Origin of the sequence: Spirillospora sp. NPDC048911 (genome assembly GCF_043198015.1) — a bacterium.
GTDB lineage: Bacteria > Actinomycetota > Actinomycetes > Streptosporangiales > Streptosporangiaceae > Spirillospora.
This window is the reverse complement of record NZ_JBICUD010000014.1, coordinates 1-227015: the sequence shown is the minus strand read 5'-3', so window position 1 is coordinate 227015 and position 227015 is coordinate 1. Positions and strand designations below refer to the sequence as shown.

Below are 227015 nucleotides of genomic sequence, written 5' to 3'. Positions count from 1 at the left end.
GGCGCAGGGCGGTCCTGAGGATCTCTGAACCGTGCACCTAGCTGCCTTCCCGCCAGGCCTGCCACAGCCGCGCGTACCGGCCGTCCAGCGCCACCAGTTCCTCGTGCGTTCCCTGCTCCACGACGCGTCCCGCGTCCAGGACGGCGATGCGGTCGGCCGCCACCGCCTGGGTCAGCCGGTGGGCCACGAACAACGTGGTGCGGCCCTCGCAGGCGGCCAGGACGGCGCGTTCCAGTTCGGCGGCGCCCTGGCTGCCCGCCTCCGCGGTCGACTCGTCCAGGACGACTACCGGTGAACGGGCCAGCAGCAGGCGGGCCAGGGCGATCTGGGTGACCTTGGTGACGTCCAGTCGCTCGCCGCCCTCGCCGACCAGGGTGTTGAGGGCGTTGGGCAGTGCGTCGACCCATTCGCCGGCGCCGACCGTGCGCAAGGCGTCCGTCAGTTCGGCGTCGGTGGCCTCAGTCGCGGCCAGCCGCAGGTCGTCGGCGAGGGAACCGGAGAACACGTGGGTCTCCTGCGTCAGGATGCTCACCAGGGCTCGCGCTCCGGCCTCGTCCAGATCGGCGAGGTCGGTGGATCCGATGCGGATGGATCCGGCCTGCGGGGATCCGATGCCCGCGATCAGCGCGGCCAGGGTCGTCTTGCCCGCGCCCGTCGCCCCCACGAGCGCGAGCGAGCCGCCGGCCGGAATCGTGAGATCGATATCGCGAAGGACCGGCTCTTCGGAATCGGGATAGCTGAACGTCAGGCCTTCGACCGTCACCGGGTATGACGGGGGGTTCGTTGATGCGGCGCTTGGCGGCGTGGCGGCTGCTGTTTTGGCGGCCGGGTCGCCTACCAGGCGGTCCTCCGCGGTCTCGCCCAGCACTCCGACCAGCCGGGTCAGGCTCGCGCCCGACTTCTGTGCCTCGTCGAACGTGAACATGATGGAGCCCAGCGGATTGAACAGCCGGTGGAACATCAGCGGGGCCGCCGACACCTCGCCCAGGCTGGCGGCGCCGGTCTCCAGCAGGGCGTACCCCACCAGGAGGATCAGGGTCAGCCCGATGAACTCGGCGCGGTTCTCCCTGCCGACGAACCGGCCGAAGAACCGGAACACCTCGATGCCGAGATCGCGCACCCGCCACGACTCGCTGGTGACCTTTTCGCGGAAGGCGTCCTCCAGGCGGTAGGCCCGGACCGTGCCGATCCCGTTCAGGCCGCTGATCAACGCCTGCGCCCGGTCGGCCTGGGCCGCCCGCTGCTTCCGGTAGAGCGGGGCGGATCTCGGGAGGTACCAGCGCAGGGCCAGCGCGTACGCGGGCAGCGCGCCGGCGCCCGCCAGGCCGAGCCGCCAGTCGAGGCCGAACATGCCCGCGGTGGCGATGACGACCAGCACGCCCGCCGAGAAGATCGTGGGGATGGCCGTCCGGATGCCCTTGGACAGGACGGCCACGTCGTCGCCGACCCGGGAGAGCACGTCGCCCTGGCCGACCCGCTCGATCCGCGCGCTCGGCATTCCCAGCATCGCCCGGACGGCGCCCTCCCGCAGCCGTGCGAGGAGATCCGCGCCCAGCCGTCCGATCAGGTAGGTCGACGCCGCGGTGGCCGCCGCGCCGAGCAGCGCGGCGGCCACCAGCAGGGTGCCGATCGTGACCAGGATCGAGGGCGATTCGCCCTCGACCACGCCGTCGACCACCCGGCCGAGCAGGAGGACCGGCAGCACCTGGAGCGCCGCCCCCGCCACCGTGGTGAGCACGGTGGCGGCCGGCGGCCACGGTGCTTCGCGGAAGTGCGCCGCGACCCATCGGGCGGCCTCGCGTCCGGTCGCCGTGCGCAGGGCAGCCGGGGCAGTGAGGGCGTCGGTGCGCTTTTCGGTGGTGCTCACACCTAGCTGACCGACTTGACCATCTCGTCGATCGCGTACGGCAGGGACAGCAGGGTGCCCTGGGACATGGCCGCGCCGATCGCCGGGCCCTCGCTGTCGAGCAGGTACGACACCTTTCCGTTCTTGACCGCGGCGAGGTTGGCGAACAGCTTGAAGTTCTTCAGCGCCGCCGTGTCGGCCTGGTCGTTGATGACGAAGATGCGGTCGACGTCGACCAGGTCGATGCGCTCGGGGGACAGCGTGGTGAAGAACTTGCCGCCCGCGATCTTATCGATCTCCGTGGCGCCCTTGAAGCCGAGGCCCGAGACGAGCCGCCCGCGCACGTCGGTGGTGGTGAACGGCGCGACCGAGTCCTTGTACCAGGACAGCGCGACGGCGGTCTGGTTGGCGAACTCCGGGTGCGCCTTGCGGGCGGCGTCGAGCTTGGCCTGGACGCCCTGCACCAGCTTGGTGCCCTCGGCCTCCTTGCCGAGCGCCTTGGCGATGTGGACGGCGTTGTCCTGCCACGGTGCGCTGAACGGCTCCTTCTCGGCCTTGGTGCGGCCCACCGTCGGCGCGATCTTGGAGAGCTTGTCGTAGCCGGCCTGGTCGATCTCTGAGTAGACCGCGATGATCAGGTCCGGCCGCAGCGCGGCGATCTTCTCGAAGTTCGGGCCGGAGTCGCCGTTGTTCATGACGACCTCGGGACGGGTGCCGCCCCACTTGTCCTTGACCCAGGGCCACTGGGTGTTGATGTCGGGGGTCTTGCCCGGCGGGTTCGGGTACTGGTCGACCATGCCGACGGGCTTGGTGCCGAGCGCCAGGATGGCCTGATCATCGGTGTAGCCGACGGAGACGACCCGCTGCGGGGCCTTGTCGATCTTCGTGGACCCGAACGCGTGCTCCACGGTGACCGGGAAGGTGCCGCCCGCGGCGGCCGGGGCGTCGCCGCCGCCGCTCGGCGCGTCGGTCGAGTCGGAGCCGCATCCCGCGAGGAGGCCGGCGCCGAGGGTCGCGGCGGACAGAATCGCCGCCAGACGTCGCCAGGACTTCGTCGGTGTCGTTCGTCGGAGGGCCAATCGAAATCCCTTGCTCTCACGCTGTCCGGCCTGCCGCCCCGATCAGGGCAGGCACACCCTAACACGTACAAATAAGGGCAGCCTAACCTAACTTGGATCTTGTCGTGCCGTCTCGGGGGCGGGTTGCTACTCGTCGAGGTGGACGTGGGTACGGCCGATGGGCACGATGAGCGGGCGGTCGCCCACCGGGTCGTCGATCACCTTGGCGCGGAGCCCGAACGCCTCGGCCAGCAGTTCGGCGGTGATCACGTCCCGCGGGTGTCCCTGCGCCAGGATCGAGCCCGCCCGCATCACGATGAGGTTGTCGCTGTAGCGGGTGGCCAGGTTGAGATCGTGGAGCACCATGACGACGGTGCGTCCCGACTCGTGCAGGTCGTCCACCAGGTCGAGCACGTCGATGGCGTGCGCCAGGTCCAGGTAGGTGGTCGGCTCGTCCAGCAGGAGCAGATCGGTGCCCTGGGCCAGCGTCATCGAGATCCAGACGCGCTGGCGCTGCCCGCCGGACAGCTCGTCGACCGGACGGTCGGCCAGGTCGGCCACCCCCGTCATGGTGAGCGCGCGTTCCACGACGTCGGCGTCGTCCGACGACCACTGCCGCAGCCAGCTCTGGTGCGGATGGCGGCCCCTGGCGACCAGGTCGGCGACCGTCAGCCCCTCCGGCGCGACCGGCGCCTGCGGCAGCAGGCCGAGCTTCTTCGCCACGTCCCTGGTCTTGAGCTTGACGATGTCGTCGCCGTCCAGCACGACCGTGCCCTTGGCCGGCTTGAGCAGCCGGGACAGGGTTCGCAGCAGGGTCGACTTCCCGCAGCCGTTGGGGCCGATGATCGTGGTGATCACCTCTGGCGGGATCGTCACGTCGAGGCCGTCGATGACCATCCGGCCGCCGTACCCGACCGTGACGTTCCGCGCCGCCAGCCGCGCGACGTGTTGAGCGGCCACATGATCTCCTTACCTGAGATTCGCCCGCACCAGCAGATAGACGAGGAAGGGCCCGCCGATCACGGCGGTGACAACGCCGACCGGGAGGGTGACCGGCAGTGCCGTGCGCGCCGCCAGGTCCGCGCCGATCAGCAGCAACGCGCCCACCAGACCGGAGGCGACCAGCGGCGGCGTCGGGAACCTCGCCAGCCGCATCGCCACCTGCGGCGCCACCAGCGCGACGAACGGGACCGGGCCCGCCGCGCTCACCGCCACACCCGCCAGCAGCACCGCGCTCAGCAACATGACCGCCCGCACCAGCGAGTACCGGACGCCCAGGCCCGCGGCGACCTCGTCGCCGAAGTGCAATGGCCTGAACTGGAACGCGGCGCCCGCCACGACGACCATGAGGACGAGCGTGCACCAGAGGGCCATCCGGACCTCGTCCCACGACCGGCCGTCCAGCGAGCCGACCAGCCACGCCTGCGCGCGGGCCACGTCCCTGATGTCGGCCTGGACGAGCAGCCAGCTCGTGATCGCCTCCATCGCGGCGCTTACGGAGATGCCGATGAGGATGAGCCGGAAGCCGTCGATCCCGCGCCGCCACGCTAGGAAGTAGACCAGCAGTCCCGTGCCGAGCCCGCCCGCGAGCGCCGCCGCGGACAGGCTCATGGAGCCGGAGACCGCCGCGGCGGCCCCGCCCGACACCGTCACCAGGAACACCGCGACCGCGCTGGCACCGCCGGTGATCCCCAGGATGTCCGGGCTGGCCAGCGGATTGCGTGCCACAGACTGCAGGATCGCCCCGGCCACTCCCAGCGCGATCCCCACCACGAGCCCGGCCAGGGCACGCGGCATCCGCAGATCCATGATCACGAACCTGTCGACCCGTTCACCCCGGCCGAAGATCGTGGCGACCACCCGGGACAGGCCGATGGGGAAGTCACCGACACCGATGGACAGGCAGAACACCAGAAAAGCGACCATCGCCAAAAGCAGCGTGACAACGAAGAGCCAGGGCCGCCACACGAACGAGACATGACCGAGCCGCACACCCGATGGCTTCATGCGTTCTTGAACTTTCCGCGCCACACGAGGGCCGCGAAGAACGGAGCGCCGAGAAGAGCGACCACAACACCCGCGTCCAGTTCGCCCGGCCGCACGACCAAGCGCCCCACCACGTCGGACACAACCAGGACTACGGCACCGAGCAGACCCGCGTACGGAACCAGCCAGCGATAGTCGGGACCAGCCAGATACCGGGCCACATGGGCCACCATGAGCCCCAGGAAAAGGATCGGCCCGCACGCAGCCGTCGCCGCGCCCGCCAGCAGAGTGATGGCGACGATGCTTATGATCCGGCTAAGCGCAATGTTCACCCCAAGGCCTCGCGCCACGTCGTCCCCCAGATTGAGCAGGTTCAGAGCGGGCAACCTGCTCAAGGCCAGGACGAGCCCGACCGCGATGAACGCGGTCACCGGCCAGATGACCTTGAACCCGACACCCGCCACGGAGCCCGCGTTCCAGAACCGCAACGCGTTCAGCGACGCCTGATCGGACAGCGCGATCGCCGTGGTCATCGCCGCCAGGAACACCGTGATCCCTTGCCCGGCCAGGGCAAGCGTCAGCGGATTACCAGCCCCCCGCCCGATACTCGACAGCCCGAACACCACCACCCCGGCGACCGCCGCGCCCAGAAAGGCGAACCACACATACTCAAACGGATCAGTGAACCCGAACAAGGCGATCGCCGAGACCACCGCGACCGAGGCGCCGGAGTTGATCCCCAGCAGCCCAGTGTCGGCGATCGGGTTGCGCGTGATCCCCTGAATCAACGCCCCGCCGACCCCCAGCGCGACGCCCGCCACGATCGCGAGCACCGTCCGGGGCACCCGCACGGTCTGCACGATGAGCCTGATCTCGCTCAGCCGCTGATCGGACGCCTCTCCGAACAACCCTCGCCAAACATCGCCCGGCCCCAGAGCCCGCGCCCCCACAGCCAGCGAAGCCACCCCCGCGACAACCAGCGCGACCCCAAGCAACCCCAGCCCCAAGACCCGCCGCCGGCGAACCGCCGCGACCCCGGACGCGGGCCGCTTCTCAATGACCGTGCTCATCCACGTCCGGTCCGGCTAGCACTACTTTCCTCCGACATCGGCAGGCAAATAAGGGGAGCCTAACCTAAATGGACGTCATCGCGATCTTCGGCGGCCACGATCGTCGCCGCGAGCGCCATCCGGTGATCCTTGGCCCAGGGCGGCCCCAGCGTCACCCGCGGTCCATAAAGGACTTCCTTGGCTCGCCCGCCCAGGATCGCGGCCGCCTGCTCCTCCACGGTCTTGGCGTCGTACAGGTGGACGGCCCAGCCCCGCGCGCGTGCGATCGCAGCCAGAACCTGGCGATACATGACGGAGTCGGCGCGGCTCTCATACGGGATACGCCGCTGAACCTCGATGTCCTCGGGAAAGTCAAGAGGCCAGGCCCGTAGCGACATCGAGACGATCGGTTCGGGCAGCGCCGATGCGAGCTCGTCGAGCGAGGCCGACGACGCCCGGGCAGCCGACTCCCGCACCCTGGCCACCAACTCCGCGGCCGCGGCATCATCAAGCGACTTGCCCTCATGGTGGACGGGAGCCGTCGCCACACCCGGCTCGACCAGCTCGATCCGCCGCCGACCAACGACCCGGAAGTCATCCGAAGCCGTCACCGCCACAGCCCACCCGAAATGATGAGCCACTCCCAAGCGCATGTTCGCGATTATCCTCACGTCCGGGCCGGCCAGACCAGGCCGCGACCGCGATCCGCCCCGAAAGGCTCCTCGACGTCGCAAGCACCCACCTAGATGAGGGCTGGAAGCCCACGTCGGGCAGGGGCGGGGTGGCAGGCGGTGCAGCGCGGGCCGCCGCAGGCGCATTGGCTGGCGACGCCTCAGGGGATCGGCTCACGAGCAGGCTGTCCGACGTGCGTGGATCCTGACGCACGGAGCGGAAAGGGCCGCTTCCCTGAAGGAGGCGGCCCGTGTTCCGTTCGTTCGGGTCAGGACTTCCAGGGCTTGTAGGTGTACGCACCGTTGATCGCCCACATGCGGTACTGGGCCTTGGGGTGGTTGAAACCAGAACCCCATGGAGTGCTCCATTCGACTTCGGAGCTGATCAGCACGGTCGCCGCCGAGTGCTTCTTGTTGAAGACGATGCGCGGCGAGTTCTTCTCCTCCTTGACGTTGAGATCCGCCCGCTTGAGGTAACTGCTCGCCCGGATGATCCGCACCTTCTTCTTGTTCCAGCAGTACTTCACGGAGGAATGCCAGTCGTAATGCCGGAGTCCGATGACGGTCTTGTAGACGATGTAGCGATCGGCCACCTTGCACTTCTCGCCGCGCTTGGCCGAGGCCACGGACTTGACGGAGCCACCGGTCTCGGCCGCGTACACACTCTGCTGCCGGCCGCTGGTCGCGGTCGAGGTCTGGCCGGACTGCGCGGCGACCTGTCCGGCCGGCTTCGCCGGGGCCTGCTGTCCGGCCACGAGCATTCCGGTGGCCGCCAAACCGCCGATGGTGGCGACACCGACGGTCGCGGCGATCGCGGTGCGGCGACGCGACGGGCGCTGGGGGGACGTGTTTTCCTGGTGCATTTCTGCCTGCCTTCTGGGGTGTCGTTACGGCGATGGGAAAGCCGTTGATTCCGACGTCGAGAAAGCTACTGAAATGCGCACCGGCCGCCCTAGAGCCCTAAGACCTCAGCCGAAGCCGGGTCCTAGGGCCCCAGAGAAGGTCCCGCAGGCCCTGGAGCGGTCATCGTCCGGGCCGGTGAGCGCTGACCCCTGGGAGGCCCCGCTTGCTCCGAGTGCAATGGCAGGCCTGCTCGGCGGTTCCGGCCCCGGTCCGATGCCGGCGGCCGTTGACGTGGCGTCCAATTCGGGTGACGCTGGCTGTGTAAGGCCAGGTAGTTGGCCGTTTCAGGATGGTGGGGGTGATGGGGGGTGCGGTTCTCGATCTTTTACGAGCACCAGCTTCCGCGGCCTTGGGATCATGGGGAGGAGCATCGGCTCTACAAGGACGCGCTGGAGCAGATCGAGATCGCGGATCGGGTGGGCTTCGACTACGTGTGGGAGGTCGAGCACCACTTCCTGGAGGAGTACAGCCACTCGTCGGCGCCGGAGGTCTTTCTGGCGGCGGCGTCGCAGCGTACTAAGCGGATCCGGCTGGGGCACGGGATCGTTCAGCTGCCGCCCAACGTCAACCATCCGGCGCGGGTCGCCGAGCGTGTCGCGACGCTGGATCTCGTGTCGGACGGGCGGGTGGACCTCGGGACCGGGGAAGCGAGCTCCAGTGCGGAGCTGGGCGGTTTCGGGGTACGGCGTACGGAGAAGCGGGAGCAGTGGGCCGATGCGATCGACGCGATCACGCGGATGTTCGTTGAGGAACCGTTCGCGGGCTGGGAGTCCAAGTATCTGCAGATGCCGCCGCGGAACGTGATTCCCAAGACGCTTCAGAAGCCCCATCCGCCGTTGTGGGTCGCGTGCTCGCGGAGAGAGACGATTCATCTTGCCGCGCGGAATGGGGTCGGGGCTTTGTCGTTCTCGTTCGTGGAGCCCGAGGACGCGGCCAAGTGGACGGGTGAGTACTACCGCATCATCGAGTCGGACGAGTGTGTTCCGGCGGGGTTCGCGGTCAATCCCAATGTGACCGTGGTGCTGCCGTTGATGCTGCATGAGGACGAGGCGACTGCGATCGACCGCGGGATTGACGGGGCGCACTTCTTCGGGTTCGCGCTCGCGCATTACTACGGAACCACGCCGCACGATCCTGGGCGTACGGATGTGTGGGCCGAGTTCGAGGAGCGCCGGGCGGCGCGGGGGTTCGACCGGGATCGGATCATCGCGAACGCGGAGACGCTGAACGTCAACGTGGGGTCGTTGAGGGGAGCGGTCGGTACACCTGAGCAGGTGATTGATCTCGTACGGCGATATGAGACGGCCGGGGTCGACCAGGTTGGGTTTGTGCTGCAGTCCGGGCCCAATAGGCACGAGCACATCTGCGAAAGCCTTGAGCTCTTCGGGAAGGCCGTGATGCCGCACTTCCTGGAGGGGCGAGAGGAACGGGAGGCCCGGAAAGCGGAACGGCTCGCACCGGCGATCGAGGCGGCGTTGGCGCGGCGGGCTCCGGCACGGAAGTTGCCTCCTGGGTATCAGATCGATGAAGAGGCCGAACTCGTCAGGGCCAGGCGCGCTCGGCGATCGGGGCGTCCGGCGGGGCTGCGCCCGGTGTTGGCGGTGGTGCGGGACGAGGCACAGGCCACCGCTCGGCGGAGGGTGCAGCGGGGGTTGTTCCGATGGGTGCATGGGCGGCCGGATGCCGAGATCGAGCGGAGGTTCGGTGCTCGGGCACAGCGGGTCTTCTTCGCCGGGATGGCGCGGCAGTACGACCCGTCAATGGCGGCGGGCTTCGAGGGCGAGCTGGAGTTTCGGCTGAAGCGCACGGACGGGACGCAGACCGCGTGGACCATCCAGGTGCGTGGTGGTAAGGCTCGGGCGCGGCAGGGCGAGGCGCGTGAGCCTGCCATCGTTATTGTCACGGGAACCGGCGACTTCTTGCGGGTGTTCGCGGGCGACGCCAATCCAGCCTCGTTGTTGATGGACGGCCGCCTGAAGGTGCGGGGGAATGTCGAGCTGGCGCCGAAGCTGAGTGAGATGTTCGGTGGGCCTTCGCCGTATTGATCCCTTTATTCTTGCTCGATGTTCTCTCTCCAGGAGCCCCCTGTTTTCACGCGCCTGAAGAAGTCCGAGCGCATCCTCGTCGCCGGCGCGGGCGGCGGCTTCGACGTGTACGCGGGCCTGCCGCTCGCCCTCGCGCTCCGTGAGATCGGCAAGGAGGTCCATCTCGCCAGCTTGTCGTTCAGCATGCTCTATGGCCTCGGCACCGATGTGTGGGTGGAGACGGATGTCGCGGCGCTCACGCCGGAGATTCAGGTCCGGGACTGGTACGCGCCTGAGGCGACGCTCGCTTCATGGCTCGACCGTCATGGCGAGCCGTCGACGGTCTATGCGTTCCCGAGGCTGGGCGTGCAGCCGTTGCGTGACGCCTACCGAGTCCTCATCGAACGGCTCGACCTGGACGCCATCGTGCTCGTGGACGGCGGCACCGACATTCTGATGCGCGGCGACGAGTCCGGTCTCGGAACGCCGGCGGAGGACATGGCGAGCCTCGCGGCCGTGCACGGGCTCGATGTGCCGGAAAAGCTCGTGACCTCGCTCGGCTTCGGCATCGACGCGTATCACGGGATCAACCATGTGCAGGTCCTGGAAAACCTGGCGGCGCTCAATCGTGAAGGCGCTTATCTCGGAAGGACACATCGCGACCGACGTGCTGGGTTAGGCAGTGTGGGCCAGGCGGTGGGTCAGGCGGTGAGGGCGGCGAGTTCGGAGCGAGACGTGATGCCCAGCTTGGGATAGGCCTTGTAGAGGTGGTAGGCGACCGTTCTCGGGCTGATGAAAAGCTGGGCGGCGATGTCGCGGTTGGATGCACCTTGGGCGGCGAGACGCGTGATCTGCAGCTCTTGAGGTGTGAGTTTGGCGAAAGCGTCGGGGGTCTCAGAGCCGGACACGGTTGCGCCGGAAGCGCTGAGTTCGGCCCTTGCCCGGGCGGCCCAAGGCGTGGAGTGAAGGTCTTCGAACGTTTGCAGGGCGGCGCTCAAATGTTCTTGCGCGTCGTTCTTGCGGCGGGAACGGCGGAGCCATTCGCCGTAGAGCAGATGGGTCCGGGCTTGTTCGAACGGCCGGGCCTGCAGTTTGAGGGCGCGGAGATAGTGCGGCTCAGGTGAACGTGACGTCATCGCCTGGCAGCGGGCCAGAAGGGCATCGATCCAGGGGCGGTCCAGAGCCTTGGCCCAGCGGGTGTAGAGGGCCAGAGGCGCGGCGGTGGCGTCCGGACGGTTGAGACGGATCGCCGCTTCGATCAGGTCTGGGACGCTTCGTACTACCGCGGCCTGGTGGCGGGTCGGGCCCTGCGCGATGGTCTGGAGCCGGTCGAAGGCCTCCTGGATGCGTCCATGGCCCAGGTCGAGGAGGGCGAGGGCGGCTTGGGCCCAGGTGATCCCCGCCAGCGAGCCCGCCGGGGCGGAGCGGTCGAGCGCCGCGTCCTGGGCGTGCCGGTGGCAGCGGGCCTCGTCGCCTTCGACTGCGGCGAGGAAGGCCAGCGCGCCGGACGTGTAGCTGATCCAGAGCGGCTGGCCGGTGTCGCGGGCGATGCTCAGCCCCTCCGCGCCGCTGATCGCCGCCTCGCGGTAGCGGCCCAGCATGACCTGGGCGAGCGTGAGCAGGCCCAGGCCGGCGGGGACGGCGGAGACCGTGCCGGCGGAACGGGCCCGGGCGGTGAGCTCGGCCGCGATCTCGGCGCACTCCTCGTCGCGCGCGCTCACGAACGACCGGCTCGCGATCTCGATCAGGCCGCGGGGCCCGGAGGCGGCTTTGCGCGCGCGAGCCAGCGTTTCGTCGAGCGGAGGGAAGCCACTGGTGTCGCGTTCGAGCGTGACGGCCGTGCCCCAGCGGGTCAGCCAGGCGACGGGCATGAGGTCGTCGACGGTGTCGAACGCGTCCACGGCTCTGGCGATCAGCTGTCCGTCGGTGGGGGCGGCCCAGGCGGCGTGGAAGGCCCGCACCCGCATCCAGAACGCGCGTTCCGGATCATGTTCGGCGAGTGCGGCGGCTCCGGAACTGAGCAACTCGTACGCGTGGTCAAGTGAGCCCTGGGCAAAGTCGGCCGCCGCCTGGACTTCGACGAGACGTGCCCGGATCGCCGGGTCGTCCACGTCCGGGAACGCGCGTTCGGCCCGGGCGCGTGCCCAGTCGAGGCGTCCGGCGTCCGTCCCGGCCTCGCACGCGAGAGTGAGCCGCCGGATCGCTGCCACCGGGTCCTCGCTCAGCTGCGCGGCGCGTTCATACCCGGCGGCCGCGGCGGCGTGGCCATTGCGGGCGGCGGCACGGGCCGCGGCGCGCTCCAGTCCGTCCGCGACGCGTTCCTCCGGGCCGGTGGCGGCGACGGCCAGGTGCCAGGCGCGGCGGTCGGCGTCGCGCAGCCCTTCATAGGCGGTGGCGAGCGCGGCGTGCGCGGCCAGCCGGAGCGCGAGCGGCGCGCCGTGGTAGACGGCCGCCCGGATGAGCGGATGCCGGAACGTGAACGTGCTGGGGGAGAGGGAGATCAGGCCGCTCTCCTCGGCGGGCTGGAGATCGGCGATGCCCGCGTCCATCGTGGTGGCCGCGCGGAGCAGGACGGGGAGATCTCCGGAGTCGGCGGCCGCCGCGAGCAGCAGCATGGTGCGGGCGGCCACGGGCAGGGCGCGGATCTGGTGGTGGAACGCGTCCTGCACCCGGCTGGTCAGGGGCATCGGGCCGAGCTGGGGCCCGTGGGCGGCCGCGAGCGAGGGCAGTTCCTTGAGAGCCAGCGGGTTGCCGTGCGTCTCGGCGATGAGCCGTTCGATCTCCGCCGTCGGGAGGTCCGTCCCGCGATCGGTGAGCAGGGCGGCCGCGTCGTCGGCGTCCAGGCCCGCCAGCCGCAGCTCGCGGATTCCGGTGGCGTCGAGCGCACCCGCGTAGTCGCGCACCGCGAGGATCAGCGCCACCCCTTCCCGGCCCAGCCGCCGCGCGGCGAACAACAACGCGTCGGTGGACGCCCGGTCCAGCCACTGGGCGTCGTCGATCAGGCAGAGCAGCGGGCCCTGCTCGGCGACCTCGGCCAGCAGCGACAACACGCCCGCACCGATCATGAACCGGTCCCCGGCGGAGCCCCCGCCCAGCCCGAACGCGGCCGACAGCGCGGCCCGCTGCGGCCCCGGCACCGCGTCCATCCGATCCAGGACGGGGGACAGCACCATGTGGAGCCCCGCGAACGGCAACTCGGCCTCCGACTCGATGCCCGCACCGCGCAACACCCGCATGCCCTCGGTGGAGTCGCCGACGCGATCGCCAGTGCGGCCAGCGGTGTGCCGATCGCCAGCGCGGTCGGCGGTGGAGTTGCTGGCGCGGTCGGCGGCGGGGTCGCTGACGCGGTCGCCCACCCAATCGCCGCCTCGGTCGACGGCGGGGCTGGCGGCTTGGCCGGCGGCCTGGTCGGCGGCAGAAGCGGCGGCCGGGTCGGCGGCGGGGGCGGCGGCCCGGGCAGTGGCAGGGTCGGCGGCACGTGCGCCCGCGCGATTGGCGGCGGGGGCGGCTGCCTGGTCGGCGGCGTAGTCCAGGAGGGTCGTCTTGCCGATGCCGGGCTCGCCGCGCAGGATCAGCGCGCCGCTCGTTCCCGTGCGGGCCTCGTCGAGCAACTCGTCGATCGCCCGCCGCTCTGACCTGCGCCCTCGCAACATGCGGCGACCTTATGACAAATGCTGATACGAGTGCTGATTCGCCCTCTCAGCGGTCTCCCTAGATTCGTGTCCACAACGAAGAACGAGGACGAACGCATGAGGGAGAACGAGATGTTGCTGGCGAACAAGAACGCGATCATCTACGGCGCGGGCGGCTTCATCGGCGGCGCGGTGGCCGCGAACTTCGCCCGCGAGGGTGCCCGGGTCTTCCTGGCCGGACGTACCCGCGACAAGCTGGCGGCGATCGCCGACGAGATCACCGGTGCGGGCGGCCGGGCCGAGGTGGCGGTCGTCGACGTCATGGACGAGCAGGCGGTCGACGAGCACACCCAGTCGGTGGTCGACGCCGCGGGCGCGATCGACGTCTCGTTCAACCTCGCGACCCGGGGCGACGTGCAGGGCATCCCGCTGATCGACATGACCACGGCCGACTTCACCCGGCCGGTCGTCACCGGCCTGACAGCGAACTTCATCACCGCCCGCGCCGCCGCCCGCCACATGGTCAAGCGCGGCTCGGGCGTCGTGCTCGCGCTGGACAGCGGATCGGCCGGCGGCAGCCCGATGATGGGCGGCACCGGCCCCGCGGACGGCGCCCTGGACAGCTTCATCCGCAACCTCGCCGCCGAGACCGGCCCGCGCGGCGTCCGCGCCGTCGGCATCTGGACGGCCGGGCTCCCCGAGACGCTCTCCCCGGAACGGATCGCCGAGTTCAGCGGGACGCCCCAGATGGACGACGCCGCGTTCGAGGGCCTCATCAAGAACCTCGACCAGATGCGCATGACGAACCGTTCGCCCCGATTGGCCGAGGTGGCGGCCACCGCGACCTTCCTCGCCTCCGACCACGCCGCCGCCATCACGGGGACGTGGGTCAACACCAGCAGCGGAATGTTCCCCGGCTAAGGGCCCGTCGCCGCTCCATATCGGTGACCCGCCACTGATATGGAGCGGCGAGCGATTACTGGTAAGGGTCGGTTACCTCGCGGAGCTTGGTCAGGGCGCGGCGCAGTTGCGTCGCGTCCTGTTCGCCTAGGTGCTGGGTCCATTCGGCCTCTACTTCGGCCTCCGCCCTGCGTGCGACCGCGACGGCCGCCTCGCCGCGCGGGGCGATCCGCACCAGCCGGGCTCGTGCGTCGGCCGGATCGGGGACGCGCCGGACGTATCCCGCCCGTTCCAGCTGATCGACGAGGAACCCGGCGGTCTGCTTGGTGATCTGGGCCTGCTCGGCCAGCTCGGTCAGCCGTGTGCCGTTCGGCCCGATCCGCGCGAAGACCCGGCCCTGCGCCACCGTCACGTCGCCGAACCCTGCCGTGGCCAGCGCCCGGACGACGCGGCTCTCCATGGCCCGGTAGGCGATGAAGCACAGCAGCCCCAGGTTGGGTTCGTCGCTCATCCGACCCCTTGACCAGGCAGTCTTACTGGCGAATATTAGTAAGAGAATCGTACCAAACTGGGGGTCGTCATGAACCGTGACGAGGTATGGGAAACGATCGATGACCAGCGGCGCAGCCTCGCCGACCTCTTCGATGACCTGGCCGACCACGAGTGGGAGGCCCCGTCCCTCTGCGCCGCCTGGCGCGTCCGCGACGTCGCCGCCCACCTCACGCTCGCCCACACCGGCATGGGGCCCGCCGTCCTCGGCCTGCTGCGCGCCCGCGGCAACGTCAACCGCATGATCCGCGACACCGCGCTGCGCCAGGCCGAGCTTCCCGTCGACAGTTACGCGCCCATGCTCCGCGAGATGGTTGGCTCGCGTGCGAAAGCGCCTGGTGTCACCGAGATGGAGCCGCTCATCGACGTCCTCGTCCACGGCCAGGACATCGCCATCCCTCTTTCGCGCACCCGCCCCATGCCGCCCGAGGCCGCGGCCGCCGCCGCGTCCCGCGTCTGGCCCAAGCTCTGGCCCTTCCGGGCGGAACGCAGGCTGCACGGCATGAAGCTCGTCGCGACCGACCACAGTTGGACGGCAGGCGAAGGGCTCCTGGTCGAGGGTCCGATCTCGGCGGTTCTTCTGCTCCTGACCGGCCGCAGAGCCGCCCTCACGATGCTCGCAGGCCCCGGCGTTCCCAAACTGGAAGCCCGGCTGGCCGCCTGATCCGAGGTCCCCGACCCGCGGAAATTGGGCCCCAGGGCCCTGTTTCGCGTGGTGGCCGATTCATAGCGTTCACGGATGCAAGGACCACTCCTTCATCCCCCATGAAGGTCCGCTCTCTCGCGTCCGGCCGAAGGCCCCGCGATGACGGAGGTGGCGGCATGGACACATACCGCTGGGACGATCGCCAACTGCTCCATCACTGCGCCGAAATGGACGCCGACTCGCGTCGGCACGAGGCCCGCGTGAAGACGCCCGAGGACGTCGCGCTGCGCGAACATCTCGTCCAGTTGTCAGACATACAGTTCGACGGCGCCCGGCTAGGTCTTCTGCTGAGCTGGACATCTTTCACAGCCCCGCGCACGAGCGCCTTCACGGCGAGGCTCGACGCGAACATGTCCAAACCTTGGCCGGAATTGCTGCCCCACGCCGGAATCCCCGACGGCGGAATCTTCCCAAGCCACGAGGCGCGGCGGCGCACATACTGGCAGCCGGCCGCGAACGCGCCGCCCGCCCTGCACCTCGCGTGGTTGCTGCAGAGTCTCGCCAGTGAACTCTGGGCCTTCAGGGCCGCGCGGCTCGATCTCCACAGGCTGGACGTGGTGGACGCGGCGTACGCGGACATCGTCGTCTACCGCGGGGCCCTCTGTACGGTCCGTGTCCAGATCGCGGACCGCGTCGACCCGCTCGACTTCCCAGGCGTGCTCATCCGGGAGAGCCTCGAAGACCACTTCCGCGCGAACGACCGTCACGACCGTGACGACCATCGTGACCGCTGTGATCGTCGCGACGACCTGATCGACCTACGCCACCGGCTTTAGGTACTCGATCACGCTACGGGCGTTCTGCGGATCGGCGTGCCTTCGCTTCGAACTTGGCGGCGACAAAGAAAGCTCTGAGGCTTGGAGTATGCGCATGCCCACGCGGATGCGCATGCCCACGCGGATGCGCATGCCCACGCGGATGCGCATGCCCACGCGGATGCGCATGCCCACGCGGATGCGCATGCCCATCCGCGTGGGCATATGCACCTGCGGGTTAGTGCTAATTGCTTTGCCGCTTCGCGGTTGGCGGCGGAGGTCACCCCTCTGGCGCACCATTCTGTCCGGCTGCGGGTTGGCGGGGCTGGAGACCTAAAAGCGGCATCGACAAGAAAGGAGGGGGCGGGGCGGGGGCTCGTTCGGGCGTGGGGTTTCCTGGTGGCTGAGGTTCGTGCCCTGGCCGCGCGGAGCGCGGATTGTGTCGGCCGCCCCAGGTAGCCGCCTGGCTGCCCCCTTTCGCGCATGGTCAGACTCCCGCAACCTCAGCCAACGTGACCCCACCTCCGACAAGGCCGCAGATATGCGCAAACGGTCATTTCGGCGTCGCTCAACCGTGCACCTGGTTCAGCCGGCTTAATCTCTGACTCACCCGCCCGCAACCACGCACAAACCGTTGGACGACCACCCACCTAAAGGTTCCAAGATAGGGGTGGCCAGGTACGGCCATAACAATCATTGAAATGGATCTCACCATCGCCGGAAATGACAGTGAGTAGCGATACAATGACGGTATGAATTCGATCGTCCCGGGCCAAGCCTTGGAGACCGCCTCCACCCTGCAATTGGTGGAGGCGGCCGCCGCGATCGCTACTGAACTTGCCCGCCGTCCCGTCCTTGAGACGGGTGGGGCGGCGATGGGGTCGGCCGAAACCCTGGCGACCGTGATCGACCAGCACGAGTACGCGCTGGCCGGAATGATCGGTGTGGTGGATCGGGCCGGTGCGCACAAGGACTGGGGGTTCGCCTCCACGTCGGCGTGGCTGCGCTGCAAGATGGGCATGCGCGATGGCCGCGCCACCGAGCGTCTCACCCTGGCCCGCCAACTGCACCGCCTGCAGCAGGTGCCCGCCCGGATGGCCGCCGGGACCCTGTCGTATGGATATGCGGTGGTCGTCGCCGACGCGGTGCAGCGGCTGGACGATGCAGGCTGCGTAGCGGGCGAGGAGATCTTGCTGACGGCTGCTGGCAAGGGGGTGTCGGTGTGCAAAGTCGCCAAGGCGGGCGACAAGCTGCATGATCTGGTGGCCGAGGTCACCGGCACCGACACGCCACCCGAAGAGGCCAAGCGCGGGTTCAACCGGTCGTGGATCACCATGCACCGGTCGCTGGACGGCGGTCGTTTCATCAAGGGCTGGTTGAACGCCGAGGACGGCGCCATCGTCGACGCCGCCACCGCACACCTGGCCAAACCCGCCGGATCCGAAGACCGCCGGGACCTGGCTGAGCGGACCGCCGCCGCACTCACCACCGTCCTGTCCCAAGGCCACCGAGACAGCAACCTCACCGTCATCGCCCACCTGGAAACCTTGACCGGCAGTGACACACCCGGCCGGTTGCGCGACGGCACGCCGATCCCTGCCGAGCAGATCCGGCGGATGGCTTTGAACGCCAAGATCTCCACGCTGATCCTGGGCGCCGGTGGGGTGCCGCTGTATCTGGGGTACACCGCCCGGATCGCCAGCCCTGGCCAACGCAAAGTCCTGGAAACCCAATACGACACCTGCGCGGTGTGGGGTTGTGAAGTACCCGGCTTCCTGTGCGAGATCGACCATGTGGACGGGTGGGCGCTGGGCAACAGTCCCACCGACATCAACAAACTCGCCCTGTGCTGTGGGTGGCACAACCGGTGGAAACACGCCAACCCCAAACAAATGCACATCAGCAACGACGACGGATGCTTCGTCTACCGGACGCTGCCACCCCTCGGAGCACACGGCTCCAGACGAAGACCGTCCGACCAGGCTGACAATCCGTGGTGGAATCCCCACCACGCGGCCTGAACCCCACCCCATAGCACCAGCCTGCAGCCCGGCGCCTAGCGCACCGGGCTACAGGCGCGCCCTCTACCCGCATAACCGCTTTCACCCGTGGCCCACAACCGCTTTCACCCGTGGCCCACAGTTGCGCCAGCCAACCCTTGCCATAAGCCACCCGCCCTCGCCACCACCACAGACCCCAACGGCGACCGCCAACCAACGGTGCGCGGCCACCACCACATTGGCCAGCCTCGCGCGCACTCCGTGGGCCACAGCAGCCATAAGTACGACCGCCACCCAGCAGCACCAGCACTACCGAGCAGCATCAGCACTCCCCACGCGCAGCGCGGCAAGCCCTTCCGCCACCACAGCATGTGCGGTCACACCAGCGCATTGGCCCTGCCCCCGGCTCACCTCGCCGCCGAGTTTGAACCCAACTCCGCGATGGTCCGCAGACGGGCGACTGGCCGTGCAAGAGGGGTGGCCGATGCCGAGTGTGCGGGGCCTGGAGCGGGTGCCAGCGTGAGCGTGGCCGCGACGCGGCAGCAGGCTCTTCCCGCACCGCGCGGCCACGCCCTTCGCTACCACCGGATGTGCGGTCGGGTTGGCGCGGCGCCTCTGTCCTCGACTTTCCAGGCGTGCCATCCGGGAGAGCCTTGAAGGCCACTTTCGCGCGAACGACCGCCGAGACGGCCTGGTCGACCTGCGCCACCAGCTCTAGATCATCCCCGGCTATGCTGCCGCAGCTTGCGAAGAGTCCAGGTAAATGAGGCATACGTGTACAAGAGCGTTCGTGGCGCTGGCGAACGCGGCGCCCGGCTGGCGCATCACCGCCACACCGGACAAGAACGCCGGACTGCGGGACGTGGCGGTCATCAACGCCAAGGACGCATGGGCGGTCGGCTACGAGGTCGTCAAGGGGGACGCGGCGCCGCTGGTCCGCCGCTGGAACGGCCGAACGTGGCGGAAGCTCGCCCTCCCGGCCGCGGCCAAAGGCGCGTACCTCTTCAGCGTGAGCGCCTCGTCCAGCAAGAACGTCTGGATCGGCGGATCCGACGGCCACGGCAAACAGTTCTAGCTGCGCTGGAACGGAAGCTGGAAGGTCCTCAGCCAGAAAGCAAGCAGCCACACGACGCCCGAGCTCCTCGCACTGAGCAAGAACGACGTGTGGAGCTTCGCCAGGGCGGGTGACGGCCCGTTCCGCGCGGACATCCGTCATTTCAACGGACGGCGGTGGTCCAAGGTCCGCGCGCCCGGCTTCTTCGACCAGGTGAGCGCGCGTTCGAGCAAGGACATCTGGGCGACCGGCTGGATCAACGGGACCAAGGGCCCCATCGCCAGCGTCTTCCGCTGGAACGGCAAGTCGTGGAAGAGGCAGGCCGCCACGCTGGGATCGAACGGCCAGTTCAACGACATTTTGGCCAAGGGAAGCCGGGACGTCTGGTCCGTCGGCAGCCGGTCGAACGCCTCCGTGCTCCTGCACTGGAACGGCAAGACCTGGAAGAAGGTGTCGACGCCAAGCGTCCGAGGCGGCCTTACCGGCCTCGTCGATGACGGCGCGGGCGGCTTCTGGGCGCAGGGACGCGGCAAGTTCTACCACTACCGCGCGGGGCGCTGGGCGACGAAGACCTTCCCCTCCCGCAAGCCCTTCACGACCGTCGTCTCCGCGCTCGCGCGAGTCCCGAAGACGACCTCGATCTGGGCCGTTGGCGCCCTTGAGGACCGACGCCAGGTCAACGCCGCCGACGTGATCCTCAAGTACGGCAAGTAGAACGAGCCGCCCGGCGGGACCAACCTCCCGCCGGGCAACGGCCGTCTCAGAGAGCCTTGACCCGAGTGAGGAACGCCGCCCACTCCGCTTGCGTGAACGCCAGCACGGGCCCATCAGGGTCGGTCGAGTCCCGGGTGGCGATGACCCGATCAACTGCCGCCACCTCGACGCACGTTCCTTCAGTGCCGCCGCTGTGGCTGCTCTTGCGCCACACGGCCGCCACCTCGACACACGTACCCTCTGCGCTGCCACTGCTGTGGCTGCTCTTGCGCCAATTGGCCGACGACAGGTCAAACTCGATCATGTAGTTCTTCCTCCGCGCGGGGGCTCAGCCTAGATCCGACATTACGCGGCGGATCAGCTCTAGGGAATCTGCCGCTGACAGTGCAGCTGCACAGAGGTGTTCGAAGGCTAGGCGGTGCCTGCTGATGTCTTCTGTCTCTTCTAGGTACCAACTGTGGGTGAGGCACTCGACCAAGACGATCGGCAGCGTGCCTGATTCTCCGATGTCCAAGAGAGTGAAGGCGCCATTGTTGCCGGGGTGTGCGCCAGCGGCGAAGGGCAGCACCTGAAGTGTGACCATGCCGTTCATTGAAGCTTCCCAAAGGTATTGAAGCTGGTCGCGTAGGGTGGTTGTGTCTCCGAACGGGCGGTGCAGTACCGCCTCGTCGACGATCGACCAGAGGAGCGGCGGTTGATCGCCCGCCAGAATATTCTTTCGTGCCATCCGTATGGTCACCTGCTCTTCAACTACCTGAGAAGAGATGAATGGGTTGGCTTTGATCATTGCTCGTGCGTACTCGGGCGTCTGGAGCAGGCCGGGCACGTTCTGAGATTCGAATGATCGGATGGCGTTGGCGTCGTCTTCGAGGCTTATGTAGTCGAGGAGGGACGGCGCTATGCGGTCCTGGTAGTCGAGCCACCAGCCCTTCTTGGCGGCGTCGCGGCGCAGGGTGATGAGGGCGTGGCGGAGCTTCTCGTCGGTGACCGCGTACGCGTCGAGCATGAAGGTCAGCTCGCCGTGCGTCAGGCCCTGGACGCCGCGTTCGATCTTGCTGAGGGCGGACGCCTGGCGGCCGAGGCGGCGGGCGGCGGCTTCTAACTTCATGCCGCTGCTCTCGCGGAGGCGCCGGAGCTCGTGACCGAGGCGGAGTCGCCGGACGGTCGGGCGGGGGGACACGGCCATGAGGCCCATACTGACCGGTTACGCTCCGCGATGTCGCGAGTTCAGGCCGTAAGACAATTGTCGATTGAGACTATTGGCGATTTCCTCGTTCGGGGTCGTGTTCACCTTCACGTCCGGTCAGGGTTCGGGTGATGCCGAACGAAGGGAAGGTGGGCGATGAAGGTGGCCACGGACGAGGCTCCGGCCGTGCTCGGGGTCGTGACGGTGCCCGGGATGCCGCGCGCGGTGCAGGCGGTGCGCCGGTTCGCCATGGAGCTTCTGACCGAACGTCCGTTCCGGGACGATCTGGTGCTCTGCCTGAGCGAGTTGGTCACCAATGCCGTGGTGCACACGGCGAGCGGACGCGGCGGGCACGTGACGGTGGCGATCACGGAGGGCGGCGAAGGCGTTCAGGTGGATGTCAGCGATGACGGCGGGACGGGGGTTCCGGAGATCTGCCATGAGGCCGAAGGGGTCAGCGGCCGTGGGCTGCGGCTCGTCGAGGGGCTCGCGGGTTCCTGGGGCGTTCGCGTCTCACGTGAGGGAACGACGGTGTGGTTCACGATGGACCGGTGACGAGGGCCGGTCACCTCCCCAGCGGGAGGTGACCGCTTTCCTCAGGCGTAGGCGGGTTCGCGAACGTGCATTGACCACAGGGCCAGGGCGAGCCAGATGATGCCCGTTCCGGCGACCATGTGGCCGCTGCGGTTGACCACGGCGGGCAGGACGAAGCCCAGGCAGACGGGCGCGAAGCCGATGACGAAGAGCGCTGACGCCGGGCGGGGGACGACTCCGGCGCGGTACATGGCCACGCCGAAGAGCACTGTGCCTGCGAGGGTCAGGAGGGCTGCTCCGATGAACGGCAGCTTGTGTGATCCGGACAGGAGGCTCTCTACTTCGGCCTTCTCCATGTGGACCAGCACGAAGTTGCGGGCGTATGCGGCACCGGCGAAGAGGGCCAGGCCGATGTAGTTGAGCATGAATGCGACGGCGCCGTATCTGCCTAGGTCCTGGCGTTGAGCCAGGTAGAGGCCTGCCAGGAACGCCAGGCCGAAGGCTGGTGACAGGCCGTTGAGGTAGCCGCTGGCAGTCGTCTTGTCTCCGGCGAGAAGTTCACTGAGGCCGCCCAAGGCGATGGATACGCCGCAGATGACGCCTGCGAGTGCGCTGAGGCGGAGCAACGAGGTTGTTGGCACGGAGGGCTCCTTCCCTGAGTGCCTCGAACGTAGAAAGCTCGCTCTGGCGGGGTGAGTGCCTTGCGGCTGAAGTGCCCATGACCTTTGGCCAATGTTCTCGGCGTCCCGTATCAGCGGGCCTCCGTGGCTCTTAGTCTGGGCGCATGCCGCGTATGGCCTCGTGGTTGGCGATGTTTCTGTACGTCACCGTTCTGGTGGCGGGACTGTATTCGGCGGTCGCCGGGCTGTGCCCGTTCGATCTGCGGACGGTGGGCTTCGTCGGGGCGCTGCTGGTGTTGGTGACGCTCGAAGCGCTGCGGCGGGGGCCGGCGGGTCTCATGCTGGCGGTGCGCGGCGGGCTCTATGTGGCGGTGGCCCTGCTCGACTGCTCAGGCATGGGGCGAGCGTTGTTGCTGCTCATTCCGTTCGTCGGTTACTTCGTCCTGGGCCGGAGGGCGGGGTATGGGCTGGCCGTGTTGTGCCTCGGCGGTGTAGTGGCGGCGCTCTCTACCCGGCCCGGCTGGTACGAGGACACCGAGGCGATCTCGGATCTGCTGATGTTCGTGATCGGGCTCGTCTTCGCGGTCGCGATGGCGGCGGTCGCCCACCGGCATGCCGAGCAGGCGGCGGCGCTCGCCACGGCGGCCGAACGTCACCGGCTCGCCAGGGACATCCATGACAACGTGGGCCACCATCTGACCGTGATCTCCGTCCAGTTGGAGAAGTCGGCGGCCTTCCGCGCCATCGACGCGGACGCGGCCGATCAGGCGCTCACGGACGCCAGAGAGTCGGCGCGGCTCGCCCTGGAGGACGTGCGGCGGTCGGTGGGGATGCTCAGGGCACAGGGGCAGTTCTCGCTGGCGGCGGCACTGACCGCGCTGGTCGGGCGGTTCGGCGCGGCTGTGACGCTCGATATCCGGGGGGACGAATCGGTGGTCGACGGGACGGCTCTGCCGGTGCTCTACCACGCCGCTCAGGAAAGCCTCACCAACGCCCATCGCCATGCCTGCGCCGATCGTGTGACCGTGGAGGTCGAGTTGGGGAGGCGGGAGGCGCGTCTGGTGGTCGCCGACGACGGCAAGGGTTTCGCGGCAAGGACCGAGGGCTTCGGGCTGCGGGGCATGCGGGAGCGGCTGGAGCTCGTGGGCGGCTCGCTCCGCGTCGACAGCGTCCTCGGCGAAGGCACGCGAGTCACCGCGACCGTGCCGGGATCGCGATGAACGACGTCCGGGTGCTCGTCGCCGATGACCAGCGGCTGATCCGCGAGGGCATCGGCTCGCTGCTGGACCTGCAGCCCGGGGTGGCCGTGGTGGGGGTGGCCGAGGACGGCAGGGAGGCGGTCGAACGGGCGCTCGCGCTCGCCCCCGACGTCGTCCTCATGGACGTGCGCATGCCGGTGATGGACGGCGTGGAGGCCACCTCGCTGCTGCGGGACAAGTGCCGGATCCTGATGCTGACCACGTTCGACGACGAGGAGTACGTGGTCGCCGCGTTGCGGGCGGGCGCGAGCGGCTATCTCCTCAAGGACCTGCCCGCCGCCGAGCTGGCGCAGGCGGTGCGCATGGTGCACGCGGGGGTCGACCAGTTCGCTCCGGCCGTGACGGGGCGCCTGCTGGGGGCCGTCCGGGACGTGCCCCGCAAGGCGGACGTCGCGCTCACCGGCCGGGAGCTCGATGTGATCCGGCTGATCGCGTCCGGTGCCTCCAACCGCGAGATCGCCGCGCGCCTCTACGTCAGCGAGGGCACGGTCAAGAACCACGTCTCCAGCATCCTGACCCGGCTCGGCCTGCGCGACCGTACGCAGGCCGCGATCTACGCCCACGACCACGGCCTGCTCTGAGCCGCCTCACAGCTCGTCGAGAATGCCCTGGAGGATCTTGGGGGTCGAGGTCGCCGGGGCGGAATGGACGGCGAGGCGGTTCATCACGTCGGTGTAGTGGAAGACGTCGGCCGGCTTGTCGGGATAGAACGCGTTGGTGAGCTGCTCGGTGTAGACCACGTCGGGCAGGTCGGCGGCGGGCAGCCGCAGGATGCTGATCGGGCCGCCCGCGCCGTGGCCGCCCGCGCTGAACGGGCTGATCTGCACCGTGACGTGCGGCAGCTCGTTGACGGCGATGAGCTGTTTCAGCTGGGCGCGCATGGTGGCCCGGCCGCCGAACGGCCGCCGGATCGCCGCCTCGTCCAGGACGGCCCAGAACCGCAGCGGATCGGGCCGGGTGAGGACCTGGTGGCGGGCCATCCGCAGCTCGACGCGGCGTTCGATCTCGTTCTCGGGCGCGGTGGGCATGCCCTGCCGGATGACGGCACGGGCGTAGGCCTCGGTCTGCAGCAGGCCCGGAACGAACTGGACCTCGTAGCAGCGGATCATGCTGGCGCCCTGCTCCAGCCCGAGATAGGCCTCGAACCAGGGCGGCACCAGGTCGCTGTAGGGCTGCCACCAGCCCGGCGCGCTGGCCTGCCGCGCCAGCTCCAGCAACGGCAGCCGGTCGGCCAGCTCGGTGATGCCGTACAACGTCAGCAGGTCGGAGACGTCGCGGTCCTTGAACCCGACCCGGCCCAGCTCCATCCGGCTGATCTTGGAGGCGGAGCCGCGGATCTCGTATGCCGCCTCGTCAGCGGTGATGCCGCTGAGCTCGCGCAACCGTCTCAGCTGTGCGCCCACGACCAACCGCAGCACGGTCGGCCCTGCTCGCCCGTGCGTCAGCGCACTGGGCGGCACGTCAGTGACACGTTCGGTGCCCACTCCCACTCCCGAAAATCCACAAGCGACGCCGAACCCCGGTCAAGAGTGACATCCGTCTTCGGCGGAGACAACCGTACGGGGCGTCTTCGCCTAGCGTTTGCGCGCGACGCCGCACAGGGTGGACGTCTTGGTGATGTCGTCGAACGGGGTGGGTTCGGGACGCCACGACTCGCAGGCCACCACGCCGGGCTCGACCAGGTCGAAACCGTCGAAGTAGCCGACGATCTGCTCGGGTGGGCGCAGCCGGTAGGGAACGGCGCCCGTGTCGTCGTAGTCCTGCTGGGCCTTGTTGTGGGCGTCGTCGGTGTCGGTGTCGTCGTAGAGGGCCAGGTAGCTGCCTGACGGGAGCCCGCTCATCAGGCCCCGGATGATGGACAGCACCTCTTCGTAGGTGTCGATGTGGCCGAGCACGCCCATGAGCATCAGGGCGATGGGGCGGTTGAAGTCGAGCTTTCCCTGGGCGAGGCGCAGGATTTCCTTGGGGTCGCGCATGTCGGCCTCGATGTAGCTCGTCGCGCCCTGGGCCGAGCTGGTCAGCAGGGCGTGCGCGTGGACGAGCACGAGCGGGTCGTTGTCGACGTAGACGATGTGCGACTCGGGAGCGGCCCGCTGGGCGACCTCGTGGGTGTTGTCGACGGTGGGCAGGCCGGTGCCGACGTCGAGGAACTGGCGGATGCCCGCCTCGTCCGCCAGGTAGCGGACGGCGCGCGCGAGGAAGTGCCTGCTCACGCGGGCGACGTCGACGATGCCGGGGTAGATCTGGACATAGGCGTCCCCGGCCTCGCGGTCGACCGGGTAGTTGTCCTTGCCGCCGAGCCAGTAGTTCCAGATGCGGGCGGAGTGCGGCACAGTGGTGTCGATCTGCGGGGGCACCGGGTCGTCTGCCATGGCGCAGCGGGCTCCTCTACACGGGTCCACGCCGGCGGCGTGTTTGAATTTCCCGACCAAGATAGACGACTTGTAGATAATTTGCACTCGCTGGCCGTTTTGTGCAGGTGCCGGGCGTGCGCGATGCTGGGACGGTGTCAATGGAGACTCTTGTGAGCGCCACTGAGCTGCGCGCCTTCCTGCACGGGCTGCCGGGCGTCGACCAGGTCGGGGCGGAGGAGCGGGCCGCGCGGCTCGCCACGCGTTCGATCAAGACCTCGGCCAAGGCCCAGGCCATCGACCTGGCGATCACCATGGTCGACCTCACCACGCTGGAGGGCGCCGACACGCCGGGGAAGGTGCGGGCCCTGTGCGCCAAGGGCATGCAGCCCGACCCGAGTGACCCGGATGTTCCCAAGGTGGCGGCGATCTGTGTCTATCCGGACATGGTCGCGACGGCCGTCGAGGCCCTCCGGGGTTCCGGGGTCGGGGTGGCGAGCGTGGCCACGGCGTTCCCCTCGGGACGGGCGCCGATGGAGGCCAAGCTGGCCGACACGCGGGCGGCGGTGCAGGCGGGCGCCACCGAGATCGACATGGTCATCGACCGCGGGGCGTTCCTGGCGGGTGACTACCTCAAGGTGCACGAGGAGATCGTCGCGACCAAGGAGGCCTGCGCCGGGGACGTGAACGGCGGGCACGGCGCGCACCTCAAGGTGATCTTCGAGACCGGTGAGCTCGTCACCTACGACAATGTGCGGCGCGCGTCGTGGCTGGCCATGCGGGCCGGTGCCGACTTCATCAAGACCTCCACGGGCAAGATCTCCCCGGCGGCGACGTTGCCGGTGACGCTGGTGATGCTGGAGGCCGTGCGTGACTTCCGGGACGAGACGGGGCGCATGGTCGGGGTCAAGCCGGCGGGCGGTATCCGGACCACCAAGGACGCGATCAAGTATCTGGTGCTGGTGAACGAGACCGCCGGATCCGACTGGCTGACCCCGGAGTGGTTCCGCCTCGGCGCCTCCAGCCTGCTGAACGATCTCCTCATGCAGCGCCGCAAGCTGGCCACGGGTGTCTACTCCGGCCCCGACTACTTCACGCTCGACTGACTCGACCGACGAGACTGACTGGACTGGCTGATCATGGACTTCGAGTACGCGCCGGCTCCCGAGTCGCGGGCCGTCGTCGACATCCGGCCCTCGTACGGGCTGTTCGTCGACGGTGAGTTCCGCGACGGGCACGGCGAGCCGTTCAAGAGCATCGACCCGTCGAACGAGGAGCCGCTCGCCGAGATCGCCGCCGCCGACGCCGCGGACGTCGATCGGGCCGTGGCCGCCGCCCGGCGCGCCTACGACAAGGTGTGGGGTCCGATGCCGGGTCGGGAGCGGGCCAAGTATCTGTTCCGGATCGCGCGGATCGTTCAGGAGCGGTCGCGTGAGCTGGCGGTGCTGGAGTCGATCGACAATGGCAAGCCGATCCGTGAGTCGCGGGATGTCGATCTGCCGCTGGTCGCGGCGCATTTCTTCTACTACGCGGGGTGGGCCGACAAGCTGGGGCATGCCGGGTTCGGTTCCGATCCCAAGCCGTTGGGTGTGGCGGGTCAGGTGATTCCGTGGAACTTCCCGCTGTTGATGCTGGCGTGGAAGATCGCTCCGGCGCTGGCGTGCGGCAACACCGTGGTGCTCAAGCCCGCTGAGACCACGCCGTTGACGGCGTTGGCGTTCGCTGAGATCTGCCGGCAGGCCGAGTTGCCGCCGGGCGTGGTCAACATCATCACCGGCGCGGGCGAGACCGGCCGGGCGCTGGTCGAGCATCCCGGCATCGACAAGGTGGCCTTCACGGGATCGACCGAGGTGGGCAAGCAGATCGCTCGGGCGGTCGCGGGCACTCCCAAGAAGCTGACGCTGGAGCTCGGTGGCAAGGCCGCCAACGTGATCTTCGACGACGCGCCGTTGGATCAGGCGGTCGAGGGGATCGTCAACGGGATCTTCTTCAACCAGGGTCATGTGTGCTGTGCCGGGTCGCGTCTTCTGGTGCAGGAGTCGGTGGCCGAGGAGTTGCTGGAGCGGCTCAAGCGGCGGATGGCCACGCTGCGCGTCGGTGATCCGCTGGACAAGAACACCGACATCGGCGCGATCAACTCCGGTGCCCAGCTGGAGAAGATCCGGATGTTGTCGGAGATCGGCGAGCAGGAGGGCGCCGGCCGCTGGTCGCCGCCGTGCGAGCTGCCCCAGCGCGGCTTCTGGTTCGCTCCCACGCTCTTCACCGACGTCGCCCAGTCGCACCGCATCGCCCGCGAGGAGATCTTCGGGCCGGTGTTGTCGGTGCTGACCTTCCGCACGCCCGCCGAGGCCGTCGAGAAGGCCAACAACACGCCGTACGGGTTGTCGGCCGGGGTCTGGACCGAGAAGGGTTCGCGGATCTTGTGGATGGCCGAGCGGCTGCGCGCGGGCGTGGTGTGGGCCAACACCTTCAACAAGTTCGATCCCGCGTCGCCGTTCGGCGGCTACAAGGAGTCCGGCTTCGGCCGCGAAGGCGGCCGGCACGGACTGGAGGCCTACCTCAATGTCTGAGCGACTCGCCGTCCGCAAGACCTACAAGCTGTTCATCGCGGGCGCCTTCCCCCGCTCCGAATCCGGCAGGTCGTACGTGGTCAACGACGGCAAAGGCAACTTCCTCGCCAACGCCTCCCAAGCCTCCCGAAAAGACGCACGCGACGCCGTCACCGCCGCACGCAAAGCCTTCGGTGGCTGGTCCGCACGCACCGCCTACAACCGCGGCCAAATCCTCTACCGCATCGCCGAAATGCTGGAAGGCCGCCGCGCCCAGTTCACCGACGAACTGCGCGCCGCCGGCCTCGCCAAAGCAGCCGCCAACGCCGAACTCGACGCCGCCATCGACCGCTGGGTCTGGTACGCCGGATGGGCCGACAAGCTCGCCGCGGTCGGCGGCTCCGCCAACCCCGTCGCCGGGTCGTTCTTCAACTTCTCCACCCCGGAGCCGACCGGCGTCGTCGCCGTCATCGCCCCCGACTCTCCGCTGCTCGGTCTCGTGTCGGTCGTCGCGCCGGCGATCGTGGCGGGCAACACGTGCGTGGTCGTCGCGTCCGAGCCGTCGCCGCTGCCCTCGATCACCCTCGCCGAGGTGCTCGCGACGTCGGACCTGCCCGGCGGCGTCGTCAACCTGCTGACCGGCCGTCGCGACGAGCTCGCGCCGTGGCTCGCCTCCCACATGGACGTGAACGCCATCGACCTGGCTGGAGTAAAGAATGACCAGGTCAGAGGGCTGGAAGAGGCGGCCGCCGAGAACCTCAAGCGCGTCGTGCGACCGGGCGTGACCGACTGGTCCGCTGAGCCTGGAACGGAACGCATGACCGCCTTCTTGGAGACCAAGACGGTGTGGCATCCGGTGGGCCTCTGATCTCCCTAAGTAACAGAGCGTGTGTAGAGCGTCAACAAATGTGGAATAGATCTCCCCGTAACTGATCCACGGGGGGGAGATCAGTGGCTACCAAGACCGCAAAGCGCACGACGTCCAGCCGAGGTACGGCGAGTCGCGCGAAGAGCTCAGCCGCGAAGAAGAGCACCGGGAGCCGGTCGGCCGCCAAGAGGTCGACCGGCAAGCGCGTCAGCGCCGCCGCCAAGACGGCGACGCCGCGCACCACGGTCAGGCGTTCGACGGCTGCCAAGGGCACCGCGAGAAAGTCCACGAGCGCGAGCAGAGCGTCCGGGACCGGCTCGACGGCCCGTAAGTCGACCACGGCCCGGAAGTCCGCTTCCGGTGCCCGTAAGTCGTCCACCAGCAAGTCGACCACAGCCAGGAAGTCCACCACGGGCAGGAGGAGCACGTCCGCCGCGAAGAAGTCGACGTCGCGCACCACCGCCACCATGGGCCGGACATCGTCGGCGGCGGCCACCAAGGCCAAGTCCGCCGCCACCAAGGCCACGTCCGCCGCCAAGCAGATGAAGACGGCGACGACCAAGGCCACGGCGTCGGCCAAGGCCATGACGGCCATGACCAAGGCGATGAGCACCGCCACCAAGGCGATGAGCGACGCCGCCAAGGCGATGACCACCGCTGCGAAGGCCGTGTCCACGGCCCAGGCAGCGTCGGGCAGCGCAAGGAAGTCGACCGGCGCCCGGAAATCCACGTCGGCCAAGAAGACGTCGGCCGCACGTAAATCGACCGGAGCGAAGCGGACGACCGCACGTAAGTCGCCTGCTCGCAAGGCCGCCACGACCCGCAAGTCGACGGCGGCGAGCAAGTCGACCACGGGGCGAAAGGCGACCACCGCGCGCAAGTCGACCACGGCCAAGAAATCAACGGCCAAGAAGTCGACCGCCAAGAAGTCCACCACCGCCAAGAAGACCTCGGCGGCACGGAAGACCACGGCGCGCAAGTCCACGACCGCGCGCGGGCCGGCCACCAAGAAGTCGACCACGTCGGCGGCCAAGAAGTCGACCAGGCCCAGGACCACGGCGACGCGGGCCCGCAAGTCCACGGGCACGTCCAAGCGGGCCGCCTCGCGCAACTCGGGGCCCTCGGGCAACTCGTCCACGGCCCTCGTCGAGCCGAAGACCGACATGGGTTCGATGCAGCACTCGTCCACCGGAGACGGCGGCTTCCTGTCCGGCGTGACCGGCAGCGGCGTTTCCAGCGGTTGAGGGCCGGGTACCCGGCGGCGGAGCCCCTTCCCTACATTGGGACGGGGCTCTGCCGGATTTCGGAGGGAGTGGACGGTTCATGGACGACGAGACGATCCTGGCGAACATCCACGAGTACGTGGCCGAGGAGCACAAGCTGCGCGAGCGTCACCAGCGCGGTGAGCTCAGCAACGAGGAGGAACGCCGGCGGCTGCAGCAGCTGGAGGTGGCCCTGGACCAGTGCTGGGACCTCCTCAGGCAGCGGAGGGCCCGCCTCGACGCGGGCGAGGACCCCGACGCCGCGGCGGTCCGCCCGCCGGGCGAGGTCGAGGGCTACCTGCAGTAGACCCGCACATGAGAGAGCCGGTCCCGGAGTGCTCCGGGACCGGCTCTCTCATGTCAGACGGGCTACATCCGCGGACGGGCTACATCCGCTCGGGCACCGGGATGCCCAGCAGGTCGAGGCCCGTGGTGAGCGTGTGCAGCGTGGCCGCGCACAGCGCCAGCCGTGACGCCTTCGTCTCGTCGTCGGGCGCCTTGAGCACCGGGCAGTTCTCGAAGAACGCCGTGTAGGCCTGCGCCAGTTCGAAGACGTAGCCCGCGAGGCGATGCGGCTCGCTCGTCTCACCGGACTGCTCGACGACGGTGCCGAAGCCGAGGAGCTTGAGGGCCAGCGCGCGCTCGGCCTCGTGCCCGATCACGATCGGGCCGGTCACCGAGTCGGGGTCGACCCCGCCCCTGCGGAAGATCGAGCGGATCCGGACCGTGGCGTACTGCAGGTACGGCCCCGTCTTGCCGTTGAACGACGTCATCCGGTCGATGTCGAAGATGTACTCGCTGTCGATCGCCACCGACAGGTCGGCGTACTTGACGGCGCCGATGCCGACCTTCTCCACGATCTCGTCGCGGGTGGCGGCGTCGAACTCCTCCTGGTGCTCCATCGCGTCGAACCGCTCGCCCGCCCGCTCGACGGCCTCGTCGAGCAGCTCGGAGAGCTTGACGGTGCCGCCCGCCCGGGTGCGCAGGATCTTGCCGTCGGTGCCGAGCACGTTGCCGATCTGGGCGTGCTCGGCCTGGACCTCGTCGCCCAGCCAGCCCGCCATCCGGGCGACCGCGAAGGCCATCTGGAAGTGCAGTGCCTGCGGCGCGCCGACCACGTAGATCATGCGGTTGACGTGCTCGGTGTCGACCCGGTAGCGGATGGTCGCCAGGTCGCTGGTGGAGTAGTTGTAGCCGCCGTCGCTCTTGCGGAGGATCACCGGCAGCGGCTCGCCCTCGCGTCCGGTGAAGCCCGGCGGGAACGCGCACAGCGCGCCGTCGCTGACGACCGCGATGCCCTTGTCCTCCAGCTCCTGGACGGTGGGGGCGAGCAGGTCGTTGTAGAAGCTCTCACCCTTGATGTCGTCGTCGGTGAGCATGACGCCGAGCCGCTGGTAGACGGTGTTGAAGTAGCGCTTGGACACGTCCACCAGGACCTGCCAGAGCCGCAGCGTCTCGGGGTCGCCCGCCTGGAGCCGCACGACCCGGCTGCGGGCCCGGGCGGCGAACGCCTCGTCGCCGTCGAACTTGCGCCGGGCCGCCTGGTAGAAGGCGGTCAGGTCGCTGACGGAGGAGTCGTCGTCGGCGGCCTTCTCCTCGCCGATGTCGAGCAGGTGCTCGATCAGCATGCCGAACGGGGTGCCCCAGTCGCCGACATGGTTGTCCTTGATCACCTCATGGCCCAGGAAGCCCAGGATCCGGGCGAGCGCGTCGCCGACGATCGTGGTGCGCAGGTGCCCGACGTGCATCTCCTTGGCCACGTTGGGCGAGGAGTACTCGACGACGACCCGCCGCGCGGCGTCGGTCTTGGGCACCGCGAGCCGCGGGTCGGCCAGCGCCTGCTGGGCCTGCCCCGCGATCCAGTCGTCCCGCAGCGTGAGGTTGATGAAGCCGGGGCCGCTGACCTCGACCGTGTCGATCAGGTCGCCCTTGTCGATCTTCGCCACGATCTCGTTCGCGATGTTTCGCGGGTTCTGCTTCTCGCCTCGCTCCGCCGTCAGCGGCTTGACCAGCGACATGGCCACGTTGGCCTGCAGGTCGGCGAACTGCGACGGGCGGATGACCGGATCGGTGTCCGCGTAGGACGGTCCGAAGGCGGCGCTCAGCGCCTCCCGGACCCGGGCGGTGAGTGCGAGTTGCGGATCGGGCATGGTCCAAGGCTATCGGGCACCCGGTGCTGAACGAGTAGTGCTTCTCCCGTATCGCTAATCGGAAGAGTCGCGAGGCTTGGTCGTCCACTTGTCCCAGCGCAGCGTGAGGGTGAGCAGGACGGCGGCACCGGCGGCGATCGCGAGCGCGGTCAGGTCGTTGCGGACGTTGTCGGGCCGCAGGGCGAAGAAGTCGCGCAGCCACGGAACCGCGAGGACGATCAGGAACGCCGAGCCCATCGCGATGACCAGGCCCAGCCGCCACCAGTTCCATGGCCGGGCGATCAGGGCCAGCACCCACAGGGCCAGGAAGAAGAGGGCGAGGGTGGCGGTGGAGCTGTTCGCCGAGAACGGGCTCCGGGTGTATTCGGCGGCCAGGTAGTAGCCGGCGAACGTGGCGAGGCCGCACGCGAGCCCGGCGGGCACCGCGAAGCGCAGCACCCGGGGCACGAAGCCGGATCGGGCCCGTTCCAGGTTGGGCGCGAGCGCCAGGAAGAACGCGGGGATGCCGATGGTCAGGCTGCTGATCATCGTGAGGTGCCGGGGCAGGAACGGGAAGCGGACGTGCACCAGCCCGACCAGCACCGCCAGGATGATCGAGTAGACGGTCTTGGTGAGGAACAGGTTGGCGACGCGTTCGATGTTGCCCAGCACCCGGCGGCCCTCGCCGACCACGTACGGCAGCGTCGCGAAGCTGTTGTCCAGGAGGACGATCTGCGCCACGGCCCGGGTGGCGCCGCTGCCCGAGCCCATCGAGATGCCGAGGTCGGCGTCCTTGAGCGCGAGCACGTCGTTGACGCCGTCACCGGTCATCGCGACGGTGTGGCCGCGCGACTGGAGCGCCTTGACCATGGCGCGCTTCTGCTGGGGATCGACCCGGCCGAAGACCGAGTTGTCCTCCAGAACCTGGGCCATCGCCTCGGTGTCGGCCGGCAGCGTGCGGGCGTCCACCGGGTGCTCGGCCTTCGGCAGGTTCAGGGAGCGGGCGATGGCGCCCACCGAGACCGGGTTGTCGCCTGAGATCACCTTGACCGCGACGCCCTGCTCGGCGAAGTACTCCAGCGTCTTCGGGGCCTCGGCGCGGATCCGCTGCCGCAGCACGATCAGCGCCGCCGGACGTACTGTTTCCGCCACCTCCCCGTCCGGACCCGCTTCGAAGCCTCCCGGGGCCGCCTTCCGGACCTTCGCGGTCACGTCCAGCCGATCTGGAGCGGCCAGGGAGTCGTCGGGGACGCGGGCCAGGGCCAGGACGCGCAGGCCGGTCGAGCCGAGCTCCTCCGCGCGGCGCCGGCCAGGGTCGTCCGGCCCCAGCAGCACGTCGGCCGCGCCGAAGACCCAGGAGCCGTGCCCGTCGAACGCGACGCCGCTCCATTTGCGGGCCGAGGAGAACGGGATCGTCTCGGTGACCTTCCAGCCGGGATCGGGTTCGTCCAGGCCCTCCTTGACGGCCCGCATGGTCGCGTTGGGATCGGGGTCGCCGGCGGCCATCGCCGCCAGCGCCTGCCGGGCGGGCAGTTCCTCGTCGAGCACCGTGATCTCGTCGAGGTCCATGCCGGGCTCGGTCAGCGTGCCGGTCTTGTCGACGCACAGCACGTCCACCCGGGCCAGGCCCTCGATGGCGGGCAGCTCCTGCACCAGGCACTGGCGCCGCCCGAGCCGCACCACGCCGACCGCGAAGGCGATGCTGGTCATCAGCACCAGCCCCTCGGGGATCATCGTGACCACGCCCGCCACCGCGCCCACGATCGCGTCGCTGAAGCCGTCGGTGCTGCGGAACTGGCTGATGAACAGCAGGATCGTGGTCGGGATGATCAGCCACGTCACGTACTTGAGGAACGTGTTGATGCCCGCCATGAGCTCCGAGTGCGACAGCGAGAACCTGCTGGCCTCCTCGACGAGCCGCGCCGCGTAGGCCTCGCGGCCGACCTTCTCGGCGGTGAACGTGCCGCCGCCCGCGACCACGAAGCTGCCCGACTTGACCTCGTCGCCGGGCACCTTGCGGACGGCGTCGGCCTCGCCGGTGAGCAGCGACTCGTCGACCTCCAGCCCCTGCGACCCGGCGACCGTCCCGTCCACCACGATCTTGTCGCCGCCGCCGAGCATGATCAGGTCGCCGAGCACGACCTCCTGCTGCTCCAGCTCGGCGGGCTCACCGTCCCGGACGACCCTGACCGGGGTCTCGCCCACCACGGCGAGCCTGTCGAGGGTGCGTTTGGCGCGCAGCTCCTGGATGACGCCGATGGCGGAGTTGGCGATGATGATCCCGCCGAACAGCCCGTCCTGCCACTGGCCGAAGATCAGGACCAGCACGAAGAGCGTGCCGATCAGCGCGTTGAACCGGGTGAACACGTTCGCCCGGACGATCTCGGTCACCGACCGGCTGGACCGTCTCGGCACGTCGTTGGCCTGGCCCGCCGCGACACGCTCCCGGACCTGGGCCGCGGTCAGCCCGTGCGCGGGCCTCTGCCGTACATCCGTCACTGTGCCCCCGTGGACGCAGCATTCCCAAGATCTTGCGGACGATTCCAGACTAGGTGGCCGCGGGAGGTTCGCCACGGCCGGGCCTGACTTCGGCCCCCTTCGCCGGCTCCTTCGCGGCCCCGTTCGCGGGCTGCTCCGGCGCGTCACGCGGCCGCTCATCGGACGGCTTGCCGGCGGGCTTGTCCGGGACCGTGTCGGCAGGGTCCGCCGGTGCCTTCTCTACGGGCTTCTCCACCGCCTTCTCGGGCTTCTCAGCGGGCTTCTCGGAGGGCTTGTCGCCGGTGTCGGACTTGTCTTTGTCGCCGCCGTTGTCGCGGTCAGAGTGGATCAGGCGGCCCAGCCGGGACGGCGTACGGGTGGCGGCGACCTGGTCGCGGATGCGTTCGACGATCCGCCCGGTCGCCAGCTCGTGGGCGAGGACGCACGCCGAGGTGATGCCGCGGGCCTCGGAGGCGCCGTGCGCGATCACGACCGTGCCGTTCAGCCCGAGCAGGACGCCGCCGCCGTAGGTCTCGGAGTCGAGCCGGTCGCGCAGGTCGGTGAGCTGGCGGCGCTGGAGGAGGCTGCCCAGCTTGGCGGTGCGGCTGCCCGTCATCGCCTCGCGGACCTCGGCGAGCGCCATCCGTACCGAGCCCTCCATGGTCTTGAGGGCCACGTTGCCGGTGAAGCCGTCGGCCACCACCACGTCCACCACGCCCCGCAGCAGGTCGTGGCCCTCGACGTTCCCGGCGAAGCGGATGCCGTGCCGGCCGTTCACCAGCAGCTCGTGCGCGTTCTTGGTGACCTTGTTGCCCTTGCCCGGCTCGGCGCCGATGCTGAGCAGGCCGACGCTCGGGCGATCCAGGCCCAGCCGGATCTGGGCGTACGCGGTGCCGAGCGCCGCGAACTGCACGAGCGTCTCGGGCTTGACGTCGGCGGTCGCCCCGGCGTCCAGCAGCACCGTGGGCCGCGGACGTGTGGGCAAGGTCACAGCGATCGCCGGGCGCATCACGCCCTGCTGGCCCTTGAGCCGCAGCCGCGCGGTCGCCACCACCCCCGCGGTGGAGCCCGCCGACACCAGCGCCGAGGCCCGGCCCTGCTTGATCAGGTGGCACGCGATCGCGACCGACGAACGGGGCTTGCGCCAGCTCGCCAGCGCGCCCTCGCCCATGTCGAGGGACTCCTCGGCGTGCACGATCGGGATCTCGCCCGAGACGCCGTGGCGGTCCAGCTCACGGCGGATTCGCGGGGCCTGCCCGACCAGGACGAGCCGCACGCCGTGGGCGCCGGCCGCCGCGACCGCTCCGGCGATGACCTCCTCCGGGGCGTGGTCGCCGCCCATGGTGTCGACCGCGATCGGCGCGGGCCGAGCCGGCGCCGCGCGCGACTCGCCTTTGCCGGTCATGAGGCTCCAGATGGGGTCAGGGATACGCGATGGCCGCAAGATGGCAGCTCATCGCATCGTATGGCGTCCCTTTACCCGCCCCGACAGCGGAGTCTCGCCCCCGCCGGCTCAGCCTTGCCGCTGGCAGTCCTCGCCGAGGCAGTGCGCGTTCTGCACGATCGGGCGGCCGTCCACCAGGATCGTGTAGTAGTGCTCCCGCTTCGCCTGCTCGCCCGAGGCGAGGACCCGGACGTCCTTCTTGTCGGTCGTGGTGGCGGTGCAGGACACGCGCATCTTGGCTTTGGACCATCCGGGCATGTGCGCGCAGCTCAGCGCGGTGCCCAGCGCCACCCCGCGAGCACGGAGCTCGGCGCCCGCGGTCGCCGGCGTCGAGTTCAGCAGCTCCGCCTGCGTCTGGTAGCGGAGCTCCTTGGTGTCGATGAGGGTGGCGTGGACGATGACGGCGGCCACGCCGATCACGATGAGTGCGGCGATGCCGAGGACGGCGGCCCGTACCCGGTTGTCCTTCGCGGCTGCCTTCAGCCGGTCGTTCACAGCGGCGTTCACACGCGTAGCGTCACCGGCGCCGACGCGGCGAGCCCGCGGCGCCGGGCGGGCTTTCCACGGATCAGGCGAAATCGTTGCCCGATCACGAGGATGCGCCGGGGCAGCCCAGCCCCAGGCAGTCCTGGTCGACCACCGTCTTGCCGCCGACGGTGATCAGGTACTGCTCGCGCGGACGCTCGGTGTCGGCCTGAGTGGCCTCGCCGGACACCTCGACCGGGAGGCCGGCGACGGTCCGGCCGGTGCACCGGACGCGGACGACGGACTCGCTGCCGGTCGAGGGCATCTCGCATGACGGGCGGCCGTCCAGACGGACGCCCCGCTTCCTGAGCTCGGCGATGGTGCCGTCGGTGACCGCGTTGCGGTACGCGCCGTCGGAGATCCGCTGCATGAGATCGCATCCGCTCAGCGCGAAGACGAGCAGCGCGGCCAGCAGACCGGCGCGGAGGGCGTTCACGAATCTTCCCGAGCCCGAGCGCGCGGGGCGTCGAACACCTGCGCCACGGCGTCCGCGATGGCCTCCGGCCGGTCCATCTGCAGCATGTGACGGGCGTTGGGAAGGACCACCTGACGGCCGTACGGGCTCATCTCGGCGAGGAGACGGTGCCCCTCGCGCCACTTCTCGCGTTCGTCCTCGGACTGGCCCGGGTCGCCGAGCGCGGTGAGCACGACCAGGGGGATCGCGGGGAAGGGCTGCCGCTCGCGCAGCCGGTCGAGGTCCTCGGCCATCTCCCGGTAGGCGAGCTCCTCGGACAGGACCGTGCCGAGCACCGTGCCCCGCCCGTACACCGAACGGACGGTCTCGTCCGGGACGGGCTCGCCGCGGTCGCTCGTGCACCGCAGGACCAGCCGCCGTCCCGCCGGTCCGACGATCTTGGACAGCCGGGTGAAGCCCAGGGCCGCCCCCAGGGCCTTGGCCGCCGGGTCCAGCAGGCCCGCGAGCCGTACGCGGGCATGCGGGTCGCGCTCACAGCTGGGATCGACGAGCACGAGCCCCCGGACGAGCTCCGGATGCAGCCGGGCGAGCGCCTCCGCGTGGAACCCGGCCATCGAGTGGGCCAGGACGGTCACCGGGGCGCCGGCCAGCTCGGCGAGAGCGGCGAGGATCCGCACCTCGCGGCGCAGGCTCGGCGGGCCGGCCGCCATCGGGCTCAACCCGAGCCCCGGACGGTCGAAGTTGAACACCCGGTAGCGCCCGGCCAGCAGGTCGACGGACGGCTGCCAGTCGAACCACGCCCCGCCGAGCCCGCCGCTCAGCAGCAGCGGCGGCCCGTCAGCCGGCCCCGTGGTGACCAGGTGGACCTGCTCCCCGTCGACGTTCTCAAGCGTGATCCCTGGCGTCATAGGCGTGTGGTCTCCCGTTCGGGCCGGTCACCGGAGGCGGACCGGCGGAGCCGCCGCCGGTCCTCGTACAGGGCCCAGGCGATCGTGAAGAGCCCGAGCACCAGGATGCTGATCTGGACCCGCTGGATGATGCCCAGCCAGCGGCCGAGGAGCATCGCCAGCACCGTGCTGAGCGCGAACACGGTCTCCGAGACCGCCAGCAGCCAGCCCCAGCGCGCGAGGGCGGGCCACCAGCCGTACCGGCGCGCCGCGATCGACAGGGTGAGCAGCGCCGCCACCCCGAAAACGATCACCATGCTGCTCGTGAAGGCGTGGAACTGGTGGGAGAACGAGACCTTCTCGGTGCGCTCCCGGAGCGAGCACCACGTCTCGAGGCTGGGCGCGCAGTCGAGCGGGAAGACCGCGTCGCCGATGGCGCAGACCCCGAACATGGCCAGGAAGCTCCAGCCCAGGGTCGACCAGGGCCGCCGCCGCAGGGTCAGCAGGCAGGTGAGGGCCACCACGATCGAGATCACTCCGGTGACGAAGTCGCCGGCGCTGTAAACCTGGTGAAACGGCTGGTCAACGGCCGACAGTTCGCTCACATAACCATTGATGACGTCCAGGTCGGGGCTCAGGAAGTGCTCCACCAGGAATGTCGAGTAGGAGATCGCGGCGACGGTCGCGAGGACCACGGCGAAAGCCGGCACCACCCCTGGCGTATCGTCGCGCGGCTCCGGCTGCACCCGTCCCCCTTGCCCGTACGGTCCGTGCCTTCCCGTACCAGTATTTCTGTCTTCAGCATAAGGACGTGACCGGGGCGCCACTTTCACGTGCCGTAATCGTTGTACAAGCGGTGGGCCGCCGGAACCCTGTCCTCGGCGGTTCGTCTGGCTCGGGCTTGACCAGCTTCTTTGTACCCTCTAAGGGGTATCCATTCGGCATGAAGGTGGATCAAACGCTTCAATGGGGGTGATTCGGGGCTCATTGATCACCGTCCGTGACGACGCGCCCCGGGCGCGCGTTTCCCCGCTGACTTTCAAGGAGTACCAACACGTGACTTTGGTGAACGACGCGGCTCCCGCAGTGCGATCCACTGGTCGCAAGTTCCGCGCCTTCACGGCGAAGCACCTCGACGAGCTCACCGCTCGCGCGGGGCTGTCGCCCGAACAGCAGCTCGCGACCCGGGCGGTGGCGACGGTCCTGCCGTTTCGGACCAACCAGTACGTGATCGACGAGCTCATCGACTGGTCGGCGGCACCCGAGGACCCGATCTACCGGCTGGTCTTCCCCATGGCGGACATGCTGCCCGCCGACGACGTCGCGCACCTGTCGGACCTGCTCCGCCGGGAGGCCCCCAAGGCCGAGGTGGAGGCGGCGGCGCGCGCCGTCCGGATGAAGCTCAACCCCCATCCGGCCGGGCAGATGGAGCTCAACATCCCGAGCTTCGGGGACGGCAAGATCCCTGGCCTCCAGCACAAGTACGACGAGACCGTGCTGTACTTCCCCAAACAGGGCCAGACCTGTCACGCGTACTGCACATACTGCTTCCGCTGGGCGCAGTTCGTCGGCGAGGCCGACCTCAAGATGGCCGGCGACGACACCCAGCAGCTGCGCGACTACGTGCTCGCGCATCCCGAGGTGACCAGCGTCCTGTTCACCGGCGGCGACGCCATGATCATGGGCGAACCGGTGCTGCGCCGCTACATCGAGCCGCTGCTCGACCTGGAGCAGCTCGAGTCGATCCGCATCGGCACCAAGTCGCTGGCCTACTGGCCGCAGAAGTTCGTGACCGATCCGGACGCCGACGCCATGCTGCGGCTGTTCGAGCAGGTCGTGGAGTCGGGCAAGAATCTCGCGTTCATGGCCCACTTCACCCACCCGCGCGAGCTGGAGCCGCTGGTCGTCACCGAGGCGGTCCGCCGCATCCGCGACACCGGCGCGGTCATCCGCACCCAGGCGCCGCTGATCCGCACGATCAACGACGACCCGGCGGTCTGGGAGAGCATGTGGCGCACCCAGACGCGGATGGGCATGGTCCCGTACTACTTCTTCGTGGAGCGTGACACCGGGCCGCAGGACTACTTCGCGGTACCGCTGGCACGGGCGTACGAGATCTTCCGGGCCGCCTACCAGAGCGTGTCGGGGCTCTCCCGCACCGTTCGTGGGCCGTCGATGTCGGCGACCCCCGGCAAGGTCTGCGTGGACGGCGTGCTGGACCTGATGGGCGAGAAGGTCTTCGCCCTGCACTTCATCCAGGCCCGCGACGCCGATCTCGTCGGCAAGCCGTTCTTCGCCAAGTACGACCCCGACGCGGTGTGGCTGGACGATCTCAAGCCGGCCTTCGCCGACCGTTTCCCCTTCGAAGTCTGACGATCACCCGTTCACGATCTTCCGCGTCCCTGGTCGGCGCGGAAGATCGTGAACAGGACGCGCAGCACGAGGATCGAGCTGACCGCGAGCAGCCCGTAGCCCAGCACCTCGAACAACCCGGCGTCCCGGGAGATCCGCGGCCCGCCCGCGGTGCCGAGCAACATCGCGGCGACCACGGCGGTCGTCGCGCCGGGTCCGCGCGAGCCGCCGCCGGGTCGCCACGACCAGCTCGTGCGGCCGGGGCAGCGAGCCCGCCGGCACCAGCGCCTCGGCCACCACGATGAAGGTCATCGCGGCGAGGACCGCCGAGCCGAGGGAGACGGCGAAGTAGAGGCCCGGATTCTCCTCCTGGAGCCTGGCGGCCAGCAGGCCCGGCAGCGAGAAGCCGATCAGCCCGCCGACGGCCGTGCGCGCCGTCCCCACGGGCAGGCCCAGCAACCGGCGGCTGGCCCAGGCCAGTCCCGCGACGAGGGCGCCGCCGGTCACCAGGGACGCCGTCCAGACGGCGGGGTTCATGGACGTGGCGGCGGAGGCTTCGGCGAGGAATGCGATGGTCACGGCCGCAATGCTCGCGGCCGGACCCGGTGCCGCGACTCCCGCGCCGGAACGAGATCGTTCCCCCGTCCGGGGGAGGTCAGTGCCCGTACACGGGGACGATCGAGGCCCGGGCCAGGGTGTGCGCGGTGATGTTGAAGCCCGCGACGGCGGGGGAGACGCCGGAGTCGATGCCCAGCGTCTCCTCGTCGAGGGCGTGCACCGTGAAGACGTACCGGTGCGGCGCTCCGGGCGGCGGGGCGGCGCCGCCGAACGCCTTGGTCCCGTAGTCGTTGCGCGCCTGAATCCCGATCTTGGAGTCTTCGGAGCCGGCGCCCGTGGCCAGTTCGGTCACGTCGGCCGGGATGTCGAACACCACCCAGTGCCAGAAGCCGCTGCCGGTGGGCGCGTCCGGGTCGAAGCAGGTCACCGCGAAGCTCTTGGTCTCGGCGGGGAAGCCCGACCAGCGCAGGTGCGGGGAGACGTTCTCGCCGCTGAAGCCCCAGTCATTGAAGACATGCTTGTTCGAGAGCTGCTCGTCGTGGGTCACGTCGTCGCTCTCGACGTTGAACGGCGGCACCTCGGGCAGATGCTCGTGCGGCAGCGGGGCGGGCATGGCGGCCTCCTCGTCAGACGATCGTTGTCCCCTCCATCTCTATCAGTGCGGGGTCACGTCTTCACGGCCCCCATGGTGAAGCCCGTCACGAAGCGGTCCAGGAAGAGGTTGAACAGGAACGCGATCGGGACGGCCATCGTCACCGTCGCGGCCTGGAGCGACTGCCAGAAGAAGACGTCGCCGCGGATCAGCTGGGTCGGCACGCCCGTGCTGACGACCATCTCCGGGCTCGCCGACACGAACGCCAGCGCGTACACGAACTCGCTGGCCGTCAGGGTGAAGCTGAAGACGACGACCGCGACGATCCCGGGGAAGACGAGGGGCAGGACCGCCCGCGCGAACGCGCCGAGCCTGCTGTAGCCGTCGACCATCGCCTGCTCCTCGACGTCCTTCGGCACGGCCTTCAGGAACCCGATCAGCAGCCAGACCGACACCGGCACGGTGATCGTCGGGTAGACGACGACCATCGACCAGATCGTGTCCTCCAGGCCGAGCGCGACCACGACGCGGGTCAGGGACAGGAAGAGCAGCGACGGCGGCACGAGGTAGACGAGGAAGATCGCGATGCCCATGGGGGTGCCCCACGGCCGGTTGAGGCGCGCGAGGGAGTAGGCGGCGGGCAGCGCCAGCGCGAGCGTGAGCAGGACGACGAGGGCGCCGACGAGAAGCGTGTTGGCCACGAACGTGAGGAACGGCGTGTCGGTGAAGAGGAACTTCACGTGGTCGGGCGTGGCGGGCTCGTTGAACAGGAACGGGTTGCTCTCGGGGTTGTAGAGGTCGCGGTTCTGCTTGAACGCGCTGACCAGGCTCCACAGGAACGGAAGGGCGCACACCAGGGCCGCGAGCAGCGCCGCCCCGTACACCCCGCACCGTGCCAGGACGTGCCGGATCGCGTACTGCCGCCGGAGCCGCGCCACCTCCCGCGACGTCTGCCGCGGCGCCCCGCTCTTCGTCATCAGCCGGTCGGTCATCGCGACTCCAGACGCCGGACGGCGCGCAGGATCGCGACCGCGCCCGCGAGCAGGATCGGGAAGAGGAACAACGCGATCGCCGCGCCCTGCCCGACGTCACCGCCCTCGATGCCGCGGAAGTAGGCCCACGAGGCCAGCACGTCGGTCGAGTGGGTGGGACCGCCGCGCGTCAGCACGTACGACACGGTCATGTCGGTGAACGTCATGATGGCGCCGAACAGCCCGGCGACGGCGATCACCGGCAGCGTGAGCGGGATCGTCACCTCGAACATCCGCCGCCAGAAGCCCGCCCCGTCGATGCGGGCCGCCTCGTCGATGTCGCGGGGGATCGCCACCAGCCCGGCCATCACGATCACCGCGGCCAGCGGGGTGAGCCGCCACACCTGGACCGCGATGACCGACGCCATGGCCGCCGAGGGCCGCCCGAGCCACACCACGTTGGTGTCGATCACTCCGAGCCGGCGGAGCACCCAGTCGACCGGCGAGTAGATCGAGTCGAGGAACCACAGCCACGAGATGGTCGACAGCGCGACCGGCGTGGTCCAGGGGAGCAGCACCAGGAAGCGCACGAACCACTTGCCGTGGAAGTCGGCGACCAGGATGTTGGCCAGCACCTTCCCGAGCACCACGATGAAGATCATGGTGATGACGGTGAAGACCACGGTGTTGAGCAGCGACCGCCAGAACACCCGGTCGTCGAAGATCGCCTCGAAGTTGCGGAACCCGACGAAGTCGTACGAGGGGTCGCCGGTCGTCACGTCCGAGAAGGCGAACGCGATCGCCAGCAGGAACGGCACGCCCACCAGCGCGACGATGTAGACGACCGAGGGCAGGAGCATCGCCCAGGCCAGGAATCCCTCCCGGTCGGCGAGCCCCGGCTTGGCGCGCGGGGTCGCGCCCGGCTCGCCGTCCAGCGGGCCGGGCGGCGGGCCGCCCCGGCGCATCCGCGCGTGGGTCACGAGCCGCCCCCGTTCCCGATCGGGACCGCCGGCGTGCGGCCGCCCGCCGCCGCGTCGAAGAACCGGAGCCGCCCCGCCACCACCGCGAACTCGTGCGTCTCGCCCGCCGCCAGCGGCGTCGTGACCGTCGCGGGCAGCCGCGCGATCACCCGCGTCTCCTCGCCGAGCCGCGTCACCGTGCCGTACACGTGCCGGTCGCCCGACAGGTACTCCATCCGGTCGATGCGCATCGGCATCGTGACGCGCGCGTCGTAGGGCACGTTCGCGGCGGGCAGCAGATGCTCGGGCCGGAAGCCGATCAACCGGTCGTCGCGCCGCACCAGGTTCATCGGCGGCGACCCGATGAACGTGGCCACGAACGTGTCGGCGGGATCGTCGTACACCTGCACCGGCGTCCCGATCTGGCGGACGCGGCCGTTCTCCAGCACCGCGATCCGGTCGCCGAGCCCCATCGCCTCGGCCTGGTCGTGGGTGACGTAGATGGTCGTCGTGCCGATCTGCTCCTGGAATTGCTTGAGCTCGTCCCGCGCCGTCGCGCGCAGCTTGGCGTCCAGGTTCGACAGCGGCTCGTCCAGCAGGAATACCGCCGGATCGCGGACGAGGGCACGCGCCAGCGCCACCCGCTGCCGTTCGCCGCCCGACAGCTGCCGAGGCTTGCGGCCCAGCAGCGGCTCGATGCCCAGCCGGCCCGCCGCGTCCCTGGCCTTGCGCTCGCGCAGGCCGCGCGGCATCTTCTCGGCCTTCAACGGGAAGACGATGTTGTCGAGCACCGACTTGTGCGGGTAGAGCGCGTACGACTGGAACACCATCGCGACCTGGCGGATCCGCGGCGGCAACCCGTTGACCACATGACCGCCGATCAGCACCTCGCCCTCGGTCGGCTGCTCCAGGCCCGCGATCGTGCGCAGCAACGTGGTCTTGCCGCACCCCGACGGGCCGAGCAGCACCAGGTACTCACCCGGCTCGGCCGCGAGGTTGACCCCGGCCAGCGCGCGCACGTCCTCGTCCTTCCGGCGACGGCCGCGCAGGTGCCCGTCGAAGGTCTTGACCAGATCCCGTACCTCGACAGCGTTCATTGGCTCGCTCCGCCCGCGGTGTTCAACGCTCAGCCACCCACCAGGCCCCGTGCGCGCCAGTTCTTGAAGATCGAGTTGATCTGCCTGTCCGCCTCGGCGACCGCCTCTTTGGCACTGGCCTGGCCGCGCGCCGCCCGGCCGAACATCGTCGGCAGCACGTTCGTGTTGAAGATCTCGCCGATCGCCGGATTGGACGGCCCGGGATAGCCGATGTTGGCGCTCCACGAGGTGGCCGTCTTGAGCAGCGACAGCTTGTCGGCGGGCTTGGCGCCGAACGGGTCCTTGTCGAGCCAGCCATTCAGCTGCGGTACGAGCGACGGCCAGCCGGGCAGGTCGTAGAGCTCGGAGTTGTAGGTGACCGCAGGGAAGTTGGAGGTGTAGTGCAGCAGGAACTCCTTGGCCGCGTCGGCGTTCTTGGCGTGCTTGGGGATGATCCACTGCTGGATGACGTGCTGGGCCGCCATCGCCGCCCGGGGACCGCGCAGCGCCGGCACGAAGAAGATGTCGTCACCGATCTTGGGGTTGGTGCCCATCGCGGTGCGCCAGGCCGAGATCGAGTTGAGGATGTAGGACGACTTGCCCGCGATCAGCGCCTGGTTGTTGGACGCGGGCACCCAGGAGAAGACCTCGTTGGTCTCGGCCTGTTTCCACAGCCGGGTCATGAAGTCGACGGCCGCCACCGTCGCGTCGGAGTTGATCACGACCTTCTCGTTCGGGTCCTGCTCGGACGCCCCGTACGACCACAGCAGCGCCCTCGCCGCCATGTTGGAGTCGGTCTCCGGCGACAGCCCCAGACCGCACGGCACGCCCGTCGTGCGCTTGATCTCGGACGCGCCCCGCAACAGCTCGTCCCAGCTGCCCGGCCCGTTCGGCAGGCCGACCTTCGCCCACATCGACTTGCGGTAGTCGCCCGGGTCCGGCGACCAGCCGGGGCAGTAGCAGTAGAAGTGCTTGGTGTTGGGGTTGTAGCTGGACTTGCGGCACAGCTCCAGCTGCGGCCCCCACCGCCGCGTGGCCTCCTGCACCACATCGGTCATGTCCAGCACGGACGGCTCGTACTGCGAGAACGGCGCGATGTGCTGGATCACATCGTGCCCCTGCCTGGCCTGGATCTCCGACGCCGCCCGCCGCGGCACGTCCACGGTATTGATGTGATCGACACGGACGGTGACGCCGACCCGCTTGCCCCACTCGGCCACGAACTTGTCGAACCACTTGTCGTGCCGAGGCACGAAGTGGCTCCACATCAGGATGCTCAGCGACCCGCCGAGCTTGCGCGTGGGCGCGGTGAAGACCTCTTTGGGAGCCTGGCCGGGGTCCTTGGCCTGCGGGCCGCTGCTTTCGCTCGCGCAGCCCGCCGCAAGCCCCGCGGCTCCGGCGAGCGCGGTGGAACTGAGAAAGCCGCGTCTGCTCAGCTGCTCGGCCATGGGGAGTCTCCCTCGCCGCTGAAGGTTTCCCTTCGAAGTTAGATCGGCAAGGGCGCCCCATCCAGAGGCGAACAGGTAACTCTATGTAACCACAGCAACGCCGACACCACGGGGCTCATGCGTCCCTGTGATGCCGGCGTTCCGGTGGTGATTACTTCCCGGTGGCGTCGGTGTAGGCCTTGAGGACCTGCGTGGGATCGCCGTCCATCTTGATGCGGCCCTCGTCGAGCCAGATGACCCGGTTGCAGGTCTCCTCGATGACGTCGAGGTTGTGGGCGACGAGGAAGACCGCGCCCGCGTCCCGGCGCAGCTCGTCGATCTTGGCTTTGCTGCGCTTCTTGAACTTGGCGTCGCCGGTGGCGAGGGCCTCGTCGATGAGCATCACGTCGTGCGTGCGGGCCGCGGCGATCGCGAATCGGAGGCGGGCGCCCATGCCGGAGGAGTAGGTCGACATCGGGTAGTCGATGAAGCCCGGCTTGAGGTCGGCGAACTTCACGACCTCGTCGTACTTCTGCCTGGTCTCCTCGGCCGTGAGGCCCATGGCCAGGCAGCCCAGCACGATGTTGCGGGAGCCGGTCAGGTCCTTCATCAGCGCCGCGTTGACGCCCAGCAGCGACGGCTGGCCGTCGGTGTAGACGCCGCCGCCCTTGGCCGGGGGGAGCAGGCCCGCGATGGCCTTGAGCAGGGTCGACTTGCCCGAGCCGTTGGTGCCCACGACGCCGATCGCGTCACCCCGGTAGGCGATGAACGAGACGCCGCGGACGGCGTGGATCTCCTTCATCTGAGGGCGGTTCTCACGTTTGAGGACCCGCATCAGCGCCGTCGCGGCATTGCCCCGGCCGCCGCCCGAGCCGTAGACCCGGTAGATGATGTGCAGGTTGTCGACGACGACGATCGGCTCCCGCTCGCGATCGATCGCGACCGCGGGTTGTGCGTCGGTCACCGGAGCCTTCTCCTTGAGCGCCTTAGCCACGCCCGTACCTCTCCTCCGCACGGTGGAAGTACCAGAATCCCCCGACGAGAGCGATCACGGCCCAGGCGATCGCGTACCACCACAGATGACTGTCGGTCCACTCCCACACGACCAGGTCCTTGGTGCGGTAGGACTCGATCAGCGAGGTGCGGGCGAGCTCTACGTAGACCGACCCCGGGTTGGCCTTCAGCAGCTCGACCAGCCATGGGTGGTCCGCGAGCCGGTCCTTGGCGATCGCCGGGATCGCGAAGATGACCCCGGACGCGTAGAGCCAGGTGCGCAGGATGAACGGCAGCAACTGCTGGATGTCCGGCGTGAACGCGCCGACCCGCGCCAGCACCAGGCTGAGCCCCATGTTGAAGCACAGCTGGAGCAGGAGCGTCGGCACGATCAGCAGCATGTAGAGCGCCGGCGTCTCGCCCCACGCGAACAGGAGCACGAACAGCACCACCATGGAGATCAGCAGTTGCTGGAGCTCCACGATCACGTGGGCGAACGGCAGTGAGGCGCGCGGGAAGTGCAGCGCCCGGATCAGCGACAGGTTTCCGCTGATCGACTTGGCGCCCGCCGTCACCGACCGCTGGGTGAAGGTGAAGACGAAGACGCCGGTCATCAGGAACGGAATGAAATCGGTGACGTGTTTGCTGGTGTTCAGCAGCAAACCGAAGATCAGGAAGTACACCGCGACGTTCAGCAGCGGTGTCAGGACCTGCCAGACCTGCCCCAGGCGAGAGCTCGTGTACATCGACGAGGTCTTGGCGGAGGCGAAGTTCCAGATGAACGTTCGTCGTTGCCAGACCTGCTGGACGTACGTGCGCAGCGGGGGGCGGGCCGCGCTCTGCTTCAGCCCATGGCGGGCGGCGAAGGCGGCCAGCGATTCGGTGCTCTGCCCGTTCATTCGAGGAGACTCCGCGATTGCGCCGACCGGCTCGCCACCCGGGGAGCTGAGCCGTTCCGGGTGACTCATGCCGGGAAGCCTATTGCAGTCGACGATGTGTGAGGGACGTTCGCCCACATGTGACCCCCGCATTGTGATCTTTGGGGAATCATGTCCCGTTCCTTGGGGATACCCCCGTCATGCGAGGGATTCACGGGAGACGGGCGCGGTGGTCACCGATCGTGATCGTTGAGGGACGGCGGGCCGACCAGGGGAGAGGGGTCCTCCGGCGGCTGTCCAAGATCGATCGGCAGGCCTTCGACAGTGTGGCGGCCGCTCACCTGCCCGGACTGGAGTACGTCCTGCCCCGGTTGTCGCGGTTCGCCGATCACGGCGTGCTGTGGTTCACGCTGGCCGGCGGGATGGCCGTGTCGCGGCGGGCCCGGCTGCGGCGGGCCGCGCTGCGCGGCGCCATCGGGATCGCGGTGGCCAGCCCGGTCGTCAACATCGTCGGCAAGCAGGCGTTCCGCCGCAAACGCCCGGTGGTGGACCTGGTCCCGCCGATCCGGATCCGCTGGAAACTGCCCACGTCACACGCCTTCCCCTCGGGCCATTCGGCGTCGGCCGCCGCGTTCGCCGCGGGGGTGGCGATGGAGGCGCCGCGCGTGGTCGCGGTCCCGGTGGCGGCCACGGCGGCGGCGGTGGCGTTCTCCCGGGTCTACACGGGGGCGCACTATCCCGGCGATGTGCTGGCCGGAGTGGGGATCGGCGCCCTGGCCGGGGTGGGCACCCGCCTGGTCTGGCCTGCCCGCCCGCCGGTCGCGCACGTCTCGCGGCGGACCACCGTGCCCGTGGACGTCACCGAGGACGGGCAGGGGCTCGTCGTCGTGGTGAACGGCAAGGCCGGCCCCGCGGAGACGGCCTCGTCCAAGAGGGGCGTCGTTCCCGGCCGGACGGAGCTGGACGTGGCGGTGCTGTTGCGGGAGTTCCCCGCGGCGGAGATCATCCGGAACCGGGACGGCGGGGACCTGGAGAAACTCCTCGACGAGGCGGCGCGGCGGGCCACGGTGCTGGCCGTCGTCGGCGGGGACGGGACGGTCAACGCCGGGGCCCGGGCGGCCCTGAAGTACGACGTGCCCCTGCTGCCGATCCCGGGCGGCACGTTCGACCACTTCGCCCGCGCGCTCGGCATCGAGACGCCCATGGACGCGGTGGCCGCGTACCGGGAGGGCTGCCTCGCCCGGGTGGATGTGGGATCCATCACATCCCGGGGCGACGACGGCCTGATCTTCCTCAACACGGCCAGCTTCGGCGCGTACACCGAGCTCATCGAGCGCCGGCGCAGGCTGGAGACGCGGCTCGGCAAGTGGCCCGCTCTGGCGGTGGCCGCCGTCCGCACGCTCCGGCACTCCAAGCCGCTGGAGATGGTGGTGGACGGTGAGAAGAGCCGGGTGTGGATGGCGTTCGTGGGCAACGGGATGTACGGCTCGCGCGGCGCGGCGCCTACGTGGCGCGATCACCTGAACGACGGGCAGCTCGACGTCCGCATGATCACCACCGGCCACCGGGTGCCCCGCCTCCGGGCGCTCGCCGCCGTGCTGGTCGGCCACCTGCACATCACGCCGGGCTACCGGTCGTGGCATGGCGGTTCGCTTGAGCTGACCGCTACGCAGGGTGACCTCAAACTGGCGCACGACGGCGAGCTGTCGGCGGTCGGGGGCGTGGTCAAGTTCGCCAAGAAGGCCGGTGCTTTGTCTGTTTTCTGCCCCCGTGTGCCGAACTGAAGATTCTCCTTTTATTCACCCCCGCGCCGGAAGGAAAGGGGGCATCGGCGGAGCCCGGCAACCACCGACGAACCGTTGTACCTGGCGGCGCCCGCCTGCTCGATCCGTTCGTACCGTTCCAAAAGAGCCTCCAGCACCAGCCGGATCTCCATCCGGGCCAGCGCCGCGCCCAGGCAGAAGTGCGGGCCGAACCCGAAGGCCAGGCTCGCCGCCGGAGGCCGCCGGGCGATGTCGAACCGGCCGGCGTCGGGGCCGAAGGCCGCCGGATCCCGGTTGGCCGCCCCGTACAGGAGCATGACCTTGTCGCCCTCGGCGATCTCCGCCCCGCCCAGCACGATCGGACGGGTCGCCGTGCGGAGGAAGTAGACGACCGGCGAGGTCCAGCGCAGGATCTCCTCGACGGCGGTCGGCAGCAGCTCCTCCGGCCGGGCCCGCAGCGCCGCCCACTCCTCCGGCCGCTCGGCGAACGCCAGCAGCCCGCCCGAGAGCGAATGCCGCGTCGTCTCGTTCCCGGCCACGAGGAGCTGGATCAGGAACATCACCAGCTCCATGTCGGTGAGCTTGTCGCCGTCCAGCTCCAGGGTGGCGAGCTGGGAGATGACATCTTCACGCGGGTCCGCCCGCCGCGCGTGCGCCTCGCCGATCAGGTAGGTGCCGCACTCGATCCGGAGCCCGGTCCGCTCGTCCTCGGTCAGGTCGGGGTTGGCGCCCGGGACGATGGCCTCCGACCAGGCGTGGAAACGTTCCCAATCGGTCTCCGGGATGCCCAGCAGCAGGCAGATCACCTGCAGCGGCAGCGGCACCGCGAAGCGTTCGACCACGTCGAACGGCTCGTCGCCGGGCACCGCGTCCAGCAGCGCCGCGATCCGGTCCCGGACGGCCCCCTCCAGGCGCCGCAGCACCGAGGGCCGGAACGCGGGGGCCACCAGCCCCCGGTAGCGGGTGTGATCCGGTGGATCGGTGTGCATGATCGTCGGTGGCGCGTCGTAGGAGTGCCCGATCTCGGGGATGAGGATCCCGTCCCGCGACCGGTACGTGGCGGGATCGGTGACGGCCGCCATCACCTCGGCGTGCGTGCCGGCGACCCACAGCGGCAGCTCCGGATGCTTCACGGGCGGCCGCCCGTGAAGGCGCTCGTAGAGCTCGACCGGATGCCCGTCCCCGAACGACCCGTCCGGGAAGTCCTTCGGGATCACGGAAGGATGCCCTCGGGCCGCGGGATCCCGGCGGCGTCGCACATCGCGAGGTAGGCGTTCAGCGTCGACTCGCCGTCCACGACGCCGCTGATGTTGCCGTCCGCGTCGTACTCGATGAACGCGCCCTCGATGATGAAGAGGATGTCGCTGTCCTCCTCGATCATCAGCGTGTGGACCGATCCCGGCGGCTCGTGGATGAACGTCCCGGCCACATAGTCGATCCCGTACTCGGCGTACTTCCACCGGCCCGAGAACGTGTAGGCGTGCACGCTGCCCGTGTGCTTGTGCGCGGGGAGCTGGAACGGGGCCTTGAACCGGTTGCGGACCACCCAGGTGTCGGGCGAGACCCGCAGCACCTGCAGGCCCACCGGCCCGGCGTTCACCCAGGGAAGATCATCGGCATGCACGAACCCGACCAGCGGGCCGATCGTCTCAGTCATGATCAAACGCTAGGTAGGGCGGCGTTCGCGCGCAAGGGTTGTCCGTGTACGTCCCGGTTCGCGGTCCACAGATCGGGTAGGAGACGCTGCGGCGATGTGGGGGGCAGCCGATTCGAAAGGGTGAAGATGTCCACGGGAGTCGATCCGAGCACGCTGACTGACGAGGATCTTCTGCGGGAGCTGGGGAGCCTGTACGACACGAGGCTCGACGCCTTGCGGCACGCCGCCGTCCAGGCGTTCGGCGAACACACCAAACGCATGAACCTGCTCGAGGCGGAGTACGTCCGGCGCCGCCCGGCCCGGGAGATCGATCCCGGCCGCCTTCGCGCCGGCGCCCGCGCCCGCTGAATCGCGATCCGCGACGCCCGGCGAGGCTTTGCACCGTCCTCGCCGGGTGCGGAGCATGCGCGGCGACGGACCCGCCACGAAAACAAGCAAGCCTTTGGTTGGCCGGATGCGGACAGGACCTCTTGGCGGGAAGGGAGGATCTCTGCTGCGGTAGGAGAGGTCTTCGAGAGGGGTGCCGTCGCATGCGCCGGGTTCGTTATGGTCCGCGTACCGCCGAGGAGCTCCAGGCCGCGCGCGAGGCTCGCGCCCGGATTCCCGACATCTGGTCCACCGGGGTCATCGCCGTGTGGGAGACCGATCCCGACGCGGTCGCGCAGGTGCTGCCGCCGCCGCTCAAGCCGGCCGGGCGGTCGCTCGCGCGGGCCACGATCAGCCGCGTGGAGCTGCCCGGCGGGCATGTGCTGGGTGCCGGCTCGGTTGCCGTGCGGGCCGTGCACGACGGGCGGGAGGGTGACTATCCGCTGGTCATGCCGATGACGACGGAACGGGCGCTGATCGGCGGGCGGGAGGTCTTCGGGGAGCCCAAGAAGCTCGGTGAGGTCGTGGTGCGGAGGGACGGAGATCGCGTGAGCGCGGAGCTCGCGCGGCATGGTGTCTCGTTCGTGGTGGTGGCGGGCGAGGTGACGGAGGAGCTGCCGTTGCCGGGGCCGCATGAGAACTTGGACTTCTACTTCAAATTCCTGCCCGCGCCTGACGGGGATGGGTTGGACGGTGACGCGGCTCTCGTCCACTGCACGCGGCGGGGGAGGACGCGGTCGCTGCACCGGGTGGCGGGCGAGGTCGTCCTCAACGAGTCGCCGTACGACCCGGTGGCGGATCTGCCGGTGCGGCGGCTGGTGGAGATCACGCTCGGCGAGCGCACCTCCGTGCAGGAAGGGCGGATCGTCGAACGGGTGGCGGCGGAGGCCGTGCTGCCGTTCGTCCACCAGCGGTACGACGACCCGATGCAGGCCCTCGATGCTTGACCTGCGCGGGAAGGTCGCGGTGGTCACCGGCGGCGCGGGCGGCATCGGGCTGGCGATGGGCCGGGCGTTCGCGGCCGAGGGCATGCGGGTGGTGCTCGCGGACGTGGAGGAGCCCGCGCTTTCCAAAGCGGCCGGGGAGCTCGGCGCTCTGGGCGTGGTGGCGGACGTGACGTCCGAGGCGTCCATGCGTGAGCTCGCCGATCGGGCCTACGACGCGTACGGCGCCGTCCACGTGCTGTGCAACAACGCGGGCATCGGGCCCGCCGCGGCGCCGCCGATCTGGGAGCAGGAGATCGGCGACTGGCAGTGGGGCCTCGACGTCAACGTGGTGGGGATCCTGCACGGGCTGCGGGCCTTCCTGCCACGGATGATCGCTTCCGGGGAGCCGGGGCACGTCGTCAACACCGCCTCGGGGAATGGGGGTATCGCGCCGATCCCGTCTGCGGCCGTCTACGCGGTGACCAAGGCCGCCGTGGTGACACTCTCGGAATGCCTCTACGGGCAACTGGACGGCACCGGGATCGGGGTCTCGGTGCTCTTCCCAGGGCCGCACATGGTGCGGACGGGGATCTTCACCGCCGAACGCAACCGCCCGGAACGGTACGCGCGCACCTCCCCGAGCCCGCCCGCCCGGACCGCCGACGAGATCGCCGAGGCGATGCGCGCGCACGGCCTGGAGCCGGAGTTCACGCCGGTCGAGGAGGTCGCGGACCGGGTGGTCGAGGGGGTGCGGGACGGCCGCTTCTGGATCCTGCCGCCCAGCGACCGCACCGACGCCATGATCCGCGCGAGGGCCGAGTCCATGCGTGCCCGATCCGCCCCCACCTACCTGCGCTGAGCGAGGAGAGCGGCATGAAGCCCTATTTGATCATCTCGGCGGACACGCATGCCGGGCTGCCGACCGAGCGGTACCGCGAGTACCTGGATCCCGCGCGGCACGAGGCGTTCGACGGGTTCCTCGCCCAGCAGACGGCGATCGCCGACGCGCGCAAGCAGCTCGGCCTGCAGAACGAGGAGTTCGCGGGCGCCTGGTTCGAGGAGCACGAGGAGGAACTGCGGGCGGGCTGGGACGCGGCCAGGCGTGATCAGGAGCTCGACAAGGACGGCGTGGTCGGCGAGGTCATCTTCCCCGACGCCGATGCCGTGGCAGGCGGCACCGCCGCTCCGTTCGGGGCCGGGCTGGGGATGGTCGGCGCGGACTACGAGCCGGAGCTGGCGCTCGCGGGCGCGCGGGCGCACAACCGCTGGCTGGCCGGGCTGTGCCAGGACTCGCCGGCGCGGCGCAGGGGCGTCGTCGTCGCCCCGATCGTGGGCGACGTGCCGGGCGCGGTCGCGGAGATCCGCCGGGCGCACGGGGACGGGCTGCGCGGCGGCATCATGATCCCGTCGATGTGGGGCGAGGGGGAGAAGCCGTACCACGACCAGGCGTACGACCCGGTGTGGGCGGTGTGCGAGGAGCTGGGCCTGCCCGTTCACACGCACGTCGGAGCCGCGCCGCGCAACGAGCTCGGCACCCACCTCGGGCTGTACGTGACGGAGGTGGTGTGGTGGTCCGTCCGGCCGCTGTGGTTCCTCATCTGGACGGGCGTCTTCGAGCGCTTTCCAGGGCTGCGCTTCGGGGTCACCGAGGCCGGCGCCTGGTGGGCGGGCAACCTGCTCTGGCAGATGGACGTCGCGTACGACCGCGAGCACGGCACCCAGAAGCTCGCCTCGTTCGGCGAGCACATGAGGCGCAGGCCGTCGGAGTACTTCGACGCGCACTGCTTCATCGGCATGTCGACCCCGAAGCGCCGCGAGCTGTCGCACCGGTACGAGATCGGCGTCGGCAACCTCCTGTGGGGCAACGACTTCCCCCACCCGGAGGGCACCTGGCCGCACACCCGTGACTGGCTGGCGCACGCGTTCGCCGACATCCCGGTCGACGAGACGCGTGCGATGCTGGGCCTGACCGCCGCGCAGACCTATGGCTTCGACACCGCCGAGCTCCGGGCGCTCGCCGACCGGATCGGCCCGACCCCCGGCGACCTCGGCCAGGACAAGGCCGACACCTCGATCTGGAACGCCGCCCGCGAGACCGGTCGCCACTGGCTGACCGGTCCCGATGTCCCCGCCGTCGTCGGAGCCGCCAGGAGGGCTCGATGAACCAGGCCGCCGCCTCGAACCAGCTGATCATTTCCGCCGACTCGCACGCGGGCGCCGACCTGCTCGACTACCGGCCGTATCTGGAGTCCCGGCTCCACGACGAGTTCGACACCTGGGCCAAGGGTTACGTGAACCCCTTCGCCGATCTCCAGGCGCCCGAGGCGGCCCGCAACTGGGACTCCGACCGGCGGCTGCGCGAGCTGGAAGAGGACGGCATCGTCGCCGAGGTGCTCTTCCCCAACACGATCCCGCCGTTCTTCCCGTCGGCCAACCTCACCGCCCCGCACCCGACCCCAGGGGAGTACGCACTGCGCGCGGCTGGGCTCAGGGCGCACAACCGGTGGATGGCCGACTTCTGCGCGCAGGCGCCCGGCCGCCGCGCCGGGGTCGCGCAGATCATGCTGAACGACGTGGACGACGCGGTCGAGGAGATCCGGTGGGCCCACGCGGCCGGGTTGACCGGTGGCGTGCTCGTCCCCGGCGTCGCCCCCGGCGCGTCCGTTCCCCCGCTCCACTCGGAGGTGTACGACCCGATCTGGCGGACGTGCGCCGAGCTCGGCATGCCCGTCAACCACCACGGCGGCACGGGCGCGCCGGGCCTGGAGCCCAACCCCGTCTCGCTCGCGGTCTTCATCGTCGAGGTCAGCTGGTACGCGCACCGCGCGCTCTGGCACCTCATCTTCGGCGGCGTCTTCGAACGTCATCCGGACCTGCGGTTCGTCCTGACCGAGCAGGGCTCCGACTGGATCCCGGGGGTGCTGAAGACGCTCGACTACTACTACTCGCGCTTCCGCTCCGGCGACGCGACGGCGGAGGCGAAGTTCGGCGGCCCGGCGGCCGCGCGGCTCTCGCTCAAGCCGAGCGAGTACTTCGCGCGCAACTGCCACGTCGGCGCCACGTTCATGAAGCCGTCCGAGACCCCGTTGCGGTACGAGATCGGCGTCGAACGGCTCATGTGGGGCAGCGACTTCCCGCACGACGAGGGCACGTTCCCCTACAGCCGCGAGGCCCTGCGCCGGACGTTCCACGACGTGCCGCCCGAGGAGAAGGCCGCCATCCTCGCCGGGAACGCCGCGCGGGTGTACGGCTTCGACCTCGACGCGCTGCGCCCCCACGCCGACCGCGTCGGCCCCTCCGCCCAGGAGCTCGCCAGGCCGCTGACCGAGCTGCCCGAGGGCGCCACCAGCCCGGTCTTCAACCCCGAAACGATCATCCGCGCCTGGTAAAGCTTCGCAAGATAGATCGCGCGTCGGTGCGTCCCTCCCGGGGCGCCGTGCCACGCTGAGCCTCTCCCCCCGACCGTCAGGACCCGTCACGGCTCGTCGTTCTCGGGGAGGGGTGGCCGCGCTGTGGGTGGAGCGAGAAGGAAGCCCTTTCGGATCCACGGCGACCAGCCGGGCTTGGCCGAGTGCGCGCTCCGCTGGTGGCCGCTCGTCGCGGGCACGCTGGCGGTGACGGCGATCCTGCTCGGCACCTATCTGGTGGCGGGCATCGGCCCGCGTTCCCAGGGCGCGGCGGCCGCCGAACGCCCCACGCGACCCACGCCCGCCTTACCGCGGCCCCGCGCCGACCGCTCCGTGTCCGATCAGGCGCCGGAGCCTCCGGCGCTCGGCGTCCATCGCCGCATCAGCACGTACACGACGCGCTACAAGGCCGCCGAGCCGCGCGTCCGCAACATCCAGATCGCCGCCCGCGCGCTGGACGGAACGCTCGTCCGGCCCGGCGCCGTCTTCTCGTTCAACCGCGTCGTCGGGCCCCGCACCCCCGGCCGCGGCTACGTTCCGGCGCCCACGATCGTCGGCTCCCGGATGGTGAACGACGTCGGCGGCGGGATCTGCCAGGTCTCCGCGACGTTGTTCAACGCCGTCTTCCAGGGCGGCATGAAGATCGTCAGATCGCGGCCGCACTCGATGTGGCTGCGGGAGTACCCGAAGGGCCGCGAGGCGGCGGTCGCCTACCCGCACCTCGACTTCACCTGGCGCAACGACACGGGGTGGCCGGTGATGATCCGCGCCTCGTCCACGGGCACCTCGCTGACCGTCAGCCTGTGGGGCACCCGCCGGTACACCGTCCGTACCGAACGCTCCAAGCCCTACGCGTTCGTCCCGTTCACCTCGACGATCGATCGCCGTCCTGGCTGCGTCGTGATGGCCGGGGGACGGGGCTTCCAGATCGACGTGTGGCGCGTCTTGCTGAGGGACGGGCGGCGGGTGCGCAGAGAGAAATTCCACACGGCCTACGGTCCCCAGGCTCGGGTGCGCTGCGGCTAGGGCGTGTCTAGGGTGGGCGGCATGTCGCTGAACGAGGGCACGTACGAGCTGGGACCGGACAACGGGCGGCTGCTGCTCAAAACCAGCCGCAGCGGGCTGGGACGTCGCGCCGGTCACGACCTCACGATCGAGGCCACCCGGTGGTCGGCCACCGCCACGATCGCCGCCTCCGCCGATCCCGCCGGTTCATCGGTCGAGGTGACCGTCGAGACGGACGGTCTGGAGATCCGGGAGGGAGCGGGCGGCGTGCTGCCCCTCTCCGATTCCGATCGCAGCGAGATCAAGAAGAACCTGCGCAAGGTGTTGCAGGCCGACCGCCACGCGACGATCACCTTCCGGTCCACGGCGGTGGACGGTACGGCCGAGAAGTTCTCGGTCGAGGGCGAGCTGACCATCATGGGACGGTCCGAGTCGCTGGTCGTCGGGGCCGCGGCGGCGGACGGCCGCGTGCGGGGCGGCGCGACCGTCCGGCAGTCCCGCTGGGGCATCAAGCCCTACTCGGCCTTCTTCGGCGCGCTCAAACTGGCCGACGACATCGAGGTCGCCTTCGACCTGGCCCTCTGAGGCGAGCCCTCTGCAACGGAACCGTCAGCCCACCGGGCCCTGGTGACGGGCGGCCCGGGTGAACTGGTCGTCCAGCGTGCGCGGGAACGGGACCAGTCGGTGCCGGTCGCGCCAGGGGGCGAACTGGCGCACCACGTTGAACCCGGCGGCCGTGATGATCCGCGCCGCCCGGCCCGCCAGCGGCCAGGCCGGGTAGACGTCCAGGTGGGCGATGTCGGCGGGCAGCGCGGCCGGCCGCCGCGGGGCCACGAGCGTGAGGTCCGGGCTGAGGCCCTCCAGCGCCGCCGTCTCCCGGGCGTACGCGACGAGTTCGAGGATCTCCTCGTCCGGCCCCGAATGGACGATCAGCCAGCCCGTGGGGCCCCGCACGTCCACCACGGGCCGCGCGGGCGGATCGGTGAGCCACAGCGGGGCGACCTCGCGCGACACCGCCTCCAGATGGGCGTGATGATCCGGGGTCAGCGGTTCGAGGACGAACGTCAGGTCGAAGCGCGGCGGGTCGGCGGGCAGGACCGGCCGGTAGTTCTCCCAGCGCAGGAGCCGCGCCAGATGGACGACCCGTGTCCCGGCCGGGATCGCGGCCGCCGTGAGCTCGCCCCGGAGCCCCGCCGGGAACGCGTCGACGATCAGGTCGCGGGGCGCCAGGGCGGCCAGCGTCTCGGCCGTCCAGCGGGTCAGCCCGGCGCGGTCCAGCCCCCGCGGGGCCCGCCGCACCGGCAGGTCGCCGACCACCCGCGGGTCGCCGGCGAACGGCGAGTCCGACAGGAGCGTCACCGGCTCGTCCCAGCCGAGGGTGTGCAGCGCCGCCCGGATCCGGGTGAGATGGCCGAGGCCTCCCCCGTCCACACAGCAGACGATCAATTGTCAGCCCACCTCGCCGAGGACCGCCAGGTAGCCGGCCGTCTCGCCGGCCGGGGTGAAGTCGCGCCGGACCCGCTCGGCACCGGCCGCGCCGAGCTTGGCCAGCTCCGCGCCGGTGGCCCGGGCCGCCCGGTCGATCGCGGCCCGGCAGGCGTGCGCGTCGCCCGCCGGGAAGGTGAAGCCGATCTCATCGTCCGCCACGTCGGCCAGGCCGCCCGCGTCCGAGGCCAGCAGGGGCACCCCGAGCGCGGCGGCCTCCAGCGCCACGTTCGGCATCCCGTCGTAGAACGACGGCAGCGCGGCCAGGTCGCACGAGGCGTAGACGGCCGGCAGCTCGTACCGCTCCATGAACGGCAGGACCGAGTGCGGGACGGCGTCGCCGCGCGCGGCCAGCCATTCCGTCACGGTCTCCTCGACCTCGCCGACCAGCAGCAGATGGAAGGCCTCGGCGTGGCCGGAGGCCCAGAGGGCGTCGAGGAGGAAGCCCACGCCCTTCTTGTTCTTGAGCTGGCCGATGAGCCCGATCGTGCGCCGCCCCGAGGCGACGTGCTCGGCCCGCCAGGCGTTCGCCCGGTCGCGTTCGGAGGGCAGGATCTGCCAGTCGGTCATGTCGACGCTGTTGGGCACCCACGTCACGGCCGCGTCCGGCGCCAGCGCGGAGATCAGGGGACGGTGCGAGCGGGCGACCACGCAGACCCGCGCCGACGCGGCCAGCGCGTCCCGCAGGACGTCACGGCGCCGCATCGAGAACGCGCCGATGTCGATGTCGTTGCCGCGCAGAAGCGTGATCAGCGGCGCCCGCAGCAGCGACGCGTACAGCGGGGCGCCGAGCATCGCGTACGTGCCGCCGAACGCGACGACGTGGCTGTACGAGGTCTGATCGGCCGCCAAGGCCGTCCAGAGCCGCCGCAGGGCGTGCTCCGGATCGTTCTCCAGCGGGGCCGAGAGCAGGCGGCCGCCGTGCTCGCGCTCGATCTTCCATGGCCGGGCGCGCCGGGTGAGGTGCGCGACGTCGACCTCCACGCCCGCGGCGCGCAGGCCGCGCACGACGCGGTCGCACGACTGGGCCATCCCGCCCTGGCTGGGCGGGTAGTGCTCGGTGAGCCAGAGGATCCGTGCCATCAGCTGTCCACGAACCCGCCGTCGTCGTCCGAGCCGTAGTCGCCCGAGCCCGACGACCAGTCGTCGCCGGGGTTGAAGGTGCCCCGGTCGTAGGAGTCGAGGCTGGTGTACCAGGCCGCGTCGCTGTAGGTCTGCGAGCTGCGGTGGTAGTGGTGGCGCCGGTAGCCGCCGACCCAGCGCGGGTCGTGCGGGTCCTGCGCGCCGTAGCCCGCGGCGGCGGCGCACTCCGGGCACAGCCCGTTGGCGTCGACGTGCGCGGCGCAGATCGGCCGGCGGCACTGCGGGCAGGACGCGACGGCCGCCCGGCCGCATCGGCCCAGCACGAAGAAGCCGGTGGTCACGGTGCAGGGGGTCACCCGGTCCTCCTCGTCGCGCCTCCCGGCGGCGTCCAGCGGAACAGCTCCGTCGTCACGTGCAGGATCTGCTCGGGCAGCGCGCGCTCGTCGGCCGCGCCCATGAGCTTGGCGCTCGCCCGGATCAGCGTGCGCCGCCCACCCCGCGCTGTGTTGTCCGAGGGGGGACGACCCCCCGCACCCCCCGGAGCGGCTCCGCCGCGCACTTTGACCGTGACCCAGCGCGGCGGCGGGGTGGCCGGGCACTGGGTGACGGCGCCCTCGGGCAGCTTCCGCGAGACGCTCACCCGCTGCACCGTCTTCGTCTTCGTCTTGGTCTTGTGCTTGCCGCTCTGGCTGGTCTTGTGGACCCGCCGGTAGCGGATCTTGTCGACGACGGTGAGCTCCAGCACGCTGCCGTCGCGCAGCTCGGCGCGCATCCGCAGCCACGGATCCCACGCCCACCACTCGACGATCTTGCGGACGCGATGCCGGTTGCCGGGGTACGTCTGCTCGTGCGAGAGCTTGCCCTGCACGTTGGGGCCGCGCAGGTCGGCGGTGACGCCCAACATCCCGTCCGGCCGCATGTCGGCGGCGAACACCCGGATCAACGGCACCAGCACCGTGCGCGCCCGGTCGGGCGGGGCCCACTTGCGCCGCCGCACCACCGCGTCATGCCCGGCCAGGCTCTGGATCAGCCGCTCCCAGTCGCCCGGCCGCATCGAGACCGACAGCCCCCGCTGCCAGATCAGCTCCTGGTGCAGCGGGTGGAACTTCTCGATCGCAGCCTTCTGCTTCCGCCAGAACACCGTCCACCCCAATCGTCGGCGCGATCGTACGGTAGACCCCGGCGAGGCGTTCGCGCGAGTGTGGCCAGGTCAGGCCGTCCGCGATCCGCCGCTGTGCCCGCTCGCCCATGGCCCGGGCCTGATCGGGATACTCCAGCAGGATCCGGATCGCGCGGGCGAGCGGCGCGGGCCGGTCGGCGGGGACGAGCCGGCCGTGCTCGCCGTCGGTCATCAGCTCGCGGACGGCGGGGAGGTCCGAGGCGACGACCGGGGTGCCCGCCGCCATCGACTCCAGCACCTTGAGCGGCGCGCAGCCCTGGTCGAGATTGCGGGCGCAGCCGGTGAGCGGCGCTACCGACACCTCCGCGTTCGCCAGCCAGGCCGCCACCTCGTGGTGCGGCAGGGTGAAGCGCCAGTCGATCCGGCCGTCCACGCCGAGGCGCTCGGCCAGGCGCCGCAGCGGCTTGGCACGCCGCTCCGCCACCGACGAGCAGATGACGAGCCGCAGATCCGGCAGATCGGCCAGCCGGGTGAACGCGCGGAGCAGGACGTCGAGCCCCTGCCACGGCTGGAGGGCACCGACATAGACGATGTAGCGGCCGGGGGCGTCCGCGGGGCGGGCGGGCCGCGCCGTCACCTCGGCCCCGTTCGGCACCAGCGTGATCTTGGCGTCCGGAACGCCGATCCGGCCGACCGCCTCGGCGATCACGTTCGACGGGACGACCACGGCGTCGCTGCGCTCCAGGCAGAACCGCTCCAGCTCGCGGATCTTGGCGAGCGTGCTGGGCGCGGTCAGCGGCCAGGTGTGCCGCATCTCGATCGACGGCAGCCCGTTGACCTCGTACACCACCCGGTGCCGCCGCCCCGGCGCGGTGACGGCGGGCAGCGCGCCCCACGGGTCGCGGACGTGGCAGACCTCCAGCGACGCCAGGTGCGGCTCCAGATGACCGGCGACCCAGCCGGAGAACGCCTCCGTCCGGTCGATCAGGTTCGGGATCTCCGCCTCGAACCGCGCGATCTCCCGGTCGCCCTCCCGCTGGTAGCGCGGCAGCCCGCCGCCGCCGATCGCCGCCAGCAGCCCGCCGCCGAAGCGCGTGAACAGCTCGTCCGCCATCTGCGCGATGTGGACCGCCGAACCCTTGCTGGACGGGAACCGGTCGAACGCCACGTACGCGGCTCGGTGCCTGATCATCGGGCGCCCACCCGGAGGGACCGGTGCCAGGCGATCTGGTCGCGCAGGCCGTCGGCGAGCCCGGTCCGGGCCGACCAGCCGAGCAGCCGCGCCGCCCGGCCGGTGTCGGCCCAGGTGCGTTCGGCGTCGCCGGCCACGGGCTTCTCGGCCCGGATCTCGGCGGTCACCCCGAGGGCGCCGGTGATCAGCCCGATCGCCGTCCGGACCGACACCGGCTCGGGGTGCCCGATGTTGATCGCGATTCCGGGCGGCAGCTCGGCCCCGGCGGCCGTGACCGTGGCCGCCACCACGTCCCGGACGTGGGTGAACGAGCGCGACCGGTGACCGTCGCCGAAGACCGGCAGCGGGCGCCCGTTCAGCGCCGCCTCGATGAACCGGTGGAACGCCATGTCGGGACGCTGCCGAGGGCCGTACACCGAGAAGTAGCGCAGCAGGACCGCGGGCAGGCCGTCGCGGGCGGCCCGGACGGTCAGCCGCTCCACCTCGGCCTTGCTGTGCGCGTAAGGGCTGGCCGGGGCGAGCGGAGCATCTTCCCGGTGCGGCCGGTCTCGCGCGGACCCGTAGACCGACGAGCTCGACGCCACGATCACCCGTGGCCGCCGCTCCGCGCAGGCCTCCAGCAGCCGCCTGGTCGCGGTCACATTGTCCCGGTGGACGACCGCCTCTCCCGGCCCCCATGAGCTGCGGACACCGGGGCGTCCGGCGAGGTGTACGACGGTGTCGGCCTCACCGAGCTTGGTGAGGTCGTCCTCGGCCAGATCCGCCTCGATCGGCGTCACGCCCGGCGTCTCGGCGAGGAGGGCCCAGGTCCGTGCCGCGATCTCGGGTGCGAGTGAGCGCGTGGGCGCGTCGACGGCGAGCACCTCGTGCCCGGCGCCTGCCAGCGCCCCGGCCACCTGGCTCCCGATGAACCCGGCCGCTCCCGTCACCACCACTCGCATCCGTGCACATTAGGGCAAGAGGGACTCCAGTCGCGCCACGACCTCGGCGGGCGCGATCTTGACGGTCTCGCCGGTGGCCCGGGTGGTCACCTCGACCACGCCCTCGGCCAGGCCGCGCCGCCCCACGGTGACGCGGTACGGGATGCCGGTGAGCTCCACGTCCCGGAACTTCACCCCCGCCCGCTCGGCCCGGTCATCGATGATCACCTCGATGCCGGCGGCGCCGAGCCCGGCGTAGATCTCCTCGGCCGCGGCGGCGGTCTCGGCGTCGTCGGACTGGGCGATCACCACGGCCACCTGGAACGGCGCGACCGCGACCGGCCACACGATGCCCTTGTCGTCATGGTGGGCCTCGACGATGGCGGCCATCGCCCGCTCCACCCCGATGCCGTAGCTCCCCATGATCAGCGGCACCCGCTTGCCGTCCGGGTTCAGCACCTCGGCGCCCAGCGCGCGGGCGTAGCGGTCGCCCAGCTTGAAGATGTGGCCGACCTCGATCGCCCGCTCGATCCGCAGCGGCTCGCCGCAGCGCGGGCAGGGCTCCCCGGCGGCCACCTCACGCAGATCCGCCCAGGTGCCGACCGGGATGTCGCGGTCGACGTCGACCCCGCGCAGGTGCACGTCGTCGGTGTTGGCGCCGGTGAACATGCCGCGGCGGCCGCGCAGCGCCTCGTCCGCGATCACCGGGTGGCCGGTGACGCCGACCGCGCCGAGGCTGCCCGGCAGCGCGCCGAGCGCGTCCTGGATCTCCTCCGGCACGGCGGCCCGGATCGAGGTGGCGCCGGTCGCGTCGACCAGCTTCTGCTCGTTCAGCGGATGGTCGCCGCGAAGCAGCACGAGCGTGAGCCGGCCGTCCAGCAGGTAGACCAGCGTCTTGATCTGCCGGTCGCCCGCCGCGCCGTGGCCGGTGGCGAGATCCTCGATCGTGCGGACGCCCGGCGTGTCGAACGGCTCGGCGGAGGCCTCGCCGGGGCCGTCGTCCGCCTCGGGCAGGCGGGACGTCGCCTTCTCGATGTTGGCCGCGTAGCCGCAGCCGGGGGAGTGCACGACGAGGTCCTCGCCGATCTCGGCCGGGCACATGAACTCGGTCGAGCCGGAGCCGCCCATCGTCCCGCTGGACGCGTCGACCGCGAGGGCGGGGATGCCGAGCCGCTCGAAGATCCGCACATAGGCGCCGTGGTAGGCCTCGAACGAGGCGTCCAGGCCCGCCTGGTCGAGATCGAAGCTGTAGGCGTCCTTCATCGTGAACTCGCGGACCCGCAGCAGGCCGCTCTTGGGGCGCGGCTCGTCCCGGAACTTGGTCTGGAACTGGTACCACTGCTGCGGAAGCTGCTTGTAGGAGCTCAGCTCCTGGGCGATCGTCGCGAAGATCTCCTCGTGCGTCATGCCGAGGGCCAACTCCGCGCCGCGCCGGTCCCTGAGCCGGAACATCTCCTGGCCCATCAGCTCCCAGCGGCCCGACCGCTGCCAGATCTCGGCCGGATGCATGGTGGGCAGCAGCATCTCCTGCGCCCCGATCCGGGCCATCTCCTCCCGGATGATCTGGATGACCTTGGCCCGCACCCGGACCGCGAACGGGAGCAGCGAGTAGTGACCCGCCGTGAGCTGCCGCACATAGCCCGCGCGCAGCAGCAGTCGGTGGCTCGGGGCGTCGGCCTCGGCCGGATCGTCCCGCAGGGTCGGAGTGAACGTCTGCGACCATCTGGCAGGCGCAGCCTGTCCTTGTATTGGGTGGTGGGCGGGAGCTGTGGGATGGCGCATCTGCGGACGATAACAGCGCGGCACCGAAGGCTTATTGAGTCCTGGCTATGTCGCCCGACTTAGTACCCTCGTTGCGTGAGTCGAGAAGGTGTGACACCGCAGAGCGAGGATTTCTCCGCCTGGTACAACGAGCTGGTCGTGCAGGCGCAGCTCGTCGACCGTGGCCCGGTCCGGGGCACGATGGTCATCCGGCCGTACGGGTACCGGATCTGGGAGCTGCTCCAGGCCGACCTGGACCGGCGGATCAAGGACTCGGGGCACGACAACGCGTGCTTCCCGATGTTCATCCCGGAGTCCTACCTCAAGCGCGAGGCCGAGCACGTCGAGGGGTTCTCGCCGGAGCTGGCCGTGGTGACGATCGCCGGCGGCAAGGAGCTGGAGGAGCCGCTGGTCGTGCGGCCGACCTCCGAGACGGTCATCGGCGAGTACATGGCCAAGTGGATCGACTCGCACCGTGACCTTCCGCTGCTGCTCAACCAGTGGGCCAACGTGGTCCGCTGGGAGATGCGGCCGCGGCTGTTCCTGCGCACCACCGAGTTCCTCTGGCAGGAGGGGCACACCGCCCACCTCGACGAGGACGACGCGATGCGCGAGACCATGTGGGCGCTGGACGCCTACGCGCAGGTCGCGCGCGAGCTGGCGGCGATCCCGGTGGTGGCGGGCGAGAAGACCCCGGGCGAGCGGTTCGCCGGGGCGGTCCGCACCTACACGGTCGAGGGCATGATGCGGGACGGGCGGGCGCTGCAGTCCGGCACCTCGCACTACCTGGGCACCAACTTCGCCAAGGCGTTCGAGATCCAGTACCAGGACGAGGCGGGCAAGCTCCAGCTCGCCCACACCACGTCCTGGGGCATGAGCACCCGCATGATCGGCGGCGTGATCATGACGCACGGCGACGACAAGGGCCTGGTGCTGCCGCCGCGGCTGGCCCCGTACCAGGTCGTGATCGTCCCGATCGGGCGCAAGGAGCAGGGCGAGCTGGCCGCCGCCGAGGCGCGCAAGCTGGGTGCCGCGATCAAGGCGATGGGCATCCGCGTGCACGTGGACGACAACCGGCCGCAGCTGTCGCCGGGGTTCAAGTTCAACGAGTGGGAGATGCGCGGCGTCCCGGTCCGCATCGAGCTCGGCAAGCGCGACATCGAGAACGGCGTGGCGACCCTCGCCCGGCGCCTCCCGACCGTGGAGGGCCAGGGCAAGGAGCAGATCCCGCTGGAGAAGGTGCCCGAGCTGCTGCCGGGCATCCTGGCCGACTTCCAGTCGTTCCTGCTGGCGCGCGCCGAGGCGTTCCGCGACGAGCACACCGCCACGGTCGACTCCTGGGACGCGTTCACCGGGCAGGTCGCCACCGGCTGGGCCGACGTCTTCCACTGCGGCCGGCCGGAGTGCGAGGACGAGATCAAGGCTGACACCGCCGCGACGCCGCGGGTCATCCCGGCCGACGCGCCGGAGGCTACCGGCGAGTGCGTGAAGTGCGGCCGGCCGTCCGCGTACGGGAAGCGCGTGATCTTCGGCAAGGCCTACTGAGCCAGGGCCGGGCCTCGGCCCGGCCGGCGGCGGGCCCTTCCTCATCCGATGGGGAAGGGCCCGCTTTTTTCGTGTGCCTCGTGTTCTTCGGGTGCGCGGGTTAGCACGTCGCTTGAGAGGGCGCATCGGTTTACCGGCGAACGTGGCCGGATGTGGCCAATGTGATGGGAGTTATCCCAGGAACTCTTGCCGGGTTTTGGGGCCTTATGTGCAACATGTGGTGCTTCGTGATCGACTCCGCGTGCGGCGACGCGTGCGGAGAAGTCCCCCCGCTCCCCCAGGAGGCACCCGCGAATGAGTAAGGCGTCGAAGTCCAGGCGATCCCTGGCAACGCCCGTCATCGCCACCGCGGCACTGGCCATCGGTGTCGCGCTCCCCGCCCAGGCCCTCGCGCAGGCTCAGTCCGCCGATGAGGGCGTCGTCCGCTACGCCGGTGCTCCCAACGCCGTCCCGGGCGACTACATCGTGGTGCTGAAGGACACCGCCAAGACCCGCGACAAGGGCGTCCCCTCCGTCGCCCGCACGCTCGCGAGCAAGCACGACGGCACCGTCCGCCGTGTCTTCCGCACCGCCGTGCGCGGCTTCTCGGTGCGGCTGGAGGCGCGGCAGGCGCGGCGCATGGCCGCCAGCTCGGACGTGGCGTTCGTCGAGCAGAACCGCGTTTTCAAGATCAACTCAGCGGCCCCGGCCGCCCCGCAGGCGGATCCGCCCTCGTGGGGCCTGGACCGGGTCGACCAGCGCAAGCTCCCGCTCGACAAGTCCTACAACCCCACCGCCACCGGCAAGGGCGTCAACGCCTACGTCATCGACACCGGGGTCCGGCTCACCCACTCGACCTTCGAGGGCAGGGCCACCAGCGGCTACGACTTCGTCGACAACGACAACGACGCCACCGACTGCCAGGGCCACGGCACCCACGTGGCCGGGACGATCGCCGGGAAGGAGTACGGGCTGGCCAAGGAGGCCAATGTCGTCGCCGTCCGGGTGCTCGGCTGCGAGGGCAGCGGCTCCACCGCGGGCGTCATCGCCGGGGTGGACTGGGTCACCAAGAACGCCAAGAAGCCGGCCGTGGCGAACATGAGCCTCGGCGGCGGGGTCTCGGCGGCTCTGGACGACGCGGTCAAGAAGTCGGTCGCCTCCGGCGTGACCTACGCGCTCGCCGCGGGCAACGACAACAAGGACGCGTGCGGCTCGTCGCCGGCCCGCGTGCCCGAGGCGATCACGGTCGGGGCCACCGACGTGCGGGACGCCCGGTCGTCGTTCTCCAACTTCGGGTCGTGCGTGGACATCTTCGCGCCGGGCTCGGACATCACCTCGTCCTGGGTCACCGACGACAACGCCTCGCGCAGCCTGAACGGCACGTCGATGGCCAGCCCGCACGTCGCGGGCGCCGCGGCGCTGTACCTGTCGGCCAACGCGTCGGCGACCCCGGCCCAGGTGGCCGAGGCGCTGGGCGGGAGCGCGACCACCGGCGCGGTGACGAACGCCGGAACCGGCTCGCCCGACAAGCTGCTCTACGTCGGCGGCTGATCGCGGACCATCCGGTGCGGGGTGTCCCATCGCGCGCGGCGGTGGGACACCCCACCCGGGGTTCCAGGCGATCGGCTCGCCGCGGTCAGGAGTCGCGGCCGTGCTCCAGGGACCGGCGGGTCATCAGGGGCTGGACGAACCAGGCCCAGGCGCTCAGCAGGACGACCGCGATCGCCGTGGCGATGGCGGCCCCGGTCCCGCCCAGGGTCTTGACGATCAGGGTGGTGGAGGCGGCGATGGCGAGGGCGAGGGTCAGCGCGCCGAGGATCCCGAACCGGTTGGCCCGCCTGATCAGCAGCGGCTTCTGGTTCTGCTGGAACAGGATGCGGTGCTGGATGGTCGGGGCGATGAAGAAGATCGAGGCCAGTGCCGTGGCGAAGAGGGCGATGTAGAAGAGCGCCCGGCCGCGGTCGTCCACCCGGGTGAAACCGGGGGCGAAGGGCACGGTCAGCAGGAAGGCGAAGAGCACCTGCACGCCCGTGACCGCGACGCGGAAACCCTGCAGCAACTCCATGAGCTGCCGGTCGAGGCGTTCGTGCTCGGTCTCGTTACGGGTCTTCGTGGCGGCGTCGGACGGTGATGCGGTTCCCATAAGGGGCAGATACCCCCCAAATGGGCAATCTCACTTCCGCCTCAGTTGAGCGGAGAAGGAAGCCTGCGCACCGCCAGCATCGACACGTCGTCCCGGAGATCCCCGTCGCAGTAGTCGACCAGCCGCCGCTCGACCGCGTTCAGCATGTCCTGGAGCGGCGCGGCGGCGTGGCCCGCCAGCACCTCCAGCAACCGCTCCTGCCCGAACTGCCGCCGGGACAGGTCGCACGCGTCGAGGACGCCGTCGGAATGGAGGAACAGGGTGTCGCCCACGGCGAGCTCGATCGCCTCCGTGCCCACCTCGAAGTCGTCGAAGAGGCCCAGCGGCACACCGCCGCTGGAGGCGTACCGGACCATCCCGTCCGGCCGGATCACGATCGCCGGGGGGTGCCCCGCCGAGGCGAGGGTCGCCGTCACCCCCTCCTCGTCGATGGCCAGCCCGGCCATCACCGCGGTCACGAAACGTTCCTCGTCCAGGAGGCTCTGGTTGACCATGGACAGCACCTCGGCCGGATCGGACTTCCAGCCGGACAGCGTCCGCACGCCGTGCCGGGCCGCCGCCGTCACCGCCGCGGCCTCCTGCCCCTTGCCGCAGACGTCGCCGAGGACCATGCCCCACCCGCCGCCCGCCCTCGGGAAGACGTCATAGAAGTCGCCGCCCACCTCGATGCCGTGCGTGGCGGCGCGGTAGAGCCCCGCCACCTCGACGCCCGGGATCGTGGGAAGCCGCTGGGGGAGCAGGCTCGCCTGCAGGGACACGGCGACCTCGTCCCGGCGCTGGTAGAGCCGGGAGGCCCGGATGACCAGCGCCAGATAGCGCCCGAGCCGCTGCGCCACGCCCAGATCGAGGAGATCGAGCGGGCCGTGCTCGCCGCTGCTCGCGAGCGTGATCGTCCCGATGCAGCGGTCGCCGTCCTCGACCGGGACGCACAGGACCGAGGTCGCGCCCATCTTGACGCAGGCCGGCTGGCCGTCGGCGCAGACGCCGAGCAGATCGAGGTCCTCCACGTGCGGCCGCAGCGCGCTCTGCCGGGTGGTGAACACCGTGTAGGGCAGCGTGCCGGGCTCGGGGGCGAGCTGCTCCAGGCTGTGCACGGTCTCGTCGCCGCGCTCGTCGGGCTGCCCCATGACCACCACGCGCCGCAGATCACCGCTCGCCTCGGCGGCGGCGGCCGCGGCGCGCGCGCCCTGCCCGGACGCCGACGCCGGGCCGGGCCGGGGCGGCATGAGGTCGATGAACACCCACTCGGTCATCTCGGCGGTCAGCAGCCGGGCGCAGCGGCGGACCGCCACGTTCTCGTTGAACACGGGCTCGTCGAGGAGCAGCTCGGACGCGGTGGCGAGCACGTCCATCCGGTGCACCAGCGAGGCCATGGCCTCGTCGTCGCGGTCGCCGGGAGCGGGCGCGGACCCGGCGGCCGGCACCGCGGGCGCCGGTGCGGGCCGCCCGCCGGTCGCCGGAGCCTGACCGGAGGCGGCGGCCTGCGAGCCGCCGGCCGGAGAGGCGGTGGCGCCCGCCGCGACGATGACCATCGGATCGGGCTCGCCGCGGATCCACACCCGGGCCATGGTGACGACCGCGTCGACCGGGTGCTCGCGGCCGAGGAAACGGACCTCGGTGCGGCGCCGCCGGCCGGTGCGGACGACCGCGGCCAGCTGCGACCGGAGCGCCGCGCGGGTCGGCAGGTCACAGAACGCGATGAACTGCTTGCCGGAGACATAACCGGGCGAGGTGCCCAGCAGCGCCGCGGCCTGCTTGTTGACCCGGCGCACACCGGCGTCGCGGTCGAGCAGGAAGAGCGGCACCGGGGCGTCCTGGAAGACGGTGCGCAGCACGCGGCGCTCGGTCTCGGCCGTCGCCGACCGGCCGGCCGCGTTCGCCTGGTCGGCGCCCATCGTCCGCAGCGCCGTCAGCGCGAGCTCCAGCTCGACCAGCGCCGCGTCGAGGGTGGCCCGCAGGTCGGGCGCGGGCATGTTGGCAGCCTGCCGCAGCTCTTCGATCCGGCCTTCGAGATCGCTGATCTCGCGCAGGATCGTCTCCGGTTCGAGCTGTTCGGCCATGTACGGTGCTCCAGGTTTTCGTCAGCGAGGCAGGCGGGGTCAGGGCCCGTACTCGGATCGAACGTCCCCCGCCGGCCTTGGTCGCCGTGCGCAGCCTATTCCTGTTGCGCGCGCCTGGCCTAGTGGCGGTCAAGGTGCCCGTGCGGCGACTCACGGTGACGCGGGCGCCGCATGGTATGCAGCCTATGCGGTGCCGAGAGCGGCGGCGCACGGTTCGAGCCGCCCCCTGGTCACCCCTGGTCAGAGGCGGATCACCTTACGTCAGGCCCTGGTCCCCCACGATGCGCTGGGCCAGCGCGGTCAGCTTGACGCGCCGCGACTGGGAGATGCGGCGCAGCTCGGAGAACGCCTCGTCGGCGTCGCAGCCGAGGGCGTGCATCAGGATGCCCTTCGCCTGGTCGACGATGGCGCGGGACTCGACCGCCTCCTGCAGCTGGATCGCGGTGCGGTGGACCTGGTCGTACTGCAGCGTGTTGGAGACGGCCGCGGTGCCCTGAGCGGCGAGCAGGGCCGCGAGGGACTGCTGGTCCGGCTTGAGCGAACGCGGCGTCACCCCGTACAGCGACAGCGTGACCAGCACGGGCGCGTTGTAGTGGGGGGTCGTGCTGAAACAGCGCACCCCGCGGCGCAGCATGTCCGAGGTGGACGTGGGCCAGCGGGTCTCGGCCAGGACGTCGTCCGACGTCGCCGCGCGGCGGGTGCGGACGACGTCGAAGATCGGGCCGTTGCCGCGCTGGAGCTGGAGATCGGTCAGCTCGGCGAGGTCGGGATGGCTGGCGGCCGAGGCCAGCGGCTCGGGCCGCTCCGACTCGTCGGCCGGGAGCGCCCAGCGGACGCTCGCGGCGCCCGCGCAGCCTGGCACGGCGCGGGACGCCAGCTCGGTGACCCGGTGCAAGGTCCCCAGGTCGGACGACTCGCCGACGATGCCCAGGCGGGCGATCTCCACGGCGAGCTGGTCGGTGAGGACGGTATCGGCTGACGGCACATCAGCGACGTTATCCCGTGAAGAGCCCGTTCCGTACTCACGGGCCGGTATGAAGCCGCTGCAACGACCGATCAATCGCCCCGACATATCCGCCTCGCAGTCGTTCTACCCGCGGTCGCCCCGCGGGTTCGGCAGTGGTCCTCCAGGCGCCGGACTCACAGGTGCGGCGGCGCCTTGCTGATCGCGGCGAGGACCTCGGGGACCCCGCCGTCGGCGAGCGCCAGATCACCGATCGACACGATGCCCACCGGCCGCTGCTCCGCGTCCACGACGGGGAGCCGCCGGACGGCCTGCTCGCACATCAGCCGTGCCGCCGTGTCGGTGTCGTCGTCCGGGCGGACGGTCGTGAGCTGCGCCGTGCAGACGTCGCTGAGCGGGGTGAGGGAGGGATCGCGGTTGTCCGCCACCCCGCGCACCACGATGTCACGGTCGGTGACCATGCCGCAGAGTCGTCCGGCGAGCGTGACGAGCACGTCGCCGATCCCCTTGTCCCGCATGACGCGGGCGGCCTCGTAGAGGGTCGCCTCCAGCGGCAGGGTCTGGGGGATCGCGGTCATGAGGTCACTGACCCTCCGAGACATGGCGCCCGCACTCCTTCCGCCCGACCCTGATGTCCGTAGCCGGCTGTTCCGGCGCCGTACCCGTAATGGAACGCCCTATGCGGGAACCGCGGACCGGAAGGCAAAGATGTTGGAAGGCGGCCGGAAGGGGCGAGGGAGTCCCGTCCGGCCGCTCAGAACGAGAAGATCTTGCCGGTGTGGGCGTGCATGACGCACTCGTTGGCGTACGTGCGCTTGAAGCGCGTCGGCCGCCCGTGCCAGTGGCCCTCGGCCACCGCGACGACCGGCGCGTAGATCAGGACGCAGACGGCGTCGCCCGGGTCACGCTCGATTTTGCCGCCGCGTGCGCTCAGCTCCTGGCAGGCCCGGTCGGCGTCCGGATGGCTTCCGCCGTTGGGGCGGCAGAACAGCGTAACCGTGCGCGCGCCCGACGTGGTCGCCTCGGGGAAGGTCAGGCTGAGCCGCAGCCGGGTGGCCGCGCCGGGCACCGGAAGGGTGGTCGCGTGGGCCGGTGCCGCGGGGACGGCGGGAAGGAGCGCGAGAGCGACGCCGGTGAGGGCGCCGGCGACGAGATGCGGCAAGGGGATCTCCCGAGTCGGGTGCCGGTTCATCGCTCAATGTATCCGTGCCGTTACGGAATGTGCAGCGTTTTGGTCAGCGTGATGCGCCGGAAAGGGGTGATCCCGCGGTCACGGGGGAACCGCGGGATCACGTCGGAGGGAGGAGCGTGCTCGGAAGGCGTGCTCAGGGGGCGGGCTGAGGGGATGCGCTCAGGGGATGTGCTGAGGGGATGTGCTCAGGCGGCGAGGGTGTGGTGGTCGGCGAGCGCCTCGCGCAGCTGCTTGCGGCCGCGGTGGAGGCGGGACATCACCGTGCCGATGGGGGTGCCCATCATCTCGGCGATCTCCTTGTAGGGGTACCCCTCGACGTCGGCCAGGTAGACCGCGTCCCGGAAGTCCTTCGGCAGGCGGCGGAGGGCGGTGACGATCTCCGAGTCGGGCATCCGGTCGAGCACCTCGGCCTCGGCGGACCGGAACCCGGCCGAGTGCGACTCGGCCTGGGCGATCTGCCACTCCTCCAGCTCCTCGGAACCGGCGCGCATCGGCTCGCGCTGGCGCTTGCGGTAGGTGTTGATGAAGTTGTTGGTGAGGATGCGGTGCAGCCAGGCCTTGAGGTTGGTGCCTTCCTGGAACTGGTGGAAGTTGACGTAGGCCTTGGCGAGGGTCTCCTGGACGAGGTCCTCGGCGTCGGCGTTGTTGCGCGTCATGCGCACGGCACTGGCGTACAGCGGGTCGACGTAGGGGAGGACGTCACGCTCGTAGCGCTCGGAGTCCACGTGGGCAGGGGTAGTGGATCGGGCGTTGCGAACAGGCATGGTGACTGCGGTCATCATCGCTCCCCGTAGGTCATGACCCGGTGGGCCGGTCGACTCCGCGCGCGGGTCGCGCGGCCGGGCGGATTCAGGCCGCCCCCCGTGTGAGATACGTTCCACCGCTCCCGGCGAGTTCGAACCCGGCTCATGACGCGGCGACGCGGAACCGGTGCCTGGGGCCTCAGGGGGTCCCGGCCGCGCATGGAGGGTGGGCCGGGGGAGAGCGCGGACCGCCGGAGCCAGGGCGACCCCGGTGGCCGGGACGTCGCGGGCATGACGCGGTTCGGGCGCTATCCACTCATCGGTGGTGTTCCCGCTTACTAAGACGCTCGGGAGGGTGCGGAAGGTTGCGTGGCGTCGGTCACATTTCGCCCGCGTGTCGTCACGCTGGGGCTTACCGGCTGGTATTGGATCACCGGAGCCGGCAAGGAACGCCTGGCCGCAAGGGGCACGGGCCGCATGGCACGCCGTGCCGGCCGGAGACGACCGAAGGCCCCGACCGGTGGAGGCGGTCGGGGCCCTCGGGGCCTTGCGTCGGCTCAGCCGAGCAGGTGCTCCAATGCCCGGCGCATCAGGACCCGCTGCTCATCAGGGGTCTTGGCCTGCTCGATCCCGAAGCCGTACAGGATCGAGTCCCTGGTCGCCACCGCCGAGACGGAGTCGATCAAGGCCTGCGCCCGGGTGAACTCGCCGGCGTTCGCGGGGCTGCCGGGGGGCGCGCCCTGGATCGCCCACGGGCCGAGGCCCGACTCGAAGCCCTCGGCGTCCACCTGGCCACCGGTGGTGGTGACCTTGGTGTCGTCGATGAACAGCCCGGTGCCGCCGGTGCCGGGGTCGCTCACGTACGCGATCGACACCTCGACCTTCTTGCCGGCGTACGCCGAAAGGTCGAACACGCCCGGCACCCAGCCGTTCGAGTTGCCGGTGAAGGAGTTCCACTGGCCGCTCGTACCGGTGTTCGTGCAGGGGTTCCCGCCGGTCAGGTAGTGCGTCAGGAACGGGTGGAGCGCGAGAAGGTAACCCTGCTCGCATTCCGTCGGGACCGTGTTGCGCGTCCGGCCGTTCTTGTCCGGCAGAGTCGTCCAGTCCTCCGCGCCGACCGTGTGGGCCTCCACGATCACATGGTCGAAGCCCGTCTCGGTGCTGTAGGAGAGTTGCGCCTGCAGCGCCGGGGCCTGCGCGGCCGTGATGGAGGACAGGTCGATCGTCCGGGTGAGGCGCCGGTACAGCTGGTCCTGGTGCGTACCGGTGATGTACCACTGGCCCTCGAACGGCTCGAACGGCGCGGCCGCCCCCAGGTAGTCGCCCGCCTTCCAGCTCCTGAACTGCGGGAACTGGGCCACGGGCAGCACGGTCGACGTCACCTGGAAGCCGCCCGCCTCGTTCACCGGGTTGGACGGCGTGCCGGCCAGGTCGGCCTTGACGCCGCCGAGCGGCCGGCCGGTCCCGACGACCTGGGTGGGAGCGCCCACCCTGGCCCGGTCGTACCCGCCCAGGTAGTACTGGAAGAAGTCGTCCGACAGCAGTTCGCAGTCGTCCCGGAAGTTGCCGGTGACCACGCAGGGGCGTTCGGGATGACCCTTGAGCCCGTAGTAGATGCCGCCGCCGTTCAACCGGTTGAGCGGGCCGTTGTAGCCGGTCGTCTCGCCGGTGTGGAGCAGCTTGCCGCCCTCGTTGAGGTACGAGCGGACGGACAGGACCAGGTCCTTGGCCCGATCGGCCACCTGGGAGTCGGGCGCGTTCCCGAGGTAGGTCCGGACCGGGTCGTCGGCCGCGTCCTGGGTCAGCCGGTTGTCGCCGAGGTACCAGACCACGGCCTTGAAATGCTTGAGGACGCCGAGGTCATGCGGAACGCCGTCCTTGTCGATGTCCCAGACCAGCGGCCGGTGCCCGCTCGCCTTGACCAGGTCGGCGTACTGCTGCCCGTACCTGGGCGCGCTGGTGCCGGCGGGGTACGTCGGGTTGACGCCCGTGTAGTCCTCGTCCGCGATCACCAGCACGTCGGCCTTGTTCTGGTCGCGGACGGTGTAGGTGAAGTGCGGGCTCTCGACGCGCTTGCCGGCCTTATGGCCGCTGAACCACACCTCCACCTTGTCGCCGGGCCGCTGCCCGGTGACCTTGCCGCGGTACTCGGCGTAGTAGTGGTCGTTCTCGTCGCCGAACCGTTCGCCGCCGCGCCATTCGCGGGCGCCGTCGGTGCGGACCCGGCCGCCGTTGATCCGGTAGTTCAGGTCCTTGTTGCCGAGCGACCTGCGGATCACCGAGGCGACCTCCTGGGTCGAGCCCAGCGAGGTCGAGAACCTGTCCACCTCGAAGTCCGCCGCCGTACGGCCGACGACCGAGACCGGGTTGTCAGGGGTCTGCGCCGACTTGCCGACCGACAGGGCGAACGGCAGGTTGTTGCGGAACTCCATGGCGATCAGGTTCTCGTCGTCCGGGAACTCGAAGATGCTGCCGCAGTTCTCCGGCGTGTACGGGTCGTCCGGGACGTAGCCCGCCGCCGTCACGCAGGTCGCCATCTCGGGCGTGATCGACAGGGCCTTGTGCACGTTGTCGGCCTGGCCGTCGGTGTCGCCGTTGGTGGTGTAGAGCTGCGCGCCCAGCTCGGGCGTGTAGTGCGGCACCGCCGGGTGGTCGATGTCGCCCAGGATCGCGTCGTGGATGACGTCGTCGGGACTGCGCGTGAGCGCCTGCCAGCCGACGCCGTGCAGCAGCAGCTCGGCCGCCGAGTGGTAGTTGATCAGATACTTGGGCTTGACCCGCTTGTAGAGGCCGATCTGCGCCTTGGTCTCGGACTCCGACGCCGGCGCGGGCCCGCGGTAGGTCTGGCCGCCGGGCTGGTCGGTGGAGCCCTCGTTGTCGTAACCCCACTTGTAGGGGAAGTTGCGGTTGGGGTCGACGCCGTCGAGCCCGCTGATCTGGCCGTCGCCGTCGTTGTCGCGGGTGTTCTTGCGCCAGAGCCGGAACCCGTCCTGGAAGGTCAGGTCGTAGCCGTCGGGGTTGACGACCGGCGCGAACCACAGGTCGGTGGTGTCGACGATCTTGGTGATCTCGGCGTCCTTGCCGTAGTTCTCCACGTAGTGGTGGAGCAGGCGGCGGACCATCTCCGGCGTGATCCACTCACGGGCGTGCTGGGTCGCCTGGTAGATCACGGCGGGCCGCTCGCCGTCCTTGAGGGTCGCCACGTTCTTGCTGACCCGGATCGCGGTCATCGGCTTGCCCTGCCCGGACGTGCCGAAGTCGACCGCTTTGGCGATGCTCGGGTTGGCCGCGGCGAGATTGACGATCTCCTCGCGGATGTTGCCCGCGCCGCTGTACGGGCGGAACACCGTGGCCTGCGCCGCCTTGGCGCGGGCCCGGACGTCCTTGCCGCCGACCTTCTTGACCGTCAGCGAGACGCCGCGCTTGGCCAGCGCGGCGGCCTGGACGCCGCTCATCACGGCCTCGACCCGGGTCTTGCCGCCCGCGGCCTTGCCGAAGGCGATGTCCTCGTGGTCGAGCCCGGCGGTGTTGAGCAGCTTGATCTGGTCCGCGGTGAGGTCGCCGGCGTACACGTCGACCGTGCCCGCCGGTTTCGGTTGCGCGGGGCCGGCCTGCGCGGCCGGGGCGCCGGCGAGCGTTCCGATCAGGAGCGCCGTGGCGGCGAGAATGGACGTGGCCGTCCGAGGTCTGACGGCACGCCGGAAGGACATGCGCGGCATCGCGCCTCCCCAAGGCGAGGATCACGTACGTGGGCTGCGTGATCGTCTACCTGGGAGAATCCGGTGTCAATGCGACGGTCGGGCTGTTTGCCGCATCTGGTCAATATCGGATTTTCTGCCCGCCGGTGGGCTAAGGGCGGGGCTGGGGGAGATGGCCGGCCAGAACCGTCCGCACGAGCCCGGCCGCGAAGTCGCCGAGGTCGGCGGGCAGGCCGGCGCCGCTCGCCACCGTTTCGGCGCCGGCCAGGCGGGTGAGGAACGCGTGCTGCTGGCAGCCCCCGAGGAGCGCGGCGGCGAGATAGGCCGGATCGGCCTTTTCGGCCAGCCGCCCGAGCCGCCGCTCGGCCTCCAGATACGAGATCAGCGCGGTGTGGCCGTGCACGGGGCCGGCGGAAGCTCCGGTGGACGCGCCCGGCCCGTCCGCGCGCAACCAGGCGATCAGTTCGGGGTCGGCCAGCACGGGCCCGGTCATCGGCAGGAGTTCGCCGTAGAAGGCGACCATGGCGCAGGCCAGGCGGGTGAGGTTGCCTTCGACGGTGTCGCGGCCGGTCGCGGAGAGCACCTCCGCCATCGCGGCGCGGGCGGTGCCGGTGACCTCGCCGAGGGCGGCCGCGAAGAGGGCGGTCTTGTTGGCGAAGTGGTTGTAGAGGCTGCCCTCGGAGACCCCGGCCGTCCGGGCGATCTCCTTGGTGGTGGCCGCGACGATCCCGCGGCCGCGGATCACCTGGATCGCGGCGGCCAGGATCCGGTCGCGCATGGACTCCGTCACCGTCGACCCCTTCCGAGTGAGTACTCACCCATTATGGCGCGGCGCGGCGCCGGAAGCACCTTTCCGGACGCCCCGGCGGCCGTCAGTTTGTCAGAGTCCCAGCACTGGGAACTCACGCGAGGTAACGTCATCTTTACCGCGGGTTGTCGGAGGCATGGAAATCAAGGCCGCGGGATCCCCTCGACCGCGCCCAACCCACGAACTGGAGACGATGGTTGTGCGGGAGCGGTTCATCTTCCTCGGCGAGGCCGGTCAGCGGATCGGCAGCTCGCTCGATCACCTGCAGGCCTCCCGGACGCTCGCGGAGGTCCTCGTACCGCAGCTGGCCGACTTCGTCGCCGTCGAGCTGCTGGAACGGGTCGCCACGGCCGACTGGGAGCCGGCGCCGTCCGGTGTCGACGGCACCACCCTGATGCGCCGCGTCGCCGTCGTGCACGACGACGAGCCCGGCCGCTGGGACGAGACCGTCCCCGAGGGCGAGGCGCTGTTCCTGCCCGACGACACCCCGTTCGTCGAGGCGATGCGCACCGGCCGCGCGGTGCACGTGCCGCGGATCAGCCGCGAGCGGGCCGAGGCGATCTCCGCCCCGTTCACCGACCGCGACCTCCGCCCGCTGATCACCGGGCGCTCGATGCTCGTCGTGCCGCTGGTCGCGCGGGGGCAGGTGCTCGGCACGTTCAAGCTGCTGCGCAGGCCCGACCGGTCCGGGTTCGACGAGCTCGACCTGGCCATCGTCGACGAGCTGGCCCGCGGCGCGGCCCTGTGCATCGACAACGGGCGGCTCTACCGCCGCGAGGTCCAGATGGTGCAGGAACTGCAACGCAGCATGCTGCCCGCCGAGGCGCCGCGGATCGCGGGCGCCCGGGTGTGCTTCCGCTACCGGCCCGCCGGGCGGGCCGCGCAGATCGGCGGCGACTGGTTCGACGCGATCCCGCTGCCGGGCTGCCGGCTGGGCATCGTGATCGGCGACGTGATGGGCCACGGGGTCACGTCCGCGGCCATCATGGGCCAGCTGCGCACCGCCGTCCGCACGCTCGCGGCCCAGGACCTGTGCCCCGACCAGCTGCTCCGGCACCTCGACGACCTGGCGCAGCGGCTCGGCGAAGACTACGTCGCCACCTGCATGTACGCGGTGTACGACCCGGTCGGCCGGCGGTGCCGGATCGCCAACGCCGGGCATCTGCCGCCCGTGCTCGTCTCCCCGTACGGCGAGACGACGATCCTCGCGCTGCCGTCCGGGGTGCCGATCGGCGTCGGCGACGTGCCGTTCGAGACGGTCGAGTTCCCCGTCGAGGACGGCGCCCGGCTGATCCTGTGCACCGACGGCCTGCTGGCACGCCGCGACCGCGATGTCGCGGAGGGCATGGCGACGCTGCGCGACCGCCTCACGGGGACGAGCCGTCCCCTCGACCGCACCTGCGACGAGGTCGTCGACGCGTTGACGCCCGAGTTCCCCGCCGACGACGTCGCCCTCGTCGCCGTGGCCCTCGACGGCATCCCCAAGGATGACGTCGCGGCCTGGGATCTGGAGGCCGAGGCCAGCATGGTCGCCGAGGCCCGTGCGCAGGCCACCGCCAAGCTCCGCCACTGGGGGCTGGGCGACCTGGCCGACACCGTCGAGCTCCTGGTGAGCGAGCTCGTCACGAACGCGCTCGTGCACGGCGCCGGGGCCATCGGCATGCGGCTGATCAAGGGCGGCACGCTGCTGTGCGAGGTCAGCGACGACGGCCACGAACTCCCCCACCTGCGCGACGCCGACGCCAACGACGAGTCAGGGCGGGGCCTCCAGCTGGTCAGCCATCTCGCCGAGCGCTGGGGCACCCACCGCACCGAACAGGGCAAGGTCGTCTGGTTCGAGCACCGCCTGCCCTGACCTGCCCGCCGATCCCTGGGGTCAGATCCAGCTGTCGAACCAGATGCGCAGGCGCCAGGCGTCGTAGGTGATGACCTCGGCGGTGAGGATGGGATACAGAAGGTAGAAGTTCGCGAGCACCGTGAGCAGGTAGGCGCCGCCCAGGGTGGCGCCCACCAGGCGGCGCCCCGAGTCGTCGGCGGGGCCGAGGAGCAGTCCGAGGACGAGGACGATCGCCAGCACCATGAACGGGATCATCGGCGTCGCGTAGAAGGCGAACATCGTCCGGTCGCCGGCCGCGTAGTAGAACCACGGCAGCAGCCCCGCCGCGTAGCCGAGGGACGCGGCCCCGGCACGCCAGTCCCGGCGGACGAGCCACCAGCCGAGCAGGATCGCCAGGGCGGGGATCGCCGCCCACCAGATCGCGGGGGTGCCCAGGCCCAGGATCTCGCGGGAGCACTTCGCGGCGCCGCAACCGGACGGCTCGGAGTAGTAGAACGCCACGGGCCGCCGCAGGATCGGCCAGTCCCACGGCCACGACTGGTAGCGGTGATGGGAGTCGAGCCCGGTGTGAAACCGCATGATCTGCGCGTGGTAGTGCCAGAAGGAGCGGAGGGGCGCGGGCACGAACGAGAACGTGCCGCCGCGTCCGTCCGCCCAGTGCCGTCCCCAGCCGATGTCCGAGGCGAACCAGCCGCTCCATGACGCCACGTACGTCACCGCCGAGACGACCGGAACCGCCACGAAGGCGGGGAGCGCGTCGTAGCGCAGCGCGCCCGTGAAGGGATGGCGGACCCCGGCGGCCCGGCGGGCCCCCGAGTCCCACAGGAACGTCATGGCCCCGAACGCCATGACGAAGAAGAGGCCGCTCCACTTCGTGCCGCACGCGAGCCCGAGGCAGACGCCGGCGCCCAGCCGCCACCACCGCATCCCGAGGCCGGGGCCGAACGCCAGGTCATCGACGCGGTCGTCGAGCCGGTCGGCCAGCCGGGCGCGCGCGACGTCGCGGTCCACGACGAGGCAGCCGAACGCGGCGAGCACCCAGAACATCACGAAGATGTCGAGGATCGCGGTACGGCTCGCCACCAGGTGCAGGCCGTCCAGGGCCAGCAGCAGTCCCGCCGCGCAGCCCAGCAGGGTCGAGCCCGTCATGCGGCGGGTCACCCGCGCCAGGATCAGGACCGAGAGCGTCCCGACGAGCGCGGCGGTGAAGCGCCAGCCGAACGGCGTCATGCCGAACAGCCACTCGCCGGCCGCGATCATCCACTTGCCTGCCGGCGGATGGGCGACGAAGCTGCCGCCGTCGGTCCAGATGCCACTGATCTGGCCCTTGAGGATCAGCGGGTCGGCGAGGTCCTTGCCCTTGGCGTCCTTGATGGTGGAGTGCTCGACGCCGAACTTCAGGAGAGCCAGCGCGTCCTTGGCGTAGTACGTCTCGTCGAAGACGACGGCCTGCGGCTGCCCCAGCCGGGCGAACCGGAAGAACGCGGCGAACGCGGTGACCAGAAGGGGGCCGAGCCAGCCGAGGAGCCGGGATCCCGGCCGAGGTGGGGAGAGCCACGCCGCACGCTCGCTCATCAGCGACATCCGGCCATCTTAGGGATCTTCAACCCCTGTCCGAAGTGAGGGGTGTTGCGTCGTTGGTAGGAAATTGTCGCCTTAACGGCAGAATTTTTTCGGACCCCGCTCCCGGCCGGATCGCTACTGTCGATGGTGACGGAGGGTCCGCTCTTGGACCTTGTATCGGGGGACGAGTTGGGTGAAATTCTGACACTGCCGGTTCCGGAGACGTTGCACGCCACGTACGCCGTCGCCCTCACCGCCGACCCGGCCGATCCGCGCGAGCTGGCCCGCGCGCAGGTCGCCCAGCGCGTCGCGCCGCCACTGCGCGACCAGGTGCTCGGCATGCTCGACAGCCCCATGCTGACGCTCGACCTGCGGCCCGCGGACGAGTTCCCGCCGCTGCCGACCGACCTGCTCGCCGTGTACGGGGCGAGCGCCGAACAACTGGCCGATGTTCGCGCCGCGTCCCATGTCCTCGCCGTCCGTGCCGCCTACCGGCCGGGCCGCCCGCCCGCCCACGAATGGGCGACCAGGGCCGTCGCGGGCGCGATCGGCGCCGCCCTGTCGGCCCCGGTCATCGACGTGTTCACCCCGCGGCTGCTCTCGCCGGAGCTCATCCGGCGCTCGCTGCCCGGCGCCGACGGCACCACCCGCCTGACCGACTGGATGCTCCTGCCGCACACCGGCGGCCCCCACGGCTTCTGGTTCACCACCAAGGGCCTGGCCAGATTCGGCCTTCCGGAACTCCAGACCGAGCACGTGCCGCCCGGCCTCGTCGAGCCGTGGGGCCGCCTCCTCAACGGGCTGGCCCGGCGCCTGCTCGACCTGTGGCTCGACGAGCTCCCCGCCGGCCGCCAGCCCCTCGTCGTGGAGCTCCCGGAGCTGATCTCCGTCGGCCTGCGGGACGTCGCCGCGGCGGACGGCGTCGAGGAACCGATGCGCCGCGAGGTGACGGTGCGCCTGCGCCTGGACGACGCGCACCCGGACGACGGGCACCCGGACGACGGGCACCCGGGCGGGGCCGAACCGCTCCTGACCGTCCTCGCCGCGGACGACGGCCCCGACCGGCTGGAGGCTCTCTGTGCCGCGCTCTTCGGCACCCGGGTCCCCTGATCGCCGATCGCCTTGCGGCCACCGCCCGCGGGGCACAGGATCGTTGTTGTGAGATTCGGCCCTCAAGAGACTCCCGAGCCCGGCGACCACGACGAACCCGACGAGCCGGCGTCCTCCGGCACCGCGGCCCCCCACCCCGGCGACATCCATGTGGCGGGCCGCAAGAGCGAGCCTCCCGACTGGGAGCCCGTCCAACCCCGCTCCGAGACCAGTCCCGTGCCCGGTCCCAGGGCCGAATCCCAGCCTCTGGAAGGCGACGAGCCGCCGCCGGCCCCCGAACCGCCGCCGGTGCCCGAGGCGCCCGGTGAGCCGCTCTCAGAGGCGACCTGGAAGGCGTACGAGCCGCAGCATGCCTCAGAGCCGCCCGCGCCACCGGCGCCGCCGCCCGCGCCACCGCCCACGCCACCGCCCACGTCGCCGTCCGGCGGGCGGGGCGGGCTGCTGGCGAAGGAGCCGCCGCCGACCACACCACCGTCGAGCACACCACCGTCGGACCCATCGCCGTCGACCACCGCGCCGGACGTGCCGCAGCCGCAGGACGTGCCCGACGTTCAGCGGCCGGTGGGGCGGACCTGGGCGCAACCGGTGCGCCCGGCGCCCGAAGTGTCGATGGCGGATCCGAGCCGGCGCAAGGCACTCGTCGACACGTTCGTGAGCGGGTTCGTCGACAGCACCATCTGGCAGGCGACGCTGGCGGTGCTGGAGGGGGCGTTCCCCGGCCTCGGGCTGGCCGCGTTGCTGACGCGGCGGGCCGACGACCTGTGGCGGACGATGGACACGCTGGCGGACGGAGGCGCGGCGAAGCTCGGGCTGCCCGCGTGGCTCGACGACGCGGGCATGGTGTTCGACCTCAGCGCCCACCTGAACGTCCCGGACGAACCGGCGAGCAAGCCGCGGGCGTCCTGGCCGTACGCCGGCGCGTTCGTCATCGACACGCTCGATCCGCTGCGTTACCACCGGGCGGTCGGCGGGCCGCTCGCGCCGCGCGACCAGGCACAGACGCGGCCGCAGGCGGGGGAGAGCGACGACACCGGAGTCGTCATCGTCGCGGACCTCGCCCGCGCGCGGGTACGGGTGCTCGACTCGGCGGCGCTGTGGCGGTACGCGGGCCAGATCGTGGTGACGACGCTGTACGACCCGCTGCGGCCGGAGTCACGGGTACGGACCCGGCGGGCGCTGCGCGGGTTGCAGCGGGTGGTCTTCATCGATCCGCGGCTGGGCCTCGGGCTGTGCCTGGAGGTCGATGTCGTCCGGACGCCGCGGTGCCTGCTGTCGTTCCGCGTCGACTCGGGCGCGCCGCGGTTCGTCCGGCCCTAGACCGGCCTAGTTGTCGGTGCGCAGCCAGGTCAGGTCGCACTGCTGCTCGTCGGGGAGCTCGCGGAGTTGCGCCGCGAGCTCCCACGGCTCAGCGCGTTCCACCGCCGGCAGCAGCCCGCAGATCAGCGCGTGCGGCGTGCGCACGGCCGTGAACGCGCCGATCCGGGCGACGCCGCCGCCGCGCAGATGGGCGAGCTCGGTGAGCAGGGCGGCCAGCGCCGAGGGGTCCTGCGGGTCGTAGAGACCGCGCACGTAGGTGAACAGCTCCTCCGACAGCGCGCCCGGCTGGCGGCCGGAAAGGTGGTAGGCCGTGCCCCAGTAGCCGCCGTTCGCGGCGGGACGCTGGTCGCGGACGCGGATCTGGAGGCCGTACTCGGCCGCGCAGCGCTCGTACGTCGCCGACAGGAGCGGCTCGGCCTCGCCCTCCTCGCTCAGCAGGAGCCCTGGAACGATCCCCTCCTCGCGGGCGAGCCGGCCGAGCATCTCGCGGTGGAGCTCGCCGACGACATGCTCGACCGAGTCGAGGGAACGGGCGAGCGCGTGCCGGGCCTCACGGTCGAGCTCGACGCTCTCCAGCAGGGCGGCGAACCTGTCGAGCTCGTGCTCGAGGCGTTCCATCCGGTCGCCGAGCGACGCCACGCGGTCGAGCACCTCGGCGGGCGTGCCCTCGGCGGGCGGCTGCGGGATCGGGATGCCCGGGGGTTCGTTGACCTTGGCCTGCAGCACGCCGAGCTGCGTGCCGAGCTCGGTCACCTGGCCGCGCAGCTCGCGCAGCTCGGCCTGCGCGCGCGGCAGCCTCTTGTCGGAGGCCAGGTAGAGCTCCCGCCCGGCGATCGCCAGGCACAGCAGGACCAGGATCACGGTGAGCATGTGGCTCCTCGGGAGGCGGAACGACGCCCTTCGACCCTAACCAGCCCCCAGCTTCTTTGGTGGACAAAGCGGGGTCAGCCGAAGAGTCCGCCCAGCAGGCCGCCGAGGATGTCACCGACGATGCCGGCGGCCTCGCCCGCGACCTCGCCCGCGACGCCGCTCGCCACCTCTCCGGCGTACTGGCCCGCCTGATCCAGGGCGAAGTTCGCGGCGGACCCGGCGACGTTGGCGGCGGCCTGGTCGACCCACTGGCCGACGGGCGGGCCGGCGGCCGCGTAGCCCGCGACGCCCGCCGCCGCCACTCCGGCCGCGGCGACCCCGCCGACCGCTGCGGCGGCGCCCCAGCCCGGGTGGCCGTGATGGTGGCCGCGGTGCTGGTACGCGGGAGGCAGCGGAGCCGGGTGCCCGTGCTGAGCGGGCGGATAGGGCGCGGGAACGGGCGGATAGGGCGCGTGTGCGGGCGGGTAAGAGGCGGGCGGCCCTGGAGGCATGGGCGGGGCGGCGTGCGCGGCGGGCGCGTACGGGGCCGGGGCGGGCGGTGCCGGGTGAGGCGCGTGACCCGGTGCGGGGGCGGGCGGCGGGAAGTGGCCGGGAGCCGCGGCGGGCTGGCCGTGCTGCGCGGGCGGCACACCGTAGGACGGGGCCGCGGCCGGGCCTGGCGGCGGGTACGGGGCCGCGCCGCCGGGCGGGGGCGGGAGGGGCGCGCCGTTCGGTGGCGTGCTGGAGTAGGGCGTGCCGGAGTAGCCGGGGCTCTGCACGGGGCCGCGCGAGCGGGCGGCGGCCTGGTCGAGCCACTTGGAGATCTCGGCGGGCCAGTCGGTCTCGGCGGCCTCCTTGTGCCCGTGCTTGAAGCGGCCGAACGTCTCGTCGGACGAGCCGCCCCCGCCGCGGCGGTCGGCCTCCAGCACGAAGGCGACGCTGCCCGGGGAGGCGACGAAGCTGAGCCCGACCTCACCGATGCGGTCGCGGTACCGCTGGGGCGGCGCGAGCTGGATCTCCTGGTAGAAGGGCAGCTGCTGGCCGACGCCGCGCAGCTTGCTCTGCTCGAACGAGACATTGCGGATCTTGAAGCCGAGCTGGGCGATGGCGGCCAGCACCCACTGCTGCGACTCCAGCGGCTCGACCGAGATCGGGTCGATGTCGCCGGGGTCGGGCACGCCGACCGTGTCGACCTCGGTGCACAGCCCGATGGTGAAACCGGGCAGCTCGCGGCCGAGCACGGTGGTGAACGGCAGCTCGTAGGGGAGCGGGATCGAGAACGCGAGGTCGCGCTGGGCGCCCGCCTCAAGCCGGAACGCGCGCGTGAGGGCGCCGCGGTAGACCTCGGGACCGGCGTTCTGGCCGCCGTACCCGTTGTCCATGCGCGGCATCAGCGCGATCGTGACGTGCCGTACGTCCACGGCGGAGCCGCCGCCGCGAAGGTGGACCTTGCCGGCCACGACGCCGCCCGGCCGGGCGTGCGGCGCCGACAGGATCGTGTCGACCGTGGGGGCCCCGGCGGGACCGCCCGGGCCGCCGAACCCGCCCGGCATCTGCTGCCCGTAGGACACTGGCCGTTCCCCTCTCACGAGCACGCGCGAGGCCGCTCCCCGCAAGGTTCAGACGGAATCCACCATGACACTGGTTGCTTGATTATTCGAACATTTCGCCCGAATCACTAGTCTTTGGCGGTCACCGAGACGGGTGCGTAGCCCAGGGCCTCCAGCGGCTCACGAATCTGCTCGGCGTCGCCGACCACGATGACGGTCAGCTTCTCCGGGTCGATGTGCGTCCGGTACGCTCCGGCGACACCGTCCGGCGTCGCGGCCCGTACCGCCGCGAGGTAGCGGCTCGGGTAGCCGGGGCCGAGGCCGCTCGCGGCCGCGTCGGCGAGCTCGGCGGCGACCGAGCGGGCCGTCTCGTACTCGGCGGGCGCGCGGTCGGCCAGCGCGCTCACCGACGAGCCGCACTCGGCCTCGCTGATCCCGCGCGAGACCACGCCGCGCAGCTCGGTGAGCGCGTCGGACACGGCGTCCGCGGTGACCTCGGTGTGCACGGCGCCCTGCGTGATGAACAGCCCGCAGTGCCGCAGCCGCAGCAGCCCGGCGCGCACGCCGTAGGTGTAGCCCTTCTCTTCGCGCAGCACCGCGTTGAGCCGCGAGGTGAGCCCGCCGCCCAGCACGTGCGAGGCCACCATGAGGTTGGCCCAGTCGGGGTGCGAGCGGTTGGGCACGCCGTGCGCGATGCTCATGTACGACTGGACGGAGCCGGGACGGTCGACGACGACGATGCGCGGCCCGGTCGTGGGCTCGATCGCGTCGGGCGCCCCGAGCGAGTCGCCGGTCGCGGCCCAGCCCTCCAGCGCGCCCGCGAGGGCGGCGTCGGCGTCGGTGCCGGACAGGTCGCCCGCGACGACGGCGGTCGCCTCGGCGGGGACGGCGGAGGTGAAGAACGCGCGCACGTCCGCGCCGGTGAGCGCGGCGATCGACTCCTTCGTGCCGCCGGTCGGCCGGGAGCTGCGCGCCGCCGACGGGAACATCACCGCGCGCAGCTCGCGCGCCGCGCGGCTGCCCGGGTCGGCGTCCTCCTGCGCGATCTCTTCGAGCCGCTCGTTGACCAGCCGGGCCACGTCGGAGTCGGCCAGCGCCGGCTTGCGGATGACCGCCGAGAAGAGCTCCAGCGCCTCGTTGAGGCGGGTCACCGGGACGTCCAGCGCGATTCGCAGCGCGGTCAGGTCGGTCGAGGCGTACAGGCTGGCGCCGATGCGCTCCAGCGCGGCGGTCAGCGCGGTGCCGCCGCCGGGCTCGGTGCCTTCGAGCAGCGTCCGTGCGGCGAGCGTGGCGACGCCGTCCTTGCCGGCCGGCTCGCGGCTCGCGCCCGCGTCCAGGACCAGGCGCACGGCGGCCAGGCGGCGGCCGGGCAGGTCGCAGCGGAGCGTGCCGGGGCCGCCGGTGACGCGGCCCTCGGTGCCGGCCGGGAACGACCAGGCCGGGACGGGCCCGGGCACCGGACGGGGCTGCAGCGTGAGGCCGCTCACTTGGCACCTCCGTAGGTGAGGACGGTACGGGCGCCCGGCTTGAGCCAGCGGCCCGCCATCTCGGTGATGTCGCCGGCGGTGACCGCGGCGGCGCGCTTGGGCGCGGTGAAGACGCGCGCCGGGTCGCCGAACTGCGTGGCGTTGGCCGACAGCGCGTTGGCCAGGCCGGTGACCGTCTCGGTCTGCTCGAAGAAGCCGCGTTCGGCCTGTGCCGCCGCGCGCGCCAGCTCGTCGGCCTCGGGGCCGTCCGCGGTGAAGCGCGCCAGCTCCTCGTCGAGCACCGCGGCGATCTTCTCGACGTCCGGGCCGACCGCGTCGACGATGGCCAGCGACGGACCGCCGGCGAGCCGCGTCACGCCGGCCCAGACCTCGGTGGCGATCTGCTCGCGCCGCACCATCCGGTCGTACAGCCGGGAGCCGGAACCGCCGCCGAGGATCTCGACGGCCAGCTCGGCCGCCTCGATCTCGTCGCCGCCGTCGGGCGGCAACGGGAACATCGCGAAGTAGGCGGGGGAGGGGACCTCTTCGTCGACCGCCTCGGCCGTGACGCCGTCGAGCGGGCCGAGGTCGCCCGGCCGGCCCGAGGGCACCTGCGGACCGGCGGGCAGGCCGCCGAAGTAACGCTCGACCGCCGCGAGGGTCTCCTCCGGGTCGACGTCGCCCACGACCGACAGCACCGCGTTGCCGGGCGCGTACCAGGTGGCGAAGAAGCCGGTGCAGTCGTCGAGCGTGGTCGCGTCGAGGTCCTCCATCGAGCCGATGGGGGTGTGCGCGTACGGGTGGCCCGCCGGGAACGTCAGCGCGCACAGCCGCTCGAACGCGGTGCCGTAGGGCTGGTTGTCGTAGCGCTGGCGGCGCTCGTTCTTCACGACGTCGCGCTGGTTGTCGAGGTTGGCCTGGGTGAGCGCGGCGGGCAGCGTGCCCATCCGGTCGGCCTCCAGCCAGAGCGCCAGCTCCAGGTGGCTGACCGGCACCGTCTCGTAGTAGTTGGTGCGCTCGAACGACGTGCTGGCGTTGAACGTGGCGCCGGCGCTCTCCAGCAGCGCGGCGTGCTCGCCCTCGGCGACATTGCCCGACCCCTGGAACATCAGGTGCTCGAAGAGGTGGGCCAGCCCGGTCCGGCCGGCCCGCTCATGCCGCGAGCCGACGCCGTACCAGATGTTCACGGCGGCCAGCGGTACGACATGGTCCTCGCAGACCACTACGCGCAGGCCATTGCCGAGCGTGTGCTCATGCAGCGGCTGTTCTGCCACGGAGCGCTCCCGTCCGGTCGGTGGTAGCACCGCACGCGACCTCGGTGAGGGGCCCTGGCGGCGGGCTTGATCTCTCCTCACCGTACCGGGTGTGCGCGCCCCCGAGCGCAGGTCCGCTCAGGTGGCGGGGCGGGAGTTGGGACCGGGCGGGCCGGCGGCCTGCTGAGCGGCCTCATGGGCGGCGACGGCGTCGTCCAGCGAGTGGTGCAGCACGAAGATCTTGGTGAGCTGCGTGACGTGGAAGACGCGGCGCACGCGGTCGTTCACGCCCATGAACGACATCGAGCCGTCGCGGGCGCGCAGGCGGTGGTAGATGCCGACCAGCACGCCGAGGCCCGTGGAGTCCAGGAAGGTGACGTCGCCGAGGTCGACCACCAGATGGAGGCCGCCGGTCTCGATGATGTCCAGCAGCATCTCCCGCAGCCGGGGGCTCGTGAACACGTCTATCTCGCCGTTGATCTTGACTACGGTGAGGTCTCTCTCCACCCGATGCTCGACGGCGAATTCCACCGGCTCTCCTGGCTCCTGTCGTGGCTCCTGGGACGACCGCCTCTTACCCCCGGGCTCTCGGGTTATCCCCCGATCGTCCGGTTGATCTGCGGAAGGCCCGTTCAGGGGCTACGGAAGAGCGCCCAGACGACCTTGCCGCCCGGCAGGCCGCGCCATCCCCAGCGCGTGCAGAACGAGTCGACGAGGTGCAGGCCGCGTCCCGTCTCGGCGATGTAGTCGGGCTCCTTGCGGCGGGGCGCGCACGTGCTCGCGTCGAGAATCCCGCAGAGCAGCCACGGCGCCTGGTGGAGGAGCCGCAGCCGGATCGCGGCCGGCACGGAGCGCATCGGGTCGGACAGGCGACCGTAAGTGTCACCGGTACGGCCACTGTGACGTAGCGCGTTGGTGACGAGTTCGGAGACCACGAGCCCGACGTCGTCGCTGAGGGCCCCCATGTTCCATGCCTGCAGCCTGGAGAGCGCGAAGTGGCGCGCCTCGGTGACGGACTCCGGCTCGGGGAGCACGGTGAACGACACGGTGCAGCCCGTCGGGCCCACGAGGGCGTTGAGCGCCGCGTCCAGGCGTTCGGGCAGGTCAGAGGATTCGGGTATGGGTGTCGAGTGCACGACATGGTCCTGTGTTCCGGCCGGCCCCACGACAGGGCCCAGCCCCCACCGCGTGTCGTCGTGCGCCTGGCGTGACGTCATTTCCCGGGACCCCGCAAAGTGATCTCGTTGTGCAGCCGTGGCTCGGAAGTCTCGTGCGTTATCCTACGCATCGTAGCGTGCGAATGCAAGGCCCAATGCACGTGCATCCGCTCGGGAATCTGCTCAGGACTCCCGAACGGGGGGTTCTTGCCGCACGATGTACTCGCATGATCGGAGGTAGCGGCACGACAAGCAGGCGAGTGGCACTATAAGTTCGCTGTCCGCCATCTAGCCGGGAGGTTGGGCGTGACTCCAGAGACGCCGGGAACCGGGTCGACGGTCCGTCGGATCCTGCTCGGCTCACAGCTGCGTCGCCTGCGTGAGGCGAAGGGCGTGAGCCGTCAGGACGCCGGCTACGTCATCCGGGCGTCGGAGTCCAAGATCAGCCGACTGGAGCTCGGGCGGGTCAGCTTCAAAGAACGCGACGTGGACGACCTGCTCACGTTGTACGGCGTCACCGACAATGCCGAACGCGAGGCGCTGCTCCAGCTCGCGCGCGAGGCCAACACCCCGGGTTGGTGGCATCGCTACAACGACGTGCTCCCCCATTGGTTCCAGACCTACGTCGGTCTGGAGGAGGCGGCCACGCTGATCCGTACCTACGAGCTGCAGTTCGTACCGGGACTGCTGCAGTCGGAGGGGTACGCCCGCGCGGTCATCCGGCTGGGCAACGCCGGCGCCACCGAGCGCGAGATCGACCAGCGCGTCGAGCTGCGCCTGCAACGGCAGGAGCGGCTGACCGGCCCGACCGCCCCACGGCTGTGGGCCGTGCTGGACGAAGGGGCCCTCAAGCGTCCCATCGGGGGTCCCGAGGTGATGCGGGGCCAGTTCGAGCACCTCATCACCATGAGCAAGCTCCCCAACGTCACCATCCAGGTCATGCCGTTCCGGTTCGGCGGCCATGCCGCCGAGGGCGGGGCCTTCACGATCCTGCGCTTTCCCGAGCAGGACCTGCCGGACGTGGTCTACGTCGAGAACCTCACCGGTGCGATGTACCTGGACAAGCGCGACGACGTCGACACCTATCTGCAGGCGATGGAACGCCTGTGCGTCGACAGCGCGACTCCGGAGCGCACCGTCGAGCTTCTCGGTGATCTTCTCAGAGAGACATGATGCTCCAGACCGAAAACCGCCATGACATGGCCGGATCGCACCATTACTACGACAACGGGATGCCCGCCACCAAGCTCCACGGAGCCCGCTGGCTGAAGTCCCGGCGAAGCAACTCCCAGGGAAACTGCGTCGAGATCGCCGAACTGCCCGGCGGGCAGGTGGCGATGCGCAACTCCCGGCACCCCGAGGGTCCGGCCCTCATCTACACCCGTCCGGAGATCGAGGCACTCATCCTCGGCGCGAAGGACGGCGACTTCGACGATCTGATCGCTCCTAGCAGCAACTGACACCAGGAATCACCGACGACCGCGCCCGGCCGTCCCCGTTCTGCCCGGGCCCGATCGCCGGCGGCGGCGAGCCGGTCCTCAAGCCCGGCCGGCTCGCCCTGTCCCGCCGACCCGCCGCTCACCCGCTCACTCGCGACCCGGCTTGCGCCGGGCCTTCAGGCTGCGTGCGCGGCCGCGTCCGCGGGTTCAGCCGCAGTTGCCGTAGCTGGACGTGACGCCGTTGCCCCCGAAGCGGACACAGGTCTTCTTGGCCGAGAGGTAGACAGGGCCGCCATACCAAGAGAACGAACCGCTGTCGGCGTCCTTCTTGCCGTCGCTCTGGCGCTGAATCCAGACGGAGACCGGAGAGGACTTCCCCACGTTCTTGGTCTTGATCGTGACGGCGCAGTTGAAACCGGAGGGATGGTAGAGCAGGTACGCCGTTCCGCCCGGAACGGGCAGGCTGCGCTGCACGGCGAAGCCGCCCCCGTGGCCGCCGCTGTCGCAGGCCGCCTGAGGCGTGAACTTGTTGGCCGGCTCAGGGCCGCCGCCTCCGCCTCCGCCACCTGTGGCGGGCTTGGACGGCTTACCGCCGTCGTTGGGACGGTTGGGGTCGTTCTTGCCCTTGCCGTCCTTCTGCTTGGGGTCCTTGGACTTCTTCGGGTCCTTGGAGGGCTTGCCGCCCGCGCCCGCAGGGTTGCCCGCCTGGCCGGCATCGCCGGTCGGCGACGACTGGTCGGCGGCCGAGGTGCTCTGGTCGTCCTTCTTGCCGTCGCCGTCACCGGAACGGGTCGCCGCCCAGACCGATCCGCCCGCCAGCACCACGACGACCGCGGCGGCCGCGGCGAGCGGCACGAGCTTGCGGTTGCGCTTGGGCTTCTGAGCCCGCGGCGGAGGCGGCATGTGTCCGGGGGACATGCCCGGCGCCGGCCCGACCGGCGGAGGGGTCAGGTCCTCATACGGGGGCGGCTGCGGGGCCGTGTGCCCCTGTGCGGCCGGCTGGCCGGCGAGGGGGTCGGTGGCCGGCAGCGGCGCCGGCAGGCCGCCGCTCGCCGCGCCGACGAGCCCCTCCTGGGCCTGGCGCGCGGTTGGACGCTGTGCCGGGTCTTTGGCCAGGCAGGCGATCACGACGTCGCGCAGCGGGCTCGGCAGGTTGCCCAGGTCGGGCTCGCCGGTCAGGATGCGGTGCATCACCGCGGCCATCTCGTCGTTGCCGAACGCGGGACGGCCGGTGGCGGCGAACGCCATCGTGATGCCCCAGGCGAACATGTCCGCGGCGGGGCCGACCTCGCCGCCGGTGAAGTGCTCGGGCGCCATGTACGCGGGGGTGCCGACGTTCTGGGTCTCGCCCGCGGCGCCGAGCGCCCGCGCCACCCCGAAGTCGATCACGCGCGGGCCGTCGGTGCCCAGCATGACGTTGTGCGGCTTGAAGTCTCTGTGCACGATCCCGGCCTGGTGGATCGCGGTGAGGGCGGTCAGCGTGCTGATCGCGAGCCGTTCCAGCGCCCCGCCGGCGCGCGGGCCCTCGGCCTCCACGAGCCGGTGCAGGGAGAGCCCCGCGACGTACTCGCTCACGATGTAGGGCTGGTCGCCGGCCACGTCGGCGTCGAGCACCTGGGCCGTGCAGAACCGGGCCACCCGCTTGGCGACCTCCAGCTCGCGCACGAAGCGCATGCGCGCCGACTCGTCGGCCGTCAGGCCCGCGTGCAGCAGCTTGATCGCGACGTATTCGGCGGATCCCTCGTCCCGGCGGCCGAGGAAGACCGCCCCCTGGCCGCCCTCGCCGAGGCGGCCGAGGATCACATAGGACCCCAGCCGCTCCGGATCCCCAGACCGCAGGGGGTGGGCGTCCGGCATCGTCCTGTCCGTCACACCGCTCTCTTCCCGTCGCTTGCGTCGCCTACGTTGCCAGAGTATTTGCCCCCAGATGGTATTTGCTCCGGAAAGCGGCGATCACCGCTGGGGCGCCGGTACCCCCGGCTGCGACGCGCCGCCGCTGGAGCGGCCGGTGAGCGGCGGCGCGTCGCAGGTTTCGGAACCCCTCTCGATGCGCCCAGACACGCCAGCGGCGATGCGAGAGGGCGTACGGGCCCTCGCCTAAAAGCGAATGCTCGTTTTATATTACTGTGGCACGACTCGCACGCTCGATCAAGGGCGAAGGCTCGCCCGGCCAAGATGGACTACAGTCCGGTTGGACGTGGTCATTCGATGGGGGAGGGCTCGTGGAACTGGAGCTGATGCGCACGGCTCCGCCCAAGGAGCGGGCCGACGCGGCGCGGAACCGGGCCAAGGTGCTGGCCGCCGCGGCCGAGCTGTTCGCCGCGCACGGCGTCGAGTCGGTCTCCATGGACGCGATCGCGGCCGCGGCGGGCGTGGGCAAGGGGACGCTCTTCCGCCGGTTCGGCGACAAGGCCGGGCTCGCGGTGGCGCTCCTCGACGAGCGCGAGCGCGAGCTCCAGGACGCGATCCTCTCCGGCCCCGCGCCACTCGGGCCCGGAGCGGCTGCGGGCGAGCGGCTGCGCGCCTTCGCGGACGCCTACTTCGACTTCGCGGCGGCTCATCTTCCGCTCGTCCGGATGTCGGAGACCGCGTCACCGGGGGCCCGCTACCGCATCGGCGCGTACCGCTTCTGGCACCGGCATCTGACGATCCTGCTCGACGGCGAGGACGATCCCGAGGCGCTGGCGCACGCCCTGCTCGCCTCGCTGGCCGCCGAACATCTCGCCGCCGTGGTGGACGATCTCGGCGCGGAGCGGGCTCGCGGCGCGGTACGGGCGCTGTTCGCCGCCCACGCTCGCTGACCCTGCCCTGCTAGCCCTGCCACCTGACCCTGGGCAGCAGAAAGCCCCCGCGAGATCGCGGCCGGGTGATCGGCACCCGCCGGGGTCTCGCGGAGGCTCTCCGTTCGGCTGATCAGGCCGGGTCGGGCGTGCGCCGCTGGGGCTGCGCGAGCCGGCCGTTCTCTTGGCCTGGTGGTCCCTCCGGGGCGTGGTGCCGTTCCAGCCGGGCGGCGACCGCGAGGGCCCGGAGCGAGGTCGACCGCACGTGCGCACGGTCATCGGCCCTGCGGGGCCGGGGAATGCTGCTTCTCAACGCGTCCTCCATCAGGGCATGGCGACAGACGCCGGGGCTTCCGGATCGTCCGTGTGATCGTTGCAACCGCAAGATCCTCCGAGCTATTCCCAGGTGAGGCGCATGTATTCGACCTCGAACCTCTTCTAATGAAATCTCTCCCTTGCAACCATTAGTTCGTCGTGCCATCCTTCCTAATGTTTGAAGCGGATATCAATCATTAGGAGTTGCGCATGACCACCCTCACCACCGGTCACATCGGGCTCAACGTCACCGACGTCGGCCGTTCCGGCGACTTCTACCGGCGCGTCCTCGGGCTGGAGACGCTCGGCGAGTCCGCGGACGCCGAGCGCCGGTACGCCTTCCTCGGGCTCGACGGCACGCTGCTGATCACCTTGTGGCAGCAGAGCGACGGCCGGTTCGCCACCGCGCTCCCCGGGCTGCACCATCTGGCGTTCCAGGTGCCGGACATCGAGGACGTGCGACGGGCCGAGGCCATCCTGCGCGAGTTGGGCGCGAAGCTCTTCCACGACGGCGTCGTCCCGCACAGCGAGGGCGCCCAGTCCGGCGGCGTCTTCTTCGAGGACCCCGACGGGATCCGGCTGGAGATCTACGCTCCGACGGGCGCCGGTGACCGTCCGGCCCCGAGCCAGTCCGCTCCTACCTGCGGCTTCTTCTAGACCGGTGGGGCTGCATCCTGGGGAAGCGGCGGCGCAGCGGCGCATGGGCGTGACCCGCGACGGCTGGGGATCGGCCGGTGTGGCCGCCGAGATCCCGCCGGTCGCGGCGGAGTTCCTGAGCGGGCAGCGCCTGCTCGTGCTGGGGTCGGCGGATGACGGCGGGGCGATGTGGGCGGACGCGGTCGTCGGCCCGCCCGGTTTCGCCACGCCGGTCGGCACGCGGTCCATCGCCGTCGACCGGCGGCCGGCCCTGCTGGCGCCGTTGTTCGCGGCCGGGACGCGGGAGATCGGCATGCTCGCGATCGAGCCGCCGACGCGGCGGCGGATGCGCGTGAACGGAACGGCCTCCGGTACCGGCGACGGGTTGCTGATCCGGACCGAGCAGGTCTACGCCAACTGCCCCAAGTACATCCAGACGCGCGAGTTCGTCGACACCGTGGACGGACGCGGGCCGGGCGCGGCGCGGACGGGCCGTACCCTCACCTCCGCCCAGCGGGAGTGGATCGAGCGCTCCGACACGTTCTTCATCGCCACCCACGCGGCCGGGCAGGGCGCGGACGTGTCACACCGGGGCGGCAACCCGGGTTTCGTCCGTGCCGCCGGCGCGGACCGGCTCGTGTGGCCGGAGTACGTGGGCAACTCGATGTACATGACGCTCGGCAACCTCGAACTCGACCCCGCCTGCGGGCTGCTCTTCATCGACTGGGAGAAGGGGCACACCCTCCACCTGACAGGGCGCGCCCGCGTCGACTGGGCCCCGGACGAGCGGGCCGAGTCGCTGCCGGGGGCCCGCCAGGTCATCGACTTCGACGTCGAGCGGGTCGTCGAGCTGCCCGGCGCCCTGCCCGGGAGCTGGGAGTTCGGCGAGTATCACCGGTTCAACCCGAAGATCGTCGCGAGGGGATGACACGATAACTCCGTGAAGCCCGAAGAGATCCAGGAGGCCGTCGCGCCGGCGCTGGGGGAGCCGCTTGGCATCGAGTTCGGCAACACCCGGTACGCGGTGCGCGGGGACGTGCACGAGGGTCTCGATCGCCCGGGCAGGCTCGCCGGCTGGCTGCGCGCGCACGCCGCCGCGTTCGACGACGGTCTCGCCGAGGCGGCCGTCCGCGATCTCGCGGAGGCCGACCTCGGCAGGTTCGTGGCACTGCGCGACGCGATCCGCGCCCTCGCCCGCCAGGCGGTCAACGGCGCCGTGCCACCCGCCAGGGCGCTCGAGGAGTCGTCCGCCGGGGCGTCTGCGGAGTCGTCTGCCGGGGCGTTCGCGGAGTCGTCTGTGGGGCCGCTCGCGGTTGTGAATGCGGCGGCGGCTGGGGCGCCGCGGTGGCCTCGGCTCGCCCTCGTGCCTCCGATGGTCGTCGAGGAGACGGCGGCGCCGGCGGTGGATGCCGCGCTGGCGGCGATCGCGCGGTCGGCCATCGAGATCCTGGGCGGCCCGCACCGTGCCGAACTGCGCGCCTGCGGGGGGCCCGGCTGCGTACTCTTCTTCGTGAAACAGCACCCCCGCCGCGAATGGTGCTCGCCCGGCTGCGGCAACCGCGCGCGTGTCAGCCGCCACTACGAGCGCCATCGGGCCAGTAGATAGTCCCATTCCTATATAGATCGCACTGCTACTCTCTAGGCATGGCTACCGATCGCCGCGCGAGCTGGCTCAAGGGCGTGCTCGATCTCCTTGTGCTCGCCACCCTCACCGAGGGCGAGAACTACGGGTACGAGATCTCCAAGTCCCTCGCCGCGTCGGGTCTCGGCCAGATCAAGGGCGGCACGCTCTATCCCGTGCTCAACCGGCTGGAGGAGGCGGGGCTGGTCGCCGCCGAGTTCCGGGTCGCCGAAAGGGGGCCGGGCCGCCGCTACTACCGCCTCACCGAGCAGGGCCGCGACACCCTGAGCGAGCAGGGCCGGTTGTGGCGCGCCTTCGACGAGTCCGTCCGTGCGGTCCTCGACCGGGGCGGGGTGGCATGAGCTACTTCGACGAACTCGCCGCCCGGCTGAGCGACCGCGGCGTGCCGGCCGCGGAGATCAGGGGCACGGTCGACGACCTGGCCGCCTACATCGCCGAGTCCGGCGCCGACCCGGCCGAGGAGTTCGGGCCCGCCGCCGATTTCGCCGACGAGCTCACCCACGGCGGCGACGCGGCCGGGCCGGGTCCCGACGCCGAGATCTGGCGTTTCCACGCCGACGCGTTCAACGAGATGCAGCGGCTCAAGGAGTTCGGCGACCAGGGCTGGGAGCTCGAAAACTACGACATGAAGGTCGGCTTCACCTGCCGCCGCGACCTCGACCGGCCGCAGCGCTGGGAGTACCACCGCGAGATGGTCCCCACCTTGCGCCGCAAGGCCGTCGCCGAGCGGCTCGCCCCCGAGGGCTGGGAACTGGCCGTCGCCTGGACGGTCTGGATGTACTTCAAGCGCCCGAAGTCCGCCAGCGTCGGGCCCGCGGGCGAGCTGGACGCCGCTCCCGAGGCGCCCGCCCGTCACTTCTTCTGGAGCAAACGCTTCTACGTCTTCATCGCCGTCTACTCCGCGTTCCTCGTCGGTGTCGTCCTCGCCTGGGTCGCGCTGTCCGGAGATGTCAGTGCGGCCGTCGGCTTCGTTGTCGGTGCCCTCGTCGCCGGGCTCGCCCTCGTCGTGCCCATGGCACGGGCCCGCCGTCAGAGGTAGAGGCCGAACCGCTGCGCCTCCGGGCCGGTCGTGGGCGGGAGGTCCTCGGGCCGGAGGGTGAGGATCTCCGCGTCGGCGGGCCGGTCGGCGGCCGTGATGCGCGTGGCCTGGTTGGCGATGGCGGCGTCCAGCAGGTTGCGCATCAGGCGGCCGTTGCCGAACGTGGGGCCGCGGTCGGCGCGTGACAACAACGCGCGGAGGGCGCCCGCCATCTCGGGGGCGAGGGTGAGGCCCTCGGCGGCCGTGAGGTTCTCGAAGATGGCGACCAGTTCGGAGTCGGAGTAGTCGGGGAAGCGCAGCCGCTTGGGGAAGCGCGACTCCAGGCCCGAGTTGGCGGCGAGGAAGGCGGCCATCTCGCGTTCGTACCCGGCCGCGATGACCAGCAGATCGCCCCGGTAGTCCTCCATGAGCTTGACCAGGGTGGCGATCGCCTCACGGCCATAGGAGTCGTTGTCGGCGGTGAGCGAGTACGCCTCGTCGATGAAGAGCACGCCGCCGAGGGCCTGTTCGACGGCGGCCTGCACCTTGGGGGCGGTCTGGCCGAGGTAGGCGCCGACGAGATCGTTGCGTCCGACCTCGACCAGATGGCCGGACGAGAGCAGGCCGAGCTGGGCGTAGACGCGGGCGATGAGCCGGGCCACGGTCGTCTTGGCGGTGCCCGGATTACCGGTGAAGATCATGTGGCGCGTCGGGACCGTCACGGGCTGCCCGGCCTCGCGGCGGAGCTCGGCGCTGCGGGCCTCGGCGACGAGCTTGCGGACCTCGGTCTTGATCTCGGTGAGTCCGATGAGGCCGTCCAGCTCGGCGACCGGGTCGCTGGCGGGGACGCTGCGCGTGGTGCCGGACAGGGAGGGCGGGAAGTCCTCGGGCCGGAGCTCGGCGAGCTGCTCCGGGGTCGCCTTCTTCAGCTCGACGACCCGCCGCGACTGGAGGGCCGTGGCGCGTTCGCACAGGTTGCGCATGAGCCGGGCGTTGCCGAACGAGCGGCCGCGCGGCGTGCGGCGCAGCAGATCGGTGATCTTCTCGCGCGCCCCGTCGGTCGGTTCGAGGCCGGCCTCGGCGGCGAACGCGGCGAAGATGGTGACGAGCTCGTCGTCGGTGAAGTCGGGGAACCGGATCGTCGTCGGGAACCGCGAGGCCAGCCCCGGGTCGGAGGCGATGAAGCGCCGCATCTCGCGCTCGTAGCCGGCGACGATCACCACGAGGTCTTCGCGGTGGTCCTCCATCATCTTCACCAGCTCGGCGATCGCCTCGGCGCCGTAGTCGCCGTCGTAGTCGGACTGGGTGAGCGAGTACGCCTCGTCGATGAAGAGCACGCCGCCGACCGCGCGCTGGACCACGGCGCGGGTCTTGACCGACGTCTCGCCCAGGTACTCGCCGATGAGCTCGGCCCGCGACGCCTCCACCAGATGCCCGGACGAGAGGACGCCGAGGTCCTTGTAGATGCGGGCGATGAGCCGTGCCACGACGGTCTTGCCGGTGCCGGGGTTGCCGGTGAAGACCATGTGCCGGGCGGGCATCGTCACCGGCAGGCCGGAGTCGCGGCGCAGCTGAGCGGCGCGGGCACCGGCCACCAGCAGCTCGATCTCGTGCTTGACGGGGGCGAGCCCGGTGAGCGCGGCCAGCTCGGCCCGCGGGTCGCTCGGCGATCCGGCGGCGTCGAACGAAGCCGGGACGTCGGCGCGCTTGATGACGAGCTCGGCGCCCGGCTCGGTGCGCGCCCGCACGGCGTCCACCACGATGTCGGCGAGCAGGTGCGCGAGGCGCGCGTTCCGCAGGTTGCGCACCGGCGGGGTCTTGACGAGCAGCTCTCCGGCGGCGGTGAGCGCGCGCTTGTGGGCGCGGGCGCCGCGCTGGTGCAGGGCGCGGTTGAAGAGCTCGGCATAGCCCTCGGCGGTGAACGCGTGCGTGCGTGCCTTCTTGAAGCGCAGCGACAGCCCGGGGTTGACCTCGCGGATCCGCTGGTCGCCGCCCGTCTCGCAGAGCGCCACGACGTGCAGTCCGTCGAAGACGTCAAGGACGCGGTGCAGCTCCTCCAGGATGGCCTCGCCGCTGCGCGGGTCGCGGGACATGTCGTCGAGCCCGTCGATGACGAGCAGGTTGGCGCCGTTGCAGTCGCGGGCGTCGATGTAGAGGCTGTTGGTCGCGCTCGCCACGGTCTTCCCGGCGAAGAAGTCATCGGCCAGCCACACCGGCGGACCGGTGATCCCGCGGTCGTGGAGCAGCCGCGCGATCTCCTGGGCCGCGTCGCGCTTGCCCGTGCCGTCCGGCCCGGCCAGCAGCAGCCGTACCGGCTCGGTGCCGCCCTCGGCGATGTCCGCGAGCGCCGCCACGACCTCGGGCTGGCCGACCAGCCCGGCGCCGACCTCCGCCTTGCGCCTGGCCTTGGCCGTCCGCGCCGGGGCGTCGCTCAGCGACCTGGCGAGCGGGTTGAGGACGGTACGGCGGGGCGCGTACAGCCGCCGCAGATCCATCTGGAACTGGTTGACGGGCACCCACACCGGGCTCGGCAGTTCCGCCACCTCGGGCAGGCCCTGGACCACGCCGGTGAAACGCACCGACATGTCGAGCCAGGCACGGCACGCGTCGGCCGCGCCGGCACCCAGACCACGGCCGAGCCAAGCCCTGGACTGCCGGAACCACTCGCCCGCCTGGAAATCCTCGCGGACGGCGGCGAACCGTTCGAGCAGCTCGCCGTAGCGGTCCTCGCCGAGCACGACCGACAGCTCGGCCGGGACCTGATCGACGTCCGCCTGCAACACCAGGTGGGCGAGCAGGTCGAGCTCGGGCTCGTCGTGCGGGGCCACCTCCCGCAGGTGCTGGTGGACGGGCAGCAGCCCGGCGCACACCCACTCCAGATAGCCGATCGGCCCGGTCAGCTCGGGGAGCACGGCGAGGATCTCGTCGCTCGCGTGCGCGTGCCACGCCGCGTGCTGCTCGGCGATGGAGGCGTGCAGGTCGAGGCCGGGCGGCGGGTCGTCGTACAGCTTGATCAGCGCCTGCCGCCGCCGTTCCAGCGGCTCCACGCCCGCCAGGACGTCGAGGGACTCGCGGGAGAGGGCGAGCGCGACGTCCTTGTCGGGTGCCTCCCGCAGCCAGTCGACCGGGCGGAACGAACCGGGGCCGGCTCCCCACTGCGTCGGTTTGCGCTGCGGCTCGGCGGGCGGGTCGTGGTACGGGCCGAGCACCTCGCGGTCCAGCATCGAGTGGGTGCCGCCGACGATCGCGCCCGCGCCGCACAGGAAGTCGAGGGTGAGCAGGAGGTCCGCGGCGACGAGCGGGGTGGGGCCGGCGAGCATGCCGTGCCGGTCGGTCGTCAGCCCGGCGCAGCGCGCGTCCTTGACGAGGGCGTCGACGCGCGCGCGGATCTCCTCGAAGAGACCGTCCGGCACCCGCCACGGCCCGTGCGCGTACACGTCGAGCACGGGCTCGTCGCTCACCAGCAGTTCGAGGTGCTCCGGCAGTGCCACACGTTCCTCCCCGCGGGATCCGAACCGGTCCCGTCGTATGAATCGGTGCAAAAGCCTAGGGGTTACGCGGAGTCAAGGTGCCGGTTCGGTGAAGCACCGGAACGAACGCGTGTTTTTGCGGCTGTGAGGGTCTTGCGGTTTTGTTCGCGTTTCAGTGGAGTGCGAGGGCAGAACAGCACAGATCAACGGGGTACGTCGTAGTCGGAGGTCCGCCGTTGCCGGAGCACACCGTCTGGGAGAAGATGCCGTGATCAGGAAGTTGCTCGTCGCCAACCGGGGCGAGATCGCCGTCCGGGCGTTCCGCGCCGCCTACGAGCTCGGCATCGCCAGCGTGGCGGTGTACGCGTACGAAGACCGGTTCTCGCTGCACCGGCAGAAGGCCGACGAGGCGTACGAGATCGGCGAGCACGGGCATCCGGTGCGCGCCTACCTCGACGTCGACGGCATCGTCGCGACCGCGCTGCGGGTCGGCGCCGACGCGATCTACCCGGGCTACGGGTTCCTGTCCGAGAGCCCCGAGCTGGCCGAGAAGTGCGAGCGCAACGGCCTGACCTTCGTCGGGCCGCCGAGCGCGGCGCTGCGGCTGGCGGGCAACAAGATCGAGGCGGTCGCCGCCGCGAGCCGGGCGGGGCTGCCGGTGCTGCGCTCGCTGACCCCGGTGGAGGGCGAGGAGCTGGCGGCGGCCGACGAGGTCGGCTTCCCGCTCTTCGTGAAGGCCGCGGCGGGCGGTGGCGGGCGCGGGCTGCGGCGGGTCGACCGCCGCGAGGACCTCGAAGCGGCCGTCGACACGGCGCGGCGCGAGGCGCAGAGCGCGTTCGGCGACCCGACCGTGTTCCTGGAGCAGGCCGTCGATCGCCCGCGCCACATCGAGGTGCAGGTGCTGGCCGACGGCGACGGGCACACCGTGCACCTGCGCGAGCGCGACTGCTCCGTGCAGCGCCGCCACCAGAAGGTCGTCGAGATCGCCCCGGCGCCGAACCTGGACGAGGCAGTGACCGAGCGGCTCTGCGCGGACGCGGTCGCCTTCGCCCGCGAGATCGGCTACGTGAACGCGGGGACGGTCGAGTTCCTCGTCGACGACGCCGGCCGCCACGTCTTCATCGAGATGAACCCGCGCATCCAGGTCGAGCACACCGTGACCGAGGAGGTCACCGGCATCGACCTGGTGCAGAGCCAGATGCGCATCGCGGGCGGCGAGACGCTGGGCGACCTCGGCATCTCCCAGGACGACGTCACGGTCGCCGGCTACGCGGTGCAGTGCCGCATCACCACCGAGGATCCCGCCAACGACTTCCGGCCCGACACCGGCAAGATCTCGGCGTACCGTTCGCCCGGCGGCGCCGGGGTACGGCTGGACACCGGCACCACTCACGCGGGCGCCATCGTCACGCCGCACTTCGACTCCCTGCTGGTCAAGCTGACCTGTCGCGGCCGGACGTTCGAGGACGCGGTGCGCCGGGCCCGCCGAGCCGTCGCCGAGTTCCGCATTCGCGGCGTCGCCACCAACATCCCGTTCCTCCAGGCACTGCTGGACGAGTCGGACTTCCGCGGAGGCGGCGTCTCGACCGCCTACATCGTTGAGCACCCGGAGTTGCTGACCGCGCGGTCGAGTGGCGACCGCGCCACCCGCCTCGTCCGCTACCTCGCCGACGTCACGGTCAACAAGCCGCACGGCGAGGCGCCCACCGATCTCGATCCGGCGACCAAGCTGCCGGAGCTCGACCTGTCCATTCCGGTGATCGAGGGCTCGCGCGACCGCCTGCTCGCGCTCGGCCCGCAGGGGTTCGCCGCGGCGCTGCGCGCACAGAAGAGCCTCGCGGTCACCGACACCACGTTCCGCGACGCGCACCAGTCGTTGCTGGCGACGCGCGTGCGGACGTTCGACCTCCTCAATGCCGCGCCGTACCTCGCGCGCATGACGCCGCAGTTGCTCTCTCTCGAAGCGTGGGGCGGCGCCACGTACGACGTCGCGCTGCGCTTCCTGGGTGAGTCCCCCTGGGAACGGCTCGCCCAGATCCGCGAGGCCGCCCCCAACCTGTGCATCCAGATGTTGCTGCGCGGCGCCAACACCGTCGGCTACACCCCCTACCCCGACTCGGTCGCGCGCGCGTTCGTCACCGAGGCGGCCCGTACGGGCGTCGACATCTTCCGGGTGTTCGACGCACTGAACGACGTCGACCGGATGCGCCCGGCCATCGACGCCGTGTTGCAGACGCACGCCGTCGTCGAAGGCACGCTGTGCTACACCGGCGATCTGTCAGACCCGGGTGAGAAGCTCTACACGCTCGACTACTACCTGCGCCTGGCGGAGCAGCTCGTCGAGACCGGCGTCCACGTCCTGTGCATCAAGGACATGGCCGGGCTGCTGCGCGCCCCCGCCGCCCGCACGCTCGTGACCGCGCTGCGCGAACGCTTCGACCTGCCCGTTCACCTGCACACCCACGACACCGCGGGCGGTCAGCTCGCCACCTACCTCGCGGCCGTCGAGGCAGGGGTGGACGCGATCGACGGCGCCGCCGCGCCGCTGTCGGGGACCACGAGCCAGCCGCCGTTGCAGGCCATCGTCGCGCACACCGACTTCACCGAACGGGCCACCGGCCTCGAACTCGGCTCCCTCACGGCGCTGGAGCCCTACTGGGAGGCCGTCCGCAAGCTCTACGCGCCGTTCGAGATGGGCCTGCCCTCGCCGACCGGCCGCGTCTACCGGCACGAGATCCCCGGCGGGCAGCTGTCCAACCTGCGGCAGCAGGCCGTCGCGCTCGGCCTCGGCGACCGGTTCGAGGAGATCGAGCGCCTGTACGAGGCGGCCGACCGCATCCTCGGGCGGCTGGTGAAGGTCACGCCGTCGAGCAAGGTCGTCGGCGACCTGGCGTTGCACCTGGTCGCGGCGGGCGCCGACCCGGACGACTTCGCCGCGCATCCCGAGCGGTACGACATCCCCGACAGCGTGATCGGGTTCCTGAACGGCGAGCTGGGCGACCCGCCGGGCGGCTGGCCCGAGCCGTTCCGGAGCGCCGCGCTCGCCGGGCGCCAGTTCACGCCCGCGCGCGCCGAGCTGACGGGCGCCGAGGAGAAGTCGCTCGCGGGCCCCGAGGTCCGCGACACGCTCGACCAGCTCCTCTTCCCGGGACCGGCGAAGGAGTACCGCGAGGCGCGCGCCGCGTACGGCGACCTGTCGCTGCTGCCGACGGGGGCGTTCCTCTACGGCCTGCGCACCGGTCAGGAGGTGTCGTTCGACCTCGAACCCGGCGTCCGCGTGCTGGCCATGCTGGAGGCAGTCGGCGAGATCGACGAGGCGGGCGTCCGGCAGGTCATCTGCACGGTGAACGGGCAGCTGCGCACGCTGTCGGTGCGCGACAAGTCCGTCGCCTCGGACGCGCCGCCGGTCGAGCGGGCCGACCCGAACGAGCCCGGCCACGTCGCCGCCCCGTTCGACGGCTCGGTGACGCTGCGCGTGGCGAAGGGCGACGAGGTCGCGGCCGGGGACGTGGTCGCCACCATCGAGGCCATGAAGATGGAGGCCGCCATCACGGCCCCCGTCGCGGGCACGGTCGGCCGCCTCGCCGTCCCGGAGGTCACCCCGGTCCAGGCCGGCGACCTACTGATCGTGATCGGCTGAGCGGGGGCGTGGGTCAGCGGACGGCGTAGTCGCGGAGGGACGGTTCGAGGGCGTCGAAGGCGGTGGCGACGTCCTCGGTCAGGGCCGCCGCGATCTCGTCGTGGCCCTGGCCGGCGATGGTGCGGCGCAGCGTCTCGTCGAAGAGCACCCGGTGGACGCCGCCGAGCTGGGCGGCGGCCACCCGGGGGAGGAGGTCGCCCGGCCCGGCGCCGGTCTCCTCGGCGAGCACGGCGGCGAGGGCGCCCTCGCGCTCCTCGTGGAACTCGCGCAGCCGCGCCACCAGGGCGGGACTGTCGGTGATCATGCGGGCGAACGCGGGACCGGAGAAGCCGATCACCGGATCGTGCGCCGCGACGGCCGCGAGATAGGCCCGGCGCAGCGCGGCCAGCGCCGACTCGCCCGGGGCGCGCTCGCGGACGATCTTGGCGAGCAGTCCGACGAAGACCTCGTGCAGGTCGAGGGCCAGGTCCTCCTTGCGCGGGAAGTAGTTGGTGACGGTCATCTTGGCCACCTGCGCCGCCGCCGCGACGTCCGCGATCGTCACCTTGTCGAAGCCCCGTTCCAGGAAGAGCCGGGTGGCCTGGTGGGAGATGTTCTCCCTGGTCTGCTGCTTCTTGAGCTCCCGGAGGCCCATCGGTTGTGCGCTCATGCGAGCCACCCTATCTCAGATCGACCTAAATTTGTTGTTGACATACTTCTAGGTCGGACATAAATTTAGGTCATCCGGGAATCAAGCCCCGCTCCCGGACGTTCTAGGCAACCTGCACCAAGTGGAAGGACTCGCTTTTGAGCGCTACCGCCCAGACCACTCGTCCCGCCCGCAACGTGACCACGGTCTCCTCCGGAGACCCGGTGAAGGACTACCTCAAGCAAATCGGGCGTACCCCCCTGCTGACGGCAGCGCAGGAAGTCGAGCTGGGCGGGCGCATCGAGGCGGGCAAGCTCGCTCAGGAGCGTCTCGACTCGGCGGGCGGCATGCTCGACGAGGCCGAGCGCCACCGGCTCGAGCTGGTCGTCGCCGACGGGTTCCGCGCCAAGGACCACATGGTGGAGGCCAACCTGCGGCTCGTCGTGTCGATCGCCAAGCGCTACGCGGGCGGCGGCCTGCCCCTCCTGGACCTGATCCAGGAGGGCACCATCGGCATGATGCGCGCGGTGGAGAAGTTCGACCACCACCGCGGCCTCAAGTTCTCCACGTACGCCACCTGGTGGATCAAGCAGGCGGTCGGCCGCGCCCTGGCCGACCAGAGCCGGACGATCCGCATCCCGGCACACGTCGTCGAGGTCCTCAACAAGGTGACCCGCACCCAGCGGCAGATGCTCCAGGACCTCGGCCGCGAGCCCACCCACGAGGAGCTCGCCGCCGAGCTCGACCTCACCGCCGAGAAGGTCGGCCAGGTGCTCAAGTACGGCCGCGAGCCGATCTCCCTCCACACCCCGTTCGGTGAGGACGGCGACGGCGAGCTCGGCGACCTCATCGAGGACGACGGGCCCGACCCCGCCGACGCCATCGCCACGTCCCTGGTACGCGACCAGCTCGACGCGGTGCTGGACACGCTGACCGAACGGGAGGCGGGCGTGATCTCGCTGCGGTTCGGGCTGAACGGCGGCGACCCCAAGACGCTCGACGAGGTCGGCAAGGTCTACGGCGTCACCCGCGAGCGCATCCGCCAGATCGAGTCCAAGGGGATGCACAAGCTGCGTCACCCGTCCCGCACCCGCGTTCTCGTGGATCTCCTCGGCTAGACCGAGCCAGGGCGTGTCTCGAAGCCGGACGACCGGCTTCGAGACGGGTCCGGGCCGCGACGATCGCCGGGCGGCGGGCTACGCTGGCGGCGGGCGCGGGACTGGAGATCGACATGACTGCGGCGGAACCGCTCAGCGGCGTCGCGCGGACGGCCTTGGGCGTCGCGCGGATGCGGGCGGCGGAGCAGGCCCGGCCGGACCGGCTCTTCGACGATCCGTACGCCCAGGCGTTCGTGGACGCCGCACCGGACACACTTCCGCGCCACCTGCCGGCGCCGGGCTCGCTGCCTGAACTGATGGCGTTCCAGGCGGTGGTGCGCACCCGCTTCTACGACGACTACCTGCTCGCCTCGTGCGGCGAAGGTGGCCGCCGCCAGGTCGTCCTGCTGGCGGCCGGGCTCGACACGCGGGCCTACCGCCTGCCCTGGCCGGACGGCGTTCGTCTCTACGAAGTCGATCTGCCCGAGATCTTCGCCTTCAAGGAGGGTCTGCTGGCAGGAGTGCACGCCGCGCCCTCGTGCACACGCTTCGTCTGCCCGGCTGACCTGCGCGGCGACTGGCCGCGCGGGCTCATCGAGGCGGGCTTCTCGCCCGACGAGCCCACGGTGTGGCTGCTCGAAGGCCTGCTGATCTACCTCGACGCCGCCCGGGCCGCCGCGCTGCTCACCACGGTGGGCGTGCTGTCGGCACCCGGCAGCCGTCTGTCCGCCGAAAGCGGCGACAACGTCGGCTGGCTCCGCGAAAAGGCCCGCGAGGTGCCCACGCTCGCGCGGGCGGCGTCCCTCTGGAAGGGCGGCCTCGGCGACGGCACCGCGGGCTGGCTGGAACGCCACGGCTGGCGGACCGAGCCGCACACCCTCGCCGCCGTCGCCGGCTCGTACGGCAGGCCCGCCCCTGACGGAGTGCGCAGCGGATTTCTCACCGCCACCTGGGCTCCGGACTAACGGCCCGGAGTGACGAGATCGCTCGGGTCGGTGTTGGCGCCGCACAGGACGACCGCGACGCGTTCACCTTCGGCCGGCGCGTAGGCGCCGGTGAGCAGGGCGGCATAGGCGGCGGCGGTGCCGTGCTCGACGGCCATGCGGTGGTCGTCCCACAGGCGCTGCCGCGCCGTGACGACCGCGGTGTCGGGGACGAGGACGGACCGCACGCCGGTGCGGAGCGCCACGTCGAAGGCGATGTCACCGAGGCGGGTGGCGCCGAGCGAGTCGGCGGCGACGCCGGCGACCTCGACGTCCAGGGGATGCCCTTCGAGCAGCGCGCGGTGGAGCGTGGGGACGGTGTCGGGCTCGACGCCGACGACCTTCGCGTGCCCCTCCACCGCCGCCGCGACGCCCGCCATCAGCCCGCCGCCGCCGACCGCGATCAGGATCGTGTCGACGTCCCCGTCCGTCTGCTCCAGGAGCTCGAGGCCGAGGGTGCCCTGGCCCGCGCACACCTCGGGCTGGTCATAGGGATGGCAGAACAGCGCGCCGGTGTCGGCGGCCCGCTTGCTGGCCGCCTCATGGGCCTCGGCGTAGCGGTCGCCGATCTGCACGACGTCCGCGCCGAGATCGCGCAGCCGGTCGACCTTGACCATCGGGGCGGTCATCGGCACGTACACCTCGGCGGGCACGTCCAGCGCGCGCGCCGCGTACGCGACCGCGAGCCCGGCGTTGCCGCCGGACGCCGCGATCACCCCGCTGCCCGGCAACCGGCCCTGCTCTGCGGCGGCCAGGATGCGGTTGAACGCGCCGCGCGCCTTGAACGAGCCGGTGTGCTGGGTCTGCTCCAGCTTCAGCCACACGCCGTCGCGCCGCATGACGGGCGTGCGCCGGATCCGGTCTCCGATCCGTGCCGCCGCCGCCTCGACTTCGGAACGCGTGATCATGCTGGTCGTACCTCCTGGCCGTCGGGGTGATCGCAGCACCCACCGTATGCGGTCGGACGCGGGGCCGGTCCCGGTCAGAGCGGCTCGTCGGCGAGATACGGCGGGGCCGGCTCGTACTGGACGTACCGGCGCACGGCCCGGGAGTGGTCGCGGCCGTGGAGCTTGCCGATGAGCCACAACGCCATGTCGATCCCCGCGGACACGCCCTGGCTGCTGACCACGTTGCCGTCCACCACGTACCGCGCGTCGCGCACCACCGTGACCTCGCCGCGGGCCTCCAGGGTGTCCTCGAAGCCGTGGTGGGTGGCCACGCGGCGGTTCCGCGCCGGGCCAGCCTCGTGCAGGAGCAGCGAACCGGTGCACACGCTGGTCACCCAGTCCGCCTGTTCGGCGGTCTTCGCGATCCAGCCGATGAGCGCCGGGTTGTTCACCTCGCGCCGCGTTCCCATGCCACCGGGGACCAGCAGGACGTCCAGCGGCGGGTGATCGTCCAGCGTGTGGTCGGGCACCACCCGCATGCCCTTGGCGCACCGGACCGGATCCGTGCCCTCGGCGACGAGGACGGCGGTGTCGGCGTTCTCGCGCACCATCGAGGAGGCGGTGAACACCTCCCAAGGGCCCACGAAGTCGAGCTCCTCGGCCCCGTCGAAGACGAGTAGTCCGTAGGTCGTCATGCGTACTCCTTCATCGCTCGGAAACGGTCGCGGTAGTCGGACGGCGGGACGCCGAGCCTCCGCTGGAACACGCGCCGCAGCGTCTCGCCGGTGCCGAAGCCGAGCCGCCGGGCCAGCGCCTCCACCGGCTCGTCGCCCTCGGCGAGGGCGCGCCGCGCGGCCTCGACGCGGACGCGCTCGACGTAGGCGGCGGGCGGCACGCCCAGCTCGGCGGTGAAGCGGCGTTGCAGGTGCCGCGGGCTCAGCCCGGCGGTGCCGGCCAGATCGCCGATGGTGTGCCGGGCGCCGGGATCGGCGTTGATCGCGGCGACCACCGACCGGATCGGGTCACTGGCCGGCTGCCCGGACCAGAGCGGCACGCTGAACTGCGACTGGCTGCCGGGACGCCGCAGGAACATGACCATCTCCTGGGCCACCGCGTGCGCGACGTCCCGGCCGTGATCGTCCTCCACGAGGGCGAGGGCCAGGTCCATCGCGGCCGTCACGCCGGCCGAGGTCCAGACCCGGCCGTCCCGGATGAAGATGGGGTCGCAGTCCACGGTGAGCTCGGGGTGTTCGCGGACGAGCTGCTGTTCCCGGCCCCAATGGGTCGTGACCCTGCAGCCGTCGATGAGCCCGGTGGCCGCCAGCAGGAGCGTCCCGCTGCACACCGACGTCAGGCGCCGCACGCTTTTCCCGGCGGCGGTCACCCAGGCGAGGAGCGCCGGATCGTGCCGCGCCTCGTCCACCCCGAGGCCGCCCGTGACGAGCAGGGTGTCGATGCCCGCCGGATCGAGATCTCCGACGCCGTGCGACGCGTGCACCGGCAGGCCGCTGTGGGTCTTCACCGGCCCGGCCACGGGCGCCACGACCCGGCAGTCGTAGCCGCCCGTGAGCCGGTGGGCGTACTGGAAGACCTCGTGCGGGCCGACCAGGTCGATCGGGTGGAACCCCGAATAGATCACGAAGGCGATGCGGCGCATGCCCTCAGGCTCGCCGAGGCGCGATCGTGGCGTCAACGACGCATACCCCACGATTCGCGCCATGCCAGGTGGTCACTTCTTGCAGGTGGTCACTTCTTGGCGGGGGCCTCGTCCTTGAACGAGCAGTCGGCCGGGGTGTCGGGCTGCTCGAAGTTCCCGTCCGGAACGGGCAGCGGCGCGTCCTGCACCGTGTAGCCGGTGATGCGCCCGTTGAACGGGCCGCGGCTGACCGGGCTGAACGGGGCCGGGCCGGTGCCCATCGGCTGGCAGCGCGGGTCGACGACGCCCCACGAGAAGCCCATCCGGTCGAACTTGTGGCCGAGCGGCGACTGGTAGAAGGTCAGCGACGCGCGCCTCATGTTGGCGGGCACGTCGTCCTGGCGGATGCCGGAGACCACGGCGACCGGGCCGGTCGCCATCACGTAGTCGACCTTGACGCTGCCCCAGTGGTGCTTGGAGGGGCCGCCGGGCACGTCGGGCGAGTAGTGGTCGAACTTGATGGTGCCGCGGGCGGCGCCGAACGTGAGCTTGTTGTTGACCATCTTCCAAGGCGCCCCGTGCGCGTCCACGATGAACCGGCGGTAGGGGTACTCCTTGTCGCCCGGGAAGTTGACCCAGGCGTCGCCGGTGACGTGCGCCTCCTTCACCTTGGCGGTGGCGGGCTGGGCCTGAGCGGCGGCGGCCACCGCGCCGCCCCCGCCGAGCGCCGTCACCGCTACCGCCGCCGCCATCCCCGTCAGCACGGCCCGTCGCTTCGAAATGAGCGTCATCGTCGAGTCTCCCTCGGATCTCGCGGACGGTGTCGCCCGCGTTCCCAAGGTTCGCGTCGCGGGGGCCTGTGCCACTTCCCCCGTACGGGCGAGGCGGCTGGCCCGCTGGTCTCGTTCGTGATCGCCCGTGCGGGGGGCACCGCGTTCTAGGTCACGGGCGTCTGATCGTTCGCGCGGAAGGTGACACGGTACGCGCTGGGGGAGACGCCGATCGTGGCCGCCAGGTGCTGGCGCATGGAGGCCGCCGTGCCGAAGCCGGCCTCGGCCGCGACGCGGTCGACCGGCAGGTCGGTCGTCTCCAGCAGGCGCCGCGCGTGCTCGATGCGCTGCTGCGTCAGCCACTGGCCGGGCGTCATCCCCACCTCGTCGCGGAACCGCCGGGAGAACGTGCGGACGCTCATCCGCGCGTGACTCGCCAGTTCGGAGAGGGAGAGCGGGCGGTGGAGCTGTTCCAGGGCCCACGCCCGCGTCGCCGCCGTGGTGGCCGCCGACGGCTCCGGCACGGGCCGTTCGATGAACTGGGCCTGCCCGCCCTCGCGCCACGGCGGCACGACGCAGCGGCGGGCCACCTGGTTGGCGGTCTCGCTGCCGTGGTCACGGCGGACGAGATGCATGCAGAGGTCGATCCCGGCGGCGACCCCGGCCGCCGTCAGGACGTCGCCGCCGTCCACGAACAGCACGTCCGGGTCGACCTCCACCTTCGGGAACGTCCGCTGGAAATGCTCGGCCTCGCTCCAGTGCGTGGTGGCGCGGCGCCCGTCGAGGAGCCCGGCGGCGGCCAGGACGTACGAGGCGGTGCAGATCGACACGAGGCGGGTGCCGGGGCGCAGCCGGGAGAACGCGTCCGCCAGCGGCGCGGGCAGCCATTCCCGGTCGTCGCCGGGGTGGCAGACGAACGGCGGGATCACCAGCGTGTCCGCCGTCTCCATGGCCTCGAGCCCGTGCTCGACGGCGACCGCGAAGTCGGCGTTCGTCCGGACCGGCCCGCCGTCGAGCCCGCAGGTGATCACCTCGTACAGCGGCTCGCCGGCCGGGCCCGTCGCGGAACCGAAGATCCGGGCCGGGATGGCGAGCTCGAACGGGTGGACGCCGTCGAGGGCGAGGACGACGACGCGATGCCTGACGTTCATGGCCGGATTCTTTCACATCTCGTGCATCCGGCCATGCGTCCGGCCGTGTCCACCGATCGGTGGACACGAGGTTCAACCGGACGAGGCTCATGCCGGAAGGGGCCCGCCGACCAGCATTGACGGCATGAAGCGACTCCCTGTAAGCAAGCACCTCCCTGTACGCATGGCGCGCTGGAGCGCGTACCACCCCTGGCGGGCGATCGCCGCCTGGTTCCTCTTCGTGTTCGTGTGCCTCGGGCTCGGCATCGCGGTCGGCGGCAACATGGCCCAGTCCGCCGACTACCGGGTCGGTGAGGCCGGCCGCGCCGAGGCTCTGCAGGAGCAGGGCGGGCTGGAGCGCAAACCCCTCGAACGAGTGCTGATCACCTCTCGGGCGTCCGGGCCGCTGGACGCCGGCATGGCCGACGCCGCGGTGCGCGACATCACGGGCCGGATGAAGCGGCTGCCGGAGGTCGCGTCGGTCGCCGGGCCGGTGCGCTCGGCGGACGGCACGGCGGTCCGCGTCGACGTGACCATGAAGGGAGCGGAGCAGGAGGGCAAGAAGCACATCGATCCGCTGCTCGCGCAGACGGCCGAGGTGCGGAAGGCCTATCCGGGGCTGCGCGTCGAGGAGTCCGGCGGCCCGTCCATCAGCAAGGACGTCCAGGGGCAGCGCGGCGAGGACTTCTCGCGCACCGAGATGATCGCGCTGCCGGTCACGCTGATCGTCCTGCTGCTCGTCTTCCGGTCGCTGGCGATGGCCACCGTGCCGCTGCTGCTCGCGATCACCTCGATCATGTCGGCGATCGGCCTGTCGATGCTGGCCTCGCACGTCTTCCCGGACGCGGGCGTCGGCACGAACGTCATCCTGCTGATCGGCATGGCCGTGGGCGTCGACTACACGCTCTTCTACCTCAAGCGCGAACGCGAGGAACGGGCCCGTTCGGGCGGGCGGCTCGGCTCGGAGGCCGTGGTTGAGCTGGCGGCGGCCACCTCGGGACGGGCCGTCGTGATGTCGGGGCTCGCGGTCGCCGCGTCCAGCGCCACGCTCTACCTCGCCGACGACGTCATCTTCTCCTCGCTGGCCACCGGCGCCATCGTGGTGACCGTCGCCGCCGTGATCAGCTCGCTGACCGTTCTGCCCGCGCTGCTGGCCAAGCTCGGGAAGCGCGCGGAACGCCGCGCCGAGCGCAGGGCGCGCAAGCGCAAGCCCGCACGGCCGGTCAAGCCGCGGCAGAGCAGCCGGATCACCGAGGCGGTGCTGCGCCCCACCAGCAAGCACCCCGCGGTCACGCTGGCCGTCGCGGTCTTCGCCATGCTGCTGATGGCCGCCCCGCTGCTCGGTCTGAAGCTGACCGACGTGGGCCGCGAGACCTACGACCGCAACCTGCCCGCGATGCAGGCGTACCACCGGTTGAACGCGGCGTTCCCCGAGCTCAAGGCCATGAACCAGATCGTCGTCCGGGCCGAGCCGGAGCGTGCCGCCGAAGTGACCGCCGCGCTGAACGACCTCGCCGCCCGGACGAAGACCGACCCGCTGTTCGGCGGCACGCCGCAGCTCCGGACCTCGCCCGACCACCGGATCACCATGCTGGAGCTGGGCGTCCCGCACGACATGAGCACCCAGGCGGCGCGCGACTCGCTCACGAAGGTCCGCGAGACCTACATGCCGGCCACGATCGACCGAGTGCCCGGAGCCGAGGCCGAGGTGAGCGGGGAGGTCGCCCGCTATGTCGACTACCCCGAGCACCAGAAGCGCAAGATGCCGATGATCTTCGGCGCGCTGCTGCTCGTCACGTTCGCCCTCACCGTGCTGGCCTTCCGCTCGGTCGTCCTCGGCCTGGTCGGCGCGCTGCTCAACCTGCTCTCGGCAGGCGCCTCGCTCGGCCTGCTGACGCTGGTCTTCCAGGGCACCTGGGCGGAAGGGCTGCTGGGCTTCACCTCGATGGGCTCGATCGGCTCGCGCGTCCCGCTCTTCCTCTTCGTGATCCTCTTCGGGCTCTCGATGGACTACCAGGTGTTCGTGATCAGCCGGATCAGGGAGGCCGTCCAGAACGGCGTGCCCACCCGCACAGCGGTGCTGGACGGCATCCGGAGCTCGGCAGGCGTCGTGACCAGTGCCGCCCTGGTCATGGTGACGGTGTTCGCCAGCTTCATCCCGCTGCACCTGATCGAGATGAAGCAGTTCGGCTTCAGCCTGGCGGTCGCGGTGCTGCTGGACGCGTTCGTCATCCGGCTCCTGATCCTGCCGGCGGCCATGCTGCTCCTCGGCGAGCGGACGTGGTGGCCGTCCCGCCCGAAGGCCCAGGTCATGGCCCCGATCGAGCGCGCGCCGCAGAACGTAGGCTGATCATCATGCCGCAGCCCGACGACCAGGCCTGGATCCACCGCTGGAACGACATCTCCTGGATGCTCCTGGGCCTCGCGCCCACGTTCATCGCGGGGCTGAACGACCAGGGCGCGTTCAGGTACTGGTCGCTCGGCCTGCCGCTGGCCCTGGCCGTGGCCTACGCGCTGACCGTGCGCTTCCCAGGGCGCCGCCTGCAATTCTTGTACGCGCTGATCGTCGGCCTTGGCGCCCTGTCGTTCCTGCGAACGGGCGGCGCGGCGCTCTTCATCGTCTCGATCCCGCACTTCTGGATCTTCGCCGGAACTGCCCGCCGATCAATCCTTCTCAGCGGCGCCGCCGCCCTGTCGACCGTCGCCGGCGGCATCCTCCGCAACGGCGACCCGCTCACCGGCAACGCCATCGTCACCGTTGTCGCCTACGTGGCCAGCGTTGTCCTGGGACTCTCGATGCTCCGGATCATCAAACGAAGCGAGGACCGGGCGAGGGTTCTCAGCGCCGAACTGGAGACCGCGCAACGCGAACTTCTGGAATCACACCAGCGCCAGGGCGCCGTCCTCGAACGCGAACGCCTCGCCCGCGAGATCCACGACACCCTCGCGCAGGGCTTCGCGTCCATCGTCGTGCTGGCCGAAGCGGCCCGCTCGGCCACCGACCCCGAGCTCGCCACCCGCCAGCTGCTCTCGATCGAGCAGACCGCCCGCGAGAACCTCGCTGAAGCCCGTGTCCTCGTCGGCTCCGCGCCCCAGAGCGGCATCGCTTCGATCGCCCGCACCCTGCGCCGCACCCTCGACCGCTTCGCCGAAGACACGAACGTCACCGTCACCGCGGACCTGCCCGACGTCGACTGCGACCAGCAGACTCGCATCGCGCTCCTCCGCTGCACGCAGGAATCACTGGCCAACGTGCGCAAGCACGCCGCCGCCACCACGATCGGCGTCGTTCTGATGCGCCATCCCCACGCCATCGAACTCGAAATCACCGACGACGGCCGCGGCTTCATCGTCGCGGACTCTCAAGGCTTCGGCCTCGACGGCATGCGCAAGCGCCTGGCCGAACTAGGCGGCGAGCTCACCGTCACCAGCTCACCCGGCGACGGCACCCGCGTCCTCGCCATGATCCCGAACGGTGCACCATGACCCGCATCATCCTGGCCGACGACCACACCGTGATGCGCGCCGGCGTGGCCGCACTCCTTGCGGCCGAGCCGTCCATCACGATCGTCGGCGAGGCGGACAACGGCCGCGAGGCGGTAGACCTGGTCAACGACCTGACCCCCGACGTGGCGCTCCTGGACCTCCGGATGCCCGTCCTGGACGGCGTGGCCGCCACCGCCGAAATCGTCAGAACATCGACCCGCGTGCTCATCCTCACCACCTACGACACCGACACAGAGATCGAGCGCGCGGTAGAAGCCGGAGCCATCGGCTATCTCCTCAAAGACACCACTCGCGAGCAACTAGTGGCCGCCATCCACGCCGCCGCCAGAGGCGAGACCGTCCTGGCACCCCGGGTCGCCGAAAAACTAGTCAAACGCATGCGCCAGCCGCCGGTAACCCTCACCGCCAGAGAGATCGACGTCCTGAACGCGGTAGCCGAGGGCCTCTCCAACGCCGACATAGGCAAGCGCCTGGTAATCGCCGAAGCCACAGTCAAAACCCACCTGCTCCGCGTCTTCGCCAAGCTGGACGTCAGCGACCGGACCCACGCCGTAGTAGTAGCGCTAGAGAGGGGCCTCCTGACCCGATGACCCTGACCATCCCCGGAACTCTCCACATCGCGGCCATAATCACCTGGTCCGTTCCTCGGTCCTGAATATACGAAAACCCCGCCGCCGATAATTGGGCAGCGCGTTCGGATGGTCAAACGACGAGGTGTGCAGCCAGACTCTACGCACGTTAGGCACAAGCCCCCAGGCCTCCCGCACCCCCAACGTCAAGGCATGCCCGCCCAGCCCCTTACCGACGAACTCCGGCACTAGCCCGAACGACACGATCTCGACTTCATCCCCAGGATGGGGATCGTAAGTTACGATCCCGGCGGCCTCGCCCCCATAACTCAACAGTCGAAAAGCACGCCGAGGATTATTGGCAAACCAATCAGTCCACTCGTCCTCGGTCCGGCTAGAGCTCTTCCACCCGTAAGACGCACCGATCCGTGCCAGCACGTCAGGAATCAAGGGCGCCCCCGGCTCAAGCGGCACCAGGACAAGCCCAGACACAACCGCCGCCGGAACAAGCTCCTCCACGCCGGTCATCTCGACATACGTAACGATCTCCCGCACCTGCCCGACCCTACTCGCCGCACTCAATCGGCCTGTGTCGGAAGGCTCGGCATCGGGAGCGGTGCCGGGCCTGCCGTGTCCGATCAGGATCGGGTGGGGAGGTGGTCGACGGCCTTGACCTGGAGAACGGTGGTCTTCACCTCGCCGGCGCCGCTCTCGGGCTCGTCGGTCGGGTCGCCGCCGACCGGGCGGGGTGTCAGGTCGAGGAAACGGCTGCCCAGGAAGCGGTAGGTGGAGCGGTCGAAGACCAGTTCCAGCCGGCCGCCGTCGGAGGCCTGGGACAGGCCGATGCCGGGACGGCCGAGGGCGTCGGTGGCGTGCTGGTCCACCTTGACGCGTGGGACGTCGGCGAGGAACTCGAAGATCGCGGGCTCACCCGCCGGATCATGACCGGCGAGCACGACCTAGGCTGATTTCTCACTCACCGAGCGGTGCGTCGTTGCACTTGATCACTTGCAGAACCCTGGTCCCGTGGTGGTTGGAGGGCTGAGGTGACCTGGTGTGAGCGCCTGGTCGTGCGCGAGGGCGTCGGCCTGGCCTGTCGGGACTGGGGCGGGCAGGGACGGCCTGTTGTGCTGTTGCATGGTCTGGCTGGCCATGCGGGTGAATGGGACCTGATCGCACGGCAGTTGCAGCCCCGGCCGAAGTCGTGGCGATGAGCGTTCCGGGCACCGGTCATGACCTGCACCTCCAGGAGCCCGGCGCCCTGGCCGTCGTGCTCTCTGATTTCCTCGCGGGCCGCCGACTTCTCAAGCGTCGCGCGGCTACGCTTTCGGAGGGGAAGTCGGGCGATCAAAGGCGAATAACGACGTGACCAAGCGCAGGATCTTCGATCCCGGAGCGGTTCCCGAGAGATTCTGGCGTCGCGACGACGTTCAGGAGTCTCTGACACACCGCGATGTCGGGCGACTGTTCCGCCTATTCCTGGACGAATTCGCCGACTGCACCGAAACACACCTCGCAATTCTCACCGAATGTGATCACTCCGACATCTCCAACTGGGTAAGAGATCCTCGCCAAGGCCGAGTGTCGGACACAGAAGTACTGACTCGCATTGCCGACGGCTTGCAGATCCCTGATCAGGCTCGGTTGCAGCTCGACCTGCTCCCGGTCGGGCCGGTGGACATCAATGTCGATCTCGCAGGCCCTTGGCGGCTCCCAGAGAAACACGCCGACTGACCCGACCGGTAACCACCTGGCGCCGGTGAGGCCGTGCGGGGGTGCTCCGGTGGTGATCGCCCCGAGCTTTGCCGCGGTCAGATCGGTGTCGCGCAGGTCAAACCCGGCGCCGTTGACGCCTCTTAGCGACGCGCCTCGGAGGTCGCAGAGTTTGAAGGAGCAGCCGTCCAGGCTGGCTGTGGCGAAGGAATACCGGCTGAATCACAGGTTCAGGTTGATCCATGCCTGGCCGGCTGTTGAGCGTTCCCAGTGGAGGGCGAGGCAGGTGCCTCGCGTCGGGGGCGCTGGGTGAGCAGGACGAGGCGTCCGAGACGGGCGGGTATCTCCGTTATCTCTCGTTGGGGATCGTTTGGACGAGGTTGGTGATGGCCTCGGGTAGATCGTCGGTCGTGGTGCGGCCGTCTAGGCGGGGGAGCGCGGTGGCGAAGTGTTCGGCTGCTTGGGTGATGCCGCGGCCGGGGGCTCCGCGGGGCACCTCGGCGGCCAATTGGGGGTCGATGAGTGACTCGGCCGGGTCTGCCAGGGCCAATTCCAGGCGTGTGCCGAACGAGTCGCGGGCATCGCCGAACTGCGACCAGCCGGTCGCGGAAGCGACCACGTGGATCCCGTCCGCGACGCCGCGGTCGGCCAAGTGCGTCAGGAGCCAACTGGCCTTGGGGGTGAGGACGCGCAGGAGTTCCGCCCACTCGTCGATGACGAGGAAGCCTTGTGGAGCGTCCGGTCGCAGGCGTGTGATCCGCTCGATCATGGTTGCCGCCCGGTCGGGTTCGGCGTACGTGAGCACCGAGTCGACGTGGGGGAGGCTTGCGAGCTGGGTCAGACGGCCGTTGCCGAAATCCAGGCAGGAGATCCACACATCGCGTGGGGAGCGTGTGAGTGCGAGGGAGGTGACGAAGGTCGTGAGCAGGGTTGAGCGGCCGCTGCCCGTGGAGCCGACCACGGCGATGTTGCCGCGCCGTCCGTTCAGGTCGAGGGCCAGTGGCTGCTGCTCGTGCAGCAGCGGCCGATCGACCGTTCCAATGACGACTTGGCTGCGGGAGGTCGTTCCCGTGAGGACTCCGTCCAGCGTCGGGGACGTGCTCAACGGCGGGAGGACGATTTGGTGGGCCGGGGGTCCGGCTCGGGGGGTGGGGGCGGACCCGGGTGATGCGTCGGCCAGGGTGAACCGCGGCGGGGGTCCGGATGCGATCTTGAGATAGCCCTCTCCGGCCGGCAGTGACGTCGCTGACGGGGCGATCGCTTCTTGTACCGCGCGCAGCGCGGACTGCACCGGATCGATGTCGTCCGGCGCGATCCCGCCGACCGCTGAACGGCTGCGTGCGGTGCTGATCAGCGATTGCAGCTCGCTGATCGCCGCGAGAGTGCCGGGGTGGTCGGCGAGAACCCAGAGCCTCTGGAGCGCGGTCACGACCGACGCATGCGCGGAGTCAGCGCGTTGCCGCCATCTCTTGCGCCGGTCCCGGGCGCGCTGAAAGTGGTGCGCCGTGGCCATATCGTCGAGCCCGGTCTTGACCTCGTTCAAACTGGTCGTCGCGGTCGACCGGACGTCCAGGGCGTGCTCCGACTCGGCGGCCGTCGCCGTGCGAAGGACGATGCGGAACGAGAGGAAGTCCTGGAGGTGGCGGAGCGCCTCCTGAGTCGGATGCCGAACCACTACCAGCAGATGCAGGCCGAGTGAGGGTCTTGCTCTGGCGATTTGCAGGATGACATCGGAGAACTCGGGCATGCGAACCAGTTCGGGAAAGTGCTCGAGAACGATCAGCAGCCGTGGCAGCGACTCGGCCTCCGCGTCCCGGCGCCGGGTGAGCTCACCCAGCAAAGCGTCGCGCAGGCGGCTCAGCTCATGGTCGATGTCGTCGCCGCGCGGGGTACGTGGCACGGCCGCCAGGTGAGGGAGCCCCTCCAGGGCAGGGAACGTGGTGCCGCCATCACGGTTGATCAGCAGCACGTTGAGAGCCTCGGGGGAGGTCGTGGCGGCGAGGCCGAGAACGATCGCGCTCGCCACCTCGACCTCCTGACCGTCGATCCCTCCCGCGATCAGTCCGTGCCGGAACTCTTTCAGGTTCACCAGAGCGGGGTCGCCCTCGGCGGTCAGCCCGATCGGAGTGCGGTGCTCGCCGGTCGCGAACCGTCCGACCAGATCGGCGAGCGGCGTTCGAGGTGTCGAGTCGTCCGGGACGAGAGGCGACGAGGTGGCCGGAGCCAGTGCCTCGGTGATCTCCGGATGAGCCACCGCCACGCGATCGAGGACCGAGAGCGCGTGCGGGACCTGGTCGCCGGAGAGCGCGTCGGCGAGCCCCAGAAGAAAGCCGGGGTGCTCGCGGACGACCTTCGCCACGAGGGCCTCGGCGAGATGTTGCGGCTGGAGCGTCCCCCAGAAGACGTCCCCGTCCTCCGGCGGGCAGACGCGCCGCAGCCAGTTCGCGAGATCGGCGGCGGTGACCCGGCTGGGAAGCGTCACGACGCGCAACACCAGGTCGGTCGCCTCCTGTTCGTCTCGCGGTGCCGACAGCGCGGTCAGCGTCACGAACGTGTCCATGACGCTCGCTTCCAGCGAGGCGAGCTGCGGATGGGAGGCGAGGCGCCGCCAGCGCTCGCGTTCGGCCCGCAGGAGGCTCGTCGGGGATTGAGGGGTTGCCGGCTGGTCGCTGCTCGGTCGCGCGAGTTCTGACCTTGCCTCCGATGGCAGGACGGCCAGGGTGCGCAGGCCGGAACCCTCCAAGACCGGGCCGACCTGGGTGCCCGCGAGCGGATCCCAGATCAGGAGGCCGCAGATGTCGATGGAGGCGATCAGCGGACGCCCGTCCTGGTCCTTGAAGGCGACGACCGCCAGCACCGTGTTCTGGTGACCGGTGAGAGCTGGACCGAGGGGCCGGCGTTCGAGCGGATCCCAGAGCCGGATGGTCCGGCCGCTGCCGGCGACGAGCAGGGGCCGGCCCTGGGCGGTGAACGCGGCGATGGCCGTCACCGCGCTCTTTCCGGTACGGAGTGGTGCGCGGGCCTGCGAGCCGTTGACGGGGTACCAGAGCCGGACGGCCCCGTCACGGCTTCCGGTCGCCAGGATGGTGCGGCCGCCTGGTCCGGTGAATGTCGCCAGGGAAAGTACCGCGTTCCCACGCGACCCCTGGTTGGGCAAGAGGACGCCGGCCTTGGCGTTGGAGCCAGGGTCCCAGATCTGCACCATCCCGTCGTCGCCGCCAGTGGCCAGGAGGGCATTGCCGTCCTGGTCGGGAAAGGTGGTCATCGCGCGGATCGCGCTGGTGTGGGCGTGGAACAGGGCGCGGATCTGGGCTCCCGTTGAGGGGCTCCAGAACCGTACGATGCCTTCGGACCCGCCGCTGGCGATCACATCGCGGCCTGTCGCGTCGCGGAACGTCGTCAGGGCCGATACCGCGTTGCCGTTGTCCATCGCGAGGCGAACGGCGGTGAGATCCGTGACGCAGAGGGCCGCGTTGGCGTGGCCGCTGACCAGCAACGGTCTTCCGGACGTGGACGTCACCGCGATCGCGCTGGCTTCGGTCTGACCTGCGGGGTTCCAGGAGGTCACGATTCTCGCGTCGGCCGGGTCCCAGATCCGCAGGGTGCCGTCGTCGGCGCCGGTCGCGAGGAGGGGCCATGCGGGTTGTGCGGTCTCCCGGGTGACCCTTGTGACGGGGGTGACGGGTCGCTCGGCTGGAGACGCGCGGACGGGGATGGCTGTGTGGTTGAGGAAGCGGAGAGCCTCTTGGCTGACGAGGGCGAATGGGCGGTCGGCGACGGTACGGGTGCCTTCGGCGGCGGGCATGACGGCGCGGAAGACCTCGGCGGCTGAGCCTGCCCGAGCCTGGATCTCTGCGGAGACCTCGGTGAGCACGTCGGCGGTGGCCAGCGACTCCGGGCGGGGGAGAGTCGATAGAAGGGCCTCGCGAGCCCCTGGGACGAAGTCGTACACCCCGCGTTCGGCGTCCAACGGCTGGAGCAGGCCGCTCAGCAATACCTCGGCTAGGTCGCCGGGGCGAGAAGCGGGGACGAGGCGTTGCTGTATCAGTCGCATGACCGGCAGCGCCGGAACGGAGACCGCGACATGCGCGGCAAGCTCGGCGGCGGTGGTCGAGGCGGCCGCGTAGAAGCGGGCGACCTGTTCCTCGATCGGCAGTTCCCGCTCGCGGCGCGGTGGCTCGGCGGCGGGCTGGAGTGAGCTGGTCACGTATGTCATGGCGGTCGGCTTGCCTTCGCCGCCCGACGCCGTGACCAGGCGCGCCCAGTCGGCCAGCCAGTCGGGCTTGATCTCCAGAACCGGGACCGGGATTCCGGTCTGCGGGCGCCCCTCGTACGGGACGAAACGCAGCGCGGTGTTGGGATCGCCGGGGTGCGACGACGTGGCCAGGCCTGGCACGACCGGCGCGGCGGTGCGGCGCCATAGTCGTTCGACCAGCGGCTGCAGAATGGCCGTTGGGCCGTGTGCGGCCCAGAGGTGGAGTGTTGGGCCGATGTGACCGTTCCACCAGTCCGGGCCTGAGCAATCGCTGACGAGGAGAACGGCCTGGCGGCCTGCCGGGTCGACCAGGGACGCGGGCGAGTTCGCCGGGCCGCCGGGGTACGGGCGGACGCCGGCCCGGTCCAGGTGCCACACGCGGACGTCGCGGAACGCGCCCAAGCGGACGAGCATGTCGCGGAGCTCACGGACGAGGGGACGCCAGATCCGCATGGCCGGAGCGGCGTCGATGACCAGCGCCAGGCTGAGCCACCGTTCGCCGGCGGGCTCCATGACCGGGAGCCAGCTCGACGGGTGGTCGGCGATGCGCGCGGCGGTGGCCTCCTCGTTCAAGATCCGGCGCCGGGGCGAGGGGACGCGGCGTTTGAGCGGCCGCAGGGCGCGCTGGAGAGCGAGCGGATGGCGGAGCATGGGCGCGGTCGGGACGAGCACGCCTTGACCGGCGCCCTTCGGCTCTTCGGGAGCCGGGCGGGGAGCGTGCAGTGCATGCTGCTCGACGGGAGCCGGGTCGGAGTCCGGCGCGGTCGGCGGCTCGACTTCCGGTGGTTCGGCGGGTGTCGGTGGCTCGGAGGGAGGCTCTGCGGAAGCCGGCTCGGGCGGGGGAGCGGCCGGAGCGGCCGGGGCGGGCAAATGGCAGGCCAGCCAGAGCAACTCCGCCAGGTCGCGCGGGGTGAGGGACGCGTCGTCCACGACAACGGCGTCGAGCGCTTCCTTCAGCCGGTCGACGGACACCCTCACGTCCCCCTCATCGCAAGCGGAGGGTCGGGGTTGCGCGCGGGATCGTCCCAGAAGAGGGCGAGGCCGTTGCCGCAGTGGTCGGCGTTCCCCGGCGGGATCCGGGCCTGCTTGCGCAGCTTCATCACGATCGCCGGGAGCTCGTCGGGATGGGCCTTGTCGATGACGGTGGTGAGCTCGGTCAGAAAACGCCGGCCGGTGCAGGCGTCGGCGTCGCACGGCCCGTTGCACGGGTGACGTCGCCACAGCATGACGGGGATGCCGACGCTGAGGGCGGCGGACAGCCAGTCGGCGTTGGGGTTCGAGGCGTAGACGAGCGCGCATGACTCGTCGCTCGCGTCGAGCCAGTCGTAGAACTCGTCGTACCCGTAGCCCAGATGGCAGGCGACGGGGTCGGGACGTGTCGAGCCGCGCTCGCGGAGGGTGCGCCAGCGGCGGCGGGTCAGGTCGGTGGCCAGCAGCGGGCGGAGGCGCTCGACGTGCCGCACGACCAGGGGCACCGAACGCATCGGGCGGGGACGCGCGGAGCCCGCCTCCTTGATGGACCATTCCTCGAACGGCTCGTTCAGCAGCCGTTCCGGCACCACGAACTCGATCATCCAGTCGCGGTCGCGGCCGAGCACGGAGCGCATCAGGGCGGGCAGGGCCCTCTCCACGTGCGGGCGGATCTGGTTCTTGCGGACGCTCACCCGTTCGGTGGGACGCCCCGGCACCCCCTCGACGAGGGTCGACAACGTCAGCTCGTACGGCCCCCGCGTCGTGGTCTCCAGCCGCACGATGATCGAGGTCTGCGGGGCCGACGCCGGGGATGGCCCCGCGGCGGCGGCGCCGGGTGAACGGTCACGCATCCAGGCGTCGAGGCGGATGCGCACCTCCCCATCGAGATGTCCGGCCACGACGTTGAGGAAGCGTGCCAGGCGATCTTCGCCTGGCACGCACTCGCCGACGTACCGCACCGCGTCCCACAGCGAGTGGAACGCGGCGGGCGGACGCAGGAAGAGCGGGAACGCGAGCCTGAAGAGGGCGGCCGGAGGCTCGGTGGTCTCGGCGCCCGCCAGCAGACCGCGCAGCTCGGCGCGGGGCTCCGCGGGCAGCCAGTCGTGCGGCAGGAGGTCGTCGAGCGGCTCCCAATGGCGGCGCACGGTCTCCAGCGGCACCATCCGGCCGATCGTGCCCTCGTGGTGGCCGTGCAGCTCGGCGTCGGTGACCATGCCCACGACCCGGCCGGTCCGCGGGTCGTACACGCCGGCGCCGCTGAACCCCTGATCCAGCCGCCGCAGATGCTCGCTGCCGACGTCGACCTCCAGCCACTCGCGCCGGAGCACGCGGTCGGCGCTGGTACGCAGCGTCACGTGCGTCCCGTCGCGTTCGTGGCCGAGGGGAAAGCCCTGGGCGCGCAGTTCGGGCGGGTCGCGGAGCGCGTCCAAGGGCGCCGGGCGGCACGGCGCGACCGGCGCGGGCTCGTCCAGCCGGAGCACCGCGACGTCACCGGTGTCGCCCATCGCCCGCCACCCGCCGCGGAACTCGACGACGGCGCGTTGCCGGTGCTCGTGCAGGCCGGGGAACGCCACCCAGAGCTCGTCGCGGCCGGCGACGACGTGCGCGCATGTCAGGACGTGGCGGGAGGTGAGGAGGGTGCCCGCGCCCAGGACGACGCCGCCCGCGCCCGGCAGGGCGCCGCGCTCGCTGAACGCGTCGATCCGGGCCCGCCATCGCATGCCGTCCACGCCAACCCCCGCCGCCGGATATCAGCAAATCTAACAAGATCCGCGCTTTGTCATCAGACCAGCGGATCCGGCGTGACTTGTGAATCGATTGCTAATTGACGGTGCCGATGTGTGCGATGACTTCATTACGGTCGGCAGGCCCATGGGAGACAGTCGTCAGCGTTCACTTTCCCGAATGCTGCGAGTCCGCCTGACCGACGGCGCCCCAGGTGGGAGGGCAGCTCGTCCCCACCCCTGGAGTGGCGATGAAACTCAGACTCTCGCTCACCGCGATGGCGGCCGGTGCCGTCATGGTGGGCGCCTCGCTGACCGGTGTGCCGGCCGCGTCCGCCGCGGCCGCCGCGCCGGCCGGCTGCACCGCGTCCGAAGCCGACATCTACAAGCCCCCGGCCGCGGTGACCGGCAATCCCGGCGACATCATCGCCTGCCGCCCCACCACGCTGACCTACGTCCCGAACGCGCCGCAGTTGCACGCCTGGAAGGTCCAGTACGTCACCAACGACGCCAAGGGCGCCAAGGTCGCCGCGTCCGGCGTCGTGGCGATCCCCGACGCCGCGTGGACGGGCGGCGGCGTCCGGCCCACGGTCAACTACGCGCCGTTCACGCACGGCTCGGGGCCGCAGTGCTCCCTCTCCAAGCAGATGACCACGGGGTTCAACGACCAGTTCGAGGCGCCCAACCTGTCGGGCTTCCTCAACAAGGGCTGGGCGCTCGCCGCGACGGACGGCATCGGCTACCTGGACGGGCAGACGCACTTCTACGTCAACGGCCAGGCCAACGGGCGCGCGGCGCTCGACATCGTGCGCGCCTCGCGCAGGATCCCCGACCAGGTGCCCGGCGGCGCGCTGTCGGCCGCGGGCAAGGTGGGCATCCACGGCTACTCCGAGGGCGGCAACACCTCGCTGTGGGCCGCGCAGCTGGCCAGGTCGTACGCGCCCGAGCTCAAGGTCGTGGGCGTGGCGTCGGGCGGCGTGCCCGGCGACCTCAAGATGGTCGCCAAGTTCCTCAACGGCGGGCCGTTCGCCGGGTTCATGGCCGACGCGCTGGTGGGCTTCAAGTTCCAGTACCCCGAGATGCCGTTCGACGAGCTCATGAACGACGCCGGGCGCCAGGCCATCAAGGACGTGCAGACCAACTGCCTCTTCGGCACCCTGGCCGCCTTCGCCTTCCAGAAGGTCGAGAACTTCTCCGCCGACAAGCTCACCCTGGAGCAGATCTACCAGCTCAAGGGGCCCGGCGGCGTGACCTGGGGACAGGTCATCGACAACCTCAAGCTCGGCGTCGACATCGGCCCGCTGTGGTCGTTCGCCAAGTACCGGATCGGTTTCCCGACGTTCCAGTACCGCGGCTGGCTCGAAGAGATCATCCCGCACGAGACCGAGGACGGGACCCGCGCCGCGTACTGCAAGGCCGGCGTCAACACCCTGTGGAACAACACCTACGCGGCCGACCACGCCCTCGGCCTGTGGGCCGCCGCCGGTGACGTCCTGAACTTCCTCGACGACCGCTTCAACGACAAGCCGTTCAAGGGCAACTGCTGACGCTGCCAGCGACGCCGATGCCGGCGCTGTCGGCACCGCGGGCATGCCCGTACCCTGCGGAAGGCGATGGCCCTCTGGCGCGAGAGGGCCATCGCCTTTTTGACGGCCATCGCCTTTTGACAACCGGCACCCGCTCGGAGTCACTCCGGTGACAAAAGCGCGACACCGTCCGCGGGCCCGGGCCGGCAGTTGTCAATCGACTGCGAATTTCTTTCACGAAATGACGATCCCAGCATAAAGAGCCCGGGCGGCAACGTCCGTACGGTCGTGGCACGCGGCGGAACCGATCACTTCCGCACCTCTGTTCATCTGTCGAAGGAGCCCCCATGACAGCGGGCGTCGCCGAGCTCGGCAACAGAGCCCCACTGCCGGACATCTCCCCCAAGCCCGTCCCCATGGTGGAGCGGGTCAGCGTGGTCTTCTTCGTCGTCGGCCCGATCGTCGCCGTGCTGGCCGCGGTGCCGTTCTGCTGGGGCTGGGGCATCGGCTGGACGGACGTGGCGATCTTCGCGTTCCTCTACCCGTTCAACGCGCTCGGGATCACCGTCGGCTACCACCGGCTGTTCACGCACAAGTCGTTCAAGGCCAAGCGCTGGCTGCGCGTCACGCTGGCGATCCTCGGCGGCCAGGCGTGGCAGGGCTCGGTGATCTTCTGGGTCGCCGACCACCGCCGGCACCACAAGTACGCCGACCAGGAGGGCGACCCGCACTCGCCCTGGGCGTTCGGCCCCGGCGTGTGGGGGCTCACCAAGGGGCTCTTCCACGCGCACATGGGCTGGCTGTTCCGCAAGCGCCGCACCTCGCGGAGCAAGTACGCGCCCGACCTGCTCGCCGACAGGGACCTGGTGCTGCTGGGCCGCAACGACGTGTACGTGCTGATCGCGGCGACCACGGTGCTGGTGCCGATGGGGCTCGGCGCGCTGCTCACGTGGTCGTGGCACGGCGCCGTCACCGCGTTCTTCTGGGCGGGCCTGCTGCGCGTCTTCGCCGGCGACCACATCACGTTCTCGATCAACTCCATCTGCCATGTCTTCGGCAAGGAGCATTTCCAGACCCGCGACCGCTCCCGCAACGTCTGGTGGCTGGCCATCCCCTCGTTCGGCGAGTCCTGGCACAACCTCCACCACGCCGACCCCACCTCGGCGCGGCACGGCGTCCTGAAGGGCCAGATCGACATCAGCGCCCGGGTGATCTGGCTGTTCGAGAGGTTCGGCTGGGCCTGGGACGTGCGCTGGCCGGACGAGGAACGCCTCGCCGCGAAGAGGATCTCTTGAGGAGGACAGCGTGAAGGATCTCGACCGCACCCCCCTGATCGAGCGGCTCGGCCGCTGGGCCGAGAAGTACCCGGACGACCGCGCCTACACGTTCGTCGACTACGCCGTGGACGTCGACGGCGTGAGCACCGACATGACGTGGAGCGAGCTCGACCGCAAGGCCCGCGCGGTGGCCGCGACGATCCGCGCGGCGATCGAGCCTGGCGAGCGGGTGGCGATCCTCGCCCCGCAGAACCTCGACTACGTGACCGGCCTGCTGGGCGCGATGTACGCGCGGGTCATCGGCGTGCCGCTGTTCTCGCCCGACCTGCCCGGCCACGCCGAGCGCCTGCTGGCGGTCGCCCGCGACTCCGGGCCGGCGGGCGTGCTGACCACCAACGAGGCCCTGCCGCACGTGTCGGCGTTCTTCGACCAGCATCCCGACTTGCGCCCCCGGGAGGTCATCTTGGTGGACGAGGTCAAGGACGGCCTGGAGTGGACGCCGGAGCCGATCGACCCGGACGACGTCGCGTACCTCCAGTACACCTCCGGCTCCACCCGGACGCCCGCCGGTGTGATCGTCACCCACGGCAACCTCGCGGTGAACGCCGAGCAGTGCTGGGGCACCTTCGAGGGCGTTCCGCGCGTGTCGTCCGGCGCGACCTGGCTGCCGCTCTTCCACGACATGGGCCTGGTCACAGCCGTCGGACTGCCGCTGGCGTACGCCAGCCCCGCCCACCTCATGGACCCGGTCGCGTTCATCATGCGGCCCGCCCGGTGGCTGGAGCTCCTCAGCCAGTTGGAGGATGGTTTCACCTGCTCTCCGAACTTCGCCTACGAGTACCTCACCGCGCAGGTCACGGCTGAGGAGAAGGCCAAGCTCGACCTCAGCGGCGTGCAGGTCTTCATGAACGGCGCGGAGCCGATCCGCCCCGGCACGCTGGAGGGCTTCCTGGAGGCTTTCCGCGAGTGCGGGCTGCGGCCGGAAGTGCAGGTGCCCGCGTACGGGCTGGCCGAGGCGACCGTGTACGTCTCGTCCTCCTCGCGGTACGAGTTGCCGACGATGACGACGTTCGACCGCGACAAGCTGTCGGCCGGCGAGGCGGTGCCCGTCCCCGCCGACTCCGAGCGGGCGGCCACCCACGTCGGATGCGGCACGCCGTACGGGCAGGAAGTCCTGATCGTCGACCCGAAGACCTCCGTCGCCAACCGCGACGGGCTGGTCGGCGAGATCTGGATCCATGGCCCGAACGTGACCGCCGGCTACTGGGGACGGCCCGAGGCCACCGCCGAGACGTTCGGCGCGCGGCTCGCCGAGCCGGTCGAAGGCATGCCGGACGGGCCGTGGCTGCGCACCGGCGATCTCGGCGTCAGGTACGCGGGCGAACTGTACGTCACCGGCCGCATCAAGGACCTGATCATCGTCGACGGGCGCAACCACTACCCGCAGGACATCGAGTACACGACCTACACCGCCGACGAGGCGATCCGGCAGGAGTACGTCGCGGCCTTCTCGGTGGACGCGGGGGAGACCGAGGGCCTGATCATCGTGGCCGAGCGCAACCGGCGGGTCCCGATCCGGCGGCTCGACATCGAGGCGGTGGAACGGAGCGTCCGCGCCGCGGTCAAGAACGGGCACGACCTGCGCGTGCACGACTTCGTGCTGATCGAGACGGGCTCGCTGCCCCGCACCACCAGCGCCAAGATCGCCCGTGCCGCCTGCCGCCAGGCCTACCTCGACGGCACGCTCCAGGTAACGGTCATCCCGACGGACTGACCCGAGGCCGCCCTCACTTCCCGCTGCCGCCGGTGCCCACCCCTGGCGGCAGCGGGGAACCAGCGCTTCAGGCGGGTTGCGCTTCGGGCCTCGGCTCGGGGCGGAGGGCCAGGCGGGCCAGCTCGCCGCGGGAGGAGACGCCCAGCTTCGGGTAGGCGTTGTAGAGGTGGTAGCCGACCGTGCGCGGGCTCAGGAAGAGCTGCGCGCCGATGTCCCGGTTGGTCATGCCGGTGGCGGCGAGCCGGACGACCTGCAGCTCCTGCGGGGTCAGCCTGCCGAGGAGATCGGCGGTGTCGTGGCCGTCCCGCGCCGGCCGGGTCTCGCCGGTGGCGCGCAGCTCGCCGCGGGCCCGCTCGGCCCAGGGCACGGCGCCGAGCCGTTCGAAGATCTCCAAGGCGGACCGCAGCGGCGTGCGCGCGTCGCTCCGTTGACCCGAGCGCCGCAGCCACTCCCCGTACAGCAGCTCGGTGCGGGCGCGCTCGAACGGGCGGCCGCAACCCTGATGGATCTCCACCGCCCGCGCGTACAGCGGGCCCGCCTCCGCGTCGGAGGCCAGCAGCGCCCGGCAGCGGAGGGCGACGGCCTCCGCCCAGGCGACCCCGGTGGCTCGCGCCCACGCCTCGAAGCGGTTCAGCGCGGCTGCTCCGGGGCGGCCCAGGCGCGCGGCGGCCTCGACGTGGTCGGGCAGGGTGTAGAGCCCGGCGATGTCGTGCAGCGCGACGTCGGCTCCGAGCTCCTCGCGGCGGCGCAGCGCGTCCTCGTACCGGCCGAGGCCCAGGTCGAGCAGCGCGAGGGCGCTCGCGGTCCAGACGTCGGGCGAGCCGTCCCCGACCTCGGCGGCCAGGCGGCGGACGGTGTCCTCGTCGCCCTCGGCCGCGGCGAGATGGGCGAGGATGCCGCGGGCGCCGTCCGCGTAGTGGGCCTGCTCTGTGTCCTCCGCGATTTGCAGTGTCTCGGTGGCGGTGGCACGGGCGTCGTGGTGCCGCCCCTGGAAGAGCTGGACCCGGGCCAGATCGCGAAGGGTCTCCGGCAGCACGCCGATGGCGCCCTGCTCGCGGCACTCCGCCACCAGCGCGGCGCTGAGGTCGTCGGCCACCGTGAGATCGCCGGTCAGCACGGCCCACTCCTCGGCGCACGCGCGTTCAAGCAGGCCGAGCCCGTCGAGAAGCTCTCCACCGCCCTGCAACAGCGTGCGCAGCGCGGGCAGCCCGCTCACCGGATCGCCCGCCGCCAGGTGGGACATCGCCAGCGCCGCGTCGATGAACGGATCGGCCCCCGGGTGCGATTCCGGCCGGAGGTCGCGGATGCGCGCGGCCGTCTCCCGGGTCGCGGCCGCGTCGCCGGTCGCCCAGATCACTCCCATCGCGTCGAAGAGCATGAACGCGGCCTTGCGCGGGGCCACCTCGACGACCCCGAACGCGGCGTCCGCCAGAAGCGCGTGCGCGGGCTTGAGCAGACCACGCACGTACGCGTCGAACGCGCGCACCTGCGCCAGCTCCGCCTTCATCAGCGGTTCGGTGACGTGCGGCCCCGCCTGGCTCGCGAACCCGGCCGCGCGGCGGATCTGCCCGGCGTCGGCGGCCGCGCGGGCGGCCAGCGACAACCGGCGCACCCGATGCGCCGTCTCGGTGCTGAGCTGGGCCGCACGGTCGTACGCGGCGGCCACGGCGGCGTGACCGCCCCGGGTCCGCGCGAACTCGGCCGTCTCCTCCAGGACGGACGCCACGTACTCGTCGGGCTCGCTGGTGGCGGCGGCGAGATGCCAGGCCCGGCGGTCAATGTTGCCCACGCACGGCAGCGCGTCGGCGAGGGCGCGGTGGGCGGCGAGCCGGCGGCCGATCGGGGCGCTCTGGTACGCGGCGGCCCGGATGAGCGGGTGCCGGAACGTGAGCCGCCCGTCCACCAGCCGGACGAGATCCTTGCGTTCGGCAGGTTCGAGATCCTCGACCGTGGCGCCGAGCCGTCCGGCCGCGGGGACCACGACGGTGAGGTCACCGGTGCCTTCGGCCGCCGCGACCAGCAGCGCCATCCGGGCCGGCTCGGGCAGGGCGGCGATGCGTTCGGCGAAGGTCCGCTGGATGCGCGTGTGGGGCATCGCGCCGAGATATTCGGAGACCTGGCCTTCGCGCTGCGCGGCGGGGAGTTCGCGCAGCGCCAGCGGATTGCCCCGAGCCTCGTCCATGATCTGGTCGCGGACGTAGCGCGGCAGGTCACCGGCCTGCTCGGCCAGCAGTTCGGCCGCCGCCACGCCGTCCAGCCCGGTGAGCGGCAGCTCGTCGAGCCCGTGCGCGGGGAACGGCGGCGCGTGCGCGTCGCGGGCCGCGAAGACCAGCACCACGCCCTCGGCGTTCAACCGCCGCGCGGCGAACAGCAGCGCGTCCGCCGACGCCGGGTCGAGCCAGTGCGCGTCGTCCACGAGCACCAGCAGCGGCCGCTCCTCGGCGAGATCGCCCAGCAGCGTCAGCACGGCCAGCCCGATCAGGAACCGGTCGGCCCCGGACTCCGCCGCGAGCCCGAGCGCCCCGCGCAGCGCGTCCGCCTGGCGCTCGGGCAGCCTGCCGATCCGATCGGTGACCCGGCTCAGCATCAGGCTGAGCCCGGCGAACGGAAGATCGCTCTCGGCCTCGACGCCGACGGCCCTGAGCACCCGGAACCCCGGCGCCCCGGCCGCGTGCTCCAGCAGAGCGGACTTGCCGATGCCCGCCTCGCCCCGCACGACCACGGCGGCGCTGCGCCCGGCACGGGCGCCGGCCAGCATCCGGTCGAGCTGGGCGATGTCGTCGGCTCTGCCATAAAGCATGGTCGGGAGCCTATGCCGTAGGCGGGCCCGACCGGATCGGGCGCCGGTCCTAGGTCTACGGGACGAGGACGACCTTGCCCACCGTGCCCCGGCCGAGAAGTTCGGTATGCGCCCGTGCCGCCTCCCGCAGCGGAAAGCTCTGCACGGCGGGAACGAGCCGTCCCGCCGCGGCCTCGGTGAGGGCCTTCTCCTGCATGGCCCGCAGCCCGCCCGGCACGTTCACCAGCCGCGGTCCCAGCGCGACGGTGACCTCGGCCATCCGGTCGAACAGGTCCTTGGTGGTCAGCTCGGTCATCGACCCGGCGGACCAGCCGAACAGCAACATCCGCCCGCCGAATCCCAGAAGCTCGAACGCCTCGCGCCCCGGCGCGCCGCCGACCCCGTCGTAGACCAGCGTCACGGTCCGTCCGCCCAGCGCCTCCGCGACCTCCTTGGACCAGCCGGGCGCGCTGTAGTCGACCGCCACGTCCGCGCCCGCGGCCCGCACCCGCTCGACCTTCGCGGCCCCGCCCGCGACCCCGACGACGGTGGCCCCCGCCTGCCGGGCGGCCTGGACGAGCAGCAGCCCGACACCGCCCGCCGCCGCCGTCACCAGCACCACGTCGTCGGACGTGACCGCCCCGATGTGGTGGATGGCCAGCGCCGTCCGCCCCGTCCCCACCATCGCCACGGCGGCCCCGAAGTCGAGGCCGTCCGGCACCGGGAACAGCGCGTCCGCCTCCCGGACCGCCAGCTCGGCGTAACCCGCGTTGACCAGACCCAGATGAGTGACCACCCGCCGTCCCAGCCAGCTCTCGTCGACGCCGTCACCGACCTGGTCGACGACCCCGGCGACCTCGCGGCCGGGCGTGACGGGGAGGTCGGGCAGCGGGAACGGCAGGCCCTCGGCGTCCCCGGCCTGCACCGCCGTATCGAGCAGATGCACCCCGGCGGCTTTGACCGCGATCCGCACCTGACCCGGCCCCGCCGCCGGATCGCCGACCTCCTCGTAGCGCAGGTTCTCGGCCGGACCGAACTCGTGCAGTCGAATGGCGTACATAGTGATCAGCTCCTTCGTCGGTGACCACGACGCTACGAACGACCCGTCCCGCCTCGCCTCAGTCACGCGACTGGGATCGCCCACGAAAGGCACGGACCTGGACGGACCCAGTCATCCGACAGAGGCGACCGGGGGCAGACCGTTCCTAGCGTCACGGCCATGAAGAACGAACTGGCCATTGACGAACCACCGACCGCCGACCTCCCCATGCGCTGGGCGCCCGTAATGGTCGCCGCGCTCGCCATGTTGATGGTCACCCTGGAACTGAGCCTCTCCTCCGTGACGTTGCCCGCCATCGGTGCCGATCTGGACGTCGGATCGGGCGCGACCAAGTGGGTGATCCTGGCGTACGCGCTGCCGACGGCCGCACTGGCGATCCCGCTCGGCCGCTGGGTCGACCACGCCGACGCCCGGAAGGTCTTCCTGTACGCGGTGACCGGCGTCGCGATCTCCAGCGTCCTGGCCGCCGCCGCTCCCACCTTCTGGCTCCTGCTGATCGCCCGCGTCCTGCAAGGGATCCTCGGAGCGGCCGTCGCCGCCGTCTACATGCCGATCGTCGCCGCCTCCGTGCCGCCCGAACGGCGCGGCCGGGCCCTCGGCTACGTCGCGACGGTCATGCCTCTCGGGGCCATGGCGGGCACCTCGATCGGGGGCTTCATCGCCGACGGCCTCGGCTGGCGTCCCGTCTTCCTCCTCAAACTGCCGATCCTGGCGATCGTCCTATGGCTCGGCCACCGGACACTCCCACACAGCGAGAACGGCCTGCCTCGCCCCAGCCGCGCGCTGTACGCCGACACCCTGACCCTGGGCGGCGCCGTCACCGCCCTGCTCCTGGCCTTCGACCGCGTGGAGGACGACGCGTTCATCCTCGCCGCGACCCTCGCCGTCATCGCGATCGCCCTCGGCGCCTGGTGGACGCGCCTCCCGAGCTCACGCCCGATCCTCACGCTGTCTCGCCGTCCCGAGTTCGGCCTGCCGCTCCTGGGCCTCCTCCTGCTGGCCTCCTACATCGGCCTGACGCTCTTCCTCCTGCCCTTCTACGTGTCGGACGTCGTGGACGGCAGCCCGGCGATGATGGGCCTCGCCCTGATGTTCTTCGTCGGCGCCTTCGCGGCGGGCTCACCCCTCAGCGGCAACCTCGCCGACAGATTCCCCATCCGCCTGGTAGCCACCGCCGGAGCCGCGTTGAGCCTCACCGGGACGCTACTGACCCTGACCCTCACCTCAGACGCGAACGTCCTGGACCTGGCCTGGCGTCTCGCCCTGATCGGCCTGGGGCAGAGCCTGTTCAACATCCCCAACAACACCGCGATCCTGGCCGCGACCCCACCGGACATGATCGGCGCGGGCAGCGGCGTGAGCATGACCGTGCGCACCCTCGCGTTCACCGTCGGCCCGTCCCTGGCCGCGCTCGCCTACACCCTGGGCGGCTCGGGCGCCGCCGGCTTCCGCGCCGGCGTCATCCTCATCGCCGCCCTCCAAACCGCCGGCCTGCTGGCGGCCCTGGCGGCCCGGACAAGCGAACACGACGGATAACCCGTGCGCCTCCGTGGGCACGGGTTGTCCGTCGTCTTCGCTCGTATGGGCATCCGGTCCGGCTCCGCCGTCGGTGAGTCCGGCGTCTCAGCGGCGGGTGACGGTGCGGATCAGGGCCCGGGTCTCGGCGCGGCGGTTCCAGGCGATCACGGCGAAGATGACGCCGAAGACGGCGGGGAGGAAGGACAGCTCGGGGGCGTCCAGAGCGGTGCACTGGGCGATGATGGCGCCGATCATCACGCCGATCAGCCCGGTCGCGGCGGCGCCCGCCAGGCGGGGGATCAGCAGGGCGATGCCGCCGGCCAGCTCGACCGCGCCGGTGAAGTAGCGGAACCACTCGCCCCAGCCGATCTTGACGAAGGTCTCGACCGCGTCCTTCTGGCCGGCGAACTTCGGCAACGCCGAGACGATGACCAGGAACAGGCCGATGACGATCTGGAGGCCCCAGAGCACGCGGCGGGCGGTGCGGCGGTCGGTGGCGGGGGCGGTGGGGGCGAGGGTGGCGGCCATGGTCTTACTTCCCTTCGGGACGGGTCGGTGTCTCGAAGTGGTAGACCGGGCCGCCACCCGGAACTCATCGGTCCCGCGAAGAAATTTTCGCGCGCGGGTGACGAGGGCCTCTGATCAGGCGAAAGACGGCATGATCTCGTCGTGGATCAGGCGGAGCTGGGTGTCGACGTCGGCGACGCCGGGCACCTCGCGGCCCGTGAAGGACTTCACCAGCGAGCTGTCGGTGATGGCCAGGATCATGTGGTTGACGCCCGACGGCTCGATCTCGCGCTTGATCTTGGCGGTGACCTCGGCCGGGGTGCCCGCGAGCGACAGCTTCTCGGTGATGTCCGGGGTGGTCAGCTCGATGGCCTTGGCCAGGTCGCCGCCGCCGATCGCCTCGATGATGGGGGCGACGTCCTTGGGGCTCACGCCGTTGCGCTCGAGCTGCTCGTCGGGCATCGCGGAGGCGTAGAGGCCCACCATGCTGCGGGCGGCCTCCTTGGCGGCGGCCGAGTCGGGGCCGGTCGCGAAGACGACCCAGGCGCCGATGTCGAGCGACTGCCAGTCCTTGCCCGCGCGCTCCGCGCCGATGCGGACGTGCTTGACCGCGTAGTCGTACGCCTCGCGGGAGTACGACAGCGCGTGGTGCACACCGTCGGACAGCTCGCCGGCCGCCTCGAATGACTTGGGCCCGCGCATCGCGCCGATCTTGACCGGCAGGTGCTCCTGGACGGGGCGCGCGAAGGTGAACAGCCCGTCGTAGGAGTAGAACTCGCCGTCCCGGGTGATGGTGCCCTCGTCGAGCAGCGTGCGGACGACCTCGACGGCCTCCTTCACGCGGGTGAGCGGCTTGGTCTTCGTCCAGTCGATCTTGTACTGGGCGAGCACGCCGAAGTTGCCGCTGCCCAGCACGACCTCGGCGCGGCCGTTGGTGAGCTCGTCCAGCGTCGCGGCGGCCTGCGCGATCAGCGTCGGCTCGCGGAGCGTCACCGCGGACACGCTCGGGCCGAGGCGGATCTGCGAGGTCTGCGCGGCGGCGGCCGCGAACAGCAGCCACAGGTCCTTGTGCCACGGCTCGTCGGCCGCGTAGCAGGCGTAGAAGCCGAGCTCGTCGGCGAGCTTGATCGAGGCGAGAGACTCCGTGAGCGGGTAGTCCGGGAGCATTGCGTAGCTGAACTTCATTGGTCTCCTAGGTCATGCCCTTGCGAATATGAGGGGAAGCTGGGCGGCTCGGACGTCCTCCTGGCGGTCTCCTCTCAGCCCTTGATCCAGGTCAGCCCTTGATCTGGGTCCAGGCCTCGGCCCACTTCTCGTAGTCGAGGCACTCGTTGCCGCGGTCGTCGCCGCAGTCGGCCACCGGCGTCCGCCAGAACGCGATGCGCCGGTAGAACGCGGCGTCGCCGACCTGGAAGTTCTCGCAGAACCCGGCGGCGGTGAACCGGCACGCCTTCGGGTTGGCGGGTGCCTCACCGAAGTACTGCGCGACCTGTGCCTGGACGCGCGCCGAGGTGACCCAGTTCATCCACCGGTACATGCAGTTCGGGTTCTGGGCCTTCGACGAGATCATCCAGGTGTCCGACCAGCCGGTCGCGCCCTCAGCGGGGAGCGTGGTGGCCACCGGCGCCTTCTGGTCCTTGGCCACGTTGGCGATCACCTGCCACGTGGTGCCCGCGTGGTTGTCGCCGCTCTTGAACGACTGGACCTCGTCGAGGTAGTTGTGCCAGTACTGGTTGATGTTGGGGCGCTGCTTCTTGAGCAGGTCGACGGCCGCGTCGAACTGCTTGCGGTCCAGCGCGTAGACGTCCTTGATGCCGAGGTCGGGCCGGTGCGTCTTGAGATAGAGCGCGGCGTCGGCGATGTAGATGGGGGAGTCGTAGGCGGCGATGTGACCGGCGGCGGGCGAACGTTCGTCCCAGACGACGTTCCACGACGTGGGCCTCAGCGGGAACTTGTCGGTCCGGTACATCAGCAGGTTCGCGCCGTAGCCGTGCGGCGCCCCGTACATCTGGCCCTTCAGCGAGTTGTACGGCTGGTTCTTGAGGTAGTTCGCGATGTCGCCGTAGTTGGCGAGCAGGCCGGTGTTGACCGGCGCGACGTCGCCGCCGTAGATGAGCCGCAGGCTCGCGTCGCCGGACGCCGAGACGCCGTCGTAGCGGCCGGTCTTCATCAGCGCGACCATCGAGTCCGAGGTGTCGGCGATCTTCGCGTTGACCCTGCAACCGGTCGCCCGCTGGAACGGGGTGACCCAGTCGGCGGTCTTGTCGTTCGAGCCGTTCTCGGCGTAGCCCGCCCACACGACCAGGTTCAGCCGGCCCTCGCCCGGCCCGATCTCCTGCTGGACCGGGATCGCGGGTGCGGACGCCTCCCCCTTGTCGTCGCCGCCGCTACAGGCGGCGGCCGTCGCGACGGTGAGGACGGCGGTCAGGGCGGCGAGAACGGGGCGTACCGAGCTGACGTTGATCACGATCGTGGGATTGTAGAGGTACAGAGGGTGGTCATGTACTCCGATCCCCCCGTTCTCGTATGCATCGCCAAAATTCTCGACATTAGGCTCATATAGAGCGCGTATAGATCGCTTCCAGTAGTACCCTCTCCTGGGTTCGTCGCTATCCGTCACCAACTGAAAGCCTTCCGCTGTGCGTACAAGGGGCCGCCGAGTGGGTTCGGAAGCAGGTCATCGCCGTATCCGGTCGGGACGACCGGGGCGGTTCAGGTCCGTCCGTTTCAAGGTCGTGGCACTGGTGCTGGTGTCACTGGTGTCACTGAGCGCGCTGTGGGCGTTCGCCGCCAGCCTGACCTTGGGCGACGGGTTGAACCTGCGGAAGGTCGACACCGTCCACGACCACTTCGGCTACCCGTCCGGCGCGCTCGGCAGCGCGCTGCAGGCCGAACGCCGGCTGTCCGCCGTCTTCCTCGGCAGCGGCACGGCGGGCGACCAGGCGGCGATGGAGTCCGGCCGGCTGGTCACCGACCGCCAGGCCGAGTTGTTCCGCCGGCTGGCCGGTGACAAGAAGGCCCAGGACGCCGCCTCCGCCCAGGCCAAGCGGCTGGCGGGCCGGATCGTCCAGCAGCTGGACGGGCTCGCGGCGACGCGGGCGGCGATCGAGCGCAAGCGCATGACGCGGTCGCAGTCGTTCAGCAACTACACCGCCCTGGTCACCGACCTCGGCACGCTGCAGGGCTCGCTGTCCACGCTGAGCAACGCCGACGTGGCGCGGGACGCGCGCAACCAGGTCGCGCTCGTCCGCGCGCGGGAGATGCTCTCCCAGGAGGACGCGCTGCTGGCGGGCGCGCTCGCGGCGGGCCGCGTGACCCAGCTGGAACGTGCCGAGTTCAGCCGGATGGTCGGCGCCCAGCGCACCCTCTACAACCTCGCCGCCCCGGAGCTGACCGACGCCGACCGGGCCTACCTGCAGCGGATCACGGGCATGCCGGAGTACACCCGGTTGCGCCAGCTGGAGGACCGGTTCGCCGGGCAGAGCCGCGGCAGGCCGGAGGCGGGCACGGACGTGCTGTGGAAGACCACGGCCGACTCCAACCTCACCCGGCTGCGCGGCCTGGAGCTCTCCCTCGCGGCGGCCGCCGAGCGCCGCGCCGACCCGATCTCGGACCGCATCATGCTGCGCCTCGTCGTCGCCGGCGCGCTCGGCCTCGTCGCGGTCATCGTGTCGATCGTGCTGGCGATCTGGGTCGCCCGGTCGGTCATCCGCGACCTGTCCGGCCTGCGCCGGGAGGCGCTCGACCTCGCCGACGTCCGGCTGCCCCGGGTGATCCGGCGGCTCCGCCGCGGCGAGGAGGTCGACGTCGCCGCCGAGGCGCCGCCGCTGGCGTTCGGCACCGCCGAGATCGACCAGGTGGGTCAGGCGTTCAACGCGGCGCGGCGCACCGCCATCCAGGGCGCGGTCGAAGAGGCCGCACTGCGCCGCAGCATCAACGACGTCTTCGTGAACCTGGCCCGTCGCAGCCAGGCACTCCTGCACCGCCAGCTGGGCCTGCTCGACTCGATGGAACGGCGGGTCAGCGATCCGGAGGACCTTGAGGACCTCTTCCGCGTCGACCACCTGGCCGCCCGCATGCGCCGCCACGCCGAAGGTCTGATCATCCTCTCCGGCCAGGCGCCCGGCCGCGCCTGGCGCAACCCGGTGGCGGTCATGGACGTCGCCCGCGCCGCCGCCTCCGAGGTCGAGGACTACACGCGGGTGAACGTCGCCCCGATGTCGCGTGCCGCCGTGACCGGCATCGCCGTCGCCGACATCGTCCACCTGCTCGCCGAGCTCATCGAGAACGCCGCGATCTTCTCGCCGCCGCACACGACCGTCCAGGTGACCGGGCAGCAGGCCGCCCGCGGCTTCATCGTCGAAATCGACGACCGCGGCCTCGGCATGACGCCCGAGGCGCTGGCCGCCGCCAACGAGCGGCTCGCGTCCCCGGGCGAGTTCGACCTGTCCGACTCCGCGCAGCTCGGCCTGTTCGTGGTCGGCCGCCTGGCCAGGCGGCACAACGTCAAGGTCTCGCTGCGCCTGTCCCCGTACGGCGGCACGACGGCGATCGTCCTGCTGCCCACCGACATCGTCGCGGCGGGCGAGAACGCGGAGCTCGACGCGGGACCGGCCGCCCTGACCCGCCGCGCCGAGGACGCGCGGATCCCGGTCGGCGCGCTGCACGACTTCCGGCAGGGGACGGGGCCGCTCCCCGAACTCGGCGCCGGGCCGGCCCCGATCCCGGCCTCGGCGGAGCCGCCCGCCCCGACGGATATGCCGGTCATGGGCGGTTCGGTGGTGCGGCTGCCGCTGGGAAACGGCTCCTCGCCCACGGCGTCCCCGCCGTCCTCGACGCCCCCGCCGCTGGTGCACCAGGCGCCGCCGCCCACCGGGCCGCCGGTCACCTCGGTGCCGCCCCCCGTGTTCGACGAGCGCATGCCGGTGCTGGTGCCGCCCGAGTCGGTCATGCCGCCGTCGGAGCCGCCCGGGGAACGGCCCGAGCTGCCGACCCGCCGCAAGGCGCCGGGCGACTCCGGCAACGGCGGCCGGCCCGCCCTGCCGCAGCGCGTCCGCCAGGCGAACCTGGCGCCGCAGCTGCGCAAGGACGCCGGGAACACCGGCGAGCAGACCCTCCCGCCCGAGCCCCGGACCGAACGATCGCCCGAGGAGCTCCGGTCGATGATGTCGTCCATCCAGCTGGGTTCCCGGCGCGGGCGCGCCGAGCCGGTGGAGGGCGGCGAGGAGTCGTGATCAGGTGATGACCGGACCCGGGAACGAATGGTTCGACGAGGAGGCCGGTCCCCTCGTGCGCTCGTACGCGCTGACGCGCGGCCGGGCGCGCCCGGTCACCCGCGAGGGCTTCGAGATGATGGCCGTCGTCGAGACCCGGGGCCGCCCGGCCTACGGCCAGCAGGGGATCGGGCCCGAGCACCTGGCCATCCTGGAACTGTGCGTGCGGCCCCTGCCCGTCGCGGAGATCTCCGGCCACATGCACCTCCCGCTGGTGGTCGTCAGAGTGCTCCTCGGCGACCTGCTCGATCAGGGCCTCATCGGTGTCCTGCGCCCCCGGCGCGAAGAAACCGCCGTCAACGACGGGACCGTCAGCGAACAACTGCTCAGGGAAGTACTCCATGGACTCGAAGCCCTCTGAAACGGTCCCGTACCCGGTGAAGATCCTGGTGGCGGGCGGCTTCGGGGTCGGGAAGACGACGCTCGTCGGCAGCGTCAGCGAGATCCGGCCGTTGCAGACCGAGGAACTGCTCACCGAGCAGAGCATCGGCGTCGACGACACCTCCGGCGTGGAACGCAAGACCACGACGACCGTCGCCATGGACTTCGGCCGCATCACGCTCAGCGAGCGGCTCATCCTCTACTTGTTCGGCACGCCGGGCCAGGATCGGTTCTGGTTCATGTGGGACGAGCTGGCCGAGGGCGCCCTCGGCGCGGTCGTGCTCGCCGACACGCGCCGGCTGTCGGACTGCTTCCCGGCGGTCGACTACTTCGAGCGCCGCGGGCTGCCGTTCATCATCGGCGTGAACTGCTTCGACGACGGCTTCGACTACACCGCCGACGAGATCTCGGGAGCGCTGGACCTGAGCGAGGACATCCCGGTGATCCTCTGCGACGTGCGCAGCCGGGAGTCGGGCAAGCAGGTCCTCACCACGCTCGTCCGCCACGTCATCGGCCGCCAAGCCGCCAAGCGCGCCGCCGAGGCGGCAACCTCCGGCTGACCCTCGCGTAAGGACGACGACCGCGTGCGTGATGAACCACGTCCGGACGTGAACGGCGACGGCCCGCGTTCCGCCGGGGGAGGCGGACGCGGGCCGTCGTGGCCGTGCCGGTCAGACGAGCTCGGGGGCGGGCTCGCGCTTCTCCAGGGCCGGGCCGCCCTGCTCGGCGGCGCGGTCGGCCGGGCTCTTGAGCGGCACCTGCTTGACGAACCAGGTCGCGGCGAAGGCCAGGACGCCGAGGACCGTCGCCATCAGGAACACCTGGTGCGTGCCGGACGCGACCGCCTGCTCGTACACGTTGCGCACGGCGCCGGGCAGCTTGACGAGCGCGTCATTGTTGAGCTGCGCGTTCTCGCCCGAGGCGGCGGCCATGCCGTGGCCGGCCATGACGTCCTGCACCCGGCCGTTGAACAGGGCGCCCGCGATGGCCACGCCGATCGAGCCGCCGATCGTCCGGGACAGGGTGGCGGTGGACGAGGCGACGCCGATGTCCTTCAGCTCGACGCTCTGCATCGTGACGATCATGGTGGTCTGCATCAGGCAGCCCATCCCGGCGCCGAGGAAGGCCATGAAGACCATCGACATCGGACGGCTCGTCCCGGTGTCCATCGTGGAGAGCAGGAACACCCCGGTGGTGACCAGCACGCTGCCGACGATGATGATCGGCTTGTAGTTGCCGGTCCGGGTGATGAACGGGCCGGCGAAGGCGTTGATGAGCACCATCGAGAGGAAGACCGGCATCATCAGGATCCCGGCGTTGGTGGCCGAGGCTCCCTGCACCGCCTGCTGGAAGAGAGGCAGGAACGTCATCGCCCCGAACATCATGACGCCGAGCATGAAGCCGATCAGCGTCACCAGGGTGAAGTTGCGGTTGCGGAACAGCCCGAGCGGCAGCACCGGCTCGGCGGCCCGGCGCTCGACGAACAGGAACGCGGCGCCCGCGGTCACGGCCAGCACGCCGAGCCCGATGATGGTGGCCGAGTCCCAGGCGTACTCGCTGCCGCCCCACGTGGTGGCCAGCACGAGCGACGCGATCGCGGTACCGAGCAGCGCCACGCCGAGGTGGTCGATGCGCGCCTCGCTGCGCTGCTTGGGCAGGTGCAGCACGGTCGCGACCATGACGAGGGCGAGGGCGCCCAGCGGCAGGTTCACGTAGAAGCACCAGCGCCAGCTCAGGTTGTCGGTGATGAAACCGCCGATCAGCGGGCCGCCGATCATGGTCAGGCCCATCACCGCCGAGATCATGCCCTGGTACTTGCCCTGCTCGCTCGGCGGGAAGAGGCTGGCGATCAGCGCGAACGCGCCGACCATCAGCCCGCCGCCGCCGAGGCCCTGGACGGCACGGAAGGCGATCAGCTGGGTCATGTCCTGGGAGACTCCCGCGAGCATCGATCCAATGAGGAAGATGACGATCGATGTGAGGAAGACGCCCTTGCGGCCGTACATGTCGCCGAGCTTGCCCCAGACGGGGGTCGAGACGGCGGTGGCCAGGGTGTAGGCGGTGACCACCCACGACAAGTGCGACATGCCGCCGAGGTCGCCGACGATGGTGGGCATCGCGGTGCCGAGGATGAGGTTGTCGAGGGAGGCCAGCATCATGGCGATCAACACGGCGCCCAGGACGACGTACTGGTTCCTGGCCTTGGGCGGTGTCTCTGTGGCGGTCGGCTCGCCAGTCATGGTCATCAGCTCCTGGGGGGAAGGGGCCGGACGAAACTTACTTGCCGCCCGGCTAGTTATCTGAGGAGACCGTACGACGCTAACTAGCCGGGCGTCAAGTAAGTTAGAGTCAGACCTTGGACCTAGGCCCACGAGGAAGGGAGCGTGCCGTGGCCAAGACCCAGACCCGCCGCAAGGACACGCGCCAGCGCATCCAGGACACGGCACTGGAGCTGTTCCTCGAGCACGGCTACGAGAAGACGTCCCTGCGCGAGATCGCCGAGCGCCTGGACGTCACCAAGGCGGCGCTCTACTACCACTTCAAGACCAAGGAGGACATCGTCCTCAGCCTCTTCGACCGGCTCGGCACGTCGCTCGACGAGCTGATCGAGTGGGCCGAGGGAGAGTCGCGCACCCTGGAGATCCGGCGTGCGCTGCTGAGCCGCCTGAACGGGGTGCTCACCGACAACGCGTCGCTCTTCCGCTTCCTGCAGGAGAACCAGGCGGCGCTGCGCGACATGCGCCCGGCCAGCGACTTCAGGGACCGGATGAAGTCGCTGGGAGGCCTCATGGCCGATCCCGAAGCGGACATGATCGGGCGCATCCGGTCGATCAGCGCGCTCTTCACCGTCTACTTCGGCGGTTTCGCGCTGACCGACATGGAGGGGACGATGAAGGAGAAGCGGGCCGCCCTCCTCCAGGTCGCCGACGAGATCCTCACGGCGGCCCACGACCAGGAGCCCGGCGAGCCCGCCTGACGCTCGGCTAGCGGGACCTCGGCGGCCGGATGCGGTGGGTGAGCCGGAACATGTCGCGGGGGTCGTACGCCGCCTTCAGCTCGGCGAGCCGCCGATAATCCTCCGGCTCGTACGCGGCGCGCACCTCGTCCTCGGTCGCGTTGTCGCCGAAGAGGAAGTTGAGGTGACGGCCGCCCGTCGCCCACGGCTTCATCGCGTCGATGAAGGCGCCGTGGACGGGCTCGGGAGCGCCCGGGGTCCCCGAAGGGTCGAGCTTGGTCAGGAGCCCGACGAGATATTGCGCACCACGGTTGCCGACCGCGCTCGGGATCGCGGGCGTCGCGGAGAGTGCCCCGCCAAGATGCCGCACCTCGACAATGGCCCGTACGGGAGCATCCCCTCCGGTGGTGCGTGGGCCGGCGAGGTTGAGGACGGCTTGAACCGCCTCCACGGTCAGCTCGTCCATGAGCACGTGGCTGGAACGGTAGGCCATCGGCTGGTCCGGCTCGTTGTGGATGGTCGCGTTCTTCGCATACGGCATCGTGTCGACCGAGTCGATGAGGCGCGGTCCGATGGCGCGCAACGGTGCGACGAGGCGTTCACCTTCGGCGGCATCACCGGCGTAGGCGATCCGGATGTGCGCGACATGGCGGCCGCGGAACACCTCAGGGATCTGCGGCACGTCCGGGAACGGCATCAGCGCGATCGACGAGGTCATCTCGTCGGGGACGCCGGCCGACCACTCCCGGAACGTCCGCAGGGCCTCCGCCGCGAGATCGGTGCCGAAGTAGAGGCCACCGCCGTAGATCGTGCCGACCGGCAGCAGCTCGATCTCCATCCCGGTCACGACGCCGAAGTTGCCGCGCCCGCCCCGCAGCGCCCACCGCCGCCTGGACGTCGGCGGCGGAGGCCGCCGCGACGATCAGCTCCGGCCGGTGCGGCCCGGCGAGCTGGTAGCCGATGCGCTCCCCGTCGTAGGCGTCGTCGTCGGCCGGATCACCTCGCCGTCCACGCGTGCGACCAGTGCCTCGAAGCCGTTCATGCTGTTTCCCCTCAACCGACGTGCCTTGCGATATCTACCCTGCCGTCCGGTTTCTCAGAAGTCCAAGAGATAGATCTTCTTGCTGTTAGCATCCTTGGTTATGGAGCTCCGGCAGCTCGAATATCTCGTGGCCGTGACCGAGGAGGCGAGCTTCACCCGCGCCGCCGCCCGGCTGCACGTCGCCCAGCCCGGTGTGAGCGCCCAGATCCGCCAGCTTGAACGCGAGCTCGGCCAGCCGCTGCTCGACCGCTCCGGCCGCACGGTGCGGCCGACCGAGGCGGGCACCGCTGTGCTGCCCTACGCGCGGGCGGCCCTGGCCGCGGTCGCCGGGGCGCGGCTCGTGGTGGACGAGCTGACCGGCCTGGTCCGCGGGCATGTCACCGTCGGGGTGATCGAATGGATGAAGATCCTCGACCTGCCCGGGCTGCTCGCCGACTTCCACCGGGACCATCCGCAGGTCGAGATCACCCTGTCCGAGGCCCGCGCCGCCGACATGATCGACGCGCTCCGCACCGGCCGGCTCGACCTGGGCTTCATCGCCATGGGCGCGGAGCCGCCGGAGGGCCTGGAGACCCAGATCATCCTGGAGCAGGTCGTGGTCGCCGCCGTCGCGCTCGACGATCCCCTGGCCCGCCGTGACACGGTTCCGCTGACCGCCCTGCGGGACCGCCCGCTCATCTGCCTCCCGAGGGGCACCGGGTTGCGGGCGATCCTCGATGACGCCTGCGCCGCCGCGGGCTTCGCGCCCAACATCGCGTTCGAGATCGGCGATCCGCCGATGCTGGCGCAACTCGCCGCGCGCGGGCTCGGAGTGGCGGTCCTCCCCAAGTCGGCCACGCTCGCCTACCAGGACGAGTTGCGGGCGATCGAGATCACGCGGCCCCGGATGATCGGACGAATCGCGCTCGCCTGGAGGGCTGCGGGCCCGACCGGCCCGGCGGCGCGGGCACTGATCGATCTGGCCCGCACGCGCATGCCCGCCCCGGGATGACCGGCGAGCCCGTGCGGCTGCGGCCCCTCAGCCTGGTGGACGAGGGCGACGACGTCCTGGTCGGCGATCCGGAGACGGGCACGTTCGTGGCGATGCCCAAGGTCGGCGGGGTTGTGATCGCCGCTCTCCAGCGCGGGGCGACGCCGGAGGAGGCGGGCCGGGAGGCGGCGGCGTTCGCCGGGGAGCCGGTCGACATGGACGACTTCGTGGCCACGCTGCGAGAACTCGGCTTCGTGGCCGAGGGAGAGGCGGCCGGGCAAGAGGCGGCCGAGGGAGAATTGGCCCAGGCGGCAGTCGCGGCCGGGTCGGCTAGCGCGGCTGGGTCGGTTCGGCTCGGCGGCCTGGTGCGTGTGTTGTTCGGGCGGACGGCATGGGTGGTCTACGCGGCATGCGCCCTGTTCAACGTGGGTGTGCTCGTCGGGGTCCCTTCGATGCGCCCTGACCCGGCCGAGGACGCGTTCGTCTTCGATGACATCGGCCGCAGCATCCTCTTCCTGTATCCGTTCACTCTCGCCGTGATGGCCGTCCACGAGGTCTGGCACTGGCTGGCGGCGCGGGCGGCGGGCGTGCCCGCTCGCTTCGGCGTTGACCGGCGCATGGTGTTCATGGTCTTCGAGACCGATCTCTCGCACCTGTGGGCGGTGCCGCGCGGGCGGCGGTTCGGCCCGCTGCTGGCCGGGATGGCCTTCGACTCCGTCGTGCTCGCGTGCCTGCTGGCGGTGCGGCTCGCGGCGGGCTCAGATCTTCCGCCGGTCGCCCGCTCGCTCGCCGCCGCGTGGTCGTTCGTTCTCGTGTCTCAGCTTTTGTGGCAGTGCATGCTCTTCCTGCGCACGGACCTGTACGCGGTGTTCATCACGGCGGCCGGATGCCGCAACCTCTGGCGGGTGAAGACCTTGCTGCTGCGGCGGGCCTTCGGGCGGCTCGGTGCGGCGGAGGCCGGGGAGCTGGACGCGGCCGATCCCCGGGACGTCCGGGTGGGGTCGTGGTTCCGGTGGTTGTGGCTGGCGGGGTTCGCCGCCGTCGCCGCCTGGGTGCTGGCGTTCGTGCTGCCCACGGTGCCGCCGGTCGTCGAGTGGACGGCGGACGGCATCAGCGGGCCGCCGCTGGACGGGACGTTCTGGTACGCGCTCGTCTGCGCCGCGTTCTTCTTCGGGCCCTGGTTCGTCGTGCTGGCGGTGGCGATCCGGGGGATGGATCTTCGGCGCGTTGTGAGGCATGATCGTTCTTCGTAGGCGTAGCCCACCTCGAGAGGAGCCTCCCATGAAGATCGAGGTCAAGAAGGTAGAGCCGATCAAGGCCACCAGCGGCGCTTCCAACCAGTAGTCCACCGACCCTCGGGGACGGCGCGGCGAGCTTTCTCGCCGGGCCGTCCCCGTTGTCATGGAGGGTCGTCTTGGAGGACCCGTGCTCGTCGCGCTGAAGGAATGTGTGTGGGAGCCGCTCGGCGACGAGCTGGTGGTCGTCGCCGATCCCCGGGAGGCCATCACGCTGGCCGATCCGGGCGGGCAGGTCGCCGCGCTGCTGACCGAGCTCCGCCGCGCGCCGCGTACCGCGCGGGAACTCGCTGGCGCGCTCGCGGACCGAGGGTTCGCGCTGACCGAAGAGGACGTTCGGGAGGGGCTCGACGGGCTGGCCTCCCTCGGTCTGCTGGAGGACGCCGGCCAGAGCACGCTCGGCGACCCGGCGCTCGACGCACGCCACTCGTCCAACCTGTCGTTCTTCGGCTCGTTCGCCGACCTCGAACGATCGCGCGCGGAGTACGTGCGGCGGCTCCGGGAGTCGCACGTCCTCATGCTGGGCGTGGGCGGCGGCGGCTCGCAGATCGTGCCGTGCCTGGCGGGGCTCGGCGTGGGCGCGATGACGCTGGTGGACCACGACGTCGTCCAGCCGCGCAACTTCAGTCGCCAATTCCTCTACCGGCACGCCGACCTCGGGCGGTCGAAGGTGGAGCGGGCGGCCGAGTGGGTCCGCGAGTACGACCCGGACATCGAGGTGCGCACGGTCGACCGCTGGATCGCGGGCGTCGAGGACCTCCGCGACCTGACCGCGGGGATCGACGTGATGGCCGGCGGCCTGGACGGGGAGCGGGGTTCGCACCTCTGGCTGAACGAGACGGCGGTACGGGCCGGGATCCCGCTCGTGACCGGCGGCATGATGCGGACCCAGCTGATCTACTGCTCGATCGATCCGGGCAAGAGCGCGTGCCTGCGATGCCATGAGCGGGCGCTGCCCGGCCCGGCGGAGCGGACGACGGCGGGCGCCGCCCAGCGGCTCGTCCGGGACAGGCCGTTCACCAACGCGCTCATCGGGCCGCTGACCATGCAGTTCGGCTCGCTCGTGGCCTACGAGGCGCTGCGCTACCTGACCGGCTTCGAACCGCCGCGCGCGGCCGGGGCGTACGTCGTGCTCGACCTTCACACCGGGCTCGTCCCCGAATGGCAGCCCATCGACAGGGACCCCTCCTGCCCGGTGTGCTCCTGATCAGCCGCCCACTCCACCTGGCCCCCCGCCTGGCCGCCTCATCCGGACGCGTCGTCCAGGCGGCTGAGCGCGGGGTTGCGGACCTGCTGGAAGATCACCGAGGTACGGAAACCGGCGATCTCCTTCCGCTTGCTGAGCCGGTCGAGCAGGAACGAGTGCAGGTAGTCGAGGTCGCGCACGCCCACGTGCAGCAGGAAGTCGTCGCCGCCCGCCACGACGAAGACGCTGATCACCTCCGGCAGGCCCGAGGCGAACTCCTTGAACGTGTTGATGACCGACCGGTTGAGCGGCCGCACCTGGATCGACACCAATGCCTGCACACCGCGGTTGAGCGCGGCGAGGTCGATGTCGGCGTGGTAGCCGCGGATCACGCCGCGCCGGGTGAGTGACCGGACCCGTTCCAGGCAGGTGGACGGCGCGATCCCGAGCCGTCTGGCCAGCTCTCGGTTGGACTGCCGAGCATCCGTTTGGAGAAGGCGCACGATCTCCGTATCAAGTTCGTCCATGACCGGATTATGCCCGCTTCTTCTGGACAAACGTTCATCTGGATCGCTGCTTCCCCGTTCAGATGGCTACATTCAGCGCATCGAGCTGATCGTATGAAGGGGGGCGGCGGTGGCGGTGACGACGAAGCCGAGTCCGCGGAGCAGGACCGGAATCGGCCTGGGGGAGGGCACGGCGCTCTTGGTGGGCTCCGTCCTGGGGCCGGGCGTGCTGGCGCTGCCTCACCTCGCGGCGGCGGCCGCCGGACCGGCGTCGGTGCTGGCGTGGGCGGCGTTGCTGGCGCTCAGCGTGCCGGTGGCGGCGACGTTCGCGGTGCTGGGCACGCGCTTCCCCGACGGCGGCGGGGCGGCGACCTTCGTGGCCCGCGCCTTCGGACCCCGTGCCGGCGCCGTGGCCGGGTGGTGGTTCTTCGCCGCGGTGCCCGTCGGCACGCTGGCCGGCGGCCTGATCGGCGGCGAGTACGTGGCCGCCTCGGTCGGCGGGGGCCGGGCGACGGCGGTGGCGGTGGCGTGCGGCCTGCTGCTCCTCGCGTTCGCCGCCAACCGCGCGGGCCTGCGCATGTCGGGACGGCTGCAGCTCGTGCTGGTCGTCGCGCTGGCGGCCCTGCTGGTGACCGCGATCCTCGTCGCCGGACCTCGCACCGACCCGGCCAACTTCACCCCCTTCGCCCCGCACGGCGGGATGGGCGTCGTGCACGCCGCCGGGGTGCTGTTCTTCGCGTTCGCCGGATGGGAGGCGGTCAGCCACCTGTCGGCGGACTTCAAGCAGGGACGGCTCCTGCAGCGCGCGACCACGCTCACCCTGGTCATCGTCGGCGTCCTCTATCTCGGCCTGGCCGTGACCGTGACCGGTGTCCTCGGCGACCGCGCCGCCACCTCGGCGGTCCCGCTGGCCCTGCTCCTGGAGGAGGGTTTCGGGGCGGCGGCCCGTCCGATCACCGCCGTCGTGGCGCTCGTGCTGAGCTTCATCGCGATCAACACCTACGTCGCCGGCGGTGCCAGGCTCGGCGCGGCGCTGGCCCGGGACCGGACGCTGCCCCGGTGGTTCGCCCGTGGGGCCGGGCCCGGCCAGGTGCCGCGCCGCAGCCTGGGGCTGCTGGCAGGGGTGACCGCGATCGTCGCGGTGCCGGTGGTGGGGAGCGGACTCGACCTGGACGCGCTGATGAGGGCCACCGCGGCCTGCCTGGCCGCGGTGACCGTGCTCGCCATGGCCGCCGCCGTCCGGCTGCTCACCGGCCGCGCCCGCGCGATCGCCCTGGCCGCCGCGAGCTTCACGGCGGTGGTCGTCGTCTCCTGCGGCGTCTTCCTGCTCATCCCCGCGCTGCTCGCGACCGTGGGGCTGAGAAGGCCCCGCCAGGCGCAGTCCGGCCAGGTACGGCCCGGCCAGGCACAACCCGAGCCATGTCCCGCGCGATGACGGTTCCGGAAAGCCGATTCGAGTCGGTCAAGAATGGAGAAGCCAGGGAAGGTGAGCCGCCCATAGCGTGATCGGTATGGAGGTCGGGCCGGGTCCGGCCCTCGGACCTCCGGCACGGCGCTCACAGAGGAGAACGGCTCATGCAAGCTCGTATGAAGAACCCGGCGATGGTCCTGCCCGGCGCGATGACGGCGATCCAGGACCTCTACAAGGCGACGTACACGGGCGGCGTCCCGCAGACGACGCTGGAGCTGCTGCACCTGCGCGCCAGCCAGATCAACGGATGCAGCGCGTGCGTCGACGCCGGGGCCAAGAGCGCGCGGAAGGCGGGGGAGACCGACGAGCGGCTGTTCGCGGTCGCGGCCTGGCGCGAGTCGCCCTACTTCAGCGACGCCGAACGCGCCGCGCTGGCGCTCGCCGAGTCGGCCACCCGGCTCGCCGACGACCTCAACGGCGTCCCGGACGAGATCTGGGACGCCGCGGCCGCGCACTACACCGAAGAGCAGCTGGCGGCCATCGTGCTCATGATCGGCATCACCAACCTCTTCAACCGGCTCAACGCCACCACCCGGCAGGTCGCCGGAGCGTGGGGCTGAGACCACGTGCCCGAACTGCCCGTCTGGCCTGCCGGAGCCGCGGCCGTGCTGACCACCCTCGACGCGGACGGGCCCTATGCGAATCCCGTCGCCGAGCCGGTCCGGGCCGGTGCGGACTCGATCCTGCTGAGCCTGGACCGCACCCGGGACGACCTCGGCCGGCTGGGGGCCCACCCGCGGGTCGCGCTCCTGGTCTGCTGGGAGGACGGGGGGTTCACGGCCCGCGGCACGGCCCGGGTGGTGGCACGATCGATGGGTGGGGACCCCGACCACACCGCCGTCGAGATCCTTGTCGAGGCCGTCGACGACCTTCAGCGTGAAGGCGCGGTGGACGGACGTGCGACCGCGCTCCGGCAGCTCGTCGCGATACGCCGCCGCTGCCGGGCCGCGGCGTCCTGACCGGAGGGAGAACCATGTTGTTCCGGGCCACCGTCGAACCGTCCGGCAACGCCACGGCCGTGCAGGTACCGGCCGAGGTGCTCGACGCCCTCGGCGGTGGCAAGCGGCCGCCGGTCATCATCACGGTCAACGGGCACACCTGGCGCAGCCGCGTCGCCGCCATGCGCGGCCGGTCGCTCATCGGCATCAGCGCGGCGAACCGGGCCGGTGCGGGGATCGAGCCGGGCGACGAGATCGAGATGGACGTGCGGCTCGACACCGAGCCGCGCGTCGTCGTGGAACCGCCGGACTTCGCCGCCGCGCTCGACGGCGATCCGGCGGCCCGCGCCGTGTACGACCGGCTGGCCTACAGCCACAAGCGGCAGCACGTGCGCGCGATCGAGGACGCCAAGACCCCGGCGACCCGCCAGCGGCGCATCGCCAAGGCCATCGACACGATCCTCAACATCTGACCGATCACCGGCCAGTAGGACCAGCCCGTCGAAGCTCGTCCACGGCACGCCGACGGCCTGTCCACGGCTCGTCCAGGGGCCGCCGACGGCTCGTCCAGGCGCGCGTGTGGCTCGTTCATGGCTCGTTGGCGGGCCCTCGGTGGCTTGTCAGAGGCCGTATTCCTCCAGCAGGCGCAGCCAGATCTCGCTGACGGTGGGGAACGACGGGACGGCGTGCCACAGCTTGTCGAGCGGGACCTCGGCGGTGACGGCGATCGTGGCCGCGTGGACGAGCTCGGCGACGCCCGGACCCGCGAACGTCACGCCGAGCAGCACCTTGCGCCGCTCGTCGACGACCGCCTTGGCCCGGCCCTTGTAGCCGTCGCCCAGCAGGTAGGCGCCGCTGACGTTGGCGAGGTCGTACTCGACGACCCGTACGTCGAAGCCCTCGTCCCGGGCGGCGGCCTCGGTGCGGCCCACGGCCGCGACCTGCGGGTCGGTGAAGACCACCTGCGGCACGCCGTAGCCGTCGGCCGTGTCGCGCAGTGCGGGGCGGTCGTCGGCCTCGCCCTTGGCGCGCGCCGCGATGACGTCGCCGCAGACACGGGCCTGGTATTTGCCCATGTGGGTGAGCAGGCTGCGGCCGTTGAGGTCGCCGACCGCGTACAGCCACTCGTTGCCGGGGACGCGCATGCTGTCGTCCACCTCGACCGGGCCCTTGCCGCCGAGGCCGGCGACGTCGAGCCCGAGGCCGTCGGTGGCCGGGCGGCGTCCGGTGGCCACCAGCAGCTCGTCGGCCTCGACCTTCGACCCGTCCGAAAGGTGCACGGTGACCGTGCCGTCCGGGCCCCGCTCGACGCGCTGCGCCTCGGTGTCGAACCGCACGTCGATCCCGCTCTCGCGGAACGAGTCGGCCAGCAGCTTTCCGGCGAACGGCTCGACACGGCCCAGGAGCTGATCGCCCCGGACGAGGAGCGTCGTCTCGTTCGCACCGAGCGCGTGCAGGGCCTGGGCCATCTCGCACGCCACCACGCCGCCACCGAGCACGACCAGGCGGGCGGGCACCTCGCGCACGGTCGTGGCGTCCCGGCTGAACCACGGCTTGGCCTCGGCCAGCCCCTCGATCGGCGGGACGATCGGCACGCTGCCGGTGGCCAGCGCCACCGCGTGCCGGGCGCGGACGACGGTGACCGTGCCGTCGGCCGCGGTGACCGTCACCTCGCGTTCGCCGGTGAGGCCGCCCCGGCCGCGCAGCAACGTCGCGGGCAGCTTCGTGATCCACTCCGCCTGGCCGCTGTCGTCGAGATGGGAGTTCGCCTCGTCCCGGCGGGCCAGCACCGCGGCCACGTCCACCGGGCCCAGCTCCAGCCCCGGGACGCGCGAGACCTCGCCGACCAGGTCCATCGGCCGCAGCAGCGCCTTGCTCGGGATGCACGCGTAGTAGGAGCACTCGCCGCCGGCGAGGTGATCCTCGACGACGACGCAGGTCAGACCCGCGCGAACCACGCAGTCGGCCACGTTCTCACCGGCTGGGCCGGCACCTACAACGACAACGTCGGTCTCTAGATCGGCCATACGGTCACGGTATCCCTCCGCGCTCCCCGATCCGACCTCACGGCGTGTCCTGGCCGGAACGCGGCTGCGAGCGCTGGCTGATGATCACGTATTTCGGGTCGGCGGCGGAGGCTCGCCCGGCCTCGAAGACCGCGAACCGGGTCGCCGCCGAGCCTGCGAGGAGCGCGGCGCCCGCGATTGCCGCGGCGGCCCGTCCGCGCCTGCCTGCGCGCCCGCCCGCCAGGAGGCCCGCACCGGCTCCGACGGCGGTGAGGATCTCCGCAGTGCGCATCAGCCGGCCGGCCTTGCCCTGCTCGTAGGGCTCGGCGAGCGGTCCGAGGCGGCGGCGCATCAGGTGGCCCGCGCAGAGGTCGAGTGCGGCACCGAACGCGGCGGTGCCGCGGGCGAGGTCGTTCTCGGCGCGGGGTGCGAGCAGGAGGCCGAGGCCCCCGGCGGCCGCGGCCGCCGAGCCCGCGAACAGGAACGGGAGCTCGCGGTAGGCGCCGTGCCAGGCGGGGATGGCGGTGTCGGCGAAGAGCACGCCCGTGTACGTGGCGACCGCGGAGCCGGTCAGCGCGGCCCAGCCGGTGGCCGCGCGGCCCGCGCCCGGTGCCATGCCGGTGACGCCGGTGATCGCCGCGAGCCCGGCGGCCGGGCCGTAGGCGAACAGGATCCAGGAGCCCACGCTCATCGGCGAGGTCGGCTTGAGGACGCGCAGCATGTTGGCGAACCGTTCCGGCCGCCCGAGATCGTGGATGAGCGCCGCCGTGGACAGCGAGATCGCGCCGAGCGCGCCGACCTTGGACGCGGTGGCGAGCCTGTCGCGGCCGGTGGCGTGGGCGCCCGCCGCCAGCACCGACGAGGCGCCCGCGAGCCCGCCGAGGAAGAGATAACCCGCGATGTCGAGGGCCTTCCAGGTCGGCTCCTTGATGATGGGACGCCCGTAGTAGCTCGTGAAGTCGGCGTCCGGCACCATGCTCGCCTCGCCGCGCCGCTTCCCCCGACCGCGACCGCGTTCGCCGTGGCCGCCCTTGGCGCCGGGCACGGCCTCCCTGCCAGGGCGTTGCCCGCGCAGGCCCTCGGTGCGCACCTCCGCGTCGCTCACCGCCGCCTCCGAGTCGCCAGCGTGACCGCGGCCATGCCGCCCAGCAGGGTCAGCGCCGCCGCACCGGCATGCCGCCACATCGAGGGCAGGTCGCGGGTGGTGACCACCGGGTCGGGCGGCAGCCCGTAGACCTCCGGTTCGTCGAGGAGCAGGAAGAACGCGCCGTCCCCGCCGACCCCGTCGGCCGGATCCGCCCCGTACAGCCGCGCGTCGGTCACGCCGCCCTCGTGCAGTTGCTCGACGCGCGCGGCGGCGCGCTCGCGGAGCTCGTCGAGCGGGCCGTACTGGATGGAGTCGGTGGGGCAGGCCTTGGCGCAGGCCGGTTCGAGCCCGTCGCCGATCCGGTCGTAGCACATCGTGCATTTCCAGACGCGGCCGTCGTCCTCGCGCTGGCCGATCACGCCGTACGGGCAGGCGGGCACGCAGTAGCCGCAGCCGTTGCAGATGTCCTCCTGCACGACGACGGTGCCGAACTCGGTGCGGAACAGCGATCCGGTCGGGCAGACGTCCAGGCAGGCGGCGTGCGTGCAGTGCTTGCACACGTCCGAGGCCATCAGCCAGCGCAGCCCGCCGCCGTCCTGGCTCGCGTCGGCCGCCATGCCGAGCACGTCCAGCCCCTCGTACGCCGTGTGGTCGGCTGCCGCGTGCTGGATGCCGTGCTCCTGGAGGCCGACCGGCTTGCGCTGCTCGATGAACGCGACGTGCCGCCAGGTGTCGGCGCTCAGCCCCTGGGTGTTGTCGTACGACATTCCGGTGAACGTGAGCCCGTCCTCGGGGGTCGCGTTCCACTCCTTGCAGGCGACCTCGCAGGCCTTGCAGCCGATGCAGACGGAGGTGTCGGTGAAGAACCCCATCCGCGGTGGATGGTCGTGATGCCCCGCGTCGCCCGCCACGTCCTGTTCTGGACCCGAGAGAAGACTCATCGGTCATACCTCCATGCCGGTCCGCTCGGTGATGCCCGCACGTTCCCGGTAGCCGCGGACGAGCTCGGGGAGCGCCGGACCGCGTGGCCGCCGGCCCGGCCGGATGTCGGCCGTCAGGGCCTTGACCTCCTGGATGTGCACGTTCGGGTCGAGCGACATCGAGGCCAGCTCGTTGGCCGCGTCGCCGCGGCTGTACCCGTTCGGGCCCCAGTGGAAGGGCAGGCCGATCTGGTGCAGGACGCGGCCGCCGACGCGCAGCGGCGCCATCCGGTCGGTCACCATCACCCTGGCCTCGATGGCGTTGCGCGCGCTGACGATCGTGGCCCAGCCGCCGTGCACCAGCCCGCGTTCGGCCGCCAGCTCCGGTGAGATCTCGCAGAAGAACTCGGGTTGCAGCTCCGCGAGGTAAGGCGACCAGCGGGACATGCCGCCAGCGGTGAAGTGCTCGGTCAGCCGGTATGTGGTGACGACGTACGGATAGACGTCGGCGCCAGGGTCGGAACCGCTCGGATGCAGCCGGTTGTCAGGGCGCGAGAACACCTCGCGTACGGGATTGTGTCTTTGGCGCTCGTGCAGCGGGTTGTCGAACGGCGATTCCTGCGGTTCGTAGTGCGTCGGCATCGGCCCGTCCACCAGTCCGGCAGGCGCGAAGAGCCAGCCCTTGCCGTCGGCTTGCAGGATGAACGGGTCGGTTCCGGCGATCGCGTCGGGCCCTTTCGCATCGTCCCCGGGACGGTACGTGGGCGCCTTGGCCTTCTGGAAGTCCGGCACGTCATGCCCGGCCCATTCACCCGCTTCGCCGGCCGAGCCGTCCCACCAGACCAGCGCCTTGCGGTCGCTCCAGGGCCGCCCGTCGGGTTCGGCGGAGGCGCGGTTGTAGAGGATGCGCCGGTTGGCGGGCCACGCCCAGGCCCATTCGGGTGCGACCCAGCTCTGCTCGGACCCGGGTTTGCGACGCGCCGCCTGGTTGACGCCGTCCGCGTACACACCGCAGTAGATCCAGCATCCGCAGCTCGTGGTGCCGTCGCCGGCCAGCTGCTCGTACGAGGAGAGCGGCGCGCCGCCGGGGCCGTATCCGTTGATCTCCGCGAGCACCGCCTCCGCGCTCGGCTCGGCGTGCGGCCCGTGCGTGGGGTAGTCCCAGGTCAGGTCGAGGACGGGGCGGTCTCGCGGATCGGTCGAGCCGTCCAGCCCGGCCCGGATGAGGCGTCCCAGGTGGTACATGAACCACAGATCGCTGCGTGCCTCGCCGCCGGGTTCGACCGCGGCGTGGTGCCATTGCAGGGTGCGGTTGGTGTTGGTGAAACTGCCGTCCTTCTCGGTGTGCGACGCGGCCGGGAAGAAGAACACCTCCGTGGCGATGTCCTCGGTGCGCAGCTCGCCGGTCTCGATCTCGGGCCCGTCCTTCCACCAGGTCGCGCTCTCGATCAGCGAGAAGTCCCGGACGACCAGCCAGTCGAGGTTGGCCATGCCGAGCCGCTGGACCCGGGAGTTGGCCGACCCGACGGCGGGGTTCTCGCCCATCAGGAAGTAGCCCTTACAGACGCCGTCCATCTGGGCCATCGCCGTCTCGTACGTGCTGTGGCTCCCGGTCAGGCGCGGCAGGTAGTCGAAGCAGAAGTCGTTGTCCGCCGTGGCCGCGTCGCCCCACCAGGACTTGAGCAGGCTGACGATGTACGCCCGCATGTTGCCCCAGTAACCGTCCTTGGCGGCGTCCGCTCTGATGAAGGCGTCGAGGTTTTCGTGGGCGTGCGCATGCGGCATGGGGATGTACCCAGGCAACAGGTCGAACAGGGTCGGAATGTCACTCGATCCCTGGATGCTCGCGTGGCCGCGTAGAGCTTGGATGCCGCCGCCAGGGCGCCCGATGTTGCCGAGCAGCAATTGCAGGATCGAGGCAGCCCGGATGTACTGCGCGCCGACCGTGTGCTGCGTCCAGCCCACCGCGTAGACGAACGCGCTAGTACGGTCACGGCCCGAGTTGCTCACCAGCGCTTCGCAGACCTTGGCGAAGAGATGCGGCGGGACGCCGGACACCTGCTCCACCAGCTCTGGCGTGTACCGCGCGAAGTGGCGCTTGAGCACCTGGAAGACGCAGCGCGGGTGCTGCAACGTCTCGTCCGTTGGCACGTCCTCGGAATCGACTGCGGCGCCTCCGGATCCGTGGCTCTCCCCACGTCCCGACTCGCGGATGGACCGGGTGCGCTCGTCGTACTCCTCGTCCCGTTCACCTGCCGCGGCCACCACGTCGGAGCCCTCGTAACGCCAGCTCGCGAAGTCGTAGTGGCGCGTCTCCTCGTTCAGCCCGGAGAAGACCCCGTCCAGGTCCTCGGTATCCCTGAAGTCCTCGTTCAGGATTTTCGACGCGTTCGTATAGGCCAGGACGTACTCGCGGAAGTACGCCTCGTTCTCCAGGACGTAATTGATGATTCCGCCTAGGAACGCGATGTCGGAGCCAGCCCGGATCGGCACGTACACGTCCGCGACCGCGCTCGTCCGCGTATATCGCGGATCCACATGGATGACCGTCGCACCGCGTGCCTTGGCCTCCATCACCCACTGGAAGCCGACCGGATGCGCCTCGGCGTAGTTGGACCCCTGGATGACGATGCAGTCGGAGTTCTGCAGATCCTGCATGAACGTGGTCGCGCCACCCCTGCCGAACGAGGTGCCCAGCCCTGCCACGGTCGAGCTATGGCAGACGCGAGCCTGGTTTTCGACCTGGACCACACCGAGCGATGTGAGGAGCTTCTTGATGAGGTAGTTCTCCTCGTTGTCCAGCGTGGCCCCGCCGAGGCTGGCGATCCCAAGGGTGCGCCGGACCGGTACCCCGTCGACCTCGTCCTCCCAGCCTTCCCGGCGGGTACGCAGGACCCTGTCGGCCACCATCCCCATGGCCGTCTCCAGGTCGAGCTCTTCCCAGTCGGTGCCATGGGGGCGCCGGTAGAGCACCTTGTGGCGGCGCGCCGATCCCGTGGTCAGCTGCAGAGTGGCCGATCCCTTGGGACAGAGCCGCCCCCGGCTCACCGGCGAATCGGGATCCCCCTCGATCTGCACGACCTTCTCGTCCCGCACGTACACGTTCTGGCCGCAGCCCACCGCGCAGTACGGGCAGACGGACTTCACCACCCGGTCCGCCGTCGCCGTCCTGGCCCGGAGCCCGGCCGTACGAGCCGACTGGACGGCCGCCCCCCGTCCGAGCAGGTCACCGCCCGTGAGCTGCCGGTAGACAGGCCAATCCCCGAGCCAGCTGCGAACACCCATAGGGCCGTCGTGCCCGGAAGTGAGGCGCATAAGCCCAAGACACCGTGAAGTGGGTGTACCCGGCCACAAGCCGGTCGCGGTGCCAGGGGAGATTCTCGGATCCGGCTTGACCCTCACGTTGCGTGAGGCTCCAAGGTGGGACGCATGAGCAATTACTACGACGCGTTCGAGATGAGTCCCGTGCCGGTTCCCGGCCCGGACGCCGTTCCGCCGGAGCCGTTCCGTGGCATCTATGGAATGCCCGCGTTCGCGACGATCCCCACGAACGATTTGGCGGAATCGGCGGACTTCTGGATTCGCGGGCTCGGGTTCTTCGAACTCTTCAGCATTCCCGGCAGGGTCGTGCATCTGCGCCGGTGGGCGTTCCAGGACGTGCTTCTCGTCTCGGAAGGGAGCGTGCCGGAAAAGGCGCCGGCGATGAGCATCAGTTTCGCGTGCCTGCTCAGCCAGGTCGACCCCCTCGTCGAGGCCTGTCGCGCTTTGCGTCCGGACTCGGTCGAGGGCCCACGGGACACCCCTTGGACCACGCGCGACGTGACGGTGATCACACCCGAGAACGCACGGATCGTTTTCACCGCGGCGAAGGTCTTCGACCCGGCCAGCGAGGAGGCGCGGAATCTTGAGGCCGTCGGGATCACTGCACCGGGCGCAGGTGGCAGCGCCAATACCGGTGGCGGCGCCAACGTCGGTGGTGGCGACAATGGGGAGCATGCCTGATGCCGCCGACGCCGACGACTCCGTGGAGGCCGACGGCCTGACCGTCGGTCAGGTCTCGGCGCGTCTGGGCGTGACGGTCCGCGCGCTGCACCACTGGGACGGGATCGGTCTGGCGCGGCCGTCGTTGCGTACGGCCGCCGGGTATCGGCTCTACACCGCCGGTGATCTGGAACGCCTGCACCGCATCGTCGTCTACCGGGAGATCGGTCTCGGCCTGGACCAGATCCGGGCCATCCTGGACGACTCGTCCGCGGACGTGCCCGCCGCATTGCGTGCGCAGCGCGCCCAGGTCGCTGAGCGGATCGACCACCTCCGGCAACTCGGCGCCGGGCTGGACCGGATGATCGACGCCCACGAACGCGGCCTGCTGCTGACCGTCGAGCAGCAGGCCGCGATCTTCGGCCCGCAGTGGAACCCGGACTGGCCCGCTGAGGCCCGGCAGCGCTACGCGGACACCCCGCAATGGCGGCAGTACGCCGAACGGTCGGCGTCTCGCGGTCCGGAGGAATGGCAGGCCATCGCCGACGCCGTTGCCGGTTTCGACCGCGCCCTCGTGGAGGCGATGGAGGCCGGGGTCACACCTGGCAGCCCAGAAGCGGATCAACTCGTCGAGCGGCACCGCGAAGTCTTCGCTTCATACTTTCCCCTCACCAGGCAGATGCAGGTCTGCCTGGGCCGCATGTTCGAGGCCGATCCTGCGTATGCCGCCCACTACGACAGCATTCGCGCCGGCCTTGCCACGTGGTTCCGTCGAATCATCGACGCCAGTGCGCGCGCCCACGGAATCGACCCCGACACCGCGACCTGGCAGTAAACGCGGGACCGCGACCTGGGCAGTAGCGCAGAGTAACGCGCGGGTAGTGCGCGAGTAGTGCGCGAGTCTGTGAAACCCACTCCAGGCAATCCGGGGCTATCTACGCTTACCGGGGTGAATGATCATCTCCTGGTGACCACGACCGTGCACAGCCGCGAAGCCGCGATCGAACTCCTGCGGTCGGCGGTACGCGCGAAGCTGGCGGCCTCCGGACAGGTTCTCGGTCCCGCGGTCTCGGTGTTCTGGCACAAAGGTGACCTTGAGCAGAGCGAGGAATGGCAGCTCTCGCTGCGGACGACGGCCGCGCGCTTCGAGAAGCTGGAGGCCCACCTGATCGAAGCCCACCCCTGGGAGAACCCCGAGGTGACGTACATGAAGATCGACGGCGCGGGTTAGGCGCGGGTTAGGCGCGGGCAAGGCGCGGGTTGGCGGCCCCCGTTCCCGGCACGACAGTTCGTGCTAACCACCTTGCACCCGGGGGACGGCGGCCACGTCGGAGGCTCCGGCGCGAAGACCAGGGGACGAACGGGATCGCGGGCCCGTGACCGGCGCCGGGAGTGATCGTTGAGCGGGGGCCGTGGGAGGGCGAGTCTTTACTCCTCCTCTTGTGACTCTTTGTAGTTGCTGCTATACGTAGAGTCGCTTGCTCCAGTCGGGAGCGGGTCGGGTCAACCACGGCACCCCCGCAGGTGACCCGGGCTTGGCGATGGGGAAAGGGAATCATGAAGTCCTTCAGCTACACAGAGCTGGACCTGCTGGTCGGCGAAATCCTGCCGGAACGCGCTGTACTGTCCACGCTGCTGGCGGCCGACGGCGACTCCTTCAACAACAACAACGCCGGCGGCGTCGGGGGCGGCGTCGTGACGCCCGGCGGCTCCACCGTGGTCGTCAACGCCTGCCAGAGCAACCTGACCTACCCCGACGGCGGCCTGCTGCAGTCCGTCGGCCTGAACGCCGCCCACCAGACCACCTCGTTCACCTGCTCACCGGGCAGCGTGGTCTCGGGCCACTGAGCGTCTAGCGGCGAGCCGGGGCTCGCGGCGGCATGAAGAAGGGCTGGCAGATACGCCAGCCCTTCGCCCATTGATCGGAGGAACGAGATGGCCTTTCGCGAACTGGACGACGATGAGCTCGACGGGCTCTCGGCCGAGGTGCTGCCCGGAAGAGTGCTGATGTCGACGATCACGCCATCGCCCGTACTGGGCGACCGGACCGAGGTGTTCTACGCCTGCCAGACCACGCATTACTACGGGACACCGGGCTTGCTAGGGATCGGCTTGCTGGCACAAGAGGCCAGAACCTCCACGACCTGTATGCCGGCCGCGGTCCACGCGTTCTGACGGGAGGCATGGTGACCGACCCAGCGCCGCTCACACTCCCCGCCCTGACCGAAGGCGCCGAGCTGGTGGGCGAGTTCAAAGACTCCGGATACCGCCAGCCGCCCCAGCTCGTCCGCCTGCCCAACCGCCAGCTCGTGCAGCTGGCGCCCCTCCTTTTTCTCGTGGTCAAGGCCCTGCACGACCATCGCCACCTGGCCGCGGATCCCCCTAACGCGCTGGCCAAGGTCGCCGATGCCGTGACCGAGGCGGCGGGCGCCCGGATCTCGGCCGACCAGGTGGTCTTCCTCGTCGACCGCAAGCTGGCCCCGCTCGGAGTCACGACCTACAGCGACGGCACCGCGCCGAGCATCGCCAAAGCCAGCAATTTCCTGGCTCTCCGCTTTCGAACGGCCGTACTCCCGGAATCCGTCACCTGGTTCATCAGCGGTCTGTTCGCCTGGCTTTTCAAGCCCGCCATAGTGCTTCCCATGCTCGGCTTCGTCACGGCGGCCGAAGTCTGGCTGGCCGCCCAGCCGATAGGCGAGGCCCTGAACCATGCCATTCTCGCCCCGGAGAGCATCCTGGTGGTGCTGGCCCTGAGCATCCTCTCGTGCGTCTTCCACGAGATCGGACATGCCAGCGCCTGCCGCTACAGCGGTGTCCGCCCGGGCGTCATGGGCTGCGGCATCTACGTGGTCTGGCCGGCCTTCTACACCGACATCACCGACTCGTACCGGCTGGGACGCCGCGGACGCCTCCGTACCGACCTGGGCGGCGTCTACTTCAACGGCATCGTCCTCATAGCGCTCGCGGTCCTGTACGCCTTCACCGGCTACCTTCCGCTGCTGGTGACCATCCTGGTCGTCAACCTTGAGATCATCCAGCAACTCCTGCCCACACTGCGCTTCGACGGCTACTACATCGTCTCGGACCTGGTCGGCATCCCCGACCTGTTCAAGTACATCCGCCCGATCCTGCGCCGCACGCTGCTCCGCCGCCCCGACGAAAGCCTCCACGCGCTTAAAAGGTGGCCGCAGATAATCGTCACGCTATGGGTGCTGACCGTCATTCCGGTGCTGGCGTTCCAACTGAGCCTGCTGGCAGCAAGAGTTCCCACCCTGGTCATGGCCGAATGGCAACGCCTGCAAAACCTGGTCTCCGCGGCTCAAACCGCCAGTTGGCTGGCCCTCCTGGTAGGAACGCTCCAGTTCGTACTCCTGAGTCTCCCCCTGCTGGGCCTGACCCTCCTCGCCTACTGGACCGTCCGCGCCCTGGCCAGAAAAATCATCAAGAACGACCCCCTGGACCGCCCCACCCCCTCGCCAAGCCCAGCCCCGTAGACTCTGTCGCGTCGCCGTATCGCCGTATCGCCGGATGGCTGATGAAACCTCGTACTCCGGTTCGCCATCAGCGGCCGTCTCGTGGCCACCTCAAAGGGTGGCGGAAGCCCGAGGGGGCAGTGATGATCACTCGCCCCGGCCGGTGGTCGAACCCGTACAAGATCGAGCCGTACGGCCCCTACGACCGTGATCAGGCCATCGATCTGTTCGAGGCCGATCTGGTGGCCGGGAGACTCGTCACGGGAAAGGGGCGACCGCCGCTGGGCATCGCCGACGCCCAGCGTGAACTCGCAGGTAAAGACCTCGTCTGCGCCTGCGCTCCAGACGACCGCTGCCACGGCGACGTTCTGCTGCGATGGGCCAACACCGAACCCTGACCGGCCAGTCGAGGTTCACAGGGGTCGCAGCATGAGGGACAGGCCGTAGTCGAAGCGCTCGTCGAACGAGGCGTCCGCCAACTGGGGCAGCGCCTTGGCCAGCGAGGGGAAGCCGCCCGTGGCGACGGCTTCGGCCAGCCGGCCGTCTCCGGGTAGCGGGGCGGCCTGTTCTTCTTGGGCCAGTCCCAGCGTGAAGTAGACGATGGTCCAGCAGGTCCAGGCGGCCTCGCGTGCTTCGAGGCCGCCGTCGAGCAGCGCCTCGACCATCGTGTCGGCGAAGTGCAGGGTCGCGGGTTTGGCCGCGTAGGTGCCGGTCACGACGGCGGCCCCGTCGCGATGCGCCAAGAGGGCGGCGCGGTAGCGGCGTGCGAGCTCGTGGACCCGCTCCTTCCACGGGGTGGGGAGATCCTCTGTGGACGCCTCGCCGACGATCGCGTCGGCCATGAGTTCGAGCAGGTGGGCCTTGGTCTTGGCATGCCACAGCACGGTGTTCATCCGTACGCCCAGACGCTCGGCGATGGCGCGCATCGACACCGCCTCGACGCCCTTGTCCGCCAGGATCTCCAGCGCCGCCCGGACCACCGCCGCTTGCCTTTTGGTCACTGACCAAGTCTACTGTTGGTCACTGACCAAGGAGGGGACGCATGGAGCAGGTCATCGTCGTCGGAGCAGGCCCGGTGGGACTGTGGCTCGCCGCCGAGCTGCGGCTGGGCGGTGTGAGGGTCACGGTGCTGGAGGCCCGGCGGGAGCGCGATCCGCACTCCAAGGCGCTCACCGTCCATCCCCGTACGCTGGAGATCCTCGCGTTCCGCGGCCTCGTGGACCGCTTCCTGGTCGAGGGCCCGCACATCCCCAGCGGCCATTTCGGCGGCCTGGACGACCGCATGGATTTCAGCGTGCTCGACACGCCGTTCCCCTTCACGCTGGCGATACCGCAGGCCCGCACGGAGGAGCTGCTGGAGGAGCACGCGCTCGCCGCGGGCGCCACGGTACGGCGCGGCCACCGCGTCACCGGCCTCACCCAGGACGCCGACGCGGTGACGGTGACCGTGGAAGGCCCAGCCGAGCCGTACACCCTGAAGGCCGCCTACGTCGTGGGCTGCGACGGAACCGCCAGCATCGTCCGCCAAGCGGCGGCCATCGCCTTCCCCGGCACCGACGCCACCGTGTGGGGCTGGCTCGGCGACGTCGTGCTCGACCGGCCTCCGGCGGGCATCACCAACCTGTCCGGCCCGCACGGCGGCCTGATGATGGTTCCGCTTCCGGGCGGCGTCCACCGGATCGTCGGCAGCGACCCGGCCGGTGTCCGGCCCGTTCACCCGGGCGAGCTCACCCTCGACGAGCTGCGCGCCAAGGTCGCCGCGATCGCCGGGACCGACTACGGCATGCGCGACCCGCACTGGCTGTCCCGCTTCGGCAACGCGACCCGCCAGGCCGAGCACTACCGCGCCGGACGGGTCTTTCTCGCCGGGGACGCCGCGCACATGCACTTCCCGACCGGCGGCGTCGGCCTCAACGTCGGCGTCCAGGACACCACCAACCTCGGCTGGAAGCTGGCAGCGGTCATCGACGGGACGGCGAAGGACGATCTCCTGGACACCTACCACGCCGAACGCCACCCCGTCGGCGCCGAGCTGCTGGTCGGCACGCGGGCGCAGACCGCGCTCATGACCACGTTCACCCCCGAAGGGCAGGACCTGCGGACCCTGCTCAGCCGCCTCATCGCCACCGTGCCCGAGCTGTCCAGGGAGCTGGCGGAACGGCTGTCGGGGCTTGCGGTCGCCTACGAGCCGCCTCCGGGCGCGCATCCACTGACCGGGAAGCGGGCGCCCAACCTGCGGCTCGCCGACGGCGACCTGTTCACCCTGCTCCGTCCGGGCCGCCACGTGCTGCTCGACCTGACGACGACGCCGTACGAGGGATGGCCGGCCGCCGCACTCATCCGTCCCGACGGCCACGTGGCCTGGGCCGGCGATGACCCGTCCGAAGCAGGTCCGCTAGGAGAAGCAGGGCACTAGCAGCGCCATGGGAAACGCCAGGAGCGCGATCGCACTGAGGCAGGTGACGGGGGCCGCGGGGAGGTCAACCGGCGGACCCGGGACGCGAGGGCGTGCTCCGCGGCTCCCAGCGAGCCGGCGGGAAGCGGCCCGGTCCGCCGGCTCGCAGCGAGTGCCATGGTGGGGCCGCCATGGCGCCGCCTCGCGTGATCATCGGCCAGCATCTCCATCCGGCCCCGCTGCCGGCGCCGCAATCGAGCGTTCTGCATGACCGTGCGCACGAGCAATGTGAGGAGCCAGCCCGCGATCACCGATGCGCAGGCCAGCGCGGCCACGCGCCCGGGCCCCAGCCCTCGCGGCGCCAGACCCTCGCCCACGTCGATCTACAAGAGACGGAGCCCGCGCTGACCGCAGCATCCGCCCAGACGGGAACGTGGGCGCCCTGACCCGGCCAGAGTGGACGAAATTCACAAGGCGTCCCTTGCATCACTCGCACCCGGCTAATCTTCTACGAGCTATAGAAGGTTATGTGGAAGCCCGGAGGTCGTGTGGAGCCCCATCGTCGGCGACGGTCGCGCCTGGTGGGGATGCCCATCGCCCTTGCCGCCGCCGCCACCCTGACTCTGGGCACGACGCTGTCGTCCGCCGCTCCCACCGCGTTCGCCGCGGATCCAGGCGGGGCGGCGAAGGTCGCCAAGCTGACCAAGGAGATCAAGGCGCTGGAGAAGTCCTACGGCGGAAACCTGGAGCAGCTGCGCGACGCCCGGCAGGACGCCAAGGACGCGCTGGAGAAGGCGCGGGACCTCAACACCGACCTGGCGCAGACGCGAGCGGCGGTGGCTCAGCTCGCCGCCTCGCAGTACATCAACAACGGCCTGGACCCCACGGCCCAGTTGCTGTCCAGCGACGACCCCGGTGCCCTGCTCGACGGCGCGGCCCTGGCCAGCCATGTCTCACAGAACAAGGCCGCCAAGGTCAAACAGATCCAGGTCCTGGTCGGACGGCAGGACCAGGCCCGCCGCGAGGCCCAGCAGAAGATCAAGAAGCTCGAGGCCGACATCAGCGAGATCTCTCAGCGCAAGGAGCAGGTCAAGAAGCTGCTGAAGAAGTACAAGCCCGAATCTCCCAAGGTCGGCAGCGGCGGCATGACCGCGCGCATGGTCAAGGTACGGGACGAGATCGACGCCGAACTCGGCCCGTTCCCCACGATCGGCTGCACCCGCCCCGGCGACCCCCAGGACCACGGGACCGGCCGCGCGTGCGACTTCATGGAGAGCACCGCCGGCAGCATGCCCTCGGCGGCCCGCATGGCGCACGGCGACCAGGTCGCCGCGTACGCCATCAAGCACGCCGGACGGCTCGGCATCAAGTACATCATCTGGCGCCAGCGGATCTACGACATGCGCAGCCCGGGATGGAAGGGCATGTCCGACCGCGGCGGCATCACGCAGAACCACATGGACCACAACCACATCTCGGTCTTCTAGCGTGTCCTACAGAACGTAGAAAATGTGGACGCCGCCGTGGCGGCATTGGAGATGGCCATGCTGGGCGGAGTCTTCTTCTCGTCATCCGCATACACCAACGCGAACGCGCCGACGAACGAAAGGCTGAACGGCGCGCGTCGTAGGGTTGAAACGCTGGCACTGCGTCGAAGGTGGTGAAGAGTGCGGCTTGGGGAGCTAGAACGCGCGGTCATGAACGAACTGTGGCGCCGTCGCGAAGGCGCACTGGCCCGCGACCTCGCCGAGGCCCTGCCGTCCCACCCGGCGATCACGACGGTCCTGACGATCCTCGAGCGCCTGACCCGCAAGGGCATCGTGTCGCGGACCCGCGAAGGCCGTGCGCACCGCTACTTCGCAGTGGAGAGCAAAGACGCGCATGTAGCAGGCCTAATGCAGGAGGCGCTGGCAGGCGCAGGCGACCGGGAGTCGGCGCTAAGCCACTTCCTCCACTCAGCCAGCGTCGACGACGTAGCAGCCCTACGGCGAATGCTAAAAGCCCTAGACCCCCCTGAAGCCCAGAACTAACGTGCGGGCGCGCACCGCAACGCGTTCACCGACCGCAGAAGCCGACGCCCTCGCGCTCACCCATAAAAGAACGAGGTCAGGCGTTGGCGTCGACCCAAGCCGAGTGGTCGACCGGATTGCCGGCGTTGTAGCGCGAGGCCCGGATGCGAATGGTGTGGCCCTCGGTGAAGTTCTTGTTGCAGCTCCCCTGCGACCCCGAACCCAGCTTGCTGACGCAGCTGCCCGACCTGCCCGAGTCCACGTCGTCCCAGTCGATGGCCGCGGCGTAACCATCGGCCTTGGTGTCGTGCACCTCGAGGTAGTCGCCCTTGCCTGTGAAGCACGCGAAGGCGCCGGTGATTTCTTTGCAGGTCCAGTGCTGGTCGACGTCCGGAGGAGTCCAGTTGACCGCGTAGTCCGTTTCACCGCCGTAATAGGCGGCGAACGCGGCGGTCGGGTTGAGCACGATCAGCGATGCGGCGGCCACCGCGGTGAGCAGGGCCCGGCCCGAAGCACGCAAAGTCGGATCTCCTCTGTAGAGGGCTCCGGGCAACAGGGACAGCGCCCGGCATTTCATGATCCACTACATAAGGCACCTCCCCACGGCGTGCTGTCAACCCCCCATCCGTAACGGCTTTCACGCCGACCCCACTAGCGCCTCCATCGAACCCGAACCGCTAATCCGGACGGCCCCAACGGCATCCGGCCCATCCCCTCCGGCGTGTGCTCGGGCCGCCCCCGACACCTGGTCGACGTAGAACCAGATCACCACGCCCGCGTGGGAGCAGTTCGTAGAGGGCATCCGGCCAGAAGCGCCGCCGCTCGTGCCTTGCACGCCCGTAGGAATGTTGGGCGCGGGGCTGCGTCCACGCGGATGGCGTACGACTTCCGCAGTGAAGGGTGAGTCCTTGGGACGTAGGACGGCCACGCCTGCTTCATTCGGCGGAGCGTCCGCCCAAGTGTCGGATGAGTTGTTGGCTGCCGACGCTATCCAGCCAACCGGCAACAAGTCCGGGGCGCCCAAGCGGCAAGGACCGCTGGGTTTGCATCACTGCGGTTCATTTCGGGCCGCGCAACCGCGGAAAACCAGACACCGCGTCGAAGTTCTGCTCAACATCTACGCCAGGTGCACCGTCGACTGGACGAGGCCGCGCAGCGTCGCATCACCGGAGCCAGACGGAGATTACGGGCGGGTGCCCCCAGGGGCGTTGTCAACGGTCTACAGCGGGCCGCCCGCCTTCAAGATCATAGTGGCGGAAAAGTGGCGGAACGAAGATCACCGAGGGGCGTTCAAGGGTGTCCAAGAGCGCTGAAGCGGAAGAGCCGCTGTCCGGCGTTCTCGCCGGTCAGTGGCCCTTTTCGCAGGTGAGGTGTGGCGCCCCCGGCAGGATTCGAACCTGCGACACCCGCTTTAGGAGAGCGGTGCTCTATCCCCTGAGCTACGGAGGCATGCCGTTGCTTGCCGGAAGAGCGTAGCGGACGGCACATACAGGGTAGAGGAACGGGGGCACCGGTGGCTCCCCCTTATGAGGGGCTATAGGACGGGACGGGTTCATATCGGTACGCTACGTTGCCGTGACGGGACGCCATCGAGGGGACCTAGCGGCTCTGAAGCGTGCTCCCTGGCGGGTGCTCGCTCTTGTTGCCTGTGCGATCGTGGCCCTCGGGCTCCTGGTGGGGATCTTGGGGCGGGGTGGGGAGCCGGCGGAGCCTGAGCGGCCTCGGGTGGTGGCGGCCAAGCCGGCGCCGTCTGTTTCGGAGAGCTATCCCACGTATGGGGAGTACGTGCCGCCACGGCCCGTGAAGAGCCGGGCGCCGCGGGTGCAGGCGACGCCTCGTCCGCGGAGTACTCCTAGCCAGCGGCCCAGCCGGCCCTCGCGGATCAAGCGGTGCCCGCCGGGATGGTCCGAGATCCCCTTCTTTCGCAGGTGGTGCCAGCGGCACGGGTACGGCGTCCGGTGACACCGGATCCGCTCAGGTCACTCAGAAACCTGTAGTAGCGTGCCTGCGGACTGCTCTCAGGGCATCAGGAGGAACGAATTGCCAACCCCTCGGTCGGCGGGGCTGACCGCGGTTTTCCTGGTGACGGCGACGCTGGGCGCGCCGGTGGCGCGGGCCGCGGTCAGTGACCCCCTTGATGCACTCCGGCGGCAGGCGTCCGAGGCTCGTACACAGCTGGAGAAGGCCACCAAGCGGATGGAGAGCCGCAAGAAGGATTTGGCGCGCTCCCAGGACAAGCTTCGCGTCACCCTGAAGGACCTGGGGAAGGCGGAGGCTGAGCTCAACCGGCTCAGGGAACCTCTGGCGAGGCTGGCGAACGCCTCGTATCAGCAGCCGGGCGCCGCTGGGCAGATGGCTATCTTCGGTGGCGGGGACCTGGACGATGCCCTGCGGGCCACGGCGGATGTCACCCATATGGCGAACGGGCAGGACGCCCTGGTGCAGAAGGCCGACGAGTTGCAGGAGCGCCGGGCCCGGCTGACCTCGACCGCGCAGGAACTGCAGTCGAAGAACGCTGTTGAGCAGACGAAGCTCCAGCAGGAGGTCGACGGGCTCAAGAGCAAGTCGACGCAGCTCACCAAGCAGCTGACGGCGATGCTCAAACGGGTCGGCCGCGACCGGCGGCTGGAGTTGGGGTGTGACAAGAGCCTGGCCAAGAACGCGCGGAAGTTCCCGAACGGGCTGATTCCCAGTCAGTACCTGTGTCCGCTGCCGCAGAAGGGCGAGCAGCTTCGGGCCGATGCCGCTTTGACGTTCTACAAGTTGAACGCCGCGTACAAGAAGCGCTTCGGGCGCGACATGTGCGTGACCGACTCGTACCGCAGCCTGGCCGACCAGAACCGTGTGTACTCGCAGCGGCCCGGCTTCGCGGCCGTGCCCGGCACGAGCAACCACGGGCGCGGCCAAGCGCTCGACCTGTGCGGTGGCGTCCAGAACTCGGGTTCGACGCAGTTCAACTGGCTGGAGGCCAACTCCAAGAAGTACGGATGGCTGCATCCGTCGTGGGCGTACTCCAACCCGTTCGAGCCGTGGCACTGGGAGTACGGGACCGAGGAGGACTAGGTGGCCGGCGCCTCGGTGGCGGGGACGACCTCGACGGTGCAGTAGCGGCATCGGCGGGCCTTCACGGGGATGTCGCTGAGGCACTGCGGGCACTCGCGTTCGGTGACCTCCTTGTGCCGGTCCAGGCGTTCGATGAGCTTGGTGGTCGGCAGCACCACGATGAAGTAGATGATCAGCGCGGTCATGAAGAACGCGATCGCCGAGGTGAGGAACACGCCGTACGGGAACTTCGTCCCGTCGATCGTGACCGCCAGCCGCGTGTAGTCGGGCTCGCCGCCGAGCAGCGAGATCAGCGGCGCGATGAACGAGGTCGCGAAGTCCTTCACGAGACTCGCGAACGCGGCGCCCACGACGAACGCGACCGCGAGCTCGATGAGGTTGCCGCGGATCAGAAACTTCTTGAAGCCACCCATGGAGCGCTCCTGCGGGAGGGGGAGTCGTGCAGACCGCCTGTACCCACCGAGCGCCCCTTTTATTGATCATTCTGTGAGTCATGGGTCACCCGCTGAGGTCGGAGTGCACGAGCCTTGTTCGGCACGACGCGAAGAAACCCGGATGCGGCTGAGCCCTGCCAGCGAGGATGAGCAGCGATCCTGACGAACTCTTCACACACTCTCCGACCGGCTCTCCGAACGCGGTGCTGCTGACGCCGACCACCCAGGCCAGCTCGATCACGTCCCCTGCCACGGAACTCACGGAAGCTCTCCTGTCCGCCGGGCGTGGTTCGCGTGCGACTGAGCGCTGTCTGGTCCGTGTCTGAGCTGCGGGTTGTGTGAGCCCCGATCTGCCGTCCGCGGTGACGGCCGTGGTGCGCACCGCGCGAGGCGTTGTACTCGATGCAGAGCGTGCGGGTCTGGACGCGTAGTCGGAGTGCGTGGTCCGCCGGACGAACGAGGCGCTCGGGTGTCTGAGGGCGGGATGTGCGCGGCACGGCGTGTGTGGCGTGCGAGTTATGCGGGGTGCGGAGTGCGCGGGATGCGGTGTGCGGAGTGTGCGGGATGAGGTGTGAGGGGTGCGCGAGGGGTCGCCGCGCCGGGTGTGCGAGGGGTGGAATGTGCGAGGTGCAGGGGTGTGAGGGGCGCGGGGTGTGAGGGGCGGGGTTTGCGAGGGCATTCACGTGCGCGGTGCGGGGTGTGTGAGGGCCGGGATGTATGAGGCGTGGCTGCGCGAGGCACGGGGGCGTGGGTGCGTGCGAGATGGGGAGTGTCCTGTGAGGTCTCTCATCTGCGGTGAGCGGCCCGTGGTCTGCCATCTGTGGTGTGCAGATGGCACATGCACGGTGCGTCGGAGGTGCGGAGCGTTGTGTGCACCGCATGCGCGGTGCGTTGTATGTGGTGCTGGTTGGTTGGTCTGCAGGCGTGACGTGTGGTTGCCGTGTGTGAGTGAGTTGGGTGCGGGGGTTGTCTTGGTTCGGGTGGAGGGTGCGTGTGTGGTGGTTTGGTTAGGTGGCGGGGAGTTCGGACGTGCAGAACTTGCAGCGGGTGGCTCTGATGGGGATCTCGCTGAGGCAGGCCGGGCAGTCGCGTTCCGTTGCTTCCTTGGTGCGGCTCGTCCGGTCGAGGAGGGCGCCGACCGGTTTGACGACCAGGAAGTAGACGACCGCCGCGATGATCAGGAATGAGAGCAGCGCGTTCAGGAAGACGCCATAGGTGAACTTCGATCCGTTCAGCGTGAAGTAGAGAGCGGTGAAGTCGGGCTTGCCGCCGATCGCCGCTATCAGCGGGGTGATGAACGAGGACACCAGCGTGGTCACGAGCGCGCCGAACGCGGTGCCGATGACCACCGCGACGGCCAGTTCGACCAGATTGCCGCGCAGGAGGAACTTCTTGAAGCCGCCCATGGGATCCTCGGATCGTGTTTGCCTGATTACACATCGTTAGCTACCCCACGATAGTGACCGACAATCTTGATCGGGCGGAGGCTGCGACGAGGGCGGCTGCCTGTTCGTCGGACGTGGCGACCACCACCAGGGCGCCCTGGTCGCCGGGATCTGGCTCGCGCGGCAGGGCGATCACTGTCACGCCGTTGGCGATCTGGCGTGCCCACGGGGGGCCTTGGCCGGTGGTCAGCGGATCGTCTGACTGCGTGGCCAGGACGTTGATGTGGTCGCCGGTATGCAGGAGGCGTACGGCGGCTGCGTCGGCGATCCGGATGGGTGTCGCCACTGTGCCTGGCTTGTGCAGCCGAAGGAGGCCGGCGCTCATCAGACGGGCGTCGGTGAGAGGCTCGCCGCGCCGGACCGGCCCGGCTAGTAACCGCCCTGTTGCGGAACCGCGTAGTGCACCGTCGGGCACCAGTTCGGCGGGGAGCGCCACAGTGCGGAGGTCTCCGGAGCGGAGTGCGGAGCCGCCCGGCAGATCGCGGGCGGCGGCGATCACCTCGACCGAGGGCGGCGGGCCGGGCCGGAGTGCCAGCAGCGCCAATCCCGTGGCGGCGGCCGCCGACAGCGCTGCGAGCGGCCGACGCCATCGTGCTAACCGGCCCTTCACCAGGCCCTGCCCCTCATGGCAGCTCCAGCGGGAGCGTCATGCCGTCCAGGGTGCGGGGGCACGGGCAGGTGCGGTCGGTGGGGAGGCTTTCGATCACGTCGGAGACGATGGCGCGGAGGCGGTTGATGTTCTGCGCGAAGACGCGGTAGACCTCGTCCATCGTGACGCCCTCACCCTCTTCGATGCCGGCGTCGAGGTCGGTGACGAGGCAGAGGGGGGTGTAGCAGAGCGCCAGCTCGCGGGCCAGGAGGGCCTCCGGGTGCCCCGTCATGCCGACGAGCGTCCAGCCCTGCGCCGCGTACCACTGCGACTCGGCGCGGGTGGAGAAGCGCGGGCCCTCGATGACGACGAGGGTGCCGCCGTCGACCGGCTCCCAGTCGGCCTTGCGTGCGGTGTCGACGGTGATGCCACGGCCGACGGGGCAGTAGGGGTCGGCGAACGAGACGTGGATCGCGGCGTTCTCGTCGTAGTAGGTCTGCGCGCGGCCGGTGGTGCGGTCGACGATCTGGTCGGGCACGGCGAGCGTGCCGGGTCCGTACGTGGAGGTCAGCGAGCCGACGGCGCTGGGGGCGAGCACCTGGCGGACACCGAGGGAGCGCAACGCCCACAGGTTGGCCCGGTAGGGAATCTTGTGCGGAGGGTAGCGGTGGTCGCGGCCGTGCCGGGGCACGAACGCGACGCGGCGGCCGCCGAGGTCGCCGATCGCGATCCGGTCGCTGGGCGGGCCGTAGGGGGTGTCGACCTGCACCTCCTCGATGTCGTCGAGGAACGAGTAGAACCCGGAACCGCCGATCACTCCGATCTCGGCGGCGGGCACGGAAGGCGTTGTCATGCCGCTGACCCTAACCACCCTCCGTAGGCATCCGGGAGACCCCCTCACTTCTGTGGATAACTCCGCATCCGGACGTGGCGAAGGGGCCCGGCGGGAGGATGCCGGGCCCCTTCTCGGTGGGGTCTCTCCGCGCGCCCGCGCGGGTCGCGTGAGCTTTCTCAGCCAGCCGCGCGGGCGTTGCACCGCCGGCTGAGCGCCGTACCGTCAGCTGAGCGCCGTACCGTCAGCTGCGCGGGATTCCTCAGTCGGTCGCGCGGCCGCGCGAGCGTTCTACGGTCAGTTGCGCGGGGTTTCTTGGTCAGTTGTGCGAGCGTTCTGCGGTCATGAGCGTTTCCATGGTCAGCCGACCGGGTCGAGAATCTTGGGCGGCTCAGGGGCGGAGACGGCGGTGGACTCCTTGGCGAGGCGTCCCGGCGTCCAGATGCGGCGGCCGATGTCGAACGACAGCGCGGGCAGTAGCAGCGACCGCACGATGATCGTGTCGAGCAGGACGCCGAAGGCGACCACGAAGCCCATCTCAGCCATCGAGACGAGTGGCAGGGTGGCCAGGGCGGCGAACGTGGCCGCCAGTACCAGCCCGGCCGAGGTGATGACGCCGCCGGTGACGGTCAGACCGCGCAGGACGCCTCGGCGAGTGCCGAGTTGCTGCGACTCCTCCCGGACGCGGTGCATCAAGAAGATGTTGTAGTCCACGCCCAGGGCCACCAGGAAGATGAACGCCAGCAGCGGGAATCCGGCGTCCGTCCCCTCGAACCCGAAGCCGTGCTTGAAGATCAGCGCGCAGGCGCCGAGCGAGGCGAGGAACGACAGCACCACGGTGGCCATCATCAGCAGCGGCGCGACCAGGGCCCGGAGGAGGGCCACCAGGATCAGGAAGACCACGCCGAGCACGATCGGGATGATGACCTTGTTGTCCCGGGCCGAGGCCCGCTGGATGTCGAGGTTGGTGGCGGTCATGCCTCCCACGTGCGCGTCGGCGCCGGGGACACCGTGGACCGTGTCACGCAGCCGGTCGATGGTGTTCTGCGCGTCCTTGCTGTCGGCCGAGTCCTTGAGCGTGGCCTCGTACTGCACCAGCCCGTTCACGGTCACGGGCTTGCTTAGCTCGGCGACACCAGGCGTGCCGGAGATGGCGCGGGCGACCTCGCCGGACGCGGAGGCCTTGGCGATGACCACGGCGGGCGAGCCGGAGCCCGCGGGGAAGTGCCGGGAGACCGCCTCGGCACCGACGATCGAGTCGGGCTTGTCGACGAACTGGCCGGCGTCCGAGAGCCCGTCGGCCTTGAGCGAGCCGAGGCCGAGGGTCATGGCGATCAGGCCGACCGAGGTGATCGCCCAGAGGAGACGGGGCTTGGCGCTGACGAGCCGGGCCACTTTGCTCCAGATGCCGTGCTCCTTGTCGTACGACTCGGGGTCGAGGTACTTGACGTCGTAGCGCGGCACGAGCGGCCAGAACATCCAGCGGCCGAAGATGACCAGCAGCGCGGGCAGGAGAGTGGTCATGGCGGCCAGGGCGGTGATGACACCGGCGGCAGCGACCGGGCCCATGCCCTTGGTGGAGTTCATGTCGGCGACGAGCAGGCACAGCAGGCCGACGGCGACGGTGGCGGCGGAGGCGATGATGGCGGGCCCGGCGCGGTGCAGCGCGTACGCCATGGCTTCGTGGCGGTCTTCGTGGCGGTGCAGTTCCTCGCGGTAGCGGGCCACGAGCAGCAGCGCGTAGTCGGTTGCGACGCCGAAGACGAGAACGGTCAGGATTCCTGCGCTCTGTCCGTTCACGGTCACACCGCCGTTCTTGGCGAGCAGGTAGACCACGGACTGCGCCAGGGCGAGTGCGAAGACGGCGCTCAGGACGGGGACGAACCACAACATGGGGCTGCGGTAGATGATCAGGAGCAGGACGATCACGACGATGCCGGCGGCCATCAGCAGGAAGCCGTCGATGGTCTCGAAGACCTTGAACATGTCGGCGCCGCCGCCCGCGGGGCCGGTGACGTGCGCGTTCAGTCCGGGCGGGCCGCGCTTGGCGAGGTCGCGAGCGTCATCGACGGCCTTGGTGACGTCGACATCGGTCAACGGGACGAGGGTCTGCAGCGCCTTGCCGTCCTTCGACGGGAACGGCCCCTGCACGCCCTGTGCACCCGGCAGCTTGCCGAAGGCGGCAGTGTCGGCCTTGGCCTTCGCCGTGTCCGCCGCGGTGAGGGCTCCGCTGGACCGTTCGTAGACGATGACGGCGAGCATCGTCTCGTCCTTGCGGAACTGTTCCTGCAGCTTGACGACCTGGGTGGATTCGGCGCTCTTGGGCAACCAACTGGCCGCGTCGTTCTTCTCTACGTCGCCCAGCTTGCCCGCTAGCGGACCGAGGGCTGCCAGCGCCACCACCCAGAGGGCGAGCACCGCCCATTTGGTACGTCTACCGGCGATCAGGCTTGCGAGTCGGTGGGCCCATCCCGTGGGGGGAGCCTGGCTCGGTGCACTCATTCGTTCCTCTCCTGCCTAGCGTGCGCTCTTCGAGATATGTCGTGTTCGCGATAAGATTGTCTCTGCATTGGAGACTTGTCAAGTACTATCTCGACTTTGCCTGGTCGCCCCCCGCAGCGTCCATGTCAGAGTCCGTGGCGAAGGGTTAGGCCGGTATCAGGAAGCACCCCGAGTCGTCCCTGACCCATCCCTGACGACTCATCGGGGCTCGAAAAGTCATCGCCGCCGCCGAGTCGGCCGAGTCGGCCGAGTCGGCCGAGCCCGTCGAGCCGGCCGAGCCCGTCGGGACCGCCGAGACCATCGGGATGCGGGCCTGTGACGTCGCCGCGGCCTTGAGGGGCTGCGGTCGGCCTAGGTGCTGGCTCAGTGGCTCCATCGCGGCCGTTCGCCGCGTTCCTGGGCATCTCTGGCATGGTTCGATGCTCGCTGGGAGACGGTCCGCCGCGCGTCGGGCTCGAGAGGTGACCGGAGGTACATCTTTCGAGTGAACGGGGCGAGGAGGGGCTACGCCCGGTGGGGTACGAGGGGAGTGGATACTCGGCCGCAAGGAGGGCGAGGTGGGGCGAGCAGGCGGAGGGCCACCCCTGCCCAAGGCCTCACGTCCGGCTGGCAGAACGTCGGAGCGTGCCCGCGGAGGCGCCTCTTGTAACGGAATGCTTCGCTGTCGCAAGCACTTCAGAGCTCCGCCAGGGCAAGGGACATCGCGGCGTAGTGAAGGTCTGCGATTGCGGCTGGGCTGCTCTGAACTGCGTTTATACGGCCATCAGTCGATGCGGGGATGGCCGACGAGGAGATCCCAGCGCAGAACGCGACGTACGCGCACGCCGATTTCCTTGATCGCATCGGCCGGACGGCTCACGTACACCTCGCCGTGCATCTCGCGGAGGAGCGCCGCAGCTCCAGCCTCCACCTTTCGTACCAGGACGAAGGTCCGCGCCTAACGCTGATCATGGAGTGCCGCGCCGCCTTCGTGGCGGGGACGGCGAAAAGGGCCATGGCCGCTATCCGCCGAACGACGGAAACGTAGCCATGGCCCTCTGAACGTTGTGGAGCTCGTTCAGGCGACCTTCGTGCCCGAGCCGCCCCCGGAGTTGCTCGACGACCCCGTCGAACCGCTGGAGCTGCTGGAGCCGTTGGACGAGGAGGACCCGCTGCTCGAAGAGCCCGACGAGCTTGCGGAGCCCGAGGAGTCCGACGAAGAAGACGACGACTCGGACTTGTCGGACGAGCCGTTGGACGACGAGCTACCGGCGCCCACGGTGGACGACGACTTGCCGGAACCCCGGCTGTCGGTCCGGTAGAAACCGCTGCCCTTGAAGATGATGCCGGCGGCCGAGAAGACCTTCCGCAGCTTGCCGCTGCAGTTCGGGCACTCGGTCAGCGCGTCGTCGCTGAACTTCTGCACGACCTCAAGAGGCTCGCCGCACTCGGTGCAAACGTACTGATACGTCGGCACGGTTCCTCCTCGCTGACACAGCCCCGCGGTGGGGCTGGCACTCCTCTAGAACGACTGCTAATGGTACCCATGACTGGAACACGATTCGCCCTGGGCGTATTTCCGTGCCGTGACGCACTGGCCGGGTGGGGCCATCCCCCCGGTCAGTGGCCGGTTTCGCCGAACCAGCCCGCCAGCTTGCCCCGGCGGCTTACAGCGCGGAGGCGGCGTTCGGCGGCGTCGCGGACTTCGGTGGTGCTGACGACCAGGAGCGTGTCGCCCGCGCGGAGGGTGGTGGTCGACTCGGGGACGAAGCTGCTTCCGTCCCGGACGACCAAGGTGACCAGGGCGCCCGCGGGGAGGCGGAGTTCGAAGATCTCCACTCCGTTCAGCCGGGAGTCCAGCGGGATCCGGACCTCCAGCAGGTCGGCGTGCAGCTCCTCCAGCGGCGCGGCTTCCACATCGAGCTCGCGGGCCTGTTCGTCGCTCTTGAGGCCGCACCAGCGCGCCACCAGGGGCAGCGTCGGCCCTTGGAGCAGGGTGAAGACCACCACGATGTTGAAGACGATCGCGAAGAGCCGTCCCGAGCCCGACACCTCTTCGACCATGGGGATCGTGGTCAGGACGATCGGCACGGCGCCGCGCAGGCCCGCCCAGGAGGCGAAGAGTTTCTCGCCCCAGCTCAGCTTGAAGCCGATCGTGGACAGGACGACCGAAAGCGGACGCGCCACCAGGAGCAGAACGAACCCGATCACGAGGGCGGGCACGATCTGGCCAGGGAGATCGCCTGGCGAGGCCAGCAGACCCAGCATCACGAAGAGCCCGATCTGGGCCAGCCACGCGATGCCCTCCGAGAAGCCACGGGTGGCGGGGCGGTGCGGAAGACGTGAGTTGCCAAGGACAAGGGCGCTTACGTACACGGCAAGGAATCCGCTGGCGTGCAACAACGTCGCCGCGCCGTACGAGCCGACCGCCAGCGACAGCACCGCGATCGGGTAGAGGCCGGACGCGGGCAGGGCCACCCGGCGCAGCGCGTACGCGCCCAGCCAGCCGATCGCGATGCCGATCAGGCCACCCGCGATCAGCTCGTAGATCATGACCCCGGCGAGCTCCAGCAGGTTCGGCATGCCCGTCTGGGTCGTGCTGAGCGTGACGACGACGATGACGACGGGCGCGTCGTTGAAGCCCGATTCGGCCTCCAGCAGCCCGCTCAGCCGGGACGGCAACGGCAGCCTGCGCAGCACCGAGAAGACCGCGGCGGCGTCGGTCGGCGCGAGCACGGCGGCCAGCAGGAACGCCAGCCGCCAGTCCAGGCCGATCAGCCAGACGGCGGCGACCGCCACCACCACGACGCTGATCAGTGTCCCGATCGTGGACACCGCCAGCGCGGCGGGTGCCGACGGCCGTACATGGCGCCAATTGGTGGTGATCCCGCCCTCGGCCAGGATCAGGACGAGGGCGGCCAACCCAAGGGTTTCGGCCACCAACGTGTTGTCGAACTGGATGTGCAAAGGGCCGGACTCGCCGATGAGCAGGCCGAGTCCCATATAGGCGAGCAGTGACGGAAGGCCTGCCTGGTGGGACAGGCGGACCGCCACGATGGCACAGAGTACGAGAGTGGCGCCGAAGAGTAGCCAGAGGTCGAGCTGCACATCCCACCCTTCGGGGTCGCGGAAGATTGATCGTTAAGAGATCCTACAGATTCGTATACGGATCACCTATTTGCGACTGACCGTTCGCCCCCGTTCAAGACCCCAAGCCCACCCACCCCCTGCCCTACCTGCCCAAGCCGCCCCACAACCGCCCCACAACCGCCCGCAGACGAGCCACGCCCCACTCACGCTGCGACTTGCCTGCCGTGACGTGGCCGCGTGCCGCCCCTGCCTGAGACAGGCACGACTACCCAGAAGCACTGTGCCCCCAAGCTGTAGCGCCTGCCGAAGTGCAGCGCTGCTACCCCGGAGGTGCCCTGGCTTGCCGGAGGCGCGGCAGGCCTGCCCGAGCTGCGACACGGTCTCAAGGCTGCGGCGCCTGCCGAAGTACGGCGCTGCTAGCCCGTGCCCTGGCCTGCCGGAGGCGCGGCACGCCTGCCCGAGGTGCCGCGCTGCCAGCCTGATGGCGTGCTGAGACCTGCGCGTGGGGCGGCTTGCCTACCCGTGGTGTGGCGGGCTCGTTGGGGGCGCGCCGCGGTCTGCGTGAGGTGCGGTGCCGCCTGTGTGAGGTGTCACGGTCTGCCCATGGTGCTCGGGGCGTGTGCGGCCAGCAGGGGGTGTGGCATGACTGCCTGCGGCGTGGCTGTTTGAGGTGTGGCGCGGCCAGTTTGGCCTTGGCTTGGGACGGTCCTGGCTGCGGTGGGGGGGAGGGGATTAGCGGCGCTTGATCTGCGGGTCGATGCCGTTTACCACGTTCGCTACCGGCTGGCCGGAGACGGCGGCGGTGATGTTGTCCTTGACCATCGTCACCAGCTTGATCTGGGACATGGAGCTTCCACCGGCCGTGTGCGGCGACACCAGCACGTTCTCGTGCGTGCGGAGGGGATGGTCGGCGGGGGGCGGTTCCTCCTCGAAGACGTCGAGCGCGGCCCCGGCCAGGTGGCCTGATTCGAGTGCGGCCAGCACGTCCGCGTCCGGGATGATCCCTCCGCGGCCCACGTTCACGAGCAGGGCGTTCTGCGGCAGGAGCGCGAGCTTCTCCGCGTTCACCAGCCCGGTCGTCTCGGGGGTGAGGGGGATCGCGATCACGAGGATGTCCGAGTTGGCCAGCAGGTCGTCGAACTCGCGGTACGTGGCGGACGCCTCGGGGCGGCGGCGCCGGGACCAGTAGGACACCGGGCTGCCCAGCGCCCCGAAGAGCCGGGCCGCCTCCTCGCCGATCGGCCCGTACCCGATGATCCCGACCCGCTGCGTGTGGATCTCGCGCGGGCCACGGGCGAGCAGCTCCATCTGCGGCCACCCGCCCGCCCGCACCAGCCGGTCGCCGAGGACCAGCTGGCGGCAGAGCGCGAACGCCGCTCCGACCGCCCACTCCGCGACGGCCCGCGCGTTGAATCCGGCGGCATTGGCCGCGGGCACCCCGGCCGCGGCGAGCGCGTCCAGGTCGAGGCTGTCGGTGCCGACCGACGGCATCTGGACGAACGCCAGGTGCGGCGCGGCCGCGACGGCCTCGGTGTCGATGGCCAGCTGCCCGGTGAAGTCCCCGATGATCAGCTCGGCGTCCGGCAGTGCGGCGCGCAGCCCCGCCCGGTCCCTGGTCTCCGGGAAAGTGATCTCCACCGCGTCACCGAGCGGGGCGAACAGGCCGCGGACCAGGCCCTGGTCGAGCGGAGGCAGGGAAAGGAGCCGCCACGGCGTCGTCATGTCGTACCTCCAGGGCGGGGGCGGTCGTGATCTTGTGGGGTCAGCGTAGAGGGCCCTGAGGGAATCGGAGTAGCCCTCCCGCGGGCGTCACGGCCGCCCGGACGCGGCGGTCGTGCGGCTCGGCGGGGACCTCGTCCACCAGTTCCGCGTCGTACACCAGGCCGACGGTCAGGATCGCCGGTCCGACCCTGGCGAGGGCACGGTCGTACGAGCCGCCGCCACGGCCCAGGCGCAGGCCCGTGCGGTCGATCGCCACGGCCGGGACGAGCACCACGTCCGCGCTGGCCACCGCCCCGGGGCCGCGCGGCGGCTCGGCCGGCTCCAGCAGCCCCATCGGGCCGGGGACGAGCGAGTCGGGGCCCTCGTACGACGCCCAGTCCAGGTCGCCGTCCGGCAGCAGCCGCGGGAGGAGGACGTACGCCCCGCGCTTCCACAGGCCGAAGATCAGCCCGCGGGTGTCGGGCTCGGTGCCGAACGAGACGTACGCGGCGATCGTGCCGCCCATCTCCAGTTCGGGCGTCGAGAAGAGGGCGTCGCGCATGGAACGGGCCGCGGCGGCGCGTTCGTCCGAGCTCATTTCCCCTCGGGCAGCCAGCAACGACCGCCGCAATTCGCGCTTTGCGGGGGTCGCGCCAGGCTCGGTCTCGGATTTTGCTGAGTTTGTTATGGAGATTTCAGCCTCCCGCTCAGGGTGCTGCACGTTTCGCTCGCTCTCGGTGGCTAGGGTCTCTGCATGGCCGACTTCGCACCTGTACTCAAGGCGGTCGTCCCGGCGGCCGGCCTCGGTACCCGATTCTTGCCCGCCACCAAGGCGACTCCCAAGGAAATGCTGCCCATCGTCGACAAGCCGGCGATCCAGTACGTCGTCGAGGAGGCGGTCGCCGCCGGCCTCACCGACGTTCTGATGATCACCGGCCGGAGCAAGCGGTCGATCGAGGACCACTTCGACCGGGCCTACGAGCTGGAGGACGCGCTGCGCGCCAAGGGCGACGAGGATCGCCTGGCCGCCGTGCACGAGTCCAGCGACCTTGCGATCATGCACTACGTCCGGCAGGGCGAGCCGCGCGGCCTCGGCCACGCGGTGCACTGTGCCCGCCAGCACGTCGGTAACGAGCCGTTCGCCGTGCTGCTCGGCGACGACATGATCGACGCGCGGGATCAGCTGCTCACCCGGATGATCGAGGTCCGGCAGAAGCACGGCGGCAGCGTCGTCGCGCTGATGGAGGTCGACCCCGACCAGGTGTCGGCGTACGGCTGCGCCGCCATCGAGGGCACCGGCGAGCAGGACGTCGTCAAGATCACCGACCTGGTCGAGAAGCCGTCGGTGGAGGAGGCGCCGAGCAACTGGATCATCATCGGGCGGTACGTCTGCGACCCGGCGGTCTTCGACGTCCTGGAGAAGACCCCGCCCGGACGCGGCGGCGAGATCCAGCTGACCGACGCGCTGCGCACCCTCGCCGACATGCCTGCCGACCAGGGCGGTGGCGTGTACGGGGTGAAGTTCCGGGGACGCCGTTACGACACCGGCAACAAGCTGGAGTACCTGCGCACCGTCGTGCAGTTCGCCTCCGAGCGCCCCGACCTGGCACCGGAATTCATGCCGTGGCTCCGGGAGTTCGTCCGGCAGAACGACGACAAGTAAGACACGCGTGACGCGGGGGAGGGCGGCATGAGGACGGTCGACGAGCATCTGGCGGACATCCTGGCCAACGTGCCGGTGCTGCCGCCGCTTGACCTCGCGCTGCTGGAGGCGGCGGGCGGCGTGCTCACCGAGCCGGTCGCCGCGCCCGTGTCGCTGCCGCCCTTCGACAACTCCGCGATGGACGGGTACGCGGTGGTATCGGCCGACGTCGCGGGCGCCTCGGACGCCGAGCCGGCGGTGTTGCCCGTCATCGGTGACATCGCCGCCGGCGACTCCGGGGTGACCGCGATCCGGCCCGGCCTGACCGCCCGCATCATGACGGGCGCGCCGATGCCCGCCGGTGCCGACGCCGTCATCCCGGTCGAGTGGACGGACGGCGGCGCCGCCACCGTCCGGATCAACCGTTCCGCGCCGCCCGGCCACTACATCCGGCGGTCCGGCGAGGACGTCCAGGCCGGAGAGGTCGTCGCGGGTCCCGGCACCCGGCTCGGCGCAGCGCAGGTGGCCATGCTCGCGGCGGTCGGCCGTGCGCGCGCGACGGTGCGGCCCAAGCCACGCGTCGTCGTGCTGTCCACAGGCAACGAGCTGCGCGAGCCAGGCTCCGAGCTCGCTCCCGGGCAGATCTGGGACTCCAACAGCTTCATGCTGACCGCCGCAGTAATAGAGGCGGGCGGCGTCGGCTACCGGCAGACCATGGTTGAGGACGATCCGCGCAAGGTGCTGGAAACCCTGGAAGACCAGCTCATGCGGGCCGACGCGCTCATCACGACCGGTGGCGTCTCGATGGGTGCGCGCGACGTGGTCAAGGAGGTGCTGACAGGGGTCGGCACCGTGCAATTTCATAAAGTACGGATGCGGCCAGGGAAGCCTCAGGGGTTCGGCCTGCTGGAAGGCACGCCAATCTTCACGTTGCCTGGCAACCCCGTTAGCGCGTACGTCTCGTTCCAGGTGTTCGTCAGGCCCGCGCTACGCGCCATGCAGGGCCTGCCACCGGAAACACTGCCCACCGTCACCGCGGTACTGGCCGAGGGCGTGAAATCCCCGGCCGGGCTCGCGCATTTCATGCGCGCGACCCTCACCTTCAACCGCGGCAAGGCGATGCAGCACAGTTACACCGTCACTCCGGCGGAGGGACAGGGATCCCACCAGCTGGCCGCGCTGTCGTCGGCGAACGCGCTCATCGCGCTGCCCGAGGACGCCGAGGACCTGCCCGCCGGTTCGCTCGTCGAGGTTTTGAGGTTGCCGTCATGAGCGCCATGGGTTCGGAGTTCACCGGTTTCACGCATCTGGACGCCTCGGGTGCGGCACGCATGGTCGACGTCTCGGCCAAGAACGTGTCGTCCCGGACCGCCACCGCCACGGGCTTCGTACGGCTGTCGCCCGATTGCGTCGCCGCGCTGCGTTCCGGTGGCGTGCCCAAGGGCGACGCGCTGTCGGTCGCGCGGATCGCCGGGATCATGGGCGCCAAGCGCACCCCCGACCTGGTGCCGCTCTGCCACCCGATCGCCCTGCACGGCGTCTCGGTCGATCTCACGGTCGAGGACGGCGGCGTCGCGATCAGCGCGACCGTCCGGACCGCCGACCGCACCGGCGTGGAGATGGAGGCGCTGACCTCCGTCACCGTCGCCGGCCTGGCGCTGATCGACATGGTCAAGGCCATCGATCCGGCCGCGGTGATCACCGATGTGCGAGTCGAGGAGAAGACCGGCGGCAAGACCGGCGTCTGGCGCCGCGGCGATTCCTGAGCCGCTCCGAAGCACGGGCGCAGACCATGGAGGCGACGATGATCCGGGCGATGGCCGTCACGGTGTCCAACCGGGCGGCGGCGGGCGTGTACGCGGACAAATCCGGCCCGGTGCTCGTCGAGCTGCTGCGGGAGCTCGGCTGCCAGGTGGACGGCCCGGTGGTGATCCCCGACGGCGAGCCGGTGGCCGGGGCGCTGCGGGACGCCGTGGAAGCCGGGTACGACCTGGTCGTCACCACCGGCGGCACCGGCCTCACCCCGATGGATCTGACGCCCGAGATGACCCGGCGCGTGATCGAACGAGAGATCCCGGGCATCGCCGAGGCCATCCGCATGCAGAGCCGCGCCGCCGTCCCCGCCGCCGTCCTGTCGCGCGGCCTGGCGGGCGTCGCCGGCCGCACGCTGATCGTCAATCTCCCCGGCTCGACCGGCGGCGTCCGCGACGGCGTGGCCGTCCTGGGTCCCGTCCTGCCCCACGCCATCGACCAGATAGCCGGCGGCGACCACCCCAGACCAGGCGCCCCCTGACCACCCAAGACCAGGCGCCCCTGACCGTCCAAGGCCGGACGCGTCCTGGCCGCTCGTGGACCGACGTCGCCGAACGCCGCCGTCCATCGACCACTGGGCCGAGGGGGTGGGGTGGCGAAACTATGATTACGCGTGACCTGAAACCCCCTGACCGACCTGGCCCGCGTATTGCGGCTCGCCGTGGAGATCGCCCGGAATCGCGGGGTTAGTCTCCGCCCTCCGCGACCTGATCCGGTCGGTCGTCCTCGACGCCGAGGTGTGAAGCTGCCATGACCGTCCTCGCCAACGCCCGGTTCGTCCTTCCGAACGCCGTCCAGCAGGGCTGGCTGCGCATCGACGGCGGCCGGATCGCCGAGCTGGGCACCGGCGCCCTCAGCGCGTCCGAGAACGACGGCGCCGACGTCGTCGACCTGGGCGGGCGGTACGTGGTCCCTGGATTCGTCGACATGCACGTCCACGGCGGCGCGGGCTCCTCGTACCAGAGCGGGCGGGCCGAGGACGCACGGAAGGTCGTGGAGTTCCACCGCGCGCATGGCACGACGACGTTGACGGCAGGGCTGGTCACCGGCAGCGCGGACGACATGCTGAACGCGGTGTCGGGCCTGGCCGAACTGGCCTCCGACGGTCTCATCGCGGGCGTCCACCTGGAAGGACCGTTCATCGAGGTGGGCCGATGCGGCGCGCACGAACCCTCGCTGCTGCGCGCCCCCGACCTCGCCGAGTTCCGGCGGCTGATCAAGGCCGGCGGCGGCCACGTGCGAATGATCACGCTGGCGCCCGAGCTGCCCGGCGGCCTGGACCTCGTCCGAGCCGCCGTGGACGAGGGCGTCGTCGCCGCGGTCGGCCACACGGACGGCACGGCGGCGCAGGTCAGGGAGGCGTTCGACGCCGGCGCGCGGGTCGCCACCCACCTCTTCAACGCGATGCGGCCCCTGCACCACCGCGAGGGCGGTCCCATCGTCGCCGCGCTGAACGACCCGCGGGTCACCGTCGAGCTGATCAACGACGGCGTGCACATCGACACCGAGGTCGCGCGCCTCACGTTCACCGCCGCGGGCGCCGACCGCGTCGCCCTCATCACCGACGCGATGGCGGCGGCCGGGATGGGCGACGGCTCGTACACCCTCGGCGTGATGGACGTCGAGGTCAAGGACGGCCGCGCCCTGCTCGCCGGCGGCACGTCCATCGCGGGCAGCACGATCACGATGGCCGACGGCTTCCGCCGCGCCGTCGAGATCGTGGGCCTGCCGATCGAGGACGCCGCCCGTTCGGCCTCGTTGATCCCGGCCCGCGCACTGGGCCTGGACGACCGCGTCGGCTCGCTCGCACCCGGCAAGCAGGCGGATCTCGTCGTGCTCGGCGACGACCTGGAGATCGAAAAGGTCATGAAGGACGGCCGCTGGTCATGATCCTCAACGCGCGCCGACCGGCCGCCTCCTGACCGAAATCCGTGCCACATGACGCTTTTTCGCCGGATCTGAGGGCGCATCATCGGTTTGGGGAAGGTGTCAACAGGCCCCGGACCTGCACTCCGGCAGAGTTGTCGGCGACAATTGATGGCGTCCGGATACTTCACCAGGGAATCATGGAGCCGTGGAACGACTGCGCGGATGGCCGGTCACCTTGACCGAGGGCCCGGTCGGGCTGCGCCCGCTGCGGCATCGGGACGCCGCCATCTGGCGCGAACTCCGGGTACGGAACGCCGAATGGCTGCGGCCCTGGGAGCCGACCAACCCCGAGACGCCGCTGTTCCGCAGCGGCCTCGGACCGTACGTGAGCATGGTGCACACCATGCGCCGGGAGGCCCGGCAGGGTCTCGCGCTGCCCTGGGTGGTCACCCACGAGGGCCGGTTCGCCGGTCAGCTGACCATCGGCGCGGTCGTCTGGGGCTCCGCCCGGTCGGCGCAGATCGGCTACTGGGTCGACCGCCAGGTGGCCGGCCGGGGGGTGATCCCGACCGCCGTCGCACTCGCCGTCGACCACTGTTTCTTCACGGTCGGGCTCCACCGTGTCGAGGCAAACATTCGTCCGGAGAACAGCGCCAGCCGCCGGGTGGTGGAAAAGCTGGGATTCCGGGAAGAGGGAATCCGGCGACGTCATCTGCACATCGACGGCGCGTGGCGTGACCACATCTGCTACGCCCTCACGGTCGAGGACGTGCCCGGCGGTCTGCGCTCGCGCTGGCTGGCCAGCACCAAACAGGCATTTCCGCGTTCGTCCTCGTCGCCCTGACACTTGGGTCCGCGCTGACTTTCGAGTTTGCGCGGGTGGTAAATATCCTGCGATCACGAAGAGTTGGCAAACAGAGAGTAACCGCGAGATCGATCTCGCGACACACCGCCCCTTATGCTCGTCAACCTCTAACAGCGACTCGTACCGTGCGGGTCGTGGCCCTGCTCCCAATGCACGTGCGCGCGCCGAGAGTCGGCCCGCATCTTCAGCGTGCCTGGGTGGTGAGCCGGTGAGCAGCACGGTTCTCTATCTGGCCATCGTCGCGGTGTGGGCCGTCGTCCTCGTGCCCATGTGGCTCCGCCGTGACACCGAGACGACCGGTTTCTCCAGGCTCCTTCACAAGAAAGCCGACGACACCCAAGAACTCACGCTCGAAGAGCCCACCCTCGAGGACGCCGAGGAGACCCTCGACGAGGACACGTCCCCGGCCCCGCGCCGCCGTCCCGGCCGCGCCGCCGTGATCGCCAGGCGCCGCCGCCGCACCACCGGCCTGCTCCTCCTGACCGTGACCTCTGTGATCGTGATCGCCACCGGCCTGGCCCCGTGGTGGGTCTCCGTGCCCCCCGTCCTCCTCCTGGCGGGCCACCTCTCGCTACTCCGCGTAGCCGTGCGCATGGACGTCGCGCAGCGCCGCGCCGAGGCCGAGGAACGGGCCCACGCCCGCGCCGCCGCCCGCCGCGCCGCCGCCGAAGCCGCCGCCGAGGACGCCGAGGTGATCGAACTCGTCCCCCACGTCGAAGAAGAGGTCTTCGACCAGTACGCCGACGACCGCCGCGTCGTGGGCGGCTGAGCGCTTACCGATGCGCGAAGCACCCCCAATGTTTGCTAACCTTGCGGAGTCCTTGGGGCTGTAGCGCAGTCCGGTAGCGCACCTCGTTCGCATCGAGGGGGTCAGGGGTTCAAATCCCCTCAGCTCCACCCAGGAACGCAGGTCAAAGGCCTGATCGGAACATCATCCGATCGGGCCTTGATCATTTGTCATCGAGTTCTCCGACGAGATGACGCGGCCGGTCAACTCGCCTGAGTCCGCGTCATCTGGAGCCGGCCGACTGGACGAACTGCTGGCTGGCGGCGTGTGGGGTTGCATGGCCGCGTAGCTTCCTCCGCCCTGCGCGCACTGCTCCGTTACCTCGGCAAAGATGACCGATCCACGGAACTCGAAGCGAACGCCGTACATGTTCAACCAGTAGAGGCGTGACCATCCCGGGCGCGACTTCGCCCTCTACCTCGTCCGCGCGCGTTCCGAGGGCCAGCGGGTCTTCATGCAGCGGCACATCCGGTTCGTGGCGCAGTGAGCGCGATCTGGGCTGGCCTGTTCGGGCTATGGGGTCAGGTTCTGCGCTTGGCGGAAGGTGTTGGTGTGGCGGGTGAAGAACTTGCCGAAGTTGGTGGGGTCGGTGAAGCCGAGGCGGCGGCCGATGTCGGCGATGGGGGCGTCCGTGTAGGCGAGCAGACGTTTGGCCTCCAGGACGACGCGGGCGTCGATGAGGTGCTTGGCGGGGTGGCCGGTGGCGGCGACGCAGGCGCGGGTGAGGTGTTTGACGGTGTAGCCGAGGCGGGCGGCGTAGTGCTCGGCGGAGCGGGTGATGGCGTAGGAGCGTTCGAGTTCGGCCTGGAACCGGCAGAAGAGTTCGGCGGTGGCGGAGTCGGCGCGATGGACATTTTCGGTGGGAAGTCGGTTGATGCGCAGGAGCAGGGTCGCCAGCAGGTGGCGGAGCAGGGCGACGGACATCGCGTGGGTGGGTGCGGAGCGTTCGGTGGCGATCTGGTCGATCGTGGCGGAGATCGCGGTGCGGTCGGGTTTGGGCGGCGTCCAGGAGGGGGCGGTGAGCCGCGGTTCTGCGCTGCCGAGGTTGGATGGGAAGTCGGCGGTGAACAGGACGACCTTGCCGTCGAGGTGGCCCGGGAGGTGGAAGCGGTGGGCCTGTCCCGGCCGTACCCACAGCAGGGTGCCGGGCCGGCAGGGGTGGGCGACGAAGTCGATCTCATGGTGGCCCTCCCCGGCAGTGATCAGGATGAGGGTGTGGAAGTCTGCCCGGTGCGCTGAGGTCAGCGTGTCGACGGGGATTCGGCCGGTGATGTCGGCCAGCGTTACGACCTCGATCCCCACAGGGCGGCCGTCGGCAGGGTGATATCCGATCTGACGCACACCAACTTGTCGCCGATTGACCATCACGGATCCCTTATTCACCACGCTGACCGTTGTTCTTATCGTCGCAAGCGTGGCACGGGGGTGTGAGTCACCATGCCGTGCGCACAGTTGGCGTCCGATCCCAAGGAGCACGATGAGCGACCCGGAGACGAACAAGGCCGCCATATCTTCCGATTCGACCCCAACGGCAAGATCGTCGAACACTGGGACGTCCTCCAGACCATCCCCTCAGCTTCCAAGAACGACAACTCCATGTTCTGACGACGGACGTCCAGGGCTTGCTGAGCCGTGTGCCGCGACGAGGGGCGCGCACGGCTCTGAGGGGGTGGTTGGTTGATGTTTGCCCAGGTTATTGCTTGCTGATCCCTTTTCTGAGGGTTTGTTGGGTGGTGCACTGGATGCACGTGGGCCAAAACGGGCCTGCGAGTCACGGGGGAGGGCATGCGCCATGGCTAAGTTCATGGACGTACACCACGGGTTCAGGGGCGTCACCGCCGCGCAGCTTCAGCAGGCGCACGACGCTGATGTGGCGATCCAGTCGGAGGAGGGCGTGACCTTCGAGCACGCCTGGGCGGATCCCGACTCGGGCCTGGTCTACTGCCTGTCCGAGGCGCCGTCCGCGGAGGCCGTACAGCGCGTCCACGAGCGGGCGGGGCATCGCGCCGACGAGATCCACATGGTTCCGCTCAGCGTGTAGCCGGGCTCCCTCTACGGTCTACGTATGGCCGGTAGAAGGGTGAGCATGGCGAACGAGTTGGCGGGCTTTCTGTACGAGGTAGGGCTCCTGAAGCGTTACAAGCGCACGGGCTGGCTCGTGGCGGGTGTGAAGGATCCGGAGAGCATCGCCGATCACTCGTTCCGGGCGGCGATCATCGCGAGCGTTCTCGCGGTGATGGAGGGCGCGAATCCTGAGCGCGCCGCGTTGCTCAGTCTTTTCCATGACAGTCAGGAGACGCGTCTCACTGACCTTCCCTATCTGGCCAAGCCGTATGTGACCAAGGCGGCCAACGAGCAGGTCACTGAACATCAGATGCGTGGCCTGCCCGGGCCGGTGACCGAGATGGTCACGGCTGTGGTGGGGGAGTACGAGGGCCAGGTCAGTGCCGAGGCGGTGTGCGCGCGTGACGCGGACAAGCTGGAGTGCCTCATTCAGGCCATGGAGTACCGGGAGCAGGGGAACCAGAACACCCAGCCGTGGGTCGACAGCTCCCTTGCTCAGCTCCAGACCGCGTCCGCCAAGCGTCTCGCCGAGGAGGCGCAGAAGACCGGATCTCTCGACTGGATCATGCGGGCCATGGGCGCCTAGAAAGTTCGCTCGCGGCGGTCACAGCTGGACCCGTCGTCTTGTCTACCTGTCGAACCCTCCGAGCCGCGGGGGGTGAGGCTGAGAGGACGGGACGATGGCACATGTTGTGATCATCGGAGGCGGGTTCGCGGGTGCGTGGAGCGCGGCGGGGGCGGCGCTGGCACGTGAACGGACGAACGGGGACACGGATCTGCGAATCACGCTGATCGCGCCGGGCGAGCACCTGGTGCTGCGGCCGCGGCTGTACGAGCCGGAGCCGGAGCTCGGCAAGGTGGAGCTCAGCAGGATTCTGGAGCCCATCGGTGTCGAGCATGTGCGGGCCTGGGTGAGCGCGATCGACACTGGCCGACGCGTGGTGGTGGCCGACGGCCAAGAGATCGGTTACGACCGGCTGGTACTGGCGGCGGGCAGCAAGCTCGTTCGGCCAGAGGGTCTGCCTGGCGCCGAGCGACTCTTCGACATCGACACGCTGGAGGGGGCACGGCGGCTCACCGATCATCTGCGCGGCCGGGAGAACTTCTCGGTGGTGGTCGTCGGGGGCGGATTCGTGGGCCTGGAGGCCGCGACCGAGCTGGCCGGGCGGGGCCGGGTGCTGCTGGTCGACCGGTCGCAGACGGTCGCGGCCCCGCTCGGCCCGGGTCCGCGCGAGGCGATCGAGGCGGCGCTGGACGAGCTGGGCGTCGAGCGCCGCCTGGGGACGACGGTGACGGAGGTCGGCGACGGATACGCCGTGCTGTCCGACGGCACCAGGGTCGAGGCGGACGCGGTGGTGTGGTCGGTGGGGATGCGGGCCAGCGAGCTCACCGGGCAGATCTCCGGTGAGCTCGACCACCTGGGCCGGGTGCCGGTGGATCAGCGGCTGCGGGCTTTGCCAGAGGTGTTCGTCGCCGGCGACACCGCCGCGGCGGCCTTCGACGACGAGCACATGGTCATGCAGGCCTGTCAGCACGCCACCCCGCTGGGCAAGGTCGCCGGATACAATGCGGCGGCCGACCTGGTGGGGGTGCCGCTGCGCGACTTCACCCCCGGCCCATACGTGACCTGCCTGGACCTGGGCGCCGCCGGTGCGATCTTCACCCGGGGCTGGGACCGCCGGGTGATGGCCTCGGGCACCGAAGGCAAGGAGGTCAAGAAGCGGATCAACCACCACATCCACCCGCCGGTCGACGACGCGACCAAGATCCTCGCCGCCGCCGACCGCGTCTACATCGAGCTGCCCTTCTTCCCCCGCGACGAGAAGAAGCCGGTCGCCGCCAAATGAACCCACCACGCGCTGGCACCGCCCGCCCCCGGCACGCCCAATGGATGCCTTCGCCCCCGATGCAAGCGTCCGCTCCGGCGCCCCCGGTGGCAGCGTCCACCCTGGGCACGCCCGATGGCAACGTCCGCCCGACGTGCCCGGTGGCATCGTGAGTCAGACGCGCCCGGTGACGGCATTCGCTCCCGCGCCCGGTGGAGCCTTCGCCCCCGGCACGCCCGATGGCGGTGTCCGCCCTCGGCGCGCCCGGTAAGGCTTTCGCCCTGGGCGCGCCCGGTGGCGGCGTCCACCCGACGTGCCCGGTGGAAGCGTGCGCCCCCGGCGCGCCCGGTGGTGGCGTGCGTCCCCTTGCGCTCAGTGAGGCGTTCGCCTCCGGTGAGGGCGTCCGCCCGGCGTCTGGTGGCAGCGTTCGCCCCCGGCGCCCCTGGCGGCGGCGTCCGCGCCCGGCGCGCCTGGTGGGGCTTTCGCTCTTTGCGCTCGGTGGGGCCTTCGCCTCCGGCGCGCTCGGTGACGGTGTTCCTCCGGCGTCCGGTGGTGGCGTCCGTCCTGGGCGTCCGGTGGCAGCATCGGGCTTCTGCCGCGTTCGGCGGGGACATTGTCCATGCGGTGATCGCCACGGGGCGGACTTCAGGCGTTGGCAAAGGGGCCCAGTTCTTTGGTTTGGGCCCCTTTGGTTGCCGCTCAGGCCTTGAGGAAGGCCTGGAGCGCTTCGTTCACCTCCTCGGCGTGCGTCCACAGGAGGCCGTGGGGCGCTCCGTCGATCTCGACGTAGGTGGCACTCGGGTGGATCTTGCGGAAGGCGCGGGCGGTGACGTCGATCGGCAGGATGCGGTCGGCCGTGCCGTGCAGCAGGAGGGTCGGGACGCCCGAGGCCGCGACGGCGGCGCTGTCGGCGCGGAAGTCGGTGATCCACGTCGGGACGGCGGCGGCCGAGGCGTGGGCGGACGCGCCGGCCGCGACGTTCCAGCTGGAGCGGAGCGCGGCCTCGCTGAGCCGGGTGCCGAGGTTCTCGTCGGTGTTGTAGAAGTCGGCGTAGAAGGCGTCGAAGTAGGCGTACCGGTCGGCCTTGACGGCGGCGAGGATGCCGTCGAACACGCTCTGGTCGACCCCGCCGGGGTTGTCGTCGGTCTTGAGCAGGAACGGTTCGAGCATGCCGAGGAACGCGGCCTTCGCGACGCGTTCGGTCCCGTAGGTGGAGATGTAGCGGGCGACCTCGCCGGTGCCCATCGAGAATCCGACCAGCACGGCGTCGCGCAGGTCGAGCGTGCGCATCAGGATGTCGAGGTCCGAGGCGAAGGTGTCGTAGTCGTAGCCCTTGGTCGGCTGGCTGGACCGGCCGAAGCCCCGCCGGTCGTAGGTGATGACCCGGTGCCCGGACTCCAGCAGCCCCGGAACCTGCTTCTCCCAGGAATGCCCGTCCAGCGGGTAGCCGTGGATGAGCACCACGGGACGGCCCGAGCCGTGGTCCTCGTAGTAGAGCTCGACCGGTGTCGTGTTCTCGGTGCCCACGGTGATGTACGCCATGTTCCTGCCCTTCTGTTCCGTAGCGGGTGATTCCCGCATTGAGGTGGAGCGTACACGATTACATCGTGTGCGAGCTAATCGCTGGCGATGTGCATTCGATTACACTGAGCGCATGGATCCCGAGTCGCCGCTGGCGGAGCTGCTCTGCTTCGACCTGTACGCCGCCTCCCGCAGCGTCACGTCCGTGTACCGCGTGCTCCTCGACCCGCTCGGGCTGACCTATCCGCAGTACCTGGTGATGCTCACGCTGTGGCGGCACGGCGAACGCACGGTCCGTGAGTTGGTGGACGAGCTCAGGCTCGACTACAACACCCTCTCACCGCTGCTCAAGCGGCTGGAGGCGCGCGGCCTGCTGGCACGGCGGCGCCGTCCGGACGACGAACGTTCCGTCACGATCCTCCTCACGGACGAGGGCCGGGCCCTGCAAGAGAAGACCCGCGACGTCCCCAAGGCCATCAGCGACGCCATGGGCCTCGACGACGCCGTGATCGCCGACCTGCAGGAAGTACTGCGCACCCTCACGTCCAACGCCACCGCCCACGCCGCCCACCTGAGCAGCAACACCGCCAAGTAACAGCCCTGGCCCGCGCAACGCCGCCGGGGGACGCGTTCACCCCCTAGCGCGTTCCCGGTCGCGGCTGACCAGGCCCGCCACTCGGCTGCGGTGCCGGTCGTCCATGACGGGTGAAGGCATTAGGCGTCACGGTTCCGCTGGGCTTTCTAGGGGGATGCGTAGGCATGTGGTGCCGCACAGGTCTAGCCAGGCGGCGTCTGGGCTTCGTACTAGGCGCAGCATGACCTCGTCGCAGCCTGGGCAACGCGCGACCAGGCCAGGGGCCGGGCCGTAGACGCGGAGTGAGGCCACCGGGCCGGTCATGCCGCAGGAGGCGCAGCGGCCCACGGCTGCCGAGACGTCGTTGGTGAAGATCTCGGCCAGCGGTCCGGCCAGGGCGTTGCCGTCGAGGTAGTCCATGTCAGTCTCCGGTGGGGCCGAAGCGTTCGGTCTTGATGCGGGCGGGGTCGTGGCCGAGCTCGACTAGGAGCGTGGCGGCGGCCTCGACGAAGCCGGTCGGGCCGCACACGTAGCAGTCGGCCGGGATGTGCGGACCGAAATCGGCGGCGGTGAGGCGGCCGGGCGGCCGCCGGTGGCCCTCCGGGGCGCTGCGGGTGTAGGCGAGCGTGACGGCCACGGCGGGGTCGGGACGCAGCTCATCGGCGTAGTAGAGCTGTTCGGGGGAGCGCAGGGCGTACACCAGCTTGAACGGGGTCTCCACCTGGGCGGCGCGGCGAGCCCGGATCATGGACATCAGGGGAACGATGCCCGCGCCTCCGGCCACCAGGAGCACCGGTTCAGGGACGGTGGGGCGCCAGACGAACCAGCCGCCTACGGGGCCGCGCAGCTCCAGTTCGTCGCCAGGCTCCATGTCCTGGGTGAGATAGGGCGAGACTTCGCCGTCGCTCACTCGCTGTACGGTGAGCTCCACGCCTTCTGGGGCGGCCAGGGAGTAGCTGCGGCGGGCGGTGTAGCCGTCCTCTGCGGTGAGCTTGACGTCGACGTGCTGGCCGGGGAGATGCCCGGCCCATCCAGGGACGTCGAAGACCAGTGTTCGGGCGGTGGGGTTCTCGTCGCGCACCTTGACCAGGCGCGCGGTGCGCCACTTAATCATCGGCGTAGCGCTGCTCGCGCCAAGGGTCGCCATAGTTGTTGTAGCCGGCGGTCTCCCAGAAGCCGGGCGAGTCCTCGTTCAATAGCTGGATGCTGCGTACCCACTTGGCCGACTTCCAGAAGTACAGATGAGGCACCAGCAGCCTGGCGGGGCCACCGTGCTGAGGCTGGAGCTCCTCGCCGCCGTAGCGGTAGGCGATCCAGGCCTTGCCGTCCAGGAGGTCTTCCAGCGGCAGGTTCGTGGTGTAGCCGCCATAGGAATGGACCAGTGCATACTCCGCCACCGTCTCGACGTCCTCCAGCAGCACGTCGAGGGAGACACCCTGCCACGTGGTGTCGAGCTTGGACCAGGTGGTCACGCAGTGGATGTCGACCGTCGGAGTCTCGGACGGCAGCGCCATCAGCTCCCGCCACGACCACCGGTGCACCTGCCCGGCCTCGGTCTCGACGGTGAACTCCCACTCTGACGGCAGGACGCGCGGAGTGGGCCCGGCGGAGAGCACGGGGAAGTCGTCGGTGAGGTACTGACCGGGCGGGAGCCGATCGTCCTCGCCACGGCGCCTGCCGTGGAACCCGCGTGTGAAGGTGGCCATGTCTCCCTCCTTGGTCGGCTGACCGGCGCAGACGGCTTCGGAGGGCCAGCTCGCCCGCCCACAGCATCGCAGACCGACCGCGACCCCGACCAACCACCCAGCCGTGTGCCCGCGGCCTGGGACGGAGCGCGGGGGTGGGGGGTCATCCGGAATGGGTGAGTTGGGGGCGGGGTGGGTTTGTCATGGTCGCGGCATGAGTGCTTATCCGGGGATTGAGGATCATGGGCTGATCGGCGATCTGCAGACCGCGGCGCTGGTCGGGGATGACGGGACGGTCGACTGGTTCTGCAGCCCGCGGTTCGACTCGCCGAGCCTGTTCGCCGCGTTGCTCGACCGGGAGAAGGGCGGGCGGTTCCGGATCGCGCCGGAGGGCGGCGATCACGTCGCCCGGCAGCTCTACCTGCCCGGGACGGCCGTGCTGGTCACCCGGTTCATGACCCCGGACGGGGTGGGCGAGGTCATCGACTTCATGCCGGTCGCGGGCACGGTGGCCACCGAGCGGCATCGGCTGGTCCGGCTGGTCCGGGTGGTGCGCGGGCAGATGCGGTTCGTCGTCGAGTGCGAGCCCGCGTTCGACTACGCGCGCCGGGACCACAAGACCGAGATCACCGAGAACGGCGCGGCGTTCCATGGGGACCTCATGAGCGTCAACCTGTCGGTGGTGCGGGCGGCGGGCGTGCCGCCGCGTCAGGGCGCGGAGCTCCAGGTCACCGAGCGCGGCGGCGTCCGGGCCGTGGTGTCGGCCTCGGCGGGGGAGGCGGGCGGTGTGGTGCTGGAGACGGCGCCGGACGGTCCGCCTCGGTTGTGGTCGCCGGGCGAAGCCCTTGGTTTGCTGGAGGAGACCCGGGACTTCTGGCGCGGGTGGGTCGGGCGGTCCCGCTACCGCGGCCGGTGGCGGGAGATGGTGGAACGGGCGGCCATGACGCTCAAGCTCATGACATACGCCCCCACGGGAGCGCTGATCGCCGCCCCGACCGCGGGCCTCCCCGAGCAGGTGGGCGGGGAGCGCAACTGGGACTACCGGTTCACGTGGGTGCGGGACGCCTCGTTCTCGGTGCACGCGCTGCTGGGGCTCGGGTTCGACCAGGAGGCGGAGGCGTTCCTGACCTGGCTCGGCCGGCGGGTCCGGGAGGCGGACGCGCCGCTGCAGATCATGTACCGGATCGACGGGTCGAGTGATCTGCGGGAGGAGGAGCTCTCCCATCTGGAGGGGTATCGCGGGTCACGGCCGGTCCGCATCGGGAACGGCGCGGCGCAGCAGACGCAGCTCGACATCTACGGCGAGGCCCTGGACTCGGTCTACCTCGCCGACACCCGGGGCCTGGGGATCGGCTACGAGGGCTGGGTCGGTCTCCGTCGTGTCGTCGACTGGCTGTGCGGCCACTGGGATCAACGTGACGCCGGGCTGTGGGAGACGCGCGGCGGGCCGAAGGACTTCGTCTACGGACGGCTCATGTCGTGGGTCGCGCTCGACCGGGCGGTACGGATCGCCCGTGACCGCGCGTTCCCCGCCGATCTCGAGCGCTGGGTGACGACGCGCGACGAGATCTATGTGCAGATCATGGAACGGGGCTGGAGCGCGGACCGGCAGGCGTTCGTCCAGCACTACGGCGGTGAGGTGCTCGACGCCTCGCTGCTGTACATGCCGCTCGTCGGCTTCGTCGCGCCGGACGACCCGCGATGGCGGTCCACGCTTCGCGCGATGGACGGGGAACTGGTCTCCGACAGCCTCGTCTACCGGTACGACCCGGCCGCGTCGCCCGATGGGCTGCGCGGGGCAGAGGGCACGTTCTCGATGTGCACGTTCTGGTACGTCGAGGCGCTAGCCCGGTCCGGACGGCTCGACGACGCGCGGCTCACCTTCGAGAAGATGCTCACCTACGGCAACCGTCTCGGCCTCTACTCCGAGGAGATCGGGCCCACGGGCGAGCAACTGGGCAACTTCCCGCAGGCCTTCAGTCACCTGGCTCTCATCACGGCGGCCATGCGTCTCGACCAGATGTTGTGATCAGCTGCGGGCCTGATCAGCTGCGGGCCTGATCAGTTGCGGGCCTGGCGGTCCAGGCCCCGGCGCACCGCTTCGACGAGGATGCGGGCGGCCAGGCCCACGATGATCAGGTCGCCGATCATCTGGACCATGGCGAGGATCCGGGCCGGTTCGGAGCGGGGGGCGATGTCCCCGAAGCCCACCGTCGCGAAGACGGTGACGGTGAAGTAGAGGGCGTCGGTCCTGCTCAGGGGCTCGGAGAAGGCGTCCCGCGAGCCGTTGTCCATGAGGCAGTACGCCAGCGCGAAGAGGACGAGAAACAGGACGACCGAGGTCATCAGGGCCTCGACGGCGCGCAGGCGGGGATGCGACGAGCGGACGATGGAGCGGGCGTGCCAGGTGAACAGGACGCCGAGCGCGACGAAGGAGCAGGCCAGCAGGACCGCGGTGGTCACGGTGAAGCTCCGGTCCAGCGGGATGACGTAGTACGTGGTCAGGAGGCACGCCGTCGTCACGGCCGGTCGTATCAGGGGCCGCAGCGGCGGGAGGCCTCCGCCGCGTCCCAGGCTCACCGGCGCTCCGGGTGTCGGGCTCATCGGCGCTCCGTGTCCCGGGCTCATCGGCGCTTCGCGTTCCCGGCTCACCGGCTCTCCGGGCGCCGGCGCGGGATCAGCAGGGCGACGACCCAGCCGATGAACGTGATCACCGCCATCATCGTGAGCGAGAGGGCGAACGGCCGTCCGCCCGGATGGGACGCGGCGACCAGGATCGAGCCCGCCAGCGCGGTGCCCAGCGACGATCCGAGGTTCGAGACGCTGCGCGAGAGGCCGGAGATGTCGCCCTGGTCGCGCTCGGGGAAGCTCGACTGCACCACGTTCACCGACGCGGTCAGCATGATCCCGATGCCGAGCCCGATCAGCAGCAGGCCCGGGGCGAACGTGAGGACGTTCGACTGCTCGCGCACCAGGAGGAGCAGCAGCCCGAAGCCGAGGAGCACCGTGCCGAAGCCCGCGCGGATCAGGCGTCGTTGCGAGTGCCGGTGCGCCATCCGCTCGGCGGCGGCGGAGGCGATGAGGATGCCGGCGGTGGCGGGGATCAGGGTGAGGCCCGTCTGGATCGCGTTGAAGCCCCGTACCTGCTGCAGGAAGACCGAGATGACAAAGAAGGTGCCCTGCATGGTGAGCCATTGGATCGTCTGCGTCGTCAGTCCCAGGTTGGACGTGCGGTCGCGGAACAGCCTGACGGACACCAGCGGGTTCTTGTGGTGCTTCTCCCTCTGCCGGACGTGAAGGAAGAACCAGCAGAGGATGGCCGCGCCGATCGCGATGAAGACCCAGACGGGGGAGATCCCGCCCTTGGGGATCAGCTCGACGTCTCCCACGGTGAACGCCTCGCGTGAGACGAACCAGCCGTAGGTGCCCGACTGGAGCACGCCCAGCACCACGAAGAAGAGCCCGGCCGCCGACAGGACCGCTCCCAGGCCGTCGAAGTGCGGCTTCGGCCCGGTTCTGGGAGGGTCGATGACGCGCCGGCTGAGGACGAGGATCCACGCGACGGCCAGTACCTGCGAGAGGAACGACGCGCGCCAGCCGATCGAGCTGGTGATCACGCCGCCGAGGAGGGGTCCCGCGGCCGAGCCCAGTCCGGCGGCGGCGCTGACGACCCCGAAGTACTTGGCCCGCGAGCCCGTGTCGTCGAAGGCCACCGTGATCAGGATGTAGATGGGCGGGATCAGCAGCGCCGAGCCGACGCCCTCCAGCAGCGAGTAGCCGATGACCATCAGGCCCAGGCCCTGGGCGAGCGTCGCCAGCAGGGCGCCGGTGCCGTAGACGACGAGCCCGGCGACGAAGCACGCCTTGCGGCCCCAGATGTCGGTGAGCTTGCTGCCGGCGATCATCAGGGCCGCCATGGTCAGCGTGAACAACGTGATCGTCGTCTGGATCCCGCGGACGGAGGTCCCGATGTCGTCGGCGATCGTGCTGATGGCCACGTTCATGTTCGTGGCGGCGTAGCTGCAGACGAACTGGGCGAACGCCAGCGGGAAGACCATCGCCCGCGCCGCCGTGGTCCGTTCTTCCGCTGTGCCGGTCACGGCAGGCGGCCGTTCGCGGCGCGTATGTCGTCCATCGTCACAGGATCGGCCGGACCCGCGCCGCGCCGGGTCATCCGCCGCGGGTGATTCCGGCGGCGGCAGGACGGGTGATGCTGCGGCCATGATCGAGGCCAACACCAGGAAGCACAGCTGGGCCCTCGGCCTGGCGGTCTTCGGCGGAATCATGATGCTGCTGGTCGGCATCCTCCAGGGGATCGCGGGCATCTCGGCGATCGCCCAGGACGACTTCTACGTCACCACCCCGAACTACGTCTTCGAGTGGGATCCGACCGCTTGGGGCTGGGTGCACCTCGGGATCGGCGTCCTGGTCGGCTTCGCCGCGTTCGGCGTCTTCGCGGGCATGGCATGGGCCCGCGCCGTCGGCATGGCGGTGGCGGCGGCGAGCGCGATCTCCAACTTCATGGGCATCCCCAACTACCCGGTCTGGTCCATCACGCTCATCGCCCTCGACGTGGCCGTGATCTGGGCCCTCGCCGTCTACATGCGTCCCTACCGGGACGGCTGAAGCTCCCTGCCGGAACAACGGCTCCCTGCCGGAACAACCGAAACCGGAGGTTCACATGTCAGAACAGATGTCCGCGCGGCGCCTGCGCGCCGAGCCCGAACGCGAGCCGGTCAGCGGGTGGGCCGTCGGATTCGCGGTCTTCGGCGGCGTCACGATGGCGCTGATCGGGACCTTCCAGGCGATCCAGGGATTCGCCGCGCTCCTGAAGGACGAGTTCTTCGTCGTGACGAAGAACTACGTGTACGACATCGACGTCACCGTCTGGGGCTGGATCCACCTGATCCTCGGCATCGTCGTCACGGTGGTCGGCTTCATGGTGCTGACGGGCGCCCTCTGGGCCCGGGTGCTCGGCATCGGGCTCGTCGCGGTGAACATGATCTCGCAGTTCCTGTTCATGCCGTACTACCCGGTGTGGAGCATCATCATGATCGCGCTCGACGCCCTGGTGATCTGGGCGCTGTGCGTCTACGACCGGTCGGCGGCCGAGGAGGCCGGCGCCTAAGCGAGGAGGCCGCGGGCGGTCCCTGTCCTGCCGTGGTCATCGGGGCCGCCCGCTTCCGGAAGGAGGATCCGTGGCGGTGCTGGCCGTTCTGGTGGCGATCCTCGTTTGCGCGGCCGCCGTCGGCGGGCTGCTCCTGTGGCGCCGGCGGCGCCGCCGGGCGTCGGCCGGTGCGGAGGAGTGGGTTCGGCGCGACGCGAGCGTCCGCAGCTGGGGAGCGCGTACGTGCGCCCACGACGCGGGCGTGCAGGTGGACGAGGCGGCGTGGGCGGAGATCGTGGAGCGGCTCAGACGGACGTCGAGCAGCTGAGGACGGATGTCGAGCGGCTGAGGCGGGCGGCTCCGGGGCTCGACTCCCGGAGCCACTCGCCCTTCGCCCGCCCGGCCGGGGGACGATGAACGGACGGGCTCGTCGTTCGTCAGCGGCGTCGTTCGTCGGCCGCGTCGTCCGTTAGCCACGTTCTCCGTCAGTCGCGGCGCCTGGCCACCCGGCGTGCGGTGCGCCGGCTCGTGCGCCGCGCCACCCTGCGTGCTCCGAACATCGTGTGCCTCCTGCGTACTCGGTCGCGTTCGTGCGGGTCAGTGCCCGCCCGTGTCAGTGCTCGCCCGTGTCAGTGGCGGTTCGCCGCGGCCGCGGTCTCCAGCGCGTGGAGCCGCTCCGCCTCCTCCGCCGTGTGGAGGCCGATCTCGACCAGATCGAGCGGGCTGATGAAGCCGTCGCTGATGCGGAACCCGCCCGCGCGCATGATGGCGTCGCGGAGCGGCACGGCCCAGTGGTGCTCGATCAGCAGCAGCGCGGCGGCGCTGTCGGCGGGAATGTCGGCCAGGACGTCCCAGGCCTCCCCGCTTTCCGGGAACACGGGCACGCCCTCGGCGGCGGCCTCGGCCCCGGCGATCGCGCCCGGCACCACACCTTCCTCGCCCTCGATGCCGAGCCCGATGAGGGCGCCGACCTTGCTCCCGAACTCGATCGCCTCGTCCCTGGTGAGGTTGCTGAGGTGCTCGACCTCGAGCGTCCCCTCCTTGTCCTTGTAGACGGCCAGCGCGTCGATCACGCGCACGGTGTCGCTCGCGCGCAGCCGTTCGAGCTCGGCGATGATCTCGCCCCGGAAGTCGGGGTGGTCGAAGCCCAGCACGATCAGCTGAACGGGTCCGATGGTCATGAGCCCACCTCCACACTCGGTGTCGGCACAACCTGTCACGGTCACGGAGGCGGCTCCTCCTCCGCCGTGGGTGATACGCCGGGCGTCCCGGCCCCGGACAGTGGGTTTCCATGAACGTGGTCGCGGATCCGGACACGACGAAGCGGGTGGACTACGCGGGAGCGGTGTACGGGTCCCTGCTGGCCGCGTCCGTGGTGGTCGGCAGCGCGCCGCGGAAACATCCGACGCCCGCGGGCGTGCTGGCCCTGCTGCTGTTGGCGACCGGTCTGGTCTTCTGGCTGGCGCACGTGTACGCGAGCCTGGCCGGTGATCGGGAACGCGGCGTACCGCTGAGCCGGGCGGAGGTCCGGGCGATCGGCCGGAAGGAGTGGCCGCTCGCCCAGGCGGCGTTCCCGCCCGCGCTCGCGGCGTTGTCGTGCGCGCTCCTGGGGTTGCCGGACGCGGCGGCGGCGTGGACGGCGCTGGCCGTGGCGCTGGTGAGCCAGGTGGGCTGGACGGTGATCGCGGGGACGAAGGCGGACGCCGGTCTCCTTCTGATCGTCGTCTCGGCGGCCGTCAACCTCGTGCTGGGCCTGGTGGTCGTCGCGCTCAAGGTGCTGCTGGCCCACTGAGGTCACCCCAGCGCGCCGAGGCCGTCCCCCATGCGCTGAGGCCGTCCCAGTGCACAGAGGTCATCCCTGGCGGGTGATGTCGCGGCGGGCCGGGCCGCATTCCCTGGTGCTGACACAAGCCCAGGATCAGGAAGGACGGGACCGCCATGGCGGATCTGATCGCGATCGGCTACCCGGACGAGACCACGGCGATCGACGCGGAGCGCGAGGTCCAGCGACTCAGCCGCGACCTGGTCATCCAGCCCGACGCGGTCGCGGTGATCACCCGTGACCAGGAGGGCAAGTTCCATGTCACCACCAACCACCACGCGGTGGCGGGCGGCGCGACGTGGGGCATGTTCTGGGGGCTGCTGTTCGGCATGCTCTTCTTCGTCCCGTTCTTCGGGATGGCCCTCGGCGCCGGCATGGGCGCGCTCATGGGCAAGATCGAGAAGTCCGGGATCGACAAGCAGTTCCAGGAGCAGGTGCGGGCCATGCTCAAGCCGGGCACCTCGGCGCTCTTCCTCGTGGTCGACAAGGTCACGCCGGACAAGGCCGTGGAGGCCATGAGCAAGTACGGCGGCACCGTGCTCAAGTCGTCGCTGTCGAAGGAGACCGAGAACGAGCTGCAGCAGGCGCTGCACGGCGAGCCCACCGCCTGAACGCCACCAGACGAGCTCCGAACCAGACCAGCCTCGGACCAGACCAGCTTCGGACGAGAAGGCCCGGCCGACCGGCCGGGCCTTCTCAGCTCGGGCCTTCTCATCTGGCGGAGTCACCCAGCGGGGGTGATGGGCTCGGCCGGGCGGGTGCGTTCGATGGAGTACGCCCCGGTGTCCCTGCCGTGGGCCTGTGCATGGGAGGTGTCCCAATGGTTCGTTCAGCGGGATCGCGCCGGACGAGTGGCTGGACCGTGGGCTTCGTGCTCTTCGCCGGGATCATGATGATCATGAGTGGGGTGTTCGAGGCGATCGCGGGCTTCGCGGCCATCCTGGAAGACGAGTTCTACGTGACGACCCCCAACTACGCCTACGAGTTCGACGCGACCGTGTGGGGCTGGATCCACCTGGCGCTCGGCATCGTCGTCGCGGCGGCCGGAGCGGGCGTCATGGCCGGGCAGGTGTGGGCCCGCGTCGTCGGCATCGGCATGGCGGTGCTCAGCGCCATCGCCAACTTCTTCTTCATCCCCTACTACCCGTTCTGGTCGCTGGTCATGATCGCGCTCGACGTCTTCGTGATCTGGGCGCTGTGCGTGTACGGGCGGGACGAGGCGCGGGGGTGACGCGGGGGTGACAAGGCGCGGGGGGTAGCGCCGCGGACGCTGCCGCGCGGGGTCAGGGGCCCTGCGCGGGGCGCCGGGTGTAGGCGATCTGCGGCAGCAGAGTCATGATCATGATGCCGATGGACAGGTTGATCAGGCCGGTCGCGATCTGGCTGGAGATCGGCGCGTCGGTGGTGAACGGGACGACGGCCAGGCTGAGCGTCACCAGCCCCACGATCCAGGAGAAGAAGCCGAGCGGATCGGGCGTCAGCGTGATCAGGATCTGCAGGATGAGCGTGGAGATCAGGGCGCCCATGAACGCCATCACCACGTAGCCGCCGGTGGGCGATCCCCCCACGGTGCCCTCGCGTTCAGGCGAGAGCAGCTCGACGTTGAAGACGCCGCGGGCGATGAGCACGCCGACGAACGCGACGAGGGCCGTGACGCAGGCCGTGGCCAGACCGCCGGCCCACAGCTTGGAGGCGTCGGCCGCCTGTGTCTCCTGGCTGGGCTGCTGGTACATCGACATGGCGATCTCCTCATGTCCGGGATTACCCCGGAACCTAGGTGCCGCGAAGAAGGGCTCGGCTCACCCCGCGGGGGTGATTGACGGGCGTGGAACGCCGGACGCACTCGCGGGGTCCGTTCGGAGCCGGTCCTGACCCCTCGTGACCTGACGTGGTCGGCTGCGTGGCCTCACGTGGTCGGCTGCGCCGCGTCCGCCCGGCGCAGCATCCGGCCGAGGACCGGCCAGCAGGCCATCCCGAGCAGGATCGGGCCCAGGTAGGTGAACATGCGGAACAGGAACACGCCGCCCACGATCTCGTTCTCGGCCGCGCCGCCGGAGGCCCACATCAGGCTGGAGATGTAGAGCGCCTCGGTGACCCCGACGCCGCCCGGCGTGATCTCGATGATGGTGAGCAGCCGGACGAACGCGTACACGGCGAAGATGTCGATCGCGGTCAGCGTGATGCGCCCGGCGCCGACCGCCCGCAGCGACAGCAGCAGGACGACGAAGGTCGTGATCTCCTTGGTGGCGATGGCGCTGGTCAGGCCGAGCCAGTGGCGCTGGATCGAGTCGCGCAGATCGAAGCGGAAGTCCACCACGGCCTGCGCGTAGTCCTGCGGGCTGGGCTCCTGCTTGGCCAGGCCGCGCGCCCAGTTGACCGTACGGCCCGTCCCCGCGCCGATGCGGCGGGCGAACGCCTCGCTGTGCAGGATCAGCCCGGCGACGACGATCCCGGCGAGGGTGATGACCAGCCCGGCGAGAACGAGCACCAGGACCTTCCCGGGGATGTCGCGCTGCGTTGCCAGCAGCCCGATGGCGGCGGTCGGCAGCAGCAGCACGATCGCGTTGTTCCAGAGGCCGTTGACGATGGTCGAGCGGCCGAAGTCCTCGGTGGTGAGGCCGAAGCGCCGGTAGGTGACGTACCGGGACGCCGTGCCCGACGGGCCGGGCACGGTGTTGGAGATCAGCGCCGAGGTCTCCTGGGCCAGGAACGACTGCCGCAGCCCGAGCCGGTGGATCAGGATCACCGGCGGCGTCGACTTGAGCGACTCGATGATGAGGACGAGCCCGACCAGGCCGGCGGCCGCGGCCACGTCGAGCTGCTGGATCGCGTCCCAGATCTCGGCGTAGTCGGCGAACTCCGGGATCAGCACACCGAAGATCAGATAGAGCACCAGCAGCGTGAGGGCGATCCGCACCAGTGACTGGAGCGGGGAGGATCTCTTGCTCTCCAGGACCTTCGGCTTGCCGATCTTCTCCGCCATCTCATCCTCCCGGCGGTGCCGGCGGCAGCCTGCGCACTTCGATCAGCTCGAAGCCGAGCGCCTGGATCCGCGCGAGCACGCCGTACAGCGCGGCCTGGTCCAGATCCGAGCCGCACAGCACGGTCTCGACCGGATTGAGGGTGACCGTGAGGTCGTCGAAGGCGCCGTGGAAGGTCTCGCTGACGCGACCTTTGATCCTTATCTCGTAGGAGCCGGTCTGCTCGGCCGGCCCGTCAGGGAACTTCTTCATGTCCCCCCTTGGCGCGAGGCGCCGTCGGCGCGAGGAAACCTCAAGCATCTTCGGGAAGTCGCGAGTCCGAGTCACTCATCACGGGTGATCCCGCGATCGATTCAGCGGGCTCGTCCATCGGGCTCGTCGATCTCGTCCGGCGGACTCGTCGATCGAGCTCGCCGGGCTCATCCGCGGCGGGTGATACCGGCGGGCCCGCCTCGGCCCGACACTGCCGCCATGGACAGCGCCACGAAGCAGGAGTGGGCCTTCGGGCTCGCGATGTTCGCCGGGCTCATGCTCATCATCATCGGGCTCTTCCAGTCGATCGCCGGCGGCACGGCGATCTTTAACGACAAGTTCTACGCCGCCACCCGCAACTACGTCTTCGAATGGGACGCCACCGCGTGGGGCTGGGTGCACCTGCTCGTGGGCGTGCTGCTGTTCGCCGCCGGGTGGGCGGTCTTCGCGGGCATGACCTGGGCCCGCGTGGTCGCGATCGGCGCGCTGGGGGCGAGCGCGGTCGCGAACTTCCTCAGCCTCCCGGCGTACCCCGCCTGGGCCATCATGATCATCATGATGGACGTCGTGTGCGTCTGGGCCCTGACGGTCTACATGCGTCCCTATCGCGAGGACTGAGTACCGCCCCTACCGAGCGGCCTCCGCCGGATGGGAGCGATGGGCGGTCAGCGTCACCAGCAGCTCGTAGCCGGCGAGCAGGACCGCGATCACGATCAGCCCCGTCCAGGAGGACACCAGCAGCGCGACCGCGGCCGCCACGACGATCCCGCCGACGCGGAGGGCGTCCATGTGGCGGGTGATCCACGCGCGGAGGACGGTGCTCGTCGCGACCGTCCGCGTCGTCGCCGCGGCCGACCGGGCTCCGCGCACGGTCTGCCCGCGCAGCAAGACCGGCAGCCGCCCGGGTCCGACGAGGTAGGCCACGACCGCCACGACGATGCCCGTCCAGAGGATCCAGTCGCCCCACGCCCGCAGATCGGTGAGCGTCTCGTAGATCGCGACGGACGCCCCCTCGCGGTAGACGCCCGCGGGCACGAGCCCGAGCAACTGGTCTCGCACGGCGCGCAGGACGTTCGTCAGGACGAGCACCGCGATCGTGAGCCACAGGCCGAACTGCAGGATCGTCCGGCGCCGGTTCGGTGAGATCCAGATCGCCAGGCCGAGGGCCAGGATCGTGCCGGCGACCAGCAGCCCGACCGAGCGCTTGAACGTCACCACGGCCTCCTGGAGCTGGCCGAGCCGGTCCCGGTTGTAGAGCTTGATCTGGGCGAAGTCGGCCGGCAGATTCACGCCCAGGGCCGTCTCGATGCGCTGCTCCAGGCCCGGCGGGACCTGGCCTGACGTGAGCGCCGGGAGGTCCAGCTTCTTGCCGAACATCGTCGGAAGCTGCTGCTCAAGTGTGAGGAGCAGATCGTTCACGATGGGAAGCAGATTCAGCGTCACCGTGCTGCCTGCGACCGAGACCGTGCCGCTGCGGTTCTCCAGGATCGCCATGATCTGGGCGTGCGCGAACCGGTTGGCGGCCTCCCACTGCGCCTGGAACTGCGAGGTCTGCATGAACTTCTGGATCATGGTGCGCATGTAGTCGCGCACGGCCGTGGTCACCGGAGCCGAGAGGAAGGCCGCTTTCGGCGGCAGTGACTGGGCCAGCCGCTGCTGCACGTTGAGCGCGTTGAAGACCTCGGTGGTGAGGTACTCCGACACGGCCGCCGCCACGGCGGGCTCCTGCGGCAGCGTTTCCACTGTCGCGACCCAGTGGTCGGTCTTGAGCGTCGTCCGCGCGCCCCAGACGCCGATCGCCGAGCAGACGACGCCGAACCCGGCGAGCGCGACGAGGACGGCCGCGAGGACGCTCCGGACGGCGAGCCATCGGCTGCGGCGCTGCTCCCGGGTGTCGAGCCGTTCGCGCAGGCTCGTGACCTCCGCACGGAGCCGGTCCAGCTCCGCCCGCTCAGGTGCCGCCGACGGCCTCGGCGCGTCCGGCGCGTCCGGCGTGCTTGGCGCGTCCGGCCCGTCCGGCAAGCTCGGCGGGTTCGGTGCGTCCGGCGGTCTTGGGGCGTCTGGCGGGTTCGGCGCGGCCGGTGGGCTCTGCGCGGACGTGGGCGCGTTCACGTCGCCGCTTCTCGGTTCCCCGCTCATCGACAGCACCTCGCACGCGTAGCGTTGACCCGGTCCGGGCCGTCCAGGGGGCGATGGTCGGTCCGCGGCGGGCACGCGGCCTCACACCTCTCGGGTGAGGAACACGCGGAGTGAGACGCGGGGTACGGGCCGAATTCCACCCGGGTGATAGAACCGCGCGGGTGATGCCGGTTCACCCCGGTGCCATCGACTCTGACGGTGCTGTCACTTGCCGTATGCCCTCCCATCCCGCCGAAGGGGGAGGCCATGTCGACGACCGCCGGGACGCCGGAGAACGCCACCGCCGTTCCCCCGAGACCAGAGTGGATCATCGAGCGGCCGAGGCCGGCCGCCCGGCTGGAGAAGGGCGTCCGAGGGCCCCTGACCGTGGTCACCGGACCGCCGGGCGCGGGCAAGACGGCCCTCGTCGCGGCCTGGGCGCGCACCAGGGAACCGCTCGGCGGCCTGGCCTGGGCGACCTGTGACGGCGGGATGGAACCCGGGCCGTTCTGGTCGCGGGTGCTCCGTGCGCTGGTGCGCGCCGGGCTGGTCGATCCCGCGATCGTCCCGGTGGCGGACCGGCCCGGGGGCGCCGACGAGCTGTTCATCGCCGACCTGGCGGCGGCGCTGACCGGACGGCCGGACGGGGCGATCCTCGTCCTGGACGACTTCCAGGCGCCGCTCAGCCCCGTCGTGGTCCATGGCCTGGCCGCCCTCGTCGAGCAGGCGCGGCCCACGCTCCGGCTCGTCCTCGTCGGGCGGCACGATCCGCCGCTGGCCCTGCACCGTTACCGGCTCGCCCAGGAGCTCACCGAGATCCGCCGTGACACGCTGGCGTTCGGGCATCGCGAGACCAGGGAGTTGCTGGCCCAGCACCGGGTGGAGCTGCCCGCGCCGGCGCTGGAGGCCCTGCACCGCCGCACCGAGGGGTGGGCGGCGGGCCTGCGCATGGCCGCCATGTCGATGGAGACGCATCCGAACCCGGAGTCGTTCGTCGAGCACTTCGCGGGCGACGACCAGGCCGTCGTCGGCTATCTCGTCGAGCAGATCCTGGACGCGCGGCCGGATCCGGTCCGCCGCGTCCTGCTGCGCACCAGCGTCCCTGACCGGATCACCGCCGAACTGGCCGTGGAGCTCGCGGGAGCGCAGGCCGGCCGCCTGTTCCCCGAGCTGGTGCGGCAGAACGCCTTCGTCCAGCCGCTGGGCGGCGGCTGGTACCGCTACCAGCGGATGTTCGCCGAGGCTCTGCGCGTCGTCCTCAGGCACGAGATGCCGGGCGAGGTCGCCGGGCTGAACGCGCGGGCCGCCCGCTGGTTCGGTGCCGCGGGCCTGCTGGCCGAGGCGGTGCGGCACGCGGCGCGCGCGGGCGACTGGCAGTACGCCTGCGGGCTGGTGGTCGACCGGCTGGCGGTGGGGGAGCTGCTCGGGCTCGCCGGTGACGGTTCGCTGACGGAGGCCTTTCGCGGCGTGCCGGCGGCGATGGCGGCCGCGGCCGCCGCGCCGGAGCCGGCGCTGGTCGCGGCGGCCGAGGCGTTCGGCCGGGGCGACGACCGGGCGTGCGCGCGGGCGCTGGGCCGGGCCGAGGAACTCCTCGCCGCGCTGCCGGACGACGGGCACTCCCATGCGGCGGCCCGGCTGACCGCGACGCTCCTTCGCGTCGTCCGCGCCAGGCCGGACGCCGACGGCTCGCTCCGGACCCTGCTGGCGGACGCGGACGCGGCGCTCGCCGGATTCCCGGCGGAGCTGACGGCCCGGCGGCCCGAGTTGCGCGCGCTCGTGAACGGCACGCGCGGGACGCTGGACTTCCGGGCCGGCAGGCTGGCCGAGGCCGCGACGTCCTTCCGGGCCGCCGTCCAGACGACGGCGGGCACGGGCGCCGACTTCGAGCGCCGCACCGGGCTGGGATACCTGACCCTCGTCGAGGCGCTCTCCGGCCGCTTCAGGCGGGCCGCCGACCTCGCCGGCAAGGCCGCCCGCCTGCCCGACGCCGCGGGCCCGACCGCCGGCCGGCTCGCCGCACCGGCGCATCTGGCGCGCGCCTGGACCTGCCTGGAGGGGTACGAGCTGTCGGTGACGAGGAAGGAGCTCGACCGGGCGGAGCTGGCGATCCGGGACGCGTGGGAAGGCGCCCAGCACCCCGCCGACCCGTGTCTCACCGCTCTCCACGGTCTCGTGAGCGCTCGCGTGGAACTGGCCGAGGGCCGGGCCGACCGGGCCCTGGAACGGCTGGTCGCGGCGCACCAGTTGGCGCCACCGGCCTGGGTGGCCCGCAGGCTCCTGCTCGCGGAGGCCGAAGTCCTGCTCGTGAAGGGGGAGAACGCGGCGGCCCGCGAGGCCGCCGGCCGCGCCGGAGCGGATGACACGGCGGCCGCAGTGGTCGTGACGGCGCAGGCGCAGTTCGGCCTCGGCGACGCCATGACCGCGGCCGGGACGCTGCACCCCCTGCTCGCCGAGTCGGTGGTGGTCCCGCCGGACATCCGGGTGACGGCCTGGCTCCTGGACGCCCGCCTCTCGTACACCGGCGGGGACGTCTCACGCGGGCGCCGGTCGCTCGATCGGGCGCTCCGCCTCGGGGAACGGGAAGGGATCCTGTTGCCGTTCGCCCTCGCGGCCGGTTGGATGCGGCCCGTCCTGCGGCGGGACGGCGAGCTCAGGCGCGCCCACCGGCGGATCCTGGAGCCGGTGGGGCTCGGCGGCGAGACGCCCGAGACCGAGCGGGGCGACGGCGAGGCCGCGATCGTCGGCCACCTCAGCGCACGGGAGCTGGAGGTGCTCGGCCATCTCGCCGGCATGCTGACCACCGAGGAGATCGCGCTGGAGATGTACGTCTCGGTCAACACGGTCAAGACGCACCTGAAGAGCATCTACCGCAAGCTCGCCGTGACGCGGCGCGGAGACGCGGTCAGGCGTGCCCGGCAGATGTCGCTTCTCTGACACGCGCGCTCCCGGCCTCTGCCGCGCGCTCCCGATCTCTGCCGCGCGCTTGCGGCGTCGAGGCGCGCCTGCGGCGTCCGGCTACCTGATGATCTTCAGATCCCGTGCCCGCTGGATCGCCTCGGTCCGCGACGAGGCGCCGAGCTTGCGGTAGATGGCGCGGGTATGGGTCTTGATCGTGTTGACCGACAGGAAGAGCCGATCGCCGATGTCGCGGAGCGACTGGTCGCCCGCGAGCAGCCGCAGCACGGTCTCCTCACGCTCGGTCAGCGGCTCCGGATAGGGGATCCGGTCCGTCCGGGCCGCGGCCGCGATGCGCCTCTCCAGGTCACCGAGCCGGACGCGCAAGGGGTCCCGGGGATCGGAGAGGGTGGCGAGGACCTCGCGAGCCTGGTCCGTCAGCACGCTCGCCTCGCGATGGTCGCCGGTGTCCAGTTCCAGCTCCGCGAGGGCCAGCAGGCTGTTGACCGTCGGCCAGGGCGACAGGCCGACCGTTCGCCAGCGGATCCGGAGGGAGTGCTCCAGGTCGGCGCGGCCCTGATCGAGGTTCCCGGTCCGGAGGGCGACCACGCCGAGGGCGGTGAAGACCAGGGAGAAGGCCGGAGCCTTCCGCAGCCCGAGCTCCTCCACGTTCGTCCGCGCCACCTGCGCGAGCACCTCGGCGTGCGCGATCCGGCCCAGGTCGCTCTCGGCGAGCGAAAGGACGGCCAAGCAGAGGATGTGCACCAGCGGTGCGGCGTCCCGGCTCTGCGCGGCCTCCTCCAGCGGGAGGATCGCGCGCTCCGGCTCCCCGCTCAGGTAGCGGCCGTATCCGAGGTTCAGCCGCGCGTGAGCGAACCATGGCGAGGAGGGGTCGTCCTCGATCGCCACCGCCGTCTCCGCCGCGTCCACCATGCCCGGCACGCCGTCGAAGCCGAAGTCGCTGCGGACCAGGGCGACGGCCGACCGAAGCGACCGGGTGCCGTCGGGAAGGGGACCGTTGTGGCCGAGCTTCTCGGCCACGTCGAGCCAGCGGCGGGTGCCGTGCCGGTCGCCGTTCATCGCGGCGACGCGGGCGGCGCAGAGGGCCGCCACCGGCGCCCGCCCGATCCGGTCGTCGCCGATCGCGTCGAGCCAGCCCTGGACGCGGGCCGGCCGGCCCGCCGCCGCGAGACCGGCGAAGCCGCGGGCGATGAGGTCGAGCGCCCGGTCCTCGTCGGCCGCGGCCAGGGCGTGGTCGATCGCCTCCTCGGGCATCCCGTGCCGGTCGTACCAGTCGCTCGCCCGGCGATGCAGCCGCGGGACGAGCCCCGGTTCGGTCCCGTTCAGCTGGTCGAGGAGGAAGTCCCGGAAGACGTGCCGGTAGCGATACCACGTCCGGTTGTCGTCCAGCGGCACCACGAAGAGGCCGGCGCGTTCGGCGCGTTCGATGAAGAAGGCGGAGCCCCCGCTGCCCATGACGGCGTCGCACAGCGGCCCGCAGAACCGGCCGAGCACCGACGTCCTGGTGAGGAACCCGCGCACGTCGAGGGGCAGCGCCGCGAGGACCTCCTCGGCGAGGTAGTCGATGACGTGCCTGTTGGTCCCGCTGAACGTCGCGACGAACGCGACGGGATCGGCCGCGTCGCGCAGCGACAGCGCGGCCAGATGGATGCCGGCGGGCCAGCCCTCGGTGCAGGCCAGCAGCTTCTCCATCTCCGGGCAGCGCAGGCGGACGCCGCTCACCCGCTCGATGAGGCGGCCCGCCTCCGCGGGCCCGAAGGTGAGGTCATCGGTGCGGATCTCGGCCAGCTCGCCCGAGATCCGGTAGCGGCTCAGCGGCAGCGCCGGCTCGGTGCGGGCGATCAGGACGAGCTGGAGACCCGGCGGAGGCTCGGCGATGAAGGCGGCGATCTGGTCGAGGCACGCCGGATGGCGGATGGCGTCGAAGCGGTCGAGCACGAGCACGAGTGACGCGCTCTCGGGGGCGCCGACCTCGCCGAGTCCCTGCTCGACGGCGGCCCAGAGCCGCTCCGGAGAGTCGTCGGCCCGATCGAGCGAGATCCACGCGTACGGCCTGGTCTCCTCCTGACTGTCGAGCCACTGCGCCACCAGTGTGCTCTTTCCGTAACCGGGCGGCGCGCAGACGAGCACGAGGCGAGCGTTGCGCCGTCCCGCCAGGAGCCGCACGAGAGCGGGACGTTCGCTCCACTCCGTGCGAAGCGGCGGGGGTCGATGCCTGGTCGTGAGGCCCGTGTCCGCGATGCGCAGGCGAATGGGTTTCATGTCCAGCCCGACCTTCTAGCCGGGAGCTTTGATGAGTCGATCGTCTGCGCGGCGCGCCCGATCGTCAAGGCGCGCCCGCCGGATTCCGGGGCCGTTCCATCGGCGTCCGGGCCCGCGCGAGCTCCTCCGCGGCGGGTGATGCCGCCGTACCGCACGCCGGGTCAACGTTGCCTCACCCGATGGGAGGCAGGCGCATGTCCGAGCAGCAGCATCGAGAGACGCGGTCGCCCGAAGCACAGCAGGAACGGCAGCCCGGGGAATGGCCGCGGCCCGGAAAAGAGGCGGGGTCCGAAAAGGAGGCGCGGCCAAGCGAAGCGGCCCAGTCCACGATCTCCGCGAGGCTCGCGGGCGGGTCGGGCGCCAGGGACGCCTGGGTGACGGGCCTGGCGCTCTTCGCGGCCGTCACGATGTTCGTCGCCGGCGTCTTCCAGGCCCTGGAGGGCCTCGCGGCGATCATCAATGACAAGTACTACGTCACCACGCCCAACTACATCTTCGAGTACGACGTCACGGCCTATGGATGGGTGCATCTGCTGGTCGGCGCGGTCCTCGCGGTCGCGGGCTACGGCACCTTCGCCGGGCACCTGTGGGGGCGCGTGATCGGCATCATCGTCGCGGTGCTGAGCGCGGTGGCGAACTTCATGTTCATCCCGTACCACCCGGTCTGGGCGATGCTCATCATCACGCTGAACGTCGCGGTGATCTGGGCCCTGTGCGTCTACTCGCACGTGTCGTCGGTGCCGGCGAGGAGGTCGTCGGCGGTGAGGTTGCCGTAGAGCACCATGAAGGCCGCGACCATGGCCGTCCACCCGGTCTGGTGGGCGGCGCCGATGCCCGCGCCGTTGTCGCCGTGGAAGTACTCGTGGAAGAGGATGAGGTCGCGCCAGTGCGGGTCGTCCTGGAAGACGTCCTGGCCGCCGTACACCGGACGCCGGCCATCGGTCCCGCGCAGGAACGCTGCCGATAGGCGCGTGGCGAGTTCTTCGCTCACCTCGTACAGCGTCATCCGCCGGCCCGACCCGGCAGGGCACTCGACGGTGAAGTCGTCGCCGTAGTAGGCGTACAGGTTGAGCAGGGCGCGGATGATGAGCGCGTTCATCGGCACCCACACCGGCCCGCGCCAGTTGGAGTTGCCGCCGAACATCCCGGAGTCGGACTCGGCGGGCAGGTAGCCGACCTCGTACGGCTGCCCGTTCGCCCAGAACCGGTACGGATGCTCCGCGTGGACGCGCGACAGCGACCGGATGCCGTACGGGCTGAGGAACTCCCCGGTGTCCAGGAGTCGCGTCAGCACCCGCCTGAGCTTGTCCTCATCCAGCAGCGACACCAGCCGGCGGCCGGCGGTGCCGGGGGTCTCGGCCGCAGACAGCCTTCTGGCCAGGTCGGGGTGGCGGCTGGCGAAAGCTCGGATCCGGTCGAGCAGGTCGCGGCGCTCACCCTCGGCGCGCGGGGTGAAGACGGTCGACGCGCAGAGCGGCAGCAGCCCGACCAGCGAGCGCACCTTCAGCCGGGTCGCGTCGCCGTTGGGAAGCCGGAGGACGTCGTAGAAGAACCCGTCCTCGTCGTCCCACATCTCGTCCTTGACGTCGCCCGCGCGATCCATCGACGCAGAGATCCAGAGGAAGTGCTCGGCGAACTTGACCGCCAGATCCTCGTAGGCCGGATCGCCGTCCGACAGTTCCGCGGCGATCTGCATCATGCCCTGCGCGTAGAACGCCATCCACGCCGTGCCGTCGGCCTGGTCCAGCGTGCCGCCGGTGGGCAGCGGGGCACTGCGGTCGAACACCCCGATGTTGTCCAGGCCCAGGAACCCGCCCTGGAAGACGTTGCGGCCGTCGGGGTCCTTGCGGTTGACCCACCAGGTGAAGTTGAGCAGCAGCTTGTGGAACACGCGCTCCAGGAAGTCGCGGTCGCCGTGCCCGGTCTGGCGTTCCTCAAGGCTGTGGATGAAGCGCGCCGCCCACGCGTGCACGGGCGGGTTGACGTCGCTGAAGTTCCACTCGTACGCCGGGATCTGCCCGTTGGCGTGCAGGTAGCGGTCACCCAGCAGCAGCTCGATCTGGTGCTTGGCCAGGTCGAGATCGACGGTGGCGAGCGCGACCGCGTGGAAGGCCAGGTCCCAGGCGGCGAACCACGGGTACTCCCACTTGTCGGGCATCACGATGATGTCGTCGGCCATCAGGTCGTACCAGCCGTGGTTGCGCATCCCCGACGGCGTCCACGGATCGAGGTGGTGCTCGCCCAGCCACTCCTCGACGTCGTACCGGTAGTACTGCTTGCTCCACAGCAGCCCGGACAGCGCCTGGCGGATCACCCGGGCCTGGTCCTCGCCGGATCCCGCCGGGGTGAGCTCGGCGTAGAAGGCGTCGGCGTCCGCGCGCCGCGCACGCATGACCTTGTCGAAGCTCGCACCGAGCGGATCGGCGGGCTGCCGGTCGGTCAGCCGCAGCCTGAGGGTCGCCTGGCCGCCGCCGGGAACGGTCAGCCGGTAGTGCGCTGCCGCCTTGGTGCCGGTACGGGCCGGATTGACCGCGCTCTCGTCGCCCTGGACGACGTAGCGGTCGAACGCGTCCTTGACGTACGGTGCGCCGTTCGAAGAGCCGAAGACCCTCTGGACGTTCGTCTCGTTCTCGGTGAACAGCAGCTCCGGCGCGTCCCCGCAGTAGAGCCGGTAGGTGCCGAGCTCTCGGTGATCGGCCTGGATCACGGCAGGCGCGGAGGAGGTGGTGGACGCGGCGGATGTGGTGGATGCGGTGGACGCAGGGGGCTGCGTCGCGGGATCCTCCGCGCGCAGGGTCGGCTTGTAGGCGTCGCCACCCCATGACCAGGTGTTGCGGAACCACAGCGTCGGCAGCACGCGCAGGACGGCCTCGTCCGGGCCGCGGTTGGCGACGGTCACCAGGACGGCGAGGTCGTTCGGCCCGGCCTTGGCGTACTCGGTGAACACGTCGAAATAGCGGTCGCCGTCGAAGATCCCGGTGTCCAGCAACTCGTACTCCAGCCCGTCCCGCCCGCGCTCGCGGTTGGTGACCACGAGGTCCTCGTACGGGTAGGCGGCCTGCGGGTACTTGTAGAGATGGCGCATGTAGGAGTGGGTCGGCGTGTTGTCGAGGTAGAAGTAGTACTCCTTGACGTCCTCGCCGTGATTGCCCTCGCCGTTGGTCAGCCCGAACGGCCGTTCCTTGAGAATCGGGTCCCGCTCGTTCCACAGCGCCAGCGACAGGCACAGCCGCTGCTTGTCGTCGCTGACGCCGCCGAGCCCGTCCTCGCCCCACCGGTAGGCCCGCGAGCGCGCATGGTCGTGGGGAAGGTAGGTCCAGGCCTCGCCGTCGCCGCTGTAGTCCTCGCGGACCGTCCCCCACTGCCGTTCGCTGAGGTAGGGACCCCAGCGCCGCCATGGCGCGTCCGGAGCAGCCGATTGCCGCAGTCGTTCTCGCTCAGCGTCCATGCTGGCAGCGTCACCCTGGCGGCGGCACGCGGACTCATCCGCCGCGGGTGATGCCAGAGGCCATGACCACGCTCACGCTGGCGCCAGGCCACCTTGGGAGGAACCATGGTCTCTGACGCCTCCGGCGGAATCCCCGCCCGAACGGTCACCGGCCCGAGCGCCACCACCCGTCTCCTGGGCACGGCCTGGGGTGTCAGTCTCGCGGCAGGGCTCCTCACCCTGGGACTGGGGATCATGGTGGTGGCCTGGCCAGAGGCCACGATCAAGGTCGTGGCGTGGCTCTTCGGCCTGCAGCTGCTCATCCTCGGCGTCTTCCGGATCGTGCAGGCGATCGTGGCGGACGACAGCGGGGGTGCCCGGGTGCTCTACGCGCTCCTCGGCGTGCTGTCGGTCCTGGTCGGCGTCCTGGTCCTGCGCCATCTGCTTCAGACGGTGGTGGTCCTGGCGCTGCTCCTCGGCACGTTCTGGCTGGTGGGCGGCATCCTCGAGTTCATCAACGCGGTGACGGACCGGCACAGCGAGCACCGGGGCTGGGCGATCGTCCTGTCGCTGCTCAGCGCGATCGCCGGGATCGTCGTGCTGACCTGGCCAGGGATGACCCTTCTGACGCTGACCGTCCTCACCGGCATCTGGTTCATCACCTGGGGGCTTCTCATCAGCGGGATGGCCCTCTGGCTGCGCTACGGCGCCGACTAGGCGGATCGGGTCCGGGCTAGGTGGAGCGGGCTTCGACCCTGCCGTCGCGGACGGCGTCGACGAGGGCCTGATGGTCGCGTTCGTTCTGGTCCGCGTAGGCCTCGGCGAACGAGGCGAGCGCGCGGTCGAAGATGTCGCGGCCGCCGAGGTAGGACGCGATGGCGATCGGGTCGCCGGAACGGGCGTGGGCACGTGCCAGCGAAGCGCCGCACAGATGCCCGAAGAGCGCCATCAGGCCCGGGGACATCGTCTCGGGCTGGGCGATGCCCTTCCAGTCGCGGAGCTGGCGCACGTAGAAGTCGCGCGGCCGCCCGTCGATGCCCGAGACCGCCTGCCAGCCCAGGAAGATGTCGCTGGCCGCCTGCATCAAGCGCTGCCCGGCGACGACGCGTTCGCCCTGGTTCTCGTACTCGCTCGCGCCGGCGTACGGAGCCAGCACGGACTCGGAGGCCTCCTTGGCCTGCAACAGCAGGGCGTCCTCGTCGTCCCTGCCCAGCATGAGGATGATCCAGCAGCGGGTGCCCACGCTGCCGACACCGACGACCTTGCGCGCCATGTCGACCACCCGGTAGCGGCTCAGCAGGTGGCGGCGCTCGGAGGCCAGGCTGCGCCCGTAGTCCGCGACGAGCGCGCGCAGGGCTTCTTCGAGCCGGTTCTCCTCGACCCGGTTCCCCTCCTCGCCGGGAAGCAGCTCGCGTATCGGGGTGATCAACGGAGGATCCGAGGCGATCCGCCGCGCGCCGTCCACCACGCGGGTCAGCTTCACGAAGGCCTGCGCGCTCGTGCGGGTGCGGGCCCGGGCCGCCGCCGCGGCGGCCCGGCGGCGGGCGTCGCCGCTCACCCGTTTCGACTGGACGGCGCCGAGCTGGTCGGCATCGTCCAGCGCGTACCAGACGTCGAGCGTCCGCATGCCCGCGAACTCGCGCATCCGCTCCCGGTACCCGCGCACGCAGTCCATCACGACGGCGGCGCGTTGCCTGCGCGGGAAGCCGTTGGCGCGACCGGCGATCACCAGGCTCGCGGCCAGCCGCTTGACGTCCCACTCCCACGGGCCGGGCAGCGTCTCGTCGAAGTCGTTGATGTCGAACATCAGATGGCGTTCGGGGGAGGCGAGCAGCCGGAAGTTCAGCAGGTGCGCGTCGCCGCACAGCTGGGCGGTGATCCCCGTGTGGGGGAGGGCCCCGAGATCGGCGGCCATGATCGCGGCCGCGCCCCGGTAGAAGCGGAACGGGGACTCCAGCATGCGGCCGTAACGGATCGGCACGAGCTCGGGGAGCCGGGCGGCGGACTGGCGCTCGATGATGTCGACGGGATCGGCCCGCTTCTCGGCGGCCTCGTACACGCCGTGGCTGGAACGAGGCCGCTGGGCGCGGGCCTCCTTCCCGTACGCGGCGCGTTCGGACGGGGTGAGCGGGGTGAGCGTGGTGGTGCTGTTCGTGGTCATGGACGGCCCCCTTCCTCGCCGGAGGATCGCCGACCCGCCGGTGGCTCGGCATCACCTGCCCGAGGTGATGCCGAGCCGGAGCGCGGCCGGTGGGATGACTCCGTGGAGGCTTCCAGGAACACGTTCGACGAGACGCGGGACGGGGTCGCGTGGTGGCGCAGGCAGGGGGCCGCCGCGCGCCTGGCCGTGGCGTTCGGCTCGGCGGCGGTGCTCACGATGTTGCTGTCCGCCGGGCTCAGGAGCATCACGTTGCTGCTCACCGGGGCCGCGGGGCTGATCGTCACCGCTGCCGCGCTGTGGTGGGCGCTGGCGCACCGGGGCATCGTCCGGGCGCTGGCCGTTCTCCTGGCGGTGGCAGTGCCGATCGCCGTCCTGGCGCGTTATGCCGTGCTCGACCTGCTGTGGGTGGTGCTGCTCACGATCGGCCTGTGGTCGCTGGCGATACTGACCGGACGGGCCGCCCTCCGGTGGGACGCGCGGCCCGCAGGCCCTGCGGAGCATCCGGTCCCGCCGCCGAGCAGGCCCTTCCTGATCATGAATCCGCGGTCGGGGGACGGGAAGGTCGGGAAGTTCCGGCTGGCGGAGAAGGCCCGCGCGCTGGGCGCGGACGTCGTGGTGCTCGACCCCGCCCATCCCCGGGACGTCGCCGACCTGGCGCGTGCCGCACTGGCCGACGGCGCCGACCTGCTCGGCGTCGCGGGCGGCGACGGAACGCAGGCGCTGGTCGCGGGCGTGGCGGCGCGAAGCGGCACCCCGTTCATGGTCATCTCGGCAGGGACCCGCAACCACTTCGCGATGGACCTGGGCCTGGACCGGGAGGACCCGTCGACCTGCCTGGACGCGCTCACCGACGGTGTCGAGCTCCACGTCGACCTCGGATTCGTCGGCGGCCGGGTCTTCGTCAACAACGCCTCGTTCGGCGCGTACGCGGCCGTCGTGCAGAGCCCTCACTACCGCGCCGACAAGGTGCGGACCACGATGGAGCTCCTCCCCGAGCTGCTGACCCACCACACCGGGCCGCGCCTGACGGTGACGGTGACGGTGACGGTGGGGAGCGTCACCATCGACGCCCCGCAGGCCGTGCTGGTGAGCAACAACCCGTACCAGGGCGGCGACCTCGCCGGCCTCGGCCGCCGCGAGCGCCTCGACACCGGGGAGCTGGGCGTTCTGGGCGTCACTGTCGACAATGCCGCCCAGGCCGCCGGCCTGCTCCGCGGCCGGCACGGCACCGGCCTGCTCGCGCTGACCGCCGCGAAGGTCGCCGTCGACGCCGACGTCCCCGAGATCCCGGTCGGCGTCGACGGTGAGGCGCTGCTCTTGCCGACCCCGGTCGACTGCCGGATCGAGCCGGGTGCTCTGCGCGTACGGGTACCTCGCCACCGCCGTCCGGCGCCGGTGTCGAAACCGCGGCTGGACTGGCATCGGCTCGTCCAGCTCGCATTCACCTGGAATGGCCGCCGCCACAAGGCCGTAGAGAGCGGCGAGGTCGTGCAGAGCGGTCAGGTCGCGCAGAGCGGCGAGGCCGTGGAGAGCGGCGAGGCCGCGAAGAAGGGACGGTCCGACCATGGCTGACGAGAGGGCGGAGCGCATCGCGGCGTTCATCAAGCCCCTGCGGGTCGCACCCGGATCGAAGGTGGACCTGCTCCAGGACTTCGATCCGGGCTACAAGGCGGGGCTGTTGAAGAAGAAGGACGGCGTGGAACTCCTGCGCACCGGCATCGAACTGCTGGCCGACTACCAGCGGCGCCTGGCCGCCCAGAGGACCCACGGCGTGCTGATGTGCCTGCAGGCGCTGGACGCGGGAGGCAAGGACGGCACGATCCGGCACGTGATGAGCGGTGTGAACCCGCAGGGCGTGCACGTGGCCGGTTTCAAGGTGCCGTCGGCCGGCGAGCTCGACCACGACTACCTGTGGCGCTACGTCAGCGACCTGCCCAGGCGCGGGGAGATCGGCATCTTCAACCGTTCCCACTACGAGGAGGTGCTGGTGGTACGCGTCCATCCCGAGCACCTGGACCGCCAGGAGCTCCCGCCGGAGGCCATGGGCGAACGGATCTGGGAACGGCGGTACCGGGAGATCAACGACTGGGAGCGCCACCTGACCGAGAACGGGTTCAGCGTCGTGAAGCTCTTCCTCAACCTGTCGAAGGAAGAGCAGCGGACCCGTTTCCTGAAGCGCATCGACGTGCCGGAGCGCAACTGGAAGTTCTCGGCGTCGGACGTGCGCGAGCGGACGTACTGGGACGACTACCAGCGCGCGTTCTCGCAGATGCTGTCGGCCACGAGCACGCGCTGGGCACCGTGGTACGTCATCCCCGCCGACCGGAAGTGGGTCGCGCGCATCTGCGCCGCCGCGGTGCTCGCCCACACGCTCATCGACATCGACCCGCGGTATCCGGAGGTGAGCAAGAAGGCGCACCGTGAGCTGGCGGAGGTCAAGCAGGACCTGGAGGACGAGGCGCCCGCGGGCGCGGCGGCCGATCCGTACGCGGCCTCGGTGGCCGGTGCGCACAACGGTGGCAGGAGCCGGACCAAGGGCAAGAAGGCGAAGAAGAAGAGGGAGAAGGAGAAGGGGAGGAAAAAGGAAAGAAAGCAGACCTTGGGGGCCGGCGGGCGGCACGGCCGATGACCGCACGCAGGGAAAAGAGGACCGCGAAAACGGGCGCCCCGGGAACGGGCGTCTCGGGAACGGGCGTCTCGGGAACGGGCGTCTCGGAAACGGGCACAGGAACGGGCACTGCGGGAACGCGCACCGCGAACTGGTACGCGCGTTCACCCGAAGTGGTGGCCGCGGCGTTCGGCGTCGACCCGGCGACGGGTCTTCCGGCCGCGAAGGCAGCCGAACTGCTGGCGAAGAACGGCCCGAACGCGCTGCCGGAGGAGAAGCCCGAGCCGGGGTGGACGCGGCTGCTCGCGCAGTACCGCAGCTACATGCAGATCATCCTGGTCGCGGCCGTGGTCGTGTCACTGGCGATCCAGGAGTGGGGCACCGCCGTCCTGCTGGTGGTCCTCACCCTGGTGAACGCGGTGATCGGGATGCGGCAGGAGGGCAAGGCCGAGAGCGCCATGAACGCCCTCAAGTCGATGATGAAGGCGACGGCCCGGGTGCGCCGCGACGGGACGGAGGCGGAGATCCCGGCCGAGGAGGTGGTCGTGGGCGACGTCGTCCTGATCGCCGCGGGGGACGAGGTGCCCGCGGACGGCCGGATCGTCGCGGCCAGCGCGCTCCAGATCGACGAGTCCGCGCTGACAGGCGAGAGCACGCCCGCCGCCAAGGACGCCGGGACGCTGTCCGCCGGCCGCTCGGGCGCTGACCGCTCGGGCCTCGCCGGCCGCCTGGGGCCCGGCGACCAGACCAACATGGCGTTCATGAACACGCCCGTCACGCACGGCAGCGGAACGGTGGTCGTGACCGGCACCGGCTCCGGCACCGAGCTCGGGAAGATCTCCGGGATGCTGTCGGCCACAGAGCGGGAGGAGTCGCCGCTGACCAAGGAGCTCAACCGGCTCACCCTGTGGATCGCGGGTGCGGCCGGCCTGACGATGGTGGTGATGTTCGTCCTGGGCCGGGCCCGCGGGGAGGCCTGGGACGCGCTGTTCGTGGCGGCGGTCTCGCTGGCCATCGCGGCCATCCCCGAAGCGCTGCCCACGGTGACGCAGACCATCCTGTCGCTCGGCGGCGTCGACCTGGCCAAGCGCAACGCGATCGTGAAGGACCTGCCCTCGGTCGAGACGCTCGGCTTCACGTCCGCCATCAACTCCGACAAGACCGGCACGCTGACCATGAACCAGATGACCGCCGTGGAGGTGATCGACCCGGGCGACCGGTACACGATCTCCGGTATCGGCTACGGCCTCGACGGCAAGGTCCATCATGCGGCCGGCAGCTCGCCGTCCATCGAGGACGCGGTCCTGCCGTACCTCGTCGCCAACGACGCCAAGCTGGTGAACGGCGAGGTCGTCGGCGATCCCACCGAGGGCGCGCTGCTGGTGCTCGCCCACAAGGCCGGCCTCGACCCCGACGCGACCCTCGAACGGCTGCCCCGGCTGGCGACCCTGCCGTTCGATCCGACCTACAAGCTGATGGCCACGTTCAACTCGGCGACGGACGCGGCCGGCGAGCCGGTCGTGCGATGCTTCGTGAAAGGCGCGGCTCCGGCGTTGCTGTCGCGCGCGGCCACGGCCCTTTCCGGCGGTGCGGAGATTCCGTGGGACAAAGCCCTCGACGAACGGGCCCAGGAACATGTCGAACGCATGGGAGCCGCGGGGCGGCGCGTGATGGCCGCGGCCACCCGTGACCTCGACCCGGCCACGTTCGACGCGGCCGGGGACCTGCTCGGCTACGTCACCGACCTGCGGATGACGAGCCTCGTCGGCATGGTCGATCCGCCCCGCGACTCGTCCCGCGCCGCGGTCGCCGACGCGCAGGCGGCGCACATCCGCGTCCGGATGGTGACGGGGGACGACGTCGTCACGGGCGCCGCCATCGCCGAGCAGGTCGGCATCAAGGGCGAGGCCATCCTCGGCGCCGACTTCGCCGCGCTGTCCGAAGCCGAACGGCTGGCCCGGATCGACGACATCGGTGTGGTCGGCCGCGTCGCCCCCGAACACAAGGTTCTTCTCGCCGACACCCTGAAGAAGAAGGGCGAGGTGGTGGCCATGACGGGAGACGGCGTGAACGACGCGCCGGCCATCAAGGCCGCCGACATCGGGATCGCCATGGGCTCCGGCACCGAGGTGGCCAAGAACGCCGGACGGATGATCCTGTCCGACGACGACTTCGCCAGCATCGTCTTCGCGGTGGAACAGGGCCGCAAGATCTACGACAACCTCGCCAAATACGTGCGGTTCGTCCTGGTACTGCTGGTGGTCTTCGTCCTGACGTTCCTGGGCGCGACGCTGTTCAACATCGCGGCCGGAGAGCCGTTCACCCCCGCACAGGTGTTGTGGGTGCACTTCGTCGTGAACGCCGCGTTCGGCTTCGCGCTCGGCTTCGACCGCGAGAGCCCCGGCCTCATGGCGCGCCGCCCCCGGCCGCGCGGCGAGCCGCTCATGACGACCGGCGTGATGGTCACGGTGGGCCTGGCCGGGCTGGCCATCAGCATCGGCCTGCTTCTGATGATCAAGGTCGGCGAGTGGCAGTACGGCAGCCTCGCCATCGGCAACTCCATCGCGTTCACCGCGTTCGCGCTCTGCCTGATCGTCGCCGCCGTCGAATGCCGCAACGAGACCGAGACGGCCCTGACCACCGCCACCTTCGACAGCAAGCACATGAACTGGACGATGCTCGGCGAGTTCGCGCTCGCCGTGGCGGCCACGCAGATGGACGGCTTCCAGAGGCTGCTGGGAACGACCGAGCTAGATCTGGGCCAGTTCGGGTGGGCACTTGTACCGGCTTTGGCATTGCTGGCGCTATGGGAGACCGGCAAACTAACCGCCCGAACCCTCACCGCCGACAGCCCGACCAGCGGCAAGACCCCAGACCATGAGCCCACAGACCACAAGCCCACCGCCCGTGGGTCTACCGCCAGCAGTTCCACCGGCCCTGGGTCCAGCGGTGGCGGATCCGCCGCACGGTCCATCGGCGGCAGTTCCGCTGCCCGTGGGTCCAGCGGTGGTGGGTTGGCCGGCCGTGGATCCAGTGATGGTGGCACCGCCACACGGTCTACTGGTGGTGGGGCCACGGGTAGTCGGTCCACGGGTAGTCGGTCCACGGGTGGTCGGTCCACGGGGCGTGGGTCCGCTGGAGACGGGTCCAAGAGCGGCGGATCCCCAGGCGGCGGGTCCAAGAGTGATGGATCCACGGAGCGCGGGTCCACGAGCGACGGGTCCACAAGCGGCGAATCCACGGGTAGTGGGTCCGCTGGTGGCGGCCCCACGAGTGGCGGGCCCACAGGCGGCGGGCCCACAGGCGGTGGGTCCGCGAGCGGCGGATCCACGAGTAGTGGGTCCACTCGTGGCGGCCCCACGAGTGGCGGGCCCACAGGCGGTGGGTCCGCGAGCGGCGGGTCCGCGAGCGGCGGGTCCGCGGGTGGTGGGGCCACGAGTGGTGGGTCCACGAGTGGTGCGTCCACGGGTGGTGGGTACGCGAGCGGTGGGTCCGAGAGTGGTGCGCCCGCGGGTGGCGGGTCCGCGGGTGGTGGGTCCGCGGGTGGTGGGGCCACTAGTGGTGGGCCTCTTGGCGGCGAGGACGGCGGCCACGGGTCTACTGGTCAGGCGCGGGACGAAGCGTAGGCGGGGAGGATGACCCACGACAGCGTTGTGAGCGCGCTGGCCAGGGTGCCGGTGTTTCGCGCGGTCACCTCGTACCAGCGGGAATGGCTCGCCAAGGACATGGTCGCGGGCGTCGTCCTGACGATGCTGCTCGTGCCTCAGGGCATGGCGTACGCGGAGCTGGCGGGCCTGCCGCCCATCACCGGCCTGTACACGACGATCCTGTGCTTGATCGGCTATGCGGTGTGCGGACCGTCGCGGATCCTGGTCCTTGGCCCGGACTCCTCGCTGGGCCCCATGATCGCCGCCACGATCGTGCCGCTGCTCGCGGCGGGCGGTGACCCCGGCCGCGCGGTCGCGCTGGCGTCGATGCTCGCGATCATGGTGGCGGCCATCATGATCCTCGCGTCGGCGGCCCGGCTCGGCTTCATCGCCGACCTGATCTCCAGGCCCACGATGATCGGCTACATGAACGGCCTGGCGCTGACCATCTTCGTCGGGCAACTGCCGAAGTTGTTCGGCTTCAAGGTTGAGGGAGATGGCCTCGTCGCCGAGTGTGCCGGTTTCGTCGAAGGGCTGGCCGACGGCAAGGCGGTCACCGCCGCGGCCGTGGTGGGGATCGCCGGGATCATCCTTATTCTGGGGCTGCAACGCTGGTTGGCGAAGGTCCCGGCAGTGCTCGTCATGGTGTTGCTGGCGATTCTCGCGTCGAAGCTCTTCGACCTCAGCGAACATGGGGTCGGCACTGTGGGCGTGCTTCCGAAGGGTTTCCCGCCGTTCACCATCCCCGACGTACGGCTGGACGATCTCGCCCTGCTCTTCGCCGGGGCCCTCGGTATCGCCCTGGTTTCGCTTGCCGACACGATCTCCACCGCGTCGGCGTTCGCGGCCCGTACCGGCCAGGAGGTCCGCGGCAACCAGGAGATGGCCGGGATAGGCGCGGCCAATCTGGCGGCCGGTCTCTTCCAGGGCTTCCCGGTCAGCACGAGCGGCTCGCGTACCGCCGTGGCCGAACGTTCGGGCGCGAAGACCCAGCTCACTGGGGTCATCGGCGCCGGTTTGATCATCCTTATGCTCGTCCTGGTCCCGGGTCTCTTCCGTGATCTGCCCCAGCCCGCGCTGGCCGCCGTGGTCATCACCGCGTCGCTGTCTCTGGCCGACATCCCAGGTTCGGTACGGCTGTGGCGGCAGCGGAAGACCGAGTTCCTGCTGTCGGTGTCCGCGTTCCTCGGCGTCGCCCTGCTCGGGGTGCTGCCGGGAATCGGAATCGCCGTTGGCTTGTCGATTTTGAATGTCTTCCGGCGGTCGTGGTGGCCGTACGAGACGGTGCTCGGCCGGGTGGACGGTCTCGAAGGCTTCCACTCGATCCGCAGCTACCCGGATGCCGAACGGCTGCCCGGCCTGGTGATCTACCGTTTCGACGCCCCGCTGTTCTTCGCCAACGCCAAGACCTTCCGCGACGAGCTTCTGCGGCTCGCCAAAACGGAGCAGCCGCCCCAATGGATCGTGATCGCCGCCGAGCCGATCACGGACGTCGACACCACCGCCGCCGACGTCCTCGAAGACCTCGACGAGGCTCTGAACGCTGAGGGCATCAGCCTGATCTTCGCCGAGCTCAAGGACCCGGTACGCCGCAAGATCGAACACTACGGTCTCACCCGCACCATCGACCCGCAGCACTTCTTCCCGACGGTGGAGGCCGCCGTCACCGCTTTCCGCGTGAAAACCGGAGCCCAATGGACTTCGGCCAGCGGAACATAGGCGGGTGGGTGGGTGGGTGAGGCAGGGGCGCGCACTGGTGATTTTTATGGTGAGCATTGTGGTGGGCGCTATGGTGAGCATTAGCGGCGATTGTTTGATCCTTCGGCTGGCGTGGACGTCCGGCTGCGGATTCGCGTATGTGTGAATTGCTGATTTAGTGGCTTGCCGCTTGCCGCTTGCCGCTTGCCGCTTGCCGCTTGCCGCTGGTCATTTTGCTGCTCTTCTGCTCCGCGGCTTTGCCGCTTCGTGGTTTTCGGGGTCGGTCACCCCTCTGAAGCACCATTCCGCCCGGCTGGCAGATGGGGCGGGGCTGTAGACCCAAAAGCGGCATCGACAAGAAAGCGGGGAGCGGGCCGGGGTTTGCTCGGGTGCGTGGGGGTGGTCTGGTGGCTGAGGTTCCTGCTTTGGCCGCGCGGAGCGCGGATTCTCGGTGCCACCCCAGGTAGCAGCCCGCCTTCACCCCCTCGCGCATGACTGGACTCCCGCGACCGCAAC

General features: G+C 70.5%; 203 protein-coding genes, 2 tRNA genes and 4 pseudogenes (1 of these 209 running past the window's edge). 100 read left to right on the top strand and 109 right to left on the bottom strand.

Annotated features, from left to right (window positions below; genetic code table 11):
- The 8 genes from ACGFNU_RS45660 to ACGFNU_RS45625 all read right to left on the bottom strand — a co-directional run.
- Window positions 1-37 carry the start of an ABC transporter ATP-binding protein gene (locus tag ACGFNU_RS45660; RefSeq protein WP_392602946.1) on the bottom strand. Its footprint begins 1637 nt before the window's first position, so 37 of the gene's 1674 nt are visible here — the first part of the coding sequence; the start codon lies at window positions 35-37; its stop codon lies beyond the left edge, outside the window.
- Entirely contained in the window at window positions 38-1867 is a 1830-nt protein-coding gene (locus ACGFNU_RS45655) for an ABC transporter ATP-binding protein (protein WP_392602945.1), read from the bottom strand. It abuts the gene before it with no gap.
- Window positions 1868-1869: 2 nt separating this feature from the next.
- Window positions 1870-2925: an iron-siderophore ABC transporter substrate-binding protein gene (locus ACGFNU_RS45650; protein WP_392602944.1), complete on the bottom strand. Its 1056-nt coding sequence runs from the start codon at window positions 2923-2925 to the stop codon at window positions 1870-1872.
- Window positions 2926-3051: 126 nt separating this feature from the next.
- Complete coding sequence (locus ACGFNU_RS45645; protein WP_392603014.1) at window positions 3052-3801, bottom strand: ABC transporter ATP-binding protein; 750 nt, start codon at window positions 3799-3801, stop codon at window positions 3052-3054.
- A 72-nt stretch (window positions 3802-3873) separates the two neighbouring features.
- A complete protein-coding gene (locus ACGFNU_RS45640) occupies window positions 3874-4911 on the bottom strand; it encodes a FecCD family ABC transporter permease (protein ID WP_392602942.1) in 1038 nt (345 codons plus the stop codon).
- The gene (locus ACGFNU_RS45635; protein WP_392602941.1) at window positions 4908-5960 is read right to left on the bottom strand and encodes a FecCD family ABC transporter permease; all 1053 of its coding nucleotides are present in this window, start codon (window positions 5958-5960) and stop codon (window positions 4908-4910) included. Before ACGFNU_RS45635 ends, ACGFNU_RS45640 begins: the two co-directional genes overlap by 4 nt.
- 59 nt (window positions 5961-6019) lie before the next feature.
- The gene (locus ACGFNU_RS45630) at window positions 6020-6592 is read right to left on the bottom strand and encodes a hypothetical protein (RefSeq protein ID WP_392602940.1); all 573 of its coding nucleotides are present in this window, start codon (window positions 6590-6592) and stop codon (window positions 6020-6022) included.
- Window positions 6593-6879: 287 nt separating this feature from the next.
- A complete protein-coding gene (locus ACGFNU_RS45625) occupies window positions 6880-7473 on the bottom strand; it encodes a hypothetical protein (RefSeq protein WP_392602939.1) in 594 nt (197 codons plus the stop codon).
- Window positions 7474-7821: 348 nt separating this feature from the next.
- On the opposite strand from ACGFNU_RS45625, the gene ACGFNU_RS45620 reads away from it, so the two are divergent.
- Both ACGFNU_RS45620 and ACGFNU_RS45615 read left to right on the top strand, forming a co-directional pair.
- On the top strand, window positions 7822-9558 hold the full coding sequence (locus ACGFNU_RS45620; protein ID WP_392602938.1) for an LLM class flavin-dependent oxidoreductase: 1737 nt from the start codon (window positions 7822-7824) through the stop codon (window positions 9556-9558).
- A gap of 18 nt (window positions 9559-9576) precedes the next feature.
- Window positions 9577-10293 carry a DUF1152 domain-containing protein gene (locus tag ACGFNU_RS45615; RefSeq protein WP_392602937.1) on the top strand — a complete coding sequence of 239 codons (717 nt, stop codon included), beginning with the start codon at window positions 9577-9579 and terminating at the stop codon, window positions 10291-10293.
- On the opposite strand, the gene ACGFNU_RS45610 is transcribed toward ACGFNU_RS45615, so the two are convergent.
- Entirely contained in the window at window positions 10239-13190 is a 2952-nt protein-coding gene (locus tag ACGFNU_RS45610; RefSeq protein ID WP_392602936.1) for a LuxR C-terminal-related transcriptional regulator, read from the bottom strand. The two genes, ACGFNU_RS45615 and ACGFNU_RS45610, sit on opposite strands and share 55 nt — an antisense overlap.
- 96 nt (window positions 13191-13286) lie before the next feature.
- Here ACGFNU_RS45610 and ACGFNU_RS45605 point away from each other — a divergent pair, with 96 nt between their 5' ends.
- Window positions 13287-14090 carry an SDR family NAD(P)-dependent oxidoreductase gene (locus tag ACGFNU_RS45605; protein ID WP_392602935.1) on the top strand — a complete coding sequence of 268 codons (804 nt, stop codon included), beginning with the start codon at window positions 13287-13289 and terminating at the stop codon, window positions 14088-14090.
- A gap of 55 nt (window positions 14091-14145) precedes the next feature.
- Here ACGFNU_RS45605 and ACGFNU_RS45600 read toward each other — a convergent pair whose 3' ends face one another.
- Window positions 14146-14580 (bottom strand): MarR family winged helix-turn-helix transcriptional regulator, encoded by a 435-nt coding sequence (locus ACGFNU_RS45600; protein ID WP_392602934.1) that lies wholly within the window; start codon window positions 14578-14580, stop codon window positions 14146-14148.
- A 69-nt stretch (window positions 14581-14649) separates the two neighbouring features.
- On the opposite strand from ACGFNU_RS45600, the gene ACGFNU_RS45595 reads away from it, so the two are divergent.
- Both ACGFNU_RS45595 and ACGFNU_RS45590 read left to right on the top strand, forming a co-directional pair.
- A complete protein-coding gene (locus ACGFNU_RS45595; protein ID WP_392602933.1) occupies window positions 14650-15282 on the top strand; it encodes a maleylpyruvate isomerase family mycothiol-dependent enzyme in 633 nt (210 codons plus the stop codon).
- Between the two features lie 158 nt (window positions 15283-15440).
- Window positions 15441-16100 (top strand): hypothetical protein, encoded by a 660-nt coding sequence (locus ACGFNU_RS45590; RefSeq protein WP_392602932.1) that lies wholly within the window; start codon window positions 15441-15443, stop codon window positions 16098-16100.
- Here the strand turns inward: ACGFNU_RS45590 and ACGFNU_RS45585 are convergent.
- Complete coding sequence (locus ACGFNU_RS45585; RefSeq protein ID WP_392602931.1) at window positions 16083-16292, bottom strand: hypothetical protein; 210 nt, start codon at window positions 16290-16292, stop codon at window positions 16083-16085. The two genes, ACGFNU_RS45590 and ACGFNU_RS45585, sit on opposite strands and share 18 nt — an antisense overlap.
- Window positions 16293-16831: 539 nt before the next feature.
- On the opposite strand from ACGFNU_RS45585, the gene ACGFNU_RS45580 reads away from it, so the two are divergent.
- The 3 genes from ACGFNU_RS45580 (at window position 16832) to ACGFNU_RS45570 (ending at window position 19847) form a co-directional block, all read left to right on the top strand.
- On the top strand, window positions 16832-18100 hold the full coding sequence (locus tag ACGFNU_RS45580) for a DUF222 domain-containing protein (protein WP_392602930.1): 1269 nt from the start codon (window positions 16832-16834) through the stop codon (window positions 18098-18100).
- A gap of 769 nt (window positions 18101-18869) precedes the next feature.
- A complete protein-coding gene (locus ACGFNU_RS45575; RefSeq protein ID WP_392602929.1) occupies window positions 18870-19154 on the top strand; it encodes a hypothetical protein in 285 nt (94 codons plus the stop codon).
- An 87-nt stretch (window positions 19155-19241) separates the two neighbouring features.
- On the top strand, window positions 19242-19847 hold the full coding sequence (locus ACGFNU_RS45570) for a hypothetical protein (RefSeq protein WP_392602928.1): 606 nt from the start codon (window positions 19242-19244) through the stop codon (window positions 19845-19847).
- 46 nt (window positions 19848-19893) lie between these two features.
- On the opposite strand, the gene ACGFNU_RS45565 is transcribed toward ACGFNU_RS45570, so the two are convergent.
- A complete protein-coding gene (locus ACGFNU_RS45565; RefSeq protein WP_392602927.1) occupies window positions 19894-20151 on the bottom strand; it encodes a DUF397 domain-containing protein in 258 nt (85 codons plus the stop codon).
- A 24-nt stretch (window positions 20152-20175) separates the two neighbouring features.
- The gene (locus ACGFNU_RS45560; RefSeq protein ID WP_392602926.1) at window positions 20176-21033 is read right to left on the bottom strand and encodes a helix-turn-helix domain-containing protein; all 858 of its coding nucleotides are present in this window, start codon (window positions 21031-21033) and stop codon (window positions 20176-20178) included.
- Between the two features lie 156 nt (window positions 21034-21189).
- On the opposite strand from ACGFNU_RS45560, the gene ACGFNU_RS45555 reads away from it, so the two are divergent.
- Window positions 21190-21588, top strand: a complete 399-nt coding sequence (locus tag ACGFNU_RS45555) for an ATP-binding protein (protein ID WP_392602925.1) — start codon at window positions 21190-21192, stop codon at window positions 21586-21588.
- Window positions 21589-21629: 41 nt separating this feature from the next.
- On the opposite strand, the gene ACGFNU_RS45550 is transcribed toward ACGFNU_RS45555, so the two are convergent.
- A complete protein-coding gene (locus ACGFNU_RS45550) occupies window positions 21630-22208 on the bottom strand; it encodes a hypothetical protein (protein ID WP_392602924.1) in 579 nt (192 codons plus the stop codon).
- Between the two features lie 170 nt (window positions 22209-22378).
- Between ACGFNU_RS45550 and ACGFNU_RS45545 the strand changes: the two genes are divergently transcribed.
- Complete coding sequence (locus ACGFNU_RS45545; protein WP_392603013.1) at window positions 22379-23407, top strand: sensor histidine kinase; 1029 nt, start codon at window positions 22379-22381, stop codon at window positions 23405-23407.
- Window positions 23404-24027 carry a response regulator gene (locus ACGFNU_RS45540; RefSeq protein ID WP_392602923.1) on the top strand — a complete coding sequence of 208 codons (624 nt, stop codon included), beginning with the start codon at window positions 23404-23406 and terminating at the stop codon, window positions 24025-24027. The genes ACGFNU_RS45545 and ACGFNU_RS45540 overlap by 4 nt, the downstream gene beginning before the upstream one ends.
- Window positions 24028-24033: 6 nt before the next feature.
- Here the strand turns inward: ACGFNU_RS45540 and ACGFNU_RS45535 are convergent, their stop codons facing one another.
- Window positions 24034-24930, bottom strand: a complete 897-nt coding sequence (locus tag ACGFNU_RS45535; protein ID WP_392602922.1) for a helix-turn-helix domain-containing protein — start codon at window positions 24928-24930, stop codon at window positions 24034-24036.
- A gap of 90 nt (window positions 24931-25020) precedes the next feature.
- Complete coding sequence (locus ACGFNU_RS45530) at window positions 25021-25818, bottom strand: SAM-dependent methyltransferase (protein ID WP_392602921.1); 798 nt, start codon at window positions 25816-25818, stop codon at window positions 25021-25023.
- 140 nt (window positions 25819-25958) lie between these two features.
- Between ACGFNU_RS45530 and deoC the strand changes: the two genes are divergently transcribed.
- Genes deoC through ACGFNU_RS45515 form a run of 3 tightly spaced genes read left to right on the top strand, consistent with a single transcriptional unit; the run spans window position 25959 to window position 29214 of the window.
- Entirely contained in the window at window positions 25959-26903 is a 945-nt protein-coding gene (deoC, locus tag ACGFNU_RS45525; RefSeq protein WP_392602920.1) for a deoxyribose-phosphate aldolase, read from the top strand.
- A gap of 33 nt (window positions 26904-26936) precedes the next feature.
- A complete protein-coding gene (locus ACGFNU_RS45520) occupies window positions 26937-28367 on the top strand; it encodes an aldehyde dehydrogenase family protein (RefSeq protein ID WP_392602919.1) in 1431 nt (476 codons plus the stop codon).
- A complete protein-coding gene (locus ACGFNU_RS45515; RefSeq protein WP_392602918.1) occupies window positions 28360-29214 on the top strand; it encodes an aldehyde dehydrogenase family protein in 855 nt (284 codons plus the stop codon). Before ACGFNU_RS45520 ends, ACGFNU_RS45515 begins: the two co-directional genes overlap by 8 nt.
- 31 nt (window positions 29215-29245) lie before the next feature.
- Here ACGFNU_RS45515 and ACGFNU_RS45510 read toward each other — a convergent pair whose 3' ends face one another.
- Window positions 29246-30379 (bottom strand): hypothetical protein, encoded by a 1134-nt coding sequence (locus tag ACGFNU_RS45510; protein ID WP_392602917.1) that lies wholly within the window; start codon window positions 30377-30379, stop codon window positions 29246-29248.
- Between the two features lie 158 nt (window positions 30380-30537).
- On the opposite strand from ACGFNU_RS45510, the gene ACGFNU_RS45505 reads away from it, so the two are divergent.
- Entirely contained in the window at window positions 30538-30783 is a 246-nt protein-coding gene (locus ACGFNU_RS45505) for a DUF2630 family protein (protein ID WP_392602916.1), read from the top strand.
- 79 nt (window positions 30784-30862) lie between these two features.
- Here ACGFNU_RS45505 and argS read toward each other — a convergent pair whose 3' ends face one another.
- The 7 genes and pseudogenes from argS to ACGFNU_RS45470 form a co-directional block, all read right to left on the bottom strand.
- Window positions 30863-32626 (bottom strand): arginine--tRNA ligase, encoded by a 1764-nt coding sequence (gene argS / locus ACGFNU_RS45500; protein ID WP_392602915.1) that lies wholly within the window; start codon window positions 32624-32626, stop codon window positions 30863-30865.
- 54 nt (window positions 32627-32680) lie between these two features.
- A complete protein-coding gene (locus ACGFNU_RS45495) occupies window positions 32681-35104 on the bottom strand; it encodes an HAD-IC family P-type ATPase (RefSeq protein ID WP_392602914.1) in 2424 nt (807 codons plus the stop codon).
- 328 nt (window positions 35105-35432) lie between these two features.
- Window positions 35433-36488, bottom strand: a pseudogene (gene plsX / locus ACGFNU_RS45490) (phosphate acyltransferase PlsX); the annotation flags it as partial.
- A gap of 108 nt (window positions 36489-36596) precedes the next feature.
- Complete coding sequence (locus ACGFNU_RS45485) at window positions 36597-37034, bottom strand: hypothetical protein (protein ID WP_392602913.1); 438 nt, start codon at window positions 37032-37034, stop codon at window positions 36597-36599.
- An 82-nt stretch (window positions 37035-37116) separates the two neighbouring features.
- Entirely contained in the window at window positions 37117-37488 is a 372-nt protein-coding gene (locus tag ACGFNU_RS45480; RefSeq protein WP_392602912.1) for a hypothetical protein, read from the bottom strand.
- On the bottom strand, window positions 37485-38375 hold the full coding sequence (locus ACGFNU_RS45475) for an alpha/beta fold hydrolase (protein ID WP_392602911.1): 891 nt from the start codon (window positions 38373-38375) through the stop codon (window positions 37485-37487). Before ACGFNU_RS45475 ends, ACGFNU_RS45480 begins: the two co-directional genes overlap by 4 nt.
- A complete protein-coding gene (locus ACGFNU_RS45470; RefSeq protein WP_392602910.1) occupies window positions 38372-39064 on the bottom strand; it encodes a DUF998 domain-containing protein in 693 nt (230 codons plus the stop codon). The genes ACGFNU_RS45475 and ACGFNU_RS45470 overlap by 4 nt, the downstream gene beginning before the upstream one ends.
- 346 nt (window positions 39065-39410) lie before the next feature.
- Here ACGFNU_RS45470 and ACGFNU_RS45465 point away from each other — a divergent pair, with 346 nt between their 5' ends.
- Window positions 39411-40727, top strand: a complete 1317-nt coding sequence (locus ACGFNU_RS45465; RefSeq protein ID WP_392602909.1) for a KamA family radical SAM protein — start codon at window positions 39411-39413, stop codon at window positions 40725-40727.
- Between the two features lie 3 nt (window positions 40728-40730).
- Here the strand turns inward: ACGFNU_RS45465 and ACGFNU_RS45460 are convergent, their stop codons facing one another.
- The 8 genes from ACGFNU_RS45460 to ACGFNU_RS45425 all read right to left on the bottom strand — a co-directional run bounded on the left by ACGFNU_RS45460 (window position 40731) and on the right by ACGFNU_RS45425 (window position 48250).
- On the bottom strand, window positions 40731-41285 hold the full coding sequence (locus tag ACGFNU_RS45460) for a hypothetical protein (protein ID WP_392602908.1): 555 nt from the start codon (window positions 41283-41285) through the stop codon (window positions 40731-40733).
- A 76-nt stretch (window positions 41286-41361) separates the two neighbouring features.
- Window positions 41362-41877, bottom strand: coding sequence for a YbhB/YbcL family Raf kinase inhibitor-like protein (locus ACGFNU_RS45455; RefSeq protein ID WP_392602907.1), 516 nt, complete (start codon window positions 41875-41877; stop codon window positions 41362-41364).
- 53 nt (window positions 41878-41930) lie between these two features.
- Window positions 41931-42848 carry a carbohydrate ABC transporter permease gene (locus ACGFNU_RS45450; protein WP_392602906.1) on the bottom strand — a complete coding sequence of 306 codons (918 nt, stop codon included), beginning with the start codon at window positions 42846-42848 and terminating at the stop codon, window positions 41931-41933.
- The gene (locus tag ACGFNU_RS45445) at window positions 42845-43807 is read right to left on the bottom strand and encodes a carbohydrate ABC transporter permease (RefSeq protein ID WP_392602905.1); all 963 of its coding nucleotides are present in this window, start codon (window positions 43805-43807) and stop codon (window positions 42845-42847) included. The genes ACGFNU_RS45450 and ACGFNU_RS45445 overlap by 4 nt, the downstream gene beginning before the upstream one ends.
- Window positions 43804-44883 carry an ABC transporter ATP-binding protein gene (locus ACGFNU_RS45440; RefSeq protein ID WP_392602904.1) on the bottom strand — a complete coding sequence of 360 codons (1080 nt, stop codon included), beginning with the start codon at window positions 44881-44883 and terminating at the stop codon, window positions 43804-43806. The genes ACGFNU_RS45445 and ACGFNU_RS45440 overlap by 4 nt, the downstream gene beginning before the upstream one ends.
- Window positions 44884-44912: 29 nt before the next feature.
- Window positions 44913-46310 carry an ABC transporter substrate-binding protein gene (locus ACGFNU_RS45435; RefSeq protein WP_392602903.1) on the bottom strand — a complete coding sequence of 466 codons (1398 nt, stop codon included), beginning with the start codon at window positions 46308-46310 and terminating at the stop codon, window positions 44913-44915.
- Between the two features lie 151 nt (window positions 46311-46461).
- Window positions 46462-47253: an ABC transporter ATP-binding protein gene (locus tag ACGFNU_RS45430; protein ID WP_392603012.1), complete on the bottom strand. Its 792-nt coding sequence runs from the start codon at window positions 47251-47253 to the stop codon at window positions 46462-46464.
- 22 nt (window positions 47254-47275) lie between these two features.
- A complete protein-coding gene (locus ACGFNU_RS45425) occupies window positions 47276-48250 on the bottom strand; it encodes an ABC transporter permease (RefSeq protein WP_392602902.1) in 975 nt (324 codons plus the stop codon).
- 152 nt (window positions 48251-48402) lie between these two features.
- Between ACGFNU_RS45425 and ACGFNU_RS45420 the strand changes: the two genes are divergently transcribed.
- Window positions 48403-49944, top strand: coding sequence for a bifunctional phosphatase PAP2/diacylglycerol kinase family protein (locus tag ACGFNU_RS45420; RefSeq protein ID WP_392602901.1), 1542 nt, complete (start codon window positions 48403-48405; stop codon window positions 49942-49944).
- 11 nt (window positions 49945-49955) lie between these two features.
- On the opposite strand, the gene ACGFNU_RS45415 is transcribed toward ACGFNU_RS45420, so the two are convergent.
- Both ACGFNU_RS45415 and ACGFNU_RS45410 read right to left on the bottom strand, forming a co-directional pair.
- Window positions 49956-51140 (bottom strand): cytochrome P450, encoded by a 1185-nt coding sequence (locus ACGFNU_RS45415; RefSeq protein ID WP_392602900.1) that lies wholly within the window; start codon window positions 51138-51140, stop codon window positions 49956-49958.
- Window positions 51137-51580 (bottom strand): 2,4'-dihydroxyacetophenone dioxygenase family protein, encoded by a 444-nt coding sequence (locus tag ACGFNU_RS45410; protein ID WP_392602899.1) that lies wholly within the window; start codon window positions 51578-51580, stop codon window positions 51137-51139. The genes ACGFNU_RS45415 and ACGFNU_RS45410 overlap by 4 nt, the downstream gene beginning before the upstream one ends.
- Window positions 51581-51706: 126 nt before the next feature.
- On the opposite strand from ACGFNU_RS45410, the gene ACGFNU_RS45405 reads away from it, so the two are divergent.
- From ACGFNU_RS45405 to ACGFNU_RS45375, 7 genes are all read left to right on the top strand, one after another.
- Window positions 51707-51928, top strand: a complete 222-nt coding sequence (locus ACGFNU_RS45405) for a DUF6158 family protein (RefSeq protein WP_392602898.1) — start codon at window positions 51707-51709, stop codon at window positions 51926-51928.
- Between the two features lie 182 nt (window positions 51929-52110).
- A complete protein-coding gene (locus ACGFNU_RS45400; protein ID WP_392602897.1) occupies window positions 52111-52893 on the top strand; it encodes an acetoacetate decarboxylase family protein in 783 nt (260 codons plus the stop codon).
- Complete coding sequence (locus tag ACGFNU_RS45395) at window positions 52886-53731, top strand: SDR family NAD(P)-dependent oxidoreductase (protein ID WP_392602896.1); 846 nt, start codon at window positions 52886-52888, stop codon at window positions 53729-53731. The genes ACGFNU_RS45400 and ACGFNU_RS45395 overlap by 8 nt, the downstream gene beginning before the upstream one ends.
- Before the next feature lie 14 nt (window positions 53732-53745).
- The gene (locus ACGFNU_RS45390) at window positions 53746-55035 is read left to right on the top strand and encodes an amidohydrolase family protein (protein ID WP_392602895.1); all 1290 of its coding nucleotides are present in this window, start codon (window positions 53746-53748) and stop codon (window positions 55033-55035) included.
- Window positions 55032-56261: an amidohydrolase family protein gene (locus ACGFNU_RS45385; protein ID WP_392602894.1), complete on the top strand. Its 1230-nt coding sequence runs from the start codon at window positions 55032-55034 to the stop codon at window positions 56259-56261. Before ACGFNU_RS45390 ends, ACGFNU_RS45385 begins: the two co-directional genes overlap by 4 nt.
- A gap of 123 nt (window positions 56262-56384) precedes the next feature.
- On the top strand, window positions 56385-57305 hold the full coding sequence (locus ACGFNU_RS45380; RefSeq protein WP_392602893.1) for a VanW family protein: 921 nt from the start codon (window positions 56385-56387) through the stop codon (window positions 57303-57305).
- A 21-nt stretch (window positions 57306-57326) separates the two neighbouring features.
- Complete coding sequence (locus ACGFNU_RS45375; RefSeq protein ID WP_392602892.1) at window positions 57327-57869, top strand: YceI family protein; 543 nt, start codon at window positions 57327-57329, stop codon at window positions 57867-57869.
- 24 nt (window positions 57870-57893) lie between these two features.
- Here ACGFNU_RS45375 and ACGFNU_RS45370 read toward each other — a convergent pair whose 3' ends face one another.
- Genes ACGFNU_RS45370 through ACGFNU_RS45340 form a run of 7 tightly spaced genes read right to left on the bottom strand, consistent with a single transcriptional unit; the run spans window position 57894 to window position 64866 of the window.
- Window positions 57894-58715 (bottom strand): hypothetical protein, encoded by an 822-nt coding sequence (locus tag ACGFNU_RS45370; protein ID WP_392602891.1) that lies wholly within the window; start codon window positions 58713-58715, stop codon window positions 57894-57896.
- Window positions 58716-58733: 18 nt separating this feature from the next.
- Window positions 58734-59852, bottom strand: a complete 1119-nt coding sequence (locus ACGFNU_RS45365; protein ID WP_392602890.1) for a glycosyltransferase family 4 protein — start codon at window positions 59850-59852, stop codon at window positions 58734-58736.
- Window positions 59852-60208, bottom strand: coding sequence for a hypothetical protein (locus ACGFNU_RS45360; RefSeq protein WP_392602889.1), 357 nt, complete (start codon window positions 60206-60208; stop codon window positions 59852-59854). Before ACGFNU_RS45360 ends, ACGFNU_RS45365 begins: the two co-directional genes overlap by 1 nt.
- A complete protein-coding gene (locus ACGFNU_RS45355; protein WP_392603011.1) occupies window positions 60205-60933 on the bottom strand; it encodes a hypothetical protein in 729 nt (242 codons plus the stop codon). The genes ACGFNU_RS45360 and ACGFNU_RS45355 overlap by 4 nt, the downstream gene beginning before the upstream one ends.
- Window positions 60857-62164 carry a glycosyltransferase family 4 protein gene (locus ACGFNU_RS45350; RefSeq protein WP_392602888.1) on the bottom strand — a complete coding sequence of 436 codons (1308 nt, stop codon included), beginning with the start codon at window positions 62162-62164 and terminating at the stop codon, window positions 60857-60859. Before ACGFNU_RS45350 ends, ACGFNU_RS45355 begins: the two co-directional genes overlap by 77 nt.
- On the bottom strand, window positions 62161-63105 hold the full coding sequence (locus ACGFNU_RS45345) for an NAD-dependent epimerase/dehydratase family protein (protein WP_392602887.1): 945 nt from the start codon (window positions 63103-63105) through the stop codon (window positions 62161-62163). The genes ACGFNU_RS45350 and ACGFNU_RS45345 overlap by 4 nt, the downstream gene beginning before the upstream one ends.
- A 9-nt stretch (window positions 63106-63114) precedes the next feature.
- Window positions 63115-64866, bottom strand: a complete 1752-nt coding sequence (locus tag ACGFNU_RS45340; RefSeq protein WP_392602886.1) for a proline--tRNA ligase — start codon at window positions 64864-64866, stop codon at window positions 63115-63117.
- A 75-nt stretch (window positions 64867-64941) separates the two neighbouring features.
- Here ACGFNU_RS45340 and proS point away from each other — a divergent pair, with 75 nt between their 5' ends.
- Both proS and ACGFNU_RS45330 read left to right on the top strand, forming a co-directional pair.
- The gene (gene proS / locus ACGFNU_RS45335) at window positions 64942-66390 is read left to right on the top strand and encodes a proline--tRNA ligase (protein WP_392602885.1); all 1449 of its coding nucleotides are present in this window, start codon (window positions 64942-64944) and stop codon (window positions 66388-66390) included.
- A gap of 294 nt (window positions 66391-66684) precedes the next feature.
- Window positions 66685-67920, top strand: a complete 1236-nt coding sequence (locus ACGFNU_RS45330) for a S8 family peptidase (RefSeq protein ID WP_392602884.1) — start codon at window positions 66685-66687, stop codon at window positions 67918-67920.
- An 85-nt stretch (window positions 67921-68005) separates the two neighbouring features.
- Here ACGFNU_RS45330 and ACGFNU_RS45325 read toward each other — a convergent pair whose 3' ends face one another.
- From ACGFNU_RS45325 to ACGFNU_RS45290, 8 genes are all read right to left on the bottom strand, one after another.
- Window positions 68006-68512 (bottom strand): DUF6328 family protein, encoded by a 507-nt coding sequence (locus tag ACGFNU_RS45325; protein ID WP_392602883.1) that lies wholly within the window; start codon window positions 68510-68512, stop codon window positions 68006-68008.
- Between the two features lie 41 nt (window positions 68513-68553).
- Window positions 68554-70572, bottom strand: a complete 2019-nt coding sequence (locus ACGFNU_RS45320) for a SpoIIE family protein phosphatase (RefSeq protein ID WP_392602882.1) — start codon at window positions 70570-70572, stop codon at window positions 68554-68556.
- A gap of 256 nt (window positions 70573-70828) precedes the next feature.
- A complete protein-coding gene (locus tag ACGFNU_RS45315) occupies window positions 70829-71557 on the bottom strand; it encodes an ANTAR domain-containing response regulator (protein WP_392602881.1) in 729 nt (242 codons plus the stop codon).
- A 155-nt stretch (window positions 71558-71712) separates the two neighbouring features.
- On the bottom strand, window positions 71713-72138 hold the full coding sequence (locus tag ACGFNU_RS45310; RefSeq protein ID WP_392602880.1) for a CBS domain-containing protein: 426 nt from the start codon (window positions 72136-72138) through the stop codon (window positions 71713-71715).
- Window positions 72139-72290: 152 nt separating this feature from the next.
- Window positions 72291-72698 (bottom strand): SSI family serine proteinase inhibitor, encoded by a 408-nt coding sequence (locus ACGFNU_RS45305; protein WP_392602879.1) that lies wholly within the window; start codon window positions 72696-72698, stop codon window positions 72291-72293.
- 215 nt (window positions 72699-72913) lie between these two features.
- Entirely contained in the window at window positions 72914-73492 is a 579-nt protein-coding gene (locus ACGFNU_RS45300) for a sigma-70 family RNA polymerase sigma factor (protein ID WP_392603010.1), read from the bottom strand.
- Window positions 73493-74028: 536 nt separating this feature from the next.
- Window positions 74029-77190 (bottom strand): M14 family zinc carboxypeptidase, encoded by a 3162-nt coding sequence (locus ACGFNU_RS45295; protein ID WP_392602878.1) that lies wholly within the window; start codon window positions 77188-77190, stop codon window positions 74029-74031.
- 130 nt (window positions 77191-77320) lie between these two features.
- A complete protein-coding gene (locus ACGFNU_RS45290; protein WP_392602877.1) occupies window positions 77321-77959 on the bottom strand; it encodes a TetR/AcrR family transcriptional regulator in 639 nt (212 codons plus the stop codon).
- 211 nt (window positions 77960-78170) lie between these two features.
- On the opposite strand from ACGFNU_RS45290, the gene ACGFNU_RS45285 reads away from it, so the two are divergent.
- Window positions 78171-79832 carry a SpoIIE family protein phosphatase gene (locus tag ACGFNU_RS45285; RefSeq protein ID WP_392602876.1) on the top strand — a complete coding sequence of 554 codons (1662 nt, stop codon included), beginning with the start codon at window positions 78171-78173 and terminating at the stop codon, window positions 79830-79832.
- Window positions 79833-79853: 21 nt separating this feature from the next.
- Here ACGFNU_RS45285 and ACGFNU_RS45280 read toward each other — a convergent pair whose 3' ends face one another.
- On the bottom strand, window positions 79854-81398 hold the full coding sequence (locus ACGFNU_RS45280) for a dolichyl-phosphate-mannose--protein mannosyltransferase (protein WP_392602875.1): 1545 nt from the start codon (window positions 81396-81398) through the stop codon (window positions 79854-79856).
- A gap of 168 nt (window positions 81399-81566) precedes the next feature.
- Between ACGFNU_RS45280 and ACGFNU_RS45275 the strand changes: the two genes are divergently transcribed.
- The gene (locus ACGFNU_RS45275) at window positions 81567-82487 is read left to right on the top strand and encodes a hypothetical protein (RefSeq protein ID WP_392602874.1); all 921 of its coding nucleotides are present in this window, start codon (window positions 81567-81569) and stop codon (window positions 82485-82487) included.
- 48 nt (window positions 82488-82535) lie between these two features.
- Window positions 82536-83804: a hypothetical protein gene (locus ACGFNU_RS45270; protein ID WP_392602873.1), complete on the top strand. Its 1269-nt coding sequence runs from the start codon at window positions 82536-82538 to the stop codon at window positions 83802-83804.
- A 6-nt stretch (window positions 83805-83810) separates the two neighbouring features.
- Here the strand turns inward: ACGFNU_RS45270 and ACGFNU_RS45265 are convergent, their stop codons facing one another.
- The 6 genes from ACGFNU_RS45265 to ACGFNU_RS45240 form a co-directional block, all read right to left on the bottom strand.
- Window positions 83811-84674, bottom strand: a complete 864-nt coding sequence (locus ACGFNU_RS45265) for a hypothetical protein (protein ID WP_392602872.1) — start codon at window positions 84672-84674, stop codon at window positions 83811-83813.
- Window positions 84675-84748: 74 nt separating this feature from the next.
- Window positions 84749-86224: a sporulation protein gene (locus ACGFNU_RS45260; RefSeq protein ID WP_392602871.1), complete on the bottom strand. Its 1476-nt coding sequence runs from the start codon at window positions 86222-86224 to the stop codon at window positions 84749-84751.
- Between the two features lie 107 nt (window positions 86225-86331).
- Entirely contained in the window at window positions 86332-87690 is a 1359-nt protein-coding gene (locus ACGFNU_RS45255; RefSeq protein ID WP_392602870.1) for a M16 family metallopeptidase, read from the bottom strand.
- Window positions 87687-88943 (bottom strand): M16 family metallopeptidase, encoded by a 1257-nt coding sequence (locus ACGFNU_RS45250; RefSeq protein ID WP_392602869.1) that lies wholly within the window; start codon window positions 88941-88943, stop codon window positions 87687-87689. The genes ACGFNU_RS45255 and ACGFNU_RS45250 overlap by 4 nt, the downstream gene beginning before the upstream one ends.
- A gap of 117 nt (window positions 88944-89060) precedes the next feature.
- On the bottom strand, window positions 89061-89453 hold the full coding sequence (locus tag ACGFNU_RS45245; RefSeq protein WP_392602868.1) for an STAS domain-containing protein: 393 nt from the start codon (window positions 89451-89453) through the stop codon (window positions 89061-89063).
- A 101-nt stretch (window positions 89454-89554) separates the two neighbouring features.
- Complete coding sequence (locus ACGFNU_RS45240; RefSeq protein WP_392602867.1) at window positions 89555-90058, bottom strand: ATP-binding protein; 504 nt, start codon at window positions 90056-90058, stop codon at window positions 89555-89557.
- A gap of 372 nt (window positions 90059-90430) precedes the next feature.
- Between ACGFNU_RS45240 and ACGFNU_RS45235 the strand changes: the two genes are divergently transcribed.
- Window positions 90431-91252 (top strand): helix-turn-helix domain-containing protein, encoded by an 822-nt coding sequence (locus ACGFNU_RS45235; RefSeq protein ID WP_392603009.1) that lies wholly within the window; start codon window positions 90431-90433, stop codon window positions 91250-91252.
- Window positions 91252-91539 carry a DUF397 domain-containing protein gene (locus tag ACGFNU_RS45230; RefSeq protein ID WP_392602866.1) on the top strand — a complete coding sequence of 96 codons (288 nt, stop codon included), beginning with the start codon at window positions 91252-91254 and terminating at the stop codon, window positions 91537-91539. The genes ACGFNU_RS45235 and ACGFNU_RS45230 overlap by 1 nt, the downstream gene beginning before the upstream one ends.
- A 186-nt stretch (window positions 91540-91725) precedes the next feature.
- Here the strand turns inward: ACGFNU_RS45230 and ACGFNU_RS45225 are convergent, their stop codons facing one another.
- Window positions 91726-93390 carry a serine/threonine protein kinase gene (locus ACGFNU_RS45225; RefSeq protein ID WP_392602865.1) on the bottom strand — a complete coding sequence of 555 codons (1665 nt, stop codon included), beginning with the start codon at window positions 93388-93390 and terminating at the stop codon, window positions 91726-91728.
- 350 nt (window positions 93391-93740) lie between these two features.
- Between ACGFNU_RS45225 and ACGFNU_RS45220 the strand changes: the two genes are divergently transcribed.
- A complete protein-coding gene (locus tag ACGFNU_RS45220) occupies window positions 93741-94319 on the top strand; it encodes a TetR/AcrR family transcriptional regulator (protein ID WP_392602864.1) in 579 nt (192 codons plus the stop codon).
- Between the two features lie 112 nt (window positions 94320-94431).
- Here the strand turns inward: ACGFNU_RS45220 and ACGFNU_RS45215 are convergent, their stop codons facing one another.
- A complete protein-coding gene (locus tag ACGFNU_RS45215) occupies window positions 94432-94611 on the bottom strand; it encodes a hypothetical protein (protein ID WP_392602863.1) in 180 nt (59 codons plus the stop codon).
- A 212-nt stretch (window positions 94612-94823) separates the two neighbouring features.
- Here ACGFNU_RS45215 and ACGFNU_RS45210 point away from each other — a divergent pair, with 212 nt between their 5' ends.
- Genes ACGFNU_RS45210 through ACGFNU_RS45190 form a run of 5 tightly spaced genes read left to right on the top strand, consistent with a single transcriptional unit; the run spans window position 94824 to window position 97930 of the window.
- On the top strand, window positions 94824-95270 hold the full coding sequence (locus ACGFNU_RS45210; RefSeq protein WP_392602862.1) for a VOC family protein: 447 nt from the start codon (window positions 94824-94826) through the stop codon (window positions 95268-95270).
- A gap of 4 nt (window positions 95271-95274) precedes the next feature.
- Entirely contained in the window at window positions 95275-96177 is a 903-nt protein-coding gene (locus ACGFNU_RS45205) for a pyridoxamine 5'-phosphate oxidase family protein (RefSeq protein ID WP_392602861.1), read from the top strand.
- Between the two features lie 12 nt (window positions 96178-96189).
- Window positions 96190-96855, top strand: coding sequence for a CGNR zinc finger domain-containing protein (locus ACGFNU_RS45200; RefSeq protein WP_392602860.1), 666 nt, complete (start codon window positions 96190-96192; stop codon window positions 96853-96855).
- A 38-nt stretch (window positions 96856-96893) separates the two neighbouring features.
- Window positions 96894-97232, top strand: coding sequence for a PadR family transcriptional regulator (locus ACGFNU_RS45195; protein WP_392602859.1), 339 nt, complete (start codon window positions 96894-96896; stop codon window positions 97230-97232).
- Entirely contained in the window at window positions 97229-97930 is a 702-nt protein-coding gene (locus ACGFNU_RS45190; protein WP_392602858.1) for a DUF2812 domain-containing protein, read from the top strand. The genes ACGFNU_RS45195 and ACGFNU_RS45190 overlap by 4 nt, the downstream gene beginning before the upstream one ends.
- On the opposite strand, the gene ACGFNU_RS45185 is transcribed toward ACGFNU_RS45190, so the two are convergent.
- Complete coding sequence (locus ACGFNU_RS45185; RefSeq protein WP_392602857.1) at window positions 97921-101400, bottom strand: AAA family ATPase; 3480 nt, start codon at window positions 101398-101400, stop codon at window positions 97921-97923. The genes ACGFNU_RS45190 and ACGFNU_RS45185 overlap by 10 nt on opposite strands.
- 247 nt (window positions 101401-101647) lie before the next feature.
- On the opposite strand from ACGFNU_RS45185, the gene ACGFNU_RS45180 reads away from it, so the two are divergent.
- Window positions 101648-105019, top strand: coding sequence for a pyruvate carboxylase (locus tag ACGFNU_RS45180; protein ID WP_392602856.1), 3372 nt, complete (start codon window positions 101648-101650; stop codon window positions 105017-105019).
- Window positions 105020-105032: 13 nt separating this feature from the next.
- Here the strand turns inward: ACGFNU_RS45180 and ACGFNU_RS45175 are convergent, their stop codons facing one another.
- Window positions 105033-105668 (bottom strand): TetR/AcrR family transcriptional regulator, encoded by a 636-nt coding sequence (locus ACGFNU_RS45175; protein WP_392602855.1) that lies wholly within the window; start codon window positions 105666-105668, stop codon window positions 105033-105035.
- Between the two features lie 167 nt (window positions 105669-105835).
- On the opposite strand from ACGFNU_RS45175, the pseudogene ACGFNU_RS45170 reads away from it, so the two are divergent.
- Window positions 105836-106765, top strand: a pseudogene (locus ACGFNU_RS45170) (RNA polymerase sigma factor); the annotation flags it as partial.
- A 113-nt stretch (window positions 106766-106878) separates the two neighbouring features.
- Entirely contained in the window at window positions 106879-107709 is an 831-nt protein-coding gene (locus tag ACGFNU_RS45165; RefSeq protein WP_392602854.1) for an SAM-dependent methyltransferase, read from the top strand.
- Here the strand turns inward: ACGFNU_RS45165 and ACGFNU_RS45160 are convergent.
- The 5 genes from ACGFNU_RS45160 to ACGFNU_RS45140 all read right to left on the bottom strand — a co-directional run bounded on the left by ACGFNU_RS45160 (window position 107706) and on the right by ACGFNU_RS45140 (window position 112171).
- Window positions 107706-108635, bottom strand: coding sequence for a threonine/serine dehydratase (locus tag ACGFNU_RS45160; protein ID WP_392602853.1), 930 nt, complete (start codon window positions 108633-108635; stop codon window positions 107706-107708). The genes ACGFNU_RS45165 and ACGFNU_RS45160 overlap by 4 nt on opposite strands.
- 74 nt (window positions 108636-108709) lie before the next feature.
- On the bottom strand, window positions 108710-109309 hold the full coding sequence (locus ACGFNU_RS45155) for a DJ-1/PfpI family protein (protein ID WP_392602852.1): 600 nt from the start codon (window positions 109307-109309) through the stop codon (window positions 108710-108712).
- Entirely contained in the window at window positions 109306-110271 is a 966-nt protein-coding gene (locus ACGFNU_RS45150) for a GlxA family transcriptional regulator (RefSeq protein WP_392602851.1), read from the bottom strand. The genes ACGFNU_RS45155 and ACGFNU_RS45150 overlap by 4 nt, the downstream gene beginning before the upstream one ends.
- Window positions 110272-110360: 89 nt before the next feature.
- On the bottom strand, window positions 110361-111041 hold the full coding sequence (locus ACGFNU_RS45145) for a hypothetical protein (protein ID WP_392602850.1): 681 nt from the start codon (window positions 111039-111041) through the stop codon (window positions 110361-110363).
- Window positions 111042-111187: 146 nt separating this feature from the next.
- Window positions 111188-112171, bottom strand: coding sequence for a GlxA family transcriptional regulator (locus tag ACGFNU_RS45140; RefSeq protein ID WP_392602849.1), 984 nt, complete (start codon window positions 112169-112171; stop codon window positions 111188-111190).
- 124 nt (window positions 112172-112295) lie between these two features.
- On the opposite strand from ACGFNU_RS45140, the gene ACGFNU_RS45135 reads away from it, so the two are divergent.
- Genes ACGFNU_RS45135 through ACGFNU_RS45125 form a run of 3 tightly spaced genes read left to right on the top strand, consistent with a single transcriptional unit; the run spans window position 112296 to window position 116247 of the window.
- A complete protein-coding gene (locus ACGFNU_RS45135) occupies window positions 112296-114500 on the top strand; it encodes an MMPL family transporter (RefSeq protein ID WP_392602848.1) in 2205 nt (734 codons plus the stop codon).
- Window positions 114501-114505: 5 nt separating this feature from the next.
- A complete protein-coding gene (locus ACGFNU_RS45130; protein WP_392602847.1) occupies window positions 114506-115636 on the top strand; it encodes a sensor histidine kinase in 1131 nt (376 codons plus the stop codon).
- Window positions 115633-116247 (top strand): response regulator, encoded by a 615-nt coding sequence (locus ACGFNU_RS45125; RefSeq protein WP_392602846.1) that lies wholly within the window; start codon window positions 115633-115635, stop codon window positions 116245-116247. The genes ACGFNU_RS45130 and ACGFNU_RS45125 overlap by 4 nt, the downstream gene beginning before the upstream one ends.
- A 39-nt stretch (window positions 116248-116286) precedes the next feature.
- Here ACGFNU_RS45125 and ACGFNU_RS45120 read toward each other — a convergent pair whose 3' ends face one another.
- Window positions 116287-116781, bottom strand: a complete 495-nt coding sequence (locus tag ACGFNU_RS45120) for a GNAT family N-acetyltransferase (RefSeq protein ID WP_392602845.1) — start codon at window positions 116779-116781, stop codon at window positions 116287-116289.
- A gap of 83 nt (window positions 116782-116864) precedes the next feature.
- Window positions 116865-117182, bottom strand: a complete 318-nt coding sequence (locus ACGFNU_RS45115) for a hypothetical protein (RefSeq protein WP_392602844.1) — start codon at window positions 117180-117182, stop codon at window positions 116865-116867.
- Window positions 117183-117591: 409 nt separating this feature from the next.
- On the opposite strand from ACGFNU_RS45115, the gene ACGFNU_RS45110 reads away from it, so the two are divergent.
- Window positions 117592-117960, top strand: coding sequence for a hypothetical protein (locus ACGFNU_RS45110; RefSeq protein ID WP_392602843.1), 369 nt, complete (start codon window positions 117592-117594; stop codon window positions 117958-117960).
- Between the two features lie 75 nt (window positions 117961-118035).
- On the opposite strand, the pseudogene ACGFNU_RS45105 reads toward ACGFNU_RS45110, so the two are convergent.
- The 3 genes and pseudogenes from ACGFNU_RS45105 to ACGFNU_RS45095 all read right to left on the bottom strand — a co-directional run.
- Window positions 118036-118131, bottom strand: a pseudogene (locus tag ACGFNU_RS45105) (pentapeptide repeat-containing protein); the annotation flags it as partial.
- Between the two features lie 157 nt (window positions 118132-118288).
- Window positions 118289-123172 (bottom strand): SAV_2336 N-terminal domain-related protein, encoded by a 4884-nt coding sequence (locus ACGFNU_RS45100; RefSeq protein ID WP_392602842.1) that lies wholly within the window; start codon window positions 123170-123172, stop codon window positions 118289-118291.
- Entirely contained in the window at window positions 123169-124887 is a 1719-nt protein-coding gene (locus ACGFNU_RS45095; RefSeq protein ID WP_392603008.1) for a trypsin-like peptidase domain-containing protein, read from the bottom strand. Before ACGFNU_RS45095 ends, ACGFNU_RS45100 begins: the two co-directional genes overlap by 4 nt.
- Before the next feature lie 254 nt (window positions 124888-125141).
- On the opposite strand from ACGFNU_RS45095, the gene ACGFNU_RS45090 reads away from it, so the two are divergent.
- The 3 genes from ACGFNU_RS45090 to ACGFNU_RS45080 all read left to right on the top strand — a co-directional run bounded on the left by ACGFNU_RS45090 (window position 125142) and on the right by ACGFNU_RS45080 (window position 129467).
- The gene (locus ACGFNU_RS45090; protein ID WP_392602841.1) at window positions 125142-126437 is read left to right on the top strand and encodes a lipase family protein; all 1296 of its coding nucleotides are present in this window, start codon (window positions 125142-125144) and stop codon (window positions 126435-126437) included.
- A 326-nt stretch (window positions 126438-126763) separates the two neighbouring features.
- Window positions 126764-127711: an acyl-CoA desaturase gene (locus ACGFNU_RS45085; protein WP_392602840.1), complete on the top strand. Its 948-nt coding sequence runs from the start codon at window positions 126764-126766 to the stop codon at window positions 127709-127711.
- Window positions 127712-127721: 10 nt separating this feature from the next.
- A complete protein-coding gene (locus ACGFNU_RS45080) occupies window positions 127722-129467 on the top strand; it encodes a fatty acyl-AMP ligase (protein WP_392602839.1) in 1746 nt (581 codons plus the stop codon).
- Between the two features lie 67 nt (window positions 129468-129534).
- Here the strand turns inward: ACGFNU_RS45080 and ACGFNU_RS45075 are convergent, their stop codons facing one another.
- A complete protein-coding gene (locus ACGFNU_RS45075) occupies window positions 129535-132267 on the bottom strand; it encodes an AAA family ATPase (RefSeq protein WP_392602838.1) in 2733 nt (910 codons plus the stop codon).
- Between the two features lie 55 nt (window positions 132268-132322).
- Window positions 132323-133306, bottom strand: coding sequence for a zinc-binding dehydrogenase (locus ACGFNU_RS45070; protein WP_392602837.1), 984 nt, complete (start codon window positions 133304-133306; stop codon window positions 132323-132325).
- Window positions 133307-133465: 159 nt separating this feature from the next.
- Between ACGFNU_RS45070 and ACGFNU_RS45065 the strand changes: the two genes are divergently transcribed.
- Window positions 133466-134842 carry an MFS transporter gene (locus ACGFNU_RS45065; protein WP_392602836.1) on the top strand — a complete coding sequence of 459 codons (1377 nt, stop codon included), beginning with the start codon at window positions 133466-133468 and terminating at the stop codon, window positions 134840-134842.
- A gap of 87 nt (window positions 134843-134929) precedes the next feature.
- On the opposite strand, the gene ACGFNU_RS45060 is transcribed toward ACGFNU_RS45065, so the two are convergent.
- From ACGFNU_RS45060 to ACGFNU_RS45050, 3 genes are all read right to left on the bottom strand, one after another.
- Window positions 134930-135352: a DoxX family protein gene (locus ACGFNU_RS45060; RefSeq protein ID WP_392602835.1), complete on the bottom strand. Its 423-nt coding sequence runs from the start codon at window positions 135350-135352 to the stop codon at window positions 134930-134932.
- A 114-nt stretch (window positions 135353-135466) separates the two neighbouring features.
- Window positions 135467-136516, bottom strand: coding sequence for an LLM class flavin-dependent oxidoreductase (locus ACGFNU_RS45055; RefSeq protein WP_392602834.1), 1050 nt, complete (start codon window positions 136514-136516; stop codon window positions 135467-135469).
- Between the two features lie 91 nt (window positions 136517-136607).
- Complete coding sequence (locus ACGFNU_RS45050; protein WP_392602833.1) at window positions 136608-137798, bottom strand: ABC transporter substrate-binding protein; 1191 nt, start codon at window positions 137796-137798, stop codon at window positions 136608-136610.
- 268 nt (window positions 137799-138066) lie between these two features.
- Here ACGFNU_RS45050 and ACGFNU_RS45045 point away from each other — a divergent pair, with 268 nt between their 5' ends.
- Genes ACGFNU_RS45045 through ACGFNU_RS45035 form a run of 3 tightly spaced genes read left to right on the top strand, consistent with a single transcriptional unit; the run spans window position 138067 to window position 141545 of the window.
- Complete coding sequence (locus ACGFNU_RS45045) at window positions 138067-140565, top strand: nitrate- and nitrite sensing domain-containing protein (protein WP_392602832.1); 2499 nt, start codon at window positions 138067-138069, stop codon at window positions 140563-140565.
- Window positions 140566-140572: 7 nt separating this feature from the next.
- Window positions 140573-140965, top strand: a complete 393-nt coding sequence (locus ACGFNU_RS45040; RefSeq protein ID WP_392602831.1) for a DUF742 domain-containing protein — start codon at window positions 140573-140575, stop codon at window positions 140963-140965.
- Complete coding sequence (locus tag ACGFNU_RS45035) at window positions 140946-141545, top strand: ATP/GTP-binding protein (protein WP_392602830.1); 600 nt, start codon at window positions 140946-140948, stop codon at window positions 141543-141545. The genes ACGFNU_RS45040 and ACGFNU_RS45035 overlap by 20 nt, the downstream gene beginning before the upstream one ends.
- 111 nt (window positions 141546-141656) lie before the next feature.
- On the opposite strand, the gene ACGFNU_RS45030 is transcribed toward ACGFNU_RS45035, so the two are convergent.
- The gene (locus ACGFNU_RS45030; RefSeq protein ID WP_392602828.1) at window positions 141657-143225 is read right to left on the bottom strand and encodes a DHA2 family efflux MFS transporter permease subunit; all 1569 of its coding nucleotides are present in this window, start codon (window positions 143223-143225) and stop codon (window positions 141657-141659) included.
- 149 nt (window positions 143226-143374) lie between these two features.
- On the opposite strand from ACGFNU_RS45030, the gene ACGFNU_RS45025 reads away from it, so the two are divergent.
- Window positions 143375-143962 (top strand): TetR/AcrR family transcriptional regulator, encoded by a 588-nt coding sequence (locus tag ACGFNU_RS45025; RefSeq protein WP_392602827.1) that lies wholly within the window; start codon window positions 143375-143377, stop codon window positions 143960-143962.
- Window positions 143963-143969: 7 nt separating this feature from the next.
- Here ACGFNU_RS45025 and ACGFNU_RS45020 read toward each other — a convergent pair whose 3' ends face one another.
- On the bottom strand, window positions 143970-144779 hold the full coding sequence (locus tag ACGFNU_RS45020) for a BBE domain-containing protein (protein ID WP_392603007.1): 810 nt from the start codon (window positions 144777-144779) through the stop codon (window positions 143970-143972).
- A gap of 304 nt (window positions 144780-145083) precedes the next feature.
- Between ACGFNU_RS45020 and ACGFNU_RS45015 the strand changes: the two genes are divergently transcribed.
- From ACGFNU_RS45015 to ACGFNU_RS45005, 3 genes are all read left to right on the top strand, one after another.
- Window positions 145084-145974, top strand: coding sequence for a LysR family transcriptional regulator (locus ACGFNU_RS45015; RefSeq protein ID WP_392602826.1), 891 nt, complete (start codon window positions 145084-145086; stop codon window positions 145972-145974).
- A complete protein-coding gene (locus ACGFNU_RS45010) occupies window positions 145971-147206 on the top strand; it encodes a hypothetical protein (RefSeq protein ID WP_392602825.1) in 1236 nt (411 codons plus the stop codon). The genes ACGFNU_RS45015 and ACGFNU_RS45010 overlap by 4 nt, the downstream gene beginning before the upstream one ends.
- A gap of 172 nt (window positions 147207-147378) precedes the next feature.
- Entirely contained in the window at window positions 147379-148455 is a 1077-nt protein-coding gene (locus tag ACGFNU_RS45005) for a HesA/MoeB/ThiF family protein (RefSeq protein ID WP_392602824.1), read from the top strand.
- Window positions 148456-148493: 38 nt separating this feature from the next.
- Here ACGFNU_RS45005 and ACGFNU_RS45000 read toward each other — a convergent pair whose 3' ends face one another.
- Window positions 148494-148961 (bottom strand): Lrp/AsnC family transcriptional regulator, encoded by a 468-nt coding sequence (locus ACGFNU_RS45000; protein WP_392602823.1) that lies wholly within the window; start codon window positions 148959-148961, stop codon window positions 148494-148496.
- Window positions 148962-149070: 109 nt separating this feature from the next.
- Here ACGFNU_RS45000 and ACGFNU_RS44995 point away from each other — a divergent pair, with 109 nt between their 5' ends.
- The 4 genes from ACGFNU_RS44995 (at window position 149071) to ACGFNU_RS44980 (ending at window position 151822) form a co-directional block, all read left to right on the top strand.
- Window positions 149071-150375, top strand: a complete 1305-nt coding sequence (locus ACGFNU_RS44995) for an APC family permease (protein WP_392602822.1) — start codon at window positions 149071-149073, stop codon at window positions 150373-150375.
- A gap of 140 nt (window positions 150376-150515) precedes the next feature.
- Window positions 150516-150971, top strand: coding sequence for a carboxymuconolactone decarboxylase family protein (locus ACGFNU_RS44990; protein ID WP_392602821.1), 456 nt, complete (start codon window positions 150516-150518; stop codon window positions 150969-150971).
- 6 nt (window positions 150972-150977) lie between these two features.
- Window positions 150978-151370: a pyridoxamine 5'-phosphate oxidase family protein gene (locus ACGFNU_RS44985; RefSeq protein ID WP_392602820.1), complete on the top strand. Its 393-nt coding sequence runs from the start codon at window positions 150978-150980 to the stop codon at window positions 151368-151370.
- A 14-nt stretch (window positions 151371-151384) separates the two neighbouring features.
- Window positions 151385-151822 (top strand): YdeI/OmpD-associated family protein, encoded by a 438-nt coding sequence (locus ACGFNU_RS44980; protein ID WP_392602819.1) that lies wholly within the window; start codon window positions 151385-151387, stop codon window positions 151820-151822.
- A 147-nt stretch (window positions 151823-151969) separates the two neighbouring features.
- On the opposite strand, the gene ACGFNU_RS44975 is transcribed toward ACGFNU_RS44980, so the two are convergent.
- The 4 genes from ACGFNU_RS44975 to fdh form a co-directional block, all read right to left on the bottom strand.
- Window positions 151970-153376: a dihydrolipoyl dehydrogenase family protein gene (locus ACGFNU_RS44975; protein WP_392602818.1), complete on the bottom strand. Its 1407-nt coding sequence runs from the start codon at window positions 153374-153376 to the stop codon at window positions 151970-151972.
- Between the two features lie 37 nt (window positions 153377-153413).
- A complete protein-coding gene (nrfD, locus tag ACGFNU_RS44970; protein ID WP_392602817.1) occupies window positions 153414-154460 on the bottom strand; it encodes an NrfD/PsrC family molybdoenzyme membrane anchor subunit in 1047 nt (348 codons plus the stop codon).
- On the bottom strand, window positions 154457-155314 hold the full coding sequence (locus ACGFNU_RS44965) for a 4Fe-4S dicluster domain-containing protein (RefSeq protein WP_392603006.1): 858 nt from the start codon (window positions 155312-155314) through the stop codon (window positions 154457-154459). Before ACGFNU_RS44965 ends, nrfD begins: the two co-directional genes overlap by 4 nt.
- 72 nt (window positions 155315-155386) lie before the next feature.
- Window positions 155387-158647, bottom strand: a complete 3261-nt coding sequence (gene fdh / locus ACGFNU_RS44960) for a formate dehydrogenase (protein ID WP_392602816.1) — start codon at window positions 158645-158647, stop codon at window positions 155387-155389.
- A 144-nt stretch (window positions 158648-158791) separates the two neighbouring features.
- On the opposite strand from fdh, the gene ACGFNU_RS44955 reads away from it, so the two are divergent.
- The 7 genes from ACGFNU_RS44955 to ACGFNU_RS44925 all read left to right on the top strand — a co-directional run bounded on the left by ACGFNU_RS44955 (window position 158792) and on the right by ACGFNU_RS44925 (window position 163214).
- Window positions 158792-159364: a VOC family protein gene (locus ACGFNU_RS44955; RefSeq protein ID WP_392602815.1), complete on the top strand. Its 573-nt coding sequence runs from the start codon at window positions 158792-158794 to the stop codon at window positions 159362-159364.
- Window positions 159357-160178, top strand: coding sequence for a MerR family transcriptional regulator (locus tag ACGFNU_RS44950; protein WP_392602814.1), 822 nt, complete (start codon window positions 159357-159359; stop codon window positions 160176-160178). The genes ACGFNU_RS44955 and ACGFNU_RS44950 overlap by 8 nt, the downstream gene beginning before the upstream one ends.
- Before the next feature lie 114 nt (window positions 160179-160292).
- Window positions 160293-160574: a divalent-cation tolerance protein CutA gene (cutA, locus tag ACGFNU_RS44945; RefSeq protein ID WP_392602813.1), complete on the top strand. Its 282-nt coding sequence runs from the start codon at window positions 160293-160295 to the stop codon at window positions 160572-160574.
- Between the two features lie 326 nt (window positions 160575-160900).
- Window positions 160901-161191, top strand: coding sequence for a hypothetical protein (locus tag ACGFNU_RS44940; RefSeq protein ID WP_392602812.1), 291 nt, complete (start codon window positions 160901-160903; stop codon window positions 161189-161191).
- An 87-nt stretch (window positions 161192-161278) separates the two neighbouring features.
- Complete coding sequence (locus tag ACGFNU_RS44935; RefSeq protein WP_392602811.1) at window positions 161279-161518, top strand: hypothetical protein; 240 nt, start codon at window positions 161279-161281, stop codon at window positions 161516-161518.
- A gap of 8 nt (window positions 161519-161526) precedes the next feature.
- On the top strand, window positions 161527-162837 hold the full coding sequence (locus ACGFNU_RS44930; protein ID WP_392602810.1) for a hypothetical protein: 1311 nt from the start codon (window positions 161527-161529) through the stop codon (window positions 162835-162837).
- Window positions 162838-162878: 41 nt separating this feature from the next.
- Entirely contained in the window at window positions 162879-163214 is a 336-nt protein-coding gene (locus ACGFNU_RS44925; RefSeq protein WP_392602809.1) for a DUF4326 domain-containing protein, read from the top strand.
- A 15-nt stretch (window positions 163215-163229) separates the two neighbouring features.
- Here ACGFNU_RS44925 and ACGFNU_RS44920 read toward each other — a convergent pair whose 3' ends face one another.
- Window positions 163230-163817 carry a TetR/AcrR family transcriptional regulator C-terminal domain-containing protein gene (locus ACGFNU_RS44920; RefSeq protein WP_392602808.1) on the bottom strand — a complete coding sequence of 196 codons (588 nt, stop codon included), beginning with the start codon at window positions 163815-163817 and terminating at the stop codon, window positions 163230-163232.
- 41 nt (window positions 163818-163858) lie between these two features.
- Between ACGFNU_RS44920 and ACGFNU_RS44915 the strand changes: the two genes are divergently transcribed.
- The 3 genes from ACGFNU_RS44915 to ACGFNU_RS44905 all read left to right on the top strand — a co-directional run bounded on the left by ACGFNU_RS44915 (window position 163859) and on the right by ACGFNU_RS44905 (window position 167241).
- Window positions 163859-165232 carry an FAD-dependent monooxygenase gene (locus tag ACGFNU_RS44915; RefSeq protein WP_392602807.1) on the top strand — a complete coding sequence of 458 codons (1374 nt, stop codon included), beginning with the start codon at window positions 163859-163861 and terminating at the stop codon, window positions 165230-165232.
- Window positions 165233-165798: 566 nt separating this feature from the next.
- A complete protein-coding gene (locus ACGFNU_RS44910; protein WP_392603005.1) occupies window positions 165799-166698 on the top strand; it encodes a coiled-coil domain-containing protein in 900 nt (299 codons plus the stop codon).
- Between the two features lie 180 nt (window positions 166699-166878).
- On the top strand, window positions 166879-167241 hold the full coding sequence (locus ACGFNU_RS44905) for a BlaI/MecI/CopY family transcriptional regulator (protein WP_392602806.1): 363 nt from the start codon (window positions 166879-166881) through the stop codon (window positions 167239-167241).
- A 76-nt stretch (window positions 167242-167317) separates the two neighbouring features.
- Here the strand turns inward: ACGFNU_RS44905 and ACGFNU_RS44900 are convergent, their stop codons facing one another.
- Together ACGFNU_RS44900 and ACGFNU_RS44895 are read right to left on the bottom strand one after the other, a co-directional pair.
- Complete coding sequence (locus ACGFNU_RS44900) at window positions 167318-167740, bottom strand: hypothetical protein (protein WP_392602805.1); 423 nt, start codon at window positions 167738-167740, stop codon at window positions 167318-167320.
- An 853-nt stretch (window positions 167741-168593) separates the two neighbouring features.
- Window positions 168594-168669: transfer RNA gene (locus ACGFNU_RS44895), tRNA-Arg, on the bottom strand.
- Between the two features lie 591 nt (window positions 168670-169260).
- On the opposite strand from ACGFNU_RS44895, the gene ACGFNU_RS44890 reads away from it, so the two are divergent.
- Window positions 169261-170283, top strand: coding sequence for a D-alanyl-D-alanine carboxypeptidase family protein (locus ACGFNU_RS44890; protein WP_392602804.1), 1023 nt, complete (start codon window positions 169261-169263; stop codon window positions 170281-170283).
- Here the strand turns inward: ACGFNU_RS44890 and ACGFNU_RS44885 are convergent.
- The 5 genes from ACGFNU_RS44885 to ACGFNU_RS44865 all read right to left on the bottom strand — a co-directional run bounded on the left by ACGFNU_RS44885 (window position 170280) and on the right by ACGFNU_RS44865 (window position 176001).
- The gene (locus ACGFNU_RS44885; RefSeq protein ID WP_392602803.1) at window positions 170280-170696 is read right to left on the bottom strand and encodes an MscL family protein; all 417 of its coding nucleotides are present in this window, start codon (window positions 170694-170696) and stop codon (window positions 170280-170282) included. The genes ACGFNU_RS44890 and ACGFNU_RS44885 overlap by 4 nt on opposite strands.
- 1028 nt (window positions 170697-171724) lie before the next feature.
- Window positions 171725-172123, bottom strand: coding sequence for a large conductance mechanosensitive channel protein MscL (gene mscL, locus ACGFNU_RS44880; RefSeq protein WP_392602802.1), 399 nt, complete (start codon window positions 172121-172123; stop codon window positions 171725-171727).
- A 40-nt stretch (window positions 172124-172163) separates the two neighbouring features.
- Entirely contained in the window at window positions 172164-172772 is a 609-nt protein-coding gene (locus tag ACGFNU_RS44875; protein WP_392602801.1) for an SAF domain-containing protein, read from the bottom strand.
- 13 nt (window positions 172773-172785) lie between these two features.
- Window positions 172786-173604 (bottom strand): S-methyl-5'-thioadenosine phosphorylase, encoded by an 819-nt coding sequence (locus ACGFNU_RS44870; RefSeq protein WP_392602800.1) that lies wholly within the window; start codon window positions 173602-173604, stop codon window positions 172786-172788.
- A gap of 339 nt (window positions 173605-173943) precedes the next feature.
- Window positions 173944-176001, bottom strand: coding sequence for an MMPL family transporter (locus ACGFNU_RS44865; protein WP_392602799.1), 2058 nt, complete (start codon window positions 175999-176001; stop codon window positions 173944-173946).
- A gap of 862 nt (window positions 176002-176863) precedes the next feature.
- On the opposite strand from ACGFNU_RS44865, the gene ACGFNU_RS44860 reads away from it, so the two are divergent.
- Both ACGFNU_RS44860 and ACGFNU_RS44855 read left to right on the top strand, forming a co-directional pair.
- On the top strand, window positions 176864-177112 hold the full coding sequence (locus tag ACGFNU_RS44860; RefSeq protein WP_392602798.1) for a hypothetical protein: 249 nt from the start codon (window positions 176864-176866) through the stop codon (window positions 177110-177112).
- Between the two features lie 19 nt (window positions 177113-177131).
- On the top strand, window positions 177132-177386 hold the full coding sequence (locus ACGFNU_RS44855; protein ID WP_392603016.1) for a hypothetical protein: 255 nt from the start codon (window positions 177132-177134) through the stop codon (window positions 177384-177386).
- Window positions 177387-177400: 14 nt separating this feature from the next.
- Here the strand turns inward: ACGFNU_RS44855 and ACGFNU_RS44850 are convergent.
- The 4 genes and pseudogenes from ACGFNU_RS44850 to ACGFNU_RS44835 form a co-directional block, all read right to left on the bottom strand.
- A pseudogene (locus ACGFNU_RS44850) lies at window positions 177401-177541 on the bottom strand (FmdB family zinc ribbon protein); the annotation flags it as partial.
- A 143-nt stretch (window positions 177542-177684) separates the two neighbouring features.
- Window positions 177685-179172 (bottom strand): potassium/proton antiporter, encoded by a 1488-nt coding sequence (locus tag ACGFNU_RS44845; protein ID WP_392602797.1) that lies wholly within the window; start codon window positions 179170-179172, stop codon window positions 177685-177687.
- A 714-nt stretch (window positions 179173-179886) separates the two neighbouring features.
- Window positions 179887-180876: an NAD(P)-dependent oxidoreductase gene (locus ACGFNU_RS44840; RefSeq protein ID WP_392602796.1), complete on the bottom strand. Its 990-nt coding sequence runs from the start codon at window positions 180874-180876 to the stop codon at window positions 179887-179889.
- A 40-nt stretch (window positions 180877-180916) separates the two neighbouring features.
- Window positions 180917-181576 (bottom strand): 5-formyltetrahydrofolate cyclo-ligase, encoded by a 660-nt coding sequence (locus tag ACGFNU_RS44835; RefSeq protein WP_392602795.1) that lies wholly within the window; start codon window positions 181574-181576, stop codon window positions 180917-180919.
- 33 nt (window positions 181577-181609) lie between these two features.
- Here ACGFNU_RS44835 and galU point away from each other — a divergent pair, with 33 nt between their 5' ends.
- The 8 genes from galU (at window position 181610) to ACGFNU_RS44795 (ending at window position 187940) form a co-directional block, all read left to right on the top strand.
- Window positions 181610-182518 (top strand): UTP--glucose-1-phosphate uridylyltransferase GalU, encoded by a 909-nt coding sequence (galU, locus tag ACGFNU_RS44830; RefSeq protein WP_392602794.1) that lies wholly within the window; start codon window positions 181610-181612, stop codon window positions 182516-182518.
- A 27-nt stretch (window positions 182519-182545) separates the two neighbouring features.
- A complete protein-coding gene (gene glp / locus ACGFNU_RS44825) occupies window positions 182546-183769 on the top strand; it encodes a gephyrin-like molybdotransferase Glp (protein WP_392602793.1) in 1224 nt (407 codons plus the stop codon).
- Window positions 183770-183774: 5 nt separating this feature from the next.
- Window positions 183775-184263: a cyclic pyranopterin monophosphate synthase MoaC gene (gene moaC, locus ACGFNU_RS44820; RefSeq protein ID WP_392603004.1), complete on the top strand. Its 489-nt coding sequence runs from the start codon at window positions 183775-183777 to the stop codon at window positions 184261-184263.
- Window positions 184264-184301: 38 nt separating this feature from the next.
- Window positions 184302-184790 carry a molybdenum cofactor biosynthesis protein B gene (locus ACGFNU_RS44815; protein ID WP_392602792.1) on the top strand — a complete coding sequence of 163 codons (489 nt, stop codon included), beginning with the start codon at window positions 184302-184304 and terminating at the stop codon, window positions 184788-184790.
- 269 nt (window positions 184791-185059) lie between these two features.
- Entirely contained in the window at window positions 185060-186199 is a 1140-nt protein-coding gene (gene nagA, locus ACGFNU_RS44810) for an N-acetylglucosamine-6-phosphate deacetylase (RefSeq protein ID WP_392602791.1), read from the top strand.
- 193 nt (window positions 186200-186392) lie between these two features.
- Window positions 186393-187022 (top strand): GNAT family N-acetyltransferase, encoded by a 630-nt coding sequence (locus ACGFNU_RS44805; protein WP_392603003.1) that lies wholly within the window; start codon window positions 186393-186395, stop codon window positions 187020-187022.
- 229 nt (window positions 187023-187251) lie between these two features.
- On the top strand, window positions 187252-187812 hold the full coding sequence (locus tag ACGFNU_RS44800; RefSeq protein WP_392602790.1) for a hypothetical protein: 561 nt from the start codon (window positions 187252-187254) through the stop codon (window positions 187810-187812).
- A gap of 54 nt (window positions 187813-187866) precedes the next feature.
- A tRNA-Ala gene (locus ACGFNU_RS44795) sits at window positions 187867-187940 on the top strand.
- Window positions 187941-188343: 403 nt separating this feature from the next.
- On the opposite strand, the gene ACGFNU_RS44790 is transcribed toward ACGFNU_RS44795, so the two are convergent.
- Window positions 188344-189132: a helix-turn-helix domain-containing protein gene (locus ACGFNU_RS44790; RefSeq protein ID WP_392602789.1), complete on the bottom strand. Its 789-nt coding sequence runs from the start codon at window positions 189130-189132 to the stop codon at window positions 188344-188346.
- A gap of 135 nt (window positions 189133-189267) precedes the next feature.
- Between ACGFNU_RS44790 and ACGFNU_RS44785 the strand changes: the two genes are divergently transcribed.
- From ACGFNU_RS44785 to ACGFNU_RS44770, 4 genes are all read left to right on the top strand, one after another.
- Window positions 189268-189435 carry a hypothetical protein gene (locus ACGFNU_RS44785; RefSeq protein WP_392602788.1) on the top strand — a complete coding sequence of 56 codons (168 nt, stop codon included), beginning with the start codon at window positions 189268-189270 and terminating at the stop codon, window positions 189433-189435.
- A 187-nt stretch (window positions 189436-189622) separates the two neighbouring features.
- Window positions 189623-189871 carry an SCO4226 family nickel-binding protein gene (locus tag ACGFNU_RS44780; protein ID WP_392602787.1) on the top strand — a complete coding sequence of 83 codons (249 nt, stop codon included), beginning with the start codon at window positions 189623-189625 and terminating at the stop codon, window positions 189869-189871.
- A 45-nt stretch (window positions 189872-189916) separates the two neighbouring features.
- Window positions 189917-190480, top strand: a complete 564-nt coding sequence (locus ACGFNU_RS44775; RefSeq protein WP_392602786.1) for an HD family hydrolase — start codon at window positions 189917-189919, stop codon at window positions 190478-190480.
- A 94-nt stretch (window positions 190481-190574) separates the two neighbouring features.
- Entirely contained in the window at window positions 190575-191741 is a 1167-nt protein-coding gene (locus tag ACGFNU_RS44770) for an NAD(P)/FAD-dependent oxidoreductase (protein WP_392602785.1), read from the top strand.
- Between the two features lie 678 nt (window positions 191742-192419).
- On the opposite strand, the gene ACGFNU_RS44765 is transcribed toward ACGFNU_RS44770, so the two are convergent.
- Entirely contained in the window at window positions 192420-193262 is an 843-nt protein-coding gene (locus ACGFNU_RS44765) for an alpha/beta fold hydrolase (RefSeq protein WP_392602784.1), read from the bottom strand.
- Window positions 193263-193374: 112 nt separating this feature from the next.
- Here ACGFNU_RS44765 and ACGFNU_RS44760 point away from each other — a divergent pair, with 112 nt between their 5' ends.
- Window positions 193375-193836, top strand: coding sequence for a MarR family winged helix-turn-helix transcriptional regulator (locus tag ACGFNU_RS44760; RefSeq protein WP_392602783.1), 462 nt, complete (start codon window positions 193375-193377; stop codon window positions 193834-193836).
- 126 nt (window positions 193837-193962) lie between these two features.
- On the opposite strand, the gene ACGFNU_RS44755 is transcribed toward ACGFNU_RS44760, so the two are convergent.
- From ACGFNU_RS44755 to ACGFNU_RS44745, 3 genes are read right to left on the bottom strand one after another with little or no spacing between them, the layout of a single operon-like run.
- Window positions 193963-194235, bottom strand: coding sequence for a DUF6510 family protein (locus ACGFNU_RS44755; protein WP_392602782.1), 273 nt, complete (start codon window positions 194233-194235; stop codon window positions 193963-193965).
- Between the two features lies 1 nt (window position 194236).
- Window positions 194237-194929 carry a ferredoxin reductase gene (locus ACGFNU_RS44750; RefSeq protein ID WP_392602781.1) on the bottom strand — a complete coding sequence of 231 codons (693 nt, stop codon included), beginning with the start codon at window positions 194927-194929 and terminating at the stop codon, window positions 194237-194239.
- The gene (locus ACGFNU_RS44745) at window positions 194922-195521 is read right to left on the bottom strand and encodes a sulfite oxidase-like oxidoreductase (RefSeq protein WP_392602780.1); all 600 of its coding nucleotides are present in this window, start codon (window positions 195519-195521) and stop codon (window positions 194922-194924) included. Before ACGFNU_RS44745 ends, ACGFNU_RS44750 begins: the two co-directional genes overlap by 8 nt.
- A gap of 193 nt (window positions 195522-195714) precedes the next feature.
- Here ACGFNU_RS44745 and ACGFNU_RS44740 point away from each other — a divergent pair, with 193 nt between their 5' ends.
- Window positions 195715-197529 carry a glycoside hydrolase family 15 protein gene (locus tag ACGFNU_RS44740; protein WP_392602779.1) on the top strand — a complete coding sequence of 605 codons (1815 nt, stop codon included), beginning with the start codon at window positions 195715-195717 and terminating at the stop codon, window positions 197527-197529.
- A gap of 32 nt (window positions 197530-197561) precedes the next feature.
- On the opposite strand, the gene ACGFNU_RS44735 is transcribed toward ACGFNU_RS44740, so the two are convergent.
- The gene (locus ACGFNU_RS44735; RefSeq protein WP_392602778.1) at window positions 197562-198104 is read right to left on the bottom strand and encodes a potassium channel family protein; all 543 of its coding nucleotides are present in this window, start codon (window positions 198102-198104) and stop codon (window positions 197562-197564) included.
- A 44-nt stretch (window positions 198105-198148) separates the two neighbouring features.
- Window positions 198149-199600 (bottom strand): MFS transporter, encoded by a 1452-nt coding sequence (locus ACGFNU_RS44730; RefSeq protein WP_392602777.1) that lies wholly within the window; start codon window positions 199598-199600, stop codon window positions 198149-198151.
- Between the two features lie 121 nt (window positions 199601-199721).
- On the opposite strand from ACGFNU_RS44730, the gene ACGFNU_RS44725 reads away from it, so the two are divergent.
- The 3 genes from ACGFNU_RS44725 to ACGFNU_RS44715 all read left to right on the top strand — a co-directional run bounded on the left by ACGFNU_RS44725 (window position 199722) and on the right by ACGFNU_RS44715 (window position 200935).
- Window positions 199722-200126: a hypothetical protein gene (locus ACGFNU_RS44725; RefSeq protein ID WP_392602776.1), complete on the top strand. Its 405-nt coding sequence runs from the start codon at window positions 199722-199724 to the stop codon at window positions 200124-200126.
- Window positions 200127-200181: 55 nt separating this feature from the next.
- Complete coding sequence (locus tag ACGFNU_RS44720; RefSeq protein WP_392602775.1) at window positions 200182-200628, top strand: hypothetical protein; 447 nt, start codon at window positions 200182-200184, stop codon at window positions 200626-200628.
- Between the two features lie 70 nt (window positions 200629-200698).
- The gene (locus tag ACGFNU_RS44715; protein WP_392602774.1) at window positions 200699-200935 is read left to right on the top strand and encodes a hypothetical protein; all 237 of its coding nucleotides are present in this window, start codon (window positions 200699-200701) and stop codon (window positions 200933-200935) included.
- 301 nt (window positions 200936-201236) lie between these two features.
- Here ACGFNU_RS44715 and ACGFNU_RS44710 read toward each other — a convergent pair whose 3' ends face one another.
- Window positions 201237-201788, bottom strand: coding sequence for a hypothetical protein (locus ACGFNU_RS44710; protein WP_392602773.1), 552 nt, complete (start codon window positions 201786-201788; stop codon window positions 201237-201239).
- Window positions 201789-201898: 110 nt separating this feature from the next.
- Between ACGFNU_RS44710 and ACGFNU_RS44705 the strand changes: the two genes are divergently transcribed.
- From ACGFNU_RS44705 to ACGFNU_RS44695, 3 genes are all read left to right on the top strand, one after another.
- Window positions 201899-202399 (top strand): hypothetical protein, encoded by a 501-nt coding sequence (locus ACGFNU_RS44705; protein WP_392602772.1) that lies wholly within the window; start codon window positions 201899-201901, stop codon window positions 202397-202399.
- 146 nt (window positions 202400-202545) lie between these two features.
- A complete protein-coding gene (locus ACGFNU_RS44700) occupies window positions 202546-203040 on the top strand; it encodes a DUF1269 domain-containing protein (protein ID WP_392602771.1) in 495 nt (164 codons plus the stop codon).
- A 209-nt stretch (window positions 203041-203249) separates the two neighbouring features.
- A complete protein-coding gene (locus tag ACGFNU_RS44695; RefSeq protein ID WP_392602770.1) occupies window positions 203250-203660 on the top strand; it encodes a hypothetical protein in 411 nt (136 codons plus the stop codon).
- A gap of 52 nt (window positions 203661-203712) precedes the next feature.
- On the opposite strand, the gene ACGFNU_RS44690 is transcribed toward ACGFNU_RS44695, so the two are convergent.
- The 3 genes from ACGFNU_RS44690 to ACGFNU_RS44680 all read right to left on the bottom strand — a co-directional run bounded on the left by ACGFNU_RS44690 (window position 203713) and on the right by ACGFNU_RS44680 (window position 205662).
- Window positions 203713-204168: a DUF6069 family protein gene (locus ACGFNU_RS44690; RefSeq protein WP_392602769.1), complete on the bottom strand. Its 456-nt coding sequence runs from the start codon at window positions 204166-204168 to the stop codon at window positions 203713-203715.
- A 167-nt stretch (window positions 204169-204335) separates the two neighbouring features.
- Entirely contained in the window at window positions 204336-205412 is a 1077-nt protein-coding gene (locus tag ACGFNU_RS44685; RefSeq protein WP_392602768.1) for a YbhN family protein, read from the bottom strand.
- Between the two features lies 1 nt (window position 205413).
- On the bottom strand, window positions 205414-205662 hold the full coding sequence (locus tag ACGFNU_RS44680; protein WP_392602766.1) for a hypothetical protein: 249 nt from the start codon (window positions 205660-205662) through the stop codon (window positions 205414-205416).
- 219 nt (window positions 205663-205881) lie between these two features.
- Here ACGFNU_RS44680 and ACGFNU_RS44675 point away from each other — a divergent pair, with 219 nt between their 5' ends.
- Window positions 205882-206280 carry a hypothetical protein gene (locus ACGFNU_RS44675; RefSeq protein WP_392602764.1) on the top strand — a complete coding sequence of 133 codons (399 nt, stop codon included), beginning with the start codon at window positions 205882-205884 and terminating at the stop codon, window positions 206278-206280.
- Between the two features lie 9 nt (window positions 206281-206289).
- On the opposite strand, the gene ACGFNU_RS44670 is transcribed toward ACGFNU_RS44675, so the two are convergent.
- A complete protein-coding gene (locus tag ACGFNU_RS44670; RefSeq protein ID WP_392602762.1) occupies window positions 206290-207801 on the bottom strand; it encodes a hypothetical protein in 1512 nt (503 codons plus the stop codon).
- A gap of 246 nt (window positions 207802-208047) precedes the next feature.
- Between ACGFNU_RS44670 and ACGFNU_RS44665 the strand changes: the two genes are divergently transcribed.
- Complete coding sequence (locus ACGFNU_RS44665) at window positions 208048-210714, top strand: LuxR C-terminal-related transcriptional regulator (RefSeq protein ID WP_392602761.1); 2667 nt, start codon at window positions 208048-208050, stop codon at window positions 210712-210714.
- An 81-nt stretch (window positions 210715-210795) separates the two neighbouring features.
- Here ACGFNU_RS44665 and ACGFNU_RS44660 read toward each other — a convergent pair whose 3' ends face one another.
- The gene (locus ACGFNU_RS44660) at window positions 210796-212958 is read right to left on the bottom strand and encodes a LuxR C-terminal-related transcriptional regulator (RefSeq protein ID WP_392602760.1); all 2163 of its coding nucleotides are present in this window, start codon (window positions 212956-212958) and stop codon (window positions 210796-210798) included.
- A 194-nt stretch (window positions 212959-213152) separates the two neighbouring features.
- Here ACGFNU_RS44660 and ACGFNU_RS44655 point away from each other — a divergent pair, with 194 nt between their 5' ends.
- The gene (locus tag ACGFNU_RS44655; protein WP_392602759.1) at window positions 213153-213734 is read left to right on the top strand and encodes a hypothetical protein; all 582 of its coding nucleotides are present in this window, start codon (window positions 213153-213155) and stop codon (window positions 213732-213734) included.
- Here the strand turns inward: ACGFNU_RS44655 and ACGFNU_RS44650 are convergent.
- On the bottom strand, window positions 213677-216406 hold the full coding sequence (locus tag ACGFNU_RS44650) for a hypothetical protein (protein WP_392602758.1): 2730 nt from the start codon (window positions 216404-216406) through the stop codon (window positions 213677-213679). The genes ACGFNU_RS44655 and ACGFNU_RS44650 overlap by 58 nt on opposite strands.
- A gap of 105 nt (window positions 216407-216511) precedes the next feature.
- Here ACGFNU_RS44650 and ACGFNU_RS44645 point away from each other — a divergent pair, with 105 nt between their 5' ends.
- On the top strand, window positions 216512-217102 hold the full coding sequence (locus ACGFNU_RS44645) for an HdeD family acid-resistance protein (protein ID WP_392602757.1): 591 nt from the start codon (window positions 216512-216514) through the stop codon (window positions 217100-217102).
- Window positions 217103-217118: 16 nt separating this feature from the next.
- On the opposite strand, the gene ACGFNU_RS44640 is transcribed toward ACGFNU_RS44645, so the two are convergent.
- On the bottom strand, window positions 217119-218546 hold the full coding sequence (locus tag ACGFNU_RS44640) for a DUF2252 domain-containing protein (RefSeq protein ID WP_392602756.1): 1428 nt from the start codon (window positions 218544-218546) through the stop codon (window positions 217119-217121).
- A gap of 102 nt (window positions 218547-218648) precedes the next feature.
- Between ACGFNU_RS44640 and ACGFNU_RS44635 the strand changes: the two genes are divergently transcribed.
- Genes ACGFNU_RS44635 through ACGFNU_RS44620 form a run of 4 tightly spaced genes read left to right on the top strand, consistent with a single transcriptional unit; the run spans window position 218649 to window position 226520 of the window.
- Entirely contained in the window at window positions 218649-220118 is a 1470-nt protein-coding gene (locus tag ACGFNU_RS44635) for a diacylglycerol/lipid kinase family protein (protein ID WP_392602755.1), read from the top strand.
- The gene (locus ACGFNU_RS44630) at window positions 220111-221175 is read left to right on the top strand and encodes a polyphosphate kinase 2 family protein (RefSeq protein WP_392602754.1); all 1065 of its coding nucleotides are present in this window, start codon (window positions 220111-220113) and stop codon (window positions 221173-221175) included. Before ACGFNU_RS44635 ends, ACGFNU_RS44630 begins: the two co-directional genes overlap by 8 nt.
- Entirely contained in the window at window positions 221172-224780 is a 3609-nt protein-coding gene (locus ACGFNU_RS44625) for an HAD-IC family P-type ATPase (protein WP_392602753.1), read from the top strand. Before ACGFNU_RS44630 ends, ACGFNU_RS44625 begins: the two co-directional genes overlap by 4 nt.
- A 9-nt stretch (window positions 224781-224789) precedes the next feature.
- Window positions 224790-226520, top strand: coding sequence for a SulP family inorganic anion transporter (locus ACGFNU_RS44620; protein ID WP_392602752.1), 1731 nt, complete (start codon window positions 224790-224792; stop codon window positions 226518-226520).
- Window positions 226521-227015 lie beyond the last annotated feature (495 nt).

Excerpts from the sequence above, each read along its gene's own strand:
- ACGFNU_RS45060 (WP_392602835.1), bottom strand. The coding sequence starts at position 135,352 with ATGGCCGCCACCCTCGCCCCCACCGCCCCCGCCACCGACCGCCGCACC.
- ACGFNU_RS44870 (WP_392602800.1), bottom strand. The coding sequence starts at position 173,604 with ATGACAACGCCTTCCGTGCCCGCCGCCGAGATCGGAGTGATCGGCGGT.
- ACGFNU_RS44775 (WP_392602786.1), top strand. The coding sequence starts at position 189,917 with ATGGCGAACGAGTTGGCGGGCTTTCTGTACGAGGTAGGGCTCCTGAAG.
- ACGFNU_RS44965 (WP_392603006.1), bottom strand. The coding sequence starts at position 155,314 with ATGGGGTTCTTCACCGACACCTCCGTCTGCATCGGCTGCAAGGCCTGC.
- ACGFNU_RS45310 (WP_392602880.1), bottom strand. The coding sequence starts at position 72,138 with ATGTCTCGGAGGGTCAGTGACCTCATGACCGCGATCCCCCAGACCCTG.
- ACGFNU_RS45600 (WP_392602934.1), bottom strand. The coding sequence starts at position 14,580 with ATGAGCGACGAACCCAACCTGGGGCTGCTGTGCTTCATCGCCTACCGG.
- ACGFNU_RS44740 (WP_392602779.1), top strand. The coding sequence starts at position 195,715 with ATGAGTGCTTATCCGGGGATTGAGGATCATGGGCTGATCGGCGATCTG.
- ACGFNU_RS44630 (WP_392602754.1), top strand. The coding sequence starts at position 220,111 with ATGGCTGACGAGAGGGCGGAGCGCATCGCGGCGTTCATCAAGCCCCTG.
- ACGFNU_RS44950 (WP_392602814.1), top strand. The coding sequence starts at position 159,357 with ATGCCTGATGCCGCCGACGCCGACGACTCCGTGGAGGCCGACGGCCTG.
- ACGFNU_RS45165 (WP_392602854.1), top strand. The coding sequence starts at position 106,879 with ATGACTGCGGCGGAACCGCTCAGCGGCGTCGCGCGGACGGCCTTGGGC.
- ACGFNU_RS45455 (WP_392602907.1), bottom strand. The coding sequence starts at position 41,877 with ATGCCCGCCCCGCTGCCGCACGAGCATCTGCCCGAGGTGCCGCCGTTC.
- ACGFNU_RS44910 (WP_392603005.1), top strand. The coding sequence starts at position 165,799 with ATGCCCATCGCCCTTGCCGCCGCCGCCACCCTGACTCTGGGCACGACG.
- ACGFNU_RS45210 (WP_392602862.1), top strand. The coding sequence starts at position 94,824 with ATGACCACCCTCACCACCGGTCACATCGGGCTCAACGTCACCGACGTC.
- ACGFNU_RS44840 (WP_392602796.1), bottom strand. The coding sequence starts at position 180,876 with ATGACGACGCCGTGGCGGCTCCTTTCCCTGCCTCCGCTCGACCAGGGC.
- ACGFNU_RS45425 (WP_392602902.1), bottom strand. The coding sequence starts at position 48,250 with ATGAGTCACCCGGAACGGCTCAGCTCCCCGGGTGGCGAGCCGGTCGGC.
- ACGFNU_RS45615 (WP_392602937.1), top strand. The coding sequence starts at position 9,577 with ATGTTCTCTCTCCAGGAGCCCCCTGTTTTCACGCGCCTGAAGAAGTCC.
- ACGFNU_RS45325 (WP_392602883.1), bottom strand. The coding sequence starts at position 68,512 with ATGGGAACCGCATCACCGTCCGACGCCGCCACGAAGACCCGTAACGAG.
- ACGFNU_RS45285 (WP_392602876.1), top strand. The coding sequence starts at position 78,171 with ATGGTTGTGCGGGAGCGGTTCATCTTCCTCGGCGAGGCCGGTCAGCGG.
- ACGFNU_RS45155 (WP_392602852.1), bottom strand. The coding sequence starts at position 109,309 with ATGACGACCTACGGACTACTCGTCTTCGACGGGGCCGAGGAGCTCGAC.
- ACGFNU_RS44625 (WP_392602753.1), top strand. The coding sequence starts at position 221,172 with ATGACCGCACGCAGGGAAAAGAGGACCGCGAAAACGGGCGCCCCGGGA.
- ACGFNU_RS45145 (WP_392602850.1), bottom strand. The coding sequence starts at position 111,041 with ATGACGCTCATTTCGAAGCGACGGGCCGTGCTGACGGGGATGGCGGCG.
- ACGFNU_RS45385 (WP_392602894.1), top strand. The coding sequence starts at position 55,032 with ATGAACCAGGCCGCCGCCTCGAACCAGCTGATCATTTCCGCCGACTCG.
- ACGFNU_RS45090 (WP_392602841.1), top strand. The coding sequence starts at position 125,142 with ATGAAACTCAGACTCTCGCTCACCGCGATGGCGGCCGGTGCCGTCATG.
- ACGFNU_RS45330 (WP_392602884.1), top strand. The coding sequence starts at position 66,685 with ATGAGTAAGGCGTCGAAGTCCAGGCGATCCCTGGCAACGCCCGTCATC.
- ACGFNU_RS45265 (WP_392602872.1), bottom strand. The coding sequence starts at position 84,674 with ATGCTCACCGTGATCCTGGTCCTGCTGTGCCTGGCGATCGCCGGGCGG.
- ACGFNU_RS45295 (WP_392602878.1), bottom strand. The coding sequence starts at position 77,190 with ATGCCGCGCATGTCCTTCCGGCGTGCCGTCAGACCTCGGACGGCCACG.
- ACGFNU_RS45560 (WP_392602926.1), bottom strand. The coding sequence starts at position 21,033 with ATGGCCGTGTCCCCCCGCCCGACCGTCCGGCGACTCCGCCTCGGTCAC.
- ACGFNU_RS44650 (WP_392602758.1), bottom strand. The coding sequence starts at position 216,406 with ATGGACGCTGAGCGAGAACGACTGCGGCAATCGGCTGCTCCGGACGCG.
- ACGFNU_RS44770 (WP_392602785.1), top strand. The coding sequence starts at position 190,575 with ATGGCACATGTTGTGATCATCGGAGGCGGGTTCGCGGGTGCGTGGAGC.
- ACGFNU_RS45190 (WP_392602858.1), top strand. The coding sequence starts at position 97,229 with ATGAGCTACTTCGACGAACTCGCCGCCCGGCTGAGCGACCGCGGCGTG.
- ACGFNU_RS45160 (WP_392602853.1), bottom strand. The coding sequence starts at position 108,635 with ATGATCACGCGTTCCGAAGTCGAGGCGGCGGCGGCACGGATCGGAGAC.
- ACGFNU_RS44980 (WP_392602819.1), top strand. The coding sequence starts at position 151,385 with ATGTTGTTCCGGGCCACCGTCGAACCGTCCGGCAACGCCACGGCCGTG.
- ACGFNU_RS45140 (WP_392602849.1), bottom strand. The coding sequence starts at position 112,171 with ATGAACGTCAGGCATCGCGTCGTCGTCCTCGCCCTCGACGGCGTCCAC.
- ACGFNU_RS44720 (WP_392602775.1), top strand. The coding sequence starts at position 200,182 with ATGTCAGAACAGATGTCCGCGCGGCGCCTGCGCGCCGAGCCCGAACGC.
- ACGFNU_RS44645 (WP_392602757.1), top strand. The coding sequence starts at position 216,512 with ATGGTCTCTGACGCCTCCGGCGGAATCCCCGCCCGAACGGTCACCGGC.
- ACGFNU_RS44990 (WP_392602821.1), top strand. The coding sequence starts at position 150,516 with ATGCAAGCTCGTATGAAGAACCCGGCGATGGTCCTGCCCGGCGCGATG.
- ACGFNU_RS45280 (WP_392602875.1), bottom strand. The coding sequence starts at position 81,398 with ATGTCGCTGATGAGCGAGCGTGCGGCGTGGCTCTCCCCACCTCGGCCG.
- ACGFNU_RS45630 (WP_392602940.1), bottom strand. The coding sequence starts at position 6,592 with ATGCGCTTGGGAGTGGCTCATCATTTCGGGTGGGCTGTGGCGGTGACG.
- ACGFNU_RS45300 (WP_392603010.1), bottom strand. The coding sequence starts at position 73,492 with ATGCCTGTTCGCAACGCCCGATCCACTACCCCTGCCCACGTGGACTCC.
- ACGFNU_RS44785 (WP_392602788.1), top strand. The coding sequence starts at position 189,268 with ATGCCGTGCGCACAGTTGGCGTCCGATCCCAAGGAGCACGATGAGCGA.
- mscL (WP_392602802.1), bottom strand. The coding sequence starts at position 172,123 with ATGGGCGGCTTCAAGAAGTTCCTCCTGCGCGGCAATCTGGTCGAACTG.
- ACGFNU_RS45515 (WP_392602918.1), top strand. The coding sequence starts at position 28,360 with ATGTCTGAGCGACTCGCCGTCCGCAAGACCTACAAGCTGTTCATCGCG.
- ACGFNU_RS45635 (WP_392602941.1), bottom strand. The coding sequence starts at position 5,960 with ATGAGCACGGTCATTGAGAAGCGGCCCGCGTCCGGGGTCGCGGCGGTT.
- ACGFNU_RS45055 (WP_392602834.1), bottom strand. The coding sequence starts at position 136,516 with ATGAAGTTCAGCTACGCAATGCTCCCGGACTACCCGCTCACGGAGTCT.
- ACGFNU_RS45565 (WP_392602927.1), bottom strand. The coding sequence starts at position 20,151 with ATGATCGAGTTTGACCTGTCGTCGGCCAATTGGCGCAAGAGCAGCCAC.
- ACGFNU_RS44620 (WP_392602752.1), top strand. The coding sequence starts at position 224,790 with ATGACCCACGACAGCGTTGTGAGCGCGCTGGCCAGGGTGCCGGTGTTT.
- ACGFNU_RS45075 (WP_392602838.1), bottom strand. The coding sequence starts at position 132,267 with ATGCTTTATGGCAGAGCCGACGACATCGCCCAGCTCGACCGGATGCTG.
- ACGFNU_RS45645 (WP_392603014.1), bottom strand. The coding sequence starts at position 3,801 with ATGGTCATCGACGGCCTCGACGTGACGATCCCGCCAGAGGTGATCACC.
- ACGFNU_RS44860 (WP_392602798.1), top strand. The coding sequence starts at position 176,864 with ATGGCCGACGAGGAGATCCCAGCGCAGAACGCGACGTACGCGCACGCC.
- ACGFNU_RS44690 (WP_392602769.1), bottom strand. The coding sequence starts at position 204,168 with ATGTCGATGTACCAGCAGCCCAGCCAGGAGACACAGGCGGCCGACGCC.
- ACGFNU_RS45350 (WP_392602888.1), bottom strand. The coding sequence starts at position 62,164 with ATGATCAGGCACCGAGCCGCGTACGTGGCGTTCGACCGGTTCCCGTCC.
- ACGFNU_RS45195 (WP_392602859.1), top strand. The coding sequence starts at position 96,894 with ATGGCTACCGATCGCCGCGCGAGCTGGCTCAAGGGCGTGCTCGATCTC.
- nagA (WP_392602791.1), top strand. The coding sequence starts at position 185,060 with ATGACCGTCCTCGCCAACGCCCGGTTCGTCCTTCCGAACGCCGTCCAG.
- ACGFNU_RS44735 (WP_392602778.1), bottom strand. The coding sequence starts at position 198,104 with ATGAGCCCGACACCCGGAGCGCCGGTGAGCCTGGGACGCGGCGGAGGC.
- ACGFNU_RS45135 (WP_392602848.1), top strand. The coding sequence starts at position 112,296 with ATGAAGCGACTCCCTGTAAGCAAGCACCTCCCTGTACGCATGGCGCGC.
- ACGFNU_RS44940 (WP_392602812.1), top strand. The coding sequence starts at position 160,901 with ATGAAGTCCTTCAGCTACACAGAGCTGGACCTGCTGGTCGGCGAAATC.
- ACGFNU_RS44640 (WP_392602756.1), bottom strand. The coding sequence starts at position 218,546 with ATGACCACGAACAGCACCACCACGCTCACCCCGCTCACCCCGTCCGAA.
- ACGFNU_RS45530 (WP_392602921.1), bottom strand. The coding sequence starts at position 25,818 with ATGGCAGACGACCCGGTGCCCCCGCAGATCGACACCACTGTGCCGCAC.
- ACGFNU_RS45065 (WP_392602836.1), top strand. The coding sequence starts at position 133,466 with ATGAAGAACGAACTGGCCATTGACGAACCACCGACCGCCGACCTCCCC.
- ACGFNU_RS45595 (WP_392602933.1), top strand. The coding sequence starts at position 14,650 with ATGAACCGTGACGAGGTATGGGAAACGATCGATGACCAGCGGCGCAGC.
- ACGFNU_RS45000 (WP_392602823.1), bottom strand. The coding sequence starts at position 148,961 with ATGGACGAACTTGATACGGAGATCGTGCGCCTTCTCCAAACGGATGCT.
- ACGFNU_RS44705 (WP_392602772.1), top strand. The coding sequence starts at position 201,899 with ATGAACGTGGTCGCGGATCCGGACACGACGAAGCGGGTGGACTACGCG.
- ACGFNU_RS45365 (WP_392602890.1), bottom strand. The coding sequence starts at position 59,852 with ATGGCACGGATCCTCTGGCTCACCGAGCACTACCCGCCCAGCCAGGGC.
- ACGFNU_RS45035 (WP_392602830.1), top strand. The coding sequence starts at position 140,946 with ATGGACTCGAAGCCCTCTGAAACGGTCCCGTACCCGGTGAAGATCCTG.
- ACGFNU_RS45545 (WP_392603013.1), top strand. The coding sequence starts at position 22,379 with ATGTTTCTGTACGTCACCGTTCTGGTGGCGGGACTGTATTCGGCGGTC.
- ACGFNU_RS45070 (WP_392602837.1), bottom strand. The coding sequence starts at position 133,306 with ATGTACGCCATTCGACTGCACGAGTTCGGTCCGGCCGAGAACCTGCGC.
- ACGFNU_RS45435 (WP_392602903.1), bottom strand. The coding sequence starts at position 46,310 with ATGGCCGAGCAGCTGAGCAGACGCGGCTTTCTCAGTTCCACCGCGCTC.
- ACGFNU_RS45410 (WP_392602899.1), bottom strand. The coding sequence starts at position 51,580 with ATGACTGAGACGATCGGCCCGCTGGTCGGGTTCGTGCATGCCGATGAT.
- ACGFNU_RS45450 (WP_392602906.1), bottom strand. The coding sequence starts at position 42,848 with ATGACCGACCGGCTGATGACGAAGAGCGGGGCGCCGCGGCAGACGTCG.
- ACGFNU_RS45590 (WP_392602932.1), top strand. The coding sequence starts at position 15,441 with ATGGACACATACCGCTGGGACGATCGCCAACTGCTCCATCACTGCGCC.
- galU (WP_392602794.1), top strand. The coding sequence starts at position 181,610 with ATGGCCGACTTCGCACCTGTACTCAAGGCGGTCGTCCCGGCGGCCGGC.
- ACGFNU_RS44675 (WP_392602764.1), top strand. The coding sequence starts at position 205,882 with ATGGACAGCGCCACGAAGCAGGAGTGGGCCTTCGGGCTCGCGATGTTC.
- ACGFNU_RS45605 (WP_392602935.1), top strand. The coding sequence starts at position 13,287 with ATGAGGGAGAACGAGATGTTGCTGGCGAACAAGAACGCGATCATCTAC.
- ACGFNU_RS44955 (WP_392602815.1), top strand. The coding sequence starts at position 158,792 with ATGAGCAATTACTACGACGCGTTCGAGATGAGTCCCGTGCCGGTTCCC.
- ACGFNU_RS44725 (WP_392602776.1), top strand. The coding sequence starts at position 199,722 with ATGATCGAGGCCAACACCAGGAAGCACAGCTGGGCCCTCGGCCTGGCG.
- ACGFNU_RS44710 (WP_392602773.1), bottom strand. The coding sequence starts at position 201,788 with ATGACCATCGGACCCGTTCAGCTGATCGTGCTGGGCTTCGACCACCCC.
- ACGFNU_RS45400 (WP_392602897.1), top strand. The coding sequence starts at position 52,111 with ATGCGCCGGGTTCGTTATGGTCCGCGTACCGCCGAGGAGCTCCAGGCC.
- ACGFNU_RS45505 (WP_392602916.1), top strand. The coding sequence starts at position 30,538 with ATGGACGACGAGACGATCCTGGCGAACATCCACGAGTACGTGGCCGAG.
- ACGFNU_RS45440 (WP_392602904.1), bottom strand. The coding sequence starts at position 44,883 with ATGAACGCTGTCGAGGTACGGGATCTGGTCAAGACCTTCGACGGGCAC.
- ACGFNU_RS45510 (WP_392602917.1), bottom strand. The coding sequence starts at position 30,379 with ATGTCGGTCTTCGGCTCGACGAGGGCCGTGGACGAGTTGCCCGAGGGC.
- ACGFNU_RS44765 (WP_392602784.1), bottom strand. The coding sequence starts at position 193,262 with ATGGCGTACATCACCGTGGGCACCGAGAACACGACACCGGTCGAGCTC.
- argS (WP_392602915.1), bottom strand. The coding sequence starts at position 32,626 with ATGCCCGATCCGCAACTCGCACTCACCGCCCGGGTCCGGGAGGCGCTG.
- ACGFNU_RS45475 (WP_392602911.1), bottom strand. The coding sequence starts at position 38,375 with ATGACGCCAGGGATCACGCTTGAGAACGTCGACGGGGAGCAGGTCCAC.
- ACGFNU_RS45020 (WP_392603007.1), bottom strand. The coding sequence starts at position 144,779 with ATGGAGATCGAGCTGCTGCCGGTCGGCACGATCTACGGCGGTGGCCTC.
- glp (WP_392602793.1), top strand. The coding sequence starts at position 182,546 with ATGAGGACGGTCGACGAGCATCTGGCGGACATCCTGGCCAACGTGCCG.
- ACGFNU_RS45040 (WP_392602831.1), top strand. The coding sequence starts at position 140,573 with ATGACCGGACCCGGGAACGAATGGTTCGACGAGGAGGCCGGTCCCCTC.
- ACGFNU_RS44780 (WP_392602787.1), top strand. The coding sequence starts at position 189,623 with ATGGCTAAGTTCATGGACGTACACCACGGGTTCAGGGGCGTCACCGCC.
- ACGFNU_RS45085 (WP_392602840.1), top strand. The coding sequence starts at position 126,764 with ATGACAGCGGGCGTCGCCGAGCTCGGCAACAGAGCCCCACTGCCGGAC.
- ACGFNU_RS45640 (WP_392602942.1), bottom strand. The coding sequence starts at position 4,911 with ATGAAGCCATCGGGTGTGCGGCTCGGTCATGTCTCGTTCGTGTGGCGG.
- ACGFNU_RS44935 (WP_392602811.1), top strand. The coding sequence starts at position 161,279 with ATGGCCTTTCGCGAACTGGACGACGATGAGCTCGACGGGCTCTCGGCC.
- ACGFNU_RS44885 (WP_392602803.1), bottom strand. The coding sequence starts at position 170,696 with ATGGGTGGCTTCAAGAAGTTTCTGATCCGCGGCAACCTCATCGAGCTC.
- ACGFNU_RS44695 (WP_392602770.1), top strand. The coding sequence starts at position 203,250 with ATGGTTCGTTCAGCGGGATCGCGCCGGACGAGTGGCTGGACCGTGGGC.
- ACGFNU_RS44655 (WP_392602759.1), top strand. The coding sequence starts at position 213,153 with ATGTCCGAGCAGCAGCATCGAGAGACGCGGTCGCCCGAAGCACAGCAG.
- ACGFNU_RS45405 (WP_392602898.1), top strand. The coding sequence starts at position 51,707 with ATGTCCACGGGAGTCGATCCGAGCACGCTGACTGACGAGGATCTTCTG.
- ACGFNU_RS45320 (WP_392602882.1), bottom strand. The coding sequence starts at position 70,572 with ATGGCCGAACAGCTCGAACCGGAGACGATCCTGCGCGAGATCAGCGAT.
- ACGFNU_RS44685 (WP_392602768.1), bottom strand. The coding sequence starts at position 205,412 with ATGGCGGAGAAGATCGGCAAGCCGAAGGTCCTGGAGAGCAAGAGATCC.
- fdh (WP_392602816.1), bottom strand. The coding sequence starts at position 158,647 with ATGGGTGTTCGCAGCTGGCTCGGGGATTGGCCTGTCTACCGGCAGCTC.
- ACGFNU_RS45345 (WP_392602887.1), bottom strand. The coding sequence starts at position 63,105 with ATGCGAGTGGTGGTGACGGGAGCGGCCGGGTTCATCGGGAGCCAGGTG.
- ACGFNU_RS45030 (WP_392602828.1), bottom strand. The coding sequence starts at position 143,225 with ATGACTGGCGAGCCGACCGCCACAGAGACACCGCCCAAGGCCAGGAAC.
- ACGFNU_RS44665 (WP_392602761.1), top strand. The coding sequence starts at position 208,048 with ATGTCGACGACCGCCGGGACGCCGGAGAACGCCACCGCCGTTCCCCCG.
- moaC (WP_392603004.1), top strand. The coding sequence starts at position 183,775 with ATGGGTTCGGAGTTCACCGGTTTCACGCATCTGGACGCCTCGGGTGCG.
- ACGFNU_RS44930 (WP_392602810.1), top strand. The coding sequence starts at position 161,527 with ATGGTGACCGACCCAGCGCCGCTCACACTCCCCGCCCTGACCGAAGGC.
- ACGFNU_RS45610 (WP_392602936.1), bottom strand. The coding sequence starts at position 13,190 with ATGTTGCGAGGGCGCAGGTCAGAGCGGCGGGCGATCGACGAGTTGCTC.
- ACGFNU_RS44925 (WP_392602809.1), top strand. The coding sequence starts at position 162,879 with ATGAAACCTCGTACTCCGGTTCGCCATCAGCGGCCGTCTCGTGGCCAC.
- ACGFNU_RS45540 (WP_392602923.1), top strand. The coding sequence starts at position 23,404 with ATGAACGACGTCCGGGTGCTCGTCGCCGATGACCAGCGGCTGATCCGC.
- ACGFNU_RS45125 (WP_392602846.1), top strand. The coding sequence starts at position 115,633 with ATGACCCGCATCATCCTGGCCGACGACCACACCGTGATGCGCGCCGGC.
- ACGFNU_RS45150 (WP_392602851.1), bottom strand. The coding sequence starts at position 110,271 with ATGCGCCGCATCGCCTTCGTGATCTATTCGGGGTTCCACCCGATCGAC.
- ACGFNU_RS45010 (WP_392602825.1), top strand. The coding sequence starts at position 145,971 with ATGACCGGCGAGCCCGTGCGGCTGCGGCCCCTCAGCCTGGTGGACGAG.
- ACGFNU_RS45390 (WP_392602895.1), top strand. The coding sequence starts at position 53,746 with ATGAAGCCCTATTTGATCATCTCGGCGGACACGCATGCCGGGCTGCCG.
- ACGFNU_RS45580 (WP_392602930.1), top strand. The coding sequence starts at position 16,832 with ATGAATTCGATCGTCCCGGGCCAAGCCTTGGAGACCGCCTCCACCCTG.
- ACGFNU_RS44915 (WP_392602807.1), top strand. The coding sequence starts at position 163,859 with ATGGAGCAGGTCATCGTCGTCGGAGCAGGCCCGGTGGGACTGTGGCTC.
- ACGFNU_RS44755 (WP_392602782.1), bottom strand. The coding sequence starts at position 194,235 with ATGGACTACCTCGACGGCAACGCCCTGGCCGGACCGCTGGCCGAGATC.
- ACGFNU_RS45585 (WP_392602931.1), bottom strand. The coding sequence starts at position 16,292 with ATGGGCATGCGCATCCGCGTGGGCATGCGCATCCGCGTGGGCATGCGC.
- ACGFNU_RS44760 (WP_392602783.1), top strand. The coding sequence starts at position 193,375 with ATGGATCCCGAGTCGCCGCTGGCGGAGCTGCTCTGCTTCGACCTGTAC.
- ACGFNU_RS45625 (WP_392602939.1), bottom strand. The coding sequence starts at position 7,473 with ATGCACCAGGAAAACACGTCCCCCCAGCGCCCGTCGCGTCGCCGCACC.
- ACGFNU_RS44975 (WP_392602818.1), bottom strand. The coding sequence starts at position 153,376 with ATGGCCGATCTAGAGACCGACGTTGTCGTTGTAGGTGCCGGCCCAGCC.
- ACGFNU_RS45555 (WP_392602925.1), top strand. The coding sequence starts at position 21,190 with ATGAAGGTGGCCACGGACGAGGCTCCGGCCGTGCTCGGGGTCGTGACG.
- ACGFNU_RS44660 (WP_392602760.1), bottom strand. The coding sequence starts at position 212,958 with ATGAAACCCATTCGCCTGCGCATCGCGGACACGGGCCTCACGACCAGG.
- ACGFNU_RS45395 (WP_392602896.1), top strand. The coding sequence starts at position 52,886 with ATGCTTGACCTGCGCGGGAAGGTCGCGGTGGTCACCGGCGGCGCGGGC.
- ACGFNU_RS45520 (WP_392602919.1), top strand. The coding sequence starts at position 26,937 with ATGGACTTCGAGTACGCGCCGGCTCCCGAGTCGCGGGCCGTCGTCGAC.
- ACGFNU_RS45175 (WP_392602855.1), bottom strand. The coding sequence starts at position 105,668 with ATGAGCGCACAACCGATGGGCCTCCGGGAGCTCAAGAAGCAGCAGACC.
- ACGFNU_RS45130 (WP_392602847.1), top strand. The coding sequence starts at position 114,506 with ATGCCGCAGCCCGACGACCAGGCCTGGATCCACCGCTGGAACGACATC.
- ACGFNU_RS44750 (WP_392602781.1), bottom strand. The coding sequence starts at position 194,929 with ATGATTAAGTGGCGCACCGCGCGCCTGGTCAAGGTGCGCGACGAGAAC.
- ACGFNU_RS45375 (WP_392602892.1), top strand. The coding sequence starts at position 57,327 with ATGTCGCTGAACGAGGGCACGTACGAGCTGGGACCGGACAACGGGCGG.
- ACGFNU_RS45230 (WP_392602866.1), top strand. The coding sequence starts at position 91,252 with ATGCTCCAGACCGAAAACCGCCATGACATGGCCGGATCGCACCATTAC.
- deoC (WP_392602920.1), top strand. The coding sequence starts at position 25,959 with ATGGAGACTCTTGTGAGCGCCACTGAGCTGCGCGCCTTCCTGCACGGG.
- ACGFNU_RS44745 (WP_392602780.1), bottom strand. The coding sequence starts at position 195,521 with ATGGCCACCTTCACACGCGGGTTCCACGGCAGGCGCCGTGGCGAGGAC.
- ACGFNU_RS45095 (WP_392603008.1), bottom strand. The coding sequence starts at position 124,887 with ATGCGATGGCGGGCCCGGATCGACGCGTTCAGCGAGCGCGGCGCCCTG.
- ACGFNU_RS45340 (WP_392602886.1), bottom strand. The coding sequence starts at position 64,866 with ATGCGCCATCCCACAGCTCCCGCCCACCACCCAATACAAGGACAGGCT.
- ACGFNU_RS44815 (WP_392602792.1), top strand. The coding sequence starts at position 184,302 with ATGATCCGGGCGATGGCCGTCACGGTGTCCAACCGGGCGGCGGCGGGC.
- ACGFNU_RS44700 (WP_392602771.1), top strand. The coding sequence starts at position 202,546 with ATGGCGGATCTGATCGCGATCGGCTACCCGGACGAGACCACGGCGATC.
- ACGFNU_RS44680 (WP_392602766.1), bottom strand. The coding sequence starts at position 205,662 with ATGAAGAAGTTCCCTGACGGGCCGGCCGAGCAGACCGGCTCCTACGAG.
- ACGFNU_RS45015 (WP_392602826.1), top strand. The coding sequence starts at position 145,084 with ATGGAGCTCCGGCAGCTCGAATATCTCGTGGCCGTGACCGAGGAGGCG.
- ACGFNU_RS44670 (WP_392602762.1), bottom strand. The coding sequence starts at position 207,801 with ATGAGCGGGGAACCGAGAAGCGGCGACGTGAACGCGCCCACGTCCGCG.